Genomic DNA, 219,338 nt, shown 5'->3' with positions numbered 1-219,338 from the left:
GTGGGGGGGGGGGGGTGGCTCTTTTTGGGGGGGGCGCGCGGCGCCGGCGGCTGGCTGCCGGGGGGGCGGCCCCCCCCCCCCCCCCCACCCCGCCCCCCGCCTGGAGTTCGCTTGCCGGGCTGCCCCAGGGATCTCTGACTCAGCTCACCGGCCGGGCGTACTCGGTCCGCTCTCGCCGGTGGTCAGCTCCCTGGCGTTCGGCAGCTCCTTCACCGGCATCCGGGGGGCTCGCTTCTGGCTGTTGATCGACTCGAAGGCCCACTCGGCGGACATCAGCGCGCCCTCCTGCCAGCCGGGCAGTGCGGACACCTGGTCGCCGATGACGAAGAAGTTGTCCTGGCCCTGGGGGTAGAGCAGGGTCTCGTACAGCGGCTTGAGCTCCGGCTTGGACGGCGCCCAGTCCGCCCACGCTCCCAGCTGGTACTGCACCTTGTGCCAGGCGATCGACATCCCCAGCTGGTTGGGGATGACGGCGTTGCTGGCCATTTCGTCATGCAGCTTGATCCCGGCCGCACGGGCCACGCTGAGCCGCTCGTCGTGCGGGCGGTCGCCGAGCGTCGTGGCCTTCTCGTACGAGTTGTAGGCGCCGGTCATGGTGCCCTTGACCGAGAAGTAGTCGTTGGACGGGTACCAGATCTGCGAGATCTCGTGGTCGATCCGGCTGATGCCGCCGTAGATCTGGTACTTGTCCGACTCCCAGAAGCGCCGGTTGGCCTGCCAGCCGACCTTGCACGCGGGCGCGAACGGGGTCCTCTTGACGGCGTTCTTGAAGTCGGGGGAGAAATTGCCGCTCAGGGTCACCTGGTCGCGCAGCACCGAGACCGGGATGTTGCTCAGGCAGTAGTCGAACCGACGGGTCTGCGCGGCGCCGCCGTTGGTGGACCAGGTGACGATCACACCGTTGCCGTCCAGCTGGATGCTGGAGACGGGGGAGCTGTAGGAGATCGCGCCGGAGGGCAGAGCGGCGGCCGCGTAGCGCCAGATGGTGTCCATCCCGCCCACCGGCTGGAAGGACGTGGTGTGCCAGTGCCAGTCGGAGTCCTGGTAGAAACCCTGGTCCCAGAACTCGCTCGCCAGCAGGTCCTTGAGCAGCAGCGGATCGATCGCCTCCTCCATCTGGTGGACGCTGATCGGCTTGGCCAGGCCGGAGCGGGTGGAGCCGACATAGAGCTTGCTGTCCTTGTCGAGCTTGCCGAACGGGACGAGCAGCTTCACGAACTGGTCGCGCTGCGCGGGAGTCAGCCCGTCGTCAAGGAGCCCCTTCTGCAGGGCCTGGGTCAGGAGCTGGGCGACGTACCCGCGGGTGTCGTTGGCGATCCGGCGATTGGGCCTGGTCGCGCCCTGCCACCCCTTGTCGCTCTGGAAGAGGTTGGCCGTGGTGGTGTGGATGTACGGCTCGAGCGGGACCTTGAGCCTGCGGCACAGGTTGAGCACCCGCTGGTGGTGGTAGGGGATGCGGCCGGCGCCGAGGTTGAGGTAGAGGCCCTTGTCGAAGTTGCAGGTCTGCGTCCGCAGCGAGCCGTCGTCCCACACCTCGGTGACCTGGTCGTTCGGGCGCGCGGTGAGCGTGCGGCCGCCGACGCGACGGGTCGCCTCCAGGACCGTCACCTTGTAGCCGGCCTCCGCGAACTTGAGCGCTGCGGTGAGGCCGGCCGGCCCTGCGCCCAGGACCACCACCGATTGGCCGCTGGCGGCGCGCTCGGCCGGTCGCGTCAGCCCGTCGGTGACGGCCGTCGCCGGCGCGGCTCCGGTCATGACGTCCAGCAGCGTCGCCGAGGCGACGGTCGCCCCCGCCATGCTCAGGAATCTTCGGCGTGATGTGCCCTCGGCCGGCTGGTCCATGCGCTGTTCCTCCAGAAACGTCGGCGTGTACGGACAGTGACCGGACTAGCAGGTGCGCATGCTCATCGTGAGTGTGACCTGATGGTTAGTCAGTCTCCAGGCCGAAGGAAAGGAGGCAATCAGATGACCGGCGGGCGGCCGAGGCGGCCCATCCGCCAGACCGTCGCCCAGCGCATCGGGCGCCGTGTGCCGCCCGGCCGGCGCACGCCCTCGGCGAAGCCGCCGAACCAGGCGCGCAGGCCCGGCAGCGAGCGGGTGCGGGCCAGGGTGAGCAGGGTCCAGACGCCCAGGTAGACGGGGACGAGCGGGACCGGAAGGTTCCGCTTGGCGAGCCAGACGCGGTTGCGGGCGGTCATCCGGTAGTAGACGGCGTGCCGGGCCGGGCTGGTATTCGGGTGCTGGAGCAGCAGGCCCGGCTCGTACAGGACGGTCCATCCGGCGTCGAGGGCCCGCCAGGCGAGGTCGGTCTCCTCGTGCGTGAAGAAGAACTCCTCCGGCCAGCCGCCGACCTCGTCGAGCATCCGCATCGACAGGCCGTGGCCACCGCCCAGGAACGTGGTCACCTCGCCGCCGCGCATCGGGTCCTTCGCGCCGAGCCGGGGCACGTGCCGGCGCTGGGTCTCGCCGTTCTCGTCGGCGATGCGGAAGGAGACGATGCCGAGCGCGGGATCCGCCTCGTACAGGTCGGCGAGCCGGCGGAACACGTCCTCGTCGACGAGCAGCCCGTCGTCGTCCAGGTCCACGAGCACGTCCACGTCACCGAACGCCCGGAGCGTCTCGATGGCCACGTTCCGGCCACCCGACACCCCGCGGTTCTCCGGCAGCTCGACGCCGTGCACGCCGTCCGGGAGCTCGGCGAGCGACCCGGTGCCGTTGCCGACCACGACCACGCGGAGCGGCGGCTCGTCCTGCATGGCGACGGAGTCGAGCAGTGCCCGCAGCTCCTTCGGCCGCGTGCCCATCGTCAGCACCGCCACACCCACCCGCGGTCGTGCCACAGCCCACTCCGTTCGTTCCCGTGTCCCCGGGATTTCGTATCCGGGATCCCGTTTCCTGGATTTCGTGTCCGGGATCCCGTTTCCCGGATCCCGTTTCCCGGATCCCGGAGATGAGATCCCGTCTCCTGGATTTCGGATCCGAGATCCTGTATCCCGGATTTCGTACCCGGGATCCTGGATCCGGGATCTCATCTCCGGGATCTCCGTCGTCCAAGACCCCCGGGCCGCGATGCTAGCGGCCCGGTGACCGGAATCGTTCACCTGGAGGGAACACGCCGTACCGCCCCCGTCCGTCTCCGTCTCCGGCAGGGGCGGGACCCGGCCAATGACGGGTGGCGGAGGACCCGGGTGGGGCGATCATGGGAGACTCGCCAGCATGAACGGCAAGGCGACGACGACCCGGACACGGCTGGACAGAGGGCGCAGCGCGCTCGGACCCGCCCTCGAGCTGGTGCACACGGGCAGGGCACCGACGCGCGCCGTGCTCACCGCCGAACTCGGTGTCACCCGGGCCACCGCCGGAGCCGTCGCCGCCGAGCTGGAGGCGCTCGGCCTCATCCGCGTCGACTCCAACCCGGGCGCCGCAGCCGGTTCCCAGGGCCGCCCCTCGCACCGCCTCACGGTGGCCGAGAACGGCCCCGTGGCGCTCGCCGCCCAGGTCCACGCCGACGGCTTCCGGGCCGCGCTCGTCGGACTCGGCGGCACCATCGTGGCCACCGCGCCCGGCTGCGTCACCGTCTCCGAGGACCCGGCCCAGGTGCTCGGGGCCGTCGTCGAGGCCGGGGCCGCGCTGCTCAGGGCCAGTGGACGCCGCTGCGTCGGCGCGGGGCTGGCCGCGCCGTCCGCCGTGGCCGAACCGGAGGGCACCGCCCTCAACCCGCTCCACCTGGCCTGGCCGGCCGGTGCGCCGGTACGGGAGATCTTCGCCGAGCAGGTACGCGCCGCCGGCATCGAGGGCCCCGCCCTCACCGGCAACGACGTGAACCTCGCCGCCCTCGCCGAGCACCGCCACGGCGCCGGGCGCGGCGCCCGGGACCTGCTGTGCGTCGCCACCGGGCACCGCGGAGTCGGCGGCGCGCTGGTCCTCGACGGGCGTCTGCACACCGGCAGTTCGGGCCTCGCGCTCGAGGTCGGCCATCTCACCGTCAACCCGGAGGGCCGGCCCTGCCACTGCGGCTCCCGCGGCTGCCTCGACGTCGAGACCGACCCGCTCGCCTTCCTCACCGTCGCCGGCCGCGATCCCGGACCCGAGATCTCGCTCCTCCAGCAGGCCCGCGACCTGCTGCGCGACCACCTCGACGAGCCTGAAGTACGGGCCGCCACCGAGGAGTTGATCGACCGGCTCGGCCTCGGTCTGGCCGGGCTCGTCAACATCCTCAACCCCGACCGGATCATCCTCGGCGGCCTGCACCGCGAACTCCTGGCCGCCGACCCGAACCGGCTGCGCGCCGTCGTCGCCGACCGCAGCCTGTGGGGCCGCAGCGGCGGCGTACCGATCCTGCCCTGCACCCTCGACCACAACAGCCTGGTCGGCGCGGCCGAACTCGCCTGGCAGCCGGTCCTGGACGACCCCCTCAAAGCGCTGGGCGGTGCGACGCACGCCGACTAGGGTCCCTCCCCATGACCCACGTCGACAATCATCTGACGAACAGCGCCCGCACCGACGGGCCGCCACCGCTCGGCGCCGGACTCGCCTTCCACGGCCCGCTCTCCGAGGCCCGGGCCGCCCGGATCGTCGAGCGCCTGGCGGCCGCCGCGCCCGGCACGGTCCTGGACATCGGTTGCGGCTGGGGCGAGTTCCTGCTGCGCGTCCTGGCCGCCGCTCCCGGCGCCCTCGGCGTCGGTATCGACATCAACAGCGACGACCTCGCCCTCGGCCGGCGCCTCGCCACCGAGCGGGGCCTGGCGGACCGCGTCGAGTACGCGGAGGAGTCCGCGCGTGGCACCGGGCGGGGCCCCGCCGACACCGTCCTGTGCATCGGCTCCAGCCACGCCCTGCTCGACCCCGATCAGCCGCACGACCCGGGTGCCGCCCTGCGCGAACTGCGCAGGCTGGTACGGCCCGGCGGCCGCGTACTGCTCGGCGAGGGCTTCTGGGAGCGCACCCCGACCGATACCGAGCTCGCCCGGATGTGGCCCGGCGCCCGGGCCGGCGACCACCTCCCGCTCGACGCCCTCGTCGACCTCGCGATCGAGGAGGGCTTCCGCCCCGCCTGGGTCGAGACGGCGACCCGGGAGGAGTGGGAGGAGTTCGAGTCCGGCTACCGCCAGGCCGCCGAACTCTGGCTCGCCGCCCACCCCGACCACCCCCTCGCCCCCGAGACCCGCGCCCGGGTGGACCGTCAGCGCGCCGCCTGGCTCGGTTACCGCTCGATCCTCGGCATCGCCTATCTGACCCTGGTCCCGGTCGACTGAGCGCAGCCCCGCGCGTCCGTCGCGAAATTCGATTCTCCCGGAGCCGAGCCGGCCCTACCGTGACCTCGTGACGACTCAGGTGATCATCCTCAACGGCGGTTCCAGCTCCGGGAAGAGCGGGATCGTGCGCTGCCTCCAGTCCGTACTCCCCGATCCCTGGCTCGCGTTCGGCTGCGACTCCTTCATCGACGCGCTGCCCGCGCGGCTGCGCGACGGCAGCGGTGCCGAGGGCTGGATCGAGTTCGCGGACGACGGCAGCGTGATCGTGGGGGAGAGGTTCCGGGCCCTGGAGGCTGCCTGGACGACCGGCATCGCCGGCATGGTCCGGGCGGGCGCCCGGGTCGTCGTCGACGACGTCTTCCTCGGCGGAGCGGCCTCCCAGGAACGCTGGCGGAAGGCCCTCGACGGCATCGGCGTGCTCTGGGTCGGCGTCCGCTGTGACAGCGCCGTCGCCGCAGGCCGCGAGATCGCCCGCGGTGACCGCGTCCCGGGCATGGCCGCCGCCCAGGCCGAGCTGGTCCACCAGGGCGTCAGCTACGACCTGGAGATCGACACCACCCGCACCGAGTCCCTCGACTGCGCCCGGGCCATCGCCGCCCGCCTCGGCTGACCCGTCCGCCTCGGCTGCTCCGGCCGCCTCGGCTGACCCGTCCTCATCGGCTCACCACTGGCGTCCGGGCGCGATTCCGGTCCGGCCGGGGGCCGACAGATGCAGCACCTGGAAGCGGTCGGCGTTCGGCTCGGCCGCGCCCTCGTCCGCCCACAGGGTGAACGTGAGCAGCTCCCAGTGGCGCGGATCGACGGCCACGGCGCGCGCCACCACGCCGTCGGTCTTCGCCTCGATGAGGTGCCGCTCCAGAGACCTCTCGACCGCCTCGGCCGGGTCGAGCCGGGCGGGAACGGGCCTGCGCGTCCGCGTCGCGGTGCGCGGCGCGGACGCGGCGGCCGGGCCCTCGTCGTACGCGAGCACCGTCCAGTGCTGCACGACGGGCCGTCCGAAGTCGTTCACGATGCCCTGGAAACCGGGGCCCCACAGGAACGAGTTCATACCGGCGGCGCTCGCCCACAGATAGAACGGCGCGTACTGGTTGACCGGCGAGCCGTCGGCCCGTTCGCGCATCAGATACGCCTTGATGCCGAGGCCGGGGAAGTCGTCGAGCAGATGGCCCCGGGTCGCGACCCGGTCGCGGATGATCCCCATGTCGTAGTCCGCGGGAAGCGTGATGTCGTACTGCATGGCGTGCATGGGACGGGCTCCTGAGGTCGCGTGAGTCGGTCGGGACGGAGGTCGGGGACGGCGGCCGGGCCTGTCGTCGGGCCGGCGGCCGTGAGCCGGCCGGATCTGCGGCCGGGGTTCCGGCGGGTCAGCGGTCGGTACGGGCGGACAGCAGCGCGAGCAGGCCGCGTACGGCGGTGTCGAAGGCGGCGGGGGAGCCGGCGGCGCGGGCCAGGACGTAACCGCCCTGGAGGGTCGCGACGATCGTCGAGGCGACCTCCTCGGCGCGCGGCGGACCGCTGAACTCCCCGCTGTCCAGGCCCTCCTGGACGATTCCGGCGAGCCGGCCGCGGAGCCAGTCGAGTGTCTCGTCGACCGGCGCGCGCAGCTCGGCGCTGGCGATCACGTCGGGGTCCATCGTCAGCCGTCCCACCGGGCAGCCGCGCAGCACGTCCCGCTCGCGCATCAGATACGCCTCGATGCGTGCGTACGCCGGTCCCGGCCCGCCGAGCGCCGCCTCCGCCGCCGCCCGCAGCTCCTCGGCGGTGCGGCGGATCGCGGCCAGGGCGAGGTCGGGCTTGCCGGTGAAGTGGTGGTACATGCTGCCCTGGCCCGCACCGGCCGCCTGCTGGATGGCCTTGGGGCTGGTGCCGACATAGCCCCGCTCCCACAGCAGGTCACGGGTGGCCTCGATCAGTCGCTCGGACGCGCTCGCGCTCATGATCCCCACTGTACATACCAGTAGGTACAGCGTCGAGTGCCGGCCGAGGAGCAGTCGCCCCGGGCCCTTCTACTCCCGCTGTCGTACGTGCGAAGCCGCTGGCCGTACGACGACTCCGGGCCCCTTCGCGAGCGAGTCTCGAACCGTCACGAACCTTCGTGACGACAGGCAGCAGCATCCGAGGAGCTGACCGACATGAACACCCTCGCCTACGCGGGCCCGGGCCCGTGGATCCTCTTCTTCCCGCTCGTCTGGGCGGCCGTGATCGTCACCGTGGTCACGGTCGTGCGCCGCCGCCGCTTCGGCTGGGGCCGCCCCGGTGGCCCGGCCGGCTTCGGCGGTCCGGGCGCCTCCGCGGTCGACGAGCAGTCGCCGATCGCGCTGCTCGGCCACCGGTTCGCGGCCGGCGAGATCGACGAGGACGAGTACTGGCGCCGGCTGACCGTCCTTGAGGAGCAGTTCGGCCGCCGTCCCTCCGAGGACAAGAGGCGGCGGGCATGACCACTACCGCACTGCGGGCCGTCGCCCGCCCCGCCGCCGCGCGTGTCGTCGACGCCGTGAAGGTCTACGGCGGCGGCGACACCGAGGTCAGGGCCCTGGACGGGGTGAGCGTCGACTTCCCGGCCGGCCGCTTCACCGCCATCATGGGCCCCTCCGGCTCCGGCAAGTCCACCCTGATGCACTGCGCCGCCGGCCTCGACACCCTCACCTCCGGCTCCGCCCTCATCGGCGGCACCGACCTCTCCGCCCTCGACGACCGGCGCCTCACCCTGCTGCGGCGGGAGCGCATCGGCTTCGTCTTCCAGGCCTTCAACCTGCTCCCGACCCTGACCGTCGCCGAGAACATCACCCTGCCCCTCGACCTCGCGGGCGCCGCCCCCGACCCGGCACGGCTCGACTCCCTCATCGACGCGGTGGGCCTGCGCGACCGCCTCCACCACCGGCCGAGCCAGCTCTCCGGCGGCCAGCAGCAGCGGGTGGCCGTGGCCCGCGCCTTCGCCGGCAGCCCGGACGTCGTCTTCGCCGACGAACCGACCGGCAACCTCGACTCCCGCTCGGGAGAGGAGGTGCTGCGGCTGCTCGGCGACACGGTACGGAGCACCGGCCGGACCGTCGTGATGGTCACCCACGACCCGGTGGCCGCCGCGCACGCCGACGAGGTCGTGTTCCTCGCGGACGGGCGCCTGGTGGATCGGATCCAAAATCCGACATCCGATCTCGTTCTGGACCGGATGAAATCCCTCGACAGCAGGGGAGCGGTGACATGACTCGGCGCGAATCGGATCTTGGATCCCACATCCCGGCGACTGGATCCCACATCCCGGCGACGGGATCCAAGATTTCGGCTTCTGGATCCGACATCCCGAAGCCTGGATCCGACATCCCGGAGCCTGGATCCGGCATCCCGGCTTCTGGATCCGGCATCCCGGCTTCTGGATCCAGGATCCCCACCGCCCTGCGCCTCAGCCTGGCCTCCCTCCGTACCCACCGCCGGCGCTTCCTCGGCACCTTCGCCGCCGTCCTGATCGGCGTCGCCTTCCTCACCGGCACCCTCGTCATGGGCGACACCCTGCGCGCCAGCTTCGGCACCCTTTTCGCCGACGCCAACAGCGGCACCGACGCCGTCGTCCGCAGCACGAACGTGGTCACCGTCGCGGGCCAGGCACAGGGCACCCGCAGCCCGGTCGACGCCTCCCTCGCCGACCGGGTCGCCGGGATCCCCGGAGTCGCTGCCGTCGTGCCGCGCATCGAGGGCGCGGGCCAGCTCGTCGGAGCCGACGGCAAACCGATCGGCGGCCAGGGCCCGCCCACCCTCGCGGGCAACTGGATCCAGGATCCAAAGCTCAACCCGTATGCCCTGGCCGAGGGCCGCGCCCCGCAGAAGCCCGGCGAGGCCGTCGTCAACCGAGCCGCCGCCAAGGCCGGACACCTCACCATCGGTTCCACCACCGTCCTGCGCACCCCCGACCCGGTGCGCGTCACCGTCGTCGGCCTCGCCACGTTCGGCGGCGCGGACGGCATGGGGCAGGTCACCTACACCGGCCTGACCCGCGCCGACGCGGAGAAGTACCTCACCCCGAAGCCCGGAGCCGCCACCGACATCCTCGTCCGGGCCGGGCCCGGCACGTCCCAGCAGGCCCTGGTCGACGCACTGACCCCCGCACTTCCCGACGGTGTCGAGGCCATCACCGGACAGCAGGCCACCGACGAGAGCAACGAGATGATCTCCGGTCGCTTCCTCGACCTCTTCACCACCTTCCTGCTGGTGTTCAGCGGCGTCGCCCTCCTCGTCTCCGTCTTCTCCATCCACAACACCTTCGCCATCGTCGTCGCCCAGCGCACCCGCGAGAACGCCCTGCTGCGCGCCCTCGGTGCCGCACGCCGCCAGGTCGTGACCATGACCCTCACCGAGGCCGTCGCCGTCGCGCTCCTCGCCTCCGCGGCCGGACTCCTCGGCGGCATCGGCATCGCGGCCGGGCTCCAGGCGCTCTTCCCGGCCGTCGGATTCCCCTTCCCCGACGGGGACCTGGTGATCAGTGGGACGTCGCTCGCGCTGCCGTTCGCCGTCGGTCTCGCCGTCTGCACCGGCTCGGCGCTGCTCCCCGCGGCACGGGCCGGGCGCACCGCACCACTGGCCGCCCTGCGCGAGACCGCGGTCGACGACCCGGCCGCCTCCCGCATCCGTACCGCGGCCGGAGCGGGACTGCTCGTCCTCGCCGTGGCCCTGGTGCTTGCCGGCGTCCTGGCCACCCCGTCGCTGTGGCTCGCCGGAACCGGTGCGGTGCTCGCGCTCGTCGCGTTCGTCGTCCTGGGCCCGGTTGCCTCCTCGTACGCCATACGGGTCCTCGGCGGCCCGCTGCGCGGTACCACCCGGGCACTCGCCCGCCGCAACGCGCTGCGCAGCCCCCGGCGCACCGCCGCCACCGCCACCGCGCTCATGATCGGCGTGGCCGTCGTCTCGCTCTTCACCGTCTTCGGCGCCTCGCTCAAGGCGACCATGGACGACACCGTCTCGCGGTCCTTCGCGGGCGACGTGGCGGTCAGCGCCCCGTCGTTCGGCGCGGGCGGCAGCGGGCTGAGCCCGCACCTCGCGCCCGCCGTGGCCGCGCTGCCCGAGGTGGACACGGCGGTCGGCCTGGGCAAGGGCATCGCCGAGGTCGACGGCCGGGGCCGCGCCCTGACCGTCACCGACCCGGCCGCGCTCGCCCGCACCTTCGACCTGGGGACGGTTCGGGGCTCGCTCGGCGCGCTCGGCACCGACGGGATCGCGGTCGCCGCCGACGAGGCCACCAAGACCGGGCTCGCCCCCGGCCGCACGGCCGAACTCGCCTTCACCGACGGCACCCGGCACACCTTCACCGTCAAGGCCGTCTACGAACGGGCCGACCTCGCCGGCGACTACCTCCTCACCCGCCAGGCCTGGGCCCCGCACCACACCCAGGACGCCGACCGGCTGGTCGCCGTCACGTTCAAGAACGGCGTCTCCGCCGACGCGGGCGAGCAGGCCGTCGAACGCGTCGCGGCCCGCTACGGCAACCCCGAGGTCCAGACCCGCGACGAGTACGCCGAGTCCTCAGCGGCCGGCATCGACATGATGCTCACGCTCGTCTACGCGCTGCTCGCCCTCGCCGTCCTCATCGCGCTGCTCGGCATCGCCAACACCCTCACGCTCGCCGTCCACGAGCGCACCCGCGAACTCGGCCTGCTGCGCGCCGTCGGCCAGACCCGTCGTCAGCTGCGGGCCATGGTCCGCTGGGAGTCCGTCCTCGTCGCCGCTTTCGGCACGGCCGGCGGGCTCGTGCTCGGCGCCTTCCTCGGCTGGGTCCTGGTGCGCGCCTCCGACGGCTCGTCGGACAGCGCGTTCGTCTTCGCGCTGCCGCCCGTCCGACTGGCGGTCGTCGCCCTGGTCGGTCTGGCCGCCGGCGCCGTCGCCGGCTGGCGCCCGGCGCGGCGGGCGGCCCGCCTGGACGTGCTGCGGGCCATAGCGACGGAGTGACGGCCGTGGATCCGGGATCCGGGAGGCTGGATCCGATGTCTGGGAGGCTGGATCCGGGATCCGGGAGGCTGGATCCGATGTCTGGGAGGCTGGATCCCGGATCCGAGAGGCTGGATCCAATGGCCCGGGTGTGGATCCGATGTCCCGGGTCCTGGATCCAAAATCCTGGAGGCTGGATCCGATGACCCGGGCCCCGGATCCAACGTTCTGGAGGTTGGATCCGGCGCGCTGGATCCTGGATCGGATATCCCGGATATTGGATCCCGGATCGGGGACCCGAGATCCTGGATCCAATATCCGGGGCCGCCCCCCGCGCGCCGCTCCCTCAGCGCGCCAGGACCGACCGCCCCGCCGCCGGTGCGTGCAGCGGTTCCTCCATCTCGCTGAACGGGACCGTCTCCAGGTCGCGGCCGGTGAACGGGCCGGCCGTCGTGGCGCCGTAGACGGTGTGGGCGAGTGGGGCGAGGGCGACAGGGGAGGGCGGGGCCTGGAGGGTGAACCAGACGATCTTGCCCGAGTCGTGCGGGCGGACGCCCCAGCTCTCGCTGAGCGCCTCGATGATGGAGAGGCCGCGCCCGGAGGTGGCGAACTCGTTCCCGCCGTCGCCCGGTTCGGAGACGTCCGGGAACCGGGGATCGTTGTCGCGGACGGAGATGGTGAGGCGGTCGAGCAGCAGTGCGACCTCGACCGTGCACATCTTGTCCGGCTGGGCATGACGGTGAACGTTGCTCAGGAGCTCGGTGACGCCCAGCGACGCATGGTCTATCAAGGCGTCGAGCTGCCAGTGGCGCAGATGTGCCGAAACGATTCTGCGGACCTGACCGATCCGCGACGGCTGGGCCTGTAGCTCCACCGTCCAATACCTGCTGGGCTCGCTGATCACGGCTGCGACTCCCCGAAGTGAGGTCCGCAAGAAGACGGAGATTCGGATCTGTCATGCGGTGTAGCAGGACGGTGGCTGGTTCGCAGCGTCACCGCCGATAAACCCTCGGTGAGGTGGTTCCAGCGTGAACCAGTGGTGAAAGTGCCGCAACTCGCGGCGACCCGCCGCAGGTCAGCCCCCGGTCGGCTCCCCGTCAGCCCGCGGTCTTCGCCTTCTTCAGGGCATCGAGGAGACGCCCCGAGCCCGAGATCCGGTAGCGCGTGCCGTTCACCGTCGCCACCGCCTCGTCCGGCTTCGCGAACCACGGGCGGCCCGCCCGTACCGTACGCAGTGGGGCGCTGTCGATCTCGCTGCCGTAGCTGGTCAGGAGGGACAGCCGGCCGTCCTCGATACGGACCTCGCCGGCGCGCGTCAACGACCGGGGCCAGCGGTCGATGCGTACCCCCGTGGCCGTGAACTCGGGCTCCGGCTCGGGCTCGGTAACGGCTTCGGACATGGGCTCCGCCCCCTTCGCGCAGACTGCCTCCTCCCAGTGTGCCGGGCCGCCGTCACCGGCACCAGAACCGCCCGCGCCACGCCTCCCCACAGGCCGTCTGCAAGGCACTCCTATGGGATCTCAAAGGGAACGTTTGCCCAGGTGAGAGCGGTATTGTCGGTCAGTGGGCAAGCCCTTCCGGCAATCCCTCCGGGCACCCCGCGGCCACCCCGACGCGCACCACGAGAAGAGGCAGGCACGCATGACCAGCACCACCAGCCCCATGGCCACCATCGACGTCGACCGCAGCGACCCCGGCTACCGGTCCTGGCTCAAGGAGGCCGTCCGCAAGGTGCACGCGGACGCGAACCGTTCGGCCGACACGCACCTGCTGCGCTTCCCGCTGCCCGAGAGCTGGGGCATCGACCTCTACCTCAAGGACGAGTCGACCCACCCGACCGGCAGCCTCAAGCACCGCCTCGCCCGCTCCCTCTTCCTCTACGGCCTGTGCAACGGCTGGATCCGCCCCGGCGCGCCCGTCATCGAGGCGTCCAGCGGTTCGACCGCGGTCTCCGAGGCGTACTTCGCCAAGCTGATCGGCGTCCCGTTCATCGCCGTCATGCCCCGCACCACCAGCCCCGAGAAGTGCCGCCTGATCGAGTTCCACGGCGGACAGTGCCACTTCGTGGACGACTCGCGCACGATGTACGAGGAGGCCGCGGCGCTCGCCGAGCGCACCGGCGGCCACTACATGGACCAGTTCACCTACGCCGAGCGGGCCACCGACTGGCGTGGCAACAACAACATCGCCGAGTCGATGTACCAGCAGCTGAAGCTGGAGCGCTACCCGGAGCCCGCGTGGATCGTGGCCACGGCCGGCACCGGCGGCACCTCGGCGACGATCGCCCGTTACGTGCACTACATGCAGTACGACACCCGGATCTGCGTCGCCGACCCCGAGAACTCCTGTTTCTTCGACGGCTGGACGCACCACGACCCGGACGCCACCTCCGACTGCGGCTCCCGCATCGAGGGCATCGGCCGGCCCCGGATGGAGCCGAGCTTCGTGCCCGGCGCCGTCGACCGCATGATGAAGGTGCCCGACGCGGCGAGCATCGCCGCCGTCCGCGCCCTGGAGACCGCGATCGGCCGCAAGGCGGGCGGCTCCACCGGCACCGGCCTGTGGAGCGCGCTGAAGATCGTCGCCGAGATGGTCGCCGAGCGGCGCACCGGCAGCGTCGTCACGCTGATCTGCGACCCGGGCGAGCGCTACCTCGACAAGTACTACTCGGACGACTGGCTGGCCGCCCAGGGCCTCGACATCGCGCCCTACTCAGCCGCTATCGACCGCTTCCTGGCGACGGGTGCCTGGCCGGAGTGAGCCGCCGGTCGAGCCGGCGCACCGCGTCGCGGAACGACAGGCCGATCCCCGGCCGGGCCAGCCGCAGGCCGGCGGTGAACGGGCGGTTGCCGTCGGCGGCCATGGTCCAGCGGACCCGGGTGCCACCGGCGGCGGGGGAGAGGGCCCACTCCTCCAGCATCGCCGTGACGCCCGGCGCGTTGGTCGTGTCGACCCGGTACGCGTAGCGCGCGTCCGGGTCGGCCGCCATGATCGTCTCCTCGAAGGAGACCCCGCCGCGCAGCCGGATCGCCCGGCCCGCGCCGTCGTCGGTGGCCGACGCCGTCCGGACCGCCGAGAACCAGGCGGGCCAGCTGCCCACCTCCACCGCGAGCGAGCGGTAGACGGCGGCGGGCGGGGCGGCGGCGACCGCCGAGAAGACCAGGCGGACGGGCGCGGACGCGATGAAGTCGAGCTCCACCGGCCTCAGTCGGCGTGCCATGGACGGTACCTCCCATGGGGCGGGTCTGCGCGGAGCGCACACCCTAGCTGACACCCGTTCAGTTGCCCAGCGGGCCCTCTCCGACGGGCGCCCCGGCGACGTCACGCCCGGCTGCCCACCGGGCCCCCGCACCCGGCCTCCCGCACCCGGCCTCCCGCACCCGGCCTCCCGCCCCCGGGGCCTCCCGCCCCCGGGGCCTCCCGCCCCGGGGACGTCCCGCCGCCCCGCTCAGCCCAGCAGCCCGTCGAGCGCCCGGCCGAAGACCACTCGCCCCGCCGCCGCGAGTACGGGGTCGAGGGCCGCCGGCACGCCCCGGAGCCGTAGCTCCTCCGTCCACACCACCCGGCTGCCCGCCCCGGACGCACCGCCCGCGCCGGTCGCCCCGCCCGCACCAGCCGCACCGCCCGCGCCGGTCGCCCCGCCCGCCGCGGTCACCTCGAAGGCGGCCCAACCCCGTACCGTCCGCCCGTACTTCTCCAGTCGGCACACCCCGGCCCGTCCGGCGGCCGGTGGCTCGAAACGTACGACCTCCATCGGGTCGTCGAAGCCCAGACGGCCCACCCCGGTGCGGGCCGTGAACCGGGTGCCCACGCCGTTCGGGCCCGCCGTCAGCACCGTCGTACGGGTGAGCGGGACCTGTCGGCCATGCGCCGGCCAGTTGGTGAGCCGCTGCCACACCTCGTCCGGCGGCAGGGACACGGCCCGCTCGATCCGGAACCGGCTCACTCCGGTTCCGCCTCGCTTCCGGCCGGCCCCTCGCCGGGCCCCTCACCCGCCACCACCAGGCCCGGCAGGTGCTCCGCCATCTCCTCGCGCACCTCCGGCGACAGTCCCGGGTCCGTCACCAGCGTGTCCACCTCGTCGAGCCGGGCGAACGAACTCAGGCCCAGTGTCCCCCACTTGGTGTGGTCCGCGACCACCACCACCCGCCGTGCCGAGCGCACCAGACGCCGGTTGGTCTCGGCCTCCGCCAGGTTCGGCGTCGACAGACCGGCCTCCACCGAGATGCCGTGCACCCCGAGGAACAGCGCGTCGAAGTGGAGCGAGCGGATCGCCTGGTCGGCCACCGGCCCGACCAGGGCGTCCGACGGGGTCCGTACGCCGCCGGTGAGCACCACCGTCGCCGCCCCCGGCCGGGCCTCGCCGCCCGAGCCGGTGTGCTGCGCCTCGTAGAAGACGTCCGCGACCCGCACCGAGTTCGTCACCACCGTCAGGTCCGGGACGTCGAGCAGCTGCATGGCCAGCGCGTACGTGGTCGTGCCCCCCGACAGCGCGATCGCCGTCCCCGGCCGCACCATGGCCGCCGCCGCCCGCGCGATCTCGTCCTTGGCGCCCAGTTCGAGCACCGACTTCGCCTCGAAGCCCGGCTCGTGGGTGCTCGCCTCCACCACCGGCACCGCGCCGCCGTGCACCTTCGCCAGCATGCCCTGCCGGGCCAGCGCGTCCAGGTCCCGGCGGACGGTCATGTCGGAGACGTTGAGACGACGGGTCAGCTCGTTGACCCGTACACCTCCGCGCCGGCGCACCTCGTCCAGAATCAGGGCGCGCCGCTGCTCCGCGAGGAGGTTCTGATTGTCACTCACCGCCGGGGCCGGTCCTTTCGAAGGAAAACGGGAAATCTGGGAAAACTCGAGTGGAGGGCCGTCGGATTGGGTGAGAGCCGTGCCGTCGGGCCCGGCCGTCCGCGATCCTGGTTGCCTGCCGTCGAATCCTCGCACCCGGATCCTCCCATCCAGAGAGGGAGTCACCGAAGTGTCCCCTGCCACACCCGAACCGACGACCGGGCCGGACCCGAGGACAAGGCCGGACCCGAAGACCGGGCCGGAGCCGATGACCGGGCCGGAGCCGGTCCGCGCATCCGGCCCCAAGAACGGGCCGGATCCGGAGAACGGGAGTGCGGCGCTCGAACTGCTCGTCCACGGCGTGGGCGGAGCCACCCCGGCCGACATGCTGGACGAGCCGCACACGGTGCGGGTCACCGGTGACAAGACGGCCGCGGTGTACCGCCGCAGGGACGACGTCGACGCCGAGGAACACCCCGAGCGGTACGCCGACGGGCCCGTCCCGGAGGCGTACTGCTGGTCCAACCTGACCTCCGGCAACGGCACCCGCGCGCTGTGGCTGCTGCTCCTGCCCTTCATGGTCGCCAACCTCGCCCACTGGATGCGCCCGCCCACCGAGGGCCGCGCCGGACTCGTCCGGCTCTACGGCGTCCTGGTCCGGCTCGTCGCCCTCACCCTCACCGTGCTGCTCACCGCGGCCGCCTGCGAGGTCGCGCTCGACCTGACGGCCTGGCAGTGCGCGGGCTCCGGCGCCTGCGCGGCACAGCGCTCCTGGCTCGGCTTCCTCTCCGCCGAGCACGGCGGCTGGTGGTCCGCGCCCGGCCGCCGCCTCGCCCTCGCCGCCGTGGTGCCCACCGCGCTCGTCGGTCTGCTCTGGTACCTGTCCAACCGCACCTGGAGCGCGTACGAGGCCCAGCGCCCGCCCACGGGTTACGACGCCGAGCCCGGCGTCCCGTCGTCCGGGGCCTTCGCCCGGCCCGGCGACACCGAGGCAGCCGACGCCACGAGCCCCGGCCCGGCCACCCCCGTCGAACTGCGGCCCGCGCTCGGCCGCCCCGGCTTCTGGTACGGGCGCCGGCTCGTCGCCCGGCTGCGCGCCGCGCACACCACCGCCGGCTTCCTCACCGTGGCCGCCGCGCTCGCCGGCGCCGCCGGCGTCCACGACCACCGCGCCGACCCAGGATCCGTACGCACCCTCCTCGGCTGGGCCCTCGAGAGCGGCATCGCGGTCCTCGCCGCCGTCGTCGTATGGGTGGTCTGCCGCCGGGGCCGCAGCGAGAACACCCTCGACCTCAAGCTCGAACGCGCCGTCGTCTCCTGGCTGCCCGCCGGCGCCCTGCTGCTCCTCGCGCTCACCGCCGTGCACACCGCCTGGGCCCGCCCCGGCTGGCGCTCCGCCGGCACCCTGCCCGGCAACGCCGTCTTCGGCACCCTCACCCTCGCCCAGGGCGCCCTCGTCGTCGCCCTCGGCGTGGTCGCGCTGCTGCTCCACCGCCCGCGCCGCGATCCGCGCACCGCCCTGTCCGGCCTCGGCGGCCCCGCCGTCGCCATGCTGGCCTGCGCGCTCGGCGGCGTCATGTCCGGTGGTGTCGCGCAGCGGGTCGCCGACTGGCTCGACGGGTCCGGCACCCCCGGCACCGGCGACGGCCTCATCACCGGACCGCCCGTGCTGCTCAGCTGGCAGGCGTCCGTCATCCCGGTCCTGCTCCTGCTGCTGGTCGTGCCGACCGCGCTGCTCGTCGTCCGTACGGTGCTCACCGCCCGCCGGCTCCGCCCCGCCGTCGACGCCGCCTACCGAGAGGCGGACCCCGACCGGCTGCGCACCGACCAGATCGCGGCGGTACGGGCCGGGGCCGGGCTCACCGACTCGGCGCCCGTCCTCGTCGGCGTCGTCTCCGGCGCCACCCTGCTCCTCGGCGCCGCCTCCGTCGCCGGGGCCTGGGCCAGCGGCAACGTGCCCGGGCGCGCCTTCGACGGCGCCCATCCGGCGATCGCGTCCGCCGCCACCGCCGCCCAGTCCCTCGGCTCCTGGATGATCGGCTTCGGCTTCCTGCTCTTCGTCACCTGGGGCCGCCGCGCCTACAAGGACGCCTCCGCCCGCCGCACCATCGGCATCCTGTGGGACGTCGGCACCTTCTGGCCGCGCGCCGCCCACCCCTTCGCCCCGCCCTGCTACGCCGAACGCGCCGTGCCCGACCTCACCTGGCGGATGAGCTCCTGGACCCGGCAGACCGGCGGCCGGCTCGTCATCTCCGGCCACTCGCAGGGCAGCGTCCTCGCCGCGGCCGCCGTCTGGCAGCTGCCGCCGACCACCCGCGCCCGGGTCGCGCTCCTCACCTACGGCTCCCCGCTGGAACGGCTCTACGGGCGCTGGTTCCCCGCCTACTTCGGCCCCGAGTCGCTGCGCGGCCTGCACCGCACCGTGCACTGCTGGAGCAACCTCTACCGGGCCACCGACCCCATCGGCGGACCCGTCCGCGTCCCGGCCGACGACGACCGGCCGCCCGTCGACCGGCCGGAGCTGCTCGACCCCGTCGCGTACGGCCGCACCCGCGAACACCCGCTGCCCGAACCGATCCTGGGCCACTCCGACTACCAGGCCGACCCGGCCTTCGCCGTCGCACGCTCCCAGCTGCTCGACCGGCTGCCGCCCGCCCTGCCCCGGCAGCGGGACAACACGCAGGCCAATCAGGGGAGTTCGGGGAGGTCCTCCGGATAGAGCAGGGTCAGGTCGTCCGTGCTCGGCGTCATGAGCGCGGCGACCCGGCCCGCGTGCCGCTCCACCATCGACTCGAACGTCTGGCGTGCCGTACGGCCGTTGCCGAAGGTCGGGCCCTTCGGCAGCTCCGCGAAGTACTTGAGGAGGGCCTCGTCGGCGCCGGCCGCCAGCCGGTACTCGTGGTCCTCCGCCTGCTGCTCCACGATCCGCAGCAGCTCCTCCGGCACGTAGTCGCTGAAGGTGATGGTCCGTGAGAAGCGGGACGCCACACCCGGGTTGACGGTCAGGAAGCGCTTCATCTCCGCCGTGTACCCGGCGACGATCACCACGACCGCGTCCCGGTGGTCCTCCATCAGCTTCACCAGGGTGTCGATGGCCTCGCGGCCGAAGTCCCGCCCCGAGTCCTCGGGCGACAGCGCGTACGCCTCGTCGACGAACAGCACGCCGCCGCGGGCCCGGTCGAAGGCCTCCTGGGTGCGGATCGCCGTCGAGCCGATGTGCTCGCCGACCAGGTCCACCCGGGACACCTCGACCAGGTGACCGCGCTCCAGGACCCCGAGCGAGGCCAGGATCTCGCCGTAGAGCCGGGCCACCGTCGTCTTGCCGGTGCCGGGGTTGCCGGTGAAGACGAGGTGGCGGCGGGCGGACACCACCTTCAGGCCGGCCTCCTGGCGGCGGCGGCCCACCTCGATCATGTTGGTGAGGGTGCGGACCTCGTGCTTGACGCTCTCCAGGCCCACCAGGGCGTCGAGTTCGCCGAGCACCTCCTGGGAGGAGCGGGCTGCCGGGACCGCCGGTGCGGGTGCGGACGCGGGTGCGGGCGGGGCGGCGGCCGGACGGGGCGCGGGGACCGTGCCGAGGAGTCCGCCCGTGGGCGGGGCGGACTGGGCGGCGGTCAGGACGGAGCCCGGGGCCGGGGGCGTGCGCAGCTGGCTCTCGTCGCTGGTGCAGTCCTCGACGACCTGGCCGTCCTCGGGGAACTCGTAACCGCCGCGCGCGCACCGCTCCGTACGGCACCTGCGCAGCGTGGTCCGGCAGCCGTCCATGACATGGAAGCCGTAGCCGCCGCTGCCCGTCACCCGGCAGCCGAGGAACGAGCCGCGGCCCTCCGCCGACACGTAGAACCCGGCCTCGGCGGGCGAGGTGACCGTGCACCGCTCGATCGTCGGGTCGGCGCCCTTGGTGACGATCACGCCGGTCTGCACGGCGTCGATGGTGCAGCCGGCGAGTGTGCCGCCGCTGCCGTGGTCCCGGAACCAGGCTCCCGTCGACGCCTCCCGGATCCGGCAGTCGTCGAGCTGCGCGGTCGCCCCGTCACTCACCGACACGGCCGTGTTCCGCACCTGCGACAGGTCGCTGTCGACGACGTCGGCGCGCGAGCCGCGGTCCAGGACGAACAGCGCGTCGGGCACGTCGTGCACCCGGCAGGAGTCGAGGACGGCGGTCGCCCCGTCGCTCACCCAGACGGCCGGGTAGTCGCCGGTGCTGTCGTGGATCTCGCACTGGTTGGCGTCCACCCGGGTCCCCGGGTCCCACACCGACAGGCCGTTGCGGCCGAACCGCCGCACCGTCGAACGGGTGAGCGTGAGCACCGAACGGGAGCGCAGGTCCACGGCGTTCTCGGGGATGTCGTGGATGTCGCAGTCGGAGAGCGTGAGCACCGCGTCCGTGTCGAGGGTGATGCCGTCGGCGGAGGTGCGGTGCACGGCGGAGTCACTGAGGTGCGCGGTGGCCCGGGCCGCGATCTGCAGGCCGGCGCCCTTGATCTCGTACACCTCGCAGCCGATGCCCTCCAGGCCGCTGTTCTCGCCGTTCACGGTGATCCCGGCGCCGGAGGCGTGGTGCACCCGGCAGCGCTCGAGACGGGGGTGGGCGCCGCCGCGCACGGAGATCCCGGACTGCCCGGCGGAGACGACCTCGCACTCCTCGAACACCCCGCCCGCGCCGTCGAGTACGGCGATCCCGACTCCGGCCGGATTGTCCACCGTGCACCGCCGCACCGTCGGCCGCGCCGCGCCCCGCACCTCGAGCCCGGCCGCCGAACGCGTCAGAATGCGCAGGTCGAGCAGCTCGGGCGTGCCGTCCTCGACGAGCAGCGCCGGCGCCGCCGCGTCCTGCCCCTCGATGTGCAGGTCCTGGAGCGTGGCCGAGGCCCGGACCGTCAGCGGCACCCCGTCGGCGGGCGCGATCCGCACCGAGCCCGTCATCCCGTCGCCGCCCCGCAGGGTCACGGCCCGCTGGACCACGAGGTTCTCCCGGTAGGTGCCGGGTGCCACGGTGAGGACGTCGCCGTCGCCCGCGGCCTCCAGGGCGGCGGCGAGGGAGGCGTACTCGCCCGTGCGGCGCCGCCACCGCGACGTGCCGGTGTGGGTCACCTGGACCGTGCCCTGTGCCATGGGTGTGCTCTGCCCCCACCTCGTGCGTCGGATCCGATGCCCCACCGTAGCGCGCGCGGCGCCGCCGGGTTGACGGGTCCGGCGTCTGCCCCCTCAGGGGGTCAGCTGCCCGTGCCCGTACGACCCCAGTCCGGACCGACTTGGGCCCAGGCGCGGTCGAGACGCGCGTACCGTCGCCGCACCAGCCGTTGTACGACGAGGCGGCGGCCGCTCTCGACCAGGAGCCCGGCGAGGAGCGCCACGGTGAACCCGGCGACCAGGGCGTGGGCCCGTGCGGTGTCCGGGGGCATCGGCGGGGTCACGGGCCGGCCGGACCGGTCGGTCCACAGCGGGAAGGTGGCACCCGGATGCGCCTGCTGACGGGTGGCGGTCACCGTGCCGGTGTGGATCGTGCCGTCCGGCGCGGCCCAGTCGGCCACCACGGACGGCCGGAGCCGCTCTTCCGCGGCGAGATCGGCGGGCTGCCGGCCGGGTCCCCGGTCGGCAGCCCGGATCACCCGGGCGACGGTGGGGACGCGTTCCTGCAGCTGGACGCGGACGGAGCGCTGCAGCGCGGCGTCGGCGGAGACCCCGGCGGCCCAGCCTGCCGCGGGCACGGCCAGGCAGAGCAGCACGGCGGCCACCAGCGCCACCCATGCCTCGACCAGGTCGGTGGTCCGGCGCAGGGGATTGTGCCGCCAGCGCCAGAGCCCGGTGGCTGCACGCACGCTCCGCACCCCCTCGTCTCGTCGACGGCCCGCGAGGGCCCTTCGGCGGTTACCGCTCTTCCAACGAGTGTGACCCCGGGGTGGGTTCCGCGCCTCTCGGGAGGAATCCTGCGGGCGGTCGCTGAGAGGCCGGTTGGAGGTCGGTGAGAGGTCGGTTGGAGGTCGGTGGATGGCTCAGTCGAGGATCTTGACCGGGTCGCCGACGCGGATGGTCCCGCGGTGCTCGGGCACCAGGTTCTGGCCGAAGACCAGCTGGTTGCCCTGCTTGCGGTGCCGGCCCAGGGTGCGCAGCGGCTCCTTGCCCCGCTCGCCGCTCCGCTGGTCGGTGGTGGTGACCACGCAGCGGCCGCAGGGCTTGGCGACCCGGAAGACGACGTCGCCGATGGACAGGCGGCGCCAGCCGTCCTCGGCCCAGGGCGCGGTGCCGTCGATGACGACGTTCGGCCGGAAGCGGTTCATCGGCAGCGGGCCCTCGTCGGCGTGGTCGCCCTGCGCGATCAGGGAGTTGAGGGCGTCGAGCGAGGAGGTCGTGGTGACGAGCAGCGGATAGCCGTCGGCGAAGCTGACGGTCTCCCCGGGCAGCGCGAACTCCGGGTCGACGGGCCGCCGGTGGGCCGGGTCGTCCATGTGGACGAACCGCACCTCGTTCCCCAGGTAGTCGCTGAACCAGGCGTCCGCCGCCGCACCCGCCGGGACCGACTGCACGACGGTGCCGAAGACGTCCACACCGATCGTGCCGTCGGGCCCCGACAGCTCGGGCACCTCGACCGTCAGCGGCTCACGGCCGGGCGCGGACAGCGCGACTCCGCCGCCCGGCAGCAGTTCCGCGGACGCCAACGCCAGCCGCGCGTGCTGACGTTGGGTCACGACCTTGCCCGCGGTGTCCACGACGGCCCAGCGGCGGTCACCGGCCAGTCCCCATGGCTCGACCTCCGCCTCCGCGGGGGCGAACCCGCGCAGTGCCTTGACCGGGTGGACGTGGACGGAGCTCAGGACAGGAATCGGCATGACGCCATCCTGCCAGTCGCTCCACCGGCCCAGAAGGCCGGTCCCGTCAGTAGCCGCGGCCCTGGTAGGGGCGGTTGTACGGGTCGTCGTACGGCGCGGGCGCGGGCGCCGGAGCAGGGCGCGCCGCCGCCGGGCGCATCGCCTCGTACCCGGTGGCCATCGGGCGCGGCTGCTGCTGCGCCTGCGGGGCCGGGTAACCGCGCGGGGCGGCGGGCTGCTGCGGGATGTACGGCGCGGGGGCGGCCTGGAGCGGCACGGGCGCCATCAGCTGCGTCGCCGGGGCCATCTGCGCGGCCGGCGCCATCTGCGGGGCCGGGGCCGGGAACGGTGCCATGGCCGGGGCCATCTGCGGGGCGGCGGGCTGCGGGTAGCCGTAACCGCCGTTGCCGCCGTACGCCGGGGCGGGCGGCTGCGGGGAGGGCGCCGCCGGGAGGGCGGGCAGGGCCGCGGGCAGCGCCGGCAGGTAGCTGCTGCTTCCGGAGAAGCCGCTGCCGGTGTCGTACGCGGAGGGCACTCGGATCGGGGCGATCTGAGGCGTGCCCCGTTCTGCGACGAGGGAGTCGTAGATCGGGGTGTCGGGGAACGACGGCGCGGTGTGGTAACCGCCTCCGTAGGTGGAGCGCGGGGAGGTCATGGCCATAAGTTAAGCCCACGATGTGCTGTCTGGGGAGTCCGGTAAGAGGGTTGTTTGAAGCGTTCGTTGAGACCACCGAAGTGCAATGTGAGCGAACCAGACAAAATCGGTCGCGCCGCAGGTCAGCGATCTTGAAAAAGCCGAGTTCGGGAGGGGTTACCCGCGGGTTGCGAGCTTGCCCGTGATGCCCGTTCTCAGTGCCCTGTAAAGGAATCTTGACGTTTCGGCAGACGCGGTGAGCGTGAAATTGGCCCGATGTTCAGGAACCGGGATGAGTACCGGGCGCGGATTCCGGCCTGGCGTATGTGCGTCCCTTCCACGCCGCGCCCCGCCCCCGATAGTGCTGCACCGCCGAGTCCGCCGTCATCAGCAGATAGAGCAGCGCGGTGAACGGCAGCAGCGGCGCGAGCCAGGCCGGCTGACGGTAGTAGCGCAGCATCGGCAGATACGTGAAGGCCATCACCGCCCACGCGGCCCCGCCGGCCCACGCCGCCGGAGCGTCGTCCGCGAGCAGCCCGGCCGCCAGTGTCACGGGCGGCACCAGATAGACGAGCGCGAGGCCCGCGACCGTTCCGAGCAGCAGCAGCGGGTTGTGCCGCAGTTGCGCGTACGCGCTCCGCGCCACCATCCGCCACAGGTCGGCGAGGCGCGGGTACGGGCGGATGCTGTCCACCCGCTCGGCGAGCCCCAGCCAGATGCGTCCGCCCACCCGCCGTACCGCCCGGGCCAGCGAGACGTCGTCGATCACGGCCTGCCGGATCACCTCCGGCACCCGGGCCCGCTCCGCCGTCTCCGCCCGGAGCAGGACGCAGCCGCCCGCCGCCGCCGTGGCCAGCGGACGCCGCCGGTTGATCCAGCGGAAGGGATAGAGCTGACAGAAGAAGTAGACGAAGGCCGGGACGATGAGCCGCTCCCAGCCGCTCGCCACCCGCAGCCGCGCCATCTGCGACACCAGGTCGAGCCGGTGTCCGGTCGCGGCGGTGACGAGGAGCCGCAGACTGTCCGGCTCGTGTGCGATGTCCGCGTCCGTCAGAAGGAGGAACTCCGGCACGCGCGCGCGTGCCAGCGCCATTCCGTGGCGCAGCGCCCACAGCTTGCCCGTCCAGCCGGGCTCCGGCTCGCCCGGCCGGACCACGGTCAGCGGCAGCCCGCCCCGGCAGCGCGCCAGCTCCTCGGCGAGCCGCCCGGTGCCGTCGCTGCTTCCGTCGTCGACGAGGATCACCTCCGCCGGGCCCGGATAGTCCTGGGCGAGCAGCGACGGCAGGCTCAGCGGCAGCACCTCGGCCTCGTCGCGGGCGGGGACCACCACCACGACCCGCGGCCACTCCTCGGGCGCGCTCGGGGGGTGCGGCAGGCGCTGGTCCGTGCGCCAGAAGAATCCCTGGCCCAGGAGCAGCCACCCCCAGACGGCCAGGGAACCGGTCGCGATCCAGGCAAGCGGGCTCATTCGCCGCAGTCTGCCCCAGATTGCCAGGGAATCAAGGGCGGTCGGCTAGGGTGACCGGGTGAAGATCGCACTGATGGACTCCGGAATCGGCCTGCTCCCGGCAGCGGCGGCTGTCCGCCGCATGCGGCCCGACGCCGATCTGGTGATCTCCTCCGACCCGGACGGCATGCCCTGGGGCCCGCGTACCCCCGAGGGAATCACCGAGCGGGCCCTCGCCGTCGCCCGGGCCGCCGCCGCGCACGGGCCCGACGCGCTCATCGTCGGCTGCAACACCGCCACCGTGCACGCCCTGTCGGCCCTCCGCGCCGAGCTGGAGCCCCGTATCCCGGTGATCGGCACCGTGCCCGCGATCAAGCCCGCCGCGATGGGCGGCGGCAAGGTCGCCATCTGGGCCACCCCGGCCACCACCGGCAGTCCCTACCAGCGCGGGCTGATCGACGACTTCGCGAACGGCGCCGAGGTCACCGAGGTGCCCTGCCCGGGCCTTGCCGACGCCGTCGAGCACGACGACGAGGCCGCCGTACGCCGGGCCGTCGCCGCCGCGGCCGAGCTCACGCCCCCGGACGTCCGGGCCGTGGTCCTCGGCTGCACCCACTACGAGCTGGTCGCCGAACTCATCCGGTCGGCCCTGCACCGTGCGGACGGGCAGCCGCCCGTCGTTCTGCACGGCTCGGCCGGGGCAGTCGCCGCGCAGGCGCTGCGGCGGATCGGCGCCGAGGCCGACCCGGCCGCGGCCCCGACCGGCGGACTGACCGTGCTCCTGAGCGGCCGGACCGGCGAACTCCCGAAGGCCGCGCTGAGCTACGCGGAGGGCCGCTCCCTGGCGGCGGCGGCCACCGCGCGCTGAGCCTCCCGGGCGCACGGGGCGTACCCGTACGACTCCGCCGGGGCGCCGTGACGACGGAACGTGCGTAGGCTGTCACCATGAGGGACCACTCTGTGAACCAGGGTCCCGAGGGACCCGCACCCCCGGTCTGGACCGGACGCGCGACCAACCGGATGCAGTGGCTGCCGGCCGTCGCCGGGGTCGCCTGCATGGCGCTCGGCATCGCAATCGCCGTCAGGTCGTCGTGGACGTCCGGCATCGCGCCGCTGCTCATGGCCGTCATCGGCTGCGTCGCCGCCGGCCTGCTCGTGCTCTTCGGCACGCTCGCCTTCGTGCACGTCGCCGTCCGTGTCGACCAGCGCGGCATGGAGATCCGCTGCGGCCACATCGGCGTACCGCGCCGCCGCATCCCGCTCTCCCACGTCGTCGACGCCGACTTCGCGCCCTCCGTCACCCCGCGCCAGTGGGGCGGCTGGGGCTACCGCTGGCGCCCCGAGAAGGGCACCGCGGTCGTCGTCCGGCGCGGCGAGGGCCTGATCCTGCGCCTCGGCGACGGCCGCACCTTCACCGTCACCGTCGACGACGCCGAATCCGCGGTCCACGCCATCCGCTCCCTCCTCCACCCGACGCCGCCCCCGGCACCGACGGGCCGGGCGAGCGCCTGAGGCCGCCGAGGCGCGAGGCCCCGCGCTGCTGAGGGGGGCCGCGGGCGGGCCGGTCCGTGGGGCGCGAGCTCGCGTGGCGGCCCCGTCGTCCCTGCGCGGTCGGCAGCCGCGTGCCGGATGCCCGCCTCGCCCCGGGCCCCCGAAGGGCAGGCGAGCCAGCCGTGGCGACCGCCGCACAGTCCTATGGGGGGCGCCCGGTCGCGGGCCGTGCTCCTGTCGGATGCGCCGCGCGCCGTAGACTCCGGCACGTGAGCACCACCATCGCACCTGCCGACGTGCCCGAGTCCCCCGTTCCCGCCACTGCTCGCGCGCGGGGCCGTGGTCCGCGCCGGCTGCTGCGCCCGGGCGCGGCCGTGCTGTCCGGACTGCTGCTGTTCCTGAGCTTCCCGCCCCGGCCCCTGTGGTGGCTGGCCCTGCCGGCCTTCGGGCTGCTCGGCTGGACGCTGCGCGGCCGCCGGCTGCGGGCCGGATTCGGTCTCGGCTATCTGGCCGGCCTCGGGTTCCTGCTGCCGCTGCTCGTGTGGACCGGCGAGGAGGTCGGGCCGCTGCCGTGGCTGGCGCTCGCCGCCGTGTCGGCACTGTTCATCGGCGTCGTGGGCCTCGGCATCGCCGCCGTCTCCCGGCTGCCCGCCTGGCCGGTGTTCGCCGCCGCCGTCTGGATCGCCGGCGAGGCGGCACGCGCGCGCGTGCCGTTCGGCGGCTTCCCCTGGGGCAAGATCGCCTTCGGCCAGGCGGACGGCGTCTTCCTGCCGCTCGCGGCCGTCGGCGGCACCCCGGTGCTCGGTTTCGCCGTCGCCCTGTGCGGCTTCGGCCTGTACGAGGTGCTCCGCCAGGTCCTGGCCCGGCGCGCCGCCGCCGGGACCGACGCCGCGCAGGCCGGGACCCGGCCCCGTACGCCGCGCGGCCCGCTGCTCGCCGCCGCCCTCGCCGTCCTCGTACCGGTCACCGGCGCGCTCGCCGCGCTGCCGCTGGTCTCGGACGCGGCCGAGGACGGCACCGCCACCGTCGCCGCCGTGCAGGGCAACGTGCCCCGCCTCGGTCTCGACTTCAACTCCCAGCGCCGCGCGGTCCTCGACAACCACGCCAACCGCACCAAGGAGCTCGCCGCCGACGTGAAGGCGGGCCGCGAGCCGCAGCCCGACTTCGTGCTGTGGCCGGAGAACTCCTCCGACATCGACCCGTACGCCAACCCCGACGCGTTCGACGTCATCAGCCAGGCCGTGGCCGACATCAACGCGCCCACCGTGATCGGCGCCGTGATCGCCCCGCCGACCGGCAAGCTGCGCAACACCCTCATCCAGTGGGACCCGAAGAAGGGCCCGGTCGCCGAGTACGACAAGCGCCACGTGCAGCCCTTCGGCGAGTACATCCCGATGCGGTCCTTCGTCCGCCTCTTCAGCAGCGACGTCGACCGGGTCCGCCGTGACTTCGGCCCGGGGCACAAGGTCGGCGTCTTCGACCTCGCCGGTACGAACGTGGGCCTCGCCACCTGTTACGAGGCGGCCTTCGACTGGGCCGTCCGGGACACCGTCACGCACGGCGCCCAGCTGATCACCGTGCCCAGCAACAACGCCACCTTCGGCCGCAGCGAGATGACCTACCAGCAGCTCGCCATGTCCCGGGTGCGCGCCGTCGAGCACAGCCGCAGCGTGGTCGTGCCGGTCACCAGCGGCGTCAGCGCGGTCATCCGGCCCGACGGGACGATCGTCGCGCAGACCAAGCTGTTCACCCCGGACGTGCTGGTCGAGAAGGTGCCCCTGCGGTCCTCGCTGACCCCGGCGACCCGGATGGGCATCCTGCCCGAGATGCTGCTCCTCCTGGTCGCGGCGGGCGGCCTCGGCTGGTCGGCGGCGCGCTCGGTGCGCGCCCGCAGGGCTCGCACGCCCTGATCGGGAGCCGGACCGGGCCTGACCGGACCGGGGCACGACCGAGGTGTGCATCCCGCCGGACCGGGGCCGACGGGGTCTCGCGGAGATGATCTAGGGTCGAGTCATGGGCACCCCTGACTTCATCCGCGACCTCCGCGCCTCCGCCGGCCACCAGCTGCTCTTCCTGCCGGGCGTGTCCGCCGTCGTCTTCGACGACCGCGGACGCGTACTGCTCGGGCGCCGCGCCGACACCGGGATGTGGGCCATCGTCGGCGGCATCGTCGAGCCGGGGGAGCAGCCCGCCGCCTGCGCCGTCCGCGAGGTGTACGAGGAGACCGGCGTGCGCTGCGAGGTGGAGCGGATCGTGCTCGTCCAGACCCTGCGCAAGCCCGTCGTCTACCCCAACGGCGACCAGTGCCAGTTCATGGACGTCTCCTTCCGCTGCCGGGCGGTCGGGGGCGAGGCCCGGGTCAACGACGAGGAGTCGACCGAGGTCGGCTGGTTCGAACTGGACGCGCTCCCCGAGATGAAGCGTTTCTCCCACTTCCGGATCGAGAAGGCCCTCAAGGACGAACCCACATGGTTCGACACCACGGCCCTGGGCTGAACTGTGTGCCCGGCACACATCGGTCGGGGGTGTGCGGCTCCCTAAGGTGCGGAGCATGAGCGCCCCCATCACCACAGGACCCGCCCCGGACCCGGCCGCCGGACCCGCCCCGGACTCGGCCGCCGCGGCCCGGCCCGCCGCCCTCACCGCGCCCGAGACCGGCGCCCCCGACCTCTCCGGGCGCACCGCGCTTGTCACCGGCGCGGCCGGCGGCATCGGCCGCGCCTGCGCGCTGCGGCTGGCCGCCGCCGGGGCCGTCGTCAGAGCCGTCGACCGGGCCGCCGACGGGCTCGACGCGCTGACCGAGGCAGCCCACGCACTGCCCGGCCGGGTCGAGCCGCGGCCGCTCGACCTCACCGACCTCGACGCCGCCGAGGCACTCGCCGCCGGCACCGACATCCTCGTGAACAACGCCGGGCTCCAGCTCGTCCGCCCCATCGAGGACTTCCCGCCGGACGTCTTCCACACCATCCTCACCGTGATGCTGGAGGCCCCCTTCCGGCTCATCCGCGGCGCGCTGCCCGGGATGTACGCGCAGGGCTGGGGCCGGATCGTGAACATCTCCTCCGTCCACGGACTGCGCGCCTCCGCGTACAAGTCCGCGTACGTGGCCGCCAAGCACGGACTGGAGGGCCTGTCGAAGACCGCGGCACTCGAAGGCGCCCCGCACGGCGTCACCTCCAACTGCGTCAACCCCGGTTATGTGCGCACGCCCCTCGTCGAACGGCAGATCGCCGACCAGGCCGCCGCCCACGGCATCCCCGCCGACCGGGTCCTGACGGACGTACTGCTCAAGGACTCGGCGCTCAAGCGGCTGATCGAGCCCGACGAGGTCGCCGAGGCCGTGCTCTACCTCTGCGGCCCGCACACCTCCTTCGTAACGGGTACCTCGCTCACCCTCGACGGCGGCTGGACGGCCCACTGACGCCCACGAGGCCCCGCGAGCCCCCGCGAAGCCGCCGAACCGAGAACCCACGAGCCCCACGGGCGCACCTCCCCGTTGTCCACAGGCGGTTGTCCACAGGGCTGGTGCGACCCCCCGTACGACAGGTATCCCTGTGACCATGACCCACGAACAGGCCGTCTACCTGGAGCTCCTCGCCCGCGGCGCCGCGACCGAGGCGTACGACCGCCCCGTGCTGCTCGCCCGTGCGGGCGGCGCGGGGCCCGCGGAGCTGGCCGAGCTGGAGCAGGCCAAGCAGCTCGCGCTGCGGGTCCGGGCCGAGCTCGAGGGCCGGCGGCGGCGCGAGGCCGAGCTGTCCGCGCTCTTCGAGACCGCGCACGACCTCGCGGGGCTGCGCGACCTCGACGACGTGCTGCGCGCCATCGTGCAGCGCGCCCGCTCCCTGCTCGGCACCGAGGTGGCCTACCTGAGCCTCAACGACCCGGCCCGCGGCGACACCTACATGCGGGTCACCGAGGGCTCGGTCTCGGCCCGGTTCCAGCAGGTCAGGCTCGGCATGGGGGAGGGGCTCGGCGGACTCGTCGCCCAGACCTCCCGGCCGTACGTCACCGAGGACTACTTCCAGGACGAGCGCTTCCAGCACACCGAGGCCATCGACAGCGCCGTCGGCGACGAGGGCCTCGTCGCCATCCTCGGCGTGCCGCTCACCCTCGGCAGCCAGGTCATCGGCGTCCTCTTCGCCGCCGACCGGCGCGCCCGCGTCTTCGAGCGGGAACAGGTCGCGCTGCTCGGCTCCTTCGCCGCGCACGCCGCCGTCGCCATCGACACCGCCAACCTGCTCGCCGAGACCCGCTCCGCCCTCGCCGAGCTGGAGCGGGCCAACGGCATCATCCGCGAGCACAGCGGGGTGATCGAGCGTGCCTCCGAGGTCCACGACCGGCTCACCGAACTGGTGCTGCGCGGCGGCGGCGTGGACGACGTGACCGCCGCCGTCTCGGAAGTCCTCGGCAGCGCCGTCGAATTCGTGGAGGAGCGGCCCGGGCCCGCCAGGATCTCCGCCGGTCACGCCACCCGCCACGGCGACGACTGGGTGGCCGCCGTCTCCGCCGGCGGCGAGACCTTCGGCGCCCTCGTGCTGCGCGAGCGTCCCGACCTCGACCCCGTCGACCTGCGCACCCTGGAGCGGGCCGCCCTCGTCACCTCCCTGCTGCTGCTCGCCCGCCGCTCCGCCGGAGAGGCCGAACAGCGGGTCCGTGGCGAGCTGCTCGACGACCTGCTCGACGCACCCGACCGCGACCCGCGCCTGCTGCGCGAGCGCGCCGCCCGGCTGCGCACCGACACCGCCGCCCCGCACGTGGTGCTCGCCGCCCGTATCGACCGGGCCGGCGCCGGGACGGAGGCGGACGCCGGAAGCCGGGAGAGCGCCGACCGGCAGCGGCTGCGCTCGGCCGCCTCGCATCTGGCCGCCACCCGCCACGGCCTGGCCTCGGCCCGCGACGGCGGCACGGTCCTGCTGCTGCCGCTCGGCCCCGGGGAGCGCGCCGCCGACCTGGCCAGGCAGACCGCGAAACACCTGGGCGGCGCCCTCCGAGAGCCCGTCACCGTCGGGGCCTCCGCCCCCGTCACCGCGCCCCTCGCCCACCCCGAGCGAGTCGCACCGGCCTACGCGGAGGCCCGCCGCTGCCTGGACGCGCTGCGGCTGCTGCACCGTCAGGGCGAGGGCGCGGCCGCGGAGGACCTGGGGTTCCTGGGCCTGCTGCTCGCCGACGCCCGGGACATCGAGGGCTTCGTCGACCGCACCATCGGTCAGGTCGTCGCCTACGACCGGCGCCGGGGCACGGAGCTGGTGCGCACCATGGACGCGTATTTCGCGAGCGGGATGAGCCCGGCCCGCACCAAGGACGACCTGCACGTCCACGTGAACACCGTGGCCCAGCGCATCGACCGGATCGGCCGGCTGCTCGGCCCGGACTGGCAGTCCCCGGCCCGCGCCCTGGAGATACAGCTGGCCCTCCGCCTGCACGCCCTCTCGGACGCCGTCATACGCTGAACCGGCCGCCCGGCCGGCGCCGCAGCCCCGGCTCCCGGAGCCCGTACCGCCCCGCACCGCCCACGGAAGGCCGCCCCCACCATGACCCCACCGACCCCACCACCCGCACCCGATCCGCTGCCGCTGGCCGGCATCACCGTCGTCAGTCTCGAACAGGCCGTGGCCGCGCCCTTCGCCACCCGCCAGCTCGCCGACCTCGGCGCCCGCGTCATCAAGGTGGAGCGGCCCGGCGGCGGAGACTTCGCCCGCCGCTACGACACCACCGTGCACGGCGAGTCCAGCTACTTCGTGTGGCTCAACCGGTCGAAGGAGTCGATCACCCTCGACCTGAAGACGGACGGCGGCCGCGCGGTCCTGGAGGAACTGCTCGGCCGCGCGGACGTGTTCGTGCAGAACCTCGCCCCCGGCGCGGCAGCGCGCCTCGGCCTCGGGCCGGAGGCCCTGGCCGAGCGGTTCCCCTCGCTGATCGCGGCCGGTCTCTCCGGTTACGGCACCAGCGGGCCGTGGTCCGAGCGCAAGGCGTACGACCTGCTCGTGCAGTGCCAGACCGGCCTGGTGTCGCTGACCGGCAACGAGCACGGCACGGCCCGCGCCGGAGTGTCGGTCGCGGACATCGCCGGCGGGATGTACCTCTACAGCGGCATCCTCACCGCCCTGTTCACCCGCGCCACCACCGGAGTCGCCCGCGCCGTCGAGGTGTCCCTCTTCGAGGCGCTGGCCGAGTGGATGCACCAGCCCGCCTACTACACGCGGTACGGCGGCACCCAGCCGCCGCGCATCGGCACCCGGCACGCCACGATCGCGCCGTACGGCGCGTTCACCGCCGCCGACGGCAAGGAGGTGCTGTTCTCCATCCAGAACGAGCGCGAGTGGGTCGCCCTGTGCGAGCGGTTCCTGGACCGGCCCGAGCTGGCCGACGACCCGCGGTTCGCCACCGGCTCCGACCGGGTCGCCCACCGCGACGAGCTCGACGCGCTGGTCGCCGAGCGTTTCACGCGGATCGACAGCGTCGCGGCCGGCAAGCTCCTCGACGAGGCGGGCATCGCGAACGCGGGCGTGAACGACATGGCGGAGTTCCTGGCGCACCCCGTGCTCGAGGCCCGCGAGCGCTGGCACGACGTCCGGATACCCGGCGGCGCCCGGGTGCCCGCCCTGCTGCCGCCGGCCGATCTGTCCGGCACCGCCCCGCGCATGGACGCCGTGCCCGCCGTCGGCGAGCAGACCGAGAGCATCCTGGCCGAGCTGGGCCGCACGCCCGCCGAGATCGACGCCCTGCGGGCCGCCGGAGCCGTCTGACCCGGTCCGCCGGGGGCCGGTTGCGGGTCCGGGTACGAGCCCGCGGCGGGGCCCGGGGCGTGTCCGGGTACGGGCCCTGGGCCCTGGGCCGGGTCCGGGAACGGCCCGTGTCCGAGCCGGTCCGGGAACGGTTCCGTGTCGGGTCGGTTCAGCTACGGCTCGGTGTCCGGGTCGGTCCGGGGCAGGACACGGTCCGGCGTCACGGCCGTCAGGCCGTGCGGTAGAGGCCGGTGAGCAGTTCGATCACCGCCTGCGTGGCCGGGTGCGGGTCGTCCCGCCACCAGGCCAGGCGCACCGCGACCGGCTCGGCGTCGCGCACCGGGCGGTAGACGACACCGGGCCGGCGGTACTGGCTGGCCGTCGCCTCCGCGCTCATGCCGATGCGGCGGCCCGTGGAGATCGCGGTGAGCCAGTCGTCCACGTCGTAGGTGTCCTCCGTCGCCGGCCGGGCGTCGGGCGGCCACAGTTCCGGGGTGGTGGTGCCGGTGCGCCGGTCGATGAGCAGCGTGTGGCCGCTGAGATCGGCGAGCCGCACCGAGCGGCGCCGGGCCAGCGGATCGTCGGCGGCCATCACGCACAGCCGCCGCTCCAGGCCCACGATCGCCGAGTCGAAGCGTCGGTCCTCGACGGGTCTGCGCAGTACGGCCAGGTCGCAGGAGCCCTCGGCGAGTCCGGCGCTCGGCGTGTTCACCCGGATCAGCTGCAGCTCCGTGCCGGGGTGCGCGGCGGCCCACTGCCGCTGGAACGCGGGAGTGTGCCGGCCGAGCGCCGACCAGGCATAGCCGATCCGCAGGGCCGGCTCGCCGGACCTGGCCTCCCGGACCAGCTCGTCGGCCTCGGCCAGGACCCGGCGGGCGTGCGCCACCACCCGTACGCCCGTCGCCGTCGGCGTCACCGAACGGGAGGTGCGGCGCAACAACCGCACGCCCAGGGCCCGTTCGAGCGCGGCCAGGGTCCGGGAGACGGCTGCCTGGGACACGCCGAGCGCCAGGGCCGCGTCCGTGAAGGTGCCCTCGTCGACGATCGCGACGAGACAGCGCAGCTGGCGCAGTTCCACATCCATACGTCAAGCGTATAGATCGACGCCACACATGCATTTTGTGCAAGGGCAACCCGAGAGGACGATCCTGGACATGCCCACAGCCCCCACCGCCGCCGCCGGGCCCGCCGTCGACGCCGAGCCCCCGCACCGCACCTCCCCCGCCGGTGTGGCCGCCATGCTCGGCAGCGGCCTGTCCACCCAGATCGGGGCCGCGACCGGTTCCCTCGCCTTCCCCGTGCTCGGCCCCGTCGGGGTCGTGGCGGTCCGCCAGTACGTCGCCGCGGTCGTCCTGTTCACCATCGGCCGCCCCAGGCTGCGGGAGTTCACCCGGCACCAGTGGCAGCCCGTGCTCGGCCTCGCCGTCGTGTTCGGGACCATGAACCTCTCCCTGTACACGGCCATCGACCGGGTCGGTCTCGGTCTCGCCGTGACCCTGGAGTTCCTCGGCCCGCTCACCATCGCCCTGGCCGCCACCCGCCGCCGGGTCGACGCCTGCTGCGCGGTGCTCGCCACGGCCGGAGTCGTCGTCCTCATGCGCCCGCAGCCCACCACCGACTACCTCGGTATGGGCGCGGGCCTCCTCGGCGCCTGCTGCTGGGCCGCGTACATCCTGCTCAACCGCACCGTCGGCCGCCGCGTCCCCGGCGCCCAGGGCAGCGCCGCCGCGGCCGGGATCTCCGCCGTGATGTTCCTGCCCGTCGGCCTCGTCGTCGCCCTGCGCCACCCGCCGACCGCCGCCTCGCTGGGCTACGCCGTCGCCGCAGGCGTGCTCGCCTCGGCCGTCCCGTACCTCGTGGACCTGTTCACGCTGCGGCATGTGCCCCCGGCGGCGTTCGGCCTCTTCATGAGCGTCAATCCGGTGCTCGCCGCGCTGGTCGGCTGGATCGGCCTCGGCCAGCACCTCGGCTGGGCCGACGCGGCGGCCGTAGGAGCGGTCGTCACCGCCAACGTCGTGAGCATCGCCACCTCAGCCCGCTGAGGCGACCCCTCCGCCGGGGCCGCCGCCGGCCCTTCGCCGGGCCTTCCGGAGGACCGCCCGCCGGGCCCTCCGTCGCCGGGCCCTCCTGCCCCGGCCCCTCCGGCCGGCTGCCCTCCGCCGCCGCAGCCGCGGCCCGGTCTCCGGCGCGGGCCGCGCGCAGCGTCGTGTAGACCGACCACACCACCGACACGATGGGCACCGCCACCACCGCACCCACGACGCCGGCCGCGATCGTCCCCGCGACGACCGAGATCGCGACCACCAGCGGATGCAGCCGCACCGCCCAGCTCATCACCAGCGGATGCAGCAGATGCCCCTCGATCTGGCCGATCACCACGATCAGGGCGATCACGATCCCCGCCACCAGTGGGCCCTTCGACGCCAGCGCCACGACGGCCGCGATGGCAAGCGCGATCGGCGAACCGAACAACGGGACGAACGCCGCCGCGAACTCGAGCAGCGCCAGCGGCACGGCGAGCGGCACCCCGAGCACCCACAGCGCGAGCCCGACCAGGATCGCGTTCGTGGCCGCCACAAGCACGATCCCGTGGGTGTACCCGGTGAACGTCCGCCACGCCGCCCGCGCCCCCAGATCCGTACGGTCCTGCACGGAGTCCGGCAACTGATCCCGGAACCACACCCAGTGCCGGTCACCCGAATGCATGAAGAACACCGAGGAGAACAGCGCGAGCACCAGCGTGGCCAGCACCTCGACCAGCCGGCTCGCCCCGCTCAACGCCCGGCTCACCAGCGCCGAACGGTGCGACGACAGGAACTCGCCGATCCGCGACTGCACATCGGACAGCGTCTTCGGATTCAGCCGGAACGGCGGCTGCTGCAACCAGTGCTCGATCCGGTCCACACCCGTCCGGAACTCCCGCACCAGCGTCGTGCTCTCACCCGCCACCGCCGCGCCCACGAGAGCCAGAACCCCGAGCACGAGCGCGATGCTGCCGAGCAGCGTCAGCGCCACCGCGAGCCCGCGCGGCACCCCCTTCGCGACGACATCGGCGACCGGCCGGAGCAGGGCGGTGACCACCAGTCCCAGGAAGACCGCCACCCCGATCTCGTGGAACCGCCCGAGCACCGCGAACAGCGCGTAGACGAACACACCGACGACGAGCAGGCGCCACGCGTACGCGGCGGCCGTACGGAGGAACGGGGCGACCGCGGGAGGAATGCCTGGCTGCATGGCCATCGACGTACCACCGAGACCCGCCCGCCCCACGCCAACGCCCCGACATTCGCCCGACCGGGTCGCGCCGCACCGGCGTCCGGCTGGGGCGCGTCCGTCGGATCAGCGGCCGGGCGCCAGGTCCGAAGGGTCCGTGTTCGCGCCGCACAGGACCACGCAGACCTTTTCGCCCGGGGCGGGGCGGTAGGCCGGGGCGGGCGAGGCGAGGGCCGCGTAGGCGGTGGCGGCGGCGTGTTCGACGGCGAGGCGGTGGGAGTCCCAGAGGGCGCGGCGGGCGCGGACGATCTCGGCGTCCGGGACCAGGACCGAGTGGACGCCGTCCTGGCGGGCCGCGTGGACGGCCGCCGCGGAGGCGCGGCGGGCGCCGAGGGAGTCGGCGGCGACCGAGTCGACGGTGACGTCCACGGGTCCGCCGGCGGCGAGCGCGGCGTGGAGCGCCCGGCAGTTCTCCGGCTCGACCGCGACCGTACGGACGCCGTGCCGCCGGGCGGCCGCCGCGACGCCCGCGAACAGACCGCCGCCGCCCACCGACACGACGACCGTGTCGAGACCGGGGACCGCCCGGCGGATCTCCTCCAGCAGGGTGCCGGCCCCGGCGGCGACGAGCGGATGGTCGTACGCGTGCGAGGCGAGCGCCCCGCTCCCGGCCGCGAACGCCTCGCAGGCGGCCAGCGCCTCCGCGTACTCCGCGCCGACGAGCCGTACGTCCGCCCCGTAACCGCGCAGCCGGTCGACCTTCACCTGGGGCGCGGTCTGTGGCAGGAAGACGGTCGCCCGCACACCCTGTTCCCGCGCCGCCCAGGCGCACGCGAGTCCCGCGTTGCCGCCGGAGGCGATGGTCACCCCGGCCTCCGGCAGGGTGCCGGACTCGGCGTGGGCGCGCAGGAAGTTCCGCGCGCCGCGTGCCTTGAAGGAGCCGGTGTGCTGGAGGAACTCCAGGGCCAGGAACACCTCGGGCCCGCTGCTTCGTTCCGCCGCGGGCACGACGGCGACGGGGCGGACGAGACCGGCGATGCGCTCGGCGGCGCGCTTCACCTCGTCGTACCTCACACGGGGCTCGGCCGGGGTCTCGATCGAGGGCTCGGCCGGGAGCTCGTTCGAGGGGTCGGTCCAGGGGTCGGTCTGCACGGTGTTCCTCCCGGGAGGGACGAGGCCTGGGGGACGGACGGTCTGGGCGCCGATCATGACATCGCGCCGGCTTCAGGAACCACCCCGGTGGGGCCCGGACGATGGTTGCGGTCGCACACACGGTTCGTTCGATCACACCACCTGACGAGGGAAGTTGCACTATCTTCCTCTCCTGTGGACCAGTTGACCGCCGAAGACCCCACCCGCATAGGCCCCTACCGCCTCATCGCCCGCCTGGGCGCAGGCGGCATGGGCCTGGTCTATCTGGGGCGTTCCGAGGCCGGACGCACCGTGGCCGTGAAGGTCGTCCAGGCCGAGTACGCGGGGAACCCGGAATTCCGCAGACGTTTCGCCCGCGAAGTGGCCGCCGCCCGGCTCGTGGGCGGCGCCTGGACCGCGGCGGTGCTCGACGCCGATCCCGAGGCCGCCGTGCCCTGGGTCGCGACCCAGTACATCCCGGGCCCCGACCTGCACACCGTCGTGGCCGAGGACTTCGGGCCGCTGCCCGAACCCTCCGTACGCGCCCTGGCCAACCGGCTCGCCCTCGCCCTCGGCGCCGTCCACGCGGCCGGTCTGATCCACCGCGACCTCAAGCCGTCGAACGTCCTCGTCACCGTCGACGGCCCCCGCGTCATCGACTTCGGCATCGCCCGCGCGATGGACAGCCTCGCCGGGGACAGCCTGCACACCCGCACCGGCATGCTGATCGGCTCGCCCGGCTTCATGTCGCCGGAACAGGTCCGCGGCCTCGAACTCACCCCGGCCAGCGACGTGTTCTGCCTCGGCGCGGTCCTCGTCTACGCGGCGACCGGGCGCCATCTCTTCGGCGCCACCGACACCGGGCTCAACGCCCACCTGTTCCGCGTCGCGGAGGAGGAGGCGGACCTCACCGGCGTGCCGGACTCGCTGGTCGACCTCGTACGGGCCTGCCTGGCGAAGGACCCGGCCGCCCGGCCCACGCCCCGCGAGGTGGCCGAGCGCACGGCCGGGGACCTGCCGGCGGAATGGCTGCCGGGCTCCGTCCTCGCGCAACTCGGCCGCCACGCCGCCCAGTTGCTCGACTTCGCCCCGGCGGCGCCGCCCGGTGTCCCGGCACAGCCCGACCCCCGCGTCGCGCTCGCGCAGCAGCCGGCGCCCGTACCGCCGCTGCCCGCGTACGCGCCGACCGCGCCCGGATACGGAGGCGCGGCCCCCTACGCCCCGACGGCCCCCGGGTACGGCGCGCCCGGGTTCGGCGCGGCCGCCTGGCAGCCCCAGGACGCCGAACCCGCGTACCCCCGCAGATGGCTCGCGCTCGCGGTGGCCTGCCTGGTGACCTTCCTCGTGCCCTTCGAAGCGGCACAGCTCACCATGGCGATGCCCACGATCCAGGCGGACCTCGGCCTCGGCACCGACGGCTTGACGCTGCTGTTCCGGGTCTACGTCCTCGCCCTCGCCGCCCTGTTGCTGCTCGGCGGGCATCTCGCCGACCTCATCGGGCGGAAGACGACCCTGGTCGTCGGCCTCGGCGGCTTCATGGTGGCCTCCGGGCTCGGCGGCTCGGCCGTGAGCGAGGGCATGCTGATCGCGGCGCGCGGCCTCCAGGGCGTCTCCGCCGCGCTGCTGACCCCGGCCGCGCTGTCCCTGGTCGCCGCCGCCTTCCCCGACTCGCGGGGGCGCCGTGCGGCCTTCGGTGTGTACGCGGCCGTCGTCGGCGCCGGGACGCTCGTCGGGTCGTCCGTCGGCGGGACACTGCTGGAGCTGGCTTCCTGGCGCATGGCCGAGTACATCGGCGTTCCGCTCGCGGTCGTCGCCCTCGTCCTGGTGCTCAACCTCGCGGCGGAGCGCCCCGCGCCCGGCGGTGGCGCCCGCCTCGACCTGCCCGGCCTGCTGCTCGGCTCCCTGGGCCTCGTCGCCCTCGTCTACGCGCTCGACCGGATCGGTACGGAGGGCTGGACCGACATCCTCGCCGTGGTCCTCGGCGTGGTCGGCCTCGCGCTCCTCGTGCTCTTCCTGTGGTGGCAGACGAGGTCGGCGAACCCGCTGATGACACCGCGAATGGTGACGGATCCCCGCCGCGCCGGGTCGCTCCTCGCCCTGATGCTGCTCGGCGTCGGGACGGTGATCATGTACTCGGCACTGCTCTTCCGGCTCCAGGCCGCCTACGGCTACTCCCCGATGATGGCCGGGCTCTTCGTGCTGCCCGCCGTCGTGGCCCAGGTCGTCGCGGCCACGGCGGTCGCCCCCCGGCTCGGGCAGCCCGCCGCCTCCGGCATCCTGATCGCGACGGGCGCGGCGACGACGGCCCTCGGGATCGCGTTCCTGGTGTTCTTCCAGACGCCCGACCAGTACGCCGGCCAGCTCCTGCCCGCCCTGCTCCTGGTCGGTTCCGGCACCGGCCTCGCCTTCATGCCGCTCTACTCCGTTCTCACCGAGGGCATCGCCCGGCCGCAGACCGGTGGCGCGGCCGCCGCCGCCATCTCAGCCGCGCAGCTCGGCGAGGCGATCGGCGTCGCCGTGCTCAACGCCGCCGTCACGGCCCGGCTCGCCGAGGCGCGGGGCGACGGCGGTTACCCCGACATGGTGCTCGCCGCCAACAACACGAGCCTGTGGTGGGCGACGGGCGCGACGCTCCTCGCCGCGCTGGTGGGCGGCCTGACGGTGCGCGCCCGTACGGGATCGGGGGAGGGCGCCACGGGACCGGGCCGGCACTGACGCGCCGCCCGCCGCCCCCGTCACACCCGCAGCGTCGTCCAGGGCCGCGACCCGTGCTCCGCCGGCGTCCCGTCCAGGATCCGCGCCTCCCGGGCGGCCGGGTCCAGGACGATCGTCGCGAGGCTCGCCCAGCGGCTCCCCAGCGGGGCCGACGGGTCGGGGACGCAGGTGACGGGCGGCTCGCCGGGGCCGGTGACCAGCTGCCGCAGCAGCTCGTCCCCGGTCACCGCGTCTGCCTCGTCCTTCGTGAGCCGCTCGCGCAGGAAGGCGAAGCGCTCGCCGGAGTCCGGCTGGTAGAGCCAGGTCTTCTCGCCGGCGGCCGGGACCTCGGTGAGGAAGTGGTTGGTGCGCAGGTGGACGCCCTCGGCGATGCGCGGCGCCTCGAAGACGCCCACCGGGCTGAGGTCGAGGAGCACGGCGCCCGCCGCGTCGAACAGCATGAAGGAACCCGAGGACGTGATCGGGGCGGAGGCGAGCAGTTCCCGGGCGTGCTCGACGCCGTCCGCCTCCTCCAGGACCAGCGCGGCGAGGACGTGGACGGGGATGCCGCCGACGCGGTCGTCGCGGTGGCCCAGGATGTTGAAGTGGAGGGCGAGACCGGCGCTGTTGACGCCGATCTTGGCGAGGATGCCGTGCTCCGTGAGGCCCACGTAGCGGTGCCGCCCGCCCGTGGACTCCAGGGTGTGCCAGTACGGGCCGAGTTCGACGTGCCAGTCCCAGGTCTGCACGCCGACGGGGGACCCGCCGGCCTGGCGGACGACGGTGGAGCACTCGCCGGGCGGCACGGCGGCCGACCGGGCCAGGATCTCGGTACGGGCGTTGAGCGCGGCGATCCGCCACGGCTCGACCCCGGCCCCCTCCGCGATGCCCTCGATCTGCTCGCGCAGCGCGGGGCGGAAGGCGCCGATCGCGTCGAGCGCCCGGTGGGCGTCGTCCCGGACCGTGCCGGGCCTGATCCGGCCCAGGGCGAACAGCCGGTCGTACGTCTCGAGCGCGCCGTTCAGCGCCGCGGCGGCCAGCAGCCGGCCGCGCTCCCGGCCGCGCCGGCGCGGATCGGGGTCGGCGACGGCCACGTGCGTCCGCCGCTCGGGCCGGGGAAAGGGGAAGGGCTGGGGCGAGGTCACGAATGTGCTCCAGGGGTATGTACGGGGGAAGCCGCCGTCAGTCGCGGGCGGTCGTGGCGGTCGCGGCAGTTGTGGCGGTCGTGGCGGTCGTGGTGGAGGCCGTCAGGGTGCCGAGGGCCCGGGAGAGCGTCCAGTACAGGACGGCCGAGCCGAGGACGCCGACCGGGATGGCGAGGTTGAGGCCGTCCATGCGGGCCGAGAGCGGGCCCGCCCAGAAGGTGGAGCCGGCGCAGAGGGTCGCCGCGCCGGCCCCGAGGAGGGTGGCCAGGACGCCGGCCCAGTTGACGCCGCCGCGGTACCAGTACGGGCCGGTGCGGCGCTGGTCGTGCAGCGCCTCGCCGTCGTAGCGGTTGCGGCGCAGCAGGATGTCGGTCGCGTACACGGCCATGCAGGGCCCGGTGATGATCACGACGAGTTCCATCATCGCGTTGACGGCCGTCAGGAAGTCGAAGACCAGGATCGCGAAGAGGGTCATGGCGGTGCCGATGGCGCCGACGACGAGCACGGCGGCCACGCGGGGCAGCCGGACGCCGATCGACTGCATGGACAGGCCCGCGCTGTAGGCGGTCATGCCGTTGTTGGCGATGGTGTTGAGGACGACGCCGATGACGAAGACGGGTGCGAACCAGCCCGGCATGAGGCTCTCCAGGGCGCCCTGCGGGTCGCTCATGTCGAGGCTGGTGGCGGCGAGCGTGCCGACGGTGGTGAAGGCGACGCTCGGCAGGAAGGCACCGGCCGCCGTCCACAGTGTGATCGCGGTGCCGCTGGTCTCGCGCGGCAGATAGCGGGCGAGGTCGGGGCTGTTCGCGTACGAGAGCGGCGCCGAGGCCACGAGGGTGAAGCCCGACGTCAGCGCGACGAGGTGGCCGAGGCCGGTGAGCGGCTCCTGCGGGGCGTACGACCAGTCGGCGTGCGTGACCACGAGCGCGGAGACGACGACGAAGACCAGCGTCAGCAGGACGGTGAGGGCCGAGTACAGGCGCACGATCGTGGCGTGCCCGTAGATCGCGACGAGGACGGTCGCACCGGCGATCAGACAGATGACGAACGCGTCGAGGGCCGCGGACCCGGGCAGGCCGAGCCGTCCGGTGAGGCCGATGCCGGCGACGGAGGCGGCGGACCAGTTGAGCGCCAGGTAGAGCGCGGAGATCAGCCAGCCGGTGAGGGCGACGACGACCTTGTTGCCGACGACCCCGTAGATCGCCCGGGAGACCACCGAGCCGGTGGTGCCGGAGGCCGGGCCGCTGACCGCGATGAAGCCGGTGAGCAGCCAGAACAGATTGCCCGCGACGATCACGGCGAGCGCCTCGCCGAGGGACAGGCCGATGAGGACGAGGGTCGCGCCGACCACGAAGCTGAGGTAGCTGACGTTCGGGGCGGCCCAGATCCCGAAGAGCTCACGGGCGGTGCCGTGCCGTTCGGCGTCGGGCACGCAGTCGATGCCCCGGGTCTCGACCTGACCGGCGCGGTCGACTCCGTCGGGGTGGCCGGACGTGTCCGGGGACCCGGACACGTCCGGGGAGGGGGAGCTGGGTGCCATGGAGGGGGTCCTTCGCTGAGACGGAGAACGGGGCGTCCGTGCCACCGCCGGGGCCGGGGGGTGTGTCGCCTGGTGCGTCGAGCGGTGCCGGGTTCGCCGGGCGTTATTGGTTGAGAAACCAATAGCTTGTTGGTGCGCCATCCAATAGTCTGTGCGGTGTGACGTCAACCCCTCGCGGCACCCGAATCCGCAAAGCCCCCGCCGAGCGGCGGGCCGAGATCCTGGACACGGCGGCCCGGCTCGCCCTGGAGCACGGCCTGGAACGGGTCACCATGCAGCAGGTGGCCGGCGAGCTCGGCGTCCGGCCCGGTCTGATCAGCCACTACTTCCCGGCCGTCGACGGCCTGCTGTGCGAGGCGTTCGCCCGCGCCGTCAGCCGCGAGCGCGCCGCCCTGCTCCCGGACGCCGAGCGCGAGCTCCCCCCGCTCCGGCGCCTGGCCCGCTTCCTGGACCGCATCGGCGACGACGGCTTCGCCAATCTCGGCCGCCTCTGGCTCAACGCCCGCCACCTGGCCCGCTACCGCCCCACCCTGCGCGCGGTCGTCGCCGAACAGGAGGCGGAGATGCGCGGCGTCCTGACCGCGCTCATCGAGGACGGCGTCCGCACCGGCGACTTCGTCACCGAGGACCCGCTCGCGGCGTGCGTGGTCATCCTGGTGACGATCGACGGCCTCGACTCGTACGCGAACGCGGACGAGGCCGCACCCCACCCCGTCCTCGACACCCTCGTGCCACGGATCGCCGAGCGGGAGCTGGGACTGGCGTACGGGAGCCTGCGCGACGAGCGCTGAACCCCGGGGCTCCTCGGGGGCGCGGTCAGAGGCCCGGCACCGGGGCGGTCGAGATGCCGGGCGCGTGCGCGGGGGCGGCGGCGGCCGCGTTCACCCCGTCACTCCGCTGCCGGAGCCCGGCCGCCGATCCTGCGCAACGCCTCGCGGAGCGCGGCGAGTTCACCCTCGTCGAGGTTCTCCACGAAGCGGACGAGCGTGGCCGGCCGGTCCTCGCTGGCGTCCAGGCCGTCCTCCATCAGGGCCGCCGCGTACGCCTCGCGGGTGGCCGCGGCCCGGTACACCCAGACCCGGCCGTCGCGGGCCCGGGTGAGGTAGTCCTTGTGGAAGAGGATCGTGGTCACGGTCGTCACGGTGGTGTACGCGACGTCCCGGTGCCGGTTGATGTCGTCGACGATCTCGCGCACCGTGGCCGGGCGGTTCCACCGCCAGAAGCGGTCCATGATCTCCGCTTCGAGATCCCCCAGCCGCCGCATGGGCCCGACTCCCTCTCCGCTCCACCGACTTGTCGTGGGGGTCATAGTAGACGCGCGGTTCACGGGGGCAGCCGGGGCGGCCGGGGGTGGGCGCAGTTGGCGGCGGCGGCCCTGGCCGGGCCGAGCCGGGTCGGGTCGGGTCGGGCGAGAGCCGGGGCGGCTGCGGCCCGGGCCGGGTCAGGCCGTGGACTCCCAGGCGGTCAGCAGGCCGTCCAGCCAGGCCGGCGGGAGTTCGGCCGCGTCCCACTCCTCGCGCAGCGGCTCCTCGTTCGTGACCAGACGTTCCAGGACCGCGATGCTGGTGGGGGAGTGGAGCAGGGTGTAGCGGCCGTGGATCGCGATCGGGCTGCCCGGGCCGAACTCCGCGTACATCTGCTCCACATGGGCGCGGTGGGTCGAGGCGAACTCGGTGAGCCGGCCCGCGTAGCCGGCCCGGCGCCGGGCGGTCATCGTGCCGAGGACGGCGGTCAGGACCTGCTCGGAGACCTCGGGGTCGAGGTCGGACTCGGCGGTGAAGGAGAGGTGGAGCGGGAGCACCGCGACCTTCGCCCGCTCGACCTCCATCCGCGACACGGGTGACCGGGGGCCGGGGGTGGCCGCGGACGGCTCGTGCCCGACGGTCGCGCGCAGGGTCCGCTCGGCGAGCGCGGCGAGTTCCGCGGTGGCCGCGGCGGCGCCGTCGGCCCAGCCGGTGGCGTAGGGCTCGCCCTTGCCCTCGGGCGCGCGCCCGGCGAGGGCGTCGAGTTCGTCGTGGGCGAGCGCGAGTGCGCCGGCCTCGACCAGACCGATGAGTTGCTCCGCGTCGCCGGACCAGACTCCTGCCCGGGCCAGCAGTTGGACCAGCGTCCGCTTCGCGTTGAGGACGTCGACGGCGTCCAGACGCTGCTCGGCTTCCTCGGTGGCGTTCATGGGGTCCTCCTCGTCGCATGGGCCGCGCCGTCGTGAGCCTACGTGGCGGCGGGAGGTCAATGTGACGGGGCACACGGTCGGACGGTCCCTGGACAGGTTCGACGTCCCTCTCTAGTCTCGTGCGCACCTATTCAATTTATTGAGTATGTAGTTCATACTCGCACCTGGGACGGAGCAGGAGCATGCACCCCTTTCGCACGGCGGTAGAGAACCGCGATGCCGCCGCCATCGAGGCACAGCTCGCCGAGAACGTCGTCTTCACCAGCCCCGTCGCCTTCCGGCCGTACGCCGGAAAGGCCGTCACCGCGGCGATCCTGCGCGGTGTGATGCGGGTCTTCGAGGACTTCACGTACGTACGCGAGATCGCGGACGCCGGCGGACGCGATCACGCCCTCGTCTTCACCGCCACCGTCGGCGGACGCACCGTCCAGGGCTGCGACCTCCTCCACTTCGACGAGGAGGGGAAGATCGACGACTTCACGGTGATGGTCCGCCCGTTGTCGGCGGCGCAGGCGCTCGCGGAGGCGATGGGGGCGCAGTTCGAGCAGATCGCGAAGGAGGCGGCGGAGGCGTAGGCGGGGGGCGGGGCGCGTGAGGTGGGGGGCGCGGGGCGGGGCATGGGCGATCCCCGGCGCGAACGGTGGTCGGCTCCGTAGGGTGGAGTCATGATCATCGACCTCCATGCCTACCTCACCCGCATCGGGCTCCCCGGAGGGCACCCCCCGACCGTCGACACGCTGCGTGCCGTCCACCGCGCGCACATGCTGGGCATTCCCTTCGAGAACCTCGACCCCGTCCTCGGCAGCGCGCCCTCGCTCGCCCTGTCGGACCTGGAGGCCAAGCTCGTCCACGGCGGGCGCGGTGGCTACTGCTACGAGCAGAACACCCTGCTCGCCGCCGCGCTCACCGCGCTCGGCTTCCGGGTCACGCTGCTCACCGCGCGCGTCCTCGTCGGCGCGAAGCCGGGCGAGATCCGGCCCCGCACGCACATGCTGATGCTCACTCAGGTTCCCGACGAGCCCGTACCGTTCGTGACGGACGTCGGCTTCGGCAGCATCGGCGCCCTCCTCGAACCGATCCCGCTGATCGCCGGCGCGGAACTGCGCGACCTGCCGCGCCACCACCGCCTCGCCCAGGAGCCGCACGACGGTCCGCTGGATCTGTGGAAGCTCCAGACGTACGTGCCGCAGGACGACACCTGGGAGGACCAGTACTCCTTCACGGTCGAACCCTTCGAGGCCTGCGACTACGAGGTCATCAACTGGCACATCGCCACCAACCCGCGCTCCCCCTTCGCCCGCGCCGTCTACGCCCAGCGCGCCCTCGCCGACGGCACCCACCTCTCCCTCACCGGCCGCCGCCTCACCGAGACGGCCCCCGACGGCGCCCAGGAGACGCGCGAGCTCGCCGACACCGACGAGGTGCTGCGGGTCCTCCGCGACGCCTTCGGCATCAGCCTGCCGGACGACACGAGCCTGCCGGAGTGACGCCGGCGGCGCCGCCGTCAGCGCGTGGGCCGGTACGGCTCCCGGGGCACGGCGACGACCTGCGCCTCGTCCTCGTAGACGATCCGCCCGGGGTCCGACGACTCGACGCGCACGCACGCCACCCCGTGCGCGGCCGGCAGGTCCGGACAGCCCGGCACCCGGTCGAGCAGGTGGGTGCCGGGCCGTCGCCGGGTGGATCGTGCGGCGCCTGATACCCGGGTGAAGAGCAGGCGAAACCCCTGGTAGATTATTTCTTGTCGCCGCGGGGTCAAGAACCCCGCGAGTGGCGCACACCTGGTCCGGGTGGCGGAATGGCAGACGCGCTAGCTTGAGGTGCTAGTGCCCTTTATCGGGCGTGGGGGTTCAAGTCCCCCCTCGGACACGACAGCTTTGTCGACGAAGTGGTGGTCGGGTATCGAACCCGTCCACCACTTCGCGTTTCGGGCCCCGGTCCGGTCAACCAGCCCGGCGGCTCCCGCGTCCTTCCCACCGCAACCCGACCGAGCACCACAGCACCCAGCGAGGAACAGGACCAGCCATGAGCGAGCAGGCTCGCGCCCTCTTCGACGCCCTCGACCTGGAGCGGGACGGCACGCTGACCCGGGTCGAGGTCATCCGTGCCCTCCGTGAGAAGGGCCCCACCCTCGTCGCCCGGGGCATGATCCCCGCGTGGGGAGTGGGCGACGCCGACGACTCCTCGGCGCTCTTCGACGAGGCCGACGCGAACGGGGACAAGGTGCTGACGTACGAGGAGTTCGCCGCGGTCGTCGACCGCCGCTTCGGCTGGTGACCGGCCGGGCGCCGGCCCGGCCTCACTCCCGGATGTGCCGGAGCGTGAACTCGGGCAGCGCGTACGGGCCGGCCTGCGGCGCGGCCGGGTCGGCCGGGAGGCCCGCGTCCGGGACGGCGGCCGCGTGGTGTTCGGCGTCGTCCAGGGGGACGTAGTCGAGGACCGCCGGGTCGGGCAGCTCCCAGAAGCGGCGCGTGTTCGCGGACACGGCGTACGCCGTGGCGAACCGGGTGCTCGGCGGGGCGGTCAGCGCGGCGCGTACGAAACCGACGGCGTCGCGCGGGCTCAGCCAGGTCGCCAGATGGCGTGCCTCGTCCGGCGCGGGCTCGAAGCTGCCGATGCGCAGACAGATCACCGACAGCCCGAACTTGTCGGCGTACAACTGCCCGAGCGCTTCCAGGGCCGCCTTGCTCACCCCGTAGAGCCCGTCCGGCCGCACCGGGTCCCGCGGCCCGGTCGTGTGCCCGGTCGGGTAGAAGCCGGTGACCCGGTTGCTGCTCGCGAGCACCACCCGGCCGATGCCGTGCCGGCGGGCGGCCTCCAGGACGTGGTGGGTGCCGAGGACGTTCGCCTCGAGGAGGTCCGGCAGCGGTGCCTCGTCCGGCACACCGCCGAGGTGCACGACGGCGTCGACCCCGGCGAGCGCCGCCGTCACCGCCGCGCCGTCCCGCAGATCGACCGTCCGTGCCTCCTCGTTCGGGGCCTCCGCCCGTAGCGCCACCCGATCGAGCAGCACCAGGCGTTCCGCCTCCGCCCGCAGCGCCTCCCGCACCACGGTCCCGATCCGCCCCGCCGCCCCCGTGACCGCGATCGTCCCGAGTCCCACGACGTCACCCCCCGTTCGTCGACAACCCGTGCATCCTCGTCGCTGACCGTCCGGTGATCAAGAGGTACCGGTCGAGGACCTGCGGCAGATAGTCCGCGCCCGGACCGAGCCGCTCGGCCGCGGCCGTCGACCGTACGAACGCGAGCGCGTCCAGCTCCACTTCGCCACCACCCGGCGCATGCTCCTGCGCGCGCGCAAGGGCCGCGTGGCGGCGGCGGACGAGTGCGCCCGGGAGCGGTGGCGCGAGGAAATGGAATCCGAGGCTCCCGAAGCGCCGCCCACGGGTCAGGCCCCACAGCTCCAGCCGTGAGTCCGGCACCTCCACCCCGGTCTCCTCCACCAGCTCCCGCGCCGCATGGCGCCGCAGCGCCGTGATGTCCAAGGCCTCCCCGGCCGCCGGTGGTTCGACTGCCCCGCCCGGCAACGTCCACCGCCCCGGCGCCGCTGTCGCCGTGGATCCGCGCCCGACCACGAGCCCGTCCTCCGACGGCAGCAGCACGGTCACGAACACCGAGCCGGGCACCCGCTCGGCCGCCCGCAGCGCCCGCAGCCCCCGCATCCGGTACGACACCGCCGCCCACCGCACCACCACCGGCTCCGCCCCGCGCCGTTCCACGCCGAGACTCGCCACCACCCGCCCGTCGAACGCGGCGGGGTTGCGCGCCGTCGTCTCCGCCCAGAGCCGGTCCACCTCGCTCCGCTCCCGGGGCGTGAGCACGGGCGGGGCGTGCTCGACGAAGGTGAGGCCGTCCGTGTCGAGGAACTCGACGGCAGGGCCGGTCGTCACAGCGCGCTCGGCGAGGGGAGTTCGGTGACGGGCTGCGGGGCGGCCCTGGGGATGCCGAGGCGTTCGCGGGCGTCGTGGACGGCCGCGAGCAGCCGGGCGCCCGCCGCGGGGGCGTGGTCGAACAGGGACAGGGCCTGCTCGGGGGTGGCGAGGATCAGCGCGGTGTCCTTGGTGGCGAGGAGCTGCGCGGTGTCCTTGTCGACGGGCTCGGAGCCGGTGAAGCGCACCGCGCGCAGCGCCCGCTCGTACGGGCCTTCCGGCGGGCCTTCCGACTCCACGGCGGTCTCCGGCAAGGCGGCCGCGCCCGTGGCCGGGTCGAGCCGGACGAGGACGCGGCCGTCCGGCGCGAAGGCCCAGACAGGGGACCGGCCCACCGTCCCGGCTTCCGGGACCGGTCCCGCGGTGCGCGGAGTCGACAGTACGGCGAGGCGGTCGAGCACGGTGGGGGAGAGGGGGCGGCCGTCCTCCAGGACGGCCGGGCCGCCCGCGTTGATCCGGGCCCGGAGCGCGGACAGCGCGCGGCGCGCGTCCCCGGATGCCATCAGCTCGGGGAGCCGGGCCGGCTCCACGAACTCGATGCTCTCGATCTCGCTCTCCGGCAGCCGTACGGCGCCGATCCGGGCCTCGTCCCAGGTGCCGCCGTCGTACACGTACAGGATCTCGCCCGGGAACCGCAGCGCCTCCGGAGCGCCCAACGCCTCCCGCGACACCCAGTCCACGGCCAGGGCCCGGTCGACGACCGCTGTGACGCCGAGCTCCTCCCACAACTCACGGGCCGCGGCACGCGAGGGCGCCTCGCCCGGATCCACGGCACCGCCGGGCAGCAGACAGGTCGGCCGGTAGTCGACGTGCTGCACCAGGACCCGCCCGCGCACGTCGGTGACGAGCACCGAAGTCCCGGTCCACAGTGCCGCGGCGGCGCGCGCGGCGCCGTACTCCTCGTCAGATGTCGCGCTGGTGGTGGTCACGGAACTCTCCGATCGCCGACGACGGGCCGCGTTCGTCGCCATCGTGACCCACGAGCACCCCGCACGGCCCCGCTTCGGCGGCCTTCGCCACCCGATCGAGCGGCGCCGGGCCGGACCGCCGCCCGCTCCGCTGTGCCCGTCCTCCGCGCGCGGTGTCCGGGGTCCGCCCCGGTCCTCCACGCGTGGTGTCCGCTATGGAGTGACATCACTCCGCTATGTGGCGACTTGTGGGGGCCGCATGTTCCTGCACCGGTGCAGCTACCTGGGGGGTAGGGCGCTCTTGATCGGCCACTTCGGGCCTGCATAAAGTCACGTCGAGCCAAACGGAAGCGCGAACTACGGGGGTTTGTGTGGCTGTCGTCGGACCGGAAGAAGTCGGGAGTATTTCCTCCCTCCGCCGCAGGCTGGCCGGGGACGAGCCCTACGGTTCCGCCGGGCGCATTCGCAATCGAGCGCACGCCACCTATCAGTTCCTGGCACAGATCGGCGCGGAGCGGATTCCCGGGCGGGTGGGCGAGTTCCTCGGACCGCTGTCCGTGGAGGGCGCCGCGGCCGGCCGGGTGCTGCACGACACCGTGCTGCGCCGCCGCATCGACCAGGCACGACTGACGATGGCGCGGAGCCGGACCGTCGACTGGGACGAACTCGGGCGCCGTATCGAGCCGTTCGTCGACACCTTCGCGTACGGCGCCGCGGGAGCCTTCCCGCGCCCCGGATTCGCTCCGCTCGCGGACACCGGACTCGAAATCCTGGTGGACCCGGATTTCCGTGACCCGTGGCTGAACGAGTTCCATGAGATATTCCTCGCCGGGCTCACTCCGGACGGCACCCCCGAGCACTATGACATCGTGGGAATGACTCCGGCCGAGGCGGAAACCGCCGCCGCCGGCTGGGGAATTCTCCAGGAATACGTGCCGGAACTCGTGGAAAGCATTCGACCGCATTTCTCGCTGCTCGCCGCGGTCGACGGGGAAAGGCCGTTCTTCAGCGCGTCGACCAAGGACGTGCCCTCGGCCGTGTTCGTCTCGCGCGGCTGTCTCACGGACCCGCTGCGGGCGGCCGAGGCGCTGCTGCACGAAGGCGTGCACAGCAAGCTCTACGACATGTACGTCGGCTTCTCGATCCTCGGCGCCGGCTACGACAAGGACACCATCGCCCACGTCGAGCCGGCCTGGCACGAGGGCCGGGAGAGCTGGCCGTTCGACCGGGCACTGGCGGCCTACCACGTCTACGTACACCTCGCGGTGTTCTACTCCACGCTCGCCGCACTGCCCGACGGCAGCGCTCTGTGGCGCGACTACACCCGCGGGCAGGTCGAGGAGTCGGCCCGGTCCTGCGGGGAGCGGGCGCGGCTGCTCGGGGCCGATCTGCTGCCGCTGGGCGAGGCCCACGCCGGCGGATCCGGCGTCGCCTTCCTGCGGTGGCTGGACTCCGTACTGACCGACCACCTCAAGGCGCGGAGCGCGGCATGAACCAGGTCTACCAGCACAACCGAGTGATCACCCGGCCCGTCCCCGGCGAGCACAGCCTGCTCGTCTACACCGAGGACCAGCCCAACGTCTTCCTCCTCAACACCAAGACCTGGCTGATTTTCGCCCTGTGTGACGGAGCGACGCACCAGGAGGTCGCTGACCAGTTCGTCAGCGCCGTCGCCGCCACACAGACCAAAGACCAGGCCCTCGGCGATCTCGAAGAGGGTCTGAACCAGCTCGAGCAGAAGGGGCTCGTGCGCAGGATCAGCACCACCACCAGCACCACCGGCACCACCTGAGGCCGGGTCACGCACCCGGTACACCACAGGAAAGGAGGTGATCGTCATGAGCCGTACCCTCATCGAGGAGCTCAAGGCCGCCCTCGCCGGCGCCACGGACGCCGACCTGCTGGTCGACGCCATCGAGCCCGACGGTACCCCGCAGGTCGCGCAGTACGCCGCGATGCCTGCGCCGCAGACCCCCGAGGTCTGATGACACACGCGCACCTCGTGTGCGCGGCTTTCCTCGCACATCCCCTTCTGCTCGGGCACCAGGGGGTCTTGTGACCCCCTCGGCCCGCACGCGTCCACCGCTCACCCAGCGACCCCGATGAATGAAAGCGTGCACCGGTCATGCAGTTGAAGACGAAACGCGCCCTGCTGGTCAACCCGCCGCTGTGGAACGCGTACGCCCCCCACCTCGCCGTCCCCCTGCTCACCGCCTGCATGCGCGAACGCGGGCACCGGGTCAGCGCCTACGACCTCGGCATCGAGTCCGTGAACTGGCTCCTCGGCGCCGACGGTCTGCGCGCCATGGCCCCGCGCATCCAGCGCGACTGGGCGGGCGACGAGGAGCAGCGCCGTACCCAGGAACGCGCCCGGCTGGTCCTGGAACCGACGATCGAGCTCATCGAGGAGGCCAAGCGGGTCCTCCGGGACGAGCACGCCCTGCACGACGAGGCCCGGCACGCCCAGGCCCGGCTCGTGGTCCGCAACGCCATGTGGTGCGTCTCCGCCGCCTTCCCGGGCCACGAGTTCGACCTCGTCGCCAACGACCTGTACTACTCGGCGCGTTCGTCGCAGCAGGTCCTCGACGCCGTCGTGGACCGCGAACGCAACGTGTACCGCTGGGCGTTCGAGCACTGCATGCCGGCGGACCTGCTCGACGACCCCGACCTGGACCTCGTCGGCGTCAGCGTCTCCGCCGACACCCAGCTGATCGCCGCCCTCACCTTCGTCAAGATCCTGCGCGAACGCCGCCCCGACATCCGCGTGGTGCTCGGCGGCAACTACACCACCCGCATGATCGACCGCTGGACGGAACGCCACCCGTTCTTCGACATGGTCGACTACTTCGTGCACAGCGAGGGCGAGGACGCCCTGCCGATGCTCTTCGAGGCCGACGGCCCCGAGGCGCTCGCCAAGGTCCCCGGCCTGGTCTGGATGGACGGCGACCGGCTGCGCAAGAACCCGCCGCGCAAGGTGAAGATCGAGCAGCTGCCGGCGCCCGACTACGACGACTACCCGCTCGACAAGTACTTCGCCCCCGGCCCCATCCTGCCGGTCTTCGCCTCCCGCAGCTGCGCCTGGGAGTGCGCCTTCTGCGCGATCCCGTTCGCGTCCGGCAAGTACCGCGGCCGCAGCGCCGGCACCACCGTCGACCAGATCGAGTGGCTCGCCAAGCGGCACAACACCCGCTACTTCATGTTCGTCGACGAGATCCTCACCCTGCGCTCCCTGGGCACTGTCGCCGACGAACTGATCAAGCGCGGGACCGACATCAACTGGTACGGCGAGACCCGCTTCGCCCGCGGCCTCGACGAGGACCTCGCCGAGCGGCTCTACGCGTCCGGCTGCCGCCGGATGAACTTCGGCCTGGAGTCGCACGTCCAGCGGGTCCTCGACCTGATGAAGAAGGACACCGAGGTCGGCGCGATCGACACGACAGTCGAGGCGATGCTCAAGGCGGGCGTGCCCGTGCACCTCTTCGTCATCCACGGCTTCCCCGGGGAGACCGAGGAGGAGGCCCGGCACACCGTGGAGTTCGCGGAGAACACGATCCGCCGCGCCACAGACGAGTTCGGCGTCAAGCACTGCACCTGGGGCGGCTCCCCGTTCGTCCTCGACGCCTTCTCGCCGGTCGCCACCGACCCGGAGAAGTTCGGCGTCCGGGTCATCCTGCCGCCGGAGTCCGACGACCTCGCCCTGACCTACGACTACGAGGTCGAGCGCGGCATGGACGCCCGGGAGAGCGTGCTCTTCGGCCGCGACGTGCAGCGCCCGCTGGAGGTCTCCGCCCAGCAGTGGTTCCGCCCCGGCCGGGCCGCCGCCCTCACCGGCGTCGAGGAGTACACCTTCGTACGGGCCAGCAACGGCGCCGAGGCCGCCCAGCTGCTGCCCAACGGCGGCCGCGACGAGAACCCGCTCGCCCCCGGCGAACCGCTGGTCCTCGCCCCGCACACCGAGATCCGCCGGCTGCCGTGGACCGGCGAGGCGGGCGAGCTGGTCCGCTGGGGCCTGTACGCGGCCATCGGCGACCGGTTCGTCGAACTCCACGCCCCCGACACGGTCGACCTGGACCTGCTGCGCACCGCCACCCCGGCGGAGGCGCTCGCCGGACTCTTCGAGCGCGAAGGCGTCGTCGGCGTCACCGTCACCGGCGCCGAACTCGTCGCCCTCCTCGTCCGCTTCGGCTTCCTGGCCGGCGAGGCCGCCCACTCCGTCCACCCGGCGTCCTGGCCGGAGGCCCTGGCCTCGGCGGGCACGACGGTCTCCGAAAGCCCCGTCTTCGTCCGCGAACCCGGCGTGCACGAGGTCGAGGAGGAGACCACCATCGTGCTCAGCTCCACCGTGACCGGCCACGCCCTGCGCCTCGGCCGTCTCGGCCGGCTGCTCTGGCTGGCCTGCGAGGACGGCCTCGGCCTGGCCGGCGGCCACGACCCGCACGGCGTCTGGGAGCTGGGCCTGACCGCCGAGACCGAGCGGATCCTCGCCAAGCTGGAGATGTACGGTTTCGTTCACCGGCGCGCCCACGCTGCCGACCTGGAGCCCGCACGTTGACATCAGCGCACGACACGCACGACACGCAGGACGCGGACGCCGCCCCGGCGCCGGACCGGCCGCTCAGCGCCGAGTTCCGCAAGCTCTGGGGCGCGTTCGCCGTCTCCGGCATCGGCGACGGCATCCGCATCACCGCACTGCCCCTGTTGGCAGCCGCCCTCACCGGCGACCCGCGACAGGTGGCGCTCGTCGCCACCTTCGAACGCCTGCCCTGGCTGCTCTTCGCCCTCGTCGGCGGGGCGGTCGCCGACCGCGTGGACCGGCGCCGGCTGATGATCGGCGTCGACGCGCTGCGCTTCGCGCTCGTCGGCGGCTTCCTGGCCCTCGCGTTCAGCGACGCCCTGACGGCCGGGACGCTGTACGCCGTCGCCTTCCTGCTCGGCGTCACCGACACGTTCTACGACACGGCGTCCCAGGCGATGATCCCGTCGACCGTCGCCAAGGACTCGCTGGAACGGGCGAACAGCAGGCTCTTCGCCACCAGCGTCGTCAACCTGAGCTTCGCCGGACCGGTGCTCGGCGCGTGGCTGTTCTCCTGGGACCGCCACTCGCCCTTCCTGGTCGACGCCCTCAGCTTCCTGCTCAGCGCGGTCCTGCTGCTGCGCATCAAGCCCGGCCCGGGCGGCTTCCGCGCCGAGCCGCGTCCCGACACCGAGCCGACCGGCTGGCTCGGCCAGATCCGCGCCGGTCTCGCCTTCCTCCTCCACCACCCGGTGCTGCGCATCCTCACCCTGATGGTGGCGCTGCTCAGCCTGGCCGGCTCGATGGCCATCTCCGTCCTCGTCCTCTACGCGACCAGGACCCTCGGCCTCTCCGACACCGGCTACGGCTGGCTGATCGCCGGCTCGGCGGTCGGCAGCCTGGTCGGCAGCGGCGTCGCGAGCCGGCTCAGCGCCCGCTTCGGCTGGGGCGCCGCACTGACCGTGTCGGTCTTCGGCGCCGGCGCCTCCTTCCTCCTCGCCGGAACGGTGCGCGACCCGTTCGCCGTCGCCGCCCTCCTCGCCCTCAACGGCGCGACCGTCGTCATGTGGAACGTCCTCACCGCTGCGAAGCGCCAGGAACTCGTCCCCGACGAACTCCGCGGCAAGGCGGCCGGCGCCTACCGCCTCGCCGCCTGGGGCATCATGCCCGTCGGCTCAGCCGCCGGCGGCCTCCTCGCCGCGCACACCGACCTCTCGGTCCCCATGGTGACCGGCGGCGCGATCCTGCTCCTGGCCGGTGTGCTCTCGCTCAGGCTGGGTGCGGCGGACCGCGCGGCGCGGGCCGTCTGAGTCCTCGACCGGGTCACAGCTCCACGAGGTTCCGTCCCCCTCTGCGGAGCGGCAGGTCACCGAAGGCGGCGTCGTTGGGGCTGAGCTCCGTCGTCCGGGCGCTCTTGTACTCGTTGATCAGGATGGAGCGGTGCCGCGTCGTGAGGTTGGTGCTGGCGCGGTGTGCGGTCAGACAGTGCAGGAAGAGGACGGAGCCCGGGCGGGCCGGCACCGCGACGGCCTCGTCGTCGTCGGGCGCCGGCCGATCGTGGCGATGGCTGCCCGGCCAGACCAGGGTGGCACCGGACTCGGCGTCCATGTCGTCGAGGTAGATGAGCGCGGTGACCAGTTCCGGCAGGGTGTGCCGGTCGGTGTCGAGGTCGCGGTGCCAGCCTTCCTCGGCCCGCAGCCCGGAGGGGCGCAGCCGGGCGAATCCCATGTGGAAGTTGATGTCGGGCCCCAGGAGCTCGCCGACGACGTCCAGGACGCGCCGGTCGTGGACGAGGGCGTACCAGTCGTCCCCGGCGAGTGGGGTGTTGACGATCTTCCAGACGGCGTACGGGTTGTACGGGTCGAGTCGCGGCAGGGGACTCTCCGAAGCGGCGTGGACGTACAGCCGGGGATGCCGCCGGGAGGACGGCGGGTCGATGAGGGCGGATAGCATCCGCTTCATCCGCGCGACCTCGTCCGCCGAGAAGAGGTCGAGGACCAGGTATCCGTCGCGCTCGAACGCGTCGAGATGGTTCACTGCGGGGCTCCTCAGGTGCCGGTGCTGCAGTAGCGGGTGAGACCGCGTCGCCACAGCAGGACCGCGGGGATCATGAGCAGGGGGCCGGCGAGGGGGAACGCCCACACGAGAGGCGAGTCCGTCTTGCCGAGGATGTAGAGGCACGGGTAGTAGCCGACGAAGGCGAAGGGGAGGACCGTGGAGAACACGGCGACGACCCACTTCGGGTAGAAGCTCATCGGCAGTTGGGCGAAACTGTCGAACCGCCAGATCAGCGTGGAAAGCATGGCGTCCTGCCGCAGCCAGAACGACAGCGAGGTGACGGCCAGGTGCACGGCGGCGAAGACGAGCGCCGCGCCGAGGAGGGCGACGGGGATGAACAGCAGGACCTGTGCGGTGAGTTCGGTGCCGCTGACCTGGAGTGCCGCTCCCATCATGCCGAGGCCGATCACGATCTCGATCCAGACGTCCGTGTCGACCTTGGAGAAGAGGATGAGGACCAGCGGGCTGGCGGGGCGGACGAGGTAGTGGTCGAGTTCGCCGCTGCGGACCATGTCGGGGATGTCCAGGGTGCCGAAGAAGACGGTGTTCCACAGGGCGCGGGCCACGGTCGTGAAGCCGGTGAGCACGGCCCACTGGGCGAGCGTCCAGCCGTGGATCGCCCCGGTGGTCGAGAGCGCCAGCATGAACACGGCGGCGCCGGAGACCGCCTGGACGAGGGCCCCCAGGTTGGCGAGCACCACCTCACCCGGGTGCACCAGATGACTGCGGAAGTTCATCCGGGTCGCGAAGAAGGCGACGTCCAGGGACTTCTTCAACTCGGCGAGCCGCTCAGCCACCGGCGATCACCAGCTTTCGCAGGGCGCGCCAGGTGCACAGCGCGCTGGCGGCGGTCAGCAGCACGGCCCAGACGAGCCCGATGGCGATGACGCGTGCGTCGACGAACGGGTCCTTCACCAGGGTGCCGAGGGGGGTGTAGAAGCCGTGCACGAACGGGGTCCACACGACGAGATCGCGCAGCGGGGCCGGATAGAGGGAGATCGGCATCATCGACCCTCCCAGCAGGAGCAGCAGCGCTTCGCGCACCTCGTTGAGACCCTCGACACGGCGGATGAAGAAGGCCGAGAGTCCGATCATGTAGCTGAGGTTGAAGAGGACGACGAAGGCGATGGCGCTCGTCAGCGCGAGCCGGAGGGCGTAGCCGGCATCGAGGTCGAAGGGGAGCAGGAGCGCGCCGCCGACCAGCGCCGCGGGCAGGCCCACCAGCGCGGTGATGCCCACGGACCGGCCGAGGGCGGCGGAGAACCACTGGCTGAAGAAGCCCATCGGCATGAGCAGTTCCGTGACGATCCGGCCGTCCCTGATCTTCGCCTCGAGCTGACGGGCAAGGCCGAGGTTGGGCAGGCACAGCACCCAGATGGTGCCCGCCGCGGCGTAGACCATGGTCTGACGCAGGCTCAGCCAGCCGGCCGCGACGGCGTCGCCGGCACCCGAGTACACGGCCGTCCACAGTGCGGCCTGGAGGCCGATCAGCAGCAGCGCGCCCACCCCTTGGGAGAAGGCCCTGGTCCGATAGTGGAAGGAGAGCCTGATCTGCATGCGGGCCACGGCCAGATGGGGGCGGAGGGAGTGGCGCGTCCGCTCCATCAGCCGGCCCTCCCGTACAGGTTCTTGATGAGCTGTTCCAGGGTCGGCGCCTCGAGCTGGACGTCATCGACGAGCGGATCGGAGAAGAGCGCGGAGAGGATCTCCGGGGGCAGCTCGCCCTGGGCGTACTCGAAGGCGGTGACGGTCCTCGCGGGAGCTCCCACCGGGACGAGACCGGGCGTGGAAGGCAGCGTGTGGCCTTCGGCATGGTGGACGACCAGGCGGCGGGTGCGACCGCCGAGCCCGCGCAGTTCGGCGATCTTGCCGTCGTGGACGAGCCGACCCGCGTCGATCATGACGATGCGGTCGCAGACGGCCTCCACGTCCCGCAGGTCGTGGCTGGCCATCAGGATGGTGGGCGCGCTCGTTTCGCGCAGGTCCCTGAGGAGGCCGCAGATCGCCTCGCGCGCGAAGATGTCGAGCCCGATCGTGGGTTCGTCCAGGAGCAGCAGTTTCGGCGAGTGGAGCAGGGTCCCGACGAGCTCCGCGCGGGTTCTGTTCCCGAGGGACAGCTCGCGTACGGGGGTGTCCAGGTGCTTGCCGATGTCGAGCCGGGCCACCAACTCCTCGCTGCGACGCCGGAACAGGGCCGGTTCGATCCCGTAGACGCGCCGAATGAGCTCGTACGAGTCCTTGACGGGCAGGTCCCACCAGAGGCTGGCGCGCTGGGCTGCCAGATATCCGAGGTCGGCGGAGAGCGCGCGGCGCTCACCGTGCGGGTCCCGGCCGTCGACGGTGACCCGGCCCGCCGTCGGGGTCAGGATGCCCGCGACCAGCTTCATCGTCGTGGACTTGCCCGCGCCGTTGAGTCCGATGTAGCCGACGGACTCGCCCGGTTCGATCCGCAGGTCGATGCCGCGCAGCGCCTCGACCTCACTGCGTTCGCGGCGGACGAGCCGGGTCAGCTTCGAACCCGTCTCCGGGCGGCGCCGTACCTGATAGGAGCGCCGTACGGCGTCCAGTTGAACTCTCATGATCGCTGTCCCGGGGTGGGGTTGATGCCCAGACGGTCGATGGCCGCCACTTCCGCGGGGTCGAGCGGGTGGCCGGTGTCCAGGTTCTCGGTCAGGTGGGTGCGGGAGACGGACTTGACGACGACCGGAACGTCGTGGGCCCGGTGCCAGCGCAGCAGGACCTGCCGCACCGTGCACCCGTGGCTGTCGGCGATCGCCCGCAGCACCGGGTGGGACAGGTCGTTCTCGCTGTAGGGGCTGTGGGCCTGGATCGCGATGCCGCGCTCCGCATGGTGCGGGGCGACGTCCGCGTCGTAGTAGTGGGGGCCGAAGGCGATCTGGTTCACCGCGGGGACCACGCCGGACGCCTTGATCAGCTCGTCCACCTGCTCCGGGAGGAAGTTGCTCACGCCGATGGCGCCGACCAGCCCCTCCTCCCGTGCCTCGATGAATCGCTCCCAGATCCGCAGCGATCCCGCCGCGTCCAGCGGGGCATGGATCAGCCACAGGTCGATCCGGTCCACGCCGAGGAGGTCGAGGCTGCTGCGGAGCACCTCTCGTTCGCGGCCCGCGTCCTCCTCCGGGAACTTGGTGACGATCACGAGCTCGCGGGGGTCGACCCCGCTGCCGCGGATGCCCGCGCCGACGGCCGCCTCGTTGCGGTAGGCGGCGGCCGTGTCGATCAGCCGGTAGCCGAGCTCGATGGCGTCGCGGACGCCGCGCTCGGCGGCCTCGCCCCACATCTGCCAGGTGCCGAGCCCCACGGCGGGCAGCTCGAACGGCAGGTCGTGCCCGCTCAACGGCCACCGCCTTCCCTGTCCTGCGCGAAGGCCGCGCCGACGGCGGCGAGCACGTCGTGCGCGTCGGTGTCGCCGGCCAGCTCGAAGTACCGCAGGGCGAAGTCCAGGTTGGAACGGTTGATGAAGTTGCTGGTGACGGCGATCGAGCCGGTGACGTTGTGCACCTCGTGGGCCCAACCGCTCGGCGTGACGACGAGGTCGCCGGGCTGCTGCACGAACTCGCGGGGAGCGCGGTCATAGGTGTCCCTCGCGCATCCGGGCGGGAGCAGCCGCCATTCCTCGGCCTGCTCCGGCGGGTGGAAGGTCCACCGTTTCGTGCCGGCACAGAGCAGGTTCCAGGCGGCGCTCGCCATCACGTCGACGTGCAGGGGCGAGCTGGTGCCCGCGGAGCCGATCATCAGCCAGCTCCAGTCCGGGCGCGCGTCGGCCTCCAGGGCCAGCAGCCAGTTGAGGCGCCGTACCTCCTTCGGTACGAGGCCCGGCAGCGCCGGGTCGAACCGCGACAGCGACTGGTGGCGCAGGTACAGGCCCCGCGGGCGGGCGTCCCGCATGTCGTCGAGGACCTCCCCGAGGGACACCGTCACCGGTCGGCGGTCCCGGTCCTCGGCCTCGACCCGGCGGTCGGCGTGGGCCCGCAGGTTCTCCTCGCTCAGCGCGGCGAAGACCGGCCAGTGGCGGCCGGCTCCCCGCAACAGGGCCGGTTCGGCGCCGCACAGGAGCTCCGGGAGGTCGGTGTCGACGGCCTCGGCGGATGCCTCAGGCGTAGAAGGGATCGACACGCGCGACCTCCATCCGCTGGCGGCTCCAGTCGTCCCGGTGTCCGTCCAGGGCCTCGCTCCCGTACTCCTGCTCGATGTCGACACGGGCGCGCAGCGCCTGCTGGAGGTTCTCCCGTTCCGACATGCACCTCGCCCGCTTGGCCGTTACCTTCTCGCGTACCGCGTCCGCGGAGTCCGACCGTCGGAAGGGGGCCTCCGGCACCGTCACGGTGCACAGCGGCGCCGCCCAGCAGGTGGTGCAGGATCCGGCCTGGACGGAGTCGCGGAACATGGCGAGCTGCTCGACCCCGGCCACCGGATCGACCCCCCGGTCGGTGTGGCCGACCACGAAGTCCGGGGACTGGTACTCGTAGGAGGAGTAGAGCGTACCGTCGGAGCCGAGGACCAAGTACTCGTTCCCGGGGATGAGTTGCATACCGAGCAGATGCCCGAGGCGGGCACCGCCGTCGCGTTCCGGCTGGTTCAGCACCCGGTGGAACGCGCGGTGCAGGAAGCCGTGGCTGAAGGCGAAGTGGTACCGCCCCGACTGCTCGCGCTCCCGGTACGACTGGTGGTGGGAGCGGACGAAGAGGTCCCACACCCGGCGCTGTTCGGCGAACATCCGCTCGAAGTCCGCGTAGGACTGCTCACCGCCCGGCAGGATCAGGTCGAAGTCCCATGCCAGGGCGCGGTGGGCGGTGGGCCACTCGGAGAAGTACCGGTAGAGGGCGGCCGCGTCGAGCGGCGCCGACAGGACGCAGATGAGCGCGACCCGCGAGGAGAAGTACTCGGGCCAGTTCTCGGCGAGCCAGTCGGTGCGCTCGCGCACCCGGTCGTGCGTGCCCTTGCCCCGCCGGTCGACGCGGTAGCGGTCGTGGTTGGGGCCGTCGATCGAGATGTTGAGATAGATGTCGTGCTCGACGAGGAAGTCGACGATCTTCGGGGTCAGCAGCATGCCGTTGGAATTCACCTGGAGAACGAGGTTCTCCAGACGGGCTCCCACCTCGCGCTTGCGCTCCTCCAGAGCCAGCACGGCCTTCTTCAGCTCGTCGAACGCGAGGAGCGGTTCCCCGCCGAAGAAGTACACGGCCCGGGGGGCGGAGTCCAGCTTCTCCTCGCCGGTCACGAACAGGTCGATGGCGGCCCGCACCATGTCCGCCTGCGGTGACGCGGTCTGGTGGGGGCGGGTGTCGGCGTACGCGCCGCCGTAGTAGCAGTACGTGCAGCGGATGTTGCACTGCTCGGTGGGGTTGAGCATCAGGACGCGGACGCGCGGGGTGTCCACCCGCGCGTCGGCGGGGAGTTCCGGGAACCGCCAGCCGGGCTCCTCGAACGGCATGACCAGGGACGCCAGACGACTGATCGTCGCGGCAGGCACCGCCGACCAGTCCGCCGCCTGGAGCACCTCCGCCTCGTCCTGGCCGATGGCGTGGACGCGGCCGGTGACCGGGGTGTAGAGGTGGTGGGTCTGCTCGCCGCGGTCGCCCCGCCACGCCTTGTAGATCCAGGTGCGGCCCTCGTGGACGCGGAGGGTGACATCGCGTTCCCCCGCGTTGACGCCGGTGACGGTCGCGCCGAGGGCCCGCACGTCGGGCCGGTCGTGCTCCGCTATCAGCTGCCGCTGCCAGCCGTGCAGGGAGCGGATGCCCGTACCGTCGGACACCTCCCCGCCAGGTGCGGTCGTGTCCGCCGTCGTGCCCGTGCTCATTCGGTCGTCTCCCGTTCCCGAGGGTGTTCGAGCAGTGCCCGCAGGCATGTCATGACCAGAGCCGAGACCGTCGCGCTGGTGGCCCGGTTCTCCCCGTCGTCCTGGAGTGCCTCGACGATGTCCACCGCCACCACCCGCCGAGTCCGGCAGACGTGCTCGACCGCGGCGAGGAGTTCCCGCAGCCGGTAGCCGCCGGCCTCCGGATGCCCGGTGGCCGGGAAGTCCGCCGGCTCGATGACGTCCAGGTCGATCGACAGGTACGTCGGCCGGTCGTACCGGTCCGTCGCGCTCGCCTCCGGCTCGTACGGGTAGGCGCAGCGCAGGGCCTCCGGCAGCGGACCGCAGTCGGCGGGCAGGTACGTCCGCACGCCGTACAGCTCCGCGTCCGAGATCGTGCCGGTCTGGAACAGGTGGCCGAGGAAGTCCGCATGGGTGATGTCGGTGGCGTCCGGCATCGGCCGGGCGCTGAAGTCGCAGTGCGCGTCGAAGCAGAGGAACCGCAGAGGGCCGTGCACGGCCGCCGCACCGGTGGCTGCCGGCGCGGAGAGGCTGTGGTCACCGCCGATGAAGACGGGGATCGTGCCCGCGCCGGCGAGCTGCTCCGAGAGGCGGGTGAGGGTCTTGTAGTAGGTGCCGCGGCCGATCCGCGGATCGATCGGCACCGAGCCCAGATCGCCCACGTCGAAGACTCTTCGGCCGGACAGCACCGGACCGCGGGTCACCGGGTCGATCACCCCGCCCAGCGCACCGTCCTCGGCGACGGACCAGCCGTGGGTGGGGCTGAGCTTGCGGAAGATCTCCGGGCCGTGGCGCTGGCCAGGTACTCCCGGCACGCCGGCGTCGAAGGGCAGTCCCAGGACGACGGCGTCGGCGGTCAGTTCCCCGGCGAGCACGACGCCCAGGTCGGCGGAGGGCAGGCCGAGCGCGCCCAGGCCCGGACGGATCGGGGCGGTCACCGGTCACGCTCGCTGTCCCGGCGGGCGGCGTCGGCGCCGGAGACGGTGACCAGCCGGCATCGCAGCAGAGCCGCGACCAGTGCGGACACGGACGCCACGGGCGCCCCGGCCTGCGCGGCCAGTTGGGCGACGGTGAGCCGGCGGGCCCGGACGAGCGCCTCGATCGCCGGGTGGTGCCCCACGGGCAGGGCGAAGTCCTGGTCGGCGGCGGTGACGACGACATGCTCCCCTTCCACGCGGACCGCGGGAGCCAGGACGGGCACCAGCTCCACCACGTCCTCCCCGGCCGGGTGGGCCCCGCTCACGTCCCAGGGCAGGCTCGCGAGGTCGCGCCCGCCGGAGGCACGGCGCTCCGCGCCGAAGAAGTCCTCCAGGGGCATGTTCTTCGCCTCGGCCAGGAACGCCTCGATGATCCTTTCCTGCTGGGCCCGTTGTGCCTCGGGCGATGCCGCGCGGTCGAGGCTCTCGCGGATCTCCGGCCGGGACAGCGCCTGACGGGCGGCCCAACGCAGCCAGTCGTAGCCGGTGCGGCGGGTGAACGCGAAGGTGAGGTGCAGGCTGGTCTCACCGCCCCCGCGGACGGTGTGCCACCAGCCCCGTGGCACGTGGATCACGTCCCCGGGCGTCAGGGTCTTCTCGAACAGGACGGTGTCGGGGCAGTTCACCGGATCGCTGTCGCCGTATTCGGGCAGCGGGAACTCCTCGGACGGCCCGTGGACCTTCCAGTGCTTGCTGCCGAGGAGCTGGACGACGAACGTGTCGACCTCGTCGAAGTGGCTGTCGAAGGCCTGCGCGTCGTCGAAGGTGACGAACAGGTTGCACGCCGCGGTCTCACCGGTGATGCGCATGATGTCGTCGGTCGCGGCCCGGACACCGGGATGGATGCGGTCCAGGGAGTCGATGATCAGCGTGGTGCCGGCCCGCATGAGCGCGAACACCCGCGGCAGATCGAAGACCCGGTGTCCGTCCAGGGAGACCGTGTACTGGTGCTCGGGCAGCCGCTTTCCCTCGGCGCACAGAAAGAAGTCGGCCGGCACGGCGGAGCCCCGCGAAAGGATCTCGTTCAGTCCAGCCCAGGAGAAGCAGTCCTCCAGGAGCGCGGGGTCCAGGTGTCGAAACACCACTTCATTACTGACCTGATGCGTCGAGAAATCCGGGCCGAGTTCCCCCGACAGGGCGCGGCCGAACCGCGAGGAAAGTGTCGTCATATTCCCTGAATCACCCTCATGCCGCTATGAAATGCCGGTGGAGCGATTCCGTGCGCACCGAACCGCGAGGCCCGGTGCGCACGGAATCCAGTAACTCGGAGCTAACCTACTGCGCCGTCCCGGCTACTTCGCCGAATCGGCGAACAGCTTCGCGAAGTCCGGAACGCTCGGACGCGCGTGGGTCTTGGCGAAGGTCGCGCGGGCCCGGTCGGCCACCGGGGAAACCCGGACCTCGACCTCGGGGAATTCGGTGTCCGCGGCGCGGTCATTGGAAGAACTTGCCATGGTTTACCTCCGTAGGTAGATGCCGTTGGCACTTCCCTTCGAGGCTATGGCACGAAAAGGCCGTGATCAAGGGACCGGAATCCGAGGGGTGGAACATGGACTTCCATTTGCCGGATTCCGCGAGAATGCGCACCATGAATGGGCCGACTTTGGCTGGTTACCTCTCAGGTTTGGCTGATCGACGGCTAGGCGCCGTGAGGGCTTTCGGTCATCGCGGGGTCGCTTGCGTTCGCTTTCTTCACAACTGAAAGGCCGTCCACCGGGGTGCGGAGGAACGGAATCCGACGGGGCGGGCGCCCCCGGCGCGGCTAGCGGAGGGCGTCGCGCAGCACCTCCTCCGCCTCTTCGAGGCGGTCGCGCAGCACGGCGGCGGCCCGGACGCGGTTGCGGGCGTACGACTCGAGGGACGGGGTGACCGGGCCCAGTCCCTCGACGACCGTGTTGAGCGGGTAGACGGTGCAGCCCAGGTACGCGGCCGTCAGCCGGACCACGCTCACCAACTCCGCGACCGGCACGGCCGGATGGAGGTCGTGGTAGACGGCGACGAGCCGGCCGAGGCCGGCGGGCCAGTCGGACTGGGCGAGCACGGTGCGCGGGTCGAGGGCGAGCCGGCCCAGCTCCCAGATCGGGCCGCGCAGGCTAGGCGGGGCGAAGTCGACGACGGCGGCGACGCGTTCGCCGCGCAGCAGCACATTCGGGCCCGACAGATCGCCGTGCACCAGCTGCGCGAGCATCCGCTCCGGCACCCGCTCCAGGAGCCGCTCCGTCGCCGGGAGCCCGGCCAGCCGCTCGCGGGCCGTCTCCAGCGCCCATCGCTCGAACTCGGTACGGGGCGGCTCCGCCTCGTACCGCCGTACGAGCTCCGAGAGGCGGGCCCGGCCGCGCACCGGGTCGACGGCCCGGTCCCGGCCGGACGGACGCGGCGGGCCGAAGGGATGGCGGGCGAGTCCGCGGTGCAGCCGCCCGATCGCCTCGCCGACGGCCTCCCAGGCCCGTCCGGTGAGCCGCGCGTCGGCGGTCACCGCGCCGGCGACGTACTCCGTCACCGAGACCGTCGCCCCGCCCCAGGAGGCGACGAGGCGGTCGCCGGCGAGCGTGGCACGCGCGCGGGCCACCGGTACCCGGCACAGCCGGGCGTACTCGCTCAGCCGGGCGGCGCTCTCCGCCCGTTCGGGATCCGCGTCGGTGGGACAGGTCTTGACGAACCAGCGCCGGGAGTCGGGCGTGGTCGCGAGGTAGTTACGGGTCGCGGTGCCGGACGGACCCTCCTCGACCGACTCGGGCACCAGGCCGAACTCGGCGGCGAGCAGCAGTGCCACCCGCTCGATGGCGGACGAGGAGGGGGAAGGGGACGGGGGAGGGGAAGGTGCGGAGGAAGAGGGCACGGACGTCATCACAGCACCTGCCCCTCACCCAGGACCAGACCGTCCCCGGACCGCGGCAGCGCCGCCGGGTGCGGCCCGCTTCCCTCCGGCGTCAGTCCACGGAGTCCCTCTCCGGCGTCCCGTCGCCCACGGTGCCCGGAGGTGAGACGCGGTCGGCGGCCTGGTCGTCGGTGTGGTCAGCCCCCTGCGGGTCGATCGTGGCCGCCCAGCGTTCCGCCCAGCGGGCGAGGGGGTTCAGGGCCCGGCGCGCCTCCTGTCCCAGCGGGGTGAGCTCGTAGCGGCTGTCCGGTAGTTGGTGAATCACCTGGGCATCCAGCAATTCGGTCAGGCGCTGCCGCATCACGCTGGAGGACATGTCGTCGCACCGCTTCTGCAAGGGGCGGAATCCCAGCGGACCCGCGCGAAGCTCCCACAGGATGCGCAGACTCCATCGCCGCCCGAACAGATCGAGTGCGGCCATGAGGGGGCGGCCGGTGGTCGAGCCGCGAACAGGGGTGCCAGGCCTGGGTGTTGCCATGTCGGGATGTCCAGCTCTCCGATGTTGATGCTTCGAATACCGACACGCTAGCATCGGCGACCGCTTCGGAAATCGAAACGAAGGAGGCTGTTGTGGACCGGCCCGGTGCCATGTCCGAGGTAGTGGTCGTCGACGCGTGTCAGCGAGACGGCGCGGGTGGCAGCCCGACCGCCGTTCTGGATGACGCCCCCTTCACCGACGAGGAGCGACGCCGCATTCCCGCGGAGTGGGGAGCATCGCACGCCGTCTTCCTCCGTGCGACCGGAACCGAGCGTCGTCGGCCCGCGCACACACTGCGGTTCTTCACCGCCCAGGGCGAGCTGCCCGCCTGCGGACACGGCACCGTCGCCGCCCTCGCAGTGCTCGCCGAACGGGAAGGCGGCGACCACGACTACCGCGCCGTCCTGCGTACGGCCCACCGCAGCTTCGACGGTCGGGCAAGCCGGAACGGTGCCGTCCTGACGGCGTCGTTCGACCCGGGCCCGGTCAGCCTGCGTAGCGCCGGTGGACCCGAACTGAGGGCAGTCGCAAGCGGCCTCGGACTGACGCAGGACGCGGTCGCCGGCGACGCCTGCGTGGCGTCGAACGGGCGGCCGAGACTTCTGCTGCCCCTCCGATCCCGCGCCGCGCTGGCCGAACTCACGCCGGATCCGGCCCTGTTACGCGCGGCCTGTGACCGCTACGGCCTGCTGGGCTGCTACGCCTACTCGCCCCCGGACCGGCACGGCCGAGCGGCAGCCCGGATGTTCGCCCCGTCGATCGGCGTCCCCGAGGACATCGCCAACGCCAACAGCACGGCCTGCCTGGCAGCGTATGCCGCCGGGTTCGGCACACACCGCCTCGCCGTCGACATGGGTGACCACCTCGGCAGCCCGTCCACCATCACAGCGACCGTCCACCGCGACCGCACGGGACACCGGATCCGAGTCGGCGGCCAGGCAGCGATCGTACGCAGGGTCACGCGATGAGGCATGGATCCGCGCACGCTCCGAGCGAACTTCCGAGCATCGATTCCGAACACAGGAGGTAACCGTGGCCAAGGGCTACTGGGTCAGCGTCTACCGCACCATCGCCGACCCCGAGAGGCTTGCCGCCTACAACAAGCTGGCCGGTCCAGCCGTCAGGGCCGCGGGCGGGCGGACGCTCGCCCGCGGCGGCCGGGTCGTCGCGCACGACGCCGGAATCGCCGAGCGCACCGTCCTGGTCGAGTTCGACAGCTTCGAACAGGCGGTGGCCGCACGCGCGAGTGAGGCCTACCAGGAGGCACTGGCCGCACTTGCCGACGGCGTCGAGCGCGACTTCCGCATCGTCGAAGGCCTCGACTGACGACCGACGCCGCGTCAGGGAGGCGGCATCGGCGGTGAGGGACGAAATGCCGAGGGTGCGTTCTCAGGCCGCGTAGTCGCGCAGCGTGATGTTCTCCGCCGTCCTGCGGGCAATCTTCGCGGCCATGTTCTTGCCCGGCAGGTACGGCATGATCTTGTAGTACCGGTTGAGGAACGAGGCCGTCAGACGGCTGTCCGGGACCATCAGCCGGGCGACGCCGTCGCCCATCTTCCGGCAGCCCTCCGCGTACGCCCGCATCTCCGCCTCGTAGCGGGCGAAGGCCACGGTGTGGTCGCCGTCCGCCGCGGCCAGTTCCCCGGCGAGGACGTACGCGCCGACGAGGGCCAGGCCCGAGCCCATGCCCGACAGGGAGGACGGACAGCAGGCGGCGTCGCCGACGAGGGCGACGCGGCCGCGGGTCCAGGAGTCCATGCGGACCTGTGCCACGGAATCGAAGTAGAAGTCGGGTGCGTGCCGCATGTCGTCGAGGAGCCGGTCGCTCTGCCAGCCGGTTCCGGCGAACTGCTCGGTGAGGACGGCCTGTTGCCGCGGCACGTCCTTGCGGTCCAGGCCGAGGGCCGGGGAGCCGAAGTAGAAGACGGCCTTCGCCTCGGCGTTGTGGCGGGAGCTGTACATCGCGACCAGCCTGCCCGCCGTGCGATAGGCGTGGCCGGTGTGGTCGAGGCCCAGGTGGTTGGCGGTGGTGAAGATCGCGCAATACACGCCGAGGTGCTTCACGAACCGCTCCTCCGGCCCGAACGCCAGCCTGCGGGTGTGGGAGTGCAGTCCGTCGGCGCCGATGACCAGGCCGAAGCGGCGCGGCGCGCCGCGCTCGAAGGTGACGGTCACACCGTCCGGGTCCTCGGTGAGCGAGGCGACGGAATCACCGAAGACGTACTCGGCGTCGTCCTTCGTCGCGTCGTACAGGACCCGGGCGAGGTCGCCCCGCAGGATCTCCAGGTCACCGGCGAACAGGTCGGCCGGCAGCGTGGCCTGCGGCTTGCCGGCCGCGTTGACGTACGACATGGAGCCGGTGCCCGTACGAACCGCTTCGAGGGCGTCGAGGACGCCCATCCTGCGGAGCACCGACAGATGCGCCTCGCCGCGGAAGTCGACGGCGTAGCCGCCGTCGCGCAGTGCCGGCGCACGCTCGACGACGACGGGGCGGAAGCCGTGGCGGCGCAGCCAGTAGGCGAGGACGGGACCGGCGACGGAGGCGCCGGAGATCAGGACGTCGCGGTTCTTCGGGGCGGTGGTGGTGGGGATGGCGGTGTTGTGGTTCGTCATGGCAGGGAGCCTGCCGAGGGGCGCTCACCGCGGGCTCACCGCGCGCTCACCGGCCCGGTGAGGCCCGGTGAGCCGTGGTCGTTCCCGGGGGCTTTGCCGTCTGCCCGGCTCCTCCGGTGAGCCGTCGCGGTCGGTCCCCTGTGCCGTGGTGGTCGGTCTCCGAGGACTCGCCGCGCGCCCACCACCCTGGTCAGCCCCCGTGAACGCCGGTGACCACTCACGGCCCGTCCGCGCGGACGCCGAGCAGCCGCAGGACGTCCGAGGCCGCCGGACCCAGCCCTGCCGCGACCCGCCTCGCCTCCGCGTACCGGGCCTCTGCCGTGGCACGGTCGCCGCGCGCCTCGGCGACCCGGCCGAGGCCGGCGAGCGTGCGCACCAGATTGCCCAGCGCCTTGATCCAGTGCCGGTCGATCCGCTCCAGCGCCTCCGTGTACAACCGCTCCGCCTCCGCCACGTCACCCTCCGCGAGCGCCAGATCGGCCTGGCCGCGCAGGGCGGCGGCCAGGCGGTCGGCGCTGCCGGCGGCGCCGGCCAGTTCGGCGGCGCGTGCGTAGGCGGCGCGGGCCGCCGTACGGTCGTCGGCCGCGAGCTGGTCGCCCCGGTTGACCAGCAGGTCGGCGGAGTCCTCCAGGGCGCCGAGCTGTTCGGTGAGCGCGAGTGCCTCGTCGGTGAGGGCGATCGCCCGCGCCCGGTCGCCGCGCCCGCCCGCCAGGTCGGCGAGCGCGTCGAGCGCGAGCGAGGTGCCCCAGCGGTCACCGAGCGCGCGGAAACCCTCCGCGGCCTCGCCGAGGGAACGCTCGGCCGCCTCGGTGTCCCCGTCGCCCAGGAACCCGTACGCCGCCACGTAGCGGGCGACCGCGCGCCCCCACGGATCGGGGCCGTCGTGCTGGGCGGTGACGAGCGCGAACGCGGCGCGCAGGTCCGCGGGCGCGGCCTGTTCGCCCGCGTTCCGCATCATCCACAACAGGAGGGCGGCGGGGTGACGGCCGACGCGTTCGCCCGACCAGGCCGCGGTCAACGCCCTTGCCGCGGCTGCCCGGTGGCGCTCCCAGGCCGGCCGGGCGGCGGAGCCGGAGGCCGCGAGCAGCACGCACACCGCGTACTCCTCGCCGAGCTCACCGGTGAGCCCGTCGGCGCCGTCGGCCCCGAGGTCCGCGTCGATCACCTCCAACAGCCCGGCGGCGAGCGGCGCGACCGCGCCCGCCCGGCCCCCGATCCACAGCGCCGTCGCGGCGGCCGCGAGCAGCCGGAGCGCCGTCGCCACCTCCCGCGCGGCGAGCGACCGCCGTATCGCGGCGAGGAGGTTGTCGTGCTCGGCCGACAGGACCGGCAGCCAGGCGAGTTGCCCGCCGCGCAGCAGATGCGGGGCCGCGGTCCGCAGCAGGTCGAGGACGAAGCCGGCATGGGCCCGGCCCGCGGACTCCGTCTCGCCTTCCGCCGCCAACTGCTCGGCGGCGTACGCCCGGATCGTCTCCAGCATCCGGTAACGCCCGTGGCCGGGCCCCTGCCGGGACCTCTGGAGGAAGGACTTGTCGTCGAGCGACTCCAGCGTCTCGGCGTCCGTCCCGCACACCCGCACCGCCGCCTCGGCGGTCGCGCCGCCCGCGAAGACCGCGAAACGACGGGCCGCCCGCCGCTCCTCCGCGGTCAGCAGTTCCCAGCCCCAGGCGACGACGGAACGCAGCGTGCGATGCCGTTCCTCGACCGTACGGCTGCCCCGCGCGGTGATCGCGAGGCGGCCGTCGAGCCGGGCGTCGAGCCGGTCCGCGAGCTCGTCGGCCTCCAGGGTGCGCAGCCGGGCCGCCGTCAGCTCGACGGCGAGCGGGAGGCCGTCGACCGCCGCGCAGATCCGCCGTACGAGACCCGGGTCGGGGGCGGGACCGCGGCGCGCGGCGGCGGCCCGGTCGGTGAAGAGCCGCACCGCCGCCTCCTCGTCCAACGGGCCGACCGGCCACAGGTGTTCACCGACCACCCCGAGCGGCTCGCGGCTGGTGGCGAGCACGCGCAGCCGCGGACAGGCGGCGAGGAGCCGGGCGGCGAGCGCGGCGGTCGCGTCGACGACGTGCTCGCAGTTGTCCAGGACGAGCACCAGGACCCGGTCGGCGAGGGCGGTCACGAGCCGGTCGAACGGGGTGCGCGCGCCCTCCGGCCGGAGCCCGAGCCCGGACCCGCGGAGCCCGAGCGCCGCCAGCAGGGCCTGCGGCAGATCGGCGCCGTCGCGCACCGGGGCGAGCGCGACGAAGCAGATCTCGTCGGCGAGGCCGCCCGCGACCTCCGCCGCGAGACGGGTCTTGCCGACGCCGCCGGGACCGGTGAGCGTGACCAGCCGGGCCACCCGCAACAGGCCCGCGATCTCGGTCACTTCGCGGTCCCGCCCCACGAACGAGGTCAGCGGGGCCGGTGGCGCGACCGGCGACGGGCTCGGAGTGTGCTCCAGCAACTCCTGGTGCAGTGCCACGAGTTCGGCAGACGGATCGGCGCCGAGCTCCTCGGCCAGACGTCGCCTGGTCTCCTCGTACACGAGCAGCGCCTCGGCCTGCCCTCCCTCGGCCGAGAGGGCTCGGATCAGGAGCTCCGCAAGGCGTTCCCGCAACGGGTGTCGCCCGACCAGCTCACGCAACCCGGGTACGGATTCCCGGTGTTCGCCGAGCCGGAGCGCCGCCTCGTACCGGTCCTCCAGCGCCGCGAGCCGCAGCTCCTCCAGACGTACGGCGGCAGCCCGTACGCTCTCGCTCCCGGCGACCTCGTCGAGCGCGGGCCCCCGCCACAGCCCGAGCCCCTCGCGCAGCAGCGCGCCCGCCCGCACCGCGTCGCCGTCGGCCAGGGCGGCCCGGCCCTCCGCAGCGAGCCGTTCGAACCGGCAGGCGTCCACGCCGTCCTCGTCCGGCAGCACGATCCGGTACCCGGCGCCGGCCCGCTCGATCGCGGCGGCCGCGCCCAGGGCCGTACGGAGCCGGGAGACCTGCGACTGCAGCGCGTGAGCCGACAGCGCGCCGCCCGGGTCGATCTCCTCGGCGAGCCGGTCGGCGGACACCACCGCACCGGGCCGGACCAGCAGCAGCGCGAGCAGCGCCCGGCGGGCCGGGCCGCCGAGCGGCGCCTCGGTCCCGTCGTCGTGCCACGCCCGCGTCTGGCCCAGGATTCCGAAGCGCATGGGGTGATTATCCCTCCGGGGCGATCAAGCCCGGGGACGTCCGCCCGCCCCGCCTCTGCATGCGCGTACGCGTCCTCATGCGCCCGCGACGCCCGGCGTGGCCCTTTTCGAACTCGCGCTCCCGGGCGGCGCGGCGGCCCTGTCCGCCTCCGCCGTCTCCCGCCGGCGCCTCCGCCTCCGGCGTGATGGTGAAGCTAGTACCACCATGAAGTCGGATACCGGCGTGGAGGTTTCCGGACGCCCGGCCGACGATGCTCGATCACGTACCGGGGAGCGCGCCGAAACCGCTCGCTCCCCCCGTCGAACGCGTGAGGGAGCGGGCCGCCATGGGTCGAGTCGTACGGATAGCGGAGCGGCGCATCGGCCAGGTCCTGATCGGGTCCGGGCTCGCGCTGATCCCCTGGGTGGTCTATCTGCACGTCGGCATGCCCGCCACCGCGCAGGAGGCGCGCTGGGCCTGGACCTGGACCGGCCTCGACGCCCTGGAGGCGCTGGCCCTGGCCGGCACGGGGTGGCTGTTGCTGCGCCGGGACGCCCGGGCCTCGCTCACGGCGACGGCCGGGGCCGCGCTGCTCGTCGTCGACGCCTGGTTCGACATCATGACCGCGGGCGTCGGCGAGGACCTGGTGTGGGCGATCGTCCTGGCCGTGGTGGCGGAGCTGCCGCTGGCGGCGGTGTGCGCGCGGCTCGCCTGGCGCGGGTTTCCCCCGGTGAGGGCCGCCGGCGCGGGCGGCGGCCCGGCGCAGCGGGCGCACGTGCAGCGCTGCGTCTCCGTCCGGATATCGTGACGGGCATGGCCCTGACATCCGGAATTCGGGCCCGGCTGGCCCGGGTCGGCGGGCGCACCACGTTCCTCACGGTGGGCGCGCTCCTCCATCTCACCGCGTTCTGGATCGCGTTGTGCGTGTTCCCGGCCGGCCCGCTGACCTCCCTGCAGCGGCACCGGTTCCGCACCATGCTCGGGGTGGCCATCCCGCCCGCGACGAGCCCCGAGGACGCACCGCGAGGCGGGCTCCGCGCCCGCCTCGCCTCGCCGGTGACACAGCGCCAGCTCAGCTACCACCTGGTCGCCGGCCCGCTGGTGGCGATCGGCACCGCCACGCTCCTCGCGCTGTGGGCGGTCGGCTTCGCCGCCCTCCTCGCCCCCGCCTGGATCTTCGCCCTGCCCCCCGAGTCGAAGATCGGCCGGGTCGCCGCCATGGGCGTGGACGGCTACGTCTCCGGCGTCGGCCTCCTGACGCTGCTCGCCGTGATGTGGCTGACCGGAGTCCTGGTGCGGCTCGACACCCTCGCGGCCACCGAGCTGCTCGGCCCGGGCCGAGCCGAGGAGCTGCGGCGCCGGGTCGAGGACCTCTCCGAGAGCCGGGCCGGCGTCCTCGACGCGGCCGACCTCGAACGGCGGCGCATCGAACGGGACCTGCACGACGGGGCACAGCAGCGCCTGGTGTCGCTCGCGGTCAACCTCGGCATCGCCAAGGCCACCGTCACCGATCTGCCCACGGCCCTCCAGGTCATCACCGAGGCCCACCGCGAGGCCAAGGAGTCCATCACCGAACTCCAGGACCTGGTCCGCGGCCTGCACCCGGCCGTCCTGGAGGACCGCGGCCTGGACGCCGCCCTCACCGGGCTCGCCGCCCGCGTCCCCGTACCGGTGCGGCTGTCCGTGGCGGTCGAGCCGCGCCCCTCGCCGGCCGTGGAGGCCGTCGCGTACTACGTCGTGTCCGAGTCGCTGACCAACGTGGTCAAGCACGCCCGCGCCTCCCAGGTGGAGGTGCGGGTCGAGAGAAGAGGAGACCTGATGTCCTTGACGATCACCGACGACGGGGCCGGCGGCGCCGACCCGTCCGGTGGGACGGGGCTCGCAGGCCTCGCCAAGCGGGTCACCTCCGTGGACGGCACCTTCGCGATCGACAGTCCGGTCGGCGGTCCCACCCGGGTGGAGGTGGAGCTGCCGTGCGCGCGGTGATCGCCGAGGACTCCGTGCTGCTGCGCGTCGGCCTCGTCAAGGTCCTGGAGATGGCGGGCTACGAGGTCGTCGCCGAGGCCGGCGACGAGCCCGGGCTGCTCGCCGCCGTCGAGGAGCACCGGCCCGACCTCGCCGTCACCGACGTGCGCATGCCGCCCGGGCACAGCTCGGAAGGGGTACGGGCCGCCCTGACGATCCGGGAACGGTGGCCCGGTACGGCGGTGCTGCTGCTCTCCCAGTACGTCGAGGAGCAGTACGCCGCCGACCTGCTCGCCAAGGACACGGCCGGTCTCGGCTATCTGCTCAAGCAACGCGTCGCCGACGTCGAGGAGTTCATCGAGGCCCTGCACCGCGTGACCGCGGGCGGCACGGCCCTCGACCCGCAGGTCGTCTCCCAGCTGCTGCTGCGCCGCCGCAGGGACCCGCTGGAGCGGCTGACGGGACGCGAGCGCGAGGTCCTGGAACTGATGGCGTCCGGCCGCTCCAACCTGGGCATCGCCCAGCAGATGGTGGTGAGCGAGAGCACCGTCGCCAAGCACATCAACAACATCCTGGCCAAGCTCGACCTGCCCAACGTCGACGCGGACCACCGCCGGGTGCTCGCGGTGCTGCGCTTTCTCGGCGTCTGACCCCGAGCTGCGCTTCCTCGGCGTCCGACCCCGGTCCGTCCCCTGGCCGGGGCTGTGGATACCCGAGTGCGATTGTCGGTCGCCCGTGATAGTCACTACTCCACCGGGAGGGGTGCTCACTGACCCCGCCCGATCGAACGAGCAAGGGGTGGGGACATGGCGTTGCTCCGCGACTGGGGGCGCACGCTGATCAGACGGACCGGCCGGCCCGTCGCGCAGGTGCAGAAGGACTCGGACGATCCCGACGTGTGGCGCGTCCGGGTGGCCGCCGAGGCCGCCGACTGGGAGACGGTGCGGGCGGTGCTCGACGCACGGCCCGACGGCGCGGACCGGACGGACATGCTGTGGGCCGTCGGCGAGACCGCCGGGGTGGAGCGGTGGATCGCCGAGGTCCTCGAAGCGGAGCCGGACGCCCCGCTGCCGCGGCTCGTCGCCGGGTTCCGGTACGTCAACTGGGGCTGGGAGGCCCGCACCGGCGCGCGGGCCCAGCACGTCTCGCGCGAGCAGTTCCAGGTGTTCCACGAGCGGCTGCGCCAGGCCGAGGCGTGGCTGTACGAGGTCGCCGAGCGCGAGCCCGGCTGGATCTCGCCCTGGTACGCCCTCCAGGTCAGCGGCCGCGGCCTGCAGGTCGGCCAGGACGTCGCGCGCCGCCGCTTCGAGGCCACCGTGCGCCGCGCCCCGCACCACCTGCGCGCCCACCAGCAGCAGCTCCAGCAGATCTGCGAGAAGTGGGGCGGGTCGCACGAGCAGATGCACGCCTTCGCCCACGAGTCCGCCTTCGGCGCGCCGGGCGGGACACCGCTCGGCCAGCTCGTCGCGATCGGCCACATCGAGCAGTGGCTCGACCTCGACGAGGGCGCGGACACCGCGTACATAGGCCGGCCCGAGGTCCTTGCGTCCCTGCACCGGGCCGCCGACCACTCGTACCGGCACCCGGACTTCGTCCGCCGCGGCCCGTGGCTCCAGGTCCTCAACACCTTCGCCATGGCCTTCGCGCTCGCGGGCGACGGCGCCGCCGCCCGCGAGTGCTTCGAGGCCACCGGGGGCAAGGTCACCGAGTTCCCCTGGTACTACCTCAACGGCTCCGACCCGGCCGCGGCCTACGAGAAGCTGCGCGCGTCGGCCGGCCGCTGAGCCGAGAGCCGAGAGCTGAGGGCTCAGGGCTCAGGGCGAGAGTGAGAGCCGGCTTCGATGCGCGGAGCCAACCCGCCGCCCGGCACGCCCCGCCCCGTACCGTCGCGGGCCCACCCACCACCACCCGTTCCGTCCCGCCCGCCGCGCGCACCGCGTCGGCGGGCCCACCGAAAGACTTCGACAGGTGTCCCACTCAGAGACGACAGAGACCGCCCACACCGCTCACACCTTCCAGGTCGACCTGCGCGGCCTCGTCGACCTGCTCTCCCACCACCTCTACTCCAGCCCGCGCGTCTACCTCCGCGAGCTGCTGCAGAACGCCGTCGACGCCATCACCGCCCGCCAGGCGCTCGCCCCCGGCGCGCCCGGCACCATCACCGTGCGCACCGGTGACACCCTCACGGTCACGGACACCGGCGTCGGTCTCACCGAGGCCGACGTGCACCGCTTCCTCGCGACCATCGGCCGCAGCTCCAAGCGGACCGCCGACGGCGCCTTCGACGGCGCCGGACTCGACGCGGCCCGCGGCGAGTTCATCGGCCAGTTCGGCATCGGCCTGCTCGCCTGCTTCGTCGTCGCCGACGAGATCACCGTGCTCAGCCGCTCCGCCGCCGACCCGGCGGCGCCCGCCGTCGAATGGCGCGGCCACTCCGACGGCCGCTACACCCTGCGCACCCTGCCGGCCTCCGCCGTGCCCGAGCCCGGCACCACCGTGCGGCTCACCCCACGCGCCGACAACGCCGAGTGGACCACTCCCGACCAGGTCGTCGCGCTCGCCCGGCACTACGGCGGACTGCTCCGCCACGAGGTCACCGTCGTCGGCCCGCGCGGCGAGACCCACCGGATCAACGAGACGCCCCCGTGGGAGCGGACCCAGCGCTCGCCGCTGGCCCGCAAGGAGGCGCTCACCGACTACTGCCGCACCCACTTCGACTTCACCCCGCTCGACACCATCGAGCTCGACCTCCCGGCCGCCGGGCTGCGCGGCGTCGCCTACGTGCTGCCCACCGCCGTCAGCCCCGCCCAGCGGGCCGGCCACCGGGTCCACCTCAAGGGCATGCTGCTCACCGACCAGGCGCCCGAACTCCTCCCGGACTGGGCGTTCTTCGTCCGCTGCGTCGTCGACACCACCAGCCTGCGGCCCACCGCATCCCGCGAGTCGCTGTACGAGGACGGCGCCCTGTCCGCCGTACGCGACGCGCTCGGCGACCGGATCCGCGACTGGCTCACCGGTCTCGCCGCCAGCGACCCGGCCCTGCTGCACCGCTTCATCGACACCCACCACCTCGCCGTCAAGGCGCTCGCCCGCTACGACGACGAGCTGCTGCGGATCGTGCTGCCGTGGCTGCCGTTCGAGACCACCGACGGCAACGTCACCCTGGAGGAGTTCGCCCGCGCCCACCCGACGCTGCTTGTCACCCGCAGCGTCGAGGAGTTCCGGCAGGTCGCCCCGATCGCCTCGGCCGCCGGACTCGGCGTCGTCAACGGCGGCTACACCTACGACCGCGACCTCGTGCACCGGCTGCCCGAGATCCGCCCCGGCACGGCCGTCACCGACCTCGACCCGGCCACCGTCACCGCCCACCTCGACGCCGTCGACCCGACCGCCGAACTGCGCGCCGCGGCCTTCCTCGCCGTCGCCCGCGAGACCGTCGGCGTCCACGACTGCGACGTCGTGCTGCGCGACTTCCAGCCCGTCACCGCGCCCGCGCTGCTCCTCGACAACCGCGACGCGCGCCACGAGCGCACCCGGTCGAGCCTCGCCGCAGACAGCGACGGCCTGTGGGCCGACATCCTCGGCTCGCTGCGCCACGAGACCCCGCGCGCCCAGCTCGTCCTCAACCACCTGAACCCGCTGGTCCGGCAGGCGATCACGATCACCGAGCGCGGCCTGGCCGTCACCACCGCCGAGGCGCTCTACGGGCAGGCCCTGCTGCTCAGCCGCCGCCCGCTGAGGGCGAGCGAGAGCGCCCTGCTGAACCGGGCCTTCATCGGCCTGCTCACCCACGCCATGCACAACCCCGGCCAGGCCGAGCCCGGACCCGAGTCCCAGAAGGAACTGTAGATGCTGGACACCCCCGAGGCCGTCCTCGAGGCGCTCCGCGAGAACCACGACCGCCCGCACGGCCTGAACCGCACCGTCACCGCGGAGGAGCTCGTCGAGGCCGCCGAGCCGCTCGACGAGCCCGGCATGCTCGTCACCGCCCTCATGGAGTTGATGACGGCGTACGAGTTCACCGGCGAACACCGCAAGTCGCCCGTCGTCTTCGCCCGGCTGCTCAAGCTCTGGGACAGCGCGCCCGAGTCCTTCAACCAGTACGAGGCCCACCAGGTCTTCTGGCGCTTCAAGTGGGTGACGACCTCACTGCTCCAGGTGCCCGAGGTACCCCTGGCCACGCTCCACGGCTGGATCGACCGGATGCGCGAGCGGTACGCGGACGCCGGGCACGGCATGCAGCCGGTGGCCGCGATGCGCTTCCACGTCGCCGCCCACACCGGCACCGGACTCGCCGACGCGTACGACCTGTGGGCCACCCGGCCGCGCACCGACCTCAGCGACTGCGAGGCGTGCGAGACGCGGCACCTCGCCTGGCACCAGCTGACCTCCGGCGACGACACGGCCGCCCTCGAAAGCTGGCGGCCGGTTCTCGACGGCGCCCAGAGCTGCAGCGAGGAACCGCAGCTGAGCCAGGCGCGCGCCCTGCTGCCGCTGCTGCGCACCGGCCGCGCCGACGAGGCCCGCTCGCACCACCTCACCGGCTACCGGCGGGTGCGCGGCAACACCGGCATGCAGGAGGAGGTCGGCCTGCACCTGGAGTTCTGCGCTCTCTCCCGCAACGAGGGGCGCGGCCTGGAGATCCTCGCCGAGAACCGCCCGCTGTTCGAGGCGACCGGCGCCCCGCTGGACCGCCTGGAGTTCCTCACCGGCGTCGAGGTGCTGCTCGCCCGGCTCGCCGAGGACGGCCACGCCGACACCGTCGTCGCCGGGCCGCCCGGCCGCAACTGGACGGCCGGCGAACTGCTCGCCCACGTCCGCGCCGAGGCGGACGGCCTCGCCGCCGCCTTCGACGCGCGCAACGGGACGCCGGCCGTCGGCGACGCGCGCCGCGCCCGGCTCGCCCGGCGCCCGCTGCTCGACGAGCCGCTGCCGCTCGGCCTGCGCACCTCCGTCCCCGCCGTGACCAGCGCCCCCGCGGCGGCCCCGGCCGCCGTCACCGAGCCGCCCGTGGACTTCGTCGAGCTCGTCCGAGAGGCCCGTCGGCTGGCCGCCGAGGGCCGCCCCGCGGACGAGCGGCTGTGGACCCTGATCGACGAGCGCCTCGCCGACGGCTCCGTGGCCCACGACGACCGCCTCGGCCCCGAGGGGCTGCTCCTGGCCGAGCTCGCCGAGCACCGCGCGACCCAGCACGGCACGGCGGAGAACAGGGCCGATTTCGTCGCCGAACTGGAGAAGGCGGCCGAGCTGTTCAGGGGCCTCGGCATGCCCTGGCACGCACTCTCCGCACGGGCCCGCGCCCTCGCGTGGGGGACGGGGCCCCAGGACGAGCAGGACGAGCAGGACGAGCAGGGCGACGCGGCGGAAGCCGGGGCCGGTGCCGACGAGGCCGCGGACTTGGCCGGTGTTCGCGACGGGGCCGGGGCCGGTCACGGCGGGACTTCGGCCCTGGCTGGTGACGGCGGGGCTTCGGCGCTGGTCGGCGTCAGCGACGGCGCCGGTGACGTCGCGGCTTCGGCGTTGGGCGGCGGCGCCGCCGAGGAACTGCGGCAGGAGGCCGAGCGCCTCAGGACCGAGGTCCCGTTCACGGGCGAGGCGCCGGTGGCCGGGGAGACCGCCGGTGGGACCGCGTCCGCAGAAGACGTGGGCCGGGAGCGCGCGTTGCGCTACCTGATGGTGCTGAACTCGCTCGCCTACCTCGCGTACCGGGAGGTCCTGCGGCAGGGCCGCGAGCCGGAGCCGGCGGCCCAGGCGCGGTTCGAGGAGTCCGTCGGCGTCCTGCGGGCCGAGGCCGAGCGGCTCTCCGCGCCGCATCAGGTGGCCAACGCCCGGCAGTACGTGGCGGACCTGGCCGGACGGCGCGGCGACTTCGCGCTCGCCGAGTCGGAGCTGCGCGCCGCCCTGAAGGACGTCGACGCCGCCGGGCGGCCCTGGCGCGGCTCGCGGCCGCGCTGTCTGCTCGCCCAGCTCCTCCTCGGCCGGGGCGAGCCGGGCGAGGCGGCGGAGCTGCTGCACCGGGCGATCGCCGACGCCGTCCGCCACGACGACACGGACTTCCCGTTCGCGCCGACGTACGTCCTGCTCGGCCACGCCACCTCGCACCTCGGCGACAGCGCCGGCGCGGTGCGCCACCTCTCGGAGGCCGCCGCCCGCTTCGACCAGTCGGGCGGGCCCGACGAGGCCGTCGAGACCCGGCTCCAGCTCGCCGACGTGCTCGCGCGCTCCGGCCGGCAGGCCGACGCCGTCGCCGTCCTGGAGTCCGTCCTCTCCGACGAGGCGGTCTCCGCCCGGGACGAGCGCCTCATCGCCCAGGCCCGCCTCACGCTGGCGCGCGGGCTGCGGGAGCTGGAGGAGTTCCTGCCGGCGGCCGAGGAGTTCCTGCGCCTCGCCGACACGGTCGCCGGCTGGGAGGAGGACCGTGAGGTCCACACCCTGGTCGCCGCCGAGGCCGCCGTCGCCCTCGCGGTGGCCGAGCGCCACGAGGCGGCCGCCGCGGCGTACGAGCGCGCCCTCGCGTCCCACGCCGAGGCCCCCGACCCGTCGCCGGTCCTCAACATGACGCGCGAGTTCGCCCGCCTCACCCTGCTGTTCCAGGGCACCGACGCCCTCGACACGGCCCTGGAGCACCTCACCCGCGCCGACGCGCTCCTGGCCGCCGCCGAGGACCCCGACGCGCTGCCGCACTGGTACGAGAAGGGCCTGAACCACTACCGCCGTGCCCGCGTCCTCGCCGACGCCCAGCGCCTCCCCGAGGCCCTCGCCGAGGCGGAGGCGGCCATAGCCGCCCACGAACAGGGCGGCGAACGGGGCGAGGCCCCGCGCGCCGAGTCCGTCCGCATCGCCGCCCTCATCGAGGCCAACGGCCTCGACCGCCCGGCCGACGCCGTCGTCCGCCTCACGGCGGCGACAGCCCGCTGCCGCGCGGCCCAACTGGACGAGGCGGCGGACATCCTGGACGCACTGCGGCAGGAGTACCTGGCGCGCCAGCGGCGCCGACGAGACAGCGAGGACGGGGAATGACGGAGACGGACTCGCCGGTAGCCGGTGAGCGAAGAGCGGAGCAGGGCCCGGCACAGGACACTGCACGGGTCGTGGGCCAGATCTCGGAGCAGATCGCGGAGCGGATCTCGGAGCAGGACTGCCCGGAGTGCGGGGCGCGGGTGCCGGTCGACCGGCGGTTCGTGGTGTGGTGCGCCGGCTGCGGCTGGAACGTGGATCCCGCGCGCGACACGGCGGCCGAGGAGGACGAGGGTCCGGTCGAGCGGGTGCGGAGGGAGTTGGCCCGGCGTCACGGCGAGCAGCTCTTCGCCGTACTCGCGCAGGAGCAGGACGGGCGGGACGGACGGGAGGAACAGGGCGGGTCGGCCCCCGGCGGTGCGGCGGGCGCGCTCGCCGCGCTCCTCGCGGTGGCCGTGCACGGGCTCACCGCGGCCCTGGTGGGGTGCGGCCTGTGGCTGCTCGTCGCCCGTTGGGGCGAGGGCTTCCAGCCCGTGATCGGGGCGCTGCTGCTCGGCCTGGCCGTCGTCCTGCGGCCCCGGCTCGGCAGCTTGGCCAGGCTGCGGAAGTCCGACGACGTGCTGCTGCTCGAACGGGCCGACGCACCGCAGCTCTTCGCCCTGCTCGACGAGGTCGCCGCGGCGGTCGGGACCCGGGGCGTCGACGCCGTCGTCGTCAGCGCGGAGCCGAACGCCGGTGTCACGGCGTACGGCCTGCGCCGGCGCCGGGTGCTGACGCTGGGTCTGAGCCTGTGGACCGTGCTCGACCGGCAGGAGCGGATCGCGCTGCTGGGCCACGAGTTCGGCCACTACGCCCACGGTGACACCCGGCGGCTGCTCCTGGTCGGCAGCGCGTTGCGGACGCTCTCGACCTGGCGGTACATGCTCGCGCCGGAACCCACCACGGCCCTGGTCGAGCACCTCGCCAACCTGCTGACCCTCGTCCCCCGCTTGACCGTGCACGGGCTGCTCCTCCTGCTCGACCAGACGACCCTGCGCGCCTCCCAGCGGGCCGAGTACCTCGCCGACGCCACCGCGGCCCGGGCCGCGGGCGCGGACGCGGCCGTCGGTCTGATGGACCGGGTGCTCGTCAGCGGCGCCACCGTGACCGTGCTCCAGCGGGAGGCGGTCGCCGCCCGCACCCGTATCGGAGGCGCGGCGCGGCGCGAGGACCCGGCCGCCGGGCTGTGGGACCGGCTCGCGGCGGAGGTCGCGAGCGTCCCCGACCACGAGTACGCACGCCTGCGCCGCGTCGCCGAACTGCGGGCCCACAGCGTCGATTCCACCCATCCGCCCACGCATCTGCGCCGCCGCCTCCTCGCCGCCGGGCCCCCGCACACCGCCCGCGTCGTCCTCGACCAGGCCCGGGCCGCGGCCGTTGACGCCGAACTGGCCGAGGCGGCCCGGACCGTGGCGCGCGCGGTGGTGGGCGCGGGGTAGGCGCGGGGTAGGCACCTCGGCGCGGCTGCCGGCGGGCGGTTCGTCGTCGGCGAGAGCGGCGTCGCGCAGCCGGCCCGTGACCGCTGTGGCCCGAGGCGCGCGTATCCGGTGAGCGGGAAATCCTCGCGTGTTACCTGCCGGTACGGAATGATGGCGGCCGACCAACCGAACCATCCACACGGCCGGGGGCGATGCAGCGGTGACCACCATCCACGAAGAGAACACGGTGCACGCCTACCGGGACGACGCCCTCGGCGAGCACGACGCCGTCGGCCTCGCCGCCGCGATCCGGCGCGGTGAGGTCGGCGCCGAGGAGGCCGCGAAGGCCGCGGCCGAGCGGGTCCGGGACGTCGAGGCGCGGCTGCACGCCGTCCAGACGTACGTCGACGCGCCGCGGCCCGCCACCGGTGGGACCGGGCTGCTCGCCGGGGTACCGACCTTCGTCAAGGACAACACCGACCACCTGGGCCTGCCCACCGGTCACGGCAGCGCCGCCTTCACCTCGCGGCCCGCGACCCGGCACGCCCCGTTCGTCCGGCAGTTCCTCAGCACCGGCGTGACCGTCCTCGGCAAGACCCGGCTGCCCGAGTTCGGCTTCAGCCCCAGTACCGAGTACGAGCACGGTGAACCCGTCCGCAACCCCTGGCACACCGGCCACTCCGCGGGCGGCTCCTCCGGCGGCAGCGCGGCCCTGGTGGCCGCCGGCGCCGTCCCGCTCGCGCACGCCAACGACGGCGGCGGCTCCATCCGCATCCCCGCCGCCGCGTGCGGACTCGTCGGACTCAAGCCCACCCGCGGCCGGGTCGTCGCCAACGCCGAGAGCCGCCGGCTCCCGCTCGACATCGTCTCCGACGGCGTCGTCAGCCGCTCCGTCCGGGACACCGCGACCTTCCTCGCCGCCGCCGAACGCTACCGGCGCAACCTCGAACTGCCGCCCGTCGGACTCGTCGAAGGCCCCGCCGAGCGGCGGCTGCGCATCGGCCTCCTCCTCGACTCGCCCAACGGCGTCCACTCCGACACCACCACCCGCGCCGCCGTCACCGAGACCGCCACCACCCTCGAACGCCTCGGCCACACCGTCGAGCCCGTCGAGATCGCGCTCGACCCCCGCTTCACCGAGGACTTCCTCGTCTACTGGGGCCTGCTGTCCTTCCTGATCGGCGTCACCGGCCGCGGCTACGGCCCCGACTTCGACCGCCACCGCATGGACGGCCTCAGCCGCGGCCTGCGCGCCGCCTACCTGGAGAACTGGCGCCGCACCCCGGGCGTGCTGCGCCGCCTCAAGCGCACCCAGGAGGCGTACGCGGCCGCCTTCCGCGGCCTCGACCTGATCCTGTCCCCGGTGCTCGCCCACACCACGCCGCCGATCGGCCACCTCGCCCCGACCGTGCCGTACCCGACGCTGATCGAACGGATCCTCGCGTACGTCGCCTTCACCCCCGTCAACAACGTCGTCGGCACGCCCTCGCTCTCCCTCCCGGCGGCGCGCGCGACGGACGACGGACTGCCCGTCGGCGTCCTCTTCTCCGGCCGTCCCGGCAGCGAACGGATGCTGCTCGAGCTCGCGTTCGAGCTGGAGGCGGACCGGCCCTTCCGGCGCATCCAGGACAGGTGAGCCCGGGAAAGTCTTGTCCGGGCGGCTCACCCTGTGCTCAAATCCGTCTCGAACACCTACGGACCGGGATGCTCGTCAGTCCCGGGGCGGCCCCGGGGCGCGAGGGCCGGACGGCGGGGGGTGCCGCGGGGACGCGGCGCCGGACGCCGGGCGTACGGGATCGACGTATCCACGTACCCGCAGGAGCCGCATCATGAGCAAGCACGTCCTGGCCCAGAACCAGTACGGCAAGGCCGAGAACCGTATCGTCAAGATCACCCGGCAGGGCAACGACGGCAACTGGCACGAGATCCGCGACCTCAACGTCTCCGTCGCGCTGCGCGGCGAGTTCCGCGAGGTCCACCACACCGGTGACAACGGCAACTGCCTGCCGACCGACACCACCAAGAACACCATCTACGCCTTCGCCAAGGAGCACGGCGTCGACTCGCCCGAGGCCTTCGCGATCCTGCTCGCCAAGCACTTCGTGCAGTCGCAGCCGGTGATCCACGAGGCGCAGATCCGCGTCGAGGAGTTCGCCTGGGACCGCATCCCGGTCCCCACCCGCGCCGAGCAGCACTCCTTCGTGCGCCGGGGCCAGGAGGTCCGTACCGCGCAGGTCACCTACAACGGCCACACCGGCCGGCTCCAGGTGATCTCCGGCCTGAAGGACCTCACCGTCATGAACTCGACGAACTCCGAGTTCCACGGCTACATCAAGGACAAGTACACGACCCTGCAGGAGGCGTACGACCGCATCCTCGCCACCAAGGTCACGTCCCGCTGGGCGCACTCCGCGCGGGCCACCGCCGAGGACTTCGACTGGGACCGCTCGTACAAGCAGGTCAAGCGGCACATGCTGGAGGCGTTCGCGGAGACGTACAGCTACTCGCTGCAGCAGACCCTCAACGCCGTGGCCGAGCGCGTCCTCGACCACTGCGCCAACGTCAACGAGGTCCGGCTCAACCTGCCGAACAAGCACCACTTCCTCGTCGACCTGGAGCCCTTCGGGCTGAAGAACGACAACGAGGTGTACTACGCGGCCGACCGGATGTACGGCCTGATCGAGGGCACCATCCACCGCGACGGCGTCCAGCCGGTCATCGCCACCAGCGACTGGATCACCGCCTGAGGCATCTCAGCTATCCGCCTACCGCGGTATCTGCCTGCCGCGGTAGGCGCGTCACCGGTTCCGGGGCCGGTACGGGGCCGGGGACCGGGCCCGGCTGGGGGTGCGGCTCCGGGCGTGGCGCGGGTGGGGGCTGCGGGTCGGGGCCGGGGCGCGGTGGCGCCGGCGGTACCGGATCGGGACCGCCGGGCCCCGGCACGGGCCCTGGCAGCGGCCCCGGCTGCGGTGCCGGGCCGGGTCCGGGCGCCGGAGTGGGGCTCGGCGGCACGGGGTCGTTCGGGGGGTGGCCCATGATCGCTCCGTGACCTCAGGTGTTGGCCGCATTGGAGGAGATGTCCGCGAGCGCGGAACGCGGATCCCGCTCCATGGCGAGGTCGCCCAGCGTCACCATGCCGATCAGCTGTCCGTCGTCGGTGACCGGAAGCCGGCGCAGCGCGTGCTCGCGCATCAGCGACGTGGCGTGCTCCAGGGTGTCGTCCGGCGGGACCGTGACCATGTCGGAGCTGCAGATCGCGTGCACGGTCGTGTCGCCCGGGTCCATGCCCTCGGCCAGCGCCCGTACGACGATGTCGCGGTCGGTGACGATGCCGCACAGCTTGCCGTCGTCGACGACCAGGACGTCACCGATGTCCGCGTCCCGCATCATCCGCGCCGCCTCGGCGAGCGAGGTGTGCGGCCCCACCGTCACCGGCCGCGTGCTCATGATGTCGTTGATGTGCATGTCCTCCATGCCCTGCAGCTTCTGCCTGTCCTGCTTCATCACGGCCTACTTCCCCAGCGCGCGCTTGAGCTCCGCCTTGTTCATCGAGGAGCGTCCGTGGACGTCCTTCTTCTGCGCCTCCGCGTACAGCTGGTCGTACGTCGGCCCCTGCGAGCCGCTGTGCGAGCGCTGCCCGCCGCGCCGTGACGACGACATGTCGTCCAGCGAGGTCCGGCTCGCGGTCTTGGACTCGCCGGCCCGCGCGCGTTCCTTGTTCACCGTGCGTGCCGCGATCTCCTCGGCGCGCTTCTCGCTCTCGCCCCGGTCGAGGGCGCTGTCCTTGATGTGCTCGTACTGCCGCTCACGCTTCGGGCTCGAACCCCTGGGCATGACGTTCCTCCTCTCGCACGGCCCACCGGGCCTACGATCGGCCGCTTCCCCCTCCGTGCGCCTTCATGCATGCCGCACCGAGCCAGGAGGCCCTAGTCGTCGAAGGCGCCGTGGCGGCCCGCGCCCGAGGCGAAGCGGCCGGCGCCCTTCAGGGTCTCGCCCGCGGTGAGGGGGACCATGCCGTGCCGGAGCTCGGCGGCGAGGGCCTCGGCCTCGGGGAGGCCGTGCTGACCGAGGACGGAGAGGCGGTCGTGGCGGAGGCAGAGCTGAGGGAAGGCGGCGATCTCGTGGGCGAGCCGTTCGGCGGCGGCGCGGGACTGGCCCGGCGGGACGAGGCGGTTGGCGAGCCCGATCGCGTACGCCTCCGAGGCCGGGACCGGGCGGCCGGTGAGGACGAGGTCCATGGCGCGGCTCTCGCCGATGAGGCGGGGCAGGCGGACGGTGCCGCCGTCGATCAGCGGGACGCCCCAGCGGCGGCAGAACACGCCGAGGACCGCGTCCTCCTCGACCACGCGCAGGTCGCACCAGAGCGCCAGCTCCAGACCGCCCGCCACGGCGTGCCCGGCCACGGCCGCGATGACCGGCTTGGTCAGCCGCATCCGGGTCGGGCCCATGGGGCCGTCGCCGTCGGGCGCCACCCGGTTGCCGCGTTCGGTGCCGATGGCCTTGAGGTCGGCGCCCGCGCAGAAGGTGCCGCCCTCGCCCCACAGCACCGCGACCGAGGCCTCCTCGTCCGCCTCGAAGGCCCGGAAGGCGTCGGCCAGTCGGCCGGCCGTCGGCCCGTCCACGGCGTTGCGGGCGGCGGGCCGCGAGAGGATCACGGTCGTCACCGGCCCGTCGCGCTCGACACGGACGGCGGGGGCGGCGGAGGCATCGGCGGTCATGGGCGGCATTCCTAGCAGAATCCGGCCGTCTCCGTCCGGACAACCGCCGACACCGTCCCGCCGGGACCGGCCCGGTGGGGTCGATGCCCGTGTCCGGCGGGGGAGCCAGGAGTGATCCGTCAGGTGCGTACAGCGGGGACCGGTCCCGCCTGAGTGTGCAGCAGCAGATCGCCGACGCCGTGCCGCTGGGCGTGCGCGACGGCGGTGGCGATGGTGGCGTGGCCGCAGAAGGGCACCTCGGTCTGAGGGCTGAAGTAGCGGACGTCGTGCGCCCCGTCGGGGCGCGGCACGGCGAACGCCGTCTCCGAGTAGCCGACCTCCGCCGCGGTGGCGGCCATGGTCGCCTCGTCGATGCCCGCGGCGTCCAGCACCACACCCGCCGGGTTCCCGCCGAGCGGATCGGTGCTGAAGGCCACGTGACGCAGCATGTCCATGAACCGAACGTAGCCGCCTCGTCAGGAGCGCGTCAAAGATCTTGCCGGACAAGGGAGTTGCTTGCCCGTACGAGACAAAGCGCTGGTCGTCGCAGGTGCTCAGGCCCAGGTGAAAGACAGCCCTGGTGCTCGACGGATCGAGCCACGGGGCCGCGTCGCCGCTCACCGGCCGGTGGCGCGGACCCGGGTCACAGGAAGGCGTGGCCCTCCCCGCGGTACGTCGGCACGACGTCCACGATCCGGTCGCCCTCGACCAGGTGCAACTCGTCCACCCGCTCGCACAGTTCGCCCGCCTTGGCGTGCCGGAACCAGACCCGGTCGCCGAGTCGCAGGTCGTCCGCGGCGGGGCCGGCCAGCGGGGTCTGGACCTCGCCGGCGCCCTCGGTGCCGAGCAGGCGCAGTCCGGCAGGGTGGACCGGGACGGGCAGCCGGGACGGGCCGGGCGCGCCGGAGGCGGTCCAGCCGCCGCCGAGCACGGTGACGTGGCCGGGCGCCGGGCGGCGGACGACGGAGAGGGCGAAGTAGGCGGCGGGCAGCGGGCGGAAGCCGCGGTAGTGGTCGAAGAGGACGGGCGCGTAGATGCCGGAGCCGGCGCCGAGCTCGGTGACGGCGGCCTCGGCGGAGGTCGACTCCAGACTGCCCGTGCCGCCGCCGTTGACGAACTCCAGTGGCGCCACGGCCCGCACCGCGCGGATCGCGGCCGCGCGCCGGGCCCGCAGCTCGTTGGCCGAGATGCGCTGCATCAGCCGCACCGCCGCCCTGGCCGGGGCCGCGCCGGGCTGGTTGTCACCCATGCCGGCGATCTGCCCCTCGTACGACATGACGCCGACCAGCTTCAGGCGTGGCCGCGCCAGCACGGCGCGGGCCAGCTCGGCGGCCTGCTCGGGCGCGTGCAGCGGCGAGCGGCGCATGCCGAGGTGGAGCCGGCCGCCGAGGAGGCGGAGGGAGGCGTCGAGGTCCAGGCAGACGCGCACCCGCGGGCCGGACGGGCCGACGGCCTCGGTGACGAGGTCGAGATGGGCGACGGAGTCCACCATCAGGACGATCCGGGCGGCGGCCCGCTCGTCCGAGGCGAGGCGGCGCAGGGCCGGCACGTCGGCCGTCGGATAGCCGACCAGGATGTCACCGGCCGGCTCGCCCTCGACGCCGTCGGCGCCCTTCTCCTCCGCCGCCAGCCACAGCGCCTCCGGCAGCGTGAACGCCAGAATCCCCGAGAAGCCCGGCATCCGCAGCACATCCTCGATCAGCGCGCGGCAGCGCAGCGACTTGCTCGCCAGCCGGATCGGCTTGCCGCCGGCCCGCCGGACCATGTGGGCGGCGTTGGCCCGCAGGGCCGCCAGGTCGACCACCGCGAACGGCGGCTGGAGACCGGCCGTCGCCCGCTCGAGCTCGGCGAAGCCGGCGGGCGCGAGGGGGCGGGTGGCGGGGCGGTGCTCGGCGGTCCGGGTGTCGTCGTCCGGCGGGGCGCTTCCCATGGCGTAGGGCCTTTCCGTGGACCGGTTGCTGGCGGCCACGGTCTCTAGGTCAAGCGTACAAGTCAAGGCTTTCGGACCCTTGACTTGAACAGTTGTCCAAGTTCAGTCTTCCCGCAGGGCGCCGCCGGGACGGCGCCGGCCCGCGGACGACCGAGAGGACCCCTGGCATGAACAGCGTGTGGCGCAACTGGGCGGGCAACGAGGAGGCCAGGCCGAGCCGAGTGCTCCACCCCACGAGCACCGAGGACGTCGCCACCGCCGTCAAGGACGCCGTACGGGACGGGCTGCGGGTCAAAGCCATCGGCTCCGGGCACTCCTTCACCGGCGCCGCCGTCGCGCCGGACGTCCAGCTGCGACTGGACTGCTTCGACGGGGTGACCTCGCTCGACGCGGAGACGGGCCTGGTCACCGTCGAGGCGGGTATGCCGCTGTGGAAGCTCAACCCGCTGCTCGCCGCGCACGGCCTGGCCCTGGAGAACATGGGAGACATCGACCGGCAGACCGTCACGGGCGCCGTCTCCACCGGCACCCACGGCACCGGCGCCCGGCTCGGCGGCATCGCGACCCAGATCCGCGCCCTGGAGCTGGTCCTCGCCGACGGCTCGGTGGTCAGCTGCTCGCCCACCGAGCGGCCGGAGCTCTTCGCGGCGGCCCGGGTCGGCCTCGGCGCCCTCGGCGTCATCACCCGGGTCACCCTCCAGACCGTGCCGCTGTTCGCGATCCACGCCCACGACACCGCCATGCCCGTCGCCGAGACCCTGGAGCGGGCGCAGGAACTCGCCGACGCCAACGACCACTTCGAGTTCTTCTGGTTCCCGCACAGCACCACCGCGCTCACCCGGCGCTTCCGGCGGCTGCCCGGCGACACCCCGCTCCGGCCGATCGGGGAGTTCGCCCGCCGCTTCGACGAGACCCTGACCAACGTGGGCTTCGAGGCGCTCAACCGCGTCGGCACCCGCTTCCCCGGCCTCGTCCGGCCGAGCGCCCGGCTCGCGGCCCGCCTGATGTCCTCACGGGAGTGGACCGACCACTCGTACAAGGTGTTCCCGAGTCCGCGGGAAGTGCGCTTCCACGAGGGCGAGTTCGCCATCCCGCGCGAGCACGCCGTCGACGCGCTGCGTGCGATCAAGCGCTGGATCGACGAGCACGACGAGCGCGTGTCGTTCCCGCTGGAGGTCCGCTTCAGCGCCGGCGACGACATCTGGCTGTCCACCGCGAACGGCCGCGACAGCTGCTACATCGCCTTCCACCAGTACCACCGCATGCCCTACCAGCGGTACTTCACCGCCTGCCAGGACATTCTCGCCGGCTTCGGCGGGCGCCCGCACTGGGGCAAGATGCACGACCTCGACGCCGGCCTGCTGCGTCCCCGCTACGACCGGTTCGACGACTTCGTCGCGCTGCGCGACCGGCTCGACCCGACCGGTGTGTTCGGCAACCCGTATCTCGACCGGGTCCTCGGCGCGGCCCCCGGGGCGGCGTCGCGGAGGTCCGGCGGTCATCAGGGCTCGCGGTAGCCGCGGGCCCGGAGGTCAGCGGGGCTCGCGGTATCCGAGGACGCCGGTCAGGACGACGCGGAGGATCGCGCGGAGTTCCACGTGCAGCGGCGGCTTGCCCTCGTCCTGCGGCGACCAGCGGTAGAGCGCGCCGAGGTAGCAGTCCCGCAGGATGTGGCCGACCTGCTCGGAGTCGATGTCCGGAGCGACCCGGCCCTGGCGCTTGCCCAGCTCGATGATGGTGGTGAAGATCGAGGCCGTGTACGGGTCCTCGTCGAGCGGGCGGCCCGCCTTCACCCAGGCCGTCAGCATGACCGGGGTGATGTCCCGCTCCTCCTCGTTGAGCTGCGCCAGGGTGGCCATACATCGTTCCAGGTGGACGGTGACGTCGTCGGTCGCGTGGAGCGACTCCTCCATGATCGCGTTCAGCCGGTCACCTCGTCTCTCGGCCCACGCGGTGACGAGGTCTTCCTTGCGCTGGAAGTAGTTGAAGAACGTGCCGCGCGCCACGTCCGCGCGTTCCGCGATCTGGTCGATCGTCGTCCCGTCGTACCCCTGCTCGGCGAAGAGCGCGAGAGCGGATCCGTAGATCGCCTGCTTCACGCGCTGCTTGCTGCGCTCGCGGCGCCCGAGGGGGCGCTCCGCTTCCGTGGGAGGGGTGTGGATGGGCACGGCGCGGGCCTCGCTCTCGCTTCACTTGCTGTCCGTATCTCGACCCCATCTTTATACTAGAGTACATCTATGGTTCGGCATCTCGGTTCGATGCCTTGGGGTAATGCTTACCGTGTGCTTACCGAGCCTGTGCCGGCCGAGCCTGTACTCAGAGCGGTGACCAGGTCGCCGATGCTCTCCTTGCCGAGCAGCCGCTGCACCGCGACCTCCTTCCCGTGGCTGTCCCGCAGCCTGCCCCTCAATTGCATGGCCATCAAGGAGTCGAGCCCCAGTTCGCGCAGGCTCAGCCGGAGGTCGATCCGGTTCGCCGGGGTGCCGAGCACATAGGCGGCGTGGTCCAGGACCGATGTGGCCGGCACGGTGACGGCCGGCGCCGTGCCGGCCGGCGCGCGGACGGTGTCGGAGGCGGGCTCGTGGGCGACCTCGGGTGCGGGCCCGTCGCTGACCTCGGGGGCCGGTGCGTGGGCGGGCCCGGCAACGGCCGACTCCGTGCCCGCGAGTCTGCGCATGCCCACGCCGGTGAACTCGGCGGCGACCCGCCCGTCCTCGGCGACGAGCAGGATGTCCGCCCGGCCGCCGGACGGGGCGTCACCCGTGCCCGGTGCCGTGGTGAACCGCACCACCGACCAGTAGGCGTCCCCCTCCAGAGGGCCCGTCAGCCGCACCCGCTCCACGGACTCGGTGAGATAGACGCAGGTCGCCGCGTCCGGCGCGCCCGAGTGCGGCCAGGCTGCGACGACCGGAAGCAGCCCCGCCTCCAGGGCCGCCGGTCCGCCTGCGGCGGGCACGGCGAGCCGTGCCACGGCCTCGCCGTCGCGGCGCCAGACCCGGTCCGCGGTGCGCAGCCGCTCGTCGAGGAGATAGCCGCGGGCCTCGGCACGCCGGTAGAACTCGACGCCCGGCACGTACTCCGTGCAGCGGGTCAGCGCCAGATCCAGCGCGCGCTGCCCGTCGGTCGCGGCGCCCTGACCCGCCGGGGCGGTCCGGAGCAGGCCGGTCGCCCAGGGCCGCGCGCCGGGCTCGGCCGCCGGCCCTACGGCGAAGCGGTGCAGGCCGGGCGTCTCCTCGGCCGTCAGCCGGACCCGGGCCACGGTGTCCAGGGCCTCGGGCCACTGCGGGAGTTCGGGGCCGAACCGTATCTCCTCCAGTGTGAACTCGCCGTCGGGCAGCACGTCCTGGGCGAGCGCGGTGACCGCGCCGAAGTACGCCGGCGGCGGTACGGGACGCAGCCCGCGGACCGCGAGACCCTCGCCGAGGTCGGCGAGGCCGAGCCGGCGCAGGGCGATGTCCCGGCCGTACGAGCCGGGCGACGCGGCCGGACCGTCGGACGCGGGGGACGCGGGGGACGCGGGGGATGCGTCGGACGCGACGGACACGGGTGGCGCGCTCGGCGCGGCCGGCTCGGGGGCGTACCGCTCCTCGTCCCAGACGTAGAGCGGCAGCGGCACCCGGCGTGCCACGGCACCTGTGTCCGGGACGCCGTGACCGGTGACGCCGTGACCCGTGACGCCGTTGTCCGTGACGCCGTTGTCGGCGAAGTCTCTGTCGGCGCCGGTGGCGGCGGCGCCGTGGAAGCGGTGCCAGGCGACGGGGACGCCGAGGGCGAAGGCCCGTCCCAGCGCCCGTACCGCCGCCGACGTGCCGTCCTGCTCCTTGAGCAGCGTCGGCACTCCCGTGCCGGCCAGGCCGCCGGCCGCCTCGATGTCCCGCACGGCGTGGACGAGCACCGGGTGCGGGCTGACCTCGATGAAGACGCGGTTCCCGGCCTTCGCCGCGGTCTCCACCGCCTCCCGGAAGCGGACCGGCCGGCGCAGGTTCTCCTGCCAGTACGCGGCGTCGAGGTCACCACCCTCGACCGGCACGCAGCGGGTCGTGGAGAACATCGGGGTGTGCGGGGCCAGGGGGCGCAGCTCGCGCAGGGCGGCGCGCAGGTCGTCGGCTATCTCGTCCATGAGCGGCGAGTGCGAGGCGACGTTGACGCGCACGATCCGGCAGAACGTGCCCTGTTCGTCGAGGCGTCGCGCGATCCGCTCCAGGGTGTCGGTGTCGCCCGCGAGGACCGTGGCCGACGGCCCGTTCTCGGCCGCGACGCACACGCCGTCGCCGTACGCGGCCGCGAGCTCGCCCGCCTCGGCCGCGGGCAGTTCCACGGAGAGCATCGCCCCGCGCCCGGCGAGCCGCTGCATCAGGGCGCTGCGGCGGCAGATCACGGCGGCGGAGTCGCGCAGGGACAGCGCACCCGACACGTACGCGGCGGCGGCCTCGCCCATGCTGTGCCCGAGGCAGAGCGCGGGTTCCACGCCCATGGCCCGCCAGTGCGCCGCCAGGGAGACCTGCACGGCCCACAGCGCGGGCTGCACCCGGTCGACGGTGTCGGGGAAGACGTCGTCGTCCCGGGTCAGCAACTCCCGTACGGACCAGCCGGACTCCTGCTGTACGGCGGCGTCGCAGGCTTCCATCGCCGACCTGAACGCGGCCGAGGAGCGCAGCAGGTCGCGGGCCATGCCGGCCCACTGCGAACCCTGGCCCGGGAAGACGAAGACCGGCTCGCGGTCCGCGCCGAAGGCCGCCTCGGCGGTGCCGCCGTGGGGCGACTCGCCGCCGTCGGCCAGGGTGCGCAGGACCGCGGCGAGTTCTTCGTGGGTCGTGCCGACGGCCCACAGACGGTAGGGGTGCGGGTCCCGGTGGAGGGCGGCGGTGCGGCAGATGTCCCGCAGCGGCGTGGTGCGGCCCGCTCCGCCCGGCTCCAGATGGGCGGCGTAGCGGGCGGCGAGCCCGCGCAGGGAGCGCTCCGAGCGGGCGGACAGGACGAGAAGGTGCGGCGCGGACGCGCCGGCCGTCGGGTCGTCGGTGCCAGGGACGGCCGGTATGGCCGGGGTGGCAGAGGTGGCCGGGCTCGTCGCGGAGGCGGTGTCGGGGACGTACTCGCCGATCACCACATGGGCGTTGGTGCCGGAGATGCCGAAGGAGCTGACGCCGACCACGGCCGGGCGGCCGCCCGTCTCCAGCGGGGTGTTCTCGGTGACGACCCGGACCGGCAGGTCCCCGTCCCGCAGCAGCTCGTTGGGGTTGTCGGTGTGCAGCGAGGCCGGCACCCGGCGGTGGCGGACCGCCAGAACGGCCTTGACGAGGCCCGCGAGACCGGCGGCCGCCTCCGTGTGGCCGATGTTGCTCTTCACCGAGCCGACCAGAAGGGGACGGTCGACGGGACCCGCGGAGCCGTAGAACTCGGCCAGCGCGCGCAGTTCGACGGCGTCGCCGACGACCGTGCCGGTGCCGTGCGCCTCCACGTAGTCCAGGCGGGAGGGCTCGATGCCGGCGGCGCGGCAGGCCTCCCGCAACATCGCGACCTGCCCGGTGACGGCCGGCTGGAGCAGCAGACCGCTGCCCTGGCCGTCGTTGGTCACGGCGCTGCCGTGGAGCACCGCGAGCACCGGGTCGCCGTCCCGCAGCGCGTCGGGCAGCCGCTTGAGGATCACGGCGGCGACGCCCTCGCTGCGCACGAAGCCGTCGGCGTCCGCGCTGCCGAACTTGCAGCGGCCGTCCGGGGCGAGCATGTGGCCCTGGGAGTAGGCGATGGAATCGGTGGGGGAGAGCAGCACGTTGACGCCGGCGGCGACGGCGAGGTCGCTCTCGCCGGTGAGCAGGCTCTGCCGCGCCGAGTGCACCGCGACCAGGGAGGAGGAGCAGGCCGTGTCGAGGACGACGCTCGGTCCGCGCAGATCGAGGGCGTAGCTCAGCCGGCCGGCCGTGACCGCCCGGAGCCGGCCGCCCGCCATCGCGCGGACGTCGGCGACGGCCGCGTCGCCCGTCGCCTCGGCGTACTCGGCCGTGGCCTGGCCGACGAAGACGCCGCCGCGGCTGCCCGCGAGCGACGAGGGCCGGATCCCCGCCTGTTCCAGGGCCTCCCACACCACGTGGAGCAGCAGCCGCTGCTGCGGATCCATCGTGCGGGCCTCGCGGGGCGAGAGACGGAAGAACGGCGCGTCGAAGGCGTACACGTCGTCGATGAAGCCGCCGTGCCGGGACACGGTGCGGCCCGGAGTGCCGGGCTCACCGCCGTAGTGCGGCGACACGTCGAACCGGTCCTCCGGGATCGCGGTGATCGCATCGCGGTTTTCCTCAAGCAGTGCCCAGTACGCGTCCACCCCCCGAGCGCCAGGGAACCTGCACCCCATGCCGACGACGGCGACGGAGGGCACCCCGCTGGTCTCGTTCTGGCTCACCACCACGGACCCCTTTCGGTAAGTCGGGTTCACACACGAGTTCAAACATGCATGCCGAGCCAAACTTATTCTTCGGTTTTGCACAAGGCCGATCGGTTCTGATTTGTCGGTTTCGGGGGGACGGTATTCGGCCGTTATGCCCGAGAGGCTGGCTGAACTTTTGTTGCAGCGTAGGGACCCCGTAAAAGTGGACTTGCGTACAGTGATGGCCTTCGGTCTATGGTTGCATCGCAGCTCATGAACGCCGGGGCGTGACCCGCACCGGCGCACCCCGGCGGGGCGGCGCCCCCACACCTCGGGGTGTCCCGCCCTTGATGAGGAGATGCCGTCATGCCCAGACCAGTGGTGGTGGTGAGCGACCCGCTGCCGGACGACACGCTGGACCTCCTGCGCGCCGCGTGCGACGTCCGCAGGGCCGACGGGCGAGACCGCGAGGAACTCCTCGCCGCCGTCCGCGACGCGGCCGTGCTGATCGTGCGCAGCGGTACGCGGGTGGACCGCGAGGTCCTCGACCGCGCGCCGCGGCTCATAGGTGTCGTCCGCGCCGGAGTCGGACTCGACAACGTCGACACCGAGGCCGCGCGCGACGCCGGAGTGGCCGTCGCCAACACGCCCGGCGCCAACGCCGTCAGCGTCGCCGAACTGACCGTCGGCCTCGCGATCGCCCTCGCCCGCCGCATCCCCGACGCCGCGCAGCACGTCCGCCAGGGCGAGTGGGACCGCGCCGCCTTCCAGGGCACGGAGCTCGCCGGCCGCACCGCGGGCGTCCTCGGCCTCGGCCGCATCGGACGCCAGGTCGCGCGCCGCCTCGGCGCCTTCGACATGACGGTGCTCGCCCACGACCCGTACGTCTCCGACGACGAATGCCGGAGCGCGGGCGCCGAGCCGGTCGGCCTGAGTCAACTCCTCGCTCGCGCCGACCTCCTGACGGTGCATCTGCCGCGCACCCCCGCGACCGAGGGCCTGCTCGGCGAGCGTGAACTCGCCCTGGTCAGGCCCGGCCTCCACCTCGTCAACACCTCCCGCGGCGGCATCCTCGACGAGGACGCCCTCACCCGCGCCCTCAAGGACGGCCGCGTGGCCGCCGCCGCGCTCGACGTCTTCGCCGTCGAACCGCCCCGCGAATCGCCGCTCGTCGGCCTGCCGAACGTCCTGCCGACCCCGCACCTGGGCGCGGGCACGGCGCAGGCGCAGCGGCGGGCGGGTGAGGAGGCGGTGCGGATCGCCCTGGAGATGGTGCGGGCGGAAACGCCGGTGAGCGAGGGGGAGTTACCCCCTCCCGCCCGCACGGCCCCGGCCCCTCCCGCCTCTGCCTCTGCCGCCCCTGCCCCTGCCATCCCCGCGGCCACTGTCCCCGCTCCCACCGCCACCCCTCTCGACCCCGCCCGCTGCGCCGACGCCGTACACGCCCTCATGCCGCGGCTCCGCGAAGAGCTCGCCGAGCTCGTGGCGCTGCGTTCCGTCGCCGGGGACGGGCCCGAGCCGCCCGCCGACTGCGAGCGGGCCGCGCGCTGGGTCGCCGACGCGTTCGGGGCCGAGGGCTTCGACGTGCAGCTGCTGCGGACGGACGACGGCGCGGCGACCGTACTCGGGCGGCTGCCCGGGCCGCCCGGGGCACGGGAAGTGGTGCTGTACGGGCACTATGACGTCGTGTCCGAGGGCGACCACGACCGCTGGACCACGCCGCCGTTCACGCTGACCGAGCGGGACGGGCGCTGGTACGGGCGGGGCGCCGCGGACTGCAAGGGCAACGTCCTGATGCATCTGGCCGCGGTGCGCACGCTGCGCCGGGCGCTGCCCGAGGGCGACCCGCTCCCGGTGTCGCTCACCGTCCTCGTGGAGGGCGCGGAGGAGCGGGGCCGGGGGAGCCTGGAACGGCTGCTCGCCGAGCGGCCGGAGCTGCTCGCGCCCGATGCCGTGCTCGTCGCGGACTCGGGGAACTTCGAGGCGGGCGTGCCGACGCTGACGACCTCGCTACGCGGGATGGCGGTCGCGGAGGTGACCGTGTCGACGCTGCGCGGGGACCTGCACTCGGGGCAGTTCGGCGGCCCGGTGCCGGACGCGATGACGGCGCTGCTGCGCGTGCTCGCGTCGCTGCACGACGAGCACGGCGACTGCGCCGTCCCCGGCCTGGAGCCACCCGCCGCACCGCCGAGCCCCGCCGGCCACCGGCAGGACCGGCTCCGCACCGACGCCGAGGTCGCCGGCTACGCCGAGGACCGGCTCCGAGCTGACGCGAGTGCTCCCGGCTCCCCGGAGGTCCGGCTCCGCGCTGACGCCGGAGCAGCTGGCTACCCGGAGGCCCGGCTGAGTACCGACGCCGAAGCCGCCGTCTACCCCGAGGACCGCCTCCGTGCCGACGCCGGAGTCCTCGACGGCGTGCGCCTGATGGGCACCGGCAGTGCGGCGCAGCGGCTGTGGGCGCGGCCCGCGGCGACGGTGCTTGCCGTCGACGGGCCAGGACCCGAGGAGGCCGTACCCGCGCTGCGGGCCACCGCGACCGCGCTGGTCAGCCTGCGGCTGCCGCCCGGCACCGACCCGGCGCGCGCCCACGAGGCGCTCGCCGACCACCTGCGGCGGGCCGTGCCCTTCGGTGCCCGGCTCGACATCAGGCGGATCACCACCGGGGCCTCCTTCCGCGGCCGCACCGACGGCCCCGCGCACCGCGCCATGAGCGCGGCGATGGCGGTGGCGTACGGGCACGAGCCGCTGGTCATCGGGGCGGGCGGGTCCATCGCGCTGTGCAGCACGCTGCAGGCGCTCCACCCGGACGCGGAGATCCTGCTGTTCGGCGTGGAGGACCCCGAGGCCCGCATCCACGCGCCCGACGAGAGCGTGAACCCCGGCGAGATCGCCGCCACAGCCCTCGCGGAAGCGCTGTTCCTTGACCGCTTCGCGCACAACTGACGAGGCGCCGGCCCGCCGGCGCCGCCCTTCGGTGGAACGGGGAACCCGTGATCTTCCAGCACGCGCATGAAATCATCACCGACGACATATTCGTCAGGCTCGACGAACTCGTCCCCGGCAGCGAGTCCTTCCTCAAGATCGAAGGATGGAACCCGGCGGGTTCCATCAAACTGAAGTCCGCCGTGGGCATGATCGAGGACGCCGAACGGCGCGGCCTGCTCTGGGCCGGCGGCCGGATCATCGAGTCCTCGTCCGGCAGCCTCGGCATCGCCCTGGCCATCGTCGCCGCCGGCAAGGGCTACCGCTTCACCTGCGTCACCGACCCCAACATCTCCCCGCAGAGCCTCGCGCTGATCCGGGCCCTCGGCGCCGACGTCATCCAGGTCGACCGGCGCGACGCCAACGGCGGCTTCCTCGGCACCCGGATCGCCCGCATCCAGCGGGAACTGGCCGCGGACCCGAAGCTGATCTGGCTCAACCAGTACGCCAACCCGTCCAACCCGGACGCGCACGCCCGCTCCACGGCGACCTCGATCCTGCGCCACATCGGCCGGGTCGACCAGCTCTTCGTCGGCGCCGGTACCACCGGCACCCTGATGGGCTGCATCCGGCACTTCCGGGCCTTCTCGCCCACCACCAAGATCGTCGCCGTCGACACGGCCGGATCCGTCACCTTCGGACACCCGCCGGGCCCCCGCCACATCCCCGGCCTCGGCACCAGCCGCCGTCCCGAGCTGTGCCGCCCGGAGGCCGTCGACGAGGTCGTGCTCGTCCCCGAGGCGGACGCCATCCGGATGTGCCGCCGCCTCGCGGCCGAACGGGGCCTGCCCGTCGGCGGCTCCACCGGATCCGTGGTCGCCGCGGTGGAGCGCTCCGCCGCGCTGATCCCGCCCGGCTCCCGTGTCGTGGCCCTCTCGCCCGACACCGCCGACCGCTACATCCACACCGTCTACGACGACGAGTGGGTGGCCCGGACCTACGGCCCCGAGACGCTCTCCCGCATCCACGGCGGCGACACCTGCCCCGTACCCGCCTGACGCCCTTCCCTCGACTGCCGGAGGATCACATGACGTCCCCCACCCGCCCCTTCGACTTCCAGGTCGTCGGCGGCACCGCCATCCGCTCCCTCATCGCCGACTCCCGCGCCGACATCGTCCGGACCGTCCGCGCCGCCTACCTCACCCACCACGACAGCGACTCCGTCAACCCGAACAGCTACTTCCTGCGCTTCCCCGACAAGCCGGACGCCCGGATCATCGCCCTGCCCGCCTACCTCGGCGGCGAGCACGACGTCGCCGGCCTCAAGTGGATCGCCAGCTTCCCGCAGAACATCCGGCACAACGTGCCCCGCGCCTCCGCCGCGCTGCTCCTCAACGACTACGAGACCGGCTACCCCTTCGCCTGCCTCGAAGCCTCCCAGATCAGCGCCGCGCGCACCGCCGCTTCCGCGGTGCTCGGCGCCGAGGAGCTGCACGGCGGCCGCGACGCCCGACAGATCACCGTCGTCGGCGCCGGTGTCATCGCCCGCAACATCGTCGAGTTCTTCGACGCGCAGGGCTGGACCGCCGACCGGTACGTCATCCACGACCGCGTCGCCGGCTACGCCGACGCGCTCCAGCGGCACGTGACGCGCCTCGGTCACCGGGCCGAGCGCGAGGACGACTTCGAGCGGGCCGTCGACGGCGCCGACGTCGTCGTCTTCGCCACCACGGCCGGCGAGCCCTGGGTCACCCGGCCCGGCACCTTCACCGCCGGACAGACCGTCCTGCACGTCTCGCTGCGCGACCTCGCCCCGGAGATCGTCGCCGAGTCCCAGAACATCCTCGACGACATCGACCACTGCATGACCGCCAACACCTCCCCGCACCTCGCGGAACAGGCATACGGCCACCGGGACTTCCTCGACGGCACCCTCGCCCAGGTGCTGCGCGGCGAGGTCAAGCCCGCGACCGGCCTGCCCCGCGTCTTCTCCCCGTTCGGCCTCGGCGTCCTCGACCTGGCGGTCGGCCTGAGCGTCTACCGCGCCGCCGTCGAGCGCGGACTGGCCGTCGCCGTACCGGACTTCTTCGGCGAGACCGAGCGCTGGGGCTAGCCACACGCCGCCGAGACGCGCCCCCGCGCCCACCACCCCCGACCAGGAGAACCCGTCGTGACCACCCTTCCCGCCGCTCCCTCCGCACCCGACACCGCCGCCTCCGGCTCCGCCGCCCGGGCCTGGGGCGCCGCCCGCTCCGCCGACATCGCCGCCCTCGCCGCGCGCCACGCCGAGCGCTTCCCCTGGTACGGCCGGCTGCTCGACGCCCGGGGCGTCCGCGGCTCCGGACGCCTGGCCGACCTGCCGATCCTCGGCCCCGAGCTGCTCACCGAGCACTACTACACCGCCGACCACGCCCATCTCCCCGACGCCTCCGCCTACTTCACCTCCGGCACCGCCACGGGGCTGCGCAAGCGGATCCTCTACAGCCCCGCCGACGACGACGCCTACGCCGCCCAGCGCAAGGCGCTCTTCCAGGAGTTCGCCGGCGACCTCCCGGCCGGCTCGCCCGCCGTCGCCGACCTCGGCACCGGGCACGCCGCCGCCTCCGCCCGCCGCATCTTCGAGGAGATGGGCTTCCGCGCCCACGACATCGACTTCCAGCTGCCCATCGAGCAGCACGTCGAGAAGCTCAACGCATGGCAGCCCGAGCTGCTCTTCACCATGCCGATGATCCTCGACCGGCTCATGCGCTCGCCCGAACTCGCCATCGCGCCCCGCCGGATCATCGTCGTCGGCGACCTCGCCCCCGAGAACTGGCGCCGGCAGGTCGCCCGCCACTTCGGCATCGGCTTCGGCGAGGTGCTCGACATCTTCGGCAGCATCGAGATCGGCGCCATCGCCCACCACGACGCGCGCACCGGCCTCTACCACTTCCACGACCACATCCTCCCCGAGGTCGTGCCGCCCCAGGAGCTGTACAAGGACGCCGACGCGGGCAGCCCTGCCGCGGGCGGCGGCAGCGGCGCCCTGCTCCTCACCTCCTTCACCCGCGCCTACTTCCCCGCCCTGCGCTACGTCACCGGCGACGTGATCACCGGACTCCAGGAGATCACTCTCGACGGCCGCACCGTCCACGCCTTCCAGCGCATCGACGGCCGGCTCGGCGGCGACTTCAAGCACGGCGAGCGGATCAGCAACCACGACGTCTGCGCCGCCATGGCCGAGGTGTTCCCGCGCCGGCCCTTCGAGGTCGCCAACGACGACGGGCTGCGCATCCGGGTCGTCACGGACCGCGTCACCGACCGCGAACTCAGCGCCGTACGGCGTCTGTTGCGGGAGGCGGCGCCGGACGTCGCCCAGATGATCGACTCCGGCCTGGTCGGCGAGATCGAGGTCGTCGCCGTGCCCGCCGACGGCATCCGGACCGACCACGCGAAGCGCCGCTTCGACGTGAAGGAGGGCTGAGCCGTGTGCGGCATCGCCGGAACCGTCTCCTTCGGCACGAGCGAACCCCTCAGCGGCTTCCCGGCCGCCGCCTGCGCCGCCATGGCACACCGCGGCCCCGACGAGGAGGGCTACCACCACGACGAGCGTGCCGCGCTCGGCATGTGCCGGCTCAAGGTGATCGGCCTCGCCGACGGCTCCCAGCCCGCGTACAGCGAGGACCGCGGCATCGTCGTCGTCCTCAACGGCGAGATCTACAACCACCGGGCGCTGCGCCGCTTCCTCGCCGACCGGGGCCGCCCGGTGCGCGGCGGCAGCGACGCGCACATCCTGCCCGCGCTGTACGAGGTGCTCGGCGAGGACTTCGTCGACCGGCTGCACGGCATGTACTCGATCGCCCTGCACGACACCCGTACCGGCCGGCTGCTGCTCGTCACCGACCGGGTCGGCAAGAAGCCGCTGTTCTACAGCCGGCTCGCGGACGGCACCGTGGTGTTCGCGTCCGAGCTCAACGCGCTGATGCGCCACCCGGGCATCGACCGTGCGGTCGACCCGCTCGCCGTCGACCAGTACCTCTCCTACCGGGTCGTGCCCGCCCCGCACACCATCTACCGGGACGTGCGCAAGGTCGAGCCCGGCACCGTCCTCGACTTCGAGGCCGGCCGGCCCGAGAAGCACCGCCGCTACTGGCGCTTCGAGTTCACCGCCGACCCGGCCGAGGCCGCCGACCCGCGCCGCGCTGCCGACACCGTCGACGCGCTGATCCAGCGGGCCGTTGCCGACCGCCTGGAGTCGGAGGTGCCGCTGGGCGCCATGCTCAGCGGCGGCCTCGACTCCAGCCTCGTCGTCGCCGTGGCCGCCCGCCAGCTGGGCCGCCGGCTGCACACCTTCTCCGTCGGCTTCGAGCACGACGCCTTCGACGAGTCCGTGTACGCCCGGCTGGTCGCCGACCACTGCGGCACCGAGCACCACACGTACCGCATCGGCGTCGCGGACGCCCGCAGGTCCGTCGACCGGATCCTCACGCACATGGGCGAGCCGTACGCCTTCCCGTCCGCGATCGCCGCCGACTGCATGTACCGGCTGGCCCGCGAGCACGTCACCGTCGTCCTCACCGGCGACGGCTCCGACGAGATCTTCGCCGGCTACCGGCGCTACCGCACCTTCGAGCAACTTCCCCACATCGACCCGGCGTCGGCCGCGAGGGTCGACACCGAGGCGCTGGCCGCGGGCGACGGCTCCCTCGCCGACCGCTACCAGGCCGTCCTCGTCGACGGCGTGCGCGGCGGACTCAAGCACCGCCTGTACGACCCCGCCTTCATCGCGCGGCTTCCCGAGTACCCCGTCAACCACCTGCGCGACCGCTTCGCCCGCACCGCCGCGCACCGGCCCGACCTCGACCGCGTCATGGAGGTCGACTGCGGCTTCTGGCTGCCCGACGCGCAGCTCGTCAAGATCGACCGGATGGCGATGGCCCACTCCGTCGAGCCGCGCAGCCCGCTCCTCGACCACCGGCTCATCGACTACGTCACCCGCGTACCGGCGGCCGCCAAACTCGTCGACGGCAACGAGAAGCTCCTGCTCAAGCAGGTCGCCGCCCGCTACGTACCGGACTCGGTGATCCACCGGCCCAAGCAGGAGCTGGCCGTCCCGCTGGAGAGCTGGCTCGGCACCACGCTGCGCCCCGACATCCAGACCACGCTGCTGTCCGAAGCCTCCCTGGAACGCGGCTACTTCGCCCCGGACGCGCTGCGCGCCTTCGTCACCGCCTTCCGCCCCGAGCACACCTACGCCCTGTGGACGCTCTACATGCTCGAGCGCTGGCACCAGCAGCACGCCGACACCCAGGCGGCCCCGGCCCCCGCGGCCTCCCTGCGCACCGCCGGCCGCTGACCGCCCGCCATCGGCCGAACTGCCCGCCGACCCCCTACCGAAAGGACCCGCCATGACCAGCGCCCCCGACCTCGCCGCCCCGGCCCGCGGCACGGCCATGCCCGCCGAGGCCGCCCGGCTCGCCGCGAGCTACGACCCCGAGCGCCTCCTCGCCGAACTCGACGCCGCCCGCACCCGTACCTGGGAGAAGCAGCGCGTCTACTCCGAGTCCGGCGTCGGCGCCGCCACCGACGTCGACTGGCGCTGCCTCGCGCTGCGCAGCCCCGGCGGCGACGGCACCCGCACCGACCCCGGCGGCCCCGGCCCGCGGGACTTCGCGCCCACCGAGTGGCTCGACGGCATGCCGTACGTCCGCGAGGTGCTCGACTCCATCCCGGCGCCGCTGCACGCCGTACGCTTCATGGCGCTCGGCACCGACACCGTCGGCATCGACCACACCGACCCCAAGTACGGCCCGCGCTGGGGCGTCGCCCGGCTGCACGTCCCCGTCACCACCAACCCGAAGGCGCTGCTCGTCCTCGACGGCGTCACGCACCGCTGGCAGCCCGGCGAGTTCTGGTTCGGCGACTTCAGCCGCGTCCACCACGTCGAGAACACCGGCCCCGAGCCGCGCGTCCACCTCGTGATCGACGCGCTCGTCACGCCCGGCCTGGCCCGGGTCTTCCCCGCCGGGTGGCAGGAGTACTTCGAGTGCGGCGAGGTCCTCTACAACCGCCCCAGCTGCGGCCAGCGCGCCGAGGAACGCGCCCGCCTGGAGTGCTCGTTCGAGATCCCGGCGAGCTTCCCGCTGTGGGAGGAGGACGGCACCCTCGACGACGACCAGCCCTGGACCGAGGTCACCGTCCGCGACGACGGCACCCAGCTCGTCCTCCACCAGGGCGACCGGGCCACCGGCCAGCCGTACGCCCTCGTCCACATCGACGCCAACGAGTACCGGCTCGCCGGCTGGAGCGAGGAGCGCACCCTCCAGCTCTTCCTCGACGGCATGCAGCCGCACGCCGTGCTGCGGATCCGCGAGGGCCGCACCGTCACCGAGCGTTCCGTGCCGGCGGTGCCCGGCGCGCGGAACGGGAACGGACGGTGACCCGGTGAGCGAGAACGCCCAGCCGCCCTGCCGGCCCCCCGCCCTGCTCCTCATCACCGACCTCGTGGTGATCTGCCGCCACCTCCAGCTGCTCACCGACGCCGAGAGCCGCGGCCTCGCCGTCCTCGCCGTCGTCGGCCCGGAGACCCCGGCCGACCGGCTCGCCGCGCACCGCGCCGACCCGGCCCACCCACTGTCCCGGGCCACCGAGGTCGTCCAGGTCCCCGACTGCACCCTCGACACCCTCGTCGGCGCCGTCCACGGACTGCTGCGCGCCTACGACGTGAAGGCGCTGCTCAACTGCGGCGAGGTGTTCGCCGAACCCGCCGGCACGCTCGCCGAGGCGCTCGGACTGCCCGGCCCCGGCGCCCACGCGGCCCGCGTCTCCCGCAACAAGGTGCTCCAGCGGCTCGCCGCGCCGGACCTCGCCCCCCGCTGGACCCTGGTGGGCGCCGAGGCCCGGGCCGCCGCCCGCGGCCACGACGGCGACGGCGAGGACGACGACAGCGCGGCCGTGCTCGGGCGTCTGCTCGGCGACGTACCGCTGCCCGCCGTGCTCAAGCCCGCCGGCCGGATGTCCAGCTCCGGCGTACGGGCCGTCGGCACCCTCGCCGAACTCCGCGCCGAACTCGCCCACTACCCCGAGGACGAGACGCTGCTCCTGGAGGAGCGGGCCCGCGGCGCCGAGTACTCCGTCGAGGCCCTCGTCTACGCGGGGGAGACCGTCTGGGCGGGCGTCACCGCCAAGGACACCAACGAGTGCGCCACCCGCTGGTTCACCGAGACCGGCCACACCTCGCCCGCCCCGGCGCTCGGCGCCGCCGACGAGGCCAGGCTCCTGGAGGCCAACGCCCGGCTCCTCGCGGCCATCGGCTTCGGCACCGGGATGAGCCACGCCGAGTTCCGGCTCGGCCCCGACGGCGTCGTCCTGATGGAGATCGCCGTCCGCCCGCCCGGCGACGCCATCACCAAGCTCTGGCACCTCGCCTCCGGCCGCCCCCTGGAGCCCGCGCTCCTCGACCTGGCCCTCGGCGAGCGGCCGCTGGTCGCGCCCGCCCGCCGCCGCGCCCGGCAGCTCTACCTCGACCATCCGCACGGCGTACTCGCCGACGTTACCTGCGACGAGACCGCCGCCTCCTGGATCACCCGGGACGGCGCCTGGCCCGAGTTCGTCCCCACCACGCCCGACGCCCCGCCCCGGCTCTGCGCCGTGGTCGTCACCCGGGAGCCCGGCGACCCGCTCGGCGAACTCACCGACTCCGGCGGCCGCGCCGTGTCGATCGTCGTGGACGCCCCCGAGGGCGAGGACATCCACGCCGTCGCCGAACGCTTCGCCAAGACCGTCCGCGTCCGCACCCAGCCGAACAGGAGCACCCCATGACGCCCACCACGGACGCCGTCACCGGCCCCGGCCGCACCGAGCGGCGGCAGCGCGCCAACGCGGAGGCCGTCCGCCGGATCGTCGCCTCCGAGCCGGTCCTGGTGGACGTCCGCCCCGCGGGCGAGGTCCTGCCCGGCATGACGCCGCGCACCATCCTCACCTCCGGTGCCCCGCTGGACTGGGCCTCCTACGAGGGCGGGCAGCGCACCGCCATCATCGGCGCCGTCCTCTTCGAGGGGCTCGCCGCCACCCCCGAGGAGGCCGACGCCCGCCTCGCCTCCGGCGACATCCGCGTCGAGCCCTGCCACGACCACGGCGCGGTGGGCTCGGTCAGCGGTGTCTGCTCGGCCTCCATGCCGGTCCTGGTCGTCGAGGACCGGGCCAACGGCACCACCGGGCACTGCCGGATGAACGAGGGCATCGCCCGGGAGTCGCTCACCTTCGGCGTCAGCAACGACGCCGTCCTCAAACAGATGGCGTACGTACGGGACGTCATCGCGCCCACGCTCGCCGAGGCCGTCCGCTCGGTCGGCGGGATCCCGCTCCAGCCCATCATCCGGCGCGCCCTCAACATGGGCGACGACCTGCACAGCCGTAACATCGCGGCCTCGCTGATCTTCCGGGCCAGGATCCAGGAGGCGCTGCTCGCCGCGCGGGACCTCGTCGACGACCGGCGGGCGCTCGACCTGTCGGTCTTCCTCACCGAGTCCGAGTACTTCTTCCTGCACCTGTCGATGGCCGCCGGCAAGGCCGCCGCGGACGCCGCCTCCGGCATCGCCGGCAGCAGCGTCGTCACCGCGATGACCGTCAGCGGCAAGGAGTTCGCGCTGCGGCTCTCCGGCACCGGCGACCGGTGGTTCCGGCACCCGCTGCCGCCCATCACGAGCCTGCCCATCAAGCTCTTCGACGGCTTCACGCCGGACGACCTGGCCTTCATGGGGGGCGAGTCCACCATCACCGAGACCATCGGCCTCGGCGGGATGGCCGCGGCGGCCGCCATGCCCATGCAGGACTACTCGGCCGGCTCGCCCGAGGGCATGGTCGAGCAGACCCACCGGATGTACCGGATCACGCTCGCCGAACACCCGGTCTACCGCATCCCGTTCCTCCGCTTCCGCGGCACGCCCACCGGTATCGACGCCCGCCTGGTCGCCGACACCGGCATCCCGCCCGTGATCCACATGGGTGCCTCGCACCGCGACGGCGGACACATCGGCGCCGGGCTCTTCCTGCCCCCGCTCGCCCCCTTCCAGGCCGCCCTCGACGCCCTGGACACGCTCGACACCGGCCCCGCCGACACCCCCGACCCGTACGCGCCCCACGCCACCCCCGAGGACCACGCATGACCCACTCGACCGACCACCGGTCCACGGCCGCCACCGAGCCCGCCGGAGCCGCGGCCGCCCCCGCCGAACGCACCCCGGCGCGCTACTGGCTGGCCACCGTCTCCCTCTCCCTGGCCGTCTTCGCGTTCACCACGACCGAGATGGTCCCGATCGGCCTGCTCACCGCCATCGGCCCCGACCTCGACGTCTCCACCGGCACCACCGGCCTCGCCGTCACGCTCTTCGGCGGCATCGCGGGCCTCGCCGCCCCGTTCATGACCAGCTTCACCCGCACCGTCGACCGCCGGCTGCTCATGCTGGTGCTCGCCCTCGTGCTCATCGCGGGCAACGAACTCACCGCGCTCGCCCCGAACTTCGCGGTCCTGATGACGGCCCGTGTGGTGCTCGGCTTCGCCCACGGCCTGATGTGGTCCATCGCCGCCAGCATCGCGCTGCGTCTGGTCGCGCCCAAGGACGCCGTCCGCGCCACCTCCGTGGTCTTCGGCGGCATCTCCGTCGCGTCCGTGATCGGCGTGCCGCTCGGCACGTTCATCGGCGAACACACCGACTGGCGCACTGTGTTCCACGCCATCGCCGGGCTCGGCGTCGTCTTCCTGGTCGCCGCCGCCGTCCTGCTGCCCAAGCTGCCGTCCACCAACGCCGCCCGCGTCGCCGACCTGCCCCGGCTGCTGAAGAACGGCAACATCCTCACCGCCGTCGTCATCACCGTCCTCGTCGTCGCCGGGCACTTCGCCGCCTACACCTACCTCGCCCCCTATCTGGAGCAGCGGGCCGGCATCGACCCGAAGATGATCAGCACCATGCTGCTCGTGTACGGAGTCGCCGGCGTCGCCGGCAACTTCGTGGGCGGCGCCGCGGCCGCCCGCAACCTGCGCGGCACCCTGCTCGTCGCCATCGCCGTGCTCACCGCGACCCTGGTCGCCCTGCTCGCTGTCGGCCGCTTCCAGCCGGGCGTCTATCTGCTCCTGGTGCTGTGGGGCCTGTCCTTCACCGCCATCCCGGTCTGCGTCCAGACCGTGGTCTTCACCTACGCCGGCGACTCGCCCGAGGCGGCCACCTCGCTCTTCGTCCTCGGCTTCAACGTCTCGGTCGGCCTCGGCTCGCTCGTCGGCGGCCTCATCGTCGACAACGCCGGTCTGACGGCGGTCTTCGTCACCGGCGCCGTCCTGGCCGTGCTCGCCCTGCTCAACGTGGTGCGGCTGAAGAAGGAGGCGACGGCATGAGCCCGGCCGCCGCGCCGGAGGCCGTACGGGATCCCGAGCTCGCGCTGCTCCCGTCCGCCCGGCCCGTCACCTTCGTCGACGCCGACGGCCGGGCCGTGCCGCCCGGGCCCCGGCCCTACCCCGTACCCGACGACACCGAACTGCTCGCCGCCCACCGCGCCCTCGTCACCGGCCGGCGCCTCGACCAGCAGGCCACCAACCTGGCCAAGCAGGGCGAACTCGCCGTCTACCCGTCGTCGGCCGGCCAGGAGGCCTGCCAGATCGGGGCCGCGCTCGCGCTCGGCCCGCGCGACTGGCTGTTCCCCACCTACCGCGACTGCGTGGCGGTCATGACCCGGGGCGTCGACCCCGTCGAGACCCTCACCCTCATGCGCGGCGACTGGCACTGCGGCTACGACCCCGTCGCCCACCGCGTCGCCCCCCAGTGCACCCCGCTCGCCACCCAGGCGCCGCACGCCGTCGGCCTCGCCCACGCCGCCCGGCTGCGCGGCGAGGACACCGTCGCCCTGGTGCTCATCGGCGACGGGGCCACCAGCGAGGGCGACTTCCACGAGGCGCTGAACTTCGCCGCCGTCTTCAAGGCGCCCGTCGTCTTCCTCGTCCAGAACAACGGCTACGCCATCTCGGTGCCGCTCGACCGCCAGACGGCCGCACCCTCCCTCGCCCACAAGGGCATCGGCTACGGCATGCCCGGCGAACGCGTCGACGGCAACGACGTCGCCGCCGTCCTCGGCGTCCTGCGCCACGCCGTCGAGCGCGCCCGCGCCGGCGCCGGCCCCATGCTCGTCGAGGCGCACACCTACCGCATCGAGCCCCACTCCAACGCCGACGACGCCGGCCGCTACCGCGAGGCCGACGAGGTCGCCCGGTGGCGGCGCCGCGACCCGATCACCCGCCTGGAGACCTACCTCACCGCCCGCGGACTGCTCGACGAGGCCGGCATCCGGGCCGCCGCCGACGCGGCCGAGGAACGCGCGGCGGCGCTGCGCACCGGCCTCGTCCGCTCCGGCCCGCCGTCCCCCGAGGCGCTGCTCAGCCAGGTGACGGCCGACGACTCCGCCCAACTCGCCCGCGACCTCGCCCTGGTGCGGCGCGAACTCCTTGACGAGGACGACACACCATGACCCTTGTGACCGAGACCGGCGCCCGCCCCGCGATACCGACCGGGCCGCCCGCGCCCGCCGCCCCCACCGCCGTACCGGCCCTGCGCCCCACCTCCATGGCCGAGGCCCTCAACCGCGCCCTCGTCCACGCCATGGCCGCGGACGACTCGGTCGTCGTCTTCGGCGAGGACGTGGGCCGGCTCGGCGGCGTCTTCCGCATCACCGACGGCCTGCAGTCCGCCTTCGGCGCCGAACGCTGCTTCGACACCCCGCTCGCCGAGTCCGCGATCGTCGGCATGGCCGTCGGCATGGCGATGAACGGCTTCCGGCCCGTGGTGGAGATGCAGTTCGACGCCTTCGCGCTGCCCGCCTTCGAGCAGGTCGTCGGCCATGTCGCCAAGATGCGCAACCGCACCCGCGGCCGGCTGCCGCTCCCCATGGTCATCCGGGTGCCGTACGGGGGCGGCATCGGCGGCGTCGAGCACCACAGCGACTCCTCCGAGAGCTACTACGCGCACACCGCCGGGCTCACCGTCGTCGCCCCCGCCACCGTCGCCGACGCCTACAGCCTGCTCCGCGACGCCGTCGACCACCCCGACCCGGTGGTCTTCCTGGAGCCCAAGCGGCTGTACTGGTCGCGCCAGGACGCCGCCCTGCCGGCCCGTACCGAACCCCTCGGCACGGCCGTCGTCCGCAGGCCGGGCACCGACGCCACCCTGATCGCGTACGGGCCCGCCGTGCCGGTCGCGCTCGAAGCCGCCGAGACCGCCGCCGACGAGGGCCGCGAGCTCGAGGTCGTGGACCTGCGCAGCGTGGCGCCGCTCGACGAGGAAACCGTCGTGGAGAGCGTCCGGCGCACCGGCCGGGCCGTCGTGGTGGCCGAGGCGTCCGGCTTCGCGTCGATCGCCGCCGAGCTCGCCGCCCGCGTCACCGAACGCTGCTTCCACCATCTGCACGCCCCGGTGCGTCGGGTGACGGGACTTCACATCCCGTATCCGCCACCCAAGTTGGAGCGCCATCATCTCCCCGACGTCGACCGGATCCTCGACGCCGTCGACTCGCTGCAGTGGGAGGACGGGGCGTGAGCGCGCGCGAGTTCCGGCTGCCCGACCTGGGGGAGGGGCTGGTCGACGCGGAGATCGTCCGCTGGCTGGTCGCCGTCGGCGACATCGTCGCCGTCGACCAGCCGCTCGTCGAGGTGGAGACCGCCAAGTCGGTCGTCGAGGTGCCCTCCCCGTACGCCGGTGTCGTCACCGCCCTGCACGCCCCCGAGGGCGGCACGGTCGCCGTCGACGCGCCGCTCCTCACCGTGGGCGACACCGCCGGCCCGCCGCCCGCGCAGGGCTCCGGCAACGTCCTGGTCGGGTACGGGACCGCGCCCGACGCCGGTACGAAGGGCCGACGGCGCCGGCGCGCGACGGCCGCGCACGCCCCGCGGCAGGCCGCCGGGAGCCGCGCCCCGGCCCGTACCGCCGTCGCCCACCCGACCGCCCCGGCCGTGCCCGCGGTGCTCTCGCCGGTCGTGCGCCGGCTCGCCGCCGACCGCGGCCTGGACCTGCGTCACCTCCGGGGCACCGGGCCGGGCGGGCTCATCACCCGCAGGGACGTCGAGTCCGCCACCCCGCCCGCCGAGACCGACACCGCGGCCACCGCTGCCGCCTCCGACACCGCCACGCCCGTGCCCGGCGGCCCCGCCGTGGCCTCCCGCATCCCGCTCACCGGAATCCGCCGGACCATCGCCGAGCGGCTCACCCGCTCCGCCGCCGTCCCCACCGCCACGGTGTGGGTCGACGCGGACGTCACCGAGCTCGTACGGCTCCGCGACACCCTGCGCGCCCGCTCCGCCGACGCCCCCGGGCTGCTCGCCCTGCTCGCCCGGATCACCGTCTCGGGCCTGCGGCGCTTCCCCGGCCTCAACGCCTCCGTCCACGGCGAGGAGATCGTGCGCTACGCCGACGTCGACCTCGGCATCGCCGCCCAGACACCCCGCGGACTGCTCGTCCCCGTGGTCCGCGGGGCCGGCGCGCTGACCGCCTCGGAGACGCAGCGCGAGATCACCCGGCTGGTGGCCGCCGCCCGGTCCGGCGAGCTGCCGCCGGCCGAACTCACCGGCTCCACCTTCACGTTGAACAACTACGGCGGGTTCGGCGTCGACGGCAGCTCACCCCTGCTCAACCCGCCCGAGGCCGGGATCCTCGGCGTCGGCCGGATCCTGGCCCGCCCCTGGGTCGTCGGCGGCGAGCTGACCGTACGGCAGATCTGCCAGTTCGCCCTCGTCTTCGACCACCGGGTCTGCGACGGCGAGACCGCCGGCGGCTTCCTGCGCCATGTCGCCGACCTCGCGGAGCACCCCGCCCTCGCCCTCGCCGACCACTGACAGCCGCACCTCACCCGGCACGCACACCACCCTGCACGCACCATCACCCGCCACCCCCCACCCCGTGCCGCCGCGTGCGGAGAACGGAGCCCCCGTGACCCACTCCCCGGCCTCGTCCGCCGACCGGGCGGGCCTCGTCCCCGAGCTCGCGGCCGACGAGCTCGCCGCCCTCCAACTGCGCAGGCTGCGCCGCACCCTGCGCCACGCCTACGACCACGTGCCCTTCTACCGCAAGTCCTTCGACGCGGCCGGCGTCACCCCCGACGACTGCCGCACCCTCGCCGACCTCGCCCGCTTCCCCTTCACCACCAAGGCCGACCTGCGCGCCCACTACCCGCTCGGCCTCTGCGCGGTCCCCGACGAGCGGATCAGCCGTATCCACGCCTCCAGCGGCACCACCGGACAGCCCACGATCGTCCCCTACACCGACGGCGACGTGGACCGCTGGTCCGACCTGGTGGCCCGGTGCCTGCGCGCGGCCGGCGTCCGCCCTGGCGACCGGGTCCACATCGCCTACGGCTACGGCCTGTTCACCGGCGGCCTCGGCGCCCACTACGGCGCCGAACGCCTCGGCTGCACGGTCGTCCCGGCGTCCGTCGCGATGACCGGCCGCCAGGTCGGCCTCATCCGCGACCTGCGCCCCACGGTGATCATGGCCACCCCCTCCTATCTGCTCACGCTGCTCGACGAGTGCGAGCGGCAGGGCATCGACCCGCGCTCCACCTCGCTGCGCGTCGGCCTCCTCGGCGCCGAGCCGTGGACCGAGTCCATGCGCGCCGAGATCGAGGAGCGGGCCGGCATCGACGCGCTCGACATCTACGGCCTGTCGGAGGCGCTCGGCCCCGGCGTCGCCGGCGAGAGCGTGCGCACCAAGGACGGCGTGCACGTCTGGGAGGACCACTTCCTGCCCGAGGTCGTCGACCCGGCGAGCCTCGCCGCGCAGCAGGACGGCAGCCCGGGCGAACTCGTCCTGACCTCCCTCACCAAGGAGGCCATGCCCCTCGTCCGCTACCGCACCCGGGACCTCACCCGGTTGCTGCCCGGCACCGCCTTCGGCACCTTCCGGCGTCTGGAACGGTTCCGCGGGCGCAGCGACGACATGCTCGTCGTGCGCGGAGTCAACCTCTTCCCGTCGCAGGTGGAGGAGGCGGTGCTGCGCACCGACGGCCTGGCCCCGCACTTCCGCGTCGAACTCACCCGCGAGGGACGCCTCGACCGCGTCACCGTACGGGCCGAGGCCCACTCCGCCGCCACGGGCGAGCAGGAACGCGAGGAGGCGGGCCGGGCCCTGGTGCGCGCGCTGCGCGAGATCACCGGGCTCGGCATGGCCGTCGAGGTGTGCGAGCCCGGCAGCCTGGAGCGCTCGACGGGCAAGCTCGACCGGGTCCGGGACCGGCGCGGCACCGACCCCGCGGGCACGGACCCCGCGGGAGCGAACGCCGCCGGCTCCGCCTGGCGGATACGGTGACCGCCGCCGCCCCGGCCCGCCCCCGCCGCCCGGGCCGGCTTCCGCGCAGCCGGGCGACGCTGCTCGACTGCGCCGTGCAGGCGTTCGTCGAGCGCGGCTACGAGGGCACCAGCATGGAGCACCTCGCCGCCCGCCTCAGCATCTCCAAGTCGTCCATCTACCACCACGTCCTGGGCAAGGCGGAGCTGTACGTCCAGGCCCTCGACGAGGCCGCCGCGCACTTCGCGCCCGTGCTCGACGCGGTGGCCGCGCCCTGCGCCGCCCACCGGGGCACGGACCGGCTCGCCCACTTCGTACGGACGGCGCTCGAACTGCCGGCCGACGGGCGGGCGCGTCTCGAACTGCTCCTGAGCATCCGCGACGGCCGGGAGGAGGCCCCGGGCGCGCTCGCCCGCCGCCGGCACCTCGAAGCGCGGGTCGCGGACCTCGTCGCACTCGCCGCCCGCGAGAGCGCCGCCGACGAGGGCGTACCCGGGCACGTGTCCGGACGCTTCTCCGAGCCCGTGCCCGTCGGCGTCCGCACCCGGCTGCTCCTCGACCTGCTCTGCTCCCTCCTCGTGCAGCGCCGCCTGGGCCGGCTGCCGGACGGCGCCGCCGGGGACCCGGCCGCCCTCGCGCGGCTCGCCACCGGCTGCGTCCGCTGAACCCCCGTACCCCGCTAGGAGAAGAAGACCGACCATGACCCACGACGTGTACGAGATCGAGGACTTCGTCCTGGAGAGCGGCGCCACGCTGCGCCCCGCGCGGCTCGCCTACCGCACCTACGGCACGCTGAACGCGGACCGGTCCAACGCCGTGCTGTTCCCCACCTGGTTCGCCGGCACCCACGAGGCCAACGAGTGGCTCATCGGCCCCGGCCGGGCCCTGGACACCGACACGTACTTCGTCATCGTGCCCAACCTCTTCGGCAACGGCCTGTCCTCCTCGCCCTCCAACACGCCGCCGCCCTACGACCGGGCCCGCTTCCCTGCCGTCAGCGTCCGCGACAACGTGGCCGCCCAGCACCGGCTCGTCACCGAGGGCCTCGGCATCGAACGGCTCGCGCTGGTCACCGGCTGCTCCATGGGCGCCCTGCAGACCTACCAGTGGGCCGTCAGCCACCCCGCGATGGTCGAGCGGGCGGCGCCCTACTGCGGCGCGGCCCGCACCTCCCCGCACAACCAGGTGTTCCTGGAGGGCGTACGGGCCGCGCTCACCACAGACCAGGACTGGCGGGGCGGCTGGTACGAGCGCCCGCCGCGCGCCGGACTGCGCGCCTTCGCCCGGGTCTACGCCGGCTGGGGCTTCTCCCAGGCGTTCTACCGGACCCACGCCTACCGCGAGCTCGGCGCCGCGTCCCTGGAGGACTTCCTCGCCCACTTCTGGGAGATGAACTTCCACCACGCCGACGCCAACGACCTGCTCGCCATGCTCGACACCTGGCAGCGCGCCGACGTCGGCACCACCCCCGGCTTCGACGGCGACACCGCGCGCGCCCTCGGCACCATCCGGGCCCGGCTCCTCGCGCTGCCCTCGGAAACCGACCTCTACTTCCCGCCGGCCGACGAGGAATGGTCCGTCTCCTTCGTCCCGAACGGCGAGGTGCGGGAGATCCCGGGCATCTGGGGCCACCTGGCGGGCGGGGGCGGCGAGCCGAAGGCGGCCGCCTTCATCGCGGACGCGCTGCGCGAACTGCTCGCCGCACCGGCGAGGACCGAAGGAGCCTCGGCGTGACCGGCGTCCTGGACTTCCGCTCCGACACCGTCACCCGGCCCGACGCCCGGATGCGCGCCGCCATGGCGGCCGCCGAGGTCGCCGACGACGTCCTGGACGGCGACCCCACGCTGCGCGCCCTGGAGGAGAAGGCCGCCGAGCTGCTCGGCGTGGAGGCGACGCTGTGGGTGCCCAGCGGCTCCATGGGCAACCTCATCGCGCTCTTCCTGCACCTGCGGCCCGGCGACCGCTTCCTCGCCCCCGAGCGCGCGCACGTCCTGGAGAGCGAGGTCGGCACCGCCAGCTGGCTGGCCGGCGGCATGGCGCACGCCCTGCGCTGGCGGCCGGACCTGCCCGGCGCCGTGGCCGCCGACGACGTCCGGGCGGTCGCGGGCGAGGCCGGCCCGTACTTCGCGCTGCGGACCACGCTGCTCTGCCTGGAGAACACCCACAACGCGGCGGGCGGCACCGTCGTACCGCCCGAGGCGCACACGGAGCTGACGGACACCGCGCACGGACTCGGGCTCGCCGTGCACCTCGACGGGGCCCGGATCTGGCACGCCGCTGTCGCCCTCGGCGTCAAGCCGGCCGAGCTGACCCGTGGCGCCGACACCGTCCAGGCGTGCCTCAGCAAGGGGCTCGGCGCGCCCGTCGGCTCGGTCGTCGGCGGCAGCGCCGCGTTCGTCGCGGAGGCCCGGCGGGTGCGCAAGATGCTCGGCGGCGGCGTCCGCCAGGGCGGTGTGCTCGGCGCCGCCGGGCTCGTCGCCCTCGACGGGATCGACCGGCTCGCCGACGACCACGAGCACGCCCGGCTCCTCGCCGAGGGCCTCGCCGCGCTCGGCTGGGACGTCACGGAGCCGCGGACGAACATCGTCCTGGCCCGCGTCCCCGACGTCACCGCCACCGTCGACGCGCTCACCCGCGCCGGCGTCCTGACCGTGCCCGTCGGCGGCCGCGTCCGCCTGACGACCCACCGCGACCTCGGCCGCGACGACGTCCGGCGCGCCCTGGAGCGCATCGCACGGCTGCCCCTCTCGTGAGCGTCCGGACGGAGGACCCATGCCCACCCCACCCGCACCCGCCGACACGACCGGCATCCGCCCGCCCCGCGCGGCGGCCGGCCCCGTTCCCCGGCCCCCGCGCGCCCGGCCGCGCCCGCTGCCCCTCCTCGCGGCCCTCGGCACCGGCGCGGCGCTGACCCTGGAGTCCGTCGTCAACGGGCGCCTCGGCACCGGCATCAGACCCGTGCCCGCCGCCGCCTTCTCCGACGTGCTCAGCCTGCTCGTCATGGTGTGCGTCGCGCCGCTGCTGCCCGGCCTGCGGCCCGCGTTCCGCCGGATCCGCCCCGCCCTGCGCGACCGGAGGCTGCGGCCCTGGCACCTCATGGGCGGCGTGGCCGGCGGCTGCATGGTGCTGACCCAGGCCGCCGTCGCCGCCGAGCTCGGGCCCGCGCTGTACGCCCTGGCCCTGGTGTCCGGCCAGACGCTCGCCGGACTGCTCGTCGACCACTACGGGCTCGGCCCCGGCGGCCCGCTGAGCGTCTCCGTACGCCGCGGGCTCGGCGCCGCCCTCACGGTGGTGGCCGTCGTCGCCCCGGTCGTCCTGGAACCGGGCGACCGCGGCACGGTCTGGCTGGCGGCCGTGCCGTTCCTCGCCGGGGTGGGCCTGTCGCTGCAGATGGCCGCCAACGGGCGCACCGACGAGGTCGCGGGCAACGCCTACCCCTCGGTGATCCTCAGCTTCCTCACCGGTGCGGTGATCCTGCTGCTCGCCCTCGCGGCCGACCTGGCCGCCCACGGCGCGCCCGCCGACTGGCCCGGCAACCCGCTCGACTACACCGGCGGCACGCTCGGCGTGATCGTCGTCCTCGGCTCGGTCCTGGTCGTCCGCCGCATCGGGGTCCTGGCCGCCGGCCTCGGCATGATCGCCGGGCAGGTGGCGAGCTCGGTGCTGCTGGGCGCCGTCCTGCACACGGGCGCGGCGCAGGGCTGGGTCACGGCCGCGTCGGCGGCTCTGCTGCTCGCCGCGGTGACCCTCGCCTCGACCGGCGAGCGCGGGAGCACCCCTGTTTCCTCCGCCCCGTCCCCTTCCCCCTTCCCTTCTTCCTCCTTCTCCTCCGCTGCCACCGATCCCTCCGAGAAAGGGAGTCTCTGATGCAGGTCGCCTATCTGGGCCCGGCCGGATCGTTCACGGAACTCGCCGCGCGGACCCTCGTCGGACCGGGCGAGGAGCTCACGCCCGCCGCCTCCGTGCCCACGGCCCTCGCGGCGGTCCGCTCCGGCGCCGCGGGCGCGGCGGTGGTGCCGCTGGAGAACTCCGTGGAGGGCGTCGTTCCCACCACCGTCGACGGACTCGTCCGCGGCGGACCGCTGCTGATCACGGGCGAGGCGCTGCTCCGCGTGACCTTCGCGCTGGCCGCCCCGCCGGGCGCGACGCCGGCCACGGTCCGCCGGGTCCTCACCCATCCGCACGCCCACAGCCAGTGCCGCGACTGGCTCGCCCGCGAACTCCCCGGGGCGGAGTTCGTGCCCGTGGGCTCCACCTCCGAGGCCGCTTCGGCCGTGGCCCGGGACGCCGATCCGGCGACGGCCGCCGTCTGCGCCCCCGCCACGGCCGAGCGGTACGGGCTCGACGTCCTCGCCACCGACATCGGCGCGCGCCGTGATGCCGTGACCCGCTTCGTACGGGTCGCCGGCGCCGACGCCGTCACACCGGGGCCCACCGGCCACGACCGCACCTCCGTCGTGCTCCCGCTCCTCGACCACGTGGGCGCCCTGCACCGCGTCCTCGGGGCCTTCGCCCGTAACGGCGCCAACCTCACGGCCATCAACTCGCGCCCCACCGGGGACGCGCTCGGCCGCTACTGCTTCTTCCTGGAGTGCGACGGCCACATCGCCGACCCGGCGGTCTTCGGCGCGTTCACCGAACTGCGCCGCCACGCCCCCCAGGCCCTGCTCCTCGGCAGCTACCCGCAGGCCCCGAACCCGGTCTCCGTCGCGGGTCCCGCGCCCGCCCCGCTCCTGGCCCGCACGTGACCCGAGGGGACCCCGGACGCACGGCGGGGCCGTCCGGATGCCGGAGGCTGGGTAAAGCGCGGTAAAAGTCCGGCCGCAGTAGCTGCGGTTCCCGTACGCAGCGTTTACGCAGCCTTATCGCGCCCTTAACGTCACACGGCCCCCGCTCGGGCCCACCGGAACGACGGATTCCGCAGTGGGTGGGGCATTGACCTGCGGTTCTGCCCAGGCTTCCATTCAGCCCGGGAGCCACCGACCCATCTCATCACCGGACGCCTCGGAGGCGATACCGCTCCCGCTCAGTAACACCGCTCGCACCGCACCGATCGGAACCGCCTGATGACCGACACCCTCAGCGCACCGCACGCACTCGCTCCCGAGATCGAGCCCGTGCCGCAGAAACTCAAGCGTTCCATCGGTGTCGTGGGCGGTACATTGCTCACGCTGTCGTGCGTGACACCGGCCTCGACGCTCTTCGTGGTCGTACCGGACCTGTTCTCCGGCGTCGGCACCTACGCGGCCCTGACCATCGCGATCGGCTCGCTGCTCTGTATCGGCGTGGCGTTCTGCTACTCCGAGCTGGGCACGCTGATCCCGAGCGCCGGCGGCGAGTACGCCATCGTCTCCACGCTCGCGGGCCGCCTGGCCGGCTGGCTGGTGTTCGTACTGTCGCTGCTCGTGGTGCTGATCGTGCCACCGGTGATCGCGATGGGAACCGCCGACTACCTGGCCCCGCTCGTGCACATCCCGGCTCCGATCGCCGGCGCCGGCGTCATGCTGCTCGCGACCCTGGCCGGCCTGCTCGACCTGCGCGCCAACGCCTGGATCACCGGCATCTTCCTCGTCCTCGAGGTCGTCGCGGCGGGCGTCGTCGCGGTCCTCGGCTTCGCCCACTCGCAGCGCGGCGTCGGCGCCCTCGTTCATGGCCAGGTCGCCACCGAGGGCGGCGGCCACTCGCTGGTCACCGGCGCCCTGGTCGTCTCCGGACTCGCCATCGCGCTCTTCGTCACCCAGGGCTTCTCCACGGCCGTCTACCTCTCCGAGGAGCTGGAGAACCCGCGCAAGAACGTGGCCCGCACCGTGCTCGCCACCCTGGCCATCTCCACCGCCGTCATCCTGGTCCCCGTCATCGCCATCACGCTCGGCGCCGGCGACCTGCAGACGCTGACCGGCGGCGACATCAGCGGCATGATCGCGGCCTGGTCGAACTCCGCCGTCGGCACCTTCATCAGCCTCTGCGTCGCGCTGGCCATCATCAACGCCGGCATCGTGATGGTCATCCAGAACTCCCGCGTGCTCTTCGCCTCCGCCCGTGACAAGGCGTGGCCCGAGCCCGTCAACAACGCCCTGTCCCGCCTCGGCCGCTTCGGCTCCCCGTGGGTCGCCACCCTGGTCGTCGGCGTGCCGGGCGCGGCGCTCTGCTTCGTCAACCTGGACACCCTGTACGGCGTGACCGGCGTCTCCGTCACCGGCATGTACCTGCTCGTCGCGGTGGCCGCGCTGTTCAGCCGCAAGGGCGCGCACCGCGAGGTCGCGGCGTGGCGCATGCCGCTGTGGCCGGTGGTCCCGGTGCTGCTCATCGGCGTGATGGCGTACATCCTCTACATGCAGGACCCCGAGTACCTGAAGTGGACCGGCGGCATCACGGCCGTCGCCACCCTCTACTGGGCCTTCTACCTGCGGCCGCGCCAGGACACCCGCTGGCTGGTCAGCATCCCCGAGGACGAGCAGGTCTGATCCCCCCACCTGCTCGACCCCCGAGGGCCGGGGCGGTTCCCACCGCCCCGGCCCTCGGCGTACCAGGGAACCCGGGAGAGTGACTCCGGGCGTACGGGCCGCATCGGGAAAGCCGGCACCGGGAACCTTCGCCACGAGACGGAGGAGACCCATGGCCGATCCCCTGACCGATGCCCAGCAGGACGTCCAGAAGTACCGCGACCTGCTGCGGGACAACCCGCAGAGCCCCGAGCGGAACACCTGGCGCGACGCGCTCGCGGCGGCCCTCTGCGACCGGCTCGCACCCGCGCTCAGACCGACCCGTCCGGACGACGCCGCGGCCGCTGCCCGCGAGGGCGTCGGCATCACACAGCAGCTCCTCGCGGAGAACGCCTTCCCGCAGTCGCGTCAGGGCTTCGCCAAGCGGATCGCGGAGGCCGCCGGTTTCCTGCCGGCCACCGAGGCGGTGACCGCCACCGAGTCCGCCGTCGCCGTCTACCGGGAGCTCTCCGACGCACGCCCCGACGACCCGGAGCAGCTCGGCTGGCTCGCCTGGGTGCTGGCGGGCCGGCTCGCCCCGCGCCAGGCGGCCGCCCAGCAGGCCGGTGGCGCGGCGCAGTCCGCGCGGGAGGCCGTGCAGCTCACCCAGCGGATCCTGGCGGGGCCCGAGCTGCCGCCGAACGCCGCCGGACACGCCCAGCTCATCGCCGACGTCGCGCAGTACCTGCCGCCCGCCGAGGCCGTCACCGCCACCTCGGCGGCCGTCGCCGTCTACCGGCGCCTGTCGGCGGCGGACCCGGCGAACCTGCGGCTGCGCGACCAGGTCGCGGAGGCGCTCGCCGGTCGCCTCGCCCCGCGCCAGGCGGCGGCCGGGCAGCGGGACGGCGCCGCCGCGTCCGCCCGCGAGGCCATCCAGATCACCAAGGACGTCATCCAGGACCCGGCCGCCCAGGCGAACCTCCTCGGCTACGCCCGGCGCATCCTGATGGTGGCCGACTACCTCCCCGACGACGAGATGCTCGCGGAGACCGAGTTCGCCGTCGGCCTCTACCGCAGGGTCGCCCACCAGGACCCGCACAACGAGGGCGTCACCCGCGACCTGGTCTGGGCGATGGGCGTCTGGGCCGACCGGCTCGACCGGACCGGACGCCACAAGGCCGCGAAGGCCGTACGGGACGACGCCGCCAAGGTCGCCCGCTACGGCGAGCACAGCCTCTTCGCCGGCGACGTCCGCTTTCCGCCGCTCACTCCGGTCTCCGTCGTCTCGCGCCACATCGAGCAGCTCGACGTGTTCGCGGTCGGCGAGGACGGCCGGGTGTGGAGCCAGTGGTGGAACCACATGTGGCACGAGTACCTCACCCTCGGCGACAAGACCTTCCCGGACGGCACCTCCGTCTCGGCGGTGACCCGCTCCACCGACTACCTGGACGTCTTCGCCGTGGACGGCGACGGGCTGCTCCGCACCGCCTGGTGGAACGCGAACGACGGCTGGGACACCCGCTGGCTCCAGGTCGCGGGCAGCAAGCCCTTCCCCCCGCTCACCCCGGTGACCTCGCTCAGCCGCAACTCCGACCTCATGGACCTCTGGCTGGTGGACGGCGACGGCCTGCTCAACGGCGTGTGGTGGAACGGCCAGTGGAAGGACTGGTACACCCTGCCCGGCCCGAAGTTCCCGCCCCGCGCTCCGATCACCTCCCTCAGCCGCAACGACGACACCATGGAGGTCTGGGGCGTCGACGAGCACGGCGCCGTCTGGGGCATCGGCTGGAACGGCGCCTGGGACCCGAGCAACTGGACCCGGATCGGCACCAGGACCTTCCCGGCCGGCACCCGGCTCGCCGCCGCCTCGCGCGACAGCGACAAGACGGAGATCTGGGCCGTCGACGAGCACGGCGAGGTGTGGGGATGCTGGTGGGACCAGGGCTGGCACGACTGGTACCCGATCCCCGGCATGACCTTCCCGCTGGGCACCCCGCTCGCCGCGACCAGCAAACGGGACGGCTCCCATCTGGAGGTGTACGGGGTCGGGGCGGACGGCCGGGTGTACTCGGCCTGGTTCGACGGCGACAACTGGAACCATCCCGGCGACGACGGGCAGCCGAAGTACTGGTTCCCCAGAGGCGGAGAGAAGGACAGGCTTCCCCCGCTCACTCCGCTCGCGGTGCAGATGCGCATCTTCCCCCGGCCCTTCGACCTGTTCATGATCGATCTCTTCGGCGTCGGTGCCGACGCGGGCATCCACGGCCTCAGGTACCTCCAGGACTGGCAGCCGATGTACCGCCTCCCCGTCCCGGTCATCAAATTCCAGCGGCCCATCGAGAGCGGCGGACTCGCGGCGCTCGGCGGCTGGGCCGGGGTGAACATCTGTGTCGACGGCAGCGTGCAGTGGTACGGCCACGCCCACGACAGCGGCGCGGACGGCTACGACTTCGGCGTCGCCTTCTACGTGCGCAGCGACAAGAAGATGATCGCCCTGTCGCACAACGGCAGCGTGTCGCCGTCGGCCCGGGAGCACAACTGGGAGGAGATCCACCCGCCGAGCGAGGCGCTGAAGGGGATCCTGACGGACTTCCTCGGCGCCGATCCGTACATGAACATGCAGTACACCAGCCACATCGGGCAGACCTTGGAGGGCGTGGTCTCCATGGGGCTCAAGTGGTTCGTGGGGTCCGCGGCCGGTGACGTCCTGGGCGGGCTCGTGATCTTCGCCGGGGTCGAGCTCGGCTCCCTCATCGCCACCGGAGGCTTCGGCGCCGGGGCGGTGGTCCTGGAGAACACCCTGTGGCTGGCCGGTCCGGGGAACTCGCTGCTCGCCGTGGTCGCCCACGCCGTCGCCGAACTCGCCTACGACGAGAAGGAGATCCCCGAGGACGCGTACCGCCTGATCAACGAGAAGGTCTTCGGCGGCACGCTCCCCGCACACGGCGACATCCACCTCACCAACATCTCCGGAATGACCGAGAACGGCGAGACCCGGCCCTTCACCTTCCCGGCCCCCATCGGCGGCGGGATCCGGATCAACATGGGAAAGGCCGGCTTCGACGACCCCGTCAACAGCGACAAGGGCAAGGGCGGCGGCACGGGGCTCGCCATCATCCCGTACGAGACCCTCGTCCACGAACTCACCCACGCCTGGCAGATCAAGTGGACCGGCTTCGCCCCCTCCTGGTTCGCCGACGCCGTGTCCGCTTCGATCGAGGGCCAGGACGCGTACCAGTACGGCCCGCCCGGCCCCAGATACGCGAGCGGCTTCACCATCGAGGGCCAGGCCCAGATCGTCTCCGACTGGTTCAACAAGTACGCCCGCAACGCGACCGACCCGAAGGCGGGCTTCGAGCAGCTGGCCGGCAACGAGGCGGTGACCGACCCGTACTTCCGTTACATCCAGGACAACATCCGTACGGGAGACTACTGACATACCGGACCCACCGCGGCACCCGGAGCACCACCACGACTGCTACGAACGGCTCGACGCGGTCGTTCAGTGATCCCGCCGCAGTTCCAGCGTGCAGCACTTCACGCTGCCGCCCGCCTTCAGGAGCTCCGACAGGTCCACCCCGATCGGCTCGAAGCCGCGCGCCGCGAGGCTCGCGGCGAGCCGGCCGGCCGCCGACGGCAGCAGGACGTGACGGCCGTCCGAGAGGGCGTTGAGGCCGAAGACGACGGCGTCCTCGGGGCCGGCGAGGACCGCGTCCGGGAAGAGCGACTCCAGGACGGCGCGGGTGCCCGCGTCGAACGCGCCCGGGTAGTACATGATCTCGGTCTCGGAGAGCACGCACAGGGCCGTGTCCAGGTGGTAGTACGCCGGGTTCACCAGGGTCAGGCTGACCACCGGCAGGCCGAAGAACTCCTCGGCCTCCTCGTGGGACCTGGGTTCGGTGCGGAACCCGGTGCCGGCCAGGATCATCCGGCCCGCGAGCAGGTAGTCGCCCTCGCCCTCGTTGACGAACCGGGGTGCGTGGGTCGCCCCGTACCCCCGCTCCGTGAACCAGGCCAGGTACGCGGGGCCCTCCGCCGCCCGCTCCGGGTGGCGGAAGCGGGCGCCGAGGACGCGGCCGTCGATGACGGTGGCCCCGTTGGCGGCGAAGACCATGTCCGGCAGCCGGGGCGCCGGCGGTATCTCCTCGACGGTGTGCCCGAGTTCGCGGTACAGATCGCGCAACCGGGCCCACTGGGCCAGCGCGCGGGACCGGTCTGCCCCGGCCTCCGGCCGCATCCACGGGTTGATGGAGTACGTGACGTCGAAGTGGGTGGGCGGGCACATCAGGAACCGGCGCGCGGTCGCCACCCGCGGCGGCCGCCGGCTCGCCGGAAGCCGTGACGCGAGCGTCCTGTTGTCCCTGTGCGTGCCCGTGTTCGTGCTCGTGTTCGTGCTCGTGTTCATGACGCGCCTCCTCGGCGCAGGCCCGCGACCCGCGCGGGCATAGACCAGATGTAGGAGAATCCCTCGCCGGCCCGGTGGTCGAAGCCGTTCTCCGCCTCGTAGGAGGCGTAGTCCGGGTGGTACAGCGAGTGCGGGGAGGAGCGGCCGACCGTGACGGCCGAGCCCTTGTGGAGCTTCACGGTCACCGTGCCGGTGACCCGCTCCTGGACGTCCGTGAAGAACGCGTCCAGCGAGGTGCGCAGCCCGGTGAACCACTTGGCGTCGTACACGAGCCCGGCGTACCGGCGCCCGAGGTCCGCCTTGTACTGGAACAGGTCGCGCTCCAGGACCAGGTTCTCCAGCTCGCGGTGCGCCTCGTAGAGGACGGTCGCCGCGGGGCTCTCGTACACCCCGCGCACCTTCAGCCCGACCAGCCGGTTCTCCATGATGTCGATGCGCCCCACGCCGTGCCGTCCGGCCCGCTCGTTCAGCCGCGTCACCAGCTCCACCGGCCCCAGGGCCTCCCCGTCGAGCCGGACCGGCACGCCCCGCTCGAAGGCGACACGGACGAGCTCGGGCCGGTCCGGGCCGGACTCGGGCGCCGTCGTCGCCGTGTACACCTCCTCGGGCGGTGCCTGGTCGATGTCGTCCAGCGGACCGCATTCGACGCTGCTGCCCCACAGGTTGGTGTCGCGGCTGTACGGGCTCGTCCTGAACGCGGGCGTGCGCACCCCGTTCGCCCGGGCGAAGGCGAGCTGCGCGGCCCGCGTGTGCAGGTCCCATTCCAGGACCGGGGAGATGATCCGCACCTCCGGGGCGAGGGCGGTGATGCCCGCGTAGAAGCGGACCTGGTCGTTGCCCTTGCCGGTGGCGCCGTGGGCGACGGCCTGGGCGTCCTCCGCCCGCGCGATCTCCACGAGGCGCTTGGCGATCAGCGGCCGGCTCAGCGAGGCCGCCATGACGTACTTCCCCTCGTAGAGCGCGTCGGCGCGCAGCGCCCGGAACGCGTACGCGGTGAGGAACTCGTGCCGCAGGTCCTCCACGTACACCTCGGCGGCGCCGTTGTGCTCGGCGCGGGCCCGGACCTCGTCGAGGTCCTCGCTCTGGCCCAGGTCCGCGCAGAAGGCGACGATCTCGGCGTCGTAGGTCCGCCGGAGCCAGGAGAGCGCCAGCGAGGTGTCGAGACCGCCCGAATAGGCGAGGACGATCCGCATCTTCTTCCTCATGACCGCTCCTCGGTGGTCGTGGTGGCTTCCTTCGCGGTGGTTTCCTTCGTCGCGTGGAGCCTGCGGAGCATGGCCCGGGTGTAGAGCCGTTCGCCCCACTGCTCGTCGGACAGCGGCAGTTCGTGTTCGTTCGCGATCATTCCGATCACCTCGTAGAAGAGGACCAGACAGTGCGCCGCGGTCCGGGCGCTGAGGGAGGCCGCGCTCTCGCCGGGGACAATCGGGAAGCGGTTGACCTTCACGATCGGTCCGGCGTCGAGCCTCGGCACGATGTGGTGGCTGGTGGCGCCGAACTCCGTGCCGCCCTGGCGGAGGACGAAGTCGTAGCCGCCGACACCGCGGAACTGGGGGGTCGCCGGGTGGAAGTTGAGGGCGCTGACGGCGGCCCGGCCCAGCGTCTCGGGCTTCAGGACGAGATCCGCCTTGAAGGTGAAGATGTGGTCGCCGTGCCACTCCTCGTGGACGCGGGGCGGCGGGTCTCCGTAGTCCCAGAGCAGGACGGTGACGTGGTCGAAGACGTCCCTGAGGTGTTCGGCGGCGAGCCGGCTCCAGGGGGAGGTGTCCCCGATGAAGAGGACGCTCCTCTTCCGTGCGCTAGTCCTCATGAGCGTCGACCGTGTCCTGGACGTCGTCCACGTGGTCGTTGTGGCGTGCATCGTCGATCTTCCTTCCTGCGAAGATGAACCGGACGGCGATCAGGACCGCCGCCACGGCGAGTACGGTGAGGGCGCTGACCCGCTCGGAGAGGATCCAGGCGCCGAGGAGCACGGCCACGGCGGGCGTGACCAGCGTGTAGCTGGTGGCCAGCGACGTACGGACCGCCTTGAGCAGGTACATGTACGCGCTGTAGGCGACCAGCGAGCCGAAGAGCACCAGGTAGCCCCAGGCCCACAGGGCCGAGGCGTCCGGGACGCGGTCGACGCGCTCCCCGGCGAGCAGTCCGACGGCGGTGACCAGGCTGCCGCCCGCGAGCATCTCGCCCGCGTACGCCGTCGGGCCCTGCGGCAGGTCGAGGTGCTGGCTGAGCACCGAGCCGAGCGACCAGCTGATCGCGGCGGCGATGATGACGACGGAGCCCTTCGTCCCGCCGCCGAGGCCGCCGTCGAGAGCGAGCAGCACGACGCCGACGAGGCCGAGCCCGATGCCGTACACCTCCAGGCGGTTCGGCCAGCGGCGGGTCGCGAGCCCGGCCATCAGGGCCGTCCACACGGGCACGGTCGCGATCCCGACGGAGGCGAGGCCGCTGGAGATGGACCGCTCGGCGATGGCGATGCCGCCGACGCAGCCGCCCTGCATGAGGCCGCCGACGAGCGCGCAGTTGAGCCACTGGCGGCGGGTCGGCAGCCGGTGGCCGCGGGCCAGCAGGAACACGGCGAGGATGATGCCGGCCACCAGGAAGCGGGTGCCCGTCATCAGCAGCGGCGGGACGGTGTCGAGGGTGTAGTCGATGGCGAGATAGGTGGAGCCCCAGACGACGTAGACCGAGACGAGGCACAGGACCACGGTCGGGGTGAGGGCGGAGCTGGACGTTTCCTGGGTCTGGGTTGTCACGTCGGCACTTCCCTGTCAGTCGCTCGCGCGGAGGCCGGGCGAGCAGGTGTAGCCGAGGATGAGGATGTCCCGGGTCGCGGGCCGGCCGGGGTCGACCGGAGCGGTGGGCGTGACGGAGTGCAGGACCTCACGGTCGGCCCAGAGCATCGTGTCGAGCGGGTCCGCGAGGGCGAACTCGGCCAGCACGGCGCCGGATTCGCTGTGCACCCGGGAGTCGCCGCCGCGGGTGTTGCTGCGGTCGAGGAGATGGATGGCGCCGAAGTCGATCTCGTCGCGGTGGACGCCCTCCGGCGTCGGCTCACCCGCCTCGCGGGCGGTCGCAAGGGTACGGAACTGGTGGCAGGCCACCTCCCACGGCTGGTCCAGGCTCTCCTCCGCCACCGGGAACTGGGCGAAGTCGAAGCGGATCAGCTCGTTGAGCAGCGCGTTGCGCACCGAGGCGGCGGTGAGCGGGGCCACCTCGCGATGGATGCCGCCGGCGTACCGGTTGGCCGTGGCCGACTGGAAGTACGGCCGGTGCGCGAGGAGTTGGATGCTGCGGGTGCGCGGCAGATACCGGAAGCGGGCGTAGCGGCGCTGCCGGAAACTCGCGCCGTCCTTCAGATACCGGTCGGGTTCGAGCCGGTTCCACTCGTCGGCCAGGGCCCGCTCGGCGGCGCGCGCGGTCGGGTCGACGGTGAGGTCGGCGCCGTGGATGAGCGCGTAGCCGCGGTCGCGCAGGGCGCGGTGGTGGGGGTTCGACCAGGTGATCCTGGGCATGTCGGTTCTCCTGATGGTCGGGGCCTGATGGTTGGGGCTTGATGGTTGGGGCTTGGGGGTTGGGGTCTGAAGGTGGGGCGGGGTCGAGCTCTGTCATCGACTCTCGGGCGCCCGCCGCCCCAGCGGCATGAGCGAGGAGTCCCGTCCCGGTCCTGGTCCCCGTCCCGGTCCGGGTCCCGGTCCCGGGGAGTTCGTGGCCCGGGCCGGGCCGAAGGCGGCGAGCGCGGCCCGCAGCACGTCGGTACCGACCGGGGTGCGCGGGCGGCCGTGCTCCAGGTGCGGGGCGCCGAGGCCGTCGAGCAGGATCAGCGCCTGGCCCGGCTCCGACCCGCCGCCGGTCCGCTGGCGCGGCGGGCGGCCTGCGCCGCGTACCAGCTCGGCGAGCACCTGCTCGGCCGTGACACCGACGGGCAGCGCGGTCGGTCCGCCCGCCCGCTCCACGAGCTCGGTGTGGGCCCGTTCCGCGGCCGCGTCCAGGAGGCCGGTGAGCCGGGCGACCCGCGCGGAGACCAGCATGCCCAGGGTGACCGCGTCGCCGTGGGCGAGCGCGCCGGGGCCGGAGCGGGCGAGCAGGGCGCGGGCGACGGCCCGCCCGTAGTGCAGCACCGCCGCCTGGCCGGTCTCCAGCGGGTCGAAGCACAGCAGCGCGGCCCGTACCTCCACGCAGAGGGAGAGGAAGGAGGCGAGCGTCGCCGGGTCGTAGCGGCCGTCGCGCCGCAACCGGGCGGCCACCTGGTCGTACGAGCCGGGCACCACCGCCAGGACGTCACGCAGCAGCGCGCACACCCCGGCCCGCGGCGCGGCCGCGTCCAGCGTCTCCAGGAAGTCCAGCTCCGCCCGTACGAGGACGGGCGCGGGCGCCGGTCCCGGCGCCGCGCGGCCGGCCACCGACAGCGCCGCGTCGGACATGGCGCGCAGCGTGGTCGGCAGGCGCAGCAGCGGCGGCGGGGTGCCGTCGCGGTGGACGAGACGGTCGGCGGCCTCGATGATCCGGGTGCCGCCGAGGGCCACGACCGTCGCCCCGTCCGGCACGACCGCCGTACCGTCGAGCACGACCGTCGCGCCGTCGGGTACGGCCATCGCGCGGTCCGGCACGACCGTCGCCCCGTCCGGCACGGTCACCCGGGCCGCGGCGGGCCGCCGCACTTCGGTCGGGGCCGCCTTCTCCAGCGCGCGCAGCACGCGCGCGAGGTGCGGCGCCGGCAGCGCCGGGTCGGCGAGGACGACGAGCCGGCGGGCGCCGGTCCGCCGTGCGGCCAGGGCCAGTTCGGCCCCGGCCGCCGGGCCGTCGCCGGACCGGATCCGTACGGGCACGTGCACGGGCCCGGCCTGGACCGAGCGGTCCAGCGCGAGCGCGGGGGAGGTGGTGGGGCACATGATCCGACTCCGGGGGAGTGGGGGTTGCCCTGCAACCGTCCCCGGCCGGCGAGCCCAAGGGCATGAGCCGCGAGCCCCGTTCGCGCCCCCGCTCGTGCCCCGGCCCGCCCTCTCCGGGACACGGGACACTACCGTCGGTCATGATTCGTTACTGATAGTGTCCGCTCGTGCGCGAAGATGACCGTTCTGTTCCCCGCGTCCTGATCGTCGATGACCATCCGCTGTTCCGCGAGGGGTTGAAGGCCGCCCTGGAGAGCACCGGCAGCGCGCTCGTCGTCGCCGAGGCCACGACGGCCGGCGAAGTGCCGGAGGCCGTCGCGCAACACCAGCCCGACGTGGTCGTCATGGACCTCTCGCTGCCCGACGTCTCGGGCATCGAGGCGACCCGGCGGCTCACCGAGGAACACCCCGGACTGCCCGTCCTCATGCTCACCATGTCCGACGACGACGCCAGCCTGCTCGCCGCCCTCCAGGCCGGCGCCCGCGGCTACGTCGTCAAGGGCGCGGGCTCGGACGAGGTCCTCAGCGCGCTGCGCACCGTCGCCGCCGGCGGCGCCGTCATCGGCTCCGACATCGCTGCCCGGCTCTCCCCGCTGCTCTCCGGCAGCCGGATGCGCGACGCCGAGCAGCTCTTCCCCGCGCTGACCTCCCGCGAGGTCGAGGTCCTCGACCTGATCGCCCGCGGCTACGACAACCGGCGCATCGCCCGCGAACTCGTGCTGTCCGAGAAGACCGTGCGCAACCACATCACCCATGTCTTCGACAAGCTCCAGGTGACCTCCCGCGCCGAGGCGGTCGCCCGCGCCCGCGACGCCGGACTCGGCGAGGACGCCACCGTGAACCGGGACCCCGCGTGAACCGGGACCGGGCCGGGACCTGCGGCCCATGTGCCCGGGACCGCACGCGTACGAGACTGGAAGACCATCGCCGAACGGCGGGGAGGAGGCCGAGATGCGCGCAGGCCGCCTACGGGCGGGGGACACCTCCTGGGCGAGCCGGACCCGACTCCCGCGGACCAGGCCCGACATGGTCCCCGCCTATGTCGTGTGCGTCGTCACCATGCTCGCCGGGATCGTCTGGGCGGGGCTCACCCTCACCCACCCCGGTGACCCCGCGCTCCAGCACGTCCGGCTCCATCTCGCCGCCTCGCACGTCCTGCTCGGTCTCGGCCTCGCCCTCACCGGCATGGTGTTCGCCGCCCGCCGCTCCGCCCGCAACCTGGGCCGGCTGCTGCTCGCCGCCGGCTGCACCCTGACGCTCGATCAGGCCGTCTCGCTGGTCGCCGTGCTCGCGGGCGCCGGCCGCGGCACCTTCACCGTCGTCCTGGTCTTCGCCCTGCTGACGTACGCCGTGCTCGGCGTCGTCATCTACCCGCTGCCGCTGTGGCTGCCGACCGGCCGGCTGCCCCGGCTCTGGGGCCGCGCCTACGTGGTGGTCATCGCCGCCTTCAGCTTCCTGCAGCAGTACTACCACTTCGCGTACCCCGGCACCGTGTACTACGGCCGGCCCACCACCCTCACCGGCGGCGCCTGGTCCGGGCTGCAGAACCTGCTCACGCCGTGGATGGACGCCGCCACCGCCTGGGTGCCGCCCGCCATCGTCGCCCTCGCCGTGGTGCTGATGGCGATCCGCTGGCCGTACACCCCGAAACGAGAGCGCACGTACGCCATCCTCGTCGTCCCGTACGGACTGTGGATCACGATCCTGTACGTGCAGCGGTTCGCCGACGCCCCCGAGGGCTTCACCGTCATCGGCTTCTACGTCGCCGCGGCCGCCTGGCCCGCCACCCTCGGCTACATCCACGTCCGCGAGCGCACCTGGGCCCTCGACCGCGCCGGGCGGCGGATCCTCACCACCCTCGTCCTCACCTTCGTGCTGTTCCTGGCGTACGCGAGCGGCGCCTTCGTCCTCTCGTACCTCGTCCCCGGCTCCACCACCCCCAAGACCGCGCTCATCGCCACCGCCGCCCTCTTCGTGGGCATCCTGCTGCGCCCCACCGCGCACGCGGCCGCCCGGCTCGTCGACCGCTACTACTACGGCGGCCGCGCCCAGCCGTACCAGGCCGTGCGTCAGCTCGCCGACCAGCTCGGGCACGCCCTCGACCCCGGCGACATGCCGCGCCTGCTGTGCGACACCGTCGTGCACACCCTGCGGCTGCCCGGTGCCCGGCTCGTCATCAGCACCAAGCACGGGCCGCGCGAACTGGCCCGCCGCGGCGACCCCGGCACCGGCCAGGAGACCTTCCCGCTCGTCTACCAGGGCAACGACATCGGCCACCTCCTCGTCCCGCCCCGGCACGGCGAACTCGCGCTCGACGACCAGGACCGCGAGGCCGTCCGTCTGCTCGCCGACCACAGCGCCCCCGCCATCGCCTCGCTGCGGCTCTACGAGGAACTCCAGACCAGCCGGGAACAGATCGTCCTGGCCCGCGAGGAGGAGCGCCGGCGGCTCCGGCACGACCTGCACGACGGCCTCGGACCCGCGCTCTCCGGACTGCGCCTCCAGGTCGACGCCGTACGGGCGGCCATACCGACCGAACCCGGGGCCCTGCGCTCGCTCACCGCCGTCTCCGAGGGCATCGGCCGCGCCATCGACGAACTGCGCCGCATCACCGTCGGCCTGGCCCCGGCGGCCCTCGACCACGCCGACCTGCCGCGCGCGCTGCAACGCCTCGCCGAGCAGCTGGGCCGCACGGTGCGGATCACGGTGGCCCTGCGCCCCGAACCGTTCCCCAGGCTCCCGGCGGCGGTGGAGGTCGCCGTCTACCGCATCGCCGCCGAGGCCCTGAACAACACGGTCCGGCACGCCCACGCCGACCGGGCCGAGGCCACCGTGGTGCTCGTCGACTCGGCGGTCACCGTCGAGGTCCTCGACAACGGCGACGGCATCCCCCGGGAGCACGACGGAGGCGTCGGCCTGCGCTCCATGGCGGACCGCGCCGAGGAGCTCGGCGGCACGTTCGAGCTGGTCGACACGGGTGCCGGCACGCTCGTGCGGGCCGTCATGCCGTGCGGGCAGGCTGGGACAGGTGTGGGACCTGAGGATCAGGCGCCTGGGACAGCCACCGGCCGAGACTGAAGAGGTCAGATCGGCCTACCGGCCGTCACGACGAACTCGAGGATCGACATGCCCCAGGCCAAGTCAACGTTCCGCACGACACTGAAGGTGCTGGCCCTGCCGGCCCTGGTCGCCGCAGCCGTCGCGGCCTTCCGCAGGTTCCCGGGCGGCGGCACCCCGCAGGCCACCTCGGCCCGGCGGTTCCCGGCCGGCGGCACCCCGCTCGCCGGCGGCTCGAAGCGCCGCTTCCCCGCCGGCGGCACCGGCTGAACCGTCCGCTTTCCCCGCTCCTCGCTCCGGCCCGACCATCCCGGGCCGGAGCGTCCTCTTCTCTCCCCCCCACATGCGATCGAGGCGCATGGTCTGAACTCAGAGCACGGCCTGAGCTCCTGTGGCCTGAGCTCCTACCCCCGGCCGATCGTGTCGAGCAGCAGCCGCGCGGCCACCGTCGCCCCGTCCGTGCGGATCGCGCCGGCGACGGCGGCCGCCCGGGCGCGGGTCTCGGGGGCCAGGGCGGTCTCGAGCGCGGCCGACAGCGACGCGAAGGTCGGGTTCGGTCCGTCGTGGGCCGCGCCGATGCCCAGTGCGGCCACCCGGCCCGCCCAGTACGGCTGGTCCGCGATCTGCGGCACCACCACCTGGGGCGCGCCGGCCAGGGCGGCCGTGGTGGTGGTGCCGGCGCCGCCGTGGTGCACGACGGCGGCCACCCGGCGGAAGAGGACGTGGTGGTCGGCCTCGCCGACCGCGAAGCAGTCGTCCTCGTCGTCGACGAGGGCCAGGTCGGCCCAGCCGCCGGAGAGCAGGACCCGGCGGCCCTGCGCCCGGACCGCCTCGACCGCCGCCTTGGCCACGTCCTGGGCGTCGCGCACCGGGATGCTGCCGAAGCCCACGTACACCGGCGGCGTGCCGGCGTCCAGGAACGCCGACAGACCGGCCGGCAGCGGGCGTTCGGCCGACAGCCGCAGCCACGCGCCGGTCTGCACGACGTCGAGGTCCGCCGGTCGCAGCCACGGGCTCAGGGTCGCGTCCGCCGCGAGCCACGGGCGGTCGGTCAGCACGAAGTCGCGGAAGTGGTCCACGGGCGGCAGCCCGACCGTCTCCCGGTGGGCGTTGAGCCCGGTGCCGAACAGCACGTTCATGTTCTCGACGTCCAGGTCCCACAGCGCCCGGTTGTCGGTCACGTCCGGCGGGAACGGCCGGCCCGGGCGGGGGAACGGCGGGTGGTGCGGCGACGGCAGATAGGCCGGGAAGTAGGCGGTGAACACATACGGGATGCCCAGCTTCTCCGCCGCCGACCGGGCGGCCGCCGCGGCCGGGAGGAGACCCGTCGCCACCACCGCGTCGCAGTCCCCGGCCGCCGCGAGCACCGCCTCGTACGTCGTGGCGACCAGCGCGGCCGCGCGCTGGGCCAGACCCTCCGCCGGCATCGGCGCCTTCCCGGTCAGCGCGCCCTTCACCATCGCGCGCAGCGGGTCGCCGATCGGCGCCGACGGAATGCCCGCCTCGTCGAGCAGTCCGGCGAAGTCCGGCGGCGCGCACACCCGCGCCGCCACGCCGGACTCCCGCAGCCGCAGCGCGAGCGCGACCATCGGCTCGACGTCCCCGCGGGATCCGTAGGCCATCAACAACACACGCATCGTGCTACTCCCCGTTGTTTCCCGAACGTTGCCCCGGTGGGAGATTCTGCAGCACCCGGACACGGCGGAGCCCCGCGGGCCGTCACCGGTCCGCGGGGCCCACGTGCCCCTCCGGGACGGCGGGTCAGGCGCCGTCCGCGGCGCTCAGCTGCGCCCAGGTGTCCGCGACGGTCTCCGCCACCGGGCGGCAGCGCAGTCCCGTGGACCGGGCGCGGGCCGTGTCGCCGCAGTGCAGCGCGTCGTGCAGCTCGCTGCCCGGCGGGCACCAGATGGGCAGGTCGGACCAGCCGGAGACCTCGGCCTCGGCCAGGGCGTCCGGCCCGACCCAGACCAGCTTGGTCTCCGCGCCGGTCGCGGTGACGCACGCGTCGAGGAGCTCGCCGACCGTGGTGTGGCCGGGCGCGCTGACCATGTCGTACGGGCCGCTGAGCCCCGACTCCAGGGCGTCCAGGATCCACACCGCCATGTCCCGCACGTCCACGTACTGCAGCGGTGTGTCCCGGGGCGCGGGGGCGAGCAGCGGGCCGCCGAGCGCGATCCGCTTCAGCCACCAGGGCAGCCGGCCGGAGTTCTCCCGGGGGCCGAGCAGCAGACCCGCGCGGACCAGCAGGGAGCGCTTGTCGCCGAACTCGCGCAGGACGGCCAGTTCGGCGCCCCGCTTGTCGGCCGCGTACTCCGTGTCGTCCGCGTCCGGATCGGCGTCCACCACCGGGCCGTCCTCGTCCAGGCCGGCCGGGATGGGCCAGGTGTAGACGGAGCGGCTCGACACGAAGACGTACCGCTCGGCGCGCCCCGCGAGCAGCCGTGCGGAGTCCCGGACGATCCGGGGCGCCGCCGACCAGGTGTCCACGACGGCGTCCCAGGTGCCCTCCGCGAGCGCGGCAAGCCCGCCGGGCTCCGTACGGTCCCCGTTCCGGACCGTCACACCGGGCGGCGCCGGGTGCTCACCCCGGTGGAAGACCGTCACGTCCCAGCCCCGGTCCCGCGCCGCCTCCGCGACCGCGCGGCCCGCGAAGTCGGTGCCGCCGAGCAGCAGTAGCCTCACAGTGTCCGTCCCTCCTCGTGCTCTTCGCCGTGCTCAGGCGACCGCTGCGGCCGCCGACGTGCGCTCCCGGTAGACGGCGAACCGGTCGGCGATCTCCTGCGCCCGGTCCTCCGCCTCCGACAGCTTCATCTCCTGGCAGTCGTACCCGAGTTCCTCGGTCATGATCGCCATCGCGGAGGGTTCGAAGACCACGGTGCCGTCGTCACGGATCTCGCTGATGCCGTCCTGCACCTGACCGGAGAGGCTGATCGCGTCGGCCCGCTCCCTCGTCATCCCGTCGGGCAGCACGATCTCGTACGAGCCGTCCGCGCCGATCGCCACCGGGTGACCGCCCACCACGCCGCCCGCACCGGGCGCGTGGACCAGGGCCGCCCGGCCGTCCGCCAGCGGTTCGAGCACGCTGAGCGCCGACGCGGCCGTCATCACCTGGCCGGGCATGCCGCCGGTGCGCCGGTAGCGTTCGGGCAGCCGGTTGAGGAGCGCCGGCACGTCGAGTTCGGCGGTGATGTCCCGGCCGTCCACCCGGATGCCCAGGCCCATCTCCGCCGGGCCGCTGTTGCCGGTGCGGGACAGGCGGTGCGAGACGTAGTGGTGGGCGACGAGCCGCACCTCCACGTCGCCGACCGGGCGGCCGAGCTCGTCGGCGACGGCCGCGGTGATCCCGGGCACGTTGTTGGCGACGTTGCCGATGCCGAGGTCCGGGGAGAGCCCGACCGCGGAGAGCGCCGGGTGCACGGCGTCCGGGTAGGCGGCGTTCACGACGACCGGGTCCACCCCGGACAGCCGGACCGCCTCCATCGCCTTCATCGCCGGCACCAGGTGCATCGGCAGCCACGGGCCGTAGTTGGCGGCGTACAGGCGCTGGAACGCCGACTGCTCCAGGGTCGAGATGACCCACCACGACTGGTAGCTCGCCGCGAGGAAGAGGACGTCCGGCCGGAACTCGGCGATCGTCTCGGCCGTGCGCGCCACGTCGCGCAGATCGGTCAGCGCATGGCTCACCCGGGGCTGGTAGCCGCGCTGGATCGCGCAGAACCGGGCCAGGTTGGTGGCGCGGAGCACCGCCTCCCCGTCCCGGCCGACCAGCCGCAGCTCGCGTGCCGGGTCGCTCTGCGCCAGCGCGTGGAAGGCCTGGCGGCCGATGTCGCCGGCGCCCAGGACCATCACCTTGCGCGCGGAGTTCGCAGGGGTGTTCATCGGATCCCTCCAGAGGTCAGGGCGGCGGAAGCGGCGAAGATGTGCGCCGCGGTGGGTACGGCGCGCCGGGCGACCGTGGCCGCCACCAGGCCGGGCAGGTCCCGCATCGAGCGGAACACCTCCGCGCCCGCCCGGTGCGCCCCGAGCGCCGGGTCCGCGGTGTACTGCAGGACCCGCATCCCGGCGTCGAGCCCGGCGTCCACACCGACCGGGCTGTCCTCGATCACCAGGCAGTCCTCGACGGCGCCGCCGCAGCGCTCGGCCGCCCAGAGGAACAGCTTCGGGTCCGGCTTCCAGGCGTCCACGTCGTACGCGGAGAACAGCCGCCCGCCGAAGTGGTGCAGGATGCCCGCCTTGGCGAGCCGGCGCTCGATGAGGTCGAGCGGGCTGTTGGACGCCACGCACATGCCGGCCACGCCCGGCAGCGCGCTCAGCCGTGCCAGGGCGTACGCCACGCCGTCGATGGGTTCGAGGCGGTCGCCGATGAGCTCCTCGCACTTCGCCCGCGCGATCGGCATGGCGTCCGCGGGCGGCGGCGTGCCCGTCAGCTCCGCCATCAGGTCGAGGCACTCCTGCATCTTCTTGCCGGAGAACAGCTCGTCCCTCCGCTCCTTGTCGAGCGTCAGCCCCATCAGCTCGCCGACGTACGCCAGCCCGCCGTTCTCGGCGTCCTGGGTGTCCACGAGGACCCCGTCCAGGTCGAAGACCAGCAGCAGGCCGCCCCGGGAGGCGTTCACCGGCTCGTGCGGCTCACTCATATGCGTACTCGATCCACTCGACGCTCTCGATCGCGGCCACGGTCGCGGCCAGTTCCTCGTGGGTGGCGGCGGAGCCGATGACCGCCGCCGTGTTGCCGCGCGCTCCGATCCGCCAGTCCACCGAGGCACCGGGCTCGATGAGCACGGCCACCCGGTCGACGTTCGGCAGCCGGCGCAGCGCGGTGACGTTGCGGATGCCCCGCACGCTGCGCGCGCCGGCGGGCGGCACGATCAGGTAGTGGAAGGCGATCGGCCCGTCCTTCTTGATGTCCGGCGTCTCGTACGGCAGACCGAGCGCGGCCGCCACCGCCACGTACGCCGGGTCGGAGGTGCCGGAGCGGACCGCGAGGTCGTCCACCCAGGCGCCGAGCCGGCCGTTGACCTCGATGACCCGCGGGCCGTCGGCGGTCAGCTTGATCTCGACGTCGGCCACGCCGTGGATGTTCAGGGCGCGCACGGCCCGGCAGGCGAGGTCGCGCACCGCCTGCTCGTCCGCCTCGGACACGACGGAGAAGCCGCCGTAGCCGCCGCGCTCGCGGAACGGCTCGGCCAGCGCGAACTTGCTGGTGACGAAGACCGGGCGGACGTCGTCGCCGTCGGCCACGCAGTCCACCGCGATGTAGTCGCCCCACGGGGCCGGGGTGGGCCGGCCGACCAGCAGCTCCTCGATCATCACCGCCGTCTCGACGGGACCGCCGCCGGCGGCGTCGAAGCACGCTGCGATGGCCGCCCGGCACTCCTCCTCCGTTGTCACGGCCTGCGTGTTGCGGCTGGAGGCGCCGACCACCGGCTTGATGATGGCGGGCAGTCCCACGTACGCCAGGGCCTCGTCGGTCTGCTCGGGCGACGTGACGGTGCGGAAACGCACCGCGTCCACGCCTGCCTCCGCGAAGCGCTCGCGCTGGAGGTCCTTGTGGGTGATCGCGGCCACGTCGGCGGGGGAGTGGTAGCGCAGCCCGAGCGCGGCGGCCAGCCGGACCGTGCCGGCGATCTGGAACTCGCTGAAGGTGATGATGCCCGTGGGACCGAGGGCCTTGAGGGCCGCGACGGTCTCCTCCTCGGTCCGGCCGGCCGTGTCGACGACGGTGCCGACGGTCTCCAGGGTCGGGATCATCTCCCGGGCGTGCTCGGTGTCGGCGGTGACGAACACCAGGGCGCAGCCCGCCTGCCGCGCGGCCTCGGCCAGCCGGGTCGGGGCCAGGCTGCCGGTGTCGTAGACCACCAGCAGAACCGGTCGGTCACTCATGTCTGTCGTCCACATCTGTGTAGGGGGAAGGAAGGCAGGGGAGGGCGGGCGGGCTCAGGCGGCCGGCCAGTCGCCGCCGCGGCGCACGGCCATCACGGCCTGCGCGAGGGACTCCACGGTCGTGCGGGTGAAGAGCACCCGCACCGGGATCTCCAGGCCGAACTCCTCCTGGAGCTTCAGGGCGACCCGGGTGGCGACCAGAGAGTCGCCGCCGAGCTCGAAGAAGTCGTCGTGCGCGCCGACCTCGTCCGCCCACAGCGCCTCGGCCCAGGCCCGGGCCACCGCGCGCTCGGCCGCGTTGCGCGGCGCCACGAACTCCGCCTCCAGGGCCGACCGGTCGCCGTCCGGGGCGGGCAGCGCCGTGCGGTCGGTCTTGCCGCTGCCGGTCAGCGGCAGCGCGTCGAGGAAGACGAACACGGCGGGCACCATGTAGCCGGGCAGGGTGCGCCCGCACCACTCGCGCAGCGCCGTCACACCGGGCGCCCGCCCGGCGGCCGGCACACAGTACGCGACGAGCGCCCGCTCGCCCGGCACGGCGTCGTCCCGCACCGTCACCACGGCCGCGGTGACGTCCTCGTGCGCCAGCAACGCCGCCTCGATCTCGCCGAGTTCGATGCGGAAGCCGCGGACCTTCACCTGGTGGTCGAGCCGGCCGAGGAAGTCGAGGCTGCCGTCGGGCAGCCAGCGCACCAGGTCACCGGTGCGGTAGACGCCGTCGGCGAAGCGCTCCGCCGTCAGGTCCGGGCGGCCGAGGTAGCCGCGGGCCACGCCGGCGCCGCCGACGAGGAGTTCGCCCGGCACACCGGCCGGGACGGGCCGGCCGTGCTCGTCGACGACCGAGAGCTCGGTGTTCGGGGACGGCCGGCCGATCGGGACCGGTCCCGCCGCCTCGGTGATCTCGGCGAGCGTGGCGTACACGGTGGTCTCCGTCGGACCGTACCCGTTGACCACCCGGCGGCCCGCGCGCAGCATCCGTGCCGCCAGCTCGGCGGGCAGCGCCTCACCGGCGGTGAACACCGTCAGCTCGCGCCGGGTGTCGCCGAGGGCGTCGAGCAGCGGCCGCCAGGCGGACGGGGTGGCCTGGGCCAGCGTCACCGCGTGCCCGTCGATCAGCTCGGCGAGTGCACGGGGGGTGTGCACCTGCTCGCGGGTGGCGCCGATGATCCGGCCGCCGGTGATCAGCGGCAGGAACACCTCGACGCCCGCGATGTCGAAGGTGGCGGAGGTGGTGAAGAGCACCCGCTCGCTCTGCGGCGCCGGGAAGGTGTCCCGCATGCCGTACAGCAGGTTGACCAGCGAACCGACCGTGACGGCCACGCCCTTGGGGGTGCCGGTGGAGCCCGAGGTGTAGAGGACGTACGCGAGATCGTCCGGGCCCGCGCCGGTGAGCGGGGCCCCGCCGGGCTCCTGCCCGTCGATCGCCGCCCGGTCCGTGTCCACCGCGACCAGGACCCGGCCCTCGCCGGCCAGGCGGCCGCGCAGCGACTCCTGGGTGACGACCACCGGCGCCGCCGTGTCCGCGAGCACGAACGCCAGGCGCTCCACCGGGTGTTCGGGGTCGAGCGGCACGTACGCCCCGCCCGCCTTCAGCACGGCGAGCAGTGCCACGACCAGCTCCGTACCGCGCTCAAGGCAGACGGCGACCGGCACGTCCCGGTCCACGCCGAGGCCCCGCAGATGCCGGGCGAGGCGCCCGGCCCTGGCGTCGAGCTCCCGGTACGTGACCTCCTCCGCGCCGAAGACGACGGCGACCGCGTCCGGGGTCCGGGCCGCCTGCACGGAGAACAGGCCCGCGACGGTGCCGCCCTTCGGATAGGCCGCGCGGTTGCGGCCCCAGGCGCGCAGGGTCTCGAGCTCCTCCGCCGGGACGATGTCCAGCTCGGCGAGGGCGGCGCGCGGCCGGTCGCCGACGGCGGCGAGCAGGGTCAGCAGACTGCCCGCGAACCGCTCGGCCGTCGCGTGGTCGAGGACCGCGGTCCGGTAGTGGAGGTGGAGCGAGAGACCCGACTCGGCGCCGTCGGTGTCCTCGGCCCAGGAGAGCGCCAGGTCGGGCGGGAAGAGGCCGGCCGGGGCCACGTAACCGCCGTGGGCCTCGCCGAACACCGCCTGCACCAGCGGGTGGTGGCCGCTCGTGTGCTCCGGGCCGGCGCCGAGCGCCGCCGCGAGCTCCGTGAACGGCGTCCCGGCGTGCGCCCGGGCCTCCCGGACGGCGGCGGCGACGCGCGCGGCCGACTCGGCGAAGGTCTCGCCCCCGGGGCCGGGACGGACCACGACCAGGTTTCCGTCGACCGGCAGCCCGACCGCCACGTCCCGCTTCCGGGCCCACCGGCCGAGCACCGTGCCGTACGCGGCCAGCAGCGCGTCCGGCAGCCCGACGCCGAGCTCGGCCGCGGCCTTGCGCAGCGCGTCCACGGTCTTGGCCGGGACGGCGACCGGGTGCCCGGCCATCGGCGGGCCCGTTTCGGGCGCCGCGGGTCGCGGCCGGTCGAGCGGCAGGTCCAGCGGCTCCAGGCCGTCGAGCGCGGCCCGCCAGAAAGCCGTGTCGGCGGCTCCGCCCGTCTCGTCCAGCACCTGCGTCATGACCCCTCCCGGGTCCCGAGGATCCGCGCCAGTGCGATGCGGTCCGTCTTTCCGTTGTCGTTCAGCGGCAGCCCGTCGAGCAGCCGGATCCGCGCCGGCACCATGTGCAGCGGCATCTGGTCACGCAGCCAGGCGTCGAACGCCGCCGGCTCCACCTCGCGCCCGGCGTAGGCGGCGGCCAGCTCGGTCTCGCCGTCCTCGGCGGTCACCGCGACCACGGCCACGTCCACCACGTACGGGTGGCGCCGCAGCACCGCCTCCACCTCGCCGATCTCCACCCGGTGGCCGCGCAGCTTCACCTGCTGGTCGAGCCGGCCGCAGTGGATCAGCACGCCGTCCTCGCGGCGGATCCGGTCACCGGTGCGGTACCAGTGGCGGTCGGTGAGCGGCCCGGAGCCGTCGTAGACGACGGCGGGGCCCTCGCCCTCCTCGTACGAGAGGAAGCGGCCCGCGTTCTCCCGCGGGTCCAGGTAGCCGTCGAAGCGCTGCGGTCCGCGCACGCACAACTCGCCCTGATCGGCGGGGAGTCCGTCCTCGTCGAGGAGCACGCCCTCCATGTGCGGGTAGATCACACCGATCGGCACCGTGCCGCCCGCGTACTCCGGCCAGTCCGAACTCGGGCCGGTGAGCAGGTGGTTGGTGCAGCACAGGGCCAGCTCGGTGGGCCCGTACACGTTGTGGATCTCGGTGTGCGGTGCCACCTCGCGCCACAGCTCGACATGCTGCCGGGTGACCGGCTCGGCGCCGAAGATGCTGTGCCGCAGGGTGACCGCGCGGCCCAGCGGCATGTTGCCGAGCCGCTGCGCCTCGCGGATCACCGACGGCACCGAGAACCAGTGGGTGAGCTCGCGCTCCACGATGAACTCGACCGGCCGGTACAGCTCCGCGGCCGTCGGCACGACCAGCGTGCCGCCGCCGCCCCAGGTGGCGAACAGGTCGAAGGCGTGCGCGTCGAAGGTCAGCCCGAAGACCCCGGAGAGCCGGGAGCCCGGCTGGATCCCGAAGCGCGGGATGTTGTGGTTGAGGAACGGCGAGAAGTGCCGCTGCAGGATCGGCACGCCCTTCGGCTGGCCGGTCGAGCCCGAGGTGAACAGGATGTACGCCTCGGCGTCCAGATCGTCCGGCACCGGCGGCAGGCCGTCACCGAGCGGCGCCGTCGCGGCCCGCTCGGCGTCGTCGAGCTCCAGGACCGTCGGCCGGTACCGCTCGGGCAGCGCCTGGAAGAGCCCCGCCGAACGGGAGTCGACCAGCGCGGCCTCGACGCCGGCCCGCTGGGCCACGTCCAGGTTGCGCTGCTGCGGGTGGTCCGGGTTGAGCGGCAGCACGCCCGCGCCGAGCCGCTGGATCGCCAGATAACCGGCGTACGCGGCGACGGACCGCGAGGCGACGAGCGCCACCCGGCGCGGCACGCCGCCGTGCTTGCGTACGATCCGCTCGGCCAGCGTCAGGGCCAGCGCGCGCAGTTCGGCGTACGTGAGGACCTCGGCGCCGATCTCCAGGGCCGGCCGGTCGGGCAGCCGCAGCGCCGAGTTCTCGAACCGCTGGTAGAAGGTGAGCTGCTGCGCTGGGTCGCCCGGGTCGAGGGTGGTGGGTTCGGTGGTGGTCATCGGTTCCTCGATATCCATGTGCGCTCCAGGTTCTCGACCAGGTCGGGGCTGTGGAGGCGCCGGCACTGCTCGATGGCGTAGGCCGCCATGTAGCGGCGCAGTTCGTCCTCGGACTCCTCGTGGGCGTGCATCACCCGGCGGTTGTTGATCACGGCCGGGGCGGCGAGCGTCGCGGCCGCCGCCGCGATCGCCTCGTCCATCCGCTCGCCGGGCACGACGTCGTCGCACAGCAGCAGGCCCTCGGGGGAGGCCGCCTCGATCCGCCGGTCCGCGATGATCATCTGGCGGGCGAGCCGGTTGCCGCCGACCCGCGGCAGTCGCAGGTTGGCGACGCCCGGGATGATGCCCTCGCGCAGCGCGGGCAGCGTCAGATACGCCTCCTCGGTGGCGACCACCCGGTCGAAGACCAGCAGGATCTGCGCGCCGCCGCCGATCGCGAACGTGTCCACGGCGGCCACCCACGGCTTCTCCACCGGCTCCGGCCACCAGTCGCGGCCGTCGTCCGGCACGCTCAGACCGCGCAGGATCTTGTGGATGTAGCCGAGCTCCCGCGTCAGGAAGAAGTCGATCAGCGAGATCCGGCCCTCGTACAGGCGCGTGAGGTTGATGCCGGCGCTGAACACCCGGCGGCCGGCGTAGCGCGGGTGCGTCATCGGCGCGCCGCGCAGCACGCCGACCCGCACCGAGTCGTCGAGCAGCACCAGGTCCACGGCCGCCTCCAGGGCCGCGACCAGCAGGTCGTCCTCGGCGTTGAGGAAGGCCGTGTTGGTCACGGTCACCTCGCCGACGTCACCGCGCCGCTCCACCGTGACCACGCCGAAGTCGGCGCGGCCCGTGGCCCGGAAGCCGCTGAGGGCCGCCAGCGCCCGCTCGGTCGGCCGGCGCATCGCGTCGAGCAGGTGCCGCCCCGACAGCTCCGACGCCAGCAGACCGTGGAACAGGATCCCGTGATCGATCTCCAGGCCCAGCTTCTCGCGCTGCGAACGCCGCCGCTCCGCCTCCAGCTCCGCCTTCGTCGGAACCAGCCCGGGCACCAGCTGCGCCGCCGCCGTCGCCAGGTCGTCGAGCCGGTGGTACGCCCGCCGCCCGTCGGTCAGCTCCTCGTACAGCCGGTCCGCGTGCCGCTCCATGAACCGCCGGCGCGCGAGACGCGCCGCCGTGCGCAGCGGCCCGTGCACCGGCTCGCCGGCCGACCGCTCCGCCAGGTCGGCCAGGAAGCGGGTCAGCGTCGTGGAGTCGGCTTCGAAGTCCCCGGTGAGCCCGGGTGCCGGCGTCGCCGTCATCATGATCCCCCTTGAATACGTGTCGTGCGTGTCGTACGGGCCCGGGCGCGCCCGGCGCGGGCCTTCAGCGCCTGCTGCCGGGCCTGGCCGCGGTCCGAACCGGCCCCGGTCCCGGCCCTGTTGTCGTCGCCCTCGCCGAAGTAGGCGGCCATCGCCCGGATCGTGGAGTGCCGGAACAGGTCGATCACGTCGACCTCGCGGCCGAGCGCCGTCCGCAGCCGGTCCCGCAGCCGGACCAGGAGCAGCGAGTTCCCGCCCACGTCGAAGAACCCGCTCTCCGCGCCGACGGCCCGCCCGAGCACCTGCTCCCAGGCGTCCGCCACCAGCCGCTCCACCTCGCTCACCGGCCGCTCCGCCGCCTCGGCCGCGGCCCGCGCCGCCCGCCGCTCGGCCGCCTCGGCGACCGCCTTGAGCAGCGCGGTCCGGTCGGCGCGGCCGCCGGGCAGCAGCGGCAGCCGGTCCAGCACCTCGAGGCGGTGCGGGAGGAGGTAGCCGGGCAGGATCCCGCCGAGGTGCGCGCGCAGGGCGTCGGCGGTGAGCCCGGCGCCGGGCCGTGCGGTGACGGCGGCGACGAGGACCGGTCCGCCGCCGGCGGCCGCGTCGCCCGCGACCACCTCGGCCCGGGCCACGCCCGGGTGCGTGAGCAGCGCCGCCTGGACGTCCACCGCCGCCACCCGGACGCCGGAGACGACGGCCCGGTCGACGGCCCGCCCCGCGAACTCGAGGCGCCCGTCGGGCGTCCACCGCGCCAGGTCGCCCGTGGCGAACAGCCGCCCGCCCGGCTCGCTGCCGTACGGGTCGGGCCGGAACCGCTCGGCGGTCAGCCCCGGCTGCCCGAGATAACCGCGCGCGACGGCGGCGCCGCCGACGTGCAACTCGCCGACGACACCGGGCGGGACGAGGTGACCGGTGCGGTCGAGGACGTACACGGTGGCGTCGGCGGGGACGCCGAGCGCGAGCGGGGCGATCGCGTCGGGCGCCGCAGGGGTTGTCGGCGCCGCCGTCCGGTCTGCCTCGGGCGCCGCAGGGCCTGCCGGTGCCGGCGGCCTTTCCGCGTCGGTCACCACGGGCCCGGCCAGCGCGGGCCCGCCCGTCTCGGCCGCCGCGTACAGCTGGTGCGCGCCGGCAGCCCGGATCCGCCCGGGGACCAGCGGCTCGCCCGCCGCGAGGACGTACGGGGTGGCGACCCCGGCCCCGGTGGGCGAGGCCAGCACCGACGGCGCCGCGTAGACCGTGCCGGCCGCGTCCCCGACGGGCACGACCACCCGGCCGCCCCGCACCAGCGGCGCGAACAGCTCGAACACCGCGCCGGCCGCGTCCGGCGCGCCCACGGGTACGACGGCGTCGAGCGCCTCGGCGGGCAGTTCGCGCGCCGCCCACCGCAGCCGGGAGGCCAGCTGCCGGTGTTCGAGGACCACGGGCAGCGGCTCCCCGGTGGCGCCGGAGGTGCGCAGCACGACGGCGGCGTTCCGGGGCCGGGCGGCCGTGACGACCGCGGTGGCCGGCGCGCTGTGCGCGGGGCCGGGGTTGTCGACGTCCACCTCGACCACCCGCACCTGCGTGTGGTCGAAGAACGGCATCGCCACGGGGTCCGCCAGGACCACCTCCAGTTCCGCGTCGGCCACCGCGAGGCGCATCAGGAAGGCGGGGAGGTCCGAGGCCAGGGGGACGCAGGCGCCGCCCGCCTTCCAGACGGCGAGTTCGGCGGCGACGAGGGTGAAGGAGGGTGGGGCGCAGACGCCGACGCGGGTCTCCGGGCCGACGCCCAGGTCGCGCAGGCGCGTGGCCAGGTCGTCGGACACGGAGTCCAGTTCGCGGTAGGTCCAGGTGCGCGGCCCGGCGGCCACGGCGACCGCGTCCGGGGTGCGCGCCGCCTGGGCGGCGAAGAGGGTGTGGACGCACTCCTCCGGCAGGGAGGCCCCGGCCGCCGGGTTCCACTCCGACAGGAGGAGGTGACGCTGGGCCTCGTCGGGGCGGAGCAGGGACGAGACCCGCTGGGCCGGGTCCGTGCCGACGCGTTCGAGGACGGTCCGCAGCCGGGCGAGGAGCAGCTCGGCGGTGGCGGCGTCGAAGAGGTCGGCGCGGTAGTCGGCCAGCGCGTGCAGGCCGCCGTCGGGCGTCTCCAGGGTGTCGATCGCCAGGTCGGCCTTGGTCGTGGGGAGCCGCAGCTCGCCCGCGCGGAAGACCGCGCCGCCCGCCCGGTGCGCGGGTGCGGCCGGCTGGTGGGTGTACATGACCTGGTAGAGCGGGTGGTGGCTGGGGTCGCGGGGGACGTCCAGGGCGTCGATGACCTCGTCGACGGGAAGGTCGGGGTGGTCGAGGGCGTCGAGCAGGTCGCCGCGGACCCGGCCGAGGAGGCCGGTGAACTCCGGGTCGTCGGAGAGGTCCGCCCGCAGGACGACCGGGCGGGTCAGGTAGCCGACGACGCCGGCGGACTCGACGGTGTCGCGGCCCGACACGGCCATGCCGGTGAGGACGTCGGTGGTGCCGTACGCGGAGAGCACGACGTCCACGGCGGCCTTGAGCACCATGTACAGCGTGCACCGCTTCTTGCGCGCCAGTGCGCGCAGCGGTTCCACCACGTCGGCCGGTATGTGCGCGGTGCGCCGGTCCCCGCCGTGCCCGGCGGCCGGGCCGCGCGGGGCCCGTACCGGCAGCTCCGTGACCTGGGGCGCCCCGGCGAGGCGGGCGGTCCAGTAGCGGAGGTTCTCGGCGCGGTCCTGCTCGTCGCGCTCGGTGCGGGCGGCGAGGAAGTCCCCGTACGCCACGGCGGGCTCCGGCAGCGGCACCGGCCGGCCCTCGGCGAACGCCCCGTACAGCTCGGTCAGTTCGGTGACGAACAGGGTGAGCGAGGCGCCGTCGAAGACGATGTGGTGGACGCCCACGAGCAGCCGGTGCGCGGCGGCGCCGGAGCCGGTGAGCCGGAGCAGCCGCAACCGGAGCAGCGGACCGCCGTCGACGTCGAAGGGCTCCGCCGCGAACTCCTCGGCGAGCCGGGCGGCTTCGGCCTCGTCGACGGGCTCGGCGGCCGGCAGGGCCGGGGCCCCGGACGCGGCGTCGAGGACCGACTGTACGGGCTCGCCGTCCGCGCCCCGCACGATCCGGACGCGCAACGCGGGGTGGCGGCGCACCAGTTCGGCGAGGGCGCGGCCCAGCGCGTCCTCGTCCAGCGGGCCTTCGACGTCGACGGCGAAGGGCACGCTGAAGAAGGGGTCGTCCGGGCGCAGCTGCGCCAGGGTCCAGAGCCGGCTCTGGGCGCGGGTGAGGGGGAGGCGCAGCTCCTCCGTGGGGGCGGTCACGAGACGACCTCCGATCCGGCGGCCGTGCGGGCCCGGCCGAGCGGGGAGACGGCGAGGAGCAGGGCGACGGGCAGCAGCACGGCGCCGGTGAGGACGATCGACCGGGAGATGCCGGCCAGGTCGGCGACGACGCCGCCGAGCACCACGCCGATGATCATGAAGTTGACCATGAGCGCGTTGAGCAGGCCGACGCCCCGGCCGCGCAGCTCCTCGGGCAGGTCGCTGAGCAGGGTGTTGGCCACGGGCACCTGGAAGAGGCCCGAGCCGAGCCCGGCGACCAGACACCAGACCAGCACGACCGACACGCCCAGCGCGTCGCGCAGCCGCCCCGTGGGGGCGAGCAGCAGCAGCGACACGGCGAACAGCGCGATCGACCAGATCAGCAGCTTCCGGTCGCCGGCCCGGCGCACCAGCGGCGGCCCGACGAGCGCTCCGACGACCGAGCCGGCGCCGAACGCCGCCTGCGCGAGGCCGTAGTCGAACGCGCCGAGCCGGAAGCCGGAGAGCAGCTGGGTGTTGAGGTTGGTGGTGAACAGGCCCAGCGCCAGCATCACCGGCACGAGCACGACGGCGAGGAAGCGCAGTGACGGCACGGCCATCACCCCGCCGAGCCCGACGCGCAGCGACTGCCAGTACGACTCGCGCCTGACGCCCGCCGCGGCCGGCACCGGCACCTCCTTCAGCACGGCCATGCTGCCGAGCAGCAGCGCCGAGACCACGAAGGTCGCCGCGTCGATGACGAAGACCGCCGGAACGCTGCCGAGGGCGAGCAGCACACCGCCCATGGCGGGGCCGACCAGGTTCAGGGTGTGGTTGGTCGACTGGAAGAGCGCCACGGCCGTGGGGATGCTGTGGCCGCGCACGATCAGCGGGACCGCGCTGATCCGCGCGGTCTCGAAGAACGCCTTGCCGATGCCGCTCAGCAGGATCAGCGCCAGCAGCGGCAGCGGCGAGTCCCGTACGACGATCATCAGCAGCGCCAGGACGGCCCGGACCAGGTCCGAGCCGACCATCAGGACCCGGGCCGGCACCCGGTCGGCCAGAGGGCCGACGAAGGCGCCGAGCACACCGGACGGCAGCAGCTGGGCGATGACGACGAGGGAGACGTACAGGACCGGGTTCGACGTCCCGGTGGCCACCACGTAGATCAGGGTGATCTTGGTGATGGCGTCACCGAGGAAGGACGCCACGACCGCCAGCCAGTAGCGGATGTACGTGCGGTCCCTGAGCAGCTCAAGCATCCGTGCCACCGTCCGTTTCCGACTCGCCGCGCAGCACCTCGTTGAGGACGTCCGCGAGCCCCTCGACGTACGGGTGGCGCATCATCGTGTAGTGGTTGCCGGCCACCGTGCGGACGTCGATGTCCCGGCCCGTCAGCTCCCGCCAGGAGTCGGACGGGTCGTGCTCCTCCTCCGCCGCGCGGATCAGCGTGACCCGGCCCTTGACGGCGTCGGGGCGGAAGTTCCACAGGAGGCGCAGGTTGGCCACCCACAGGTCGAGCACGTCCGCGATCTGCTCGCGGCCGGCGTCCGGCGGCAGGTAGTCCGAGGCCCGGGCCAGCCCGAGCAGATAGTCGAGGTGCTCGTCGGGGGTCATCCCGCGCAGCTCCTCGACCGGCTTCAGCCGGTCGCCGTAGTCCCACTGGAGGTTGGCGGCGACGGCCTCCACGATGTCGGCCCGGTCCGGCTCGTCGCCCTCCGGGACGACCGCCGGGGCGTGCGCGTCCATCATGATCACGGACACCTCCGCACCGGTCTTCTCCAGCTCGGCGGCGACCGCGTAGGCGTTGGAGCCGCCGTAGCACCAGCCCGCCACGGTGTACGGACCCTCGGGCTGCGTCTCGCGGATCAGCTCCGCGTAGGCCGCGGCCCGCTCGCCGAAGCTCTCGAACGGCAGCCGCCCGTCCACCGGAGGCGGCGAGGCGAGCGCGTACACCGGCCGGCCGCCCTCGACGAGGCCCGTGAACGGCATGTAGCAGACGACCTCGCTGCCCGCGGGGTGCGCGAAGAAGACGGGGGCCGCCGAGCTGCCCGACCCGGCGCCGAGCTCGATGAGATGGACGCTGTCCTCGTCCGCGTACCCCTCGCGCAGCATCCGCGCGAAGCGCTCCACGGTCGCGCCGCGGAAGATCGCCGCCATCGGCAGCCGCCGGTCGTAGCGGCGCTCGATCTCCGCCATCAGCCGCAGCACGAGCAGCGAGTGCCCGCCGAGTTCGAAGAACCCGTCGTGCAGTCCGACCGGCGAGACGCCGAGGACCTCCTCCCAGATGTGCGCGACCTCCAGCTCCAGGGCGTCGCGCGGCGGGACGTAGCTGCCGGCCGTGCGCTCGATCACCGGCGCGGGCAGCGCCCGGCGGTCGATCTTGCCGCTGGTGTTCAGCGGGAAGGAGTCCAGGCGGACGATCACCGACGGGACCATGTAGTCCGGCAGGAAGCCGCGCAGCAGCTCGCGCAGCTCCTCCTGGGACGGCGCCGCCGCGCCCTCGGCCTCGCCGTCGGCCTCCACATAGCCGACGAGCCGCTTGTCGCCGGGCCGGTCCTCACGGACCAGGGCCACCGCGCGCCGCACGCCCGGGTGCTGTTCGAGGCGGGCCTCGATCTCGCCCAGCTCGATGCGGAAGCCGCGCAGCTTCACCTGGCCGTCGTCGCGGCCCAGGAAGACCAGCGTGCCGTCCTCGCGCAGCCGGGCCTTGTCGCCGGTGGCGTACAGCCGTGCGCCCGGGCGGCCGGAGAACGGGTCGGGCACGAACCGCTCCGCCGTGAGCGCCGGCCGGCCGCGGTAGCCGCGGGCCACGCCGGTGCCGCCCAGGTACAGGTCGCCCGGCATGCCCACCGGCACCGGGGCGAGCCGCTCGTCGAGCACGTACACCTGGGTGTTGGCGAGCGGGCGGCCGATGGAGATCTGCTCGGTGCCGCTGTCGAGGCGGTGCGCGGTGGACCAGATGGTGGTCTCGGTCGGTCCGTACACGTTCCAGGTGCGGCCCGGCTCGCGGACCAGCTTCTCGGCGAGCGACGGCGGCAGCGCCTCGCCGCCCACCAGGGCGCGCAGCGAGCCGTCGTTCTCCCAGCCGGCCTCGACCAGCAGGTGCCAGGTCGCCGGGGTCGCCTGGAGGACGGTCGCGCCGGTCTCGGCGAGCACCTCGGCGAGCCTGCGCCCGTCGACGGCCTCCTCCTTGCGCACGATGTGCGTACGGGCTCCGCTGATCAGCGGCGCGTACAGCTCGAGGCCGGCGATGTCGAAGGTCACCGGGGTGACGGCGGCGAGCGTGTCACCGGGCCGCAGCCCGACCTCGCCGGCCATCGACAGGAGCAGGTTGACCAGGTTGCGGTGGGTGACCTCGACGCCCTTGGGGCGGCCCGTGGAGCCGGAGGTGTAGATGACGTACGCGAGCCGGTCCTCGGCCGTCGCGTGCGTCAGCGGCTCCGGCGAGGCGGCGGCGACGGCCGCCGCGTCGGTGTCGAGGCAGACCCGCTCGCCCGGGCAGTCCGCGAGGACGTCCAGGTGAGCGGAGCGGGTCAGCACCAGAGCGGCGCCGGCGTCGCCGGTCATGTCGGCGAGGCGGGCGGCCGGGTAGCCGGCGTCCAGCGGCAGATAGGCGCCGCCGGCCATCAGCACGCCGAGCAGTCCGGTGAGCAGGTCCACCGACCGGTCGAGGCACACCCCGACCACGGTCTCCTCGCCGACGCCGCGGCCGCGCAGGTAGGAGGCGAGCCGCCCGGCCCGCTCCACCAGTTCCGCGTACGTGAGCGACTCGTCGCCCGAGGAGACGGCCACCGCGTCCGGGGTGGCCGCGGCCTGACGCCGTACCAGGTCGTCGAGAGCCGTGCCGGGCTCCCGCTCGGCCTCGGTCCGGTTCCACTCCACGAGCATCCGGTGGGCGTCCTCGGGGCCGACGAGGGAGAGGTCCGCCACGGCCGTGCCCGGGTCGGCGACGATCTGCTCGACGAGCCGCGTGTACTGGCGGGCGAAGCGCGCCATCGTGCTGTCGTCGAACAGGTCGGTGTTGTACTCGAAGAGGCAGTGGAAGTGGTCCTCGGCGATGCCCGGGTCGTCGAACACGCCCAGCATCACGTCGTCCTTCGCCGTCTCGTTGTCGAGGGTCAGCTCCTCGACCCGCAGGCCCGCCATCGGCGCCTGCTCCTCGTAGTGGAAGTCCACGAGGATGAACGACGACTGGTACAGCGGCGTCCGGCTCGGGTCCCGGTCCAGGGCCAGCTCGTCGAGGAGCGTGCCGAACGGGATGTCGTTGTGGTCGAAGGCGCCCATCATCGTGGTGCGGGTCGCCGCGAGCAGCTCCCGCACGGTCATCCCGGGCCGCAGCGTGGAGCGCAGCGGCAGGACCGTGAGGAAGTAGCCCACCATCGGCTCGATCTCGGGCCGGCCGCGGGTCGACGAGGTGGTGCCGACGAGGATGTCGTCCTGCCCGGACAGCCGGTGCAGCAGCACCTCCCAGGCGGCGAGGAGGAGGACGAAGACCGACACGCCCTCCCGCTTCGCCAGCTCCTTCACCGCGCTGGTCAGCTCCGGGGTGAACGGGAACTGGTGGCGGGCGCCGTTCGACGTCATCACCGGCGGACGGGGCCGGTCCGTGGGCAGTTCGAGCACCGCGTCGGCGCCGGCGAGCTGCTTCTTCCAGTACGGCACGTGCCGGCGCGCGACCTCCTCGCGCAGCCACTCCGGCTGCCACAGCGCGTAGTCCGGGTAGTGGACCTCGATCTCCGGCAGCTTCGGCTCGCGGCCGGTGGCGTACGCGGAGTAGAACTCGGCGATCTCGGCGTTGAAGATGCCCATCGAGCCGCGGTCCCAGACCAGGTGGTCCACCGCGCCGACGAGCACGTGCTCCTCCTCGGCCAGTTTGATCAGCGTCACCCGCAGCAGCGGGCCGGCGACGATGTCGAAGGGCGCGCGCAGCTCGGCCGTGGCGAGCCGCTCCATCTCCGACTCGCGCTTCTCCGCCGCCACGGACCGCAGGTCCACGTGCCGGATCGGCACGTCCATGGTCGGGTGCACCACCTGCACCGGCTTGTCGCCGTCCTGCGCGAAGGTGGTGCGCATGGCCTCGTGCCGCTCCACGAAGGAGTCCACCGCCCGCTGCAGCGCGGCCACGTCGAGCTCGCCGAGCAGCCGGGACGTGAAGTGCACGGTGTAGACGGGGTCCTCGGGGTCGAACTGGTGGATGAGCCAGATGCGCTCCTGGTCCACCGTGAGCGGCACCGGGTCCGTGGTGGTGCGCCGCGTGACGGGGCCGAGGGCCGGCACGGCCGCGGCCTGCGAGGCCCGCTCGCGCATCTTGCGGTCCAGCAGGGCGCGCTGGGCCGGGGTGAGTCCGGCGAGCCGGTCTGCGAAGTCGGTCACGACTGCTGCCCTTCCGCGGACCGGTAGCGGTCCTTCAGTTCGGTGAGGTGTTCCAGGCCCTTGAGGACCACGTCCGGCTCCAGGCCGAAGTCGACGAGGCAGGCCACCTCATTCACCCCGATGTCCACCAGGTCCTCGATCAGCGACTCGCACTTGTCGGGCGTGCCGAGCAGCGCCAGGGAGTCGAAGTAGCGCTCGAAGGTGGCGTTCAGCATGGCCTCCTGCCCCTCCTCGCCCAGCTTGGAGAACTCGCTGCCGAAGCTGTCCTGCTGCGCCAGGAACGTCTTCAGATAGCCCGTCAGCGGGCCGCGGACCAGCTCCCGCGCCTCGTCCTCGTCCTGCCACAGGAAGGTGTGCACCATGGCGGTGACGATGCCGGTGTCCGGGTCGAACCCGGCCTTGGCGCGGGCCTCGCGGTACGCGGCCGTCTTCTCCTTCAGGTCCGCGGGACGCTGCGCCACGAGGCCCGTCAGCAGGTTCGCGCCGATCTCGCCGGCCCTGACGAACGTCTCCGGGCTGCCCTGCGCGGACACCCACACCGGCAGCTCCGGCTGGATCGGCCGGGGCAGCGAACGCACGCTCTGCAGCGAACCGTCGGCGCGCGCCACCTCGACGCTCTCGCCCGCCCACAGCCGGCGGATCGTGGCGATCGCCTCGAACATCTCCTCCTTGCGGTGCGGATAGCGGGCCTGCCCGTCGCCGGGCGCCAGGACGAAGTCGTCCGGGTGCCAGCCGGAGGCCGCCGAGATCGCGGCGCGTCCGCCCGACAGGTTGTCCACGACCGCCCACTCCTCGGCCGACCGCACCGGGTGGTGCAGCGGCAGCACCGTGCTGCCCGCGCGGAGCTGGATCCGCTCGGTCACCATGGCGAGGGCCGCCGCGAGTACCGACGGGTTCGGGTACAGGCCGCCGAAGTCGACGAAGTGCCGCTCCGGTACGGAGATGCCGCTGAAGCCGTTGCGGTCGGCGAACCGCGCGCTGTCGAGCAGCAGCTGGTACTTGCCCGGGCCGGCCGCCGTGCCGTCACCGGAGAAGAAGAACAGGCTGAAGTCCATCCGGCTGTCCGCGCGCCGCTCCCGGCGCGGCGCGGCGGCCTTCGCCGTCCGCTCCCTCTCCCCGCCGCCCAGCTCCTCGGGCGCCTTCTGCCTGCGCTCCCGCAGCTGCTTCTCCAGTACGGCGCGCTGGCTCGGCGAAAGCGAGGCAAGGCGCTCCTGGAGCCGCCGCGCGGTCTCCGACTCGTTCGTCTGATCCGCCATGGTCACGCGTCACCCTTCAGCTTCGCCTCGGCCTCGTCCGCCGACAGGCCCTCGATCTCGCGCAGCAGCGCCTCGAACTCGTCCAGGCCGATCGCCTCCGCCTGGTGCGACCGGATCGCCGCCGCGAGACCGTCCACGGTCGGCGCCTCGAAGACGGCGCTCATCGGGAAGTCGCCGTGCAGCGCGCGCAGCCGGCTCACGATCTGGATGGCGAACAGCGAGTTGCCGCCCAGCTCGTAGAAGTCGTCGTCCGGGCCGATCGGCGAGGCGCCGAGCATGTCCCGCCACACCCGGGCCACCGACTGGGCCAGTTCGTCGTCCGGCCACACCGTCGCCGGGTCCCAGCCGTCGTCCGCGGCCTGCCGGCCACCGCCCAGCGAGTCGGTGAACGAGGACGCCGTCAGACCGGCCTGGTCGGCCAGGACGTCCTGGAAGTCCGCCCGTGACACCACGACCTGCGGCAGTCCGCCGGCCAGCGCCGCCCGGGCCAGCCCCAGGCCCTCGGCCACCGGCACGCCCTGCTCGTGACGCAGCCGCTCGTACACGGCCCGCACCTCCGGCAGGCCCGCCATCTGCTGCTCGAACCAGTCGTCCCACGCCCACTGGGCCACGTCGAACGCCACGACCGTGCGCCCGGCGCCCGCCGCGGCCTGCGCGCAGGCGTCGGTGAACGCGGCGGCGGCGGTGTTCTCCGACTGGCCGAAGCCACCGATGACACCCGTCGTCGACGAGCCCGCGAGCAGGAAGACCTCCGGCTCGTCCGCGAGCAGTTCGTCGAGCAGCAGCGTGGAGCGCACCCGCGCGGCGAGGACCGCGTCGAAGTCCTCCCGGCCCTTCAGCGCGACGAGGCCGGAGCCCCGCGCCTCCGGGAAGTGCAGCACACCGCGCAGCCCGCCCGCGCCGAACAGCTCCCGCGCGCCGGCGAGGACTTCGCGGGCCTGCACCGGGTCCGCGAGGTCCGCGGCGCGGTACGTGACGCCGTCGCCCGCGAGCAGCGCCGCGAGACGCTCACCGGACGGCTCCTCGGCCTCACCGACGAGGAGCAGCCGCGCCCCGGACTCCGCCAGGTGCTCGGCGAAGCTCAGACCGGCCTCGCCGGGCAGCCCCGTCACCACGAACCCGGCGCCCTCGGGCCAGGCCCGCTCCGCCGGTACGGGGGCCAGCTCGACCGGCGCGAACGCGCGCAGCAGCCGTCGCCCGCCCCGGTACGCCACGAGCGACTCGCCGCCCGGGCCCGCCAGTTCGGCGACGAGCCGGCCGGCGACGGCGGCCGGTCCTCCGGCGAGGCTCACGTCCACGGCCCGGCAGGTCAGCCAGGTGTACTCCTGCGGCAGCACCGTCACCGCGCCGTACACGGTGGCCCGCTCCGGCCGCAGCACGGCCGTGCCGTAGGCGTCCTGGAGGTCGTCGGTGACGACGTCGAACCGCACCGGCCGGTCCTCGCCGGACCCGCCGAGGGCCTGCGCGAGAGCCACCAGGGTGTGGAAGCCGCTGTCCAGGGCCTCCGCGTAACGCCCGGCCGCGTCCGTGGGGTCGGCGTCGTCCGTGACCGACCAGGCGTGCAGCACCCGGTCGGGCGCGACGCCCTCGCCGCGCAGCTCCCGTACGACCTGCGGCAGATCGCCCGCGGCCGCCGGGGCGGCGGTGAACTCGTGCTCGGCGGTACGGGCGTAGCCGGCGCCCTTGCGCACGGTGACGACCGTGTGGCCGGCGCCGCGCAGCCCGGCCGCGACCTCGTCGGCGAGTCCGCGCCCGTCGGCGAGCACCAGCCAGGTCAGCGGAGTCTCGTCGTCTCCCCGGGGGAGCGGCGCGGGGTGCCACACCGGGGCGTACGTCCAGCGCGCCGCGTCCTTGCGGACGCCGACCGCGCCGCTCGCCTCCGGCTTCGGCAGCAGATGGCTCGGCCCCTGGAACGGGTAGGCGGGCAGCGGCACCCGGCGCCGGGTGCGGCCCTCGTGCAGCGCCGTCCAGTCGACGGCCACGCCGTGCCGCCACAGCTCGCCGAGGCCCTCGCGCAGCGCGCGGTCCTCGGCCGGGGCGGCGGCCTCGCCGCGCGGGCGGCGCAGCAGCGTCACCACCGGCTGCGGCTCCTCGTGGCTGCGGACCAGTCCGCTGAGCTGGCTGCCGGGACCGGCCTCGACGAGGACGGCCGGGCCGCGGCGGGCCAGCGTGGAGATGCCGTCGGCGAAGCGCACCGGCTGCCGGGTGTGCGCCACCCAGTACTCCGGGTCGGTGGCCTGCTCGTCGGTGATCCAGCCGCCGGTCACATTGGACAGGAACGGGATCGACGGCTTGTGCAGGGTCACCGAGCGCAGCACCTCGGCGAGCCCGGGCAGCGCCGGCTCGACCAGGCGGGTGTGGAAGGCGTGGGAGGTCTCCAGCTCCTTCACGGACACGCCCCGGTCCTCCAGGACGCGGCGGGCCGCGGCGACCTCCTCGGGGGTGCCGGCGACCACGCACGATCCGGGCGCGTTGACGGCGGCGACCACGGCGCCGGTGCCCTCGACGGCCTCGGCGACGGCCTGCTCGTCGAGCAGCACGGACAGCATCCGGCCGGGCGCGAGCTCCTGCATCAGCTCGGCGCGCCGCGCCACCACCTTCAGCGCGTCCGCCAGGCTGAACACGCCGGCCAGGCAGGCCGCGACCAGCTCGCCCAGGCTGTGCCCGGTCATCGCGTCCGGGCGCACGCCCCACGACATCAGGAGCCGCGCGACCGCGTAGTCCACGCAGAAGACGGCCGGCTGGGTCCAGCGGGTCTGCCGCAGCCGCTCGCCCGCACCCTCGTCATCGGTCGCGAACACGAGCTCGCGCAGGTCCGCGCCGGTCAGCGGCGCCAGGATGTCGGCGCAGGCGTCGAACGCCTCGCGGAACACCGGCTCGGTGCGGTAGAGCTCCGCGCCCATGCCCGCGTACTGGGCGCCCTGCCCGGGGAACAGGAAGACCGTGGCGGGCGCCTCGGCGTCCTCGGCGACCGGCTCGGTCGCGGGCACGGTCCGGCGCAGCGCGGCGGCGGCCTCGGCGCGGTCGGCGGCGACGACGGCGCGGCGGTGGGGGAGCGCGGCGCGGCCCAGCTGGAGGGTGTACGCGACGTCCGCGAGACCCGCACCGGGCTCGGCCTCCAGGGCGTCGGCGAGCCGCTCGGCGGCGGCCCGGAGGTCCTCCGGGGTGCGCGCCGACAGCGGCAGCACCTGACGGCTGGCGTCGGTGTCCCCGGCCTCGACGGCGGGCGCGGCCTCCAGGACGACGTGCGCGTTGGTGCCGCCGATGCCGAAGGCGCTCACACCCGCGCGCGGCGGCTCCTCGGTCGCGGGCCACGGCAGGCCCTCGGCGTCCACCCGGAACGGACCCTTGTCGAGGGCGAGTCGCGGGTTCGGCGCGGTGAAGTGGGCGGTCGGCGGGATGTGCCGGTGCTCCAGGGCGAGGGCCGCCTTGATCAGACCGGTCACACCGGCCGCGGCGTCCAGGTGGCCGATGTTCGACTTCACCGAGCCCAGGTGCACGGATCCGGCGGGCAGTCCGTCGCCGAACACCTCGGTGAGCGCCTGCACCTCGATCGGGTCGCCGAGCGGCGTGGCCGTGCCGTGCGCCTCGATGTACTGGATCGTGCCCGGCTCGACCCCGGCCACCGCCAGGGCCTCGGAGACGACCTCGGCCTGCCCGCGCGCCGACGGCGCGGTGAAGCCGATCTTGGCGGCGCCGTCGTTGTTGACCGCCGAGCCGCGGATCACCGCGTGCACGTGGTCGCCGTCCGCGAGCGCGTCCTCGAGCCGCTTCAGCACGACCACGGCCACGCCGTCACCGGAGACGGTGCCGGTCGCCCCGGCGTCGAACGGGCGGCAGTGCCCGTCCTCGGCGAGGATCGCGCCCTCCTCGTAGCGGTAGCCGCGCGGCTCGAACTCCCGCACCGCGACACCGCCCGCGAGCGCCATGTCGCACTCCTGGGACAGCAGCGACTGCACCGCCAGGTGCACGCCGACCAGCGACGACGAGCAGGCGCTCTGCACGGTGAAGCTCGGCCCGGTCAGGCCCAGCTTGTACGAGACGCGCAGGCTCAGCATGCCCGGGTCGTTGCCGACGGCGACCTGGATCTCGTCCGAGACCCGGCCGTCGGCGCCGCCCTGCGGGATCCGCTCGCGCAGATAGCCGCTGCCCGAGACGCCCGCGAACACACCGGTACGGGCGTCGCAGGAGCCCGCCGGATAGCCGGCCCGCTCCAGGGCCTGCCACGCGGTCTCCAGGAGCAGCCGGTGCTGCGGGTCCATCAGCTCCGCCTCGGAGCGGGTGATCCCGAAGAAGGCCGCGTCGAACCGGTCGTAACCCTCCAGCGGGAAGCCGGACTTGACGAGCGCCGGGTCCGCGAGCAGCGTCTCGGGCACGCCGGCCGCGGTCAGCTCCTCGTCGGTGTAGTGCGTGGCGCCCTCGGCGCCGGCCACGACCAGCCGCCACAGCGCCTCGACGTCGGGGGCCCCCGGGAAGCGCCCGCTCATCCCGATGATGGCGACGGACTGCTCCGGCAGCTCCGTTCCGTGCGTCTGCGCGGTCATGCGTTCCCCTCGTTGGTGTCGTCGTTGCGGGCGGCGAGCAACTCCTCGAGCTCACCCGCGAGTTCGCGTACGGTCGGCAGGTCGAAGAACATCCGCAGCGTCACGGGAACCCCGAGCCGCTCCTTGGCCACGGCCACGGCCTGGGTGGCGAGCATCGAGTGCCCGCCCAGTTCGAAGAAGTCGTCGTCGAGACCCACCCGGTCGACGGAGAGCAGCCCGGCCCAGATGTCCGCCAGGGTCTTCTCCACGGGCGTGACCGGCGCCGCGAAGTCCGCGTCGAGGTCCGGCCGTACGGCCTCCGGCGCCGGCAGCGCCCGCCGGTCCACCTTGCCGTTGATGGTCAGCGGCAGCCGGTCCAGGGTCACGAACACGTTCGGCACCATGTACTCGGGCAGCGTCCGCGCCAGGTGCTCGCGCAGCTCCGAAGGACCGGCCGGGTCAGCGGAGCCCGCCGGGACCCAGTAGGCCACCAGACGCGGGTCGCCGGCCGCGTCCTCGTCCACGACCACCACGGTGTCGCGGACCTCCGGGTGAGCGGTGAGCGCGTTCTCGATCTCGCCCAGCTCGATCCGGTAGCCGCGGATCTTCACCTGGTGGTCGAGCCGCCCCAGGTACTCGTGGTCGCCGCCCGCCGGCAGCTCCCGCGCGCTGTCGCCCGAGCGGTAGCGGCGGGCGCCCGGCACGGCCGCGTCCGGGTCCGGCAGGAACCGCTCGGCGGTCAGCGCCGGACGGCCCAGATAGCCGCGGGCCACGCCCGCGCCGCCCACGTACAGCTCACCGGCCGTGCCGGGAGCGGCCGGCCGTCCGTCGGCCCCGACCACCCGCATCGACCAGCCCTCGATCGCCCCGCCGATCACGCTGGCCGAACCGGCCAGGTCGGCCGCGGTCATCCGGCGGTACGTGGAGTGCACCGTCGTCTCGGTGATGCCGTACATGTTCACCAGCTCCGGACGGTCCGCGCCGTGCCGCGCGAACCACGGCCGCAGCATCTCCGGCGGCAGCGCCTCACCGGCGAACACCACGACCCGCAGCGCCAGTCCGGCGGGCGTGCCGCCGCGCTCGGCCAGCTCCTCCTCGTACCGGACGAGCTGCCGGAAGGCGGCCGGTGTCTGGTTGAGGACCGTGACGCCCTCGCGGTGCAGCAGCCCGTGGAAGTCCTGCGGCGAACGGCGGACGTCGTCGGGGACGACCACCAGACGCCCGCCGTGCAGCAGCGCGCCCCACATCTCCCACACCGACACGTCGAACGCGGCCGACGAGAACATCGACCACACGTCGTCCGGGCCGAAGCCGAAGCGCTCCCGGACGCCGGTGAGCAGCGCCGTCACCTGACGGTGCTCGACCATGACGCCCTTCGGGGTGCCGGTCGAACCGCTGGTGTAGATCACGTACGCGAGGTTCGCGGCGACCGCGCCGCCGCCGTCCGCCGGGGCCTCCTCCGGGCAGCCGGACAGATCGGTGCCGCCGGGGCCGGTGAGCACCGTGTGCGCGGTGCCGCGGATGCCGTCGGCCCGGTCGGTGACGAGGACCGTCGCGCCCGCGTCGGCGAGCATGAACTCCTGCCGCTCGGCCGGGCTCGCCGGGTCCACCGGCACATACGCCCCGCCCGCCTTCACCACCGCGAGCAGCGCCGTGATCAGCGTCGTGGTCCGCTCCAGGCGCACCGCCACCGGCACCTCCGGGCCGACGCCCAGGGACCGCAGGTGGTGGGCGAGCCGGTTGGCGTCCCGCTCGAGCTCCCGGTAGGTCAGCCGGCCGTCCGGGCCCGACACGGCGACGGCGTCGCCGCGCAGCCGCGCCTGCCGCTCGAACCAGGTGTGCAGGGTCCCCGGAGCGGAGTCCCGTCCGTCAACGGTCAAGGTCGTGCTTCCTCTCGGTGCGTGGCGCCTCGGTGCGCGGCGGTGAAGGACAGGACGGCCGGCAGCCGGCCGACCGGGGTGTCCGGGGAGGCGACGGCCTCCGTCAGGGCCCGCTCGTACGCGGCGAGCAGCGCGGCCGGCGTGTCCGGCCCGTACAGGTCGGTGTCGTACTCGAGGGTCAGCTCCACGGCGTCGCCGCCGCGCTCCTCCACGTACAGACTGAGGTCGTACTTCGCGGTGTCCTGAGGTCCCGTCAGGTCCAGGGCGCACCCGTCGAGTCCGGCGAAGACCGGCGCGCGCCGCTCGCCCAGATAGCTGAACATCACCCGGAACACCGGCATGAAGTCCCGGCCGCGCCGGGCGACCAGCGCCTCGACCAGCTTGTCGAAGGGCAGCTCCTGGTGCGCGGCGGCGTCCAGGACCGCCGTGCGCACCCGGCCGACCAGGGCCCGGAAGCCGGGCTCCCCGGCGAGCCCGGTCCGCACCGGCACCATGTTGATCAGACAGCCGACCAGCTCCTGGAGCTCCGGCCGGGTGCGCCCGGCGGCCGGAATGCCCACCGTCACGTCCTCGGTCCCGGACCAGCCCGCGAGCAGCGCGTACAGCGCCGCCATGTACGTCATGTTGGCCGTCGCCCGCTCGGCTCGCCCGAACGCCCGTACCGCTCCCACCAGTTCGGCGGGCAGCAGCCGGGTGGCGACCGCTCCCCGGAAGCTCTTCGAGCGGGGCCGCGGCCGGTCCGTCGGCAGCTCCAGGGCCCGCGGATCCTCACCGAGGACCGTACGCCAGTGGCCGACCAGGGCGTCGAGCGTGCCGCCGGTGAGCCGCGCCCGCTGCCACTCGGCGAGGTCCGCGTACTGCAGCGCGGCCTCCGGCAGCCCCTCCGGGGAGCCGTAGAGCAGCCCCAGTTCACGGTAGAAGACCTCCACCGAACCGCCGTCGACGGCGACATGATGGAAGGTCACCACCAGCCGGTGGTCGTCCGTCGCGACCCGCACGAGCCGGGCAGCCAGCGGGGGAGCGGCGGCCAGGTCGAAGACCCGCCGGGCCTCCTCGTCGGCGATCCGCCGCGCCTCCGCCTCCGGATCACCGGCCGCGGACACATCCGTGTACGGCAGCGGTACGGGCCCGGGCGCGGCGATCACCTGGTGCGGTACGCCGGCCGGCGCCGCGTACGTCGTGCGCAGCACCTCGTGGCGGGCCACCACCGCGTCGAGCGCCCGGCCGAGCGCCGCCCGGTCGAGCGCGCCGCGCAGCCGCAGCACCGTCGGCACGTTGTAGAGCGTGGTCTCCGGGTCGATCTGCTGCATGAACCACAGCCGCTGCTGCGCGAACGACAGCGCGGGCCGCGCGTCCGCGTCGCGCGGCACCGCCCGGAGCGCGTCCGCCACCGGGAACGGCGCCGCGGCCGGGCCGGGGATCGAGGCCGACGTACCGGTGCCGGAGGCGGTGGGCCCGGCCGGCGGCGCCTTCATGGCGGCGTCCACCACCTCGGCCATCTCCGCGAGCGTGCCCGCCCCGAGCAGCTCCGCGGGCGACACCGTCAGGCCCAGCTCCTCGTCGATCAGCGCGGCGAGCCGCTCCGCCGCCTCCGGGCCGCCACCGAGCGCGGCGAACTCCACGCCGGGCGCCGGCTCGTCCACACCGAGCAGCTCCGACCAGAGCCGGGTCAGCTCCTCCGTCACGAATCCGCTCGCCGTCATGCGAACGCCACCCCCTTGCGCGCCGAGCGCACCGTGCGGTGCAGCAGGTCCAGGAACGGCTTAGGCCGCGCCCGGAAGTAGAAGTGGTCGCCCTCGAAGAGATGCACGTCGGCGGGGCCCGCGGCCGAATGGCGGCCCCACAGACCGGCGTCCGCCGCCGGCACGTTCGGGTCGCCGTCGGCGGCGAACACGGTGATCGGACAGGGCACGGTCACGTCAGGCGCCACCCGGTACCGCTCCAGGGCCCCGAAGTCGGCGCGCAGCGCGGGCAGGCAGAGCCGGATCAGCTCCTCGTGCTCCGCGACGTCCAGATCCGTGCCGCCCAGACCCATGATCCGGGCGAGCACCTCGGTGTCCGTCTCCTCCCCGGCCCCGTCGAGGCGCTCGGCGCGGGCCTCGTGGTGCGAGGGCGCGGCACAGGCCGAGGCGACGAGCGCGGCCGGCCGGGAGGCCGTCCGGGCCAGGCGGCGGGCCGTCTCGAAGGCGACGATCGCGCCCATGCTGTGCCCGAAGAACACCGGACGGTCGAGCTCGCGCGCGGTCAGCGCCCGCGCCACCGCGTCCGCCAGCGCCTCCACCGACCGCGCCGGCTCGTCGAAGAGCCGGTTCTCGCGCCCCGGGTACTGGATGACGAGCAGCTCGACGTCGGGATCGAGCGCCGCCGAGAGTGCGTGGTAGTAGCTGGCGGCGCCGCCCGCGTGCGGGAAACAGACCAGGGTGTGCTCCGCCGCCGGCTTGGGATGGAAGCCGCGGATCCAGCGGTCCGTGGCCCTGTCGGTGTCGTGTGTCAACGTGAATCCCTGTCGGAGCGCGTGCGTGAGTGGCGTGCGAGGACGGTGGGGGCGAGGGTGGTTCGGGTACGGGAAGGGGCGCGCGGCCGCCTCGTACCGCGGCTTCCGGGGCCGGAGCCGGGCGGCCTGGCCCGCGGCGTACGGCCGGGGGCCGGTCGGGCCCGGCCCGTCAGCCCGCCTGGAGCACCGGCTCGGCCGGCCGCAGCTCCTGTCCCAGCGCCCGCCGGGCCGTCGCGAACTCGACCACCTGCCGGGCCATGGCGGTCAGTTGGGCCTGGACGTGCGGATCGGTGCAGCCGCCGTCGGGGGTGATGTCGGTGACCGTGGTGTTCACGGCCACGCCCAGCGGGGTGTTCCAGCCGCGCAGCGCGTGCACGGTGTCGCGCAGCGCCGACAGCGTGGTCATCGCGCCCTGCCAGCCCTCGCCGACCGCGAGGGAGCCGACCGCCCGCCCGCTCAGATAGGGCCGCTCGTCGTCGCGCAGCCCCTCCAGGTGGTCCAGGGCGTTCTTCAGGAGGCCCGACACCGCGCCGTGGTAGACCGGGCTGGCGAGCACGATCCCGTCGGCCGCCGCCACCTCGGCGAGCAGCCGCTCCGCCGCGGCCGGTCGCACGTCCGCGCGCGGGTCGAGGAGCGGGAGGACCAGCTCCTCGCCCGGCACGAGCCGGGTCTCCGCGCCCAGCCGCTCCGCCTCGTCGAGCACCAGGCGCAGCGCCCGTTCCGCCCGCGAACCGGGCCGGCGGGAACCGCCGATGCCCACCACTCTCACTGTCTGCCGCATGAGGAGCCCCCGAAGCCGTGTGCGGTCGAAATCCCTGCCTGTGCGGTCCCTCGTCGTCCGCGTCGTGTGCGTCGCCCCGGTGACCGGAACTCAGCGTTGACCACGGAAACTTGCAGGTCAAATGTTCGCCGACGGCGATTCCGATGGGAGATATCGAGGAATTCGATGCGCCTGGACAAGGGGGTGCGAAGGGGCCCGCCGGGGTGCGCCGGCGGCATCGGCGCCGCCGATGAGCGACATCGAAAGGACGGTGCCGCCGCTCCTTGATCGCTCCCTGCGCCCGGACCGATCATCGGACGATGCCCCTCCGTCCCGGACGAACCGGATCCAGCAGATCGGCGACGCGATGACGGCGGTCGACGACCCCACCGCCCCGCGGATCGCCGTCGTGGGCGCGACCGGCGCGGTCGGCGGCACCCTCCTGGAACTCGTGGAGGACCACCGGCTGCGCTACCGCGCCCTCCATCTGATCGCCTCCGCGCGCTCGGCGGGCCGTGAGATCCGCGTCGACGGGCGCGACCACCCGGTGCACGACGTCGCCGGCTTCGACTTCTCCCGGGCCGACGTGGCGTTCTTCTTCGCCGGCGCCGACGTCAGCCGCCGCTGGGCGCCGCTCGCGGCCGCCGCGGGCGCTCTTGTCGTCGACGGCAGCCGCGCCTTCCGGCTCGCCGAGGACGTGCCCCTCGTCGTCCCGGGGGTCAACGACGCGCTGCTGAGGCGTCGTCCGGCCCGCGGGCTCGTCGCCGGCCCCGGAGCGGCCACCGTGGCCCTGGTCCGGGTCCTCGCGCCGATCGTCCGCCGCTGGGCCGTCCGCAGGGTCGTGGTGAGCACCTACCAACCGGCTTCCGAGGCCGGGCACTCGGGCATCGAGGAGCTCCAGGAGGGCACCCGGGCCCGCCTCCAGGACCCGCAGACCGCGCTGCCCGCCGAGACGTTCTCGCCGCCGCTGGCCTTCGACGTGCTGACGGGCGACGGCGGTGCCGACGGCGACGGCGACGGCGAGGGTGACGGCGACGGCGACGGCGAGGGTGCCGGTGAATTCACCGCACAGGAGCGCGGGCTGCGCGACGAGACGAGACGCGTCCTCGGCCTGCCGGAGCTCGACCTGACCGCCACCTGCGTCCGGGTGCCCGTGGTGAACGGGCAGTGCGCGGCCGTGTGGGTCGACTGCGCCGCCGCCGTGGACCGTACGGAACTGATCGCGCTGCTGCGCTCCGCGCCCGGCGTCACCGTCCACGACGGCGCCGCGGGCGCCACGCCGACCCCCGCCACGCTCGGCGATCCCGACCGGGTGCACGTGGGCCGGATCCGGGTCTCGCCGGCCGACCCGACGGGCTTCTGGCTGTGGCTGGTCGCCGACAACCTCCGGGGCGGAGCGGCGCTGAACGCGGTCCAGGTCCTGGGCGGGCTCACGGCACACGGCACGCTCTGAGCCCGCCCAGGACCTGGCCTGGTTCCTCCCGCTCCGGGTCAGCCGACGAGCTGGAGCTCGGCGCGTTCCTCCCGTACCGGGAAGCCGCCCGGCTCGACCGGCGCGTCCGGTACGTGCGGCAGGTCCGGCGCGTCCTGCGCGGCGAAGCGCACGGTCTGGTCGATGAACGCGCGCATCTCGCGGGTGACCTGCTGGCCGCGCCGCCAGGCGATCTGGGTGTGCACCTCGAACGGCGGCCGCCAGTCGAGCACCACCAGGGCGCCCGCCGCGACCGCGTCGGCCACCGCGACCTCCGGCAGCACGCTCACCCCGAGCCCCGCGGCGACCCCGCGCTTCACGGACTCGACGGTGCCGAACTCCAGCAGCGCCGGCCCGGGACCGGCAGCCGCGTCGGTGAGTTCCGCCTCCAGGAGCTCCCGGTAGCAGTCGCCCGCCTCGGGCACCAGGAGCGGCACGGCGGCCAGGTCCCCGGAGCCGAGGCCGCGCAGCCCGGCGAGCCGGTGGCCCGGCGCTGCGACCGCGACGAGCGGTTCGGACCACAGGCGCTCGGTGCGCAGGCCCGCGTGCTCGGTGCGCGCGTCCATGAAGAAGCCCATGTCCAGGGCGCCGTGCCGCAGCGCCTCGCAGGTGCGGTCGGCGGAGCCGGTCCGCAGCGAGATCCGCAGCCGCGGATAGCGGTGGTGGAGGAACTCCAGGACCGGCGGCATGCGGTACGAGGTGAGGCTCTCGCTCGTCCCTACGGTGAGCAGCCCCGTGGGCTCGGCCCAGCCGGTCGTCTTGTCCCGCGCCTCGTCGACGAGGGACAGGATGCGTTCCGCGTACGGCAGCAGCCGCTCGCCCGCCGGGGTGAGCCGGATCCTGCCCCGCAGGCGTTCGAAGAGTTCCACGCCGAGGGCCACTTCCAGGCTCTTCACCTGGGCGGTCACGCTCGACTGTGCGTAGTTCAGGTCGGCCGCCGCCTTGGTGAAGCTGAGCAGCGTGGCGACACGGTGAAACGTGGTGAGCTGTCTGAGATCCAACGGGCCTCCCCCTCGGGCTCTGCCGGATTCCTGCGTCACTGCCAGCCCATGTCCTCCTGGACATCCGTGACGGTGTCCGGGGTGACGGCGGGCCGCTGTGCGGTTCCGGTGGCGGACGACCCGGTGAGCGGGGTCGTGGCCGAGGCGGTCAGGGCGGGTCCGAGGACGGTCGCGGCGGCCAGGGCGGTGACGGCTGCGGCCTTGACGACACGGGCGCGGAGCATGAAGAACATCCTTCCGGTTCTGGTTCGTACGGTTGGCGGGATGCAGAGGTGCCTTGGGTGGGGTGTCCACCGCGCATTAGCATCACCGGACGGGGCGCCGAGGGGGAAGGAAGATCAGCTGGACCCTTTGGGCCTTGGCCGAAAACGGCCACAGAGCAAGGAGCACGGACCGCTCGTCTCCGGGCCTTCGGGCCGGTGACGGTGCGGTGAACCACGAGGAACGGGGGCCTCATGCTGGAAGCGCTGGGACTGGACACAGCCACCGAAGCCGTCTACCGGGCCATGCTCGCGGAGCCCCGGGACGGGGCCGCGGACATCGCCCGGCGGCTCGGGACCACGGAGGAGGCCGTGCGGCGCGCCTGGGAGCGGCTGGCCGGCCTCTCCCTGGTCCGGTACGCCGACACGGACGGCGACCGCGACGGCCACCGCGACCGCGACGGCGACGGCGACCGGGACGGCGACCGCCCGACCGGCCGGCCCGAGCCGGTGAGCCCGGCGCTGGGCCTCGACCATCTGGTCGCCCGGGCCCAGACGGAGCTGGAGGAGCACCGCAGACGGGTCGCCGCCGCCCGGATCACGGCCTCCCGGCTGGCCTCCGAGTACGCCGAGCTGAGCGCCCGTACCACCCCGGTGACCGTGGAGCACCTGCCCGACGTGGCGCAGATACGGGCCAGGCTGGCGGCGCTCACCGACAGCGTGCGCGGCGAGGTGATGGTCTTCGCGCCCGGCGGCGCGCAGACCGAGGCCAACCGGCAGGCCGCCCGGCCGCTCAACGAACGCCTCCTCGGCCGCGGTGTGGTCATGCGGACCGTCTATCTGGACAGCGTCCGCAACGACCCGGCGACCGTCGCCCACGCCCGCGACCTCACCGGACTCGGCGGCCAGGTGCGCACGGTGGCCACGCTGCCGATCCGGATGACCCTGGTCGACCGCGAGGCCGCCGTGATCCCGGTGGACAGCGAGGACTCCAGCGCGGGAGCGGTCGTCCTGACCGGCCAGGGCCCGCTGACCGCCCTGTGCAGCCTCTTCGAGACGGTCTGGGAGACCGCCCGGCCGCTCGGCGACACCGCCCGCCGAGCCGACGACGGCGACGAACTGGACCGCCAGGAAGCGGCCGCGCTACGGCTCCTCGCCGAAGGCCACACGGACGAGGGCATCGCCAAGCGCATGGGCCTCTCCCACCGGACCGCCCGGCGCATCGCGACCGTCCTCATGGAGCGCCTCGGCGCCCGCAGCCGCTTCGAGGCGGGCGTACGGGCGGTCCAGCGCGGCTGGCTGCCGAGCGACTTGTGACGGCGCCACGGGTGGCCGACGGCCTCGGTCGTGACCGATGGCTCGTCACCTGGCTGTCGGCCTCGGCCGTGACCGATGGCTCGTCACCTGGCCGTCGCCCGATGGCCGGTTGACCGTGCGGGTGGCCAGCGACCGGTGGCCGGTGGCCGCGACTGGCGAGGCCTGCGACCCCGGCTTGCGGTCCCGGCCCCGGCCGGTCACCTCGGCCTGTGGCCCTCGCCTCGGCCTGCGGCCTCGCCCCGGCCTGAGGTCCGTCATCGTGACCCTCGACCTGACCCGACCCGACCCGACCCGACCCGACCCGACCCGACTCGGCCTGCCCGGCCCGACCTGACCCGGCCCAGCCCGACCTGACCCGGCCCGACTCGGCCCGCCCCGGCCCGCGACCCGCGCCGGCGGGTGCCCCCGGTGGCGTCAGGCGGCGGCGTTCTGGCGGACGCTCAGCGGGCGCTGGTCCGTCCAGACCTCCTCGACGTGCGCGAGGCACTCCGCCTTGGTGCCGGCGAAGCCGGCCGCCCGCCATCCGGCCGGCAGCTCGCGCTGCTCGGCCCACAGGGAGTACTGCTCCTCGTCGTTCACCACGACCACGAACCGCTCGTCCACACCCGCACTCGCGTCCTGCACGCCGTTCTCCTCCACGACTGACCATCGGCCGACTCGTCGGCTGACTCGTCGGTGCAACGCTCTCAGCCTCGGTGCCGCCCGCCGTCCGCGGCAAGATCCCCGCGATGGAACGTGCTGAACACCCGCATCGGCTCCACCGATGCAGGTGTCCGCACGGCGGCTCAGCCCGCGGTGGCCGCGGCCGGCTCCGGCGCCACGTCGCGCAGGCCGCGCAGCGGCGAGAAGAGGACCCAGAGGCCGCCGAGGCTCGCTCCGACGAGGCCGATCCACAGGGTGGGGCGCAGTCCGAGCCAGGTCGCGAGCGCGCCGCCCAGGAGCGCGCCCAGCGGGATGGTGCCCCAGACGATCCAGCGCACCGCCGCGTTCATCCGGCCGAGCAGCTCCGGCGGGCAGATCTGCTGCCGGTAGGTGACTTGCGCGGTGTTGTAGACGATGGCGCCGAAGGTGAAGGCGAACCAGCCGATGCCGTAGAGCACCACCCGCCAGCCCGGGTAGGCGAGCGGGGCGAGGTACGAGGGCAGGCCGAGGAGCAGCGGCGCCAGCCAGATGATCCGGGCGGACCCGATCGTCCGGGCGAGCCGGCTCGCGAGCAGGCCGCCGAGGACGCCGCCGACGGGCCCGAGGGCGAGCAGCAGACCGGCCTGGCCGGCGGAGAGCCCCAGTTCGCGGACGAGGAACGGCATCTCCATCGCCGAGGCCATGTGCGAGAACAGGTTCACGGTGCCCGTGCAGGCCACGATCCGGCGCAGCACCGGGTGCCGGACGACGAAGCCGAGACCCTCGCCCATCTGCTTGCGGAAGGGCGGCCGAGGACCGTCCGGACGGGCCGGCTTCGGCTCCGGGGTCCGGATCAGGAACAGCGACGCGGCGCTGACGAGGAACGACAGCGCGTCGGCGGCCAGCGCCCGGGCCCCGCCGATCGCCGCGACCAGCACGCCCGCGACCGTCGGCCCGAGCGTCGCGGCGGCCGCGCCCGTCGTGCCCAGCTTGCCGTTGGCGTCGATCAGCGCGTCCTTGTCGACGAGGACCGGAACATAGCTCTGGTACGCCACGTCGAAGAACACCGTCAGCGAGCCGGTGACGAGCGCCACCGCGCACAGCTGGGTGAGGGTCAGCGAGCCCAGGTACCAGGCCACCGGCACCGTCGCGACCACCGCCGCGCGCAGCACGTCGCACCACATCATCAGCCGGTGCCGGGCAACCCGGTCCACCACCACGCCCGCCGGCAGCGCGACGAGCAGGAAGGCCAGCGAGCCGAGCGCCGTGAGCAGGCCGACCTGGAAGTTCGAGGCGTTCAGCGCGGTGACGGCGAGGAACGGCAGCGCGAACGGGGTGATCATCGAGCCGGCTTCGCTGATCGTCTGGCCGCTCCACAGCAGCATGAAGTCGCGGTGGCGCAGCAGGGAGGGGCGTCCTGCGCCGGCGGCGGATTCGGTCTCGGTCTCGGTCACGTCATCGGTCCGATGGGTCGTAGGGGCTCGGCGGCGGCTCCGGCGAGCAGGGTCACGTACCGCGCGGCGAGCCGCCGCGCGGTGGTCTCCTCGAAGAGGTCCTCGCTGTACTCCAGGCGCCCGGTGCAGCCCGTGCCGTCGCGGGTGAGCGACAGCGACAGGTCCACCTTCGCGGTCCGGGTGTCGCCGAACTCCCGGGCCACCCGGCAGCCTTCGAGCCGCAGGCCGGGCGCGGCCGCCGGCTGGTGGCTGAACATCAGCTGGAACAGCGGGTTGGCGCCCGGGTCCCGCGCCGGGTTCAGCTCCTCCACCAGAAGCTCGAACGGCAGCGCCTGGTGGACCAGGGCGGCCCGGCTCTCGTCGCGCGCCCGCAGCACCAGGTCGCGGAAGCTCGTCCCGTCCGGCACGTCGAGCCGCTGGACGACCGTGTTGCCGAACATGCCGATCAGCGCGAAGTGGCTCTCGCGTTCCCGCAGGGCCACGGGCGCGCCGACCACGACCTCCGGGCCGCCTCCCTCCTCCCGTACCAGCGCGGCGAACGCCGCCAGCATCACGGCGTACGGGGTGGTGCCGCAGGCCCGGGCCAGCAGGTCGACCTGTCCGACGACGTCCGGACCGACCGTGAACGGCACATGGGCGCCGGCGAAGCTCCACACCGCCGGGCGGGGCCGGTCGGACGCGATGGTCGCCAGGGCCGGTACGCCGGCGAGGTGCTTGGTCCAGTACTCGCGCGCCCGGTCGAGGGCGGTGCCGGCGACCCGGTCCGCCTGCCACCGGGCGAAGTCGGCGTACTGCTCGGTCAGCGGCGGCAGTTCGGGCGCACGGCCGGCCGCGAGCGCCTCGTACAGCGACGAGAGCTCGGTCTCCAGGACGGCGAGCGACCAGCCGTCGCACACGATGTGATGGAGCGTCAGGCACAGCAGGTGCCGGCCCGGCGCCGTCGTGAGGAGCAGCGGCCGCAGCACCGCGCCGCCGCCCAGGTCGAGCGGCCGCCGCGCCTCGGCGGCGGCCAGCCGCTCCGCCTCCGCCGCCGGGTCCGGGTGCCCGGTCAGGTCGACGCGGGGGACCGGCACCGGCCCGGCGGGCCGGACGACCTGGCGCAGCGCGCCCCTGGCCATCCGGTAGCCGGTCCGCAGCACCTCGTGCCGCAGGACCAGCTCGGTCAGCGCCCCTTCGAGGGCCGCGACGTCCGGATCGCCGTCGATCCGGTAGACGACCGGGACGGTGTAGGCCGGGGTGTCCGGGTAGAGCCGGTCGAGGATCCACAGCCGCTTCTGCGCGAAGGAGACCGGGTGGTCACCGGTCACGGGGACACCTCGCCCGGCACGCCGGCGGTCAGCCCGGCGGACACCTCCGCCGCGAGCCGCTCGATCGTCGGGTCGTAGAGGTACTCGCCCAGGTCCACCCGTACCCCGAAGGCCGCGTTGACCCGGGAGAGGAGCCGCATCGCGAGCAGCGAGTGGCCGCCCAGCGCGAAGAAGTCGTCGGTGACGCCGACCGAGGCCAGGCCGAGCAGCTCGGCGGCGATCGCCGCCAGTTCCCGCTCCAGATCCGTACGCGGCGACACCGCGGCACCGTCCTCGCCGTCCACCGGGACCGGCGGCAGCGCCGCCCGGTCCAGCTTGCCGCTGGGCGTCAGCGGCAGCGCCGGCACCACCACGAAGGCGGACGGGACCATCCACTCCGGCAGCCGCCCGGCCAGGAACTCCCGCAGACCGGTGGGCGCCTCCCCGGGCACGGCCGGGGACAGATGGGCCACGAGCCGCCGCTCGCCCGCCGAGTCGTCGGCGGCCACCGCCACCTCGCGGACCTCCGGGTGCAGGCTCAGCACGGCCTCCACCTCGCCCGGCTCGACCCGGTAGCCCCGGATCTTCACCTGGTCGTCGGCCCGCCCGAGGAAGTCGAGCCGCCCGTCCGCCAGGAGCTTCACCAGGTCCCCGGTGCGGTACATCCGGGCGTCCGGCTCCGTCGCGTACGGATCCGGCAGGAAGCGCTCGCCGGTCAGCTCCGGCTGCCCCGCGTAACCCCGGGCCACGCCGGGGCCGCCGATGAACAGCTCGCCCGGCTCCCCGGCCGCGACCGGCTCCAGGTCCTCGCCGAGCACATAGCAGTCGGTGTTCGCGATGGGCCGGCCGATCGGCACCGAGCGGGCGTCCGCCGGGAGCGCGGTCACCTCGCCGCAGACGGCGAAGGTGGTGGTCTCTGTCGGGCCGTAGCCGTTCACCAGACGGGCCGGGCGGGCGGAGGCGTCCAGGTCGAGCAGCCGGCGCACGGCCGCGACGTTCAGCACGTCGCCGCCGACCAGCAGGTTGCGCAGCCCGGCGAAGCTGTCCGGCCGGTCGGCCATCACCGTGGTGAAGAGCGCGGAGGTCAGGAACATGGTGGTGATCCGGTGCTCCGCGAGCGCCGTGGCCAGCGCCCCCGGGGCCAGCACCGTCCGGGTGGGGATCACGACGACCGTGCCGCCGTTCAGGAGCGCGCCCCAGACCTCGAAGGTGAAGGCGTCGAAGGAGGAGTCGGCCACCTGGGCGATGCGCTCGTCGGCGCCGAACTCCACGTAGTCGGTGTCGCGGACGAGCCGCAGCACCGAGCGGTGCTCGACGACGACGCCCTTCGGCCGGCCCGTGGACCCCGACGTGAACAGGATGTACGCGGGGACGCGGGAGCCGGTGGCGGGCCGCGGCAGCTCGCTCGCGTCCCCGGCCCGCTCGACCTGGCGCAGCTCCTCGGCGGTGACCGTCACGGCCGCCTCGGCGGCGGCCAGCATGTGCTCCTGGCGCTCCCGCGGGTACGCCGGGTTGACCGGCACGTAGGCGCCGCCGGCCTTGAGGATCGCGAGCAGCGCCGTCACCAGCTGGTGGCCGCGCTCCAGGAGCACGCCCACCCGGGAGCCGTCGGTCACGCCCCGGCCGCGCAGCAGCCGGGCGAGGCGGTCGGACCGGGCGTCGAGCTCCGCGTACGTGAGGGTGTGCTCGCCGTCCACGACGGCGGGCGCCTCCGGCCGGGCCCGCACCTGTGCGGCGAAGACCGCGGGTATGGACGCGTCGGCGGGGTAGGGGGTCACGGCCCCGCGCAGGATGCTCACTTGTGGTTCTCCCGTTCGCTGTCGAAGGACTCGGCGTGCGCCGTGGCGCGTTCGCGCAGCTCGCCGTCGTACCGGATGCGGCCGCCCGGCCCGGCGAGGCGGGGCGGGGGGACGGCGGTCCGGCGGATCATCGTGACGCTGTTCTGCCGGAGCTTGTGCGACTCCAGGAGGTTCAGGACCTCCAGCTCGCCCGGCCGCGCCCGTTGCAGTCCGGCCAGATAGCGGAGGATCGCCTCGCCCTCCGGATAGGTCATCAGATAGTGCAGGACCACCACGCCGCCGGCCGGGTTGATCCGGTCGAGGAAGTGGTCCAGGAAGTACAGGCAGTCCCACGCGTCGACCCACGCGAAGTCGATCGGCTCGAAGCCGTCAGGCAGCGCGCCGCCGGCCTCGCGCAGCGGCGCGTCCACGACGGTGACCTGCCCGGCGAGCCCCAGCTCGGCGAGCACCTCCTCGACCTGCCCGGCCGAGGACTCGGGGATCGACAGGTCGTCCACGGCCACGAACCGGGGCCGGTACGGCTCCAGATACGCGGCCGGTGCCGCGAGCGCGGGCTCGGCACGCAGCCAGTCGTCGTCCAGCGGGGTGCCGGAGCTCAGATACGGCCGGGTCTTGGCCGCGAGCAGCCGCGACTCCTCGTCGGCCTGCTCCCGGGCCTCGGCCAGTGCGGCCGCCAGGAACGGCGTGGTGTAGCCCATCCCGACCTCCAGGACCCGGCGGGGCCTGGTCATCCGGATGAGCCCGGCCAGGAACGGGGCGACCGCCTCGGTGCCCATGCCGGGCACCCGCAGCCGGGCGACCGCCTTCGCGAACGCGGGGCTGTCCGGGGTCGGGATGCCGCTGTGGTCAGCCATGCGCGTTCTCCCGGGCGTTGAGGTCGGCGATCCGTTCCAGACCCCGCATGACGGTGTCGGCGGGCAGCCCGAAGTCGATCAGGCAGGCGATCTCGTCCACGCCGATCCCGCGCAGCCGCTCCACCGCGCGCGCCGCCGTCTCCGGCGAGCCGAGCAGCCCGCAGTCGTCGACATAGCGGTCGAAGGAGCGCCGCACGAGGAACTCCAGGTCGTCCGGGTGGAGTTTCGCCGGGTCGATCCGGCGCCTGCCGTCCAGGCCCGAGCCCAGCAGCAGCCCGAGCGAGCCGCGCAGATAGCGGAGCAGCGGCTCCCGCACCAGCTCCCGGACCCGGTCCGCGTCGTCGTCCAGATAGGCGTGCACCATCAGGACCACGTGCCGGCCGCCCGCCGCGCGGTACTCGCCGATCTTGTACGCGAGATCGTCCAGGTCCTGGCCGAGGAGATGCGTCAGGATGCCCGCGCCCATGGCCCCGGCGGCCCGGAAGGTCTCCACGCCACCCGCGCTGGTGATCCAGGCCGGCAGCTCCGGCTGCACCGGCCTGGGGTGGACGGACACCTTCACCTCGCTGCCGGTGCCGTCCGGGAAGGCGAGCGACGCGCCCCGCCACAGCTCCCGCACCTGCCGTACCTGCTCCGTCATCAGCCGCCTGCGGTCGGCGTACGCTTCCGGGCGCAGCGCGAAGTCGGCCGCGTGCCAGCCGGACGCGAAGGAGACGCCGACGCGACCGCCGGAGAGGTTGTCCACGACGGACCACTCCTCGGCGATGCGCAGCGGGTGGTGCAGCGGCGCCACGACGCTGCCCGCCCGGATCGCCACGCGCTCGGTGACGGCGGCGACCGCCGCACCGGTGACGGCCGGGTTCGGGTACAGGCCGCCGAAGGGGTGGAAGTGCCGCTCCGGCGTCCACACGGCGGCGAGCCCGCGGGAGTCGGCGAACCGGGCTCCGTCCAGGAGGAGTTGGTAGCGCGGTCCGGCGAACTCCTCGCTGTCGCTGGCGAAGTAGAAGAGGCTGAAGTCCATGCCGCGCCGCGGTGCGGCCCCGGCGGCGGACCCGGCCGCGGGATCAGGCGAGTGCGCCATCGTTGACCTCACTGACGATTCGGCGGAGCGCGCCCCGGTCCACCTTGCCGTTGGCATTGCGGGGCAGGGAGTCGAAGTGCTCGAAGCGGCGGGGCACCAGATGGATCGGCAGGGCGCCGCGCAGCGCGCGGATCAACTCCATCCGGCCGGTCTCGCGCCCGGTGTAGCAGGCCACCAGATCGGTGACGCCGCCCTGGGCGACGCCGAGCACCACGGCCTCCGCCACCGCGTCGAGCCGGCGCAGCGCGGCCTCCACCTCGCTCGGCTCCACCCGGTAGCCGCGGATCTTCACCTGGTCGTCGAGCCGGCCCCGGTGGACCAGCTGCCCGTCCTCGATCCGGACCCGGTCCCCGGTACGGAAGTACCCGTCGTCCGTGAACCGGCCCTCGTCGTCGCCCGGGTCCAGATAGCCGTCGAACCGCTGGGGGCCGCGCACCCACAGCTCACCCGTCTCCGGGGCGACCCGGTGCTCAAGACCCTCGTAGACCCGCCCGATGGGGACGGTGCCGTTGGAGGTCACCGGCCACCGCGCGGGATCCTCGGGAAGCCGGAACTCGGCACACGCGATGGTCAGTTCGGTGGGGCCGTAGAGGTTGTCGACGGGCGCTCCCGGCGCCACGGCGTACCACGCCCGCGCCTGCTCCAGGGTGAGCTGCTCGCCGCAGAAGACGCTGTGACGCAGGGCCGACGGCCCGCCGCCGGCCGGCGCGGCGCCGGCGAGCTGTCCGAAGCCGGCGCTCACCGAGACCACCGAGGGCACCGAGAACCAGTGGGTCAGCTCCCGGCCGGTCAGATAGCCGACCGGTGCGAACAGCTCGGCCCGGGACGGCACCACGAGCGTCGCCCCGCCGCCCCAGGTGACGAACAGGTCGTACACCGACAGGTCGAAGGTCAGCTCGAAGGTGTGCGACATCCGGCAGCCCGGGCCGACCCCGAAGCGGGCGATGTTGTGCGCCAGGAACGGCAGCACCTGGCGGTGCCGGATCGGGATGCCCTTGGGCCGGCCGGTCGTGCCCGAGGTGAAGAGCAGATAGGCGAGCGCGTCCGGATCCGCCGTGTGCGGCGCGAGCCGCCCGCCCGGCGCCGCCGCCCGGACCTCGTCGTCGTCGAGCGGCAGTACGGGACGGCCGCCGGCCCACCCGTCCCCGGCGCGCCGGGCGGCGGCCGCCTCGGCCACCACCACGTCGACGCCGGCCGCCTCGCAGATCCCCGTGTTCCGCGCCGCCGGGTAGTCGGGGCCCAGCGGCACGACGGCGGCGCCGAGCCGCAGCGCCGCGAGATAGCCGGCGTACGCGACGAGGCTGCGGGCGGCGAGCAGGCCGACCCGCCCGACCGGGCCGTGCCGGTCCGCGATCCGCTCCGCGAGCGCCTCGGCGGCCCGCAGCAGCTCGCGGTAGGTCACGGGACCGCCCGCGCCGCCGTCCGGGAACTCGACGGCGGGGGCGTCCGGGTGCCGCTCCGCGGTGGCCGCGAACACCTCGTACAGACCGCGGGTCATGCGCCGCTCCGCAGGAACGCCGCCTGCCCCCGCACGGTCGGATGCTGGAACAGGTCGGTGGCGCGCAGCTCGCCCGGCGTCAGCTCGTTCAGCTGCTCCCACAGCAGCAACAGCAGCAGCGAGTTGCCGCCGGCGTCGAAGAAACCGACGTCCAGGGGTATCTCGGCCTCGTCGTAGCCCAGGGTCTCGGCCCAGGCCGCCCGCACCGGGCCGATCAGCTCGTCCGCGTCGCTCACTTCTCGTCCTCCTGTTGCCGACCGTCGCCGGTCAGCGCTGAAATCCTGGTCTCCGGAGCCGCGGTCACCGCGGCGAGCAGCCTCTCGTACCGCGCCGCGGCCCGGGCGACGGTCCCGGCGTCGAAGAGGTCCCGGTCGTACTCCCAGATGAACTCGACCGCCTGCGTCGTCGCCCGGTCCCGCTGTCCGATCGTCTGCTCGGCGCGGGGGATCGCGATGACGTTGAGGTCGAACTTGGCGCTGCCGTTGCTGACGCCGGGCGTGACCTCGACCTCCAGGCCGGGGATCCGCACGGGGCGCGACGGCGAGTCGTGGAACGCGAACAGCACCTCGCACATCGGCTGGCGGCCCCGCACCCGGGGCGGCCGCAGCGCCGCCACCACCCGGTCGAAGGGCAGCTCCTGGTGCTGCAGCGCGCCGAAGGTGGTCTTCCGCACCCGGCCGAGCAGCTCGCGGAACGACGGGTCGCCGCGCAGATCGGCCCGCAGCGCCACCGTGTTGACCAGCATGCCGAACATGCCGTCGACCTCGGGCCGGGTGCGGGCCGCCATCCCCGTGGCGACGCAGAAGTCGTCCTGCCCCGACCAGCCGGCGAGCAGCACCTGGAACGCGGCGAACATCACCGAGAACAACGGCACCCGCTCGCGCGCGGCGAGCGCGCGCGCCGCGTCGGCCAGCTCGGCCGGCACCGTGAAACGCGGCGCGTCACCGGTGAACCGGCGCTTCGGGACGCGGGGCCGGTCGGTGGCCAGGTCGAGGAAGTACGGCACTCCGGCGAGCTGCTCGCGCCAGTACGCGAGCTGCGCCTCGGCCTCCGGACCGTCCAGCCAGGACCGCTGCCAGACCGCGAAGTCGGCGAACTGGACCTCGGGTTCGGGCAGCGGCGACGGCTCGCCCGCCGCGAACGCCCGGTACAGCGCGCACAGTTCGTCGACGAAGAGGTTGAACCCCCAGCCGTCGTGGACGAGGTGGTGCTCCAGGTGCAGCAGCACATGCCGCTCGTCGGAGGTCCGCAGCAGCCGCCAGTGCACCAGCGGCAGCCGGTCCACCGGGATCTCCGCCGCCACTGCCGCACGGATCACCTCGGCCTCCGCGGCCGCTCCCGCCTCGCGCAGGTCCTCCACGGGCAGCTCGACCCGGTACGGCGGGTGCACCACCTGGACCGGGCCGTCAGGACCGTCGGCGAAGGTCGTGCGGTAGACCTCGTGCCGCCGCACCACCTCGGTGAGGGCGGCGGCCAGGACCTCGGGGTCGAGCGTCCCGGTGAACTCGATCTTCGCCTGGAACTGGTAGGCGAGCATGCCGGGCTGCAGCTGCTGCATGAACCAGAGCCGTTCCTGCGCGCTCGACAGCGGCAGGGGCACGGAACCGTCGCGCGGCACCGGACGGATCGCGTCGATGTCGCTCATCCGCGTCCCTCCGTGGCCGTCGCAGTCGCCGCCGAGTTCCCTGCCGCCGGCTCCTCGGCCAGTGCGGCCCAGTCGACCGCCGCGCCCGCCGCCCACAGCCGTCCGGCCGCGGTGAGCAGCAGCTCCCACTCCGTACGGCTCTCCAGGCGGCCCGGCAGCGTCTGGACGACCGAGGCCAGGGCGTTCGCCGGGCGGTCCGGATGGCCGAGGGCGAGCCTGGTGAGCGCCTGACCGGGGCCGAGCTCGACGAGCATCGGGTCGGGCAGGCGCCAGATCTCGGCCAGCTCGTCCGAGAAGCGCAGCGTCCGGGACAGCTGACGGGCCCAGAAGGCCGGGCTCGTCGCCTCCTCGTCGCGCAGCCAGGTCCCGGTCACGTTGGAGAGCAGCGGGATCGCGGGCGGGGCGAGCGGCACGGTGCCGAGCAGCTCCTCCAGCGGTCCGGTCAGCGCCTCCGTCATGGTCGAGTGGTAGGCGTGCGCCGTGGCGAGCCGCTGGCAGGGCAGCCCCGCCCCGGTCAGCCGCCGGACGGCCTCCTCGACCGCCTCGACCGGGCCGGACAGCACCGTCTGCTGCGGTCCGTTGAGCGCGGCGAGCGACAGCGGGCCGGGGAGCAGCCCGGCCAGGGGGCCGTCGAGCGCCTCCGGTCCGGCCGCCGCCGCGAGCATGGCTCCCGGCGGCAGCTCGTCCACGAGCCGCGCCCGGCCGGTGACCAGACGCAGGGCGTGTTCGACCGGGAACACCCCGGCGACGCACGCGGCCGTGTACTCGCCGACGCTGTAGCCCGCGAGCGCGGCCGGGCCGGCGCCGAGCGCCGTCAGGGCGCGGGCCAGGGAGTACTGGAGCGCGAACAGCAGCGGCTGGGCCACCACCGTGCGGTGGATCTCCTGCGGAGCCGTGTGCCGGTCGAAGACCTCGGCCGGCTCCTCGCGGTGCCCGGCCGGGAAGAGGACGGCGTGCAGGTCCAGGCCGTGCTCGTCCGCCAGTACCCGGAAGCAGCGGTCGAGCTCCTCCCGGAATGCCGGCAGGCACCGGTACAGACCGGCGCCGAGCCCCGGATACTGGTCGCCGACCCCGGAGAACAGGAACACCCGGGAGGACCCGTCGCCGGGGCGGCCGGTGAAGACCCGCCGCACATCGCGCTTGCGCAGCCAACGGGCCGCGTTCCCAGCCGAGTTGGCGAGCACGGCGCGCCGCACCGCGCCCGGCTCCGCCGGGGGAGCGGGCACGGCGGGCAGCCGCGCGAGGCCCGTGTCGCCCATCGCGTCGAGGCGGTCGGCGAGCTCGTCCGTGGCCCGCTCGAGCAGGTCCACGGTCGGCGCGGACAGCGTCAGCAGGCGCGGCGACAGAGGCGCGGGTCCGGGTGCGGGATCGCGTGCGGGATCGGGTACGGGTGAGGGTTCGCGTACGGTCACGGCGCCACCGCCGCCCGTACCGCGTCCGGCCAGTGCTCCGGGTCCAGGCCGTGCCGGCACAGGAACGCATAGGCGAAACGTTCCAGCCCGAACCCGGCGCACCCGGTGAAGACCGGCTCGCCCGCGTCGCCGCCGATCCCGAATGACCGCCCGAAGAACTGCTCGTGGTAGTTGAACGAGCCCACGGAGACGTCACGTCCGTCGTCCAGCGGCAGCCGGAGCTCGTACTTCAGCTCCAGGAGCCGCTGCGACCAGGCACGCGCCGCGGTCGTGTCGTTGAGGAAGAACGGATCGCCCGCCACCTCGCACCGCCCGCCCAGACCGAGCGCGTCCACCAGCTCGTACGCCCGCTCCATCAGCCGCCGGCGCGCGTCGAGCACGAACTCCGGCGTCCCGAGGAAGACGATCTCGCGGATCGTGAAGTCCCACAGGCGCTCCAGCGAGCGCCGGTACCGGGACTCGTTGCGGAACGACTTGCCCCGCGCCGTCACCACCAGCGAGCTCTCCGGCAGCGGGCCGTCCGCGAACTGGTGGTAGGTGTGGAAGCACATGGTGGGCGGCAGACAGTGGTCGAAGCCGCCGCTGTGCGCGGTGAGCGCCGCCTGCAGATCGCCGCCGCCCGCGAGGTCGTCGAGGAAACCGCGGTAGCTGTCGACGTCGCCGTGCAGCCGCGAGACGGACATCACCATCTGCGGGAACGACTCGAAGTAGCCCGTGCGGCGCAGTGCGTCGGCGGTGATCAGCGTCGGGTAGCGGAACTCCCGGGCGCCGAACTCCTCCGTGACCAGCTTGCGCAGCATCGAGTCCAGGTGGTCCATGAGCGACAGGACCGGCTCGCCGACCGCGATCTGCCCCTCGCCCGCCTCCACGGCCGCGCCCCGGGCCACCAGCTCGTCGAACACGTCCTTCACCGGCCCGCTGTCGGCGGCCCGCCAGACCACCTTGGGCTCCAGGAACCGCTGCCCGAGCAGGTCGTTCGCGGTGACCAGGTTGAGCTTGCGGGTGAGTTCGGCCGCATCGGCCGGCAGGCCGTGTTCCACGTCCACGGCGGTGATCTCGTCGCCCGCGTCCGAGCGGACCAGCGAGAACCCGGTGATCGTGTCCGAGACGAAGTAGACGCGCTGGGCCAGCTCCTGGGCGAGCTCGGCCGGCAGCGCCGGCTCCAGCGGCAGCCGGGTCGTGAGGGTCTTTCCGGTCACCGGGGCTCGCCCCCCGGCACCGTTCCGCCCGACAACGCCCCGTGGACGCCGAGGAGTTCGGCGAGAATGCCCCGCTGCACCGAGTTGGACCCGGCGTAGATCGGGCCGCCGAGCGCGTCGCGCAGCTCGCGCTCGATGCCGTACTCCTCCAGGTAGCCCCGGGCGCCGTGCAGCTCGACCGCGGCCTTGGCCGTCTCGACCAGGCCCTCGCTGATGAAGATCTTGGCCATGGTGGCCTCCTGGAGGGCGAGCCTGCCCTCCCGCTTCAGCCAGCCGACCCGGTAGAGCAGCATCCGGGCCAGGTCCAGACGGATCTTCATGTCCGCGATCGGGTGCGACACCGCCTGGAAGGAGCCGAGCGTCCGGCCGAACTGGCGGCGCGTGTTGGCCTGCCGTACGGAGGTCTCCAGGAGCCGTTCCATGGCGCCCACGTGCGGGGCGAACATGAAGGACCGCTCCCACTCGATGGTCGAGGTGAAGACCGGGTAGCCGCCGCCCTCGCGGCCGATCAGGTTCGCCGCGGGCACCAGGGCGCCGTCGAACTCGACGACACCCATCGGGGTGGTCCGCAGCCCCATCTTCGGCAGCTCGCGCTTCTTCACCACACCGGGCGTGTCGGCGGTGACCAGGAACGCCGACAGCTGGTCCTGCCGGCCCGGGCCCGTACCCGTGCGGGCGATCGTGACGAAGACGTCCGCCACCGGGCCGTTGCTGATGAAGCACTTGGTGCCGTGCAGCCGGTAGCCGTCGCCGTCGCGCTCCGCCGTGGTGGTCATGGAGAGGATGTCGGAGCCCGCCTCCGGCTCCGACAGCGCGTGCGCGCCGACCAGCGAGCCGTCGCACAGACCGGGCAGGAAGCGCCGCTTCTGCTCCTCGGTGCCGTGCAGCAGCAGATAGATCACACAGCCCCAGAGGTGGTTGTTCACCGCGAACACCAGGCCGTTGTCGGGGCAGGCGTAACCCAGCGCGTCCAGCGCGATCATGGTGGTCAGCGGGTCGAAGCCGCGGCCGCCGTACTCCTCGGGCACCTGCCAGCCGAGCACGCCGAAGTCCGCGCAGCGCTGCCAGTCCTCGCGCGGGAAGCGGGCGCCGCGGTCGGCCTCGGCCGCGTCACGGCCGAGCTCCGCCCGGGCGAACGCGATGATCTCCCGGCGCAGCCGCAGCTGCTCCGGCGTCGGTTCGACGATCACGCGCCGCCTCCGGCAAGGGCCTTCTTGCGTTCCACGAACTCCGCGATGGCCGAGACCGAGCGGAAGTTGGCGACGGCGAGGTCCTCGCCCGCGACGGCCAGGCCGTAGGTGCGCTCGACCCACATCACCAGCTGCACGGCGAAGAGCGAGTTCACCAGACCCGTGGCGAACAGGTCCTCGTCGTCCTCCACCTCCACGCCGTGCACGTGCCCCGCCAGGAACTCGCGGATCAGCACCTTGTCGTCCTCGGCGGTCGCGCCGGTCGTCGTCACGTCAGCCATGGGGGTCACTCTCCCGACTCGTAGGAATGGAAGCCCTGTCCGGTCTTGCGCCCGAGGAGACCCGCGTCCACCAGTCGGGTGAGCAGCGGGCAGGGCCGGTACTTGGGGTCGCCGAAGTTGTCGTACAGCACCTTCAGGGACAGCAGGACGGTGTCGAGGCCGATGAGGTCCGCGGTCTCCAGCGGACCCATCGCGTGCCCGAAGCACTCCTTGAACAGGCGGTCGACGTCCGCCGCCGTGGAGACCCCCTCGTGGAGGAGGAAGGCCGCCTCGTTGACGGTGAGCATCGCGACGCGGTTCGTCACGAAGCCGGAGGAGTCCTGGACGAGCACATGCCCCTTGCCGACCCCGTCGAGCAGTGCCCGGGTACGGGCGATCGTCTCCTCCGAGGTGTGGTGGCCGCGGATCAGCTCGACAGTGGGCTTGAGGTGCGCCGGGTTCATGAAGTGCATGCCGATCACGTGCTCCGGCCGGCCGGTCAGCCCGGCGACCCGCGTGATCGGGATCGCCGAGGTGTTGACGCCGAAGGGCACCCCGGGCCGGCAGACGGCGTCGAGCTCCGCGTACAGCGGGCGCTTGACGTCCCAGTCCTCGGTGACGTTCTCGACCAGGAAGTCCACGTCCCCCAGCCGCTTGAGGTCCAGGGCGAAGTCGATCCGCCCGGTCACCTCCTGCGGATCCCGTACCGGAGTCCCCGGACGGACCAGCGGAGCGAACCGTACGTTCCGCGCGATCTCGTCCCGCGCGGACACCAGGGCGGCCTCCGTCACGTCCACGAGCACGACCTCGTGCCCGTGCTCCGCGAACAGCTCGGCCACCCCGCGCCCCATCGTTCCGGCGCCCACCACGCCTATGCGGTCCACCCGCGGTCTCCCCTCGTCGTCGCTGTCGGTACGGACGGTGTCGGTCCGGACCGTGTCGGTACGCGGTCGCGGAGGGCGCGCAGGAGATCGTCCCGCCCCTGTCCTCCGCGGAAGTAGAAGTGGCCCCCGGCCGCGACCCGCAGCTCGGTCGCGGCGCTGGTGTGCGCCGCCCAGCCGTCGTGCCAGGACGACCAGGGCTCCTCGCTGCCGGCGAGGACGGTGATCGGGCGGTCCAGCGGCTCGGCCGCCACCGGGGCGTACCGCTCCAGGAGCGCGTAGTCGGCCCGGAAGCTCGCGAGCGCGTGCTCCCGCAGGTCGGCGTCCTCCCGCAGATGGGCCATGGGCTCGCCGGTGCCCCGCTCGATCGCGTCGAGCAGCTCGTCGTCCGACAGGCCGTGCACCGGCCGCGCGACCGGTGGCAGCGGGGGAGCGGGGCAGGAGGAGACGATCAGCCGCCGCGGCAACGCCCGCCCACGGGCCCGCAGTTCACGCGCGACCTCGAAGGCGACCAGGGCGCCCAGGCTGTGGCCGAAGAACACGAACGGCCGCCCGCCCGCTCCGGTGCCGTCGGGATCCTCGAAGTCGACGGCCGACACCAGGGCGTCCACCAGGGCGTCCATCCGGGTGTACGGCGGCTCCGCCCGGCGCGTGGTCCGGCCGGGCAGGTGCACGCCCCGGACCTCGGTCCCGGGCAGCTCGTCGGACCAGCGGACGTACTCGCCCGGCAGCCCGCCCGCGTGCGGGAAGCAGTAGAGGACGGTGCCGGCGTCCGGCCGGCGGTGCCGGCGGACGGTCCACCGCGTCACGGCGTACGGTCCCGGTCGAGCCGCGCGTCGATCAGCGCGGCGAACTCCTCGGCCGTGGGCGCCGTGATCAGCTCCTTGGGCGCGAGCTCCACCGGGTACGTCTCACGGACCCTCGCCACGAGGCGGGTCGCGATGAGCGAGTCGCCGCCGAGGTCGAAGAAGCTCTCGTCGGGCTCGACCTCGGGCAGGTCGAGGATCTCGGCGAAGAGCTTCGCGACCAGCTCGTACGTGGCCGTGCCGTCCGGCGGGGCGGCGACCGGCGCAGCGACGGCGGCCACGGGCGCGGGCGGTGTCGGTGCCGGGGCCGGCTGGTCGTTCCGCCCCACCGTGAACAGCCGCCGCTCGAAGGGGTACGTGGGCAGGGCGACCCTGCGCGGCCGCCGGCCGCCGTGCAGCGCCGCCCAGTCGACGGCGGCACCGGTCAGCCAGCGTCGGCCCACGGCGGCGGGATCGTCTCCCGACTCCTGCGGCTCCCCGGCCGACGGCCAGACCGCCCCGGGCGCGGTGACGAGCCGCTCCGGCTCCTCGCCGGCCAGCACGCGCACGGCGTCCGCGGTGTCGCTCACGATCGCGATCCGCCGGTACGGGAGCTCCCGGCGGCCGGTCTGCAGCGTCCACGCCACATCGGCGAGCGGCATCCCCGGCTCGGCGCGCAGCCGCTCCGCGAGCCGTTCGGTGACGGCGTCCAGGGCCGTCGGCGTCTTCGCCGACAGCGGCAGCACGTACGGGCCGCTCGCGCTCGGTGCCCCGTCCGGCTCCGCTTCCGCCGGGGGCTGTTCGAGGACCACGTGGGCGTTCGTCCCGCCCACGCTGAAGGAGCTCACCCCGGCACGGCGTGGCATGCCCTCCGGCCGCCACTCCTCCGCCCGGGTGACCACCCGGAACGGGCTCGTCGCGAAGTCGATCTCCGGATTGGCCTCGGTGAAGTGCAGGCTGGGCGGGATGACGCCGTGCTTGAGCGCCAGGACGGTCTTGATCAGACCGGCCACACCCGCGGCCGCGTCCGTGTGCCCGATGTTGGTCTTCACCGAGCCGATCCCGCAGTAGCCGGGTCGATCGGTGTCGCCGGGTCGCCGGGGGTGCTCGGATCGCTCGGGTTGCTCCCGGCGGAACGCCTTGGTGAGCGCGGCGATCTCGACCGGGTCGCCGAGCCGGGTGCCGGTGCCGTGGGTCTCCACATAGGTGCAGGACTCCGGCGTCACGCCCGCCACCCGCTGGGCCCGTTCGATGACCGCGGCCTGTCCGGCGACGCCCGGGGCGGTGAAGCCCATGCGGTCGGCGCCGTCGTTGTTGACCGCCGAACCGAGGATCACCGCGTCGACGCGGTCGCCGTCGGCCACCGCGTCAGCGAATCGTTTCAGCACCACGACGCCGACTCCGTCGCCGCCGACCAGGCCGCTCGCGGCGGCGTCGAAGGCGCGCAGCACGCCGTCCGGCGCCTGGATCCCCACCTCGTCGGGCCCGCCCACCCCGGACGGCAGCCGCACGGTGACGCCGCCGGCCAGGGCCAGGTCGCAGTCCCCGTTCAACAGCCCCTGGACCGCGAGGTGCACGGCGACCAGCGAGGTGGCGCACGCGGCCTGCACGGCCACCGTCGGGCCGGTCAGCCCGAGCCGGTGGGCGACCCTGTTGCAGAGGAAGTCGGGCCCGTTGGCGACCCGTATCTCCCAGTCGGAGACCGACGGCAGCTCGGCGCGGTTCGCCCTGAGCAGCTGCGCGTACGCGTTCTCGCCGCCGCCGCCGTACACGCCGACCGCTCCGGTCACCCGCTGCGGATCCTGCCCGGCGTCCTCGAGCGCGGCGAGCGCGCACTCCAGGAACAGCCGGGCCTGCGGATTGACGATCCGGGCCTCGCGTGGCGAAATGCCGAAGTATCCCGCGTCGAACCACTCGGGATCGTCGAGCAGTCCCCGGGCGGCGACGCCGTCCGGACCGCTGACCCGAGTGATCGAATCCTTGCCGTCGAGCAGATTCCGCCAGAACGCCTCTGGGCCGTCCGCATTGGGAAACCTGCAGGTCAAACCTATGATGGCGATACGCCTGTCCACCGCAATCACGGCGCCCCCCGTTTCCGTTCCGTGATCGACGCGTGGATCCTATGCAACCCGCAGTCGGGCCACAAGGGTTCACCTGGCGAGCCCCGGGGCGCAGGCGGGGCCCCGTGACCACCTGGCTGGAAATCGCCGCTCGGTGTGTCGTAGCGGGGCCGGATCAGCCGGCCGCGGGGACCACCACGGAGGTGAGGATCAGCCCGTTCCGTACGGCCCACCGGCCCCGCATCGCCGTGAGCGGCACCCCGTCGACCTCCGGACCCGTCCGGTGCAGCTCGACGGCGAACGTCCCGTCCTCCGGCGCGAACCGTACGGTGGCGTCCTCGAAGCCCAACCAGCGCCGGGCGAGCGGGAACCACGCCTTGTAGACCGACTCCTTCGCGCTGAACAGCACCCGGTCCCAGCAGACCCCGGGCCGCTCGTCCGCCCACCGCTCCCGCTCGCTCTGCTCCTCGGGCCGCGCTATCGCGCCGAACACGCCCTCCGGCAGCGGCGCGTGGGGCTCCGCGTCGATGCCCAGCGAGGCGACGGCACCCTCGCGCGCGAGCGCGGCGGCCCGGTATCCGTCGCAGTGCGTGATGCTGCCGAGCACCCCGGTAGGCCACAGTGGCTCCCGGTGCTCACCGCTCAGGATCGCCACCGGCGGCAGCCCGAGCTCGGCGAGCGCCTGCCGCGCGCAGTGCCGCACGGTCACGTACTCCCGCCGCCGCTGCTCGACCGCCCGCACCAGCGCCTCTTCCTCGCCCGGGAACGGCCGCGCGCCGGGAACGTCCCCGTGCGACTCGACGACCACCACTCCCGGCGGCAGCAGCGCCCTCACAGAAAACTCACCTGGATCATGGGGGTCAAGGTACGCCCGGCGGCCCCGCTCCGGGTCACCCGAGGTCACCTGGGGTCACGCCCGAGCGGCCGGGGTCCGGCCCGGTGCCGGCTCCGGGCGCCGGTGGGAGACTGGGAGCATGGTCGGCGACCTCGACGACGAACTGCGGGCCCGACGGCACGGCGGCAGCGGCCACCGTTCGGTGCCGCACACCGCCGACGCCCAGGTACAGGCCTGGGGACCCACCCGCGAGGCGTGCCTCGCGGAGGCCGTGCTCGGCATGATCGAGTGCTTCGCCGAGGTGTCGGGCGTGCGGCCCACCGCCGTGGAGCGGGTGCGGCTCGCGCCGGGCAGCGACGAGGACCTGCTCGTCGGACTGCTCGACGAGTTCGTCTTCCGGCTCGAAGTGACCGGCCGGATCCCGGTGGACGTGGAGGTCGAGACCGCCGAGGAGGACGACGGCGGCCTGGACGTGCGCTCGGCGGTCGCGGAGCTGGACCAGGTCGAGATCATCGGGGCCGTACCGAAGGGCATCTCCTGGCAGGGCCTGCACATCGGGCCGGACCCGTACGGCTGGTCCTGCACGGCGATCGTGGACGTGTGACCGCTCGGCGACCGCCGTGCGGATCAGGGTCGGACAGGCCCCGCGGCGCGGTCGGATGCGCGGTAGCCGGCCGGGTGCTCGGTAGCCCCGGCCCCCGATGCGCGGTGCGTCACCCCTTGACCACCCCGAGCGGCACCATCCGCGCCACCCTGCGGCAGAGCCCCGCGCCCTCGCTCGCCGCCACCACCGCGTCCACGTCCTTGTACGCCTCCGGCGTCTCCTCCGTCAGGCCCCGCCAGGACTTCGGACGTGCGGCGATCCCGGCCCGGCGCAGCCTCGCCCGCAGCTCACCGCCGGTGATCGTGCGCGCGGCCTGATGCCGGCTCATGGTGCGGCCGGCGCCGTGGCAGGTGGAGTGGAACGCGCTCCCGTCCGCCACCCCGGCCAGGACGTACGAGGCCGTGCCGAGCGTTCCGGGGATCAGCACCGGCTGCCCGAACTCCCGGATGTCCCCCGGTAGTTCGGGATGCCCGGGCGGAAAGGCGCGGGTCGCGCCCTTGCGGTGCACGCACAGTTGCCGCCGGGCGCCGTCCACCGTGTGGTGCTCGATCTTCGCCAGGTTGTGGGACACGTCGTACACCAGCGAGAGCCGTACGCCGGCCGCCCGCCGGAACACGCCACGCGTCGCGTCCGACAGCAACTGCCGGTTGGCCCGGCCGTAGTTGGCGGCCGCCGCCATCGCGCCGAGGTACGCCCGCCCCTCCGGCGACTCCACCGGCGTGCAGGCCAGCTGCCGGTCCGGCACCGTGATCCCGTACCGCGCCATCGCCCGGTCCATCAGCTTGACGTGGTCCGTGCAGATCTGGTGCCCGAGCCCGCGCGACCCGCAGTGGATCATCACGCACACCTGGCCCGCGCTGATCCCGAACGCGGCCGCCGCCGGCTCGTCGTACACCGTCTCGACCCGCTGCAGCTCCAGGAAGTGGTTCGCGGAGCCGAGGCTCCCGACCTGCCCGAGCCCGCGCTGCCGCGCCCGCTCACCGACCTGCGTCACATCCGCGTCGGCGACCGCCCCGCCGTCCTCGCAGCGCAGCAGGTCCCGCTCCTCCCCGTGCCCCCGCTCCACGGCGAACCGCGACCCGCCCCGCAGCAGCCGCTCCAGCTCCCGGTCCCCGTCCAGCCGCCACACCCCACCGGGCCCGGCGCCCCGCGGGATCGCCCGGTCCAGGCCGTCCATCACATCGAGAAGCACGGGCCTGAGCGCCGCCTCGTCGCAGTCGGCGGCGAGCAGCCGCACCCCGCACGAGATGTCGAAGCCGACGCCGCCCGGCGACACCACCCCGCCGTCCGCCACGTCGGTGGCGGCGACCCCGCCGATCGGGAAGCCGTACCCCCAGTGGATGTCCGGCATCGCGTACGAGGCGGCCACGATCCCCGGCAGTGTGGCCACCCGCACCACCTGGTCAAGCGACCGTTCGGCGTCCGCGAGCAGCTCCCGGGACGCGAACACCACTCCGGGCACCCGCATGCCCTCGTGCGGATCGATGCGGTAGCGGAAGGGACGTTCCTCGATCAGGTCCATGGCGACCTCCCCACCCTTCCCACTCTCCCACGTCCGGGACGGACCGGCCGGGAGCGGGCGGGAGCTCCTCTTGCCCTTGCGCCGTCGCACGTGGTCGGATGAGACCCAGCATCGCGTGCCGGTGACGGACAGCGTCAGGCATGGAGGTGCGGAACCGAAGGGACCGCCACTCGTGGCTCCCCATTCTCCCGATACTCCCGCTGCTCCCCGTGCTCCCCGTGGCGACGACCGCGTCGCCGCCCTCAGCAGGCAGCTCCACCAGGCACACGAAGACCTCCGCCGCCGGATCGGCGACACCAGGGCACGGCTGGGCCGGCGCGGCCCGCGCGACGGCACCCTCGTCACCCACTGCCTGGCCTTCTGCGCCGCACTGACCGCGCACCATCGCGGCGAGGACGACGGCGTCTTCCCGCAGCTCCTCCGCGAGCGCCCCGACCTCGCCCCGACGATCGCCAAGCTCGTCGAGGACCACGGCCTGATCGCCTCGATCCTGACCCGCGTGACCGACCTGGCCGACACGGCGGCCGCCTCGCCCGAACCGGACCTGGCAGCGATCGGCCGCGAGCTCGACGGACTCGCGGCCATCATGGAGTCCCACTTCCGCTACGAGGAGCGCGCGATCGGCGCGGCCCTCGACGCGGTTCAGCCGACGATCGCGACCGGCCCGTCCCAGGCGTCCTGGTCGACCGTGATCGTGTAACCGCCGCGCGACTCCTTGCTGTTGACCAGGTACTGGTGGCCGCGGCTGTGGCCGGTGTACTGGGTGGCGCCCCACGGCCAGTCGGCCGTGGTGGTGTTCTGCTTGTCCCACAGCGCGTACCAGAGGTTGCCCGGCAGGTCGGTGCGGTCGGTCGCGGTGGCGACGGCCTTCGCGCTGGAGCTGGTGAAGCCGTAGAAGCCGCCGCGGTACGTCTTGGCGCGCAGCGTCCTGGTGAAGGACCGCACGTACGTCAGCACGGCGTCGTTGCACGCCTTGTTGGTGATGTCGTACGGCTCCATGTCCAGGAAGACGGGGCTGCCGGGCTTCACGCCGAGCGCCGACGCCTTCGCCACCGCGTCGTTGGCGTCCGCCGCGCCCAGCGACGCCGCCGTGGAGGCCGTGAGCTTCTCGGGGTTGGCGCTGGTCTGGCACGGCGGCTGCGCGCCGACGTAGAGGGGGATGAGCTTCCAGCCCATCGCGTCGACCGACTTCACCCAGGAGGCGGTGAGGTTCGGCTGGGCACAGCCGCGGTTCCTGCCGCCGATGTAGACCGCGGCGCCGCCGTAGAAGCCGTTGCTCTTCCACGCCTTCATCGCCGCCAGGGAAGGCGCCGCGCAGGTGTCGAAGGCCCGGCCGGTGAACGTCCGCTGCGCGGGCCACGTCGTGGCCGCCATCGAGGTCTGCGCCGCGACCACGGCGCCCACGACGGCGATGGCGCCTCCGGTCGCCACGGCGATGTAGCGACGCTTCTTCGACAACCGATGGCCGGCCATGTCCACCCCATTCACATGCTCCGTCCATCGGAGCCGACCGCACTGTAACGGACGCGGTCCGGGGAGCCGGGACCGGGCCGTTGTCAGTGGTGCCCGTTAGCGTCGGAGGTGTTGGAGAAGCGGTTCCTGACAAGGGGGAATGTGATGGCAGAGGACTGTGTGGGCACCGGGCTGAGGGTGGTTCTGACGGACGTCAGCGCGGGCGTGGTGGAGGCCTGGCGGGCGGCGTTCGCCGACACTCCGGGCATCGAGATCCGGCGCGGGTCCATCCTCGACGAGGACGTGGACGCGTGGGTCACGCCGACGAACGCGGCGGGGCGGATGGACGGCGGGGTGGACGCCGCCATCAAGCGGCATCTCGGGGCGGGCATCCAGCTGCGGGTGCGGCGGGCGATCCGGGACCGGTTCGCCGGCAGCATGCCGGTGGGCAGCGCGGTGTGCGTGCCGTCGGGAGCGACCGTCCCGCGCTTCCTGATATCGACGCCGACGATGGTGGCCTCTTCGCAGAACGTCAGCGAGACGCTGAACGTGGCCATGGCCTGCGCGGCCGCCTTCCAGGCGGTGCACCGGCAGAACCGGCGGGCGCCGGGCAGCATCCGCTCGGTGGCGCTCGTCGGCATGGGCGCCCGGACCGGCCGGGTGCCGGCCCGTGTCTGCGCCAACCTGATGTGGACCGGCTACACGCTCTTCCACGACCACTGGTTCGAGGACGACGACGAGCTGCGCGCCACCATCACCACCCAGCTCGCCGGCGTCGACCAGGCGCCGCCCGAGCAGCGGGTCCGGATCATGCCGCCGAAAGGGCATTCCTTTCGCCGCTGATCCCGGCCACTCCGCGGCCGCGCCGACCGGCGCCGCCACCCACTCCTCGCCCCACCCCTCACCGCACCCTTCACCCCAGCCTTCAGGTACGACGACCGGGAGCCCCTCCTCGATGAGCGACGCCACCGCCACGCCTCCGCAGCAGCCCGACGCGCACGACCCGCTCGCCCTCGCCGAACTGTTCACCGGCGGCGGCGAGCCCTGGCTGCCGCTCCTCAGGCCCGTCCTCGAAGCCAGGCCGGACGCCGCCGAGTTCATCGGCCCCGGCCGCAGCCCCCAGGTCGTGCCGGTGCGGGAGCTGACCTTCCAGGCGCTCAAGCCCAACCCGCCGCACAAGTGGAAGGTCGTCGCCTTCGGGCAGAACCCCTATCCGCGGCCGGAGAGCGCCACCGGCATCGCCATGTTCGACAACACCTTCAGCGACTGGAAGGACAGCCAGTTCGGCCGGGTGGTCAGCATCCGCTGCCTGATCAAGGCGGCGGCGATGTGGAAGTACGGCATAGCCAAGAAGACCCCGGTCGGCGAGGTCCGTGCCCTGCTCAAGGAGCGGGACACGGTCCAGCCGCCCGAGTGGTTCCAGGCGATGCTCACCCAGGGCGTGCTGCTCCTGAACGCCTCCCTGACCGCCAGCGCGGACGGCGCCATGGGGACCGACCAGCACACCGCGTTCTGGCGCCCGGTCGCCGAGCGGATCGTGGAGGAGATCCTGCGGGCCAAGCAGGACGCCGAGGACGAGGCGGACCGCGGCGTCGTCTTCGCCTGGTGGGGCGCGCACGCCCGCGGGCTGAAGTCCATCGTCCGGCGCCTTGAGAAGAAGTACCCGGGCGTGGAGGTCCGGCACATCGACCACGCCAACCCGGCGGCGCAGGGCGACCTCTTCTGCGAGGGCGACCACCTCGGCACGGTGAACCAGGCGCTGCTTTCCCTCGGCGCCGACGAGATCGACTGGCTCCCCAGCAAGGGCTGGAACCAGCCCGCGGCCGGCGGCGGTGCAGGCGCCGGTGCGGTTACGGGTGCGGGCGGCGGAGGTGCGGACGCCGACGTGGCCGCGCGCATGGGCGCCTTCATCGCCTCGACGATGGAGCTGCACCAGCTGTATCTGGAGCGGCTCACCAGCGTCCGGGACGAGGGGCACGTCCTGCCGCCGGTCACCGGCGTCTTCGACACCCCGCTCATGCCCTTCGAGGAGGCCGTCGCCCCGGTCACCCGGGTGCTCGCCGGACTCGGCCGGCACATCGACCGCTCGCGCGAGTTCGGCAAGCGGCGCGCGGACGAGCAGCCGGGCGGCGCGCTGTCGGCCGACGCCATCGCCGCGCTCTTCCTCTACACCTGCGAGTCCGGTTTCTACCGCAACATCAACGCCGTGCTGCGCTCCGCCGACCGCAGCCGCGTGGTGCCCTACCTGCCGTATCTGCGGCTGCTGTTCGACGCCGTCTCCGCGCTCCCCACCCAGCACCGGCCGCTGTGGCGCGGCGTGGGCCTCGACCTGCGCCGCCAGTACCCCGTCGGGCGGACGGTCACGTGGTGGGGCGTCTCCTCCTGCACCTCCGAGCTGAGCGTCGCCCGCTCCTTCCTCGGCAGCCGCGGCAAGCGGACGCTGTTCGAGGTGACCCCGGCGCGCGCGGTGGGCATCCGCAGCTTCTCCGCGTTCACCGGCGAGGAGGAGTACATCCTCGCCCCGGGCACCCAGCTGGAGGTGACGGACGTGACGACCGAGCGCGGCGGCCTGTGCACGGTGAAGCTGGCCGAGGTGGACGCCCCGCTCGTCTCCTGACCGTCTGCGCGGTCTGCGCGGTCTGCGCGGTCTGCGCCGTCGGCGCGGTCTGCGGGGTATTGCCTTCGCTCTCACTCATTGCAACGCTACGTTGCGTTTGACTCCAGCGTCATTGCATCAATTTACCGGCGTTCACGTGGGGAAACGCCATTTCTGCAATTGACCGAAGTCTGAACGCAACGTAGCGTTCGAGCTGAACTAAACACGTCATGTCGCGAGTTGAGAAGCTGAGGAAGAGCCATGAGTGAATCCCCGCACACCGTCACGACCCCGACGACGCGTCAGCCCGGCTGCCCCTTCGACCCGCCGGCCGAGCTGATCGAGGCCCGCCGGCGCGGCCCGGTCAGCCCCTTCACCCACGTGGGCGGCAAGCCCGGCTGGCTCGTCACCGGATACGACCTGGTGCGCTCGGTCCTGGCCGATCCGCGCTTCAGCTCGCGCAAGGACCTCCTGAACGTGGTCGACTTCGAGGTCCCGCCGGCGCCGCCCGGCGAGTTCCTCCTCATGGACGACCCGCAGCACAGCCGCTACCGGAAGCCGCTGGTGGGCAGGTTCACCGCACGACGGATGCGCCTGCTCACCGAGCGCATCGAGCAGATCACCACCGACTGCCTCGACGCCATGGAGGCCGCCGGCCCGTCGGCGGACCTGGTCACCGCGTTCGCCAAGCCCATCCCGACCATCATCATCTGCGAGCTGCTGGGAGTCCCGTACGAGGACCGCGCCTCCTTCCAGGAGCAGATCGACACCTTCATGAGCGGGGAGACCGGCGACGAGGAGCTGATCGCGGCCTACACGGCCACGCAGGAGTACCTCGCCGAACTGGTCGCCGCCAAGCGTGCGAACCCCACCGACGACGTGCTCAGCGAACTCACCGACACCGACCTCAGCGACGAGGAGCTGAAGGGGATCAGCCTGATCCTGCTGGCGGCCGGCTTCGACACCACGGCCAACATGCTCTCGCTCGGCACCTTCGCCCTGCTCCAGAACCCCGACCAACTGGCCGCGCTGCGCGCCGATCCCACCCTCATCGACCAGGCCGTGGAAGAGCTGCTGCGCTATCTGAGCGTGGCCAAGACGTTCATGCGGACGGCGCTCGAAGACGTCGAGGTCGGCGGCCAGCACATCGAGGCCGGTACCACCGTCGTCCTCTCCTACAACACCGCCAACCGCGACCCCGAGCGCTTCGCGGACCCCCACGTCCTCGACCTCCGGCGCAAGCCCGCCGGCCACCTGGCCTTCGGCCACGGCGTCCACCTGTGCCTGGGCCAGCAGCTCGCCCGCATCGAGATGCGCGTCGCGTTCGCCGCGCTGCTCGACCGCTTCCCCAACCTGCGCCTGGCCGTACCGGCGGAAGAGGTCGTACTGCGCCCGGAGACCGCGGACATCTACGGGGTGAAGAGCCTCCCGGTGACCTGGGACGTGTGACACCGGGGGCTTCCCGCGCCCGGCCGGTCAGGCGCAGTTCACGGTCACCTGGCCGCTGCCGCCGTTGCTGGAGAAACCGATCGTGAACCGGCCGTCCGCGGGCAGCTGCTCGGCCCGGCCGCCCAGCGTGATCACCTGTGAGCCGTCGGCGGCGAGGGAACCTTCGCCCGCGCTGACAGTGACTCCGGCGGGCAGCTGGCCGACCGACCAGTGCAGGTCGCCACCGCCGCTGTTGCGGACCACCAGGGTGTTCGGCCACTCGCCGTTCGCGCAGTACTCCTGGACGCCGGTCGGACGCAGCGACAGCTGCGGTGCGGCGACCTGGACGGGCGTGCTCGACTGCGTCGGCTGCGCCGACCGCGTCGTACGAACCGGCGAGGCGCTGCTTCCGGTACGGGCCGGCGGGGTGGAGGCGACGGCCGTGGGCGAGTCCGTCTCGGTCGCCGGAGCGCTCTCGCTGGGCGCGGGCGCCTGGCTTGTGCTGTCGGAGGAGGCCGACGGGGCAGCGGTGCCGGACGCGCCGGCCGGGGCGGAAGTGGTGGGCGTCGCCGCCTGCGGCAGCGTGGTGGCCGGATCCTGCCCCAACTGCCGGCCCGCGATCGCCCCACCCACGGCGACCACCATGACGCCACCGATGACCAGCATCATGGTCTTCATCTTCGTCTTGGCGCGCTTCTGACGCGCCCTCTTGTCCGGGTGCTCGGTACGCCCGCCCTGGACGATGATGCCGTGCCCCAGCGCGCGGGGGTCGTCCTGCTTCGGGCCGATCGCGCGGGGGTCGTCTTGCTTGGGTCCGATCGCCCGGGGGTCGTCTTGCTTGGGTCCGATGGCGCGGGGGTCGTCTTGCTTGGGTCCGATGGCGCGGGGGTCGTCTTGCTTGGGTCCGATGGCGCGGGGGTCGTCCTGCTTGGGCCCGATCGCCTGTGCCGAGTCGTGGGAGCCGTGGGCCGTGCGGCCTCCCTGGACGATGATGCCGTTGTCCTGGCCCGGGGTCGGGTCGGTGAAGCCGCCGCCGGTGTCCGGGGTGATCCCGTGGGCCGTGGTGTTCTCCGGACGGGGCACGTCAGGCCCACCTCTACCGTCGCTCATGGCGCGAAATCCCCCTGTGGTCGTATGACGGGCAGTCGGAACAGATCTCGCTGCCACGGAAGCGGTCCGTGACGACGAGGCTGCTCATACTTAGCTACTTTTCGGCCACAAGGTCCAGCCCTGAGACGTGACGACAACGTCCCGATTCCGTACCAGCATTCGCCCGGCAACCGCCCGGCAACCGCCCGGCGCGCTGAGGCGCGCCGTCGACAGGCCGTCACCGGGTCGCCACACTGGGTACGGAGGTGCACCCATGACCCAAGCCGACGACCGGCCCGGCGGTATGCGGGCCACCGTACGGGAGACGTACGGACCCGCCGACCTCAGCTCGGCCCCCGTCTTCGCGGGCGGCTTCATCAACTTCGGCTACTGGCGGCCCGAGGACCTCGACGGCACGCCCACCGTGGACGACAGGGTCCGCAGCCAGCAGGACCTCTACCGGCGCGTGCTGGACACCGCGAAACCGCTCGGCGGCGCCCGGCTTCTGGAGGTCGGCTGCGGGCTCGGCGTCGGCTGCGCCCTGGCCCTGGCGGAGTACGGGCCGGCCCTGGTCACCGGCATGGACATCCACCCGCAGCAGCTGGAGCGGGCCCGCCGGGCCAACGCGGACCTGCTGGAGGAGGACGGCCCCGAGCGGCTGCGTTTCGTGCGCGGGGCCGCCGAGCGGATGCCGTTCGAGGACGGTGACTTCGACTGCGTCTACAGCGTCGAGGCCGCCCAGCACTTCGACGACCTCTCCCTCTTCGCCGCCGAGGCCGCCCGGGTGCTGCGTCCCGGCGGCCGGGCCGCCGTGACGAGCTTCTTCGCGCCGGATCCCGCAGCCGCCCCCCGGCTGGCCGAGCTGCTCGACACCTTCGCGGAGGGTCTGGACATCGCCCGCCCGCCCACCGAACTGACCGACGCCCTCACCCGGTCGGGGCTGACCGGAGTGCGCTGCGAGTCCATCGGCTCCTCGGTCTGGCCCGGCTGGGACCACTGGCTGTCCGACCAGTGGAAGCCGGGCACCTGGCCGAGGAACTTCCTGCACGCCTGGGAGCAGGGCCTTCTCGACTACTACGTGATCACCGCGATGCGCCCCTGAGCCTCAACTGCCACCCAGGGAGCGCTTGAGTTCGGCCTTGTTCATGTTCGAGCGGCCGTGGATGTTGCGCCGCTGCGCCTCCGCGTACAGCTGGTCGTAGGTCGGTCCCTCCGACCCGCTGTGCGAACGCTGCCCGCCGCGGCGCGAGGACGACGTGTCCTGGGTCGAGCTCTTGCTCGCCTGCTTGGATTCGCCGGCCCGGGCGCGTTCCTTGTTCACGGTGCGGGCGGCGATCTCCTTCGCGCGCTCCTTGCTCTCGCCCCGGTCCAGGGCGCTCTCCTTGATGTGCTCGTACTGCCGCTCACGCTTGGCACTCGATCCACGGGGCATGACGGCTCCTCTCGTCGTACGCGGGACCCCTCCACATCCGGCCGCTGCCCCGCCCGGGGGCGTTCATGCGCGCTGTCCGCCGATCCGGTCCGCGCGCGGGCCCGCATGGCGCGGGCGATGCCGGGCAGTCGCCGGGGTAAGTGCGCGATGCGGATCCACAGGAGGCGCAATGACCTCGCACGACGTAGGAGCACCCGAGGGCGTCGCCCTGTTCGACCTGGACGGCACCCTCGTCGACACCAACTACCTGCACGTCCTCACCTGGTGGCAGGCGCTGCGTCAGCACGGCCACGACGTGCCGATGGTCCGGATCCACCGCGCCGTCGGCATGGGCGCCGACCGGCTCATCGACGAGGTGCTCGGCCCGCACCGCCGACGCGAGGAGGACGAGGCCATCGCCGACGCGCACGGAGCGCTGTACGCGGGGTGGTGGGAGAACCTGCGTCCGTTCGAGGGCGCGGCGGCACTGCTCAGGGCGACGGCGGCCCGCGGCTGGCGGGTCGTGCTCGCGAGCTCCGCGGCGGCGGAGGAGGTGGCCGCGGCCCGCAAGCGCCTCGATGCCGACGACGTCATCGAGGCCGCCACCACGGGCAGCGACGCCGAGGTCACCAAGCCCGCCCCGGACATCGTGCAGGCCGCTCTGAGCGCCGCGGACGCGAAGCCGTCGGACGCCGTCTTCATCGGGGACACCGTGTGGGACGTCGAGGCCGCGCGGCGGGCCGGCGTGCCCTGCATCGGCCTGCTGACAGGCGGCGTCCCGCGCGGCGAGCTGGAGGACGCGGGCGCCGTCCTGGTGTGCGAGGACGTGCTCACGCTGCTCCGGCAGATCGACGCGAGCCCGCTGTCCCGGCCCCCGGGCTGATCCCTTCCGGCCCCGGCGCCGGCACCGTGGGCACGCGCCCACACGCGCCCCGGGCGCTGATCCGGCCCGGCTCCGGCACCGTTACCGGCCGCGCGGCCCCGGGCGCTGATCCGGCCCGGCTCCGGCACCGTTACCGGCCACGTGCCCCCGGGCGCTGATGCCTTCCGGCCACGTACCCGCACCGGGTACCTGGCCACTCGTGGCGGTCGGCCGCGTCGTCCGCCGCCGCCCCTATGCTGAGGCCGTGTCCTCGTCCGCGCGGGATGCCGCGACCACGACGTACATCCGTGCCGGCGTGCCCGGGGCGGTGCCGGTGCTCGGGCACCTGCCCGCCCTGGTGCGGGATCCGGCGGCGTTCCTCGGCGGCCTGTCCGGCTTCGGGGACCTGGTGGAGGTCCGGCTGGGGCCGAACCGGCTGGTGGTGCCCTGCCATCCGGAACTGCTGCGGCAGGTCTACGCGGACGACCGGACCTTCGACAAGGGCGGCCCGATCTACCAGCGGTTCCGGCGCGTCCTCGGCAACGGGCTCGCCACCTGCGCGCACGCCGACCACCGGCGCCAGCGGCGGATGCTGCAGCCCGAGTTCCGGCCCGAGCGGCTGGCCGGCTACGCCGCCGTGATGACCCGCGAGGCGGAGCAGTTGGCCGGTTCCTGGCGGCACGGTGAGGTGGTCGAGGTCTTCCCGGCCTGCTACCGGTTCACGCTGCGGGTGGTGGCGCGCAGCCTGTTGGGCACCGAGGCGCCCGACGCGCTGGCCGACCGCCTCCAGCACGCCTTCGAGACCGCGTTCGCCGGCGCGCTGCGGCGCGTGATGCTGCTGCCCGCGGGCCCCGGCTACCGACTGGCGGTGCGCACCCTGCGCCGGACGGTCGCCGAGCTGGTGCGCGACCGCCGGACCGGGGACCACAGCGGGGAGGATCTGCTGGCCGGTCTCCTTGCCGCCCGGGACGAGGACGGCACGGCGCTCTCCGACGCCGAGGTGCACGACCAGGTGGTCACCCTGCTCCTTGCCGGCTCGGAGACCACCGCCTCCCAGATCTGCTGGACGCTGCGCCTGCTGACGAGGCATCCGCAGGTGCTGTCCGCCGTGCAGGCGGAGCTCGACGCGGTGCTGACGGGCGGCCGCGCCGCCCACTGGGCCGACCTGCCCCTCCTGCCGTACACCGCCCGGGTGCTGACCGAGGCGCTGCGGCTCCATCCGCCCGGCTGGGTGCTCCTGCGCATCTGTACCCGCGAGGCCGAGCTGGGCGGACGCACCCTGCCGCGCGGCAGCCAGGTGCTGCTCAGCCCCTACGTCGCCCACCACAACCCGAGGATCTTCGCCGACCCCGGCCGTTTCGACCCGGACCGCTGGCTGCCCGAGCGGGCCGCCGCGCTGCCGCGCTGGGGCTTCGCCGGTTTCGCCAACGGGCCGCGCCAGTGCCTCGGCGCCGACTACGCCCGTGCCGAGGCGGTGATCGCGCTCGCCACCGTGCTGGCCCGCTGGCGGCCGGTCTCCGCGCCCGGACCGGTGGACGACCGCCCCGCGCGGCTGACCACGGTCCTGCGGCCGCACCGGCTACGCCTGCGCATGCTGCGCCGCTGACAGGCAGGGGACCCTCGCCTCGCGCTGTTTCCCCTCGGGGGGCTGGATCGCGCCACGTGCGAACGGGTGACCGCACGCGCCTTCCAGGACTCGGGGGACGGCCCTATGCTCCTGCGTCGAATGGGGTTACCGCCGGTAAAGGGGTTGGGGTATGGACCGTACGGGCAGCTCGCGGCGCACCTTCGTGGCGGGCGCGGCCGCCGCGACCGGAGCGGTCACCGTCGGGGCGGCCGCCCTCGGCGCCGTACCGGCCGTCGCGGCGGAGCCGACCGCGCCGCAGTCCGTGGCCGTGCTCGGCGGCGGAGTCGCCGGCCTGACCGCGGCCCACGAACTGGCCGAGCGCGGCTTCCGCGTCACCGTCTACGAGCGCCGGGCGCTGGGCGGCAAGGCCCGCTCCATGGACGTACCGGACAGCGCGCGCGGCAGCCGGCGCCCGCTGCCCGCCGAACACGGCTTCCGGTTCATCCCCGGCATCTACCACAACCTCCCCGACACGATGCGTCGCATACCCTTCCCCGGGAACGCGAACGGCGTCTGGGACAACCTCGTCGCTCCGGCCGAGATGTCCTTCGCCCGGACCGGGCGCGAGGACCTGCGCATCCCGCTTCCCTGGCCGGGCCACCGGCCCGCCGAGCTCACCGTCGACGAGATCCGCCGCGCCCTGACCGCCCTCCTCGACACCGCCCGCTCCATCCCGCTCCACGAGGCCGCGTACTTCGTCGACCGCTTCCTCGTCTTCCTGACCAGCTGCGACGAGCGGCGCGACGAGGAGTGGGAGCGGACGCCCTGGTGGGAGTTCCTGCGGGCCGAGCGGATGAGCTACGACTACCAGCGCATCCTGGCCGTCGGGCTGACCCGCAACATCGTCGCGACGAAGGCCGAGGAGGCCAGCACCCGCACGGTCGCCACCCTCCTGGAGGCCTTCGCCTTCAACGCCCTGGGGCGCGGCGCCGACGGACCCCTCGACCGGATCCTGAACCTGCCCACCAACGAGGCCTGGATCGACCCCTGGGTGGCGCATCTGACCGGCCTCGGCGTGGAGTTCCGTCTCGGCTGGACCGTACGGGAGCTGGTCCACGACTCCGCTGCCGGGCGGATCGGCTCGGTCGTCGTCGAGGACCCGCAGGGCGTCCGCCGCTCGGTGACCGCCGATCACTACGTCTCCGCGATGCCGGTGGAGCACGCCCGGCGGACCTGGGGTGCGGCGCTGCGGGCGGCGGACCCGCAACTGGCGCGGTGCGACAAGTTGGAGACGGACTGGATGACGGGCATCCAGTTCTATCTCACCGAACACGCGCCGCTGCTCGCCGGGCACGCCAACTGCATCGACTCGCCCTGGTCCCTGACGGCGATCCAGCAGGCCCGGCACTGGCCGTCCCGGGACTTTCCCGCCGACTACGGCGACGGGGCCGCCGTCGACTGCCTCTCGGTGGACATCTCGGAGTGGGACCGGCCCGGCATCCTCTACGGCAAGACGGCCAAGCAGTGCACCCGCACGGAGGTCGCCCGTGAGGTGTGGGCGCAGTTGAAGGCCGCGTTCAACGACACGGGCCGCACGGTCCTGAAGGACAGCGCGCTGCACTCCTGGTTCCTCGACCCGGGCGTCGACGGCCTCGGTACGCCGAACCCGACCAACGAGGACCAGCTCCTCGTCCATCCGGTCGGCACCTTCCACAACCGTCCGAAGGCCGCCACGAAGATCCCCAACCTCTTCCTGGCCGGCGACTACGTGGCCGTCGACATCGACCTGGCCACGATGGAGGGCGCCAACGCCTCGGCCCGCCAGGCCGTCAACGCCCTCCTCGACCGGACCGGCTCGGCCGCCGCGCGCTGCACGGTGCAGCCGCTCTTCCGGCCTCCGGAGCTGGAGGCGCTCAAGCGCCACGACCGGCTGCGCTACCGACTCGGTCTGCGCAACGCGCTCGACATGGGCTGAGGACTTCACGGCGCGGCGCCGACCACAGCGGCCGGCGCCCGGCGCAGGCACGTACAACGCGCCGTCACGCGGCCTGCAGCTTCTTCGCCGCGTCCTTCGACAGGCCGACCCTGACCAGGGCGGCGGCCAGCCTGGCCTGGTCCTTCGGGGCCACGCGCTGCCCCAGGCCGCGGGCGGTGTGCGGGAGCCCGAGGCCCTCCGCCACCTCGCACGCCCGGTCGTCGAAGTACGGGCGCAGCTCCGGCCAGACCGCCTGGGCCTCCCGGCAGAAGATGTCCGCGCCGACCGGGCCGATCCGGGGCACCTCCCGGAGCAGCTCACGCAGCGCGTCCGGGTCGCCGCCGGCCTCCTCCCGCATCCGGCGGAGGTCGCCGTGCCAGCGTTCGAGCACCAGTCGCGCCCCGTCGCCGAGCGCCGTGGCGGTGCTCTCGTCGTACCGTACGTAGTGGGCCCGGCCCAGGGCGTCCACCCGGTCCTGCCAGTCGGAGTCGGCCATCGCCCGGGGTGTGCGGAGCCCGGCCCGGAAGAGCTCCCGGGCGGCCTTGGTCGCGGTCTCGGCGCTGATCCGGATCGAGCAGAGCACCGTGAGCACCAGGAGCTGGTACAGCGGCGCGGGCTTGTCGCGCAGCGTGATGCCGGCCTCCTGTGCGTACGTCCGGCCGTGCTCGGCCAGCAGCCTGGACGTGATCGTGTCGCGTGTCATCGCCTGGGCACCTCGCATTTCGTACGCGCCGCACGCGTCCTGCGCCATACGCCTCTGCCGTGGCGGCTGCCCCGCATCGTCACCGTCACACCGGAGCGGTCGCACCGAACGTGTCGGAAGGGAACCGCGGGGTAGACGCGGGGGCGGTACAGGAGGAGCGACGATGCCCGGACCGCAGACCCTGGCGGAGTACCGGCGGAAACGGGACTTCCACAAGACCCGCGAGCCCAGTGGCGGCGACGGCGACGGCGCCGGGTCCGGCGACGAGCCCGTCTTCGTGGTCCAGATCCATGACGCCGGCACCCTGCACTTCGACTTCCGCCTGGAGGTCGACGGCGTGCTCAAGTCCTGGTCGGTCCCCAAGGGCCCGTCCGGCGACCCGCACGACAAGCGCCTGGCGATGCCCACCGAGGACCACCCCCTGGAGTACCGCGACTTCGAGGGGACCATCGCCCACGGCGAGTACGGCGCCGGCACGGTGATCATCTGGGACGAGGGCGGCTACGAGAACCGCAGCACCGACGGACGCGGCCACGAGGTCCCGTTCGCCCAGGCGCTGGACGCCGGCCACGCTTCCTTCCGGCTGGCCGGCCACAAGCTGCGCGGCGAGTGGGCGCTCACCCGGTTCCGTTCGGGCTCGGGCGGCGAGCGGGAGGCGTGGCTGCTGGTCAGGCACGGCCACACCGCGCACGGCGGCACGCCCGACCCGCGACGCGCGCGCTCGGCGCGCAGCGGACGGACGCTCAAGCAGGTCGCCGCGGAGGAGCAGGCGCAGGCGTGAGCGCGCCGGACCGGCTCTCCGCGGCCGGCCGGCGGAAACCGCGAACGGCGCAGCCCACGGCCCTCGTCGCCGAACCGGCCGGCGGCCGGGCCGGGTTCGGCGCGACCGCGAGCACGGCGGGACGGCGCGGTGACGCCGGCGACCACCGGGAGGGCGGCGACGGCACCGGAAGCGATGTCGGTGATCAGGCGGTGCTGGCGGGCGAGGGCCGCCCTCCTGCGCGACCGCCCCCTCGGCGGCGGAGCGATCGAGGCGTGGGGCGTGGCGCCGCTGTGGACCGGTTGCCTGGTCGTCGGGCTGGGAGCGGCCGCCGCGCAGGTGTACATCGGTACGGGCCTCAGCCGACGCGCGGAGGAACGCCCGGCCGAGCCGCCGCGGCCCGCCACGGCCGCCGCCGGTCCCGCTACGAACTTCGGCACCTGACCCCACCCCCTCGGCCGCGCCGTCCCCCGGTTGCGTCGGCGCGTCAGTCGCCCCGTGTGCCGGGCATGGTCTCGGCCTGCTCCCAGACGGCGAGGAAGGCGATGCGCAGACAGCTCGCCAGTGCGGGGTGCTCGATGTAGAGGGCGGTGGTGGCGTGGGTGTCGGCCACCGGATCGGGCATGTCGCACAGGACCAGTGAGGCATCGGCGACGACGAGCTTGAGCGGGAGCTGCGGGGCGAAGCGCGACTCCTCGCCGGCCGCCGCGAACCGCCGTACGTTCCCCAGGACTTCGGTGTCGCCGAGGGCGTCGAGGGTGTAGACCGCGCGGGCGGTGCCGCCGGCCCGGCGCAGCCTGCGGACGGCCTCGATGCCCTCGTTGTTGGCCGGGGGAGCGACGAAGGGCGGCTTGCAGAGGCTGAGGAGCTCCCGCGTGGCCTGCTCCTGGATGCTCGCGAACCGGGCGGCTATCGCCCGCGGGTCGCGGAGGACCTCGATGTAGTCGAGCGGGTCGGTGTGCGTCCGGCCGGCGGCCCAGACGGGGGAGAGGGCCTGGGTGAGCGCGGCCGACACCTGGTCAAGGCGCTCCAGGGACTGCCGCCGGCGCGCCATGAGCCGCGACAGGGCCAGTTCGGGGGCCACCGCCGAGAAGGAGGTGACCCTGCCGGGACGCGGTACGGCGAGCTGCCGCCGTACGAGGGCGTCGAGTACGTCGTAGACGCGCTGTCGGGGGACCTGTGCGGCGCGCGCCGCCTCGGCGGCGGTGTAGGACTCCCGCCGGACCAGGGTGAGGTAGACCAGCGCCTCGTAGCGGGAAAGGCCCAGGGCTACCAGATCGTTGACCGCACTGTCGTCCGACTCCATGGAAGGACACGGTATACGCGCGCAACACCGAACCAGGGCCAAGCCTTTGCCTTTCGCCGGGTGTCCCCTCGCCGTGAATCTCCCTACCTTCGACGTTGGCCACCACTGCGCGTGGTGACAGCTCTCGCACCGCCGAACGCGTGCCATCAGCAACCCCGTGTCGCCTCTCCGGTCGGGCAGGCGTGACTGATCGACATGTCATGCGACCTTGATCTGTCATGTACCTGCCATGTCCGGAAGTCCTGCGACGCGGCTCCCAACCCCCCATGGAGGGCAGTTCCTTGCGCAACGCCCTGTCCCACAGAGCCGCACGGCTCGGCCGTCGCGGCGCGACCGCGTTACTCTCCGCGGCAGCCCTGATCTCCGGCGGCATGCTCGCCTTCGCGGCCCCGTCCGCCGCCGCGGCCGGACCCGCCACCACCGGCGGCACCGCCACTGCGGCCGCGCACACTCGGCGCCTGTGCTCCGAGCCCACCGGGCCCCACGCGATGGCCTGCCACGCCCTCGCCCGCACCGACGTCCAGCAGCACATCAGCCTCGCGCCGGGCCTCGTACCCTCCGGCTACGGCCCCGCTGACCTGCAGAGCGCGTACGCCCTGCCGGCCGCCGCGGGCGCCGGGGCCACGGTCGCCATCATCGACGCCTACGACGACCCGAACGCCGAGTCCGACCTGGCCGCCTACCGCTCCCAGTACGGCCTGCCGGCCTGCACCACGGCCAACGGCTGCTTCAAGAAGGTCGACCAGAACGGCGGCACCAACTACCCGACCGCCGACTCCGGCTGGGCCGGCGAGATCTCCCTCGACGTGGACATGGTCAGCGCCGTCTGCCCGCAGTGCCACATCCTGCTCGTCGAGGCGAACCAGCCGTCCATGGAGGACCTGGGCGCCGCCGTCAACCGCGCCGTGACCATGGGCGCGAAGTACGTCTCCAACAGCTACGGCGGCGGCGAGGACTCCACCGACCCCGCCTCCGACGCCTCGTACTTCAACCACCCCGGCGTCGCCATCACCGTCAGCTCCGGCGACAGCGGCTACGGTGTCGAGTACCCGGCGGCCTCCCAGTACGTCACCTCGGTCGGCGGCACCTCCCTCAGCCGCGCGAGCGGCACCTCGCGTGGCTGGTCCGAGTCCGTCTGGGGCACCAGCTCCGGCGGCAACGGCGCCGGCTCCGGCTGCTCCGCCTACACCACCAAGCCCTCCTGGCAGACCGACACCGGCTGCGCCAAGCGCACCGTCTCCGACGTCTCCGCCGTCGCCGACCCGGCCACCGGCCTCGCGGTCTACGACAGCTACCAGGCCAGTGGCTGGAACGTCTACGGCGGCACCAGCGCCTCCGCCCCGATCGTCGCCGCCGTGTACGCCCTCGCCGGCACCCCGGCCGCAGGCTCGTACCCGTCGTCGTACCCCTACGCCCACACCGCCTCGCTCAACGACGTGACCAGCGGCGCCAACGGCTCCTGCGGCAGCAGCTACCTCTGCACCGCCAAGTCCGGCTACGACGGGCCGACCGGACTCGGCACGCCCAACGGCACCGCCGCCTTCACCGGCGGAACCACCGGCGGCAACACCGTCACCGTGACCAACCCCGGCAACCGCTCCACCACCGTCAACACCGCCACCACCCTGCAGATCCAAGCCACCGACTCCGCCAGCGGCCAGACCCTCACCTACAGCGCCACCGGACTCCCGCCCGGCCTGTCCATCAACGCCTCCACCGGCCTGATCAGCGGCACGCCCACCACCACGGGCACCTACAACGTGACGGCCAGCGCCAAGGACACCACCAACGCGAGCGGCAGCACCTCCTTCACCTGGACCATCACCCCGGCCGGCAGCAGCTGCCCCCCGGTCCAGCTGCTCGGCAACGCCGGCTTCGAAACCGGCAGCGCGGCCCCCTGGACCGCCACCGCCGGCGTCGTCGACAACAGCAGCAGCGAGGCCGCGCACTCCGGCTCCTGGAAGGCATGGCTCAACGGCTACGGCTCCAGCCACACCGACTCGCTGTCCCAGTCGGTGACCATCCCGGCCGGCTGCCACGCCACCCTCACCTACTACCTGCACATCGACACGGCGGAGACGACCACCACGACCGCCTACGACAAGCTGACGGTCCAGGCCAACTCCACCACCCTGGCCTCGTACTCCAACCTCAACAAGAACACCGGCTACACGCAGAAGACCTTCGACCTGTCCTCCTTCGCGGGCCAGACCGTGACCATCAAGTTCAACGGCACCGAGGACCCCAGCCTGCAGACCTCGTTCGTCATCGACGACACGGCGCTCACCATCGGCTGACCTCGGTCAGGAACGACGACGGCGGGTCACCGCGCGAGCGCGCGGTGACCCGCCTCCTCACGTCCGCCCCCGGCGGACAAGAGCGCGCCCGGCCGCCGAGCCGGTTGCGCGGTCGACTTCCCCTCTACCAGGAGGACTTGGTCACTCCCGGAAGGAAGCCGGCGTGTGCCTGCTGTCGTGCCCGCACGCGCGAGAGGCCGAACTTGCGCAGGTAGCCGCGCGGGCGGCCGTCCACGGCGTCGCGGTTGCGTACGCGCGTGGCGCTGGCGTCGCGCGGCTGGCGCCGCAACTCGGCCAGGGCGGCGTCCCGTTCGGCCGGGGTGGAGGACGGGCGGCGGATGATCTCCTTGAGTTCGGCCCGCCGGGCGGCGTACCGCTCGACGATCTCCTTGCGCCTCTCGTTCTTCGCGATCTTGCTCCGCTTCGCCATCAGACCTTCCCTCCGCGTGCGCGGATCCGCGCCACGGCCGCCTCGACGCCGATCACGTCCACCGTCTTGATGGCCTTGGCGCTCAGGGTGAGCCGGACGTGCCGACCCTCGCCGGCCAGCCAGTAGCGCTTGCGCTGGATGTTCGGGTCGAAACGGCGCGAGGTGCGCCGGTGGGAGTGGGAGATCGTGTTGCCGAAGCCCGGCTTGGCGCCGGTCAGTTGGCAGTGGGCCGACATGGATGCTGCCGCCTTTCTCGCGGGGTGGGTGTGATGCTCACGGTACCGTATTTGGAAATGAAAACCGTTCCCATATACTGCTCGGCATGGCACGCAACGAGATCCGTCCCGTCATCAAGCTCCGCTCCACTGCGGGCACCGGCTTCACCTATGTGACGCGCAAGAACCGGCGCAACGACCCCGACCGCCTGGTGCTGCGCAAGTACGACCCGGTCGCCGGCCGGCACGTCGACTTCCGCGAAGAGCGCTGACCACCCCGCCCCACTCCTGACCCCCGCCCGACGAAAGGTCCTGCCATGAAGCCCGGAATCCACCCCGCCTACGAGCCCGTCGTCTTCCGCGACTCCGCCTCCGGCACCGCCTTCCTCACCCGCTCCACGATGACCAGCGACAAGACCGTCGAGTGGGAGGACGGCAACACCTACCCGGTCGTGGACGTGGAGATCTCCTCCGCGAGCCACCCCTTCTACACGGGCACCGCCCGCGTCCTCGACACCGCCGGCCGCGTCGAGAAGTTCCAGCGCCGCTACGGGGCCCGTTGATGGGCCGGGAACAGGGGATGCCCGTCGCGATCGTCGCCGGACTGCACGCCGACGCCCGCAAGGAGGTCGTCGAGCGGCTCCTGTGCACCGTCCCGGGGAGCGTGGCGCTGCACCACGACCTGGCGGGGGCATCCGACGGCAGCGTCCTGCGGTTGATCCGCGACGCCGGCGGCACCGTCTCCTCCGCCGAGACGCCCCTGGTCAACGACTGCGCGTGCTGCGCGCTGCGCGAGGACCTGGTCCCGGAGCTGAAACGACTGGCGGACGGCGGCCTGACCCGGCTCGCCGTGGTCGAGTTGTGGGACTCGGTCGAACCGAAGGCCATGGCGGAGGTCATCGCCGCCCACAGCGGAGACCACCTGGTCCTGACGAACGTGATCACGGCCGTGGATCCCGCGCTCGTCCTGCCCTGCCTCGGTAACGGCGACGACCTCGCCGAGGCCGGCCTCGCCGCCGCCCCCACCGACCAGCGGACCGTCGGCGACACCTGGGCCCGCCAGCTGGAGTACGCCCCCGTCCTCGCCGTCGTCGACAACGCCGCCGCCGACGACGAGGACCACGCCCTCCTCGCCCAGCTGCACCCCACCGCGCGGCGCGTGCCGGCCGGTTCCGGCGAACTCGCCGAAGCCGCGCTCGCCGGCTTCGACGTCGAGGCCGCGGCGTCCGCCCAGCACCCCGCCTGCGCACTGCTGCCCCAGGAGGCCGACGAGGCCGGCGTCACCACCTACGTCTGGCGCCGCCACCGCCCCTTCCACCCCGAACGCCTCTACCAGGCGCTCGAGGACCTGTGCTGCGCGGCCGCCCGCAGTCGCGGCCGGTTCTGGCTCGCCGACCGCCCCGACACGCTTCTCGCCTGGGACGCGGCCGGCGGCGCGCTGTCCGTGGAGAACGCCGGCCCCTGGCTGGCGTCACTGCCCGACGCCGCCTGGGAGATGGTCCCGCCGATGCGCCGCGCGGCCGCCGCGCTGGACTGGCACCCGGAGCACGGCGACCGCTGCCAGCACCTCGTCTTCACCTCACCCGGCCTCGACCGCGACGGACTCGAACGCCTCCTCGACTCCTGCCTCCTGACGGACGCCGAATACCGGGCAGGGCGCGAGGCGTGGAAGCACCTGCCCGCCGCCTTCGACTCACTGCTCGACGCCGCCTGATCTCGTACGACCCACCGAAACGCTCACTCGAAGGAGCCGCGACATGGCCCGACGCCCCGACCCCCGCAAGCCCGCGAAGTCCCGCCCCAACCCGCTCGACGCGGCCGGCATCACGTACATCGACTACAAGGACACCGACCTGCTGCGGAAGTTTATCTCCGACCGAGGCAAGATCCGCAGCCGCCGCGTCACCCGAGTGACCGCCCAGCAACAGCGCGCCCTCGCCACCGCCATCAAGAACGCACGCGAAATGGCCCTCCTGCCGTACGCCGGCCGCTGAGGTCCGGGGGTGCCCCTCTCGATGGCGGGCCGGCCGTTGACGATGCCGTCCGGGGCGGGGGCTGGGGCGGCGCCCCGGCCGAGGTGGGCTGGAGTGGGTTCGAGGTGGGTCAGGACAGCGTGCTGACGACCTTGCGGACCTCGGTCGCCACGGACATGGGCAGCGGCGCGTAGTGGTACGCGTCCAGCTCGGCCTGGCCCTCCTCGCTCGCGGTGTACGTGAGGAAGGACTTGAGCGCGGGCAGCGCGTCGGGCTGGTTGCCGGTGTCGCAGACGATCTCGTACGTCACGAGCACGATCGGGTACGCGCCCTCGGCCCTGGTCCGGTAGTCGAGTTTCAGCGTGAGGTCCTTGCCTTCGCCCGTGATCTCGGCCTGGGCGATGCCCAGCGACGCGCTCCGGGGGGTCGGTGGGACCGGTTCGGTGGCGCCGGTGGCGATGCGGACCGTCGCGATCTTCCGTTCCACGGCGAAGGACAGCTCGAAGTAGCCGATCGCGCCCTCGGACTGCGTCACCGCACGGGAGACACCGTCCGAACCACTGGCCGACTGACCGCCCTGGGCCTGCCACTTCTTGTCGGCCGGGTACGGCCAGGACTTCCGTGCCGCGCCCCTGAGGTAGGCGTTGAAGTTCTGCGTGGTGCCGGAGTCGTCCGCGCGGTGCAGCGGGATCACGTCGATGTCCGGCAGCGTCGTACCGGGGTTGAGGCGCTGGATCGACGGGTCGTCCCACCGGGTGATCCGCCCGTCGAAGATCCGGGCGAGGGTCGGCGCGTCGAGGACGAGATCGCTGACTCCGGGCACGTTGTAGCCGATGGCGACCGGGCCGCCGGCCATGGGCAGGTCGATGGCGCGCCCCCCGGCGCACACGTCCTTGGTGGAATCCACGTCCTCCGGGCTCAGCGCCTGGTCCGTGCCCCCGAACGTGGTCGCGCCGCGCTGGAACTGGGCGACGCCCGCCCCCGATCCGAGCGGGTTGTAGGCGACCTGGACGTTCTTGCAGGCGAGCTGGTACTGCCGGATCCAGCGCTCCATCGCGTTCTGCTGGGCGGACGAACCCGACCCGCTCACCTGTCCCGACGCGGCGCATTCGACGTGCGGCGCGGCTTCCGTCGACGGCGGCTTGTCCGCCCCGTCGGAGCCGCCCGCGCAGCCGGCGAGCAGCGCGCCGCCCAGCGCCACTGCGGTGGCCGCTCTCGATCGGCCGGACCGTCCCGAACGCCGGAAACGCACCGTGATCCTCCTTGGGTGTACCTGGATGTCGCTCAGATGATCACTGATGTTCCGGAGGCGGGATGGCGGGAAGGTGAACGGCAGACGTCACCCGGCCGGCTTCCAGGTGAGCGAGGGCTCCGTTCGGCCGCACAGGGCCCCGCAGCTCTTCGGGGGTCAACGCGGAACGTGACGAAACCCTCACGTTGAGGCCCCCCGCCTGCTCCCGCTGCCACATGGCAGAAGCATGGGCTGCCTCTAGCCTTGAAGGAGGAGAAGCTCCCGGGGTCCGGACCGAAGAGCGCGACGTTCGGATTCTCGCCGGCAGCACACCGGGCCGCACCACCGGCACCTCCGTCCCACCAGCCCAGGAGCCCGCCCGGCGCGACGGGGTGCTCTCCTCCCGCACAGGAGGGACAGGCGATGCACGAGCACAAGGTCGGCACGCAGGAGGAGTTCGAGGCAGCCCGAAAGGAGCTCCTCGTGCAGGAGAAGGAACTCACGCGGCGCGGTGACGAGCTCGCGCGGAAGCGGAGGGACCTTCCCTGGGTACGGGTCGAGAAGGACTACCGCTTCGAGACCGAGGGCGGCACCAGGTCGCTCGCGGACCTCTTCGCGGGGCGCTCACAGCTGCTCGTCTACCACTTCATGTTCGGCCCGCCCTACGAGGCCGGATGTCCGGTGTGCTCCTCGATAGCGGACACCCTCGATCCCAACGCGGTTCATCTGAAGGCTCGCGACGTGACGCTGATCTGCTCCTCGCGTGCGCCGGTCGAGAAGCTCCTCGCCTACCGGGAGCGGATGGGCTGGAAGTTCGACTGGGTCTCTGCGGGTGGCGGCGACTTCCACCGCGACCTCGGCTTCCAGCACACGGAGGAGGAGCTGAGGCCGTTCCTCCAGGGCGGGATTCCCGCGACCGTGAGCCAGATGGCCGAGGCGTGCGGCACGGACGTGCTCGGCTACGTCACCGAGGGCCCCGGGCTGAGCTGCTACGCAAAGTCGGACGGCACGGTCTACCGGACGTACGTCACCAGCGCCCGCGGCCTGGAGCCCGCCATGGCCTACTACGGCCTCCTCGACCGCACCCCGCTGGGCCGCCACGAGGAGGGCGAGGAGACCCACTGGCTGCGCCGCCACGACGAGTACGAGGACACCTGAGAGAAGACCTGAGAGAGAGCGGCCTTTCGTTCAGGAGAGGAGTGTCAGGGATTGCTCCAACCGGCTGTGCCGGAGTACGAGTCGAGCAGGTCCACCACGAAGATCAGGGTCGAGCCCGCCGGGATCAACGGTGAGGGCGACTCCTTGCCGTAGCCGAGACGCGGGGGAACGATGATCTCGCGCCGGCCGCCGACCTTCATCCCCCGCACGCCCCGGTCCATGCCCTTGATGACCCTGCCACTGCCCAGGGCGAACTTGAACGGCTCGCCCCGGTCCCAGGACGCGTCGAACTCCTTCCCGGACTCGAAGGTCACCCCGACATAGTGGACCCTGACCACCATGCCCGCCTTGACCTCGACCCCGTCCCCGACGACCAGGTCCCGGACGGTCAGCTCGGTAGGTGCGTCACCCTCCGGAGCGTCGACCTCGGGCTTCGTCGGCTCACTCATCGCACCCTCATCACTATCCGCCGGAAACCGCGTGCAGCGAATTGTCACACTACCGACAAAGCCGATCCCGCAGCGCGCCCGACCCGGCGCCCTCACCGTCCGGGAGGAGACCGTCGGGCCTGCCTCTGCCATCCGGGAAGAGACCTTTCGGCCGGGCCCGAACGCCCAAGTCGCCGCCCTGGCGCTGCAGGCTCGTCCGGCCGCACAGGTGGCCCAGTCGGCTCGCACGCAATTGGCCCCCGTAGTGCGGCCATTGCCCGGTACCGTAGGCGCAATGACCACACGATCCACGCAGGCCGACCCGCCCATGTCCGTCACCCTGGCCGAGGCGCCGACGCGTCAGGCCCGTAACTCCGCCGCCTTTTGGACCGCGACCGGCCACAGCCGGGGGCACGAGGTCATCCGGCGTCGCGGATTCGTCGCGGTCGACGGGGACGCCCGCGCCGGCCTGCGGATCCTGATCCAGGAGCCGGACCTCGACCCGGGCGAACTGGCCGAGATCGGCGAGCTGGTACGCGGGGCCGCAGGTCCGGTGAACGCCGAGGATCCGTTCAGCTCGACCGACCTGAGCCACCTGGGCATGCGCAACTGGCAGATGCCGGTCATGCTGCGCCCGCCGGGGCCCGTCGGCGAACCGGTGCCGGACCCGGACGTGTTCCGGGTACGGCGCGCCGAGGATCTCCAGGCGGCCGAGCGGATCGTGATCGAGGGCTTCGAACTGGCCGGATTCGAGCCCTACCGTCCCGGCGAGCTGTTCCCGACGGCGCTGATCGAGCAGCCCGGCGTGGACGTGTTCGTCGCCACGCGTGACGGCGTCCCCGCCGGAGCCGCCGTCAGCGTCGTGGACGACGGCGTCGGCAGCCACTACTGGCTCGGCACGTCGCCGGCCTTCCGGTCGCGCGGCGTGGGCCGTGCCGTCATGCTCGGCTCCCTCACCCACCTGGCGGACCTCCCGCTCACGCTCACCTCGTCGAAGCTGGGCCGGCCGCTGTACGAGTCGCTGGGGTACGTCGCGGCGGCGCCGTCGACGTGGTGGGCGTCCCAGTGACAGCGGTGCGGTGAAGCCGGCCGGCTTCGAAACGACAGCGCGATGAGCCAGGCCCAGGTCACTGACCTGGGCCTTCTTCGTTCGAGCGCGGATGGTGCGAATCGAACCGGGTCCCGGGCGAGGCAGCGCGCTGCGGCCGTCCGTGCGTCATGGCGTCGTGGCTCCCGTATGGGTCCGGGCGGCTGCGATTAGCTGCTGAGCACGTTCCCGCCCAGTCCGATGCCGGGCATGCGGACACCCAGGAAAGGAAGCGGACGGTGCTCAAAGGCTTCAAGAACTTCCTCATGCGTGGCGACATCATCACCATCGCCGTCGGACTGGTCATCGCGCTGGCCTTCTCGACCCTGATCAAAGCCTTCACGGACTTCGTGATCAACCCGATCGTCAGCCGCTTCCAGGGCGGCAAGTCCCTGGGGCTCGGCTGGCAGCTCGGCGACGCGGGCAACCAGGCGACCTACCTCGACATCGGACAGTTCATCTCCGCCCTGATCTACTTCATCATTTTCATGGCGGTCGTCTACTTCCTCATCGTCGTGCCGTACAAGCACTACCAGGCCCGCCGCGGCGTCAGGGCATTCGGCGAACCCGGCCCCGTCAAGACCTGCCCCGCCTGTCTCTCCGAAGACCTCCCCGCGGCTGCGAGTAAGTGCCTCCACTGCGCCACCGAGCAGCCCCCGACCATCACCACCGGAACGACTGCCTAGAACCGGCGGCCAGGTCTCGGGAGGTCGCACCCGCTACGAGCGCGCTTTCGCCGGCCGTGCCGACGGCCGGGGGACCCGATCGGTCGCCCCGGCCGACGTATCGGAAGGGTCCGGCTACGACTACTTCACGACGCCGAGCGACGCGTAGTCGTACTGGCCGCTGTAGGCGCCGGCCGTGTAGACGTTGGTCAGTCGCGAGCTGCGCCAGATGATGTTCTTCTCAAAGGTGAAGGGCAGGTAGAGCGCGTCCTCCGACACCTTCGTGTTGATCTGCTTGTAGATCTCGCCGGCCTTGTCCGGGTCGGTCTCCTTCAGCGCCTTGTCGAACAGGCCGTTGACGGCCGGGTCGTTCAGCTCGGAGAAGTTGTAGTTGCCGGACTGCAGGATGAAGCGGCCGTCCACGAGCGGCTGCAGGTAGCCCTGGCCGGTCGGGAAGTCGGCGCCCCAGCCCTGGATGATGATGCCGTAGCCCTTCTCCTTGACCACCTTGGGCGAACCGATGATGCCGGCGGTCTGGGCGCCGTCGAAGGCGTCGATCTGGGCGTCGATGCCGACGGCCTTCAGCGAGTTCTGCAGCGACTCGGCGGTGGCGATCTCGATCTTCTTGTTGTTGCGGACCGCGATCGTCGTCTTGAAGCCGTTCGGCTTACCGCACTTCTTCAGCGCCTCCTTGGCCTTGGCCAGGTCGGGGGCGCCGGAGAGCTTGCCGTACGGGTCGGCCGTGGGGTCGGAGCCCTTGATGGCCGGCGGGAGCATGTTGGGGGCGATGTCGCCACCGGCCTGCGGGCCGCCGCGCGCGGTCTGCAGGGACTTGGAGTCGGCCGCGTAGATGATGGCCTTGCGGCACTCGATGTTCGGGATGACCGTCTGTGGGAACACCGCGTACCGGATGAAGCCGGTCTGCGGGTTGTCGACGTTCTCCCTGTGCTCCTGGAGCACCTTCTGGCGGGCGGCGGCGCCGACACCGGTCGCGTTGAGGTCGAGGTCGTACTCGCCCTCGACCAGGCGGTTGTCCATGTCGTCGGCGTTCGTGGTGAACGTGATGCTGATCTTGTCCGGCAGGGCCTTGCGGACGTTGTCCGACTTCGGGTCCCACTTGTCGTTGCGGACCAGCTTCAGGGACTTGTTCGGGGTGTACGAGTCCCACTTGTACGGGCCCGAGGAGAACGGGTGCAGGCCGTACTGGGCCTTGGTGTCCTTGTCCTGGCGGACCGGGGACGCGGTCGGCATGGCCAGCATCTGCAGGAAGTCGCCGTTCGCGACCGGCAGCTTGAAGACGATGGTCTTGTCGTCCGGCGTCTGGATGGCGGCCAGGCCGAGCTTGTCCGGGGCGGTGTCCTTGTACGGACCCTTGTACTCGCCCTTGGGGTCGAGGGCTCGCTGGAGGTAGACCGGCCCGCCGGAGATGACGTCCTGCGCCCAGATGCGCTCGATGCCGTACTTGACGTCCTTGGAGGTGATCGGCTTGCCGTCCTCCCAGGTGACCCCGTCCTTCAGCGTGAAGGTGTAGGTCAGGCCGTCGGCCGAGACCTTGCCGGTGTCGGTGGCGAGGTCCGGGACCGGCTCGGTGGAACCGGCGCCGGGCACGGGCTTGAAGGTGACCAACTGGCGCGCATAGTAACGGGAGAAGTTCCACATGAAGGTGTAGTAACCGCGCTGCGGGTCCCAGCTGTCGGCCTCCTGCGCACCGATGAACTTCAGCTCGCCGCCCTTCTTGGCGGAGGCGCTGGCGACCTTGTTCACCGCGGCGTTGAAGCCGGGCGCACTGCCCTTGCCCTTGTCGCCGGCGCTGCCGCCGCCACAGGCGGTGGTGACGACCATCGTGGCCGCCGCGAGCAGCGCACCCGCGGCGACTCTGCGCCTCTGGGATCTGTCCAGAGTCATGACGAGCAACCTCCGAAGTAGTGGCGGGTCCTCTTGTGGTGGTCCGCCGTTGGGGGATTCGCCTCCTGTCGACAGCGGCAGGGGCTGGTCTTGCGGGGGAGCGGCGTACGGTCAGCGGGAGCCCTTCGGGTCGAGCGCGTCACGCACGCCGTCCCCGAAGAGGTTGGACGCATGCACGGTAATGAAGATCGCGAGCCCGGGGAAGATCAGGAACAGAGACCGTGCCCAGCAGATGGTGAAGAGCCGCTGCGGGAAGGCCGGCCTCATGTACCGCAACGCGGCTTGGCGCAGGTCCTGGGGCCACCCACTCCCGCGGGTGCGGCGCCGGCGCGCACCCGAAGCCTCCGTCATCGGCTTCCTCGCCTCCCTCCCTCAGGGCGACGGCCTCGGTGGACGCCTCGCCAGGCCGATGCGGGTGAGTCGTCATCTATGCTTCTGAGCGGCCGCGAGGCGATGGCTCGTTCTTCTGGGCGGCACCCGCGCAACGGACTGTGGGGCCGGCCGAGGACGACGGCCCGCGTCGGGGCTCAGCCCGGACGGGGGACCACGTGACACCGATCGTGAAGATCCTGGGGAATCGAGTGACCGCCGCAACGTGCTCGGACGGCGCGGGTGGCCCGGCTCTCGCCGCGAACAGAGTTCCCAAGGAGAAGTGAGGTATGTCAGTGATCTGCGTCGGAGGCATGATCGGGATCGGCAAGACGAGCGTGGCCGAGCTGCTCGCGAAGGAGCTCGGCAGTGACGTCTTCTACGAGAGCGTGGACGACAACCCGATCCTGCCGCTGTTCTACACGGCGAGCCCCGAGGAGATCCAGGCCAAGCGCTACCCCTTCCTGCTCCAGCTCTACTTCCTGCAGACGCGGTTCGCCGCGATCAAGGAGGCGTACAAGCAGGGCGACAACGTCCTCGACCGGTCCATCTACGAGGACTGGTACTTCGCCAAGGTCAATCACGACCTGGGCCGCATCAGCTCCCTCGAGATGCAGGTGTACGAGGGGCTGCTGAACGAGATGATGCGCGAGATAGACAGCCTCCCGTACCGCAAGGCGCCCGACCTCATGGTGTACCTCAAGGCGGACTTCGAGACGGTGCTCAAGCGCATCGGGCTGCGCGGCCGCGACTTCGAGCAGGACGAGGCCCTCGTGGAGTACTACCGCACGCTGTGGTCCGGTTACGACGACTGGGTCCACAAGCACTACTCGGCCAGCGAGGTCCTCGTCATCGACATGAACCACACCGACGTGGTGAACAGGCCCGATGACGCCGCCCGCGTGGTACAGGAGGTCAAGGACGCCCTGGCCACCGCCAGGCGCCGCGCCTGAGGTTCTCGGCCAGGATCTCGGATCCAGGATCTCGAATCCTGGATCCGAGATCCTGGCAGTTCGCCGACCTCGTCGCCCAGGCCAAGGCCGCGCTCCGACGCCCAGCCGCCCGGGGCCCCGCCGATCTGCCCCGTCGCGTCCAAGACCGCCGGTCATCAATGGAAATGTCCTCCGGAGAGTTATGGAGGAGTTCTGGTGGTCGCGTGACTTTTCCGTCGGGGATTCGCCGCCGACGGCTCGTTGAACGTGCATCCGCACTCGCGGAACTCATTGGTAACCCGTTCCTGACCTGGGAGAACGCGTTCACGGAGGGGTCTGTCGCGGCTAGCCCGCTCGTTCGAATGACCGATGTATGGTCGGGCCGCCCGTACGGGTGGGCGTGAAGGCGAGGCAATTCGAGGCGAGGCACACCGATGGGAACTCCGACCACTCCGTCGTCCGGCGGAGCAGGCGAAGGCGCGGGTTGGTTCACACGAATGCCGCCCCAGGCGCCTGACGCGTCTGCTGCGCCCCAGGCACCCCAGGCATCCCAGGTATCCCAGGCGCCCCTCACCTCTCATGCGCCCTCTACGCCTGACACACCACAGGTGCCCCATGCACCTCACGGCTCCTACGCGGCCCAGGGATTCCAGACGCCGGTCGGACCGGCTGCGGCCGGCCCGGCGGGGAGCGGCCCGTCGGACGAGTCGGACGCGGCCCTCCTGCGCCGCACCATGGCCGAGATCGAGCCGGTCGCCGACCAGGTCACCTCGTACTTCTATGCCCTGCTCTTCCTCCGCCACCCCGACCTGCGGGAGCTCTTCCCCGCGGCGATGGACACCCAGAGGGACCGCCTCTTCAAGGCGCTGCTCACCGCCGCGACCCACGCGGACGACCCCGCCACCCTGACCACGTACCTCACCCACCTCGGCCGCGGGCACCGCAAGTACGGCACCCGCCCGGAGCACTACCCCGCCGTCGGCGAAGCCCTGATCGGGGCTCTGACCCGTTACGCCTCGTCCGTCTGGGGGCCGAGGACCGAGGCGGCCTGGGTGGCCGCCTACACCACGATCTCGCAGATCATGATCGACGCGGCGACCGAGGACGAGCTCCGTTCGCCCGCCTGGTGGCAGGCGGAGGTGGTCGCCCACGAGATGCGGACCCCGGACATCGCGGTCGTCACGGTCCGGCCCGACCAGCCGTACCCCTTCCTCGCGGGGCAGTACACCGCTCTGGAGACCCCGTGGTGGCCGCGCGTCTGGCGGCACTACTCCTTCGCCTCCGCGCCCCGCTCCGACGGGCTGCTCTCCTTCCACGTCAAGGCCGTCCCGGCGGGCTGGGTCTCCACCGCCCTCGTGCGCCGCGCCCGTCCGGGCGATGTCATCCGGCTCGGTCCCCCCGCCGGCTCCATGACCGTCGACCACACCTCCGACAACGGGCTGCTGTGCCTCGGCGGCGGCACCGGCATCGCGCCCATCAAGGCCCTCGTGGAGGACGTCGCCCGGCACGGCCGGCGCCGTACCGTCGACGTCTTCTACGGCGCCCGCGAGAACCACGGCCTGTACGACATCGAGACGATGCTCCGGCTCCGGCAGTCGCACCCCTGGCTCTCGGTCCGACCCGTCCTGGACGACGGCCCCGGTGGCCTGCCCTCCGGCGGACTGCCCGACGCCATCCGCGAGCACGGCCCGTGGCACACCCACGACGCGTATCTGTCCGGGCCGCCCGGAATGATCCGCCGCGGTGTCGAGGCCCTGGTGGGCGTCGGCATCCCCACCCACCGCATACGACACGACTCCCTAGAGGAACTGGCCGGGGCAACGACGTGAGCACTTTCCAGCAGGACCAGAGCACCTTCGAGCAGACCGAACGGCGGACGGCACCCCTGCGCACCACCCGGCCGGGCAGCGACGGGGAACACCTCGTCCAGTGGCGCCTGGGCACCACCGAACGCGCCGACCGGTTCTACGCGGAACAGGTCCTCGACCGGCTGAACCCCCGGATGCGCGAGTTCACGGCCCGACAGGAAATGTTCTTCCTGGCCACCGCCGACCGCCACGGAGCCTGCGACAGCACCTTCCGCGCCGGCCCGCCCGGCTTCCTCCACGTCCTCGACGACGCGACGCTCGCCTACCCCGAGTACCGGGGCAACGGCGTCCACGCCAGCCTCGGCAACATCGAGGAGAACCCGCACGTCGGCGTCCTGATGGTGGACTTCCTCCGCGACCGCATCGGCCTCCACGTCAACGGCCGGGCCAGGGTCGTCGCCGACGACGAGATGCGCCGCGCCCACCCCGACGCCGGACTCGCCGTCGACCCGGTGCCCGGCCGGCGGGCCCTGGTGTGGGTCGAGATCGCCGTCGACGAGGCGTACATCCACTGCGCCAAGCACATCCCCCATCTCCAGAAGGTCACCGCCCACGGCAGCAGCCGGTCCTGGGGCACGGACGACGCCAAGCGCAAGGGCGGTGACTTCTTCGGCGCGGCCGCCGAGGCCGCCGGGCGCGGGCCGTTCGTTCCGCCGCCCCGGGCCGACGCGGGGACCTGGCGCGCGGCGGCGGAGACAGTGCTGGCGAAGGCTGATGCCGCGGCAGGGGTACGGGAGTTCAGCGGCTGGTTCAGTCGCAGCTCCGGCTCGCGCTGAGCTACTCAGGCCAAGGCGGCAGGATCCGCGTCGCGTGGGGTGCAGCAGGTGCCCGGGGTGGTGCCGGCCTTCTCCAGGGTGTCGGCGTCGGCCTTGACGACGTACACCTCCCAGGGCTCCCGGCCGGGGCCGGTGACCCAGACCTTGTCCTGGCGGGCGTAGCAGCATGACGTGTCGCTCTCCTCGAACGTCGCCAGGCCGGCGCCCTTGAGGCGGTCGGTGGCGGCGGTGACGTCGGCCGTGGTGGCGACTTCGACGCCGAGATGGTCGAGGCGGGTGTCCTCGCCGGGTCCGCCCTCGATGAGGACGAGCTTGAGCGG

At 73.5% G+C, this 219,338-nt stretch carries 183 protein-coding genes, 1 tRNA gene and 2 pseudogenes (1 of these 186 cut by a window edge); 86 read left to right on the top strand and 100 right to left on the bottom strand.

Features of this window, described 5'->3' with window-relative positions; all coding sequences use genetic code 11:
- Positions 1–144: 144 nt before the first annotated feature.
- Both ACIRSU_RS03905 and ACIRSU_RS03900 read right to left on the bottom strand, forming a co-directional pair.
- Positions 145–1,797 (bottom strand): flavin monoamine oxidase family protein, encoded by a 1,653-nt coding sequence (locus ACIRSU_RS03905; RefSeq protein ID WP_403788896.1) that lies wholly within the window; start codon positions 1,795–1,797, stop codon positions 145–147.
- 164 nt (positions 1,798–1,961) lie between these two features.
- Positions 1,962–2,840 carry a glycosyltransferase family 2 protein gene (locus ACIRSU_RS03900; protein WP_403788894.1) on the bottom strand — a complete coding sequence of 293 codons (879 nt, stop codon included), beginning with the start codon at positions 2,838–2,840 and terminating at the stop codon, positions 1,962–1,964.
- A gap of 376 nt (positions 2,841–3,216) precedes the next feature.
- Between ACIRSU_RS03900 and ACIRSU_RS03895 the strand changes: the two genes are divergently transcribed.
- From ACIRSU_RS03895 to cpt, 3 genes are all read left to right on the top strand, one after another.
- Positions 3,217–4,449, top strand: a complete 1,233-nt coding sequence (locus tag ACIRSU_RS03895) for an ROK family protein (protein ID WP_403788892.1) — start codon at positions 3,217–3,219, stop codon at positions 4,447–4,449.
- Between the two features lie 11 nt (positions 4,450–4,460).
- Positions 4,461–5,255 carry an SAM-dependent methyltransferase gene (locus ACIRSU_RS03890; protein WP_403788890.1) on the top strand — a complete coding sequence of 265 codons (795 nt, stop codon included), beginning with the start codon at positions 4,461–4,463 and terminating at the stop codon, positions 5,253–5,255.
- Between the two features lie 79 nt (positions 5,256–5,334).
- Positions 5,335–5,865, top strand: a complete 531-nt coding sequence (cpt, locus tag ACIRSU_RS03885; RefSeq protein ID WP_403789389.1) for a chloramphenicol phosphotransferase CPT — start codon at positions 5,335–5,337, stop codon at positions 5,863–5,865.
- Positions 5,866–5,916: 51 nt separating this feature from the next.
- On the opposite strand, the gene ACIRSU_RS03880 is transcribed toward cpt, so the two are convergent.
- Together ACIRSU_RS03880 and ACIRSU_RS03875 are read right to left on the bottom strand one after the other, a co-directional pair.
- Positions 5,917–6,501: a DUF4865 family protein gene (locus ACIRSU_RS03880; protein ID WP_403788888.1), complete on the bottom strand. Its 585-nt coding sequence runs from the start codon at positions 6,499–6,501 to the stop codon at positions 5,917–5,919.
- Between the two features lie 118 nt (positions 6,502–6,619).
- Positions 6,620–7,192, bottom strand: coding sequence for a TetR/AcrR family transcriptional regulator (locus tag ACIRSU_RS03875; protein WP_403788886.1), 573 nt, complete (start codon positions 7,190–7,192; stop codon positions 6,620–6,622).
- A 195-nt stretch (positions 7,193–7,387) separates the two neighbouring features.
- Between ACIRSU_RS03875 and ACIRSU_RS03870 the strand changes: the two genes are divergently transcribed.
- The 3 genes from ACIRSU_RS03870 (at position 7,388) to ACIRSU_RS03860 (ending at position 11,189) form a co-directional block, all read left to right on the top strand.
- Positions 7,388–7,693 carry an SHOCT domain-containing protein gene (locus ACIRSU_RS03870; RefSeq protein ID WP_403788884.1) on the top strand — a complete coding sequence of 102 codons (306 nt, stop codon included), beginning with the start codon at positions 7,388–7,390 and terminating at the stop codon, positions 7,691–7,693.
- Positions 7,690–8,460 (top strand): ABC transporter ATP-binding protein, encoded by a 771-nt coding sequence (locus tag ACIRSU_RS03865; RefSeq protein ID WP_403788882.1) that lies wholly within the window; start codon positions 7,690–7,692, stop codon positions 8,458–8,460. Before ACIRSU_RS03870 ends, ACIRSU_RS03865 begins: the two co-directional genes overlap by 4 nt.
- A gap of 176 nt (positions 8,461–8,636) precedes the next feature.
- Entirely contained in the window at positions 8,637–11,189 is a 2,553-nt protein-coding gene (locus ACIRSU_RS03860; protein ID WP_403789388.1) for an ABC transporter permease, read from the top strand.
- 325 nt (positions 11,190–11,514) lie between these two features.
- Here ACIRSU_RS03860 and ACIRSU_RS03855 read toward each other — a convergent pair whose 3' ends face one another.
- Positions 11,515–12,072, bottom strand: coding sequence for an ATP-binding protein (locus ACIRSU_RS03855; RefSeq protein ID WP_403788880.1), 558 nt, complete (start codon positions 12,070–12,072; stop codon positions 11,515–11,517).
- A gap of 193 nt (positions 12,073–12,265) precedes the next feature.
- Positions 12,266–12,568 carry a hypothetical protein gene (locus ACIRSU_RS03850; protein WP_403788878.1) on the bottom strand — a complete coding sequence of 101 codons (303 nt, stop codon included), beginning with the start codon at positions 12,566–12,568 and terminating at the stop codon, positions 12,266–12,268.
- Between the two features lie 241 nt (positions 12,569–12,809).
- Here ACIRSU_RS03850 and ACIRSU_RS03845 point away from each other — a divergent pair, with 241 nt between their 5' ends.
- Positions 12,810–13,928 (top strand): PLP-dependent cysteine synthase family protein, encoded by a 1,119-nt coding sequence (locus ACIRSU_RS03845; RefSeq protein WP_403788876.1) that lies wholly within the window; start codon positions 12,810–12,812, stop codon positions 13,926–13,928.
- Here the strand turns inward: ACIRSU_RS03845 and ACIRSU_RS03840 are convergent.
- From ACIRSU_RS03840 to ACIRSU_RS03830, 3 genes are all read right to left on the bottom strand, one after another.
- Positions 13,888–14,388, bottom strand: a complete 501-nt coding sequence (locus ACIRSU_RS03840) for an SRPBCC family protein (protein WP_403788874.1) — start codon at positions 14,386–14,388, stop codon at positions 13,888–13,890. The two genes, ACIRSU_RS03845 and ACIRSU_RS03840, sit on opposite strands and share 41 nt — an antisense overlap.
- 228 nt (positions 14,389–14,616) lie before the next feature.
- A complete protein-coding gene (locus tag ACIRSU_RS03835) occupies positions 14,617–15,114 on the bottom strand; it encodes an SRPBCC family protein (RefSeq protein WP_403788872.1) in 498 nt (165 codons plus the stop codon).
- The gene (locus tag ACIRSU_RS03830; protein ID WP_403788870.1) at positions 15,111–15,971 is read right to left on the bottom strand and encodes a DeoR/GlpR family DNA-binding transcription regulator; all 861 of its coding nucleotides are present in this window, start codon (positions 15,969–15,971) and stop codon (positions 15,111–15,113) included. Before ACIRSU_RS03830 ends, ACIRSU_RS03835 begins: the two co-directional genes overlap by 4 nt.
- Positions 15,972–16,218: 247 nt before the next feature.
- Here ACIRSU_RS03830 and ACIRSU_RS03825 point away from each other — a divergent pair, with 247 nt between their 5' ends.
- Positions 16,219–18,669, top strand: coding sequence for a hypothetical protein (locus ACIRSU_RS03825; RefSeq protein WP_403789387.1), 2,451 nt, complete (start codon positions 16,219–16,221; stop codon positions 18,667–18,669).
- Here the strand turns inward: ACIRSU_RS03825 and ACIRSU_RS03820 are convergent.
- The 5 genes from ACIRSU_RS03820 to ACIRSU_RS03800 form a co-directional block, all read right to left on the bottom strand.
- Positions 18,639–21,065 (bottom strand): right-handed parallel beta-helix repeat-containing protein, encoded by a 2,427-nt coding sequence (locus ACIRSU_RS03820; protein WP_403788868.1) that lies wholly within the window; start codon positions 21,063–21,065, stop codon positions 18,639–18,641. The genes ACIRSU_RS03825 and ACIRSU_RS03820 overlap by 31 nt on opposite strands.
- Before the next feature lie 101 nt (positions 21,066–21,166).
- Positions 21,167–21,772: a hypothetical protein gene (locus tag ACIRSU_RS03815; RefSeq protein WP_403788866.1), complete on the bottom strand. Its 606-nt coding sequence runs from the start codon at positions 21,770–21,772 to the stop codon at positions 21,167–21,169.
- A gap of 174 nt (positions 21,773–21,946) precedes the next feature.
- Complete coding sequence (locus ACIRSU_RS03810; protein WP_403788864.1) at positions 21,947–22,780, bottom strand: MOSC domain-containing protein; 834 nt, start codon at positions 22,778–22,780, stop codon at positions 21,947–21,949.
- Positions 22,781–22,826: 46 nt separating this feature from the next.
- Entirely contained in the window at positions 22,827–23,414 is a 588-nt protein-coding gene (locus ACIRSU_RS03805) for a DUF6643 family protein (RefSeq protein ID WP_403788862.1), read from the bottom strand.
- 259 nt (positions 23,415–23,673) lie between these two features.
- Positions 23,674–24,861, bottom strand: coding sequence for a glycosyltransferase (locus tag ACIRSU_RS03800; protein WP_403788860.1), 1,188 nt, complete (start codon positions 24,859–24,861; stop codon positions 23,674–23,676).
- Between the two features lie 58 nt (positions 24,862–24,919).
- Here ACIRSU_RS03800 and ACIRSU_RS03795 point away from each other — a divergent pair, with 58 nt between their 5' ends.
- The 7 genes from ACIRSU_RS03795 (at position 24,920) to ACIRSU_RS03765 (ending at position 33,077) form a co-directional block, all read left to right on the top strand.
- Entirely contained in the window at positions 24,920–25,708 is a 789-nt protein-coding gene (locus tag ACIRSU_RS03795) for a glutamate racemase (RefSeq protein WP_403788858.1), read from the top strand.
- A gap of 77 nt (positions 25,709–25,785) precedes the next feature.
- Positions 25,786–26,352 (top strand): hypothetical protein, encoded by a 567-nt coding sequence (locus ACIRSU_RS03790; protein WP_403788856.1) that lies wholly within the window; start codon positions 25,786–25,788, stop codon positions 26,350–26,352.
- Between the two features lie 248 nt (positions 26,353–26,600).
- Positions 26,601–28,241, top strand: a complete 1,641-nt coding sequence (gene lnt / locus ACIRSU_RS03785; RefSeq protein WP_403788854.1) for an apolipoprotein N-acyltransferase — start codon at positions 26,601–26,603, stop codon at positions 28,239–28,241.
- A 103-nt stretch (positions 28,242–28,344) separates the two neighbouring features.
- Complete coding sequence (locus ACIRSU_RS03780; RefSeq protein ID WP_403788852.1) at positions 28,345–28,827, top strand: NUDIX hydrolase; 483 nt, start codon at positions 28,345–28,347, stop codon at positions 28,825–28,827.
- A 55-nt stretch (positions 28,828–28,882) separates the two neighbouring features.
- On the top strand, positions 28,883–29,752 hold the full coding sequence (locus tag ACIRSU_RS03775; RefSeq protein ID WP_403788850.1) for a 3-hydroxybutyrate dehydrogenase: 870 nt from the start codon (positions 28,883–28,885) through the stop codon (positions 29,750–29,752).
- A 139-nt stretch (positions 29,753–29,891) separates the two neighbouring features.
- On the top strand, positions 29,892–31,781 hold the full coding sequence (locus tag ACIRSU_RS03770) for a helix-turn-helix domain-containing protein (protein WP_403788848.1): 1,890 nt from the start codon (positions 29,892–29,894) through the stop codon (positions 31,779–31,781).
- 81 nt (positions 31,782–31,862) lie between these two features.
- On the top strand, positions 31,863–33,077 hold the full coding sequence (locus ACIRSU_RS03765) for a CaiB/BaiF CoA transferase family protein (protein ID WP_403788846.1): 1,215 nt from the start codon (positions 31,863–31,865) through the stop codon (positions 33,075–33,077).
- Positions 33,078–33,285: 208 nt separating this feature from the next.
- On the opposite strand, the gene ACIRSU_RS03760 is transcribed toward ACIRSU_RS03765, so the two are convergent.
- A complete protein-coding gene (locus ACIRSU_RS03760) occupies positions 33,286–34,140 on the bottom strand; it encodes a LysR family transcriptional regulator (protein ID WP_403788844.1) in 855 nt (284 codons plus the stop codon).
- A gap of 70 nt (positions 34,141–34,210) precedes the next feature.
- Here ACIRSU_RS03760 and ACIRSU_RS03755 point away from each other — a divergent pair, with 70 nt between their 5' ends.
- The gene (locus ACIRSU_RS03755; protein WP_403788842.1) at positions 34,211–35,098 is read left to right on the top strand and encodes an EamA family transporter; all 888 of its coding nucleotides are present in this window, start codon (positions 34,211–34,213) and stop codon (positions 35,096–35,098) included.
- On the opposite strand, the gene ACIRSU_RS03750 is transcribed toward ACIRSU_RS03755, so the two are convergent.
- Positions 35,058–36,290, bottom strand: a complete 1,233-nt coding sequence (locus tag ACIRSU_RS03750) for an AI-2E family transporter (RefSeq protein ID WP_403789386.1) — start codon at positions 36,288–36,290, stop codon at positions 35,058–35,060. The two genes, ACIRSU_RS03755 and ACIRSU_RS03750, sit on opposite strands and share 41 nt — an antisense overlap.
- A 105-nt stretch (positions 36,291–36,395) precedes the next feature.
- The gene (locus tag ACIRSU_RS03745; RefSeq protein WP_403789385.1) at positions 36,396–37,343 is read right to left on the bottom strand and encodes a serine/threonine dehydratase; all 948 of its coding nucleotides are present in this window, start codon (positions 37,341–37,343) and stop codon (positions 36,396–36,398) included.
- 252 nt (positions 37,344–37,595) lie between these two features.
- Here ACIRSU_RS03745 and ACIRSU_RS03740 point away from each other — a divergent pair, with 252 nt between their 5' ends.
- On the top strand, positions 37,596–40,115 hold the full coding sequence (locus ACIRSU_RS03740; protein WP_403788840.1) for an MDR family MFS transporter: 2,520 nt from the start codon (positions 37,596–37,598) through the stop codon (positions 40,113–40,115).
- A gap of 20 nt (positions 40,116–40,135) precedes the next feature.
- Here ACIRSU_RS03740 and ACIRSU_RS03735 read toward each other — a convergent pair whose 3' ends face one another.
- A complete protein-coding gene (locus tag ACIRSU_RS03735) occupies positions 40,136–41,239 on the bottom strand; it encodes a C45 family autoproteolytic acyltransferase/hydolase (RefSeq protein ID WP_403788838.1) in 1,104 nt (367 codons plus the stop codon).
- Positions 41,240–41,276: 37 nt separating this feature from the next.
- Positions 41,277–42,779, bottom strand: coding sequence for a purine-cytosine permease family protein (locus ACIRSU_RS03730; RefSeq protein WP_403788836.1), 1,503 nt, complete (start codon positions 42,777–42,779; stop codon positions 41,277–41,279).
- Positions 42,780–42,937: 158 nt separating this feature from the next.
- Here ACIRSU_RS03730 and ACIRSU_RS03725 point away from each other — a divergent pair, with 158 nt between their 5' ends.
- A complete protein-coding gene (locus tag ACIRSU_RS03725) occupies positions 42,938–43,570 on the top strand; it encodes a TetR/AcrR family transcriptional regulator (RefSeq protein ID WP_403788834.1) in 633 nt (210 codons plus the stop codon).
- A gap of 98 nt (positions 43,571–43,668) precedes the next feature.
- On the opposite strand, the gene ACIRSU_RS03720 is transcribed toward ACIRSU_RS03725, so the two are convergent.
- Complete coding sequence (locus ACIRSU_RS03720; RefSeq protein ID WP_403788832.1) at positions 43,669–44,043, bottom strand: BlaI/MecI/CopY family transcriptional regulator; 375 nt, start codon at positions 44,041–44,043, stop codon at positions 43,669–43,671.
- A 177-nt stretch (positions 44,044–44,220) separates the two neighbouring features.
- Positions 44,221–44,952: a hypothetical protein gene (locus ACIRSU_RS03715; protein ID WP_403788830.1), complete on the bottom strand. Its 732-nt coding sequence runs from the start codon at positions 44,950–44,952 to the stop codon at positions 44,221–44,223.
- Positions 44,953–45,134: 182 nt separating this feature from the next.
- Here ACIRSU_RS03715 and ACIRSU_RS03710 point away from each other — a divergent pair, with 182 nt between their 5' ends.
- The 4 genes from ACIRSU_RS03710 to ACIRSU_RS03695 all read left to right on the top strand — a co-directional run bounded on the left by ACIRSU_RS03710 (position 45,135) and on the right by ACIRSU_RS03695 (position 47,229).
- Positions 45,135–45,527, top strand: coding sequence for a nuclear transport factor 2 family protein (locus ACIRSU_RS03710; RefSeq protein WP_403788828.1), 393 nt, complete (start codon positions 45,135–45,137; stop codon positions 45,525–45,527).
- Between the two features lie 90 nt (positions 45,528–45,617).
- Positions 45,618–46,439 (top strand): arylamine N-acetyltransferase, encoded by an 822-nt coding sequence (locus tag ACIRSU_RS03705; protein ID WP_403788826.1) that lies wholly within the window; start codon positions 45,618–45,620, stop codon positions 46,437–46,439.
- A gap of 297 nt (positions 46,440–46,736) precedes the next feature.
- A tRNA-Leu gene (locus ACIRSU_RS03700) sits at positions 46,737–46,821 on the top strand.
- Positions 46,822–46,977: 156 nt separating this feature from the next.
- Entirely contained in the window at positions 46,978–47,229 is a 252-nt protein-coding gene (locus ACIRSU_RS03695; RefSeq protein ID WP_403788824.1) for an EF-hand domain-containing protein, read from the top strand.
- A 22-nt stretch (positions 47,230–47,251) separates the two neighbouring features.
- On the opposite strand, the gene ACIRSU_RS03690 is transcribed toward ACIRSU_RS03695, so the two are convergent.
- From ACIRSU_RS03690 to ACIRSU_RS03680, 3 genes are read right to left on the bottom strand one after another with little or no spacing between them, the layout of a single operon-like run.
- Positions 47,252–48,055: an NAD-dependent epimerase/dehydratase family protein gene (locus tag ACIRSU_RS03690; RefSeq protein WP_403788822.1), complete on the bottom strand. Its 804-nt coding sequence runs from the start codon at positions 48,053–48,055 to the stop codon at positions 47,252–47,254.
- Between the two features lie 4 nt (positions 48,056–48,059).
- Positions 48,060–48,842, bottom strand: coding sequence for an NUDIX domain-containing protein (locus ACIRSU_RS03685; protein ID WP_403788820.1), 783 nt, complete (start codon positions 48,840–48,842; stop codon positions 48,060–48,062).
- Positions 48,839–49,810 carry an NUDIX domain-containing protein gene (locus ACIRSU_RS03680; protein WP_403788818.1) on the bottom strand — a complete coding sequence of 324 codons (972 nt, stop codon included), beginning with the start codon at positions 49,808–49,810 and terminating at the stop codon, positions 48,839–48,841. Before ACIRSU_RS03680 ends, ACIRSU_RS03685 begins: the two co-directional genes overlap by 4 nt.
- A gap of 350 nt (positions 49,811–50,160) precedes the next feature.
- Between ACIRSU_RS03680 and ACIRSU_RS03675 the strand changes: the two genes are divergently transcribed.
- From ACIRSU_RS03675 to ACIRSU_RS03655, 5 genes are all read left to right on the top strand, one after another.
- Complete coding sequence (locus ACIRSU_RS03675) at positions 50,161–51,282, top strand: aKG-HExxH-type peptide beta-hydroxylase (protein WP_403788816.1); 1,122 nt, start codon at positions 50,161–50,163, stop codon at positions 51,280–51,282.
- Entirely contained in the window at positions 51,279–51,581 is a 303-nt protein-coding gene (locus tag ACIRSU_RS03670; protein ID WP_403788814.1) for a hypothetical protein, read from the top strand. Before ACIRSU_RS03675 ends, ACIRSU_RS03670 begins: the two co-directional genes overlap by 4 nt.
- A gap of 46 nt (positions 51,582–51,627) precedes the next feature.
- Positions 51,628–51,774, top strand: coding sequence for a hypothetical protein (locus tag ACIRSU_RS03665; protein ID WP_389213290.1), 147 nt, complete (start codon positions 51,628–51,630; stop codon positions 51,772–51,774).
- Between the two features lie 140 nt (positions 51,775–51,914).
- Positions 51,915–54,341, top strand: a complete 2,427-nt coding sequence (locus tag ACIRSU_RS03660; RefSeq protein WP_403788812.1) for a B12-binding domain-containing radical SAM protein — start codon at positions 51,915–51,917, stop codon at positions 54,339–54,341.
- The gene (locus ACIRSU_RS03655) at positions 54,338–55,612 is read left to right on the top strand and encodes an MFS transporter (RefSeq protein ID WP_403788810.1); all 1,275 of its coding nucleotides are present in this window, start codon (positions 54,338–54,340) and stop codon (positions 55,610–55,612) included. Before ACIRSU_RS03660 ends, ACIRSU_RS03655 begins: the two co-directional genes overlap by 4 nt.
- Before the next feature lie 13 nt (positions 55,613–55,625).
- Here ACIRSU_RS03655 and ACIRSU_RS03650 read toward each other — a convergent pair whose 3' ends face one another.
- The 12 genes from ACIRSU_RS03650 to ACIRSU_RS03595 all read right to left on the bottom strand — a co-directional run bounded on the left by ACIRSU_RS03650 (position 55,626) and on the right by ACIRSU_RS03595 (position 66,478).
- Positions 55,626–56,339 carry a phytanoyl-CoA dioxygenase family protein gene (locus ACIRSU_RS03650; RefSeq protein ID WP_403788808.1) on the bottom strand — a complete coding sequence of 238 codons (714 nt, stop codon included), beginning with the start codon at positions 56,337–56,339 and terminating at the stop codon, positions 55,626–55,628.
- Between the two features lie 11 nt (positions 56,340–56,350).
- The gene (locus ACIRSU_RS03645; protein ID WP_403788806.1) at positions 56,351–57,157 is read right to left on the bottom strand and encodes an ABC transporter permease; all 807 of its coding nucleotides are present in this window, start codon (positions 57,155–57,157) and stop codon (positions 56,351–56,353) included.
- Positions 57,150–57,965 (bottom strand): ABC transporter permease, encoded by an 816-nt coding sequence (locus ACIRSU_RS03640; protein ID WP_403788804.1) that lies wholly within the window; start codon positions 57,963–57,965, stop codon positions 57,150–57,152. The genes ACIRSU_RS03645 and ACIRSU_RS03640 overlap by 8 nt, the downstream gene beginning before the upstream one ends.
- On the bottom strand, positions 57,965–58,939 hold the full coding sequence (locus ACIRSU_RS03635; RefSeq protein ID WP_403788802.1) for an ATP-binding cassette domain-containing protein: 975 nt from the start codon (positions 58,937–58,939) through the stop codon (positions 57,965–57,967). The genes ACIRSU_RS03640 and ACIRSU_RS03635 overlap by 1 nt, the downstream gene beginning before the upstream one ends.
- Positions 58,936–59,718 (bottom strand): aldo/keto reductase, encoded by a 783-nt coding sequence (locus tag ACIRSU_RS03630; RefSeq protein WP_403788800.1) that lies wholly within the window; start codon positions 59,716–59,718, stop codon positions 58,936–58,938. The genes ACIRSU_RS03635 and ACIRSU_RS03630 overlap by 4 nt, the downstream gene beginning before the upstream one ends.
- The gene (locus ACIRSU_RS03625) at positions 59,715–60,497 is read right to left on the bottom strand and encodes a cupin-like domain-containing protein (protein WP_403788798.1); all 783 of its coding nucleotides are present in this window, start codon (positions 60,495–60,497) and stop codon (positions 59,715–59,717) included. Before ACIRSU_RS03625 ends, ACIRSU_RS03630 begins: the two co-directional genes overlap by 4 nt.
- Positions 60,475–62,184: a radical SAM protein gene (locus ACIRSU_RS03620; protein ID WP_403788796.1), complete on the bottom strand. Its 1,710-nt coding sequence runs from the start codon at positions 62,182–62,184 to the stop codon at positions 60,475–60,477. Before ACIRSU_RS03620 ends, ACIRSU_RS03625 begins: the two co-directional genes overlap by 23 nt.
- Complete coding sequence (locus ACIRSU_RS03615) at positions 62,181–63,140, bottom strand: arginase family protein (protein ID WP_403788794.1); 960 nt, start codon at positions 63,138–63,140, stop codon at positions 62,181–62,183. Before ACIRSU_RS03615 ends, ACIRSU_RS03620 begins: the two co-directional genes overlap by 4 nt.
- A complete protein-coding gene (locus ACIRSU_RS03610) occupies positions 63,137–64,264 on the bottom strand; it encodes a JmjC domain-containing protein (RefSeq protein ID WP_403788792.1) in 1,128 nt (375 codons plus the stop codon). Before ACIRSU_RS03610 ends, ACIRSU_RS03615 begins: the two co-directional genes overlap by 4 nt.
- A 207-nt stretch (positions 64,265–64,471) precedes the next feature.
- Complete coding sequence (locus tag ACIRSU_RS03605; protein ID WP_403788790.1) at positions 64,472–64,633, bottom strand: hypothetical protein; 162 nt, start codon at positions 64,631–64,633, stop codon at positions 64,472–64,474.
- A gap of 308 nt (positions 64,634–64,941) precedes the next feature.
- Positions 64,942–65,952: a phosphotransferase enzyme family protein gene (locus ACIRSU_RS03600; RefSeq protein ID WP_403788788.1), complete on the bottom strand. Its 1,011-nt coding sequence runs from the start codon at positions 65,950–65,952 to the stop codon at positions 64,942–64,944.
- A 157-nt stretch (positions 65,953–66,109) separates the two neighbouring features.
- Positions 66,110–66,478 carry a winged helix-turn-helix transcriptional regulator gene (locus ACIRSU_RS03595; RefSeq protein ID WP_403788786.1) on the bottom strand — a complete coding sequence of 123 codons (369 nt, stop codon included), beginning with the start codon at positions 66,476–66,478 and terminating at the stop codon, positions 66,110–66,112.
- A gap of 47 nt (positions 66,479–66,525) precedes the next feature.
- On the opposite strand from ACIRSU_RS03595, the gene ACIRSU_RS03590 reads away from it, so the two are divergent.
- Together ACIRSU_RS03590 and ACIRSU_RS03585 are read left to right on the top strand one after the other, a co-directional pair.
- The gene (locus ACIRSU_RS03590; RefSeq protein ID WP_403788784.1) at positions 66,526–67,503 is read left to right on the top strand and encodes a PhzF family phenazine biosynthesis protein; all 978 of its coding nucleotides are present in this window, start codon (positions 66,526–66,528) and stop codon (positions 67,501–67,503) included.
- Between the two features lie 64 nt (positions 67,504–67,567).
- Entirely contained in the window at positions 67,568–67,861 is a 294-nt protein-coding gene (locus ACIRSU_RS03585) for a DUF1330 domain-containing protein (protein ID WP_403788782.1), read from the top strand.
- A 63-nt stretch (positions 67,862–67,924) separates the two neighbouring features.
- Here the strand turns inward: ACIRSU_RS03585 and ACIRSU_RS03580 are convergent, their stop codons facing one another.
- Both ACIRSU_RS03580 and ACIRSU_RS03575 read right to left on the bottom strand, forming a co-directional pair.
- The gene (locus ACIRSU_RS03580; RefSeq protein ID WP_403788780.1) at positions 67,925–69,148 is read right to left on the bottom strand and encodes an FAD-dependent monooxygenase; all 1,224 of its coding nucleotides are present in this window, start codon (positions 69,146–69,148) and stop codon (positions 67,925–67,927) included.
- A 217-nt stretch (positions 69,149–69,365) separates the two neighbouring features.
- Positions 69,366–72,302, bottom strand: coding sequence for an ATP-binding protein (locus ACIRSU_RS03575; RefSeq protein WP_403788778.1), 2,937 nt, complete (start codon positions 72,300–72,302; stop codon positions 69,366–69,368).
- A 326-nt stretch (positions 72,303–72,628) separates the two neighbouring features.
- On the opposite strand from ACIRSU_RS03575, the gene ACIRSU_RS03570 reads away from it, so the two are divergent.
- The 9 genes from ACIRSU_RS03570 (at position 72,629) to pucL (ending at position 85,408) form a co-directional block, all read left to right on the top strand.
- The gene (locus ACIRSU_RS03570; RefSeq protein WP_403788776.1) at positions 72,629–73,090 is read left to right on the top strand and encodes a hypothetical protein; all 462 of its coding nucleotides are present in this window, start codon (positions 72,629–72,631) and stop codon (positions 73,088–73,090) included.
- Positions 73,091–73,095: 5 nt separating this feature from the next.
- Entirely contained in the window at positions 73,096–74,268 is a 1,173-nt protein-coding gene (locus ACIRSU_RS03565; protein ID WP_403788774.1) for a histidine kinase, read from the top strand.
- Positions 74,256–74,897, top strand: a complete 642-nt coding sequence (locus tag ACIRSU_RS03560) for a response regulator (protein WP_403788772.1) — start codon at positions 74,256–74,258, stop codon at positions 74,895–74,897. Before ACIRSU_RS03565 ends, ACIRSU_RS03560 begins: the two co-directional genes overlap by 13 nt.
- Before the next feature lie 156 nt (positions 74,898–75,053).
- Complete coding sequence (locus ACIRSU_RS03555; protein WP_403788770.1) at positions 75,054–76,031, top strand: hypothetical protein; 978 nt, start codon at positions 75,054–75,056, stop codon at positions 76,029–76,031.
- 184 nt (positions 76,032–76,215) lie between these two features.
- Positions 76,216–78,096 (top strand): HSP90 family protein, encoded by a 1,881-nt coding sequence (locus ACIRSU_RS03550; protein WP_403788768.1) that lies wholly within the window; start codon positions 76,216–76,218, stop codon positions 78,094–78,096.
- Positions 78,097–81,267: a hypothetical protein gene (locus ACIRSU_RS03545; RefSeq protein WP_403788766.1), complete on the top strand. Its 3,171-nt coding sequence runs from the start codon at positions 78,097–78,099 to the stop codon at positions 81,265–81,267.
- Between the two features lie 71 nt (positions 81,268–81,338).
- Entirely contained in the window at positions 81,339–82,682 is a 1,344-nt protein-coding gene (locus tag ACIRSU_RS03540; protein ID WP_403788764.1) for a M48 family metalloprotease, read from the top strand.
- Positions 82,683–82,881: 199 nt separating this feature from the next.
- The gene (locus tag ACIRSU_RS03535) at positions 82,882–84,297 is read left to right on the top strand and encodes an amidase (RefSeq protein WP_403788762.1); all 1,416 of its coding nucleotides are present in this window, start codon (positions 82,882–82,884) and stop codon (positions 84,295–84,297) included.
- A gap of 193 nt (positions 84,298–84,490) precedes the next feature.
- A complete protein-coding gene (gene pucL, locus ACIRSU_RS03530) occupies positions 84,491–85,408 on the top strand; it encodes a factor-independent urate hydroxylase (RefSeq protein WP_403788760.1) in 918 nt (305 codons plus the stop codon).
- A gap of 304 nt (positions 85,409–85,712) precedes the next feature.
- On the opposite strand, the gene ACIRSU_RS03525 is transcribed toward pucL, so the two are convergent.
- From ACIRSU_RS03525 to ACIRSU_RS03505, 5 genes and pseudogenes are all read right to left on the bottom strand, one after another.
- On the bottom strand, positions 85,713–86,165 hold the full coding sequence (locus tag ACIRSU_RS03525) for a CBS domain-containing protein (protein WP_403788758.1): 453 nt from the start codon (positions 86,163–86,165) through the stop codon (positions 85,713–85,715).
- 6 nt (positions 86,166–86,171) lie between these two features.
- Complete coding sequence (locus tag ACIRSU_RS03520) at positions 86,172–86,495, bottom strand: plasmid stabilization protein (RefSeq protein ID WP_403788756.1); 324 nt, start codon at positions 86,493–86,495, stop codon at positions 86,172–86,174.
- A 92-nt stretch (positions 86,496–86,587) separates the two neighbouring features.
- Positions 86,588–87,379, bottom strand: a complete 792-nt coding sequence (locus ACIRSU_RS03515; RefSeq protein WP_403788754.1) for a crotonase/enoyl-CoA hydratase family protein — start codon at positions 87,377–87,379, stop codon at positions 86,588–86,590.
- A gap of 134 nt (positions 87,380–87,513) precedes the next feature.
- Positions 87,514–87,813, bottom strand: a pseudogene (locus ACIRSU_RS03510) (PhzF family phenazine biosynthesis isomerase); the annotation flags it as partial.
- A gap of 188 nt (positions 87,814–88,001) precedes the next feature.
- Positions 88,002–89,288, bottom strand: coding sequence for an amino acid deaminase/aldolase (locus tag ACIRSU_RS03505; RefSeq protein WP_403788752.1), 1,287 nt, complete (start codon positions 89,286–89,288; stop codon positions 88,002–88,004).
- 167 nt (positions 89,289–89,455) lie between these two features.
- Between ACIRSU_RS03505 and ACIRSU_RS03500 the strand changes: the two genes are divergently transcribed.
- Positions 89,456–90,805 carry a D-arabinono-1,4-lactone oxidase gene (locus tag ACIRSU_RS03500; RefSeq protein ID WP_403788750.1) on the top strand — a complete coding sequence of 450 codons (1,350 nt, stop codon included), beginning with the start codon at positions 89,456–89,458 and terminating at the stop codon, positions 90,803–90,805.
- 15 nt (positions 90,806–90,820) lie between these two features.
- Here ACIRSU_RS03500 and ACIRSU_RS03495 read toward each other — a convergent pair whose 3' ends face one another.
- Complete coding sequence (locus ACIRSU_RS03495) at positions 90,821–91,456, bottom strand: TetR/AcrR family transcriptional regulator (RefSeq protein WP_403788748.1); 636 nt, start codon at positions 91,454–91,456, stop codon at positions 90,821–90,823.
- 107 nt (positions 91,457–91,563) lie between these two features.
- Positions 91,564–95,682, bottom strand: coding sequence for a type I polyketide synthase (locus tag ACIRSU_RS03490; protein ID WP_403788746.1), 4,119 nt, complete (start codon positions 95,680–95,682; stop codon positions 91,564–91,566).
- A 330-nt stretch (positions 95,683–96,012) separates the two neighbouring features.
- On the opposite strand from ACIRSU_RS03490, the gene ACIRSU_RS03485 reads away from it, so the two are divergent.
- The 20 genes from ACIRSU_RS03485 to ACIRSU_RS03390 all read left to right on the top strand — a co-directional run bounded on the left by ACIRSU_RS03485 (position 96,013) and on the right by ACIRSU_RS03390 (position 123,722).
- On the top strand, positions 96,013–98,589 hold the full coding sequence (locus ACIRSU_RS03485; RefSeq protein WP_403788744.1) for a M20/M25/M40 family metallo-hydrolase: 2,577 nt from the start codon (positions 96,013–96,015) through the stop codon (positions 98,587–98,589).
- 47 nt (positions 98,590–98,636) lie between these two features.
- On the top strand, positions 98,637–99,626 hold the full coding sequence (sbnA, locus tag ACIRSU_RS03480) for a 2,3-diaminopropionate biosynthesis protein SbnA (protein WP_403788742.1): 990 nt from the start codon (positions 98,637–98,639) through the stop codon (positions 99,624–99,626).
- A gap of 29 nt (positions 99,627–99,655) precedes the next feature.
- Positions 99,656–100,681 carry a 2,3-diaminopropionate biosynthesis protein SbnB gene (gene sbnB, locus ACIRSU_RS03475; RefSeq protein ID WP_403788740.1) on the top strand — a complete coding sequence of 342 codons (1,026 nt, stop codon included), beginning with the start codon at positions 99,656–99,658 and terminating at the stop codon, positions 100,679–100,681.
- A 57-nt stretch (positions 100,682–100,738) separates the two neighbouring features.
- Positions 100,739–102,031: a hypothetical protein gene (locus tag ACIRSU_RS03470; RefSeq protein WP_403788738.1), complete on the top strand. Its 1,293-nt coding sequence runs from the start codon at positions 100,739–100,741 to the stop codon at positions 102,029–102,031.
- A gap of 3 nt (positions 102,032–102,034) precedes the next feature.
- Entirely contained in the window at positions 102,035–103,903 is a 1,869-nt protein-coding gene (gene asnB / locus ACIRSU_RS03465) for an asparagine synthase (glutamine-hydrolyzing) (protein ID WP_403788736.1), read from the top strand.
- A gap of 52 nt (positions 103,904–103,955) precedes the next feature.
- Entirely contained in the window at positions 103,956–104,987 is a 1,032-nt protein-coding gene (locus ACIRSU_RS03460; RefSeq protein WP_403788734.1) for an aspartyl/asparaginyl beta-hydroxylase domain-containing protein, read from the top strand.
- A gap of 4 nt (positions 104,988–104,991) precedes the next feature.
- Positions 104,992–106,368 carry an ATP-grasp domain-containing protein gene (locus tag ACIRSU_RS03455; protein ID WP_403788732.1) on the top strand — a complete coding sequence of 459 codons (1,377 nt, stop codon included), beginning with the start codon at positions 104,992–104,994 and terminating at the stop codon, positions 106,366–106,368.
- Complete coding sequence (locus ACIRSU_RS03450) at positions 106,365–107,714, top strand: DUF1116 domain-containing protein (RefSeq protein ID WP_403788730.1); 1,350 nt, start codon at positions 106,365–106,367, stop codon at positions 107,712–107,714. The genes ACIRSU_RS03455 and ACIRSU_RS03450 overlap by 4 nt, the downstream gene beginning before the upstream one ends.
- Positions 107,711–108,937: an MFS transporter gene (locus ACIRSU_RS03445; protein ID WP_403788728.1), complete on the top strand. Its 1,227-nt coding sequence runs from the start codon at positions 107,711–107,713 to the stop codon at positions 108,935–108,937. Before ACIRSU_RS03450 ends, ACIRSU_RS03445 begins: the two co-directional genes overlap by 4 nt.
- Positions 108,934–110,061: a thiamine pyrophosphate-dependent enzyme gene (locus tag ACIRSU_RS03440; RefSeq protein ID WP_403788726.1), complete on the top strand. Its 1,128-nt coding sequence runs from the start codon at positions 108,934–108,936 to the stop codon at positions 110,059–110,061. Before ACIRSU_RS03445 ends, ACIRSU_RS03440 begins: the two co-directional genes overlap by 4 nt.
- Before the next feature lie 95 nt (positions 110,062–110,156).
- Positions 110,157–111,125, top strand: coding sequence for an alpha-ketoacid dehydrogenase subunit beta (locus ACIRSU_RS03435; RefSeq protein ID WP_403789384.1), 969 nt, complete (start codon positions 110,157–110,159; stop codon positions 111,123–111,125).
- Entirely contained in the window at positions 111,122–112,417 is a 1,296-nt protein-coding gene (locus ACIRSU_RS03430) for a dihydrolipoamide acetyltransferase family protein (RefSeq protein WP_403788724.1), read from the top strand. Before ACIRSU_RS03435 ends, ACIRSU_RS03430 begins: the two co-directional genes overlap by 4 nt.
- 94 nt (positions 112,418–112,511) lie before the next feature.
- On the top strand, positions 112,512–113,885 hold the full coding sequence (locus tag ACIRSU_RS03425) for a phenylacetate--CoA ligase family protein (protein WP_403788722.1): 1,374 nt from the start codon (positions 112,512–112,514) through the stop codon (positions 113,883–113,885).
- Positions 113,882–114,529: a TetR/AcrR family transcriptional regulator gene (locus ACIRSU_RS03420; RefSeq protein WP_403788720.1), complete on the top strand. Its 648-nt coding sequence runs from the start codon at positions 113,882–113,884 to the stop codon at positions 114,527–114,529. The genes ACIRSU_RS03425 and ACIRSU_RS03420 overlap by 4 nt, the downstream gene beginning before the upstream one ends.
- 34 nt (positions 114,530–114,563) lie before the next feature.
- A complete protein-coding gene (locus ACIRSU_RS03415) occupies positions 114,564–115,598 on the top strand; it encodes an alpha/beta fold hydrolase (protein WP_403788718.1) in 1,035 nt (344 codons plus the stop codon).
- Positions 115,595–116,617, top strand: a complete 1,023-nt coding sequence (locus tag ACIRSU_RS03410; RefSeq protein WP_403788716.1) for a threonine aldolase family protein — start codon at positions 115,595–115,597, stop codon at positions 116,615–116,617. The genes ACIRSU_RS03415 and ACIRSU_RS03410 overlap by 4 nt, the downstream gene beginning before the upstream one ends.
- A gap of 19 nt (positions 116,618–116,636) precedes the next feature.
- Positions 116,637–117,731, top strand: coding sequence for a DMT family transporter (locus tag ACIRSU_RS03405; RefSeq protein ID WP_403788714.1), 1,095 nt, complete (start codon positions 116,637–116,639; stop codon positions 117,729–117,731).
- A complete protein-coding gene (gene pheA, locus ACIRSU_RS03400; RefSeq protein WP_403788712.1) occupies positions 117,731–118,612 on the top strand; it encodes a prephenate dehydratase in 882 nt (293 codons plus the stop codon). The genes ACIRSU_RS03405 and pheA overlap by 1 nt, the downstream gene beginning before the upstream one ends.
- 318 nt (positions 118,613–118,930) lie before the next feature.
- Positions 118,931–120,328, top strand: coding sequence for an APC family permease (locus ACIRSU_RS03395; RefSeq protein WP_403788710.1), 1,398 nt, complete (start codon positions 118,931–118,933; stop codon positions 120,326–120,328).
- 151 nt (positions 120,329–120,479) lie between these two features.
- Entirely contained in the window at positions 120,480–123,722 is a 3,243-nt protein-coding gene (locus ACIRSU_RS03390) for a hypothetical protein (RefSeq protein WP_403788708.1), read from the top strand.
- A 66-nt stretch (positions 123,723–123,788) separates the two neighbouring features.
- Here ACIRSU_RS03390 and ddaH read toward each other — a convergent pair whose 3' ends face one another.
- The 6 genes from ddaH to ACIRSU_RS03360 form a co-directional block, all read right to left on the bottom strand.
- Entirely contained in the window at positions 123,789–124,691 is a 903-nt protein-coding gene (gene ddaH / locus ACIRSU_RS03385) for a dimethylargininase (RefSeq protein WP_403788706.1), read from the bottom strand.
- Positions 124,688–125,896 (bottom strand): argininosuccinate synthase, encoded by a 1,209-nt coding sequence (locus ACIRSU_RS03380; RefSeq protein WP_403788704.1) that lies wholly within the window; start codon positions 125,894–125,896, stop codon positions 124,688–124,690. The genes ddaH and ACIRSU_RS03380 overlap by 4 nt, the downstream gene beginning before the upstream one ends.
- Positions 125,893–126,501: a formyltransferase family protein gene (locus tag ACIRSU_RS03375; RefSeq protein ID WP_403788702.1), complete on the bottom strand. Its 609-nt coding sequence runs from the start codon at positions 126,499–126,501 to the stop codon at positions 125,893–125,895. The genes ACIRSU_RS03380 and ACIRSU_RS03375 overlap by 4 nt, the downstream gene beginning before the upstream one ends.
- Positions 126,491–127,447 (bottom strand): drug/metabolite exporter YedA, encoded by a 957-nt coding sequence (gene yedA / locus ACIRSU_RS03370; protein ID WP_403788700.1) that lies wholly within the window; start codon positions 127,445–127,447, stop codon positions 126,491–126,493. Before yedA ends, ACIRSU_RS03375 begins: the two co-directional genes overlap by 11 nt.
- 15 nt (positions 127,448–127,462) lie before the next feature.
- On the bottom strand, positions 127,463–128,206 hold the full coding sequence (locus ACIRSU_RS03365) for a 2OG-Fe dioxygenase family protein (RefSeq protein WP_403788698.1): 744 nt from the start codon (positions 128,204–128,206) through the stop codon (positions 127,463–127,465).
- A gap of 93 nt (positions 128,207–128,299) precedes the next feature.
- A complete protein-coding gene (locus tag ACIRSU_RS03360; protein ID WP_403788696.1) occupies positions 128,300–129,583 on the bottom strand; it encodes a hypothetical protein in 1,284 nt (427 codons plus the stop codon).
- Between the two features lie 167 nt (positions 129,584–129,750).
- Between ACIRSU_RS03360 and ACIRSU_RS03355 the strand changes: the two genes are divergently transcribed.
- The 3 genes from ACIRSU_RS03355 (at position 129,751) to ACIRSU_RS03345 (ending at position 132,910) form a co-directional block, all read left to right on the top strand.
- Positions 129,751–130,440: a response regulator gene (locus ACIRSU_RS03355; protein ID WP_403788694.1), complete on the top strand. Its 690-nt coding sequence runs from the start codon at positions 129,751–129,753 to the stop codon at positions 130,438–130,440.
- A 94-nt stretch (positions 130,441–130,534) separates the two neighbouring features.
- Positions 130,535–132,661 carry a sensor histidine kinase gene (locus tag ACIRSU_RS03350; RefSeq protein ID WP_403788692.1) on the top strand — a complete coding sequence of 709 codons (2,127 nt, stop codon included), beginning with the start codon at positions 130,535–130,537 and terminating at the stop codon, positions 132,659–132,661.
- A 48-nt stretch (positions 132,662–132,709) separates the two neighbouring features.
- On the top strand, positions 132,710–132,910 hold the full coding sequence (locus ACIRSU_RS03345; protein WP_403788690.1) for a hypothetical protein: 201 nt from the start codon (positions 132,710–132,712) through the stop codon (positions 132,908–132,910).
- Positions 132,911–133,044: 134 nt separating this feature from the next.
- Here the strand turns inward: ACIRSU_RS03345 and ACIRSU_RS03340 are convergent, their stop codons facing one another.
- The 17 genes from ACIRSU_RS03340 to ACIRSU_RS03260 form a co-directional block, all read right to left on the bottom strand.
- The gene (locus tag ACIRSU_RS03340) at positions 133,045–134,277 is read right to left on the bottom strand and encodes a glycosyltransferase (RefSeq protein ID WP_403788688.1); all 1,233 of its coding nucleotides are present in this window, start codon (positions 134,275–134,277) and stop codon (positions 133,045–133,047) included.
- A gap of 124 nt (positions 134,278–134,401) precedes the next feature.
- The gene (locus tag ACIRSU_RS03335; RefSeq protein WP_403788686.1) at positions 134,402–135,322 is read right to left on the bottom strand and encodes an NAD-dependent epimerase/dehydratase family protein; all 921 of its coding nucleotides are present in this window, start codon (positions 135,320–135,322) and stop codon (positions 134,402–134,404) included.
- Positions 135,323–135,355: 33 nt separating this feature from the next.
- Positions 135,356–136,519: a hypothetical protein gene (locus ACIRSU_RS03330; RefSeq protein WP_403788684.1), complete on the bottom strand. Its 1,164-nt coding sequence runs from the start codon at positions 136,517–136,519 to the stop codon at positions 135,356–135,358.
- Positions 136,516–137,277, bottom strand: coding sequence for an HAD family hydrolase (locus ACIRSU_RS03325; protein ID WP_403788682.1), 762 nt, complete (start codon positions 137,275–137,277; stop codon positions 136,516–136,518). Before ACIRSU_RS03325 ends, ACIRSU_RS03330 begins: the two co-directional genes overlap by 4 nt.
- Positions 137,270–138,523: an acetyl-CoA carboxylase biotin carboxylase subunit family protein gene (locus ACIRSU_RS03320; protein WP_403788680.1), complete on the bottom strand. Its 1,254-nt coding sequence runs from the start codon at positions 138,521–138,523 to the stop codon at positions 137,270–137,272. Before ACIRSU_RS03320 ends, ACIRSU_RS03325 begins: the two co-directional genes overlap by 8 nt.
- A gap of 54 nt (positions 138,524–138,577) precedes the next feature.
- Positions 138,578–141,103 (bottom strand): amino acid adenylation domain-containing protein, encoded by a 2,526-nt coding sequence (locus tag ACIRSU_RS03315; RefSeq protein ID WP_403788678.1) that lies wholly within the window; start codon positions 141,101–141,103, stop codon positions 138,578–138,580.
- Positions 141,100–142,728 (bottom strand): AMP-binding protein, encoded by a 1,629-nt coding sequence (locus ACIRSU_RS03310; RefSeq protein WP_403788676.1) that lies wholly within the window; start codon positions 142,726–142,728, stop codon positions 141,100–141,102. Before ACIRSU_RS03310 ends, ACIRSU_RS03315 begins: the two co-directional genes overlap by 4 nt.
- Positions 142,707–143,996 (bottom strand): enoyl-CoA hydratase/isomerase family protein, encoded by a 1,290-nt coding sequence (locus tag ACIRSU_RS03305; RefSeq protein ID WP_403788674.1) that lies wholly within the window; start codon positions 143,994–143,996, stop codon positions 142,707–142,709. The genes ACIRSU_RS03310 and ACIRSU_RS03305 overlap by 22 nt, the downstream gene beginning before the upstream one ends.
- A complete protein-coding gene (locus ACIRSU_RS03300; RefSeq protein WP_403788672.1) occupies positions 143,993–147,292 on the bottom strand; it encodes a condensation domain-containing protein in 3,300 nt (1,099 codons plus the stop codon). Before ACIRSU_RS03300 ends, ACIRSU_RS03305 begins: the two co-directional genes overlap by 4 nt.
- On the bottom strand, positions 147,289–148,533 hold the full coding sequence (locus tag ACIRSU_RS03295) for an MFS transporter (RefSeq protein WP_403788670.1): 1,245 nt from the start codon (positions 148,531–148,533) through the stop codon (positions 147,289–147,291). The genes ACIRSU_RS03300 and ACIRSU_RS03295 overlap by 4 nt, the downstream gene beginning before the upstream one ends.
- The gene (locus ACIRSU_RS03290; RefSeq protein WP_403788668.1) at positions 148,526–152,647 is read right to left on the bottom strand and encodes an amino acid adenylation domain-containing protein; all 4,122 of its coding nucleotides are present in this window, start codon (positions 152,645–152,647) and stop codon (positions 148,526–148,528) included. Before ACIRSU_RS03290 ends, ACIRSU_RS03295 begins: the two co-directional genes overlap by 8 nt.
- Positions 152,644–153,903 (bottom strand): MupA/Atu3671 family FMN-dependent luciferase-like monooxygenase, encoded by a 1,260-nt coding sequence (locus tag ACIRSU_RS03285; RefSeq protein ID WP_403788666.1) that lies wholly within the window; start codon positions 153,901–153,903, stop codon positions 152,644–152,646. Before ACIRSU_RS03285 ends, ACIRSU_RS03290 begins: the two co-directional genes overlap by 4 nt.
- A gap of 2 nt (positions 153,904–153,905) precedes the next feature.
- Positions 153,906–158,447 (bottom strand): beta-ketoacyl synthase N-terminal-like domain-containing protein, encoded by a 4,542-nt coding sequence (locus tag ACIRSU_RS03280; RefSeq protein ID WP_403788664.1) that lies wholly within the window; start codon positions 158,445–158,447, stop codon positions 153,906–153,908.
- Positions 158,444–160,306 carry an amino acid adenylation domain-containing protein gene (locus ACIRSU_RS03275; protein ID WP_403788662.1) on the bottom strand — a complete coding sequence of 621 codons (1,863 nt, stop codon included), beginning with the start codon at positions 160,304–160,306 and terminating at the stop codon, positions 158,444–158,446. Before ACIRSU_RS03275 ends, ACIRSU_RS03280 begins: the two co-directional genes overlap by 4 nt.
- Complete coding sequence (locus ACIRSU_RS03270; RefSeq protein WP_403788660.1) at positions 160,303–162,009, bottom strand: condensation domain-containing protein; 1,707 nt, start codon at positions 162,007–162,009, stop codon at positions 160,303–160,305. Before ACIRSU_RS03270 ends, ACIRSU_RS03275 begins: the two co-directional genes overlap by 4 nt.
- Positions 162,006–162,800 carry a thioesterase II family protein gene (locus tag ACIRSU_RS03265; protein ID WP_403788658.1) on the bottom strand — a complete coding sequence of 265 codons (795 nt, stop codon included), beginning with the start codon at positions 162,798–162,800 and terminating at the stop codon, positions 162,006–162,008. The genes ACIRSU_RS03270 and ACIRSU_RS03265 overlap by 4 nt, the downstream gene beginning before the upstream one ends.
- Before the next feature lie 169 nt (positions 162,801–162,969).
- A complete protein-coding gene (locus tag ACIRSU_RS03260) occupies positions 162,970–163,581 on the bottom strand; it encodes an NADPH-dependent FMN reductase (RefSeq protein ID WP_403788656.1) in 612 nt (203 codons plus the stop codon).
- 229 nt (positions 163,582–163,810) lie between these two features.
- Here ACIRSU_RS03260 and ACIRSU_RS03255 point away from each other — a divergent pair, with 229 nt between their 5' ends.
- On the top strand, positions 163,811–165,013 hold the full coding sequence (locus ACIRSU_RS03255; protein ID WP_403788654.1) for an aspartate-semialdehyde dehydrogenase: 1,203 nt from the start codon (positions 163,811–163,813) through the stop codon (positions 165,011–165,013).
- 38 nt (positions 165,014–165,051) lie between these two features.
- Here ACIRSU_RS03255 and ACIRSU_RS03250 read toward each other — a convergent pair whose 3' ends face one another.
- Entirely contained in the window at positions 165,052–166,032 is a 981-nt protein-coding gene (locus ACIRSU_RS03250) for a LysR family transcriptional regulator (RefSeq protein WP_403788652.1), read from the bottom strand.
- A 35-nt stretch (positions 166,033–166,067) separates the two neighbouring features.
- Complete coding sequence (locus ACIRSU_RS03245; protein ID WP_403788650.1) at positions 166,068–166,256, bottom strand: hypothetical protein; 189 nt, start codon at positions 166,254–166,256, stop codon at positions 166,068–166,070.
- Positions 166,257–166,487: 231 nt separating this feature from the next.
- Here ACIRSU_RS03245 and ACIRSU_RS03240 point away from each other — a divergent pair, with 231 nt between their 5' ends.
- Positions 166,488–167,549 (top strand): helix-turn-helix domain-containing protein, encoded by a 1,062-nt coding sequence (locus ACIRSU_RS03240; RefSeq protein ID WP_403788648.1) that lies wholly within the window; start codon positions 166,488–166,490, stop codon positions 167,547–167,549.
- 414 nt (positions 167,550–167,963) lie between these two features.
- Here ACIRSU_RS03240 and ACIRSU_RS03235 read toward each other — a convergent pair whose 3' ends face one another.
- The 17 genes from ACIRSU_RS03235 to ACIRSU_RS03155 all read right to left on the bottom strand — a co-directional run bounded on the left by ACIRSU_RS03235 (position 167,964) and on the right by ACIRSU_RS03155 (position 186,409).
- Entirely contained in the window at positions 167,964–168,173 is a 210-nt protein-coding gene (locus tag ACIRSU_RS03235; protein ID WP_403788646.1) for an MbtH family protein, read from the bottom strand.
- A gap of 161 nt (positions 168,174–168,334) precedes the next feature.
- Positions 168,335–169,624 (bottom strand): MFS transporter, encoded by a 1,290-nt coding sequence (locus tag ACIRSU_RS03230; RefSeq protein WP_403788644.1) that lies wholly within the window; start codon positions 169,622–169,624, stop codon positions 168,335–168,337.
- A complete protein-coding gene (locus tag ACIRSU_RS03225; RefSeq protein WP_403788642.1) occupies positions 169,621–170,931 on the bottom strand; it encodes a condensation domain-containing protein in 1,311 nt (436 codons plus the stop codon). Before ACIRSU_RS03225 ends, ACIRSU_RS03230 begins: the two co-directional genes overlap by 4 nt.
- Positions 170,928–172,709 carry an amino acid adenylation domain-containing protein gene (locus ACIRSU_RS03220; RefSeq protein WP_403788640.1) on the bottom strand — a complete coding sequence of 594 codons (1,782 nt, stop codon included), beginning with the start codon at positions 172,707–172,709 and terminating at the stop codon, positions 170,928–170,930. Before ACIRSU_RS03220 ends, ACIRSU_RS03225 begins: the two co-directional genes overlap by 4 nt.
- Entirely contained in the window at positions 172,706–173,563 is an 858-nt protein-coding gene (locus ACIRSU_RS03215) for a hypothetical protein (protein WP_403788638.1), read from the bottom strand. The genes ACIRSU_RS03220 and ACIRSU_RS03215 overlap by 4 nt, the downstream gene beginning before the upstream one ends.
- Positions 173,556–174,644, bottom strand: a complete 1,089-nt coding sequence (locus tag ACIRSU_RS03210) for a MupA/Atu3671 family FMN-dependent luciferase-like monooxygenase (RefSeq protein WP_403788636.1) — start codon at positions 174,642–174,644, stop codon at positions 173,556–173,558. The genes ACIRSU_RS03215 and ACIRSU_RS03210 overlap by 8 nt, the downstream gene beginning before the upstream one ends.
- Positions 174,628–176,142: an AMP-binding protein gene (locus ACIRSU_RS03205; protein WP_403788634.1), complete on the bottom strand. Its 1,515-nt coding sequence runs from the start codon at positions 176,140–176,142 to the stop codon at positions 174,628–174,630. Before ACIRSU_RS03205 ends, ACIRSU_RS03210 begins: the two co-directional genes overlap by 17 nt.
- A complete protein-coding gene (locus ACIRSU_RS03200; protein WP_403788632.1) occupies positions 176,139–176,378 on the bottom strand; it encodes an acyl carrier protein in 240 nt (79 codons plus the stop codon). Before ACIRSU_RS03200 ends, ACIRSU_RS03205 begins: the two co-directional genes overlap by 4 nt.
- Positions 176,375–177,787: a condensation domain-containing protein gene (locus tag ACIRSU_RS03195; RefSeq protein ID WP_403788630.1), complete on the bottom strand. Its 1,413-nt coding sequence runs from the start codon at positions 177,785–177,787 to the stop codon at positions 176,375–176,377. Before ACIRSU_RS03195 ends, ACIRSU_RS03200 begins: the two co-directional genes overlap by 4 nt.
- Entirely contained in the window at positions 177,784–179,199 is a 1,416-nt protein-coding gene (locus ACIRSU_RS03190) for an acyltransferase domain-containing protein (protein ID WP_403788628.1), read from the bottom strand. The genes ACIRSU_RS03195 and ACIRSU_RS03190 overlap by 4 nt, the downstream gene beginning before the upstream one ends.
- Entirely contained in the window at positions 179,196–180,398 is a 1,203-nt protein-coding gene (locus ACIRSU_RS03185; protein ID WP_403788626.1) for a hypothetical protein, read from the bottom strand. Before ACIRSU_RS03185 ends, ACIRSU_RS03190 begins: the two co-directional genes overlap by 4 nt.
- Positions 180,395–181,588 carry an acyl-CoA dehydrogenase family protein gene (locus ACIRSU_RS03180; protein WP_403788624.1) on the bottom strand — a complete coding sequence of 398 codons (1,194 nt, stop codon included), beginning with the start codon at positions 181,586–181,588 and terminating at the stop codon, positions 180,395–180,397. Before ACIRSU_RS03180 ends, ACIRSU_RS03185 begins: the two co-directional genes overlap by 4 nt.
- A complete protein-coding gene (locus tag ACIRSU_RS03175; RefSeq protein WP_403788622.1) occupies positions 181,585–181,869 on the bottom strand; it encodes an acyl carrier protein in 285 nt (94 codons plus the stop codon). Before ACIRSU_RS03175 ends, ACIRSU_RS03180 begins: the two co-directional genes overlap by 4 nt.
- Positions 181,870–181,874: 5 nt before the next feature.
- Positions 181,875–182,732: a 3-hydroxyacyl-CoA dehydrogenase family protein gene (locus ACIRSU_RS03170; protein WP_403788620.1), complete on the bottom strand. Its 858-nt coding sequence runs from the start codon at positions 182,730–182,732 to the stop codon at positions 181,875–181,877.
- Positions 182,720–183,538 carry a thioesterase II family protein gene (locus ACIRSU_RS03165; RefSeq protein ID WP_403788618.1) on the bottom strand — a complete coding sequence of 273 codons (819 nt, stop codon included), beginning with the start codon at positions 183,536–183,538 and terminating at the stop codon, positions 182,720–182,722. Before ACIRSU_RS03165 ends, ACIRSU_RS03170 begins: the two co-directional genes overlap by 13 nt.
- Positions 183,535–185,586, bottom strand: a complete 2,052-nt coding sequence (locus ACIRSU_RS03160) for a beta-ketoacyl synthase N-terminal-like domain-containing protein (protein WP_403788616.1) — start codon at positions 185,584–185,586, stop codon at positions 183,535–183,537. Before ACIRSU_RS03160 ends, ACIRSU_RS03165 begins: the two co-directional genes overlap by 4 nt.
- 163 nt (positions 185,587–185,749) lie before the next feature.
- Positions 185,750–186,409: a 4'-phosphopantetheinyl transferase gene (locus ACIRSU_RS03155; RefSeq protein WP_403788614.1), complete on the bottom strand. Its 660-nt coding sequence runs from the start codon at positions 186,407–186,409 to the stop codon at positions 185,750–185,752.
- A gap of 139 nt (positions 186,410–186,548) precedes the next feature.
- Between ACIRSU_RS03155 and ACIRSU_RS03150 the strand changes: the two genes are divergently transcribed.
- A complete protein-coding gene (locus ACIRSU_RS03150) occupies positions 186,549–187,013 on the top strand; it encodes an archease (protein ID WP_403788612.1) in 465 nt (154 codons plus the stop codon).
- 109 nt (positions 187,014–187,122) lie between these two features.
- Here the strand turns inward: ACIRSU_RS03150 and ACIRSU_RS03145 are convergent, their stop codons facing one another.
- Positions 187,123–188,535: an RtcB family protein gene (locus ACIRSU_RS03145; protein ID WP_403788610.1), complete on the bottom strand. Its 1,413-nt coding sequence runs from the start codon at positions 188,533–188,535 to the stop codon at positions 187,123–187,125.
- A gap of 172 nt (positions 188,536–188,707) precedes the next feature.
- Here ACIRSU_RS03145 and ACIRSU_RS03140 point away from each other — a divergent pair, with 172 nt between their 5' ends.
- Positions 188,708–189,235, top strand: coding sequence for a hemerythrin domain-containing protein (locus ACIRSU_RS03140; RefSeq protein WP_403788608.1), 528 nt, complete (start codon positions 188,708–188,710; stop codon positions 189,233–189,235).
- On the opposite strand, the gene ACIRSU_RS03135 is transcribed toward ACIRSU_RS03140, so the two are convergent.
- Positions 189,178–190,008, bottom strand: coding sequence for a glycoside hydrolase domain-containing protein (locus tag ACIRSU_RS03135; RefSeq protein WP_403788606.1), 831 nt, complete (start codon positions 190,006–190,008; stop codon positions 189,178–189,180). The genes ACIRSU_RS03140 and ACIRSU_RS03135 overlap by 58 nt on opposite strands.
- A gap of 144 nt (positions 190,009–190,152) precedes the next feature.
- Here ACIRSU_RS03135 and ACIRSU_RS03130 point away from each other — a divergent pair, with 144 nt between their 5' ends.
- From ACIRSU_RS03130 to ACIRSU_RS03120, 3 genes are all read left to right on the top strand, one after another.
- On the top strand, positions 190,153–190,830 hold the full coding sequence (locus tag ACIRSU_RS03130) for a macro domain-containing protein (RefSeq protein WP_403788604.1): 678 nt from the start codon (positions 190,153–190,155) through the stop codon (positions 190,828–190,830).
- Positions 190,831–190,942: 112 nt separating this feature from the next.
- Positions 190,943–192,604, top strand: coding sequence for an ADP-ribosyltransferase domain-containing protein (locus tag ACIRSU_RS03125; RefSeq protein ID WP_403788602.1), 1,662 nt, complete (start codon positions 190,943–190,945; stop codon positions 192,602–192,604).
- Positions 192,605–192,844: 240 nt separating this feature from the next.
- Positions 192,845–194,032, top strand: coding sequence for a cytochrome P450 (locus ACIRSU_RS03120; RefSeq protein ID WP_403788600.1), 1,188 nt, complete (start codon positions 192,845–192,847; stop codon positions 194,030–194,032).
- A gap of 27 nt (positions 194,033–194,059) precedes the next feature.
- Here ACIRSU_RS03120 and ACIRSU_RS03115 read toward each other — a convergent pair whose 3' ends face one another.
- The gene (locus tag ACIRSU_RS03115; protein WP_403788598.1) at positions 194,060–195,094 is read right to left on the bottom strand and encodes a hypothetical protein; all 1,035 of its coding nucleotides are present in this window, start codon (positions 195,092–195,094) and stop codon (positions 194,060–194,062) included.
- 280 nt (positions 195,095–195,374) lie between these two features.
- Here ACIRSU_RS03115 and ACIRSU_RS03110 point away from each other — a divergent pair, with 280 nt between their 5' ends.
- Entirely contained in the window at positions 195,375–196,202 is an 828-nt protein-coding gene (locus ACIRSU_RS03110; RefSeq protein ID WP_403788596.1) for a class I SAM-dependent methyltransferase, read from the top strand.
- A gap of 3 nt (positions 196,203–196,205) precedes the next feature.
- Here the strand turns inward: ACIRSU_RS03110 and ACIRSU_RS03105 are convergent, their stop codons facing one another.
- Entirely contained in the window at positions 196,206–196,532 is a 327-nt protein-coding gene (locus ACIRSU_RS03105; protein WP_403788594.1) for a plasmid stabilization protein, read from the bottom strand.
- A gap of 169 nt (positions 196,533–196,701) precedes the next feature.
- Between ACIRSU_RS03105 and ACIRSU_RS03100 the strand changes: the two genes are divergently transcribed.
- From ACIRSU_RS03100 to ACIRSU_RS03090, 3 genes are all read left to right on the top strand, one after another.
- Positions 196,702–197,394, top strand: a complete 693-nt coding sequence (locus ACIRSU_RS03100) for an HAD family hydrolase (protein WP_403788592.1) — start codon at positions 196,702–196,704, stop codon at positions 197,392–197,394.
- 244 nt (positions 197,395–197,638) lie between these two features.
- A complete protein-coding gene (locus ACIRSU_RS03095; protein ID WP_403788590.1) occupies positions 197,639–198,979 on the top strand; it encodes a cytochrome P450 in 1,341 nt (446 codons plus the stop codon).
- 151 nt (positions 198,980–199,130) lie between these two features.
- A complete protein-coding gene (locus ACIRSU_RS03090) occupies positions 199,131–200,915 on the top strand; it encodes an FAD-dependent oxidoreductase (protein ID WP_403788588.1) in 1,785 nt (594 codons plus the stop codon).
- 64 nt (positions 200,916–200,979) lie between these two features.
- On the opposite strand, the gene ACIRSU_RS03085 is transcribed toward ACIRSU_RS03090, so the two are convergent.
- Positions 200,980–201,618, bottom strand: coding sequence for an endonuclease (locus ACIRSU_RS03085; protein WP_403788586.1), 639 nt, complete (start codon positions 201,616–201,618; stop codon positions 200,980–200,982).
- Between the two features lie 163 nt (positions 201,619–201,781).
- On the opposite strand from ACIRSU_RS03085, the gene ACIRSU_RS03080 reads away from it, so the two are divergent.
- Both ACIRSU_RS03080 and ACIRSU_RS03075 read left to right on the top strand, forming a co-directional pair.
- On the top strand, positions 201,782–202,399 hold the full coding sequence (locus ACIRSU_RS03080; RefSeq protein WP_403788584.1) for a DNA polymerase ligase N-terminal domain-containing protein: 618 nt from the start codon (positions 201,782–201,784) through the stop codon (positions 202,397–202,399).
- 174 nt (positions 202,400–202,573) lie between these two features.
- Positions 202,574–202,822, top strand: a complete 249-nt coding sequence (locus ACIRSU_RS03075; RefSeq protein WP_403788582.1) for a hypothetical protein — start codon at positions 202,574–202,576, stop codon at positions 202,820–202,822.
- 43 nt (positions 202,823–202,865) lie between these two features.
- On the opposite strand, the gene ACIRSU_RS03070 is transcribed toward ACIRSU_RS03075, so the two are convergent.
- A complete protein-coding gene (locus tag ACIRSU_RS03070; protein WP_403788580.1) occupies positions 202,866–203,684 on the bottom strand; it encodes a TrmB family transcriptional regulator in 819 nt (272 codons plus the stop codon).
- Positions 203,685–204,055: 371 nt separating this feature from the next.
- On the opposite strand from ACIRSU_RS03070, the gene ACIRSU_RS03065 reads away from it, so the two are divergent.
- Positions 204,056–205,981 (top strand): putative Ig domain-containing protein, encoded by a 1,926-nt coding sequence (locus ACIRSU_RS03065; protein ID WP_403789383.1) that lies wholly within the window; start codon positions 204,056–204,058, stop codon positions 205,979–205,981.
- A gap of 124 nt (positions 205,982–206,105) precedes the next feature.
- On the opposite strand, the gene rpsN is transcribed toward ACIRSU_RS03065, so the two are convergent.
- Both rpsN and rpmB read right to left on the bottom strand, forming a co-directional pair.
- Positions 206,106–206,411, bottom strand: a complete 306-nt coding sequence (rpsN, locus tag ACIRSU_RS03060) for a 30S ribosomal protein S14 (RefSeq protein ID WP_403788578.1) — start codon at positions 206,409–206,411, stop codon at positions 206,106–206,108.
- Positions 206,411–206,647 (bottom strand): 50S ribosomal protein L28, encoded by a 237-nt coding sequence (rpmB, locus tag ACIRSU_RS03055; protein ID WP_403788576.1) that lies wholly within the window; start codon positions 206,645–206,647, stop codon positions 206,411–206,413. Before rpmB ends, rpsN begins: the two co-directional genes overlap by 1 nt.
- Positions 206,648–206,733: 86 nt before the next feature.
- Between rpmB and rpmG the strand changes: the two genes are divergently transcribed.
- The 4 genes from rpmG to rpsR are packed head-to-tail and all read left to right on the top strand — an operon-like array spanning position 206,734 to position 208,620.
- A complete protein-coding gene (rpmG, locus tag ACIRSU_RS03050; RefSeq protein ID WP_123456582.1) occupies positions 206,734–206,898 on the top strand; it encodes a 50S ribosomal protein L33 in 165 nt (54 codons plus the stop codon).
- 45 nt (positions 206,899–206,943) lie between these two features.
- Entirely contained in the window at positions 206,944–207,189 is a 246-nt protein-coding gene (locus ACIRSU_RS03045; protein WP_041132231.1) for a type B 50S ribosomal protein L31, read from the top strand.
- A gap of 17 nt (positions 207,190–207,206) precedes the next feature.
- Positions 207,207–208,340 carry a CobW family GTP-binding protein gene (locus ACIRSU_RS03040; protein WP_403788573.1) on the top strand — a complete coding sequence of 378 codons (1,134 nt, stop codon included), beginning with the start codon at positions 207,207–207,209 and terminating at the stop codon, positions 208,338–208,340.
- Between the two features lie 43 nt (positions 208,341–208,383).
- Complete coding sequence (gene rpsR, locus ACIRSU_RS03035; RefSeq protein WP_403788571.1) at positions 208,384–208,620, top strand: 30S ribosomal protein S18; 237 nt, start codon at positions 208,384–208,386, stop codon at positions 208,618–208,620.
- A 109-nt stretch (positions 208,621–208,729) separates the two neighbouring features.
- Here rpsR and pstS read toward each other — a convergent pair whose 3' ends face one another.
- On the bottom strand, positions 208,730–209,851 hold the full coding sequence (pstS, locus tag ACIRSU_RS03030; protein WP_403788569.1) for a phosphate ABC transporter substrate-binding protein PstS: 1,122 nt from the start codon (positions 209,849–209,851) through the stop codon (positions 208,730–208,732).
- Positions 209,852–210,253: 402 nt separating this feature from the next.
- On the opposite strand from pstS, the gene ACIRSU_RS03025 reads away from it, so the two are divergent.
- A complete protein-coding gene (locus tag ACIRSU_RS03025) occupies positions 210,254–210,988 on the top strand; it encodes a DUF899 domain-containing protein (RefSeq protein ID WP_403788567.1) in 735 nt (244 codons plus the stop codon).
- Positions 210,989–211,032: 44 nt separating this feature from the next.
- Here the strand turns inward: ACIRSU_RS03025 and ACIRSU_RS03020 are convergent, their stop codons facing one another.
- Positions 211,033–211,437, bottom strand: a complete 405-nt coding sequence (locus tag ACIRSU_RS03020; protein ID WP_403788565.1) for an FKBP-type peptidyl-prolyl cis-trans isomerase — start codon at positions 211,435–211,437, stop codon at positions 211,033–211,035.
- A 274-nt stretch (positions 211,438–211,711) separates the two neighbouring features.
- Here ACIRSU_RS03020 and ACIRSU_RS03015 point away from each other — a divergent pair, with 274 nt between their 5' ends.
- Together ACIRSU_RS03015 and ACIRSU_RS03010 are read left to right on the top strand one after the other, a co-directional pair.
- Complete coding sequence (locus ACIRSU_RS03015; RefSeq protein ID WP_403788563.1) at positions 211,712–212,485, top strand: GNAT family N-acetyltransferase; 774 nt, start codon at positions 211,712–211,714, stop codon at positions 212,483–212,485.
- Positions 212,486–212,742: 257 nt separating this feature from the next.
- Positions 212,743–213,189 carry an MscL family protein gene (locus ACIRSU_RS03010; RefSeq protein WP_403788561.1) on the top strand — a complete coding sequence of 149 codons (447 nt, stop codon included), beginning with the start codon at positions 212,743–212,745 and terminating at the stop codon, positions 213,187–213,189.
- 120 nt (positions 213,190–213,309) lie between these two features.
- Here ACIRSU_RS03010 and ACIRSU_RS03005 read toward each other — a convergent pair whose 3' ends face one another.
- Positions 213,310–215,073 carry an ABC transporter substrate-binding protein gene (locus ACIRSU_RS03005; protein WP_403788559.1) on the bottom strand — a complete coding sequence of 588 codons (1,764 nt, stop codon included), beginning with the start codon at positions 215,071–215,073 and terminating at the stop codon, positions 213,310–213,312.
- Between the two features lie 111 nt (positions 215,074–215,184).
- Positions 215,185–215,289: pseudogene (locus ACIRSU_RS03000) on the bottom strand (ABC transporter permease); the annotation flags it as partial.
- Positions 215,290–215,732: 443 nt separating this feature from the next.
- On the opposite strand from ACIRSU_RS03000, the gene ACIRSU_RS02995 reads away from it, so the two are divergent.
- The 3 genes from ACIRSU_RS02995 (at position 215,733) to ACIRSU_RS02985 (ending at position 219,018) form a co-directional block, all read left to right on the top strand.
- Positions 215,733–216,395 carry a deoxynucleoside kinase gene (locus ACIRSU_RS02995; RefSeq protein ID WP_403788557.1) on the top strand — a complete coding sequence of 221 codons (663 nt, stop codon included), beginning with the start codon at positions 215,733–215,735 and terminating at the stop codon, positions 216,393–216,395.
- 413 nt (positions 216,396–216,808) lie between these two features.
- Positions 216,809–218,203 (top strand): globin domain-containing protein, encoded by a 1,395-nt coding sequence (locus ACIRSU_RS02990; protein ID WP_403788555.1) that lies wholly within the window; start codon positions 216,809–216,811, stop codon positions 218,201–218,203.
- Positions 218,204–218,259: 56 nt separating this feature from the next.
- A complete protein-coding gene (locus ACIRSU_RS02985) occupies positions 218,260–219,018 on the top strand; it encodes a pyridoxamine 5'-phosphate oxidase family protein (protein ID WP_403789382.1) in 759 nt (252 codons plus the stop codon).
- A gap of 5 nt (positions 219,019–219,023) precedes the next feature.
- On the opposite strand, the gene ACIRSU_RS02980 is transcribed toward ACIRSU_RS02985, so the two are convergent.
- Positions 219,024–219,338: the 3' portion of an ArsI/CadI family heavy metal resistance metalloenzyme gene (locus ACIRSU_RS02980; protein ID WP_403788553.1), read on the bottom strand. It continues 129 nt past the right edge of the window; 315 of the gene's 444 nt are visible here — the last part of the coding sequence; the start codon falls outside the window, past its right edge; the stop codon is at positions 219,024–219,026.

Origin of the sequence: Streptomyces sp. NPDC101160, from assembly GCF_044768205.1 — a bacterium.
Taxonomy (GTDB): Bacteria; Actinomycetota; Actinomycetes; order Streptomycetales; family Streptomycetaceae; genus Streptomyces.
This window is presented reverse-complemented; position numbering and strand designations above follow the sequence as displayed.

What these genes read in the sequence shown, in the direction of transcription:
- ACIRSU_RS03525 (WP_403788758.1), bottom strand. Translation starts at nt 86,165, where the DNA reads ATGAAGCAGGACAGGCAGAAGCTGCAGGGCATGGAGGACATGCACATC.
- ACIRSU_RS03720 (WP_403788832.1), bottom strand. Translation starts at nt 44,043, where the DNA reads ATGCGGCGGCTGGGGGATCTCGAAGCGGAGATCATGGACCGCTTCTGG.
- ACIRSU_RS03875 (WP_403788886.1), bottom strand. Translation starts at nt 7,192, where the DNA reads ATGAGCGCGAGCGCGTCCGAGCGACTGATCGAGGCCACCCGTGACCTG.
- rpsN (WP_403788578.1), bottom strand. Translation starts at nt 206,411, where the DNA reads ATGGCGAAGCGGAGCAAGATCGCGAAGAACGAGAGGCGCAAGGAGATC.
- ACIRSU_RS03705 (WP_403788826.1), top strand. Translation starts at nt 45,618, where the DNA reads ATGATCATCGACCTCCATGCCTACCTCACCCGCATCGGGCTCCCCGGA.
- ACIRSU_RS03315 (WP_403788678.1), bottom strand. Translation starts at nt 141,103, where the DNA reads ATGACGCAGGTGCTGGACGAGACGGGCGGAGCCGCCGACACGGCTTTC.
- ACIRSU_RS03005 (WP_403788559.1), bottom strand. Translation starts at nt 215,073, where the DNA reads ATGACTCTGGACAGATCCCAGAGGCGCAGAGTCGCCGCGGGTGCGCTG.
- ACIRSU_RS03090 (WP_403788588.1), top strand. Translation starts at nt 199,131, where the DNA reads ATGGACCGTACGGGCAGCTCGCGGCGCACCTTCGTGGCGGGCGCGGCC.
- ACIRSU_RS03790 (WP_403788856.1), top strand. Translation starts at nt 25,786, where the DNA reads ATGAGGGACCACTCTGTGAACCAGGGTCCCGAGGGACCCGCACCCCCG.
- ACIRSU_RS03570 (WP_403788776.1), top strand. Translation starts at nt 72,629, where the DNA reads ATGGGTCGAGTCGTACGGATAGCGGAGCGGCGCATCGGCCAGGTCCTG.
- ACIRSU_RS03460 (WP_403788734.1), top strand. Translation starts at nt 103,956, where the DNA reads ATGACCAGCGCCCCCGACCTCGCCGCCCCGGCCCGCGGCACGGCCATG.
- ACIRSU_RS03415 (WP_403788718.1), top strand. Translation starts at nt 114,564, where the DNA reads ATGACCCACGACGTGTACGAGATCGAGGACTTCGTCCTGGAGAGCGGC.
- ACIRSU_RS03020 (WP_403788565.1), bottom strand. Translation starts at nt 211,437, where the DNA reads ATGAGTGAGCCGACGAAGCCCGAGGTCGACGCTCCGGAGGGTGACGCA.
- ACIRSU_RS03750 (WP_403789386.1), bottom strand. Translation starts at nt 36,290, where the DNA reads ATGCAGCCAGGCATTCCTCCCGCGGTCGCCCCGTTCCTCCGTACGGCC.
- ACIRSU_RS03760 (WP_403788844.1), bottom strand. Translation starts at nt 34,140, where the DNA reads ATGGATGTGGAACTGCGCCAGCTGCGCTGTCTCGTCGCGATCGTCGAC.
- ACIRSU_RS02995 (WP_403788557.1), top strand. Translation starts at nt 215,733, where the DNA reads ATGTCAGTGATCTGCGTCGGAGGCATGATCGGGATCGGCAAGACGAGC.
- ACIRSU_RS03120 (WP_403788600.1), top strand. Translation starts at nt 192,845, where the DNA reads ATGAGTGAATCCCCGCACACCGTCACGACCCCGACGACGCGTCAGCCC.
- ACIRSU_RS03840 (WP_403788874.1), bottom strand. Translation starts at nt 14,388, where the DNA reads ATGGCACGCCGACTGAGGCCGGTGGAGCTCGACTTCATCGCGTCCGCG.
- ACIRSU_RS03635 (WP_403788802.1), bottom strand. Translation starts at nt 58,939, where the DNA reads ATGAGAGTTCAACTGGACGCCGTACGGCGCTCCTATCAGGTACGGCGC.
- ACIRSU_RS03890 (WP_403788890.1), top strand. Translation starts at nt 4,461, where the DNA reads ATGACCCACGTCGACAATCATCTGACGAACAGCGCCCGCACCGACGGG.
- ACIRSU_RS03880 (WP_403788888.1), bottom strand. Translation starts at nt 6,501, where the DNA reads ATGCACGCCATGCAGTACGACATCACGCTTCCCGCGGACTACGACATG.
- ACIRSU_RS02990 (WP_403788555.1), top strand. Translation starts at nt 216,809, where the DNA reads ATGGGAACTCCGACCACTCCGTCGTCCGGCGGAGCAGGCGAAGGCGCG.
- ACIRSU_RS03295 (WP_403788670.1), bottom strand. Translation starts at nt 148,533, where the DNA reads ATGCTTGAGCTGCTCAGGGACCGCACGTACATCCGCTACTGGCTGGCG.
- ACIRSU_RS03895 (WP_403788892.1), top strand. Translation starts at nt 3,217, where the DNA reads ATGAACGGCAAGGCGACGACGACCCGGACACGGCTGGACAGAGGGCGC.
- ACIRSU_RS03350 (WP_403788692.1), top strand. Translation starts at nt 130,535, where the DNA reads ATGCGCGCAGGCCGCCTACGGGCGGGGGACACCTCCTGGGCGAGCCGG.
- ACIRSU_RS03130 (WP_403788604.1), top strand. Translation starts at nt 190,153, where the DNA reads ATGGCAGAGGACTGTGTGGGCACCGGGCTGAGGGTGGTTCTGACGGAC.
- ACIRSU_RS03865 (WP_403788882.1), top strand. Translation starts at nt 7,690, where the DNA reads ATGACCACTACCGCACTGCGGGCCGTCGCCCGCCCCGCCGCCGCGCGT.
- ACIRSU_RS03515 (WP_403788754.1), bottom strand. Translation starts at nt 87,379, where the DNA reads ATGACCGCCGATGCCTCCGCCGCCCCCGCCGTCCGTGTCGAGCGCGAC.
- ACIRSU_RS03040 (WP_403788573.1), top strand. Translation starts at nt 207,207, where the DNA reads ATGCCCGTCGCGATCGTCGCCGGACTGCACGCCGACGCCCGCAAGGAG.
- ACIRSU_RS03320 (WP_403788680.1), bottom strand. Translation starts at nt 138,523, where the DNA reads ATGAGTGACCGACCGGTTCTGCTGGTGGTCTACGACACCGGCAGCCTG.
- ACIRSU_RS03025 (WP_403788567.1), top strand. Translation starts at nt 210,254, where the DNA reads ATGCACGAGCACAAGGTCGGCACGCAGGAGGAGTTCGAGGCAGCCCGA.
- ACIRSU_RS03620 (WP_403788796.1), bottom strand. Translation starts at nt 62,184, where the DNA reads ATGAGCACGGGCACGACGGCGGACACGACCGCACCTGGCGGGGAGGTG.
- pheA (WP_403788712.1), top strand. Translation starts at nt 117,731, where the DNA reads ATGCAGGTCGCCTATCTGGGCCCGGCCGGATCGTTCACGGAACTCGCC.
- ACIRSU_RS03780 (WP_403788852.1), top strand. Translation starts at nt 28,345, where the DNA reads ATGGGCACCCCTGACTTCATCCGCGACCTCCGCGCCTCCGCCGGCCAC.
- ddaH (WP_403788706.1), bottom strand. Translation starts at nt 124,691, where the DNA reads ATGAACACGAGCACGAACACGAGCACGAACACGGGCACGCACAGGGAC.
- ACIRSU_RS03375 (WP_403788702.1), bottom strand. Translation starts at nt 126,501, where the DNA reads ATGAGGACTAGCGCACGGAAGAGGAGCGTCCTCTTCATCGGGGACACC.
- ACIRSU_RS03105 (WP_403788594.1), bottom strand. Translation starts at nt 196,532, where the DNA reads ATGCCCCGTGGATCGAGTGCCAAGCGTGAGCGGCAGTACGAGCACATC.
- ACIRSU_RS03405 (WP_403788714.1), top strand. Translation starts at nt 116,637, where the DNA reads ATGCCCACCCCACCCGCACCCGCCGACACGACCGGCATCCGCCCGCCC.
- ACIRSU_RS03205 (WP_403788634.1), bottom strand. Translation starts at nt 176,142, where the DNA reads ATGACCCGCGGTCTGTACGAGGTGTTCGCGGCCACCGCGGAGCGGCAC.
- ACIRSU_RS03305 (WP_403788674.1), bottom strand. Translation starts at nt 143,996, where the DNA reads ATGATGACGGCGACGCCGGCACCCGGGCTCACCGGGGACTTCGAAGCC.
- ACIRSU_RS03905 (WP_403788896.1), bottom strand. Translation starts at nt 1,797, where the DNA reads ATGGCGGGGGCGACCGTCGCCTCGGCGACGCTGCTGGACGTCATGACC.
- ACIRSU_RS03395 (WP_403788710.1), top strand. Translation starts at nt 118,931, where the DNA reads ATGACCGACACCCTCAGCGCACCGCACGCACTCGCTCCCGAGATCGAG.
- ACIRSU_RS03765 (WP_403788846.1), top strand. Translation starts at nt 31,863, where the DNA reads ATGACCCCACCGACCCCACCACCCGCACCCGATCCGCTGCCGCTGGCC.
- ACIRSU_RS03565 (WP_403788774.1), top strand. Translation starts at nt 73,096, where the DNA reads ATGGCCCTGACATCCGGAATTCGGGCCCGGCTGGCCCGGGTCGGCGGG.
- ACIRSU_RS03715 (WP_403788830.1), bottom strand. Translation starts at nt 44,952, where the DNA reads ATGAACGCCACCGAGGAAGCCGAGCAGCGTCTGGACGCCGTCGACGTC.
- ACIRSU_RS03065 (WP_403789383.1), top strand. Translation starts at nt 204,056, where the DNA reads ATGCTCGCCTTCGCGGCCCCGTCCGCCGCCGCGGCCGGACCCGCCACC.
- ACIRSU_RS03360 (WP_403788696.1), bottom strand. Translation starts at nt 129,583, where the DNA reads ATGTGCCCCACCACCTCCCCCGCGCTCGCGCTGGACCGCTCGGTCCAG.
- ACIRSU_RS03330 (WP_403788684.1), bottom strand. Translation starts at nt 136,519, where the DNA reads ATGAACACCCCTGCGAACTCCGCGCGCAAGGTGATGGTCCTGGGCGCC.
- ACIRSU_RS03435 (WP_403789384.1), top strand. Translation starts at nt 110,157, where the DNA reads ATGGCCGAGGCCCTCAACCGCGCCCTCGTCCACGCCATGGCCGCGGAC.
- ACIRSU_RS03450 (WP_403788730.1), top strand. Translation starts at nt 106,365, where the DNA reads ATGACGCCCACCACGGACGCCGTCACCGGCCCCGGCCGCACCGAGCGG.
- ACIRSU_RS03080 (WP_403788584.1), top strand. Translation starts at nt 201,782, where the DNA reads ATGCCCGGACCGCAGACCCTGGCGGAGTACCGGCGGAAACGGGACTTC.
- ACIRSU_RS03240 (WP_403788648.1), top strand. Translation starts at nt 166,488, where the DNA reads ATGCTGGAAGCGCTGGGACTGGACACAGCCACCGAAGCCGTCTACCGG.
- ACIRSU_RS03770 (WP_403788848.1), top strand. Translation starts at nt 29,892, where the DNA reads ATGACCCACGAACAGGCCGTCTACCTGGAGCTCCTCGCCCGCGGCGCC.
- ACIRSU_RS03810 (WP_403788864.1), bottom strand. Translation starts at nt 22,780, where the DNA reads ATGCCGATTCCTGTCCTGAGCTCCGTCCACGTCCACCCGGTCAAGGCA.
- ACIRSU_RS03145 (WP_403788610.1), bottom strand. Translation starts at nt 188,535, where the DNA reads ATGGACCTGATCGAGGAACGTCCCTTCCGCTACCGCATCGATCCGCAC.
- ACIRSU_RS03580 (WP_403788780.1), bottom strand. Translation starts at nt 69,148, where the DNA reads ATGACGAACCACAACACCGCCATCCCCACCACCACCGCCCCGAAGAAC.
- ACIRSU_RS03605 (WP_403788790.1), bottom strand. Translation starts at nt 64,633, where the DNA reads ATGGCAAGTTCTTCCAATGACCGCGCCGCGGACACCGAATTCCCCGAG.
- ACIRSU_RS03640 (WP_403788804.1), bottom strand. Translation starts at nt 57,965, where the DNA reads ATGGAGCGGACGCGCCACTCCCTCCGCCCCCATCTGGCCGTGGCCCGC.
- ACIRSU_RS03270 (WP_403788660.1), bottom strand. Translation starts at nt 162,009, where the DNA reads ATGACGGCGAGCGGATTCGTGACGGAGGAGCTGACCCGGCTCTGGTCG.
- ACIRSU_RS03100 (WP_403788592.1), top strand. Translation starts at nt 196,702, where the DNA reads ATGACCTCGCACGACGTAGGAGCACCCGAGGGCGTCGCCCTGTTCGAC.
- ACIRSU_RS03070 (WP_403788580.1), bottom strand. Translation starts at nt 203,684, where the DNA reads ATGGAGTCGGACGACAGTGCGGTCAACGATCTGGTAGCCCTGGGCCTT.
- ACIRSU_RS03365 (WP_403788698.1), bottom strand. Translation starts at nt 128,206, where the DNA reads ATGCCCAGGATCACCTGGTCGAACCCCCACCACCGCGCCCTGCGCGAC.
- rpmG (WP_123456582.1), top strand. Translation starts at nt 206,734, where the DNA reads ATGGCACGCAACGAGATCCGTCCCGTCATCAAGCTCCGCTCCACTGCG.
- ACIRSU_RS03670 (WP_403788814.1), top strand. Translation starts at nt 51,279, where the DNA reads ATGAACCAGGTCTACCAGCACAACCGAGTGATCACCCGGCCCGTCCCC.
- ACIRSU_RS03555 (WP_403788770.1), top strand. Translation starts at nt 75,054, where the DNA reads ATGGCGTTGCTCCGCGACTGGGGGCGCACGCTGATCAGACGGACCGGC.
- ACIRSU_RS03085 (WP_403788586.1), bottom strand. Translation starts at nt 201,618, where the DNA reads ATGACACGCGACACGATCACGTCCAGGCTGCTGGCCGAGCACGGCCGG.
- ACIRSU_RS03695 (WP_403788824.1), top strand. Translation starts at nt 46,978, where the DNA reads ATGAGCGAGCAGGCTCGCGCCCTCTTCGACGCCCTCGACCTGGAGCGG.
- ACIRSU_RS03285 (WP_403788666.1), bottom strand. Translation starts at nt 153,903, where the DNA reads ATGGCGGATCAGACGAACGAGTCGGAGACCGCGCGGCGGCTCCAGGAG.
- ACIRSU_RS03380 (WP_403788704.1), bottom strand. Translation starts at nt 125,896, where the DNA reads ATGAGGAAGAAGATGCGGATCGTCCTCGCCTATTCGGGCGGTCTCGAC.
- ACIRSU_RS03280 (WP_403788664.1), bottom strand. Translation starts at nt 158,447, where the DNA reads ATGACCGCGCAGACGCACGGAACGGAGCTGCCGGAGCAGTCCGTCGCC.
- ACIRSU_RS03150 (WP_403788612.1), top strand. Translation starts at nt 186,549, where the DNA reads ATGGTCGGCGACCTCGACGACGAACTGCGGGCCCGACGGCACGGCGGC.
- ACIRSU_RS03850 (WP_403788878.1), bottom strand. Translation starts at nt 12,568, where the DNA reads ATGTCCGAAGCCGTTACCGAGCCCGAGCCGGAGCCCGAGTTCACGGCC.
- ACIRSU_RS03500 (WP_403788750.1), top strand. Translation starts at nt 89,456, where the DNA reads ATGAACAGCGTGTGGCGCAACTGGGCGGGCAACGAGGAGGCCAGGCCG.
- ACIRSU_RS03575 (WP_403788778.1), bottom strand. Translation starts at nt 72,302, where the DNA reads ATGCGCTTCGGAATCCTGGGCCAGACGCGGGCGTGGCACGACGACGGG.
- ACIRSU_RS03485 (WP_403788744.1), top strand. Translation starts at nt 96,013, where the DNA reads ATGCCCAGACCAGTGGTGGTGGTGAGCGACCCGCTGCCGGACGACACG.
- ACIRSU_RS03665 (WP_389213290.1), top strand. Translation starts at nt 51,628, where the DNA reads ATGAGCCGTACCCTCATCGAGGAGCTCAAGGCCGCCCTCGCCGGCGCC.
- ACIRSU_RS03775 (WP_403788850.1), top strand. Translation starts at nt 28,883, where the DNA reads ATGAGCGCCCCCATCACCACAGGACCCGCCCCGGACCCGGCCGCCGGA.
- ACIRSU_RS03730 (WP_403788836.1), bottom strand. Translation starts at nt 42,779, where the DNA reads ATGGCACCCAGCTCCCCCTCCCCGGACGTGTCCGGGTCCCCGGACACG.
- ACIRSU_RS03345 (WP_403788690.1), top strand. Translation starts at nt 132,710, where the DNA reads ATGCCCCAGGCCAAGTCAACGTTCCGCACGACACTGAAGGTGCTGGCC.
- ACIRSU_RS03340 (WP_403788688.1), bottom strand. Translation starts at nt 134,277, where the DNA reads ATGCGTGTGTTGTTGATGGCCTACGGATCCCGCGGGGACGTCGAGCCG.
- ACIRSU_RS03260 (WP_403788656.1), bottom strand. Translation starts at nt 163,581, where the DNA reads ATGCGGCAGACAGTGAGAGTGGTGGGCATCGGCGGTTCCCGCCGGCCC.
- ACIRSU_RS03135 (WP_403788606.1), bottom strand. Translation starts at nt 190,008, where the DNA reads ATGGCCGGCCATCGGTTGTCGAAGAAGCGTCGCTACATCGCCGTGGCG.
- ACIRSU_RS03075 (WP_403788582.1), top strand. Translation starts at nt 202,574, where the DNA reads ATGTCGGTGATCAGGCGGTGCTGGCGGGCGAGGGCCGCCCTCCTGCGC.
- ACIRSU_RS03175 (WP_403788622.1), bottom strand. Translation starts at nt 181,869, where the DNA reads ATGGCTGACGTGACGACGACCGGCGCGACCGCCGAGGACGACAAGGTG.
- ACIRSU_RS03210 (WP_403788636.1), bottom strand. Translation starts at nt 174,644, where the DNA reads ATGGCGCACTCGCCTGATCCCGCGGCCGGGTCCGCCGCCGGGGCCGCA.
- ACIRSU_RS03710 (WP_403788828.1), top strand. Translation starts at nt 45,135, where the DNA reads ATGCACCCCTTTCGCACGGCGGTAGAGAACCGCGATGCCGCCGCCATC.
- ACIRSU_RS03825 (WP_403789387.1), top strand. Translation starts at nt 16,219, where the DNA reads ATGACCGGGCCGGAGCCGGTCCGCGCATCCGGCCCCAAGAACGGGCCG.
- rpmB (WP_403788576.1), bottom strand. Translation starts at nt 206,647, where the DNA reads ATGTCGGCCCACTGCCAACTGACCGGCGCCAAGCCGGGCTTCGGCAAC.
- ACIRSU_RS03820 (WP_403788868.1), bottom strand. Translation starts at nt 21,065, where the DNA reads ATGGCACAGGGCACGGTCCAGGTGACCCACACCGGCACGTCGCGGTGG.
- ACIRSU_RS03390 (WP_403788708.1), top strand. Translation starts at nt 120,480, where the DNA reads ATGGCCGATCCCCTGACCGATGCCCAGCAGGACGTCCAGAAGTACCGC.
- ACIRSU_RS03545 (WP_403788766.1), top strand. Translation starts at nt 78,097, where the DNA reads ATGCTGGACACCCCCGAGGCCGTCCTCGAGGCGCTCCGCGAGAACCAC.
- ACIRSU_RS03845 (WP_403788876.1), top strand. Translation starts at nt 12,810, where the DNA reads ATGACCAGCACCACCAGCCCCATGGCCACCATCGACGTCGACCGCAGC.
- ACIRSU_RS03045 (WP_041132231.1), top strand. Translation starts at nt 206,944, where the DNA reads ATGAAGCCCGGAATCCACCCCGCCTACGAGCCCGTCGTCTTCCGCGAC.
- pucL (WP_403788760.1), top strand. Translation starts at nt 84,491, where the DNA reads ATGAGCAAGCACGTCCTGGCCCAGAACCAGTACGGCAAGGCCGAGAAC.
- ACIRSU_RS03520 (WP_403788756.1), bottom strand. Translation starts at nt 86,495, where the DNA reads ATGCCCAGGGGTTCGAGCCCGAAGCGTGAGCGGCAGTACGAGCACATC.
- ACIRSU_RS03755 (WP_403788842.1), top strand. Translation starts at nt 34,211, where the DNA reads ATGCCCACAGCCCCCACCGCCGCCGCCGGGCCCGCCGTCGACGCCGAG.
- ACIRSU_RS03125 (WP_403788602.1), top strand. Translation starts at nt 190,943, where the DNA reads ATGAGCGACGCCACCGCCACGCCTCCGCAGCAGCCCGACGCGCACGAC.
- ACIRSU_RS03215 (WP_403788638.1), bottom strand. Translation starts at nt 173,563, where the DNA reads ATGGCTGACCACAGCGGCATCCCGACCCCGGACAGCCCCGCGTTCGCG.
- ACIRSU_RS03310 (WP_403788676.1), bottom strand. Translation starts at nt 142,728, where the DNA reads ATGGATATCGAGGAACCGATGACCACCACCGAACCCACCACCCTCGAC.
- ACIRSU_RS03110 (WP_403788596.1), top strand. Translation starts at nt 195,375, where the DNA reads ATGACCCAAGCCGACGACCGGCCCGGCGGTATGCGGGCCACCGTACGG.
- ACIRSU_RS03255 (WP_403788654.1), top strand. Translation starts at nt 163,811, where the DNA reads ATGAGCGACATCGAAAGGACGGTGCCGCCGCTCCTTGATCGCTCCCTG.
- ACIRSU_RS03325 (WP_403788682.1), bottom strand. Translation starts at nt 137,277, where the DNA reads ATGAGTGAGCCGCACGAGCCGGTGAACGCCTCCCGGGGCGGCCTGCTG.
- ACIRSU_RS03245 (WP_403788650.1), bottom strand. Translation starts at nt 166,256, where the DNA reads ATGCTCCGCGCCCGTGTCGTCAAGGCCGCAGCCGTCACCGCCCTGGCC.
- ACIRSU_RS03195 (WP_403788630.1), bottom strand. Translation starts at nt 177,787, where the DNA reads ATGAGCGACATCGACGCGATCCGTCCGGTGCCGCGCGACGGTTCCGTG.
- ACIRSU_RS03440 (WP_403788726.1), top strand. Translation starts at nt 108,934, where the DNA reads ATGAGCCCGGCCGCCGCGCCGGAGGCCGTACGGGATCCCGAGCTCGCG.
- ACIRSU_RS03660 (WP_403788812.1), top strand. Translation starts at nt 51,915, where the DNA reads ATGCAGTTGAAGACGAAACGCGCCCTGCTGGTCAACCCGCCGCTGTGG.
- sbnB (WP_403788740.1), top strand. Translation starts at nt 99,656, where the DNA reads ATGACGTCCCCCACCCGCCCCTTCGACTTCCAGGTCGTCGGCGGCACC.
- ACIRSU_RS03505 (WP_403788752.1), bottom strand. Translation starts at nt 89,288, where the DNA reads ATGGGAAGCGCCCCGCCGGACGACGACACCCGGACCGCCGAGCACCGC.
- ACIRSU_RS03805 (WP_403788862.1), bottom strand. Translation starts at nt 23,414, where the DNA reads ATGACCTCCCCGCGCTCCACCTACGGAGGCGGTTACCACACCGCGCCG.
- ACIRSU_RS03445 (WP_403788728.1), top strand. Translation starts at nt 107,711, where the DNA reads ATGACCCACTCGACCGACCACCGGTCCACGGCCGCCACCGAGCCCGCC.
- ACIRSU_RS03870 (WP_403788884.1), top strand. Translation starts at nt 7,388, where the DNA reads ATGAACACCCTCGCCTACGCGGGCCCGGGCCCGTGGATCCTCTTCTTC.
- ACIRSU_RS03015 (WP_403788563.1), top strand. Translation starts at nt 211,712, where the DNA reads ATGACCACACGATCCACGCAGGCCGACCCGCCCATGTCCGTCACCCTG.
- ACIRSU_RS03595 (WP_403788786.1), bottom strand. Translation starts at nt 66,478, where the DNA reads ATGGCCGCACTCGATCTGTTCGGGCGGCGATGGAGTCTGCGCATCCTG.
- ACIRSU_RS03800 (WP_403788860.1), bottom strand. Translation starts at nt 24,861, where the DNA reads ATGAGCCCGCTTGCCTGGATCGCGACCGGTTCCCTGGCCGTCTGGGGG.
- rpsR (WP_403788571.1), top strand. Translation starts at nt 208,384, where the DNA reads ATGGCCCGACGCCCCGACCCCCGCAAGCCCGCGAAGTCCCGCCCCAAC.